Source organism: Microlunatus sp. YIM B11417, assembly GCF_059617205.1.
Map to the genome: position 1 here is coordinate 112191 of NZ_JCAMPJ010000005.1, position 230686 is coordinate 342876.

Consider the following 230686-nt stretch of genomic DNA (forward strand, 5'->3'; position numbering starts at 1 on the left):
ATCGAGCTGGTCGGCGGCGACATCGCCGATCCCGCGGGCCTGGAGGCGCTGTTCGATGAACCGGAGATCGGGATCTTCCATCTGGCCTCGGTGGTCAGCGGGCAGGGCGAGCAGGACTTCGACCTGGCCCTGCGGGTCAACCTGGACGGCGCCCGGGCCCTGCTCGAGGCCTGTCGGCGGCACGGCGGGGTCCGGCTGGTGGCGACGAGCTCGGTGGCGATCTTCGGCCCGGGCAGTGGACCGGTCGGCAGCGACGCGGCGCCCCCGCGGCCCGGCACCACGTACGGGATGACCAAGGCCGTGCTGGAGCTGATGATCAACGACTACACGCGGAAGGGTTTCGTGGACGGCCGGGTGGCCCGGATCCCCACCGTGATCATCCGGCCCGGCCGGCCGAACGCGGCGGCGTCCTCGGCGGCCAGCGCGGTGTTCCGGGAGCCGCTCGCCGGCCGGCCGTACGCGGTCCCGGTGGCGCCCGAGACGCGGATGGCGGTCGGCGGTGTCGCCGGTGTCGTGGCCGGGCTGGCCGACCTGTACCGACTGCCGGGTGAGGCTCTCGGCGAGTTCCGTACCCTCACCTTCCCGAGTGTGTCGGCGACCTTCGCCGAGATGCTCGAGGTGCTGCGCCGGACCGTACCGGCCGAGGCGCTGGCGCCGGTGACGTTCGAGCCCGATCCGCAGATCCAGTCCATCGTGGACACCTGGGTGCCGCGCACCGAGGGTGACCGGGCGCTGGAGCTCGGCGTCGGCGTCGTCGATGATCTTGATGCGATCCTGCACGACTACCTGGACCGCGAGCATCCCGAACTCGTCCCCCAACGGAAGCAGAGCCAGCCGTGAAGGTGTTGTTGCCGACCAGTGTCCCGCTCGATCCCGAGCTGCCGGAGGGGGTCCAGGGCGTCGCGTACGATCCCGAGGCCGAGCTCCCGGCCGAACACGAGGACGCCGAGGTGGTCGTGCTCTGGCTCAACCCGGCTGCCCGCATGGCCGAGCTGGCGGAGCGGCTGACCAAGGTCCGGCTGGTCCAGGGCCTGATGGCCGGCACCGACGCGGTGGTCGCCGCCGGCTTCAACCCGGACGCCGCGATCGCCTCCGGCCGCGGCCTGCACGACCTGACCGTCGCCGAGCACACCGTCGCGTTGGCACTCGCCGCCGCCCGCCGGCTGGACAAGGCCCTCGACGCGCAGCGCCGCGGCACCTGGGACACAACCCTCGGCTACCGGCAGCCGCTGGACAACGCCCAGGGTCTGACCACGTTGCGCGATGCGCGGGTGACGATCTGGGGCTTCGGCAGCATCGCCAAGACTCTGGCGCCGTACCTGTCCGTGCTCGGCGCCAAGATCACCGGCGTCGCGTCCAGCGCGGGGGAGCGGGCCGGCTACCCGGTGATCGCCGCGGCCGAGGTGCACACGGTGCTGCCGGAGACCGACATCTTGATCAACATCCTGCCCGCCGTACCGGAGACCGCCAAGATCATCGGTGCCGACGTGTTCCGCGCGCTGCCGAGGACTGCCTGGCTGATCAACGTCGGCCGCGGTGCCACCGTCGACGAGGCCGCCCTGCTGACCGCCCTCACCGACGGCGAGATCGCCGGCGCCGCCCTCGACGTCACCGCCACCGAACCCCTCCCCGACGGCGACCCCCTCTGGCAGGCCCCGAACCTGATCCTCACCCCGCACACCGCCGGCGGCCGCCCCCTCGGCGCCGACGCCCTGATCCAGGAGAACGTGGCCGCCCTCCTCGCCGGCCATCCCCTGAAGAACCTCATCTGACAAGCCCGCCGACCGGTCACCAAGGCAGCGGTTCTTGCGGCGTGTCGCTGCGGAATTGACTGGTCGGTGGGTGGGTGAGGGATGGGTCGCCCGGGTCTGCCGCGGCCTCGTCGACGATCTTCGCCGGATCGCCCTCGGTCCCGGGTGACCGTGTGGAAGTCGCGGTCCGAGGGGCTGTGGAGTCGCGCTCACCGCGGGTCGGAAGTCTGCGGTCGCGGGGTGTGCGGAATTCCCGGGGTGCGCGGAAAGTCCCGGCCCGTGGGCTGTGTGGGATATCCCGGCCGCGTGTGGCAGCGCGGACTTCCGCGCTGAGGGCAGCGTCCACGGCGACCGGTCGGCCCGGCTGACGGACGCAAGGTCGGTGGTGATCTGGGCGGGCCTGTCACGATTCCTCTTCAACTCGACTGGTTCAACGTTGAAACCGACCGGAATGCTTCACCAGCAGAGGAATCGCGACAGTGTCGGTCAGGCCGCGGCCGGGTTGAGGAGGTGCCAGTGGCCCTCGGAGTGCACCTCGACGGCGCCGTCGACGACCGAGATCGCGGTCTGGTCGTCGATCGCGTACGCCGGACCGGAGATCCTCTCCGCCCAGCGGCGAGCGCTGTCCAGTGAGTTGTCCGGCCAGCCTGGGTAGTCCAGGTGCGGGAAGATCGAGAAGTCGACCAGGCCGAGGGTCTCCTCCCCGCCGCTCGGCGACGTCCAGTTGAAGAACTCCTTGCCGATCCGCGGGGTCAGCGCCATGCTGCCGGCGCTCATGCCGACCCAGACCAGCTCGGGCAGCGAGGGGAGCAGGTCGGCCAACCCGGACTCCTTCAGCCAGTAGCCCAGGTACGTCGCGTCGCCGCCGTCGACCAGGAGCACATCGGTCTCCCGGATCCAGGGCAGCCAGCGATCGGCGCCGATGGTGGGCAGCGCGGTGAGTTCGAGGACGCCGATCGACATCCAGCCCGCCTCGCACATCAGGTTGGGAGGCTGATACTCACCGGCGATGAACCGCCTGACCGACTCGGGATCGCAGCCGGGATGCCCGTACTTGGCGGTCGGGATGGCGAGAGCCCGGCACTCCTCGATCGGCTTGCCGAGCAGGCCGACGAGAGCGGCCCGGATGGTCGGATTGCTGATGCCACCGGAGGTGAGAAGCAGCTTCATGACGCGCCACCGATCTGATTGCAAAACGGAATCAGTCTGCAATCTAGCACGGCTGGATGATCATGAACCAGGCTCCAGGGTGAAGTGCCAGACCACGATGGCCGGTCCGTCGCCGGCAGCGCCGGCCGCGGCCGGGACCAGGCTCATCAGCGACCATGGCCAGTCCGCCCACGGGCCGGGACGGAGGTCGTCCCGCAGCGGGTCGTGCGGTGCGGGTTGATCGGCCTGCGTCGACGGACCGGGCGCCTCCTCGCAGTGGCGGAGCCGGAACCCGTGCGGCAGTGCGGCGCGGAGCAAGTCGCCGGCCGAGTGCCGATAGGTGGGTACCAGCCCGGGCTCTCCGTCGGGGCCCAGCGACTTCACGACCGAGCCAAGGAAGATCAACTGAGGGTGGACATCCGAGATGATCACGTGTCCGCCCGGTCGGAGTGCCCGCGCGAACTCGCGCAGCACCGGACCGAGATCGGGTACGTGGGACAAGGCCAACGCGGACGTGACGAGGTCGACGCTGCCGTCCGGCACCGGAAGTTGATCAAGAGTGCCGAGCCGGAAGTCGCCGGCCGGAACCCGAGCTCGGGCCCGTTCCAGCATTTCGGGCGACCCGTCGATGCCGATCACCTGGTGCCGGCAGGCCAGCAGTTCGGCGAACCGGCCGGTGCCGCAGGCCGCGTCGAGCGCGACGCCGGGTGCCACCGCATCGAACAGGGGTCGCACGATCGGCTCGTCGAGGTCGAACAGGCCGTTGCGCGGCTCGTCGTAACTCGCTGCCCACTGCGCGTAGCCGGTCGGACTGTCGCCGCGACCGACCCGTACGCCGGGATGCTCGGTCAGCGCCTTCTCGTCGAGCAGCCGCCGGACCTCCGCGAGCCTGGCCTCGACGAACTCCTGGTCGAAGTCCCCGGCCCAGCCGCGGAGCAGGGCGAGCCCTTCCAGTCCGAGCAGGTAGGCGAGCGGGTGCTGATAGATCACCTCGCCGAGGCTAAGGACGCCCGCGCTCTCGGCCAACCGATTATCGTCGGCCCATGGCAGCGGGGTGGGAGGTGCGGCGGCCGGTCCGGCGGGTGGAGCGGGCTCCGGGCCTGGAGGTGACGCCGGCGGTCTGGCCCGCGACGCTGGCTCCGGTCGCTCAGCTGCTCCGGGACGGACTTGATCTTGATCCGGCGACGATCCTGGTCGGCGAGAACGGGACCGGGAAGTCGACGCTGATCGAGGCGATCGCGGTCGCGTACGGGCTCTCGCCGGAGGGCGGCTCGACCGGTGCCCGGCACAGCACCCGGGTCTCCGAGTCCGGACTGTCGGGTCAGCTCCGGCTGGTCCGCGGCGCCGGGGCGACCCGGTGGGGCTACTTCCTCCGCGCCGAGACGATGCACGGCCTGTTCACGTACCTGGAGGACAACCCGGCCCAACTGCCCGAGCAACCCTTCCACGAGTTGAGCCATGGCGAGTCGTTCCTGTCCATGATCATGACCACGCGGTTCAGCGGCGGCGGCTTCTTCGTCCTGGACGAACCCGAAGCGGGACTGTCGTTCACGGCGCAGCTGACCCTGCTCGGTGTCCTCGCCGACCTGGTCGCCCACGACGACGCCCAGCTGCTGCTGGCCACCCACTCGCCGGTGATCGCCGCACTGCCGGGTGCGACGATCATGGAACTCGACGGGTCCGGGATGCACCGGCGATCTTGGTCGGAACTGGACGTGGTTGATCACTACCGCCGGTTCGTCGACCGGCCGGAGGCCTACCTGCGCCGCGTGATCGACCCTTGATCAAACTCCGGGCCGGGCCCGCGGCTCAGCAGTCGGCCCAGATCCCGTTGCTCGGGAAGTAGCCCGGGTTGCCCTCGATCGTGTGTACGGTCCCGGCGACGCCGATCTGGTACGCCAGCAACTCGGTCGTGTAGAGGCCGCGGCAGACGACCGGCTGCCACTCGCCGTCGCTGACGATCCTGCCGTCGTCGGCGGAGGTGACCTCGGCCCAGCTCTCGACCACGGTGGACTGGTCCCGGATCAGCCGCTGACCGAAGTTGGCCGTGCACGGGTGCGGCTGCCAGGCGCCGTTGTAGCCCCTGACCTGACAGCGGATCTCGATCGAGCTCCGGTAGTGCGTCGGCCGACCCTCGGTGGACCTGACGTCCACCCCGACGGTGGCCTCGACCTTGCGCCGCTCGCTGCTCCAGAGCGAGATCGTACGGACCCCGTCGGAGATGTGGTCGGGCTGGCCGAAGTCCGGCTGAGTCGCGGCACCGCGGAACTCAGATGAACCGGCGAGCAGTCCACCGAAGGCCGCCAGAACGGCGACGACGAGCAGACCGAAGAACAACTTGCGCATGCTTCCCCCAGGCGAATCCCCCGGATCGCACAGCTGCGACCCAACACCCCCCGGTGGACACAGATTAAGGCCTGATCAGGTTTTCGGCTAGATTCGCTCAGCCTTTGAGCCGATCAGGCTGCTGATCAGGCTCGGACCGACCCGGCAGCAGCCGCCGACGACCCGGGCGCCTGCCTCGATCCAGTCCCGCGCTGCCGCCGCGGTGAAGCGGATCGGACCGGTCCAGCGGCCCTCCCAGTGTTCACCGCTGTTGGGGTAGACGATCACCGGCCGGTCGGTCACCGAGCGGGCGATCGCGATCGCGCCCGGCACGTCGGCGGGGTCGCAGCAGTTGACCCCGACGGCGGCGATGCCAGGAGCCTCGGCCAGCGCGAAGGCCTCGGCCAGCGGCTGGCCGGCGCGTGTGCGCGCCCCGTCGATCGTGTACGAGAGCCAGGCCCGGACGCCGGTCTCGCCGACCAGCCCGACCAGCGCCGCCGCCTCGTCCAGGTCCGGCACGGTCTCCAGCGCGATCACATCGGCGCCGGAGTCGGCCAGCACCTCCAGCCGCGGCCGGTGCCAGGCGGTCAGCCTGGCCGTGGAGAGCCCGTAGCGGCCGCGATACTCGGATCCGTCGGCCAGCGCCGCTCCGTACGGCCCGATCGAGGCGGCGACCCAGCGTCCGGTCGGCTCGGGCAACGCGTCCCGCGCCTCGACGGCCAACCGCACGCTGCGCCGGAGCAGGTCGACCGCCTCGGCGCGATCCCGGCCGTGGCCGACGAAGCCGTCGATCGAGGCCTGGTAGCTCGCCGTGGTGGCGATCCGCGCCCCGGCCGCGAAGTAGGCGGCGTGCACGGACCGGATCGCGTCCGGGTCGTCGGCCAGCAGTCGGGCCGACCAGAGCCCGCCGCCGAGGTCGTACCCGCGGCTCTCGAGTTCGGTGGCCAGCCCGCCGTCACTGATCACGATCCCGTCCGGAGGAAACTCCACGTACGAAACCTAGTCCGTCAACCAGGGTTGACCCTCCGGAATCGTCAACCTAGGATGACGGCATGAGCAGCACTGCTGACCTCAACACGGCCATCGAGAGCGCCGACCCCGGCGAGGGTCTGCGTGCCGTGCGCAGCCTCCGGCTGCTGGCCGACCAGCTGGAACGCCTGCACGTGGAGCGAGCCCGCGGCCTGGGCTGGTCCTGGCAGGACATCGCCACCGTGCTCGGCGTGTCCAAGCAGGCGGTCCACAAGAAGCACGGCCGGCGCTGACCAGGAAGGGATGATCATGTTCGAACGCTTCTCGCTCTCGGCTCGGGAGAGCGTGCTGCACGCGCAGACGGTGGCCCGCGAGTTGCACCATCCGATGATCGGCAGCGAGCACGTCCTGCTCGGGGTGCTGTGGCACGACACCGGTGAGGCCCGCCAAGCGCTGGTCGCGGCCGGGGTCGACTATCCCGCGGCCCGGGAACGGCTGGCCACGCTGGCCGGTGATCAACTCGACGCGCAGGCCCTGGCCTCGCTGGGCATCGATCTCGAGCAGGTACGGGAGCGGATCGAGCGCGCCTTCGGCGAGGGGGCACTGGAGGACCGGGAGCGCCGGAAGGCGGTCCGCGGCCATCTGCCGTTCGGCAAGGGCGCCAAGAAGTCGCTCGAACTGGCGCTCCGGGAGGCGATCAACCTCGGCCACAACCGGATCGGCGCCGAGCATGTCCTGCTCGGCATCCTCGGCGACGTCGGCAGCCTGTCCCACCGGCTGCTCGAGTCCTTCGTCATCGACCCGATCCAGTTCCGCAACGATCTCCGCGGCCGGCTCCGCGCCTCCGCCTGATCGGCGACGTGAACGCGACCCGCGCGGCGCTGCGGCGCGGCTGGACGCCGCGGCCGGTCAGTCGAGACCGGACTGCTGCCGCGCCTGCCAGAGTTGCCGCAGCACCTCGTCGGACGGGGTCAGATCCTCCGGGACCGCGGACGCGACCGGCGCGACGTCGGCCCGGTGGATCTCCTCGTGCAGCCGCTGCATCGTCCCGTCCAGCCGGTGGGCGGTCTCGGCGGCCTGCTGCAGGTCGCGGAGCAGCTCGGTCGGCACCTGCTTGCGGTACTTGTAATAGATCTTGTGCTCGAGGCTCGCCCAGAAGTCCATCGCGATGGTGCGCAGCTGCACCTCGACGGTCACCGGCACCACGCCGTCGGACAGGAAGACCGGCACCTCGACGATCCCGTGCAGACTGCGGTAGCCGTTCGGCTTCGGTTCGGCGATGTAGTCGCGGACGTCGAGCACCTTGACGTCCGACTGGCCGGCCAGCAGGTCGAACACCCGGTAGACGTCGGAGACGAAGCTGCAGGTGACCCGGACGCCCGCGATGTCGGTGATGGTCTCCCTGATCGAGGAGAAAGTCGGTTCGCAGCCCTTCCGGATGATCTTGTCCAGGATGCTGTCCGGAGCCTTGAGCCGGGAGGAGACGTGCTCGATCGGGTTGTAGTCGTGCAGCTGGCTGAATTCGTCCTGCAGGATCTTGATCTTGGTCGACATCTCGTCGATGCCGAACTTGTACTCCATCATGAACCGGGTGAATTCCTCCCGCAGCTGGCGGAGGTCACCGAAGCTGTGTGGCAGCAGGGGTTCGGGGCCGGAGGAGGTCTCAATCACCCGGCCAAGGGTATGCCCGTTACCTGACCCGTCCCTGTGCATTTCTCAGGCAATCCGAACCGGGCCGGACTCCGCCAGCGCGCCGGCCAGCAGCCGCAACGTCTGCTCCCGGGCGGGAGCCCGGTCGGCCGCAGTGCCCGCGAACGCCCCGGCGATCGGGTTGATCATCACCTCGTCCACCCCGTAGGTGTGGGCAAGATCACGAATCGCCTTGGCTGCGGCGGGCGGGTCGCCGATCACCCAGCGAGTGCTCATCGCTTCGGCCAGCTCGCGGTGCGCGGCCGGCAGTTCGACCTGCTCGGCCTCCTCGACGGTCGGAGCCGGTTTCAGCTCGCCACCGGTCCGCAGTGCGACCATCGCCAACTGCTGCGGTACGGTCAGCCGCCGCGCCTCCGCCTCGGTCGGCGCGACGGCGGCGTTCACGGTCAGGAACGTCCGCGGCTCGGCGAGCAGATCGGACGGCCGGAAGTTGGACCGGTAGACGCGGAGGGCCTCCTGGGTCCCCTCGCCGGAGAAGTGGTGCGCGAAGACGTACGGCAGCCCGCGCGCCGCCGCCAGCTCGGCCGAGTAGAGCGACGATCCGAGCAGCCAGACCACCGGGGTAGCCGTCGCCTGCGGCGTGGCCCGCAGCGGGTACCGCCGGCCCTGCAGGTCGAGGTCGACTCCGTCGGTGTCCATCAGCGCGATCACATCGGACACGTAGTCCGGGAACCGCTCCACCTCGTTGTCGCCGCGCCCGGAAGCCGTCCGCAGGACGTAGTTGGTCACCGGGTCGCTGCCCGGCGCGCGGCCGATCCCCAGATCGATCCGCCCGGGGAAGGCGGCCTCGAGCAGCGCGAACTGCTCGGCCACCACCAGTGGCGCGTGGTTCGGCAGCATCACGCCGCCGGAACCGACTCGGATCCGCTGGGTGGCTGCGGCGATGATGCCGATCAGGACCGGAGGGTTGGTCGCGGCCACGGCCGGCATGTTGTGGTGCTCGGCCACCCAGTAGCGCCGGAACCCGAGCTCGTCCGCGGTCTCCGCGAGCCGCAGCGACGCCCGGATCGCGTCGGTCGTGGTCTGGTCGGTGCGCACCGGCACCAGGTCGAGTACGGACAGCGCGAGGTCGGCAGCGGTGTGGTCGGTCACGACCAGGCACAACTCAGGTCAGGGCCGGCGATATTCCCCACCGGCTCGGATCAGCGGTAGGCGTGGGTCTGCAACCGGTAGAGCTCGCTGTACCGTCCGCCCCGGCCGATCAGGGTGTCGTGATCACCGGACTCGACGATCCGCCCCCGTTCCATCACGAGGATCAGGTCGGCGTCCTGGGTGGTGGAGAGCCGGTGCGAGATGATCAAGGCGATGCTGCCGTGCTCGGCGGCAGCCCGGCGGGCGCTGCGGAAGAACGCGTCGAACAGCCGGTGCTCCACCTCCGGGTCGAGGGCGGAGGTCGGTTCGTCGAGGATCAGCAGCAGCGGCTCCGGCCGGGTCAGGCCGCGGGCCAGGGCGAGCCGCTGCCACTGGCCGTGGGACAGGTCCCGGGTGCCGTACGCGAGCCCGAGCTCGGTGTCCAGGCCGCGCGGCAGCCCGTCGACGATGCTCCGGGCATGCGCCTCGTCCACCGCCCGGTCGAGGTCGGCCCGGGACGGCGGCCGGAGGGCTCCGGCGCCGACCGCCTCGCGGACCGGACCCTGCAGCTTGCCGAAGTCCTGCAGGAGCCCGCTGCACCGGCGCGCCCAGTCGGCCGGGTCCACCCGGGACAGGTCGACATCGTCCAGCCGGATGGCGCCGGCGTCGGGCAGGTATTGGCCGAGCAGCAGCTTCGCCAGGGTGGTCTTGCCCGCGCCGTTCTCGCCGAGCAGGGCCACCACCTGACCGGCCGCGAGTTCCACGCTGACCCCGTCGACCGCCGGATGATCTTGACCCGGGTATCGGAAGCTCAGCTCCTCGACCGTGATGCCGCGGTCCAGCCGGACCGGTGGCGGCACGGGGGAGGCCGCGGTCCGGCGGGTCTGCCGGAACTGCTCGCGCAGCCAGTCGTAGTGCCCGGCCGCGTGGCCGCCGTCGGCGACCTCGGAGATTCCGAACACGACGCTGATCACCTGCCAGCGCAACTGCTGGCCGAGGGAGATCACCAGCACCAGGTCACCGAGACTGGCCTGCCGCTCGGTGACCAGCCAGATCGTGAAGCCCACCGCGCCCAGGTAGCCGACGGCGAAGATCAACCATCCCGCATACCCGTGCAGGGCCGACTTCAGGTGGGCCGCCCGGATCGTCCGCCGGGTCCGGTCCCACAACGTCGCGCAGTGATCATCGATGATCGGCTGGCTCCGGTTGACCCGGACCTCCTTGGCCGGCTCCGGCTGGCTGGCGTAGCCGTGCAGCGTGGCCTCCTGGCGTTCCCAGGGCGCCGTGACGTCGCGCGCCCTCCGCAGGAACCGGCCGCTGCGGCCGTTCAGCAGGAACGGCGGTACGGCGAGCCCGGCCATGATCATCAACCACGGGTTGATCCGGGCCAGCAGCACCAGGCTGGCGGCCAGACCGAGCACGACGCAGACCGTGTTGACCAGGTTCCAGGAGATGCCGGCCAGTTTCGCGGTGCCGGTCCGGACCAGGTGCAGCCGGTCCAGGAAGTCCGGCCGGTCGTACTGGTCGGTCCGCGGTGTCTGGGTGGCCCAGCGCAGCACGTTGCCGCTCAGGTCGATGTCCAGCTTCTCGGCGATCACGCCGCGCAGGTTGCCCTGGATCCGGTTGCCCGCGGCGCCGGCGGCGTACGCGACGGCGAGTCCGAGGCCGATCGCCACCACCGCCGTCAGTGCCGTGGGCCGGCCGGTCTGATCGACGAGCTGCCGTTGGATCGCGGCGGTCAGGGCGGCCGAGGCCGATTGGGCGATGATCACCACGGTGATCACCAGCGAGGAGAGCGGTGCCACCACCCAGCTGCGGCGGAGCAGCTCCAGCAGCAGCCTGGCCTTGGTGATCATCGGTCCTCCTCGGCCCGGAACCGGGACGCCTGGAGCCGGAACAGTCGCGCATACTCCCCGTCGAGATCGATCAGCTCCTGGTGGCTGCCCTGCTCGCTGATCCTGCCGTCCGCGAGCAGCACGATCCGGTCGGCGTTGCGTACCGTCGACAACCGGTGCGAGATCAGGACCACGGTCGCTTCCGGCAGCGTCTCGACCACCGTTGCGTAGAAGGCGGTCTCGGCCCGGACATCGAGGTTCGCGGTCGGCTCGTCCAAGATCACCAATCGCCGGCCGGCGTGCACGGCATACACCGCGCGGGCGATCGCGACCCGCTGCCACTGGCCGCCGGACAGATCGGTGCCGCCGGCAAGATCACGGTGCAGCACCGTGTCCAGCCCGGCCGGCAGCCGGTCCGGAAGGTCCCCGGCGCCGGCTGCGCGCAACGCCGCGAGCACGGCCGCGTCGCCGCCGTCCGCCTCGGGTGCGGCCAGGGCGACGTTGTCCCGCAGCGACAGGGGATAGTGCAGCAGATCCTGGAAGACGGCCGTGACGCCGACGGTGCCGTCGTCGCCGACCCGGATCTCGCCGTGGGTCGGGTCGAGCAGTCCGGCGATCATCTTGACCAGCGTCGTCTTGCCGGCACCGTTGACGCCGACCACGCCGAGCACCTCGCCGGTCCGGATCGCCAGGTCGCAGCCGTCCAGCACCGGCGCCTGCTGTCCCGGGTAGCGAAAGCCGACGCCGTCCAGTTCGACCAGCGCACCGGCGCGGGCCGGCGGGCGCGGCCGCGGCGTCGCGGCGGCACCGGTCAGCAGCCGGTCCAGGGCCCGGACCGTGCTGCGCCCGTACTCGATGTCGAATGCCTCGTGACCCATCGCGGACAGCACACCGAGGACCCCGAGTACCGCGGTCAGGTAGGTGACCAGTTCGGCAGCGGTGATCGAGCCCCCGGCGGCGGCGAACGCGAGCGGCAGGATGCCGACCGAGGCGGCCAGCACGGTCAGCCCGATGATCAAGGTCTGCTGCCGCATCACCGTCATCCGGTTGCGCAGCACCGGACCCCGTTCGGCGATCAGGGCGCGGCGGTGCCGCAGGGTGATCCAGGGGCCCAGTCCGAACAGCCGGATCTCGCCGGCCAGTCGCGGCTCCTGACCGAGCCCTGCCCAGTAGTCGGTCCGGCGTCTGATCGCCGCCTGTCCGTCGTCGACGTTCGCCAGATGCATCCACTGCCGTCGCAGCACCGCGCGGTTGAGCAGCGCCAGGACCGGGACGACGATCGCCAGCAGGACGGAGAACTGGGCCAGCACGACCGCCGCCAGGACGCCGCCGATCAGCCGCGCCGTCAACAGGGCCTGCCCGACGGCGGCACCGCCCGGGGACCGGACCCGGCCGCCGCGCCGGCCGAGGTCGGCGGTCCGGTTGGCGTCCTCCTGGAACTGCGGGTCGGCCAGCTCGACCAGCGTCGGCCGTGCTGCGGCCGCGGTGCGCGCCTGCTGACGTACCCAACCGTCCACGCGGAGCCGGACGTCGGTGGCCAGTCCGTCGGTCGTGTTCAGTACCGCCTGGGTGAGCAGGAAGACGACGCCGAGGACGACCAGCCCGGGGACGGCCGGGCCCAGGTCACCGCTGCCGAGCGCCACCTCGGCACCGTGGGTGGCCAGGCCTGCCGCCAGGGCGGTGGCTGCCGGGCCGAGGTTGGCGATCAGTTGGGTGACGGCCATCGCGACCGTCGCGGGGCCGCCCTCACGGAGCAGGCTCAGCAGCCGGAACCGTTCGGCGAGAAGCTGCCGCAGGGTCGTGTCCCGGCGGCCGACGAGGGACCCCCAGGACCACGACACAAGCGGTGAGTCTAGTGCCGAAACCCGCTCCCTGAGCTCGTCGAAGGGCCAGGTCCGATCTGGCTTGGCGCTTCGACAGTCTCAGCGCGCGTGGGCCCGCAGGCTAATTGAGCGTCACCATGGACGGCTCGAGCTCCTCGATCGAGCGGGCGCCGAGCAGCTTCATGGTGCGCGCGATCTGGCTGGTCAGGATCTCGATCATCCGGTCGACGCCGGCCTCCCCGCCCGCCATCAGCCCGTACAGGTAGGCGCGGCCGACCAGGGTGAACTTCGCCCCGAGGGCCATCGCGGTGACGATGTCGGTGCCGGACATGATGCCGGTGTCGACCATGACGTCCAGGTCGTTGCCGACCTCCCGTACCACCTCGGGCAGGATCCGCAGCGGGATCGGCGCCCGGTCCAGCTGGCGGCCGCCGTGGTTGGACAGGACGATCCCGTCGACGCCCAGCGAGGCCACCTTCTTGGCGTCCTCGACGTTCTGGATTCCCTTCACCACCAGGGATCCGGGCCACTGATCCTTGATCCAGGCCAGGTCGTCGAAGTCCACCGTCGGGTCGAACATCACGTCGAGCAGCTCGGCGACGGTGCCCGACCAGCGGTCCAGCGTCGCGAACGACAGGGGCTCGGTGGTCAGGAAGTCGAACCACCACCAGGGCCGCGGGATCGCGTCGACGATCGTCTTCGGGGTCAGCGTCGGCGGGATGGTCAGCCCGTTCCGGGTGTCCCGCAGCCGGGCTCCGGCGACCGGCACGTCGACCGTCACCAGCAGCGTGTCGAAGCCGTTGTCGGCCGCCCGCTGGACCAGGTTCATCGACCGGTCGCGGTCCTTCCACATGTACAGCTGGAACCACTTCCGGGTGTCCGGCCCGGCCGCCCGGACGTCCTCGATCGAGGTGGTGCCCATCGTGGACAGGGAGTACGGGATCCCGGCGCGACCGGCCGCGCGGACGCCGGCCACCTCACCTTCCGTGTGCATCATCCGGGTGAATCCGGTCGGCGCGATGCCGAACGGCCAGGCCGACTTCTTGCCGAGCACCTGAACGGAGGTGTCGATCGACGACACGTCGCGCAGGATCCGCGGATGGAGCGTCACGTCCCGGAACGTCTGCCGGGCCCGGGACAGCGAGAACTCGTCCTCCGCCGCGCCGTCGGTGTAGTCGAACGCGGCCCGCGGTGTGCGTCGCTTGGCGATCCGGCGCAGGTCCTCGACCGTCAGCGCGTTCGCCAGCCGGCGCTTCTTGGGGTTGAGCTCCGGCCGCTTCAGCCGCATCAGCGGAGCGAGATCCTTCGGGCTGGGCAGGCGGCGTTCGACCATGACTTCCTCGACGTTCGATCCGGGTGGGGCGGCTGTCATTGTCCCGTATCCGTACCGCGCGGGCGCGACAGGGCCAGCGCAGCGCGTGATCCCGACTGGCACGGGAGTGCGGGGCGACGCCGTACTCCATGATCGAAATCGGCCAGCAGCAGGCGCCCGGAACGCGATGCGGTGCCACCTAACCGGAGTGACGGATCTCCTCCGCGGGCCGGACGGCGGCCCGAGCGGCCGCGGCCAGGTCTTCGGACGTCACCGGCCGGTTCAGGATCAAGCGCCGGTAGTAGAGGGGTGCGACGAGTCGCTCGATCAGCGCAGCCGGTGCCGTGTCGGGCGGCAGGTCGCCGCGCTCGATCGCGTCCGTGACCACGACCGCGGCGCGGTTGTTCTGATCGTCCAGGAAGTCGGTCAGGGCCGAGGCCGCGGCTTCTGAGGCGAAGGCGGCGGCGATGCAGGCGCGGGAGATCGGGCCGATCACCGGATCGTCCAGGCCGTCCAGCACGGCCCGGCCGACGCCGACCAGGTCCTTGATCAACTCGCCGGAGCGGTCCGGCGCCCAGTTGTTGCGCGGATGCTCGGCGAGCGCGGCGGCGAGCAGCAGGTCGGTCGTCGGCCAGCGCCGGTACAGGGTCGACTTGTGGACGCCGGCCCGGGTCGCGATCGCCTCCATGGTGAGGCCGCCGTGTCCGCGCTCGACCAGTTCCGCGAAGAGCGCGTCGAAGATCGCCCGGGTGTTGCGCGCGGTCCGGCCGCCGGGGCGGGAGGTCGTCATGCCGGCGGCCGGTCGTCGATCCGGAGCCGATCATGGTCGCGGGCCAGGTGCCAGCGCCGGGTGACCCCGATCCTGGCGAACAGGTCGTGATCATGGCCCACGACGACCAGGGCGCCGCGAAAGCCGGCCAGCGCCGTGACCAACTGGTCGACGCTGGTCAGATCGAGGTTGTTGGTCGGCTCGTCCATGATCAGCAATTGTGGCGGAGGCTCGCGGAGCAGCAGCAGGGCCAGGGTGCCGCGGAACCGTTCGCCGCCGGACAGCGCGCCGGCCGGGCGGTCGACGGTGTCGCCGCGGAAGCCGAACCGGGCCAGCCGGGCCCGGATCTCGTTGTCGGTCGCCCTACCGCGGTCGGCCAGATTCTCCAGCAGGGTACGGCGATCGTCGAGCAGATCGAGCCGCTGCGGCAGCCGGCCGACCCGGGCCGCGGGTGTCGCGGCGGCCAGGGCGTGCAGCAGCGTGGTCTTGCCGACGCCGTTCGCCCCGGTGACGGCGATCCGCTCCGGGCCGCGGATGATCATGGTTCGATCCGGCAGTGCGAGCTCGGTGATCACCTTGCGTTCCGGCACCTCGGTCCCGGGCAGGTCGATCCGGATCGCCGGGTCGGCCCGGACCTGGTCCTCGGCCCGGCGCAGTTCGGTCGCCGCCTCGTCCAGCTTGCCCTCGTGCAGCAACCGGTACTTGCCGGCGGACACCTGGGCCTCCCGGGCGCGCTGTCGCATGATCACCTTCGGCCGCCGCTTGTTGACGTAGTCCGTGTGGGCGTACCGCTGCCGGCGGGCCAGCGCGACGTGCGCATCGGCGAGCTGGCGGCGTTCCTTGCGCAGGGTGGACCGGGCGTCGCGGACCTCGCGCTCGGCGGCCTGCTGCTCGGCGTCCAGGGTCGCCCGATAGCTGCCGTACGGTCCGCCGAACAGGCGCAGCGTGCCGCCGTACAGCTCGGCGATCGCGTCGACCAGCTCCAACAGTTCCCGATCATGACTGACGATGATCAACAGGCCAGGCCAGCCGTCGGCGACCAGCCGGTAGAGCCGGTCCCGGGCCGTCCGGTCCAGGTTGTTCGTCGGCTCGTCCCAGACCGTGACCGGTGCTCGGCGGAGCAGGGTCGCCGCGATCCCGATCATGGTCGCCTCGCCGCCGGACAGTGACGCGAGGGAGCGGTCGAGCCAGTCCGGCCCGGCCGCGATGCCGACCCGGGCCAGGCTGGCCAGGGCACGATCCTCGACCTGCCAGTCGTCGGGCGACAGGGCGAGGTCGCCGGTTGTCGGGGTGCCGGCCAGCACCCGCGCCATGGCGGTCCGGAGGTCGGTGATCGCCAGCAGGTCGGAGACGGTACGCCGATCGCGGGTGGCGATCGTCTGCGGCAGCACCGCCACCGGGCCGGAGGCGCGGACGGTGCCCGCGGTCGGCACGAGCTCGCCGGTGATCAGGCGCAGCAGGGTGGACTTGCCGCTGCCGTTGTCACCGACCAGGCCGATCCGCTGATCCGTCCAGGTCGCATCGATCCCGGTGAACAGCAGGTCGCCGTCCGGCCAGCCGAAGCCGACCGAGGACAGGCGCAGATTCCCGGACATGACGCCCAGGCTAGCACATTAATGCGACGATCGTTGCGTTTGTTAGGAGAGGGGTAGGCAGGCCAGCCGTCCGCCGGCCATCCCGGCGTGGTCGGTCGGGTGCTCGTGTACGACCACCGAACCGATGCCGTCCCCGGCGGTCGGGAGACCGAACGGCACGACGGTCGACGCGTGAGCGCGGCCGTGCCGATCCACCGTGATGTCGAGCCACACTTCGGTCGAGGCCGAGATCCGGGCCGGCTCGCGACCGACGGCCTTGTCGTGGTTGTAGTGCGGGCCGGCGGCCTCGCCGTCGCCGGCGACGCATGCTCCGGTGTGTACGTGCACGCCGTAGCGGTGACCGGCCGCGGCCGGATCCAGCCCGGAGACCTCGAGCCTCGCGACGCTGGCGACCACGCCGCGGACGACCAGCAGCCGCGCCGACGCTCCGTCGGTCGGGTCCGCGTCCGGCCGCAGATCCGCCAGCGGGCCGGCGTCGACCGTGACCGTGCCGTCCAGCAGACCGGCGGTGGTGCCGCCGTCGTCGGCGTACGCGGGGGAGAGCAGCAGGCCCGGCAGCAACGCTCCGAGCGCCGCGGCAGCGATGATCATGGAACGTCGGACGGGGCTGGAACGCATGGTCTACTCCTGGCAGGCGTACGGTCCCCGAACGAGCCCAGTCTGGCGCATCGTCGCCGTTGACTCCGCACCGGCCCCGCGACCATGATCATCCGGTGACCGCAGACCTGTTCGACCTGTCCGGCCGGATCGCCCTGATCACGGGCTCGAGTCGTGGGATCGGTCGGGCGATCGCGGCCGGTCTGGCACGCTCCGGTGCAACGGTCGTGCTGAACGGCCTCGATCCGGACCGGCTGGAGCGGGCCAGGTCCGCGCTGGCGGCGGAGGGCCTGGCCGTGCACGCGTACGCCTTCGACGTGACGCAGCCGGAGGCGGTCGAGAGCGCGGTCGACCGGATCGAGGCCGAGGTCGGGCCGATCATGATCTTGGTCAACAACGCCGGCGTGCAGCACCGGCAGCCGATGCTCGACGTCGCGTTGGCGGACTGGCAACGGGTGCTGACGACGAACCTGACCAGCGCCTTCCTGGTCGGCCGGGCGGCGGCCCGCCGGATGATTCCGCGTGGAGCCGGGAAGATCGTCAACATCTGTTCGGTGCAGACGGAGTTGGCCCGGCCGACCATCGCGGCGTACACGGCGGCCAAGGGCGGGCTGCGCAACCTGACCAGGGCGATGGCCGCGGAGTGGGCCGGTGCCGGATTGCAGATCAATGGACTCGCGCCCGGCTACATCCACACCGAGATGACGCAGCCGTTGGTCGACGACGCCGAGTTCAACGGCTGGATCCTCGGCCGGACCCCGGCGGCGCGGTGGGGAACGGTCGGTGACCTGCTGGGCCCGGCGGTGTTCCTGGCGTCGCCGGCTTCGGACTACGTGAACGGCCAGGTGATCTTCGTCGACGGCGGGATGACCGCCGTCGTCTGACTCTCTGCGAAGATCGGGTCATGGCCGAATCTCCTTCAACAGGAACGCTTCCCGTGTCCGCCGGCGATGTCCGGGCCGCGGCCGAGCGACTGCGCGGCGTCGCCCACCGGACGCCCGTGCTGCGCTCCCGCACCCTGGACGAGATGGTCGGCGCACCGGTGCTGCTCAAATGCGAGAACCTGCAGCGGGTCGGCGCGTTCAAGTTCCGCGGCGCGTACAACGCGATCGCCCGGCTGACCCCGGACCAGCGCAGTCGCGGTGTGGTCGCCCACTCGTCCGGCAACCACGCCCAGGCGGTCGCCCTGGCCGCCCGCGAGCTCGGGGCGTCCGCGGTGATCGTGATGCCGAAGGACACGCCGCGGCTCAAGCTGGACGCGACGGCCGGCTACGGCGCGGAGATCGTCCACTACGACCGCTACACCGAGGACCGGGACGCGATCAGTGCCGCACTGGCGGAGGAACGCGGCTTGATCATGATCCCGCCGTTCGACCACCCGGACGTGATCGCCGGCCAGGGCACCGCGGCGCTGGAACTGATCGAGGAGACCGGCCCGCTGGAGACGTTGGTGGTCCCGGTCGGTGGCGGCGGCCTGGCCGCCGGCTGCTCGGTGATCGCGACCGACCTGTCACCAGGCGTACGGGTGATCGGCATCGAGCCCGAGGCCGGCGACGACACGTACCGCTCATTGGCGGCCGGCGAGCGGATCGCCGTACCGGTTCCGCGCACGCTGGCGGACGGCCAGGCGGTACCACAGCCGGGCGAGCTGACCTTCGCGATCAACCGGCGGCTGCTCGACTCGATCGTCCTGGTCAGCGACGCGGAACTGGTCGAAGCGGCGCGCTGGGCGTACGAGCGGCTCAAGCTCGTCCTCGAACCGAGCGGCGCCAGCCCGCTGTCCGCCCTGCTGACCGGCAAGATCAACTCCACCGGCCCGATCGGGGTGATCCTGTCCGGCGGCAACATCGGCGCCGAGCAGTTCGCCCGTCTGATCACGGAGAGTTGATCACCGGCCGCAGCCTGATCGGGTCGTCCCCTCAGGACCTGGCGGCCAGCCAGGCGACGGTGCGCAGACTCAGCTGGTAGCGGCCGAGTCATCCTCCCGGACGCGGGACCGCCAGTCGGCCATCCCGATCGCGACGGTGAGCATCATCGGTGCAACCGCGGCGAACTCGCGGTCCGTGATCGCGCACTCGGTCCGGAACCCTGCGAGGTAGTGCGGCAGTACGGCCGCCAGCGCCGCCGGCTCGCCGTGGTCCAGGTGCGCGGAGAGCCGACTGGTCAGGTAGTAACTCAGGTCCCGGATCCGCGGTCCCGACGGAAGATGATCAAGATCGATGAAGCCGGTCACGACTCCGTCGTGCACCAGCAGGTTGCCGACGTTGCAGTCGCCGTGCGTGACGCGTTGGGTGGGCAGCCCGACGATGGCCTCGTACGATCGCCGGCGCTGCGGCAGCGCGAGTTCACGCAGGGACTCCGGCATGGCGTCGAACCGTTCCCCCAGGATCTCCCCGGCCGGGTCGTCGGTGAACGAGGTCACCGGCCACGGACAGCCGGCCAGCGCCCGTTCCAGCCGGCCGATCGCCGCTCCGATGGCGTGCGCGAGTTCCGGTGACTCGGTCAACCGCGGGTCGCTGGGCAGCGCCGGAATCAGGACGTAGGCGTGGGTTCCGGTGGGCAGCTTGTCGTCCGGGCCGGTGCCGAGCCGGTCGGCGTTGTGCGCGATCAGCCCGTCATCGGTGATCATGGGAACCGCGACCGGCACGCGGCTGCGCTGGAGGTGCAGCAGCACCCGGTACTCGTCGACCGGCCCGGCCCCGGGCGCCCACTCCGGCAGTCTCTTGAGCACCCACTCCCGCCCGTCCTCGGCGATCACCCGCCACAGCTGGTTGCTCACGGTCACCATCGGTTCCAACCGAGCCGCCCCGACGATCCTGCTCCAGGCCTTGACGGCCTCGTGCTCATCCATCAGTTCAGGCTAAACACACGAGCCCGATCGCGCACGACTGAAACCGGCATCAATTTCGCTCGGCCTTCGAGCCCTGAGTCGATCACACCGAGTCCCGCCACTCGGTCCAGAGGGCGCGGGCGGTGGCGGGGTCGGTGCCGGCGATGACCGGCTCGCCGGGGTGTGGGATCCGCGCTTCGCCGGCCGGGTCGAGCACGGTGCCGCCGGCTTCGAGGATGATCAACACCGCGGCGGCATGGTCGATCGGGCTGTAGCGGTGGATGATCGCGGCGGAGCCCCGGCCGGCGGCGATCCCGGACAGGGTCGCGGTGCCGGAGCCGGGGATGCGCAAGGTGCAGTGCCGCGCGGCCAGCCGCTCCATCAGGGTGGTCAGGCCGGGCCAGGGCCGGGCTCCGGCCAGCTCGGTGATCACGACGGCGCCGGCCAGCGGTTCGGGTCCGGGCCGGGCGGCGGTCTGCAGCCGTCGGCCGGCCTGCCAGGCGCCGCGACCCTCGGCGGCGGCGATCGGTTCCAGCGACACCGGATCGATCACGGCGCCGACCACGGGTCGGCCGTCCTCGACCAAGGCGAGGGAGAAGCTGGTCCAGGGCACGCCGTTGGCCAGGTTGGCGGTGCCGTCGATCGGGTCCACGTACCAGCAGGGCCGGCCGTCGGCGACGCCGCCGTACTCCTCACCGACCAGACCATGATCAGGAAACTGCGCCCCGATCACCTCGCGGACCCGGCGCTCGATCATGCGGTCGATCTCGGTGACATGATCGGCGGGCCCGGTCTTCGTCTCGACCGGTCCGACTCCGTTCCGCCGGACGTGGTGGGTGATCTCGGCGGCGTGGCCGGCCAGTTCGGTGACGATCGCCATCTGGCGGCTGCGCTCGTCCGTCGCCGTAGCGGCGGCGGCCCGGACCTCCCGGACCCGGTTGGTCGTGATCGAATCGACGCCGATCGCGGTCAGATGTGCTGCCTGAGCCGGGTCGTCCACGGTCCAACAGGACGCCGCGGCACCAAGATCATGGACCGCCTCGACCCAGGTGCGTCCGACCAGAAGATGGTTGGCGTTCACGACGGCCGGCCGGAGTTCGGCCAGGTCGGTCGCGGTCGGCGGCTCGCTGGAATACCAGGGCTGCCAGATCTCGGCGTCCGGCAGCGCGGCCCGGATGGTCCGCATCGCCTCCGGATGGCCGCACCAGGCCGAGCAACCTTCCGCCGCCGTCTCCCGTACGACCTCGGCCGCCGGACCCGCCGGGCCCGGCACGTCCATGTCGATCAGCAAGATCGCCCCGGTGCTGCGGATCAGCTCCAACGCCTCGGCCAGCAAGGGAATCCGGCGATCACCACCGCCCAGCGTACGAACCTCGGCCAGGTCGACGTCACCGATCGCGCGCGGATCGCCCCAGAGCCGTTCCAACGTGTCGTCGTGCAGGAGGACGACGGCTCCGTCCCGGGTCACCCGGACGTCGATCTCGATCATCCGTACGCCCTCGTCGAGCGCCGCCCGCAGTGCCGCCAGCGTGTTCTCCCAGGGTCCAGTCCCGGAATGGACTCCGCGGTGGGCGACGATGCGCGCCGTCTCGTTCGGCCGTCTGCTCATGATCGGAAACGTACGGCACCCCGGTAACGACGTGATCATCGGGAGGACGGGCGGCCCGACGGTGGCTGGCCGCCGCCGTTCGGGGGAGCACCGCCGCCGCTCGGCTCGGTGCTGGTGTCGACGCCGATCTTCAGGGTCACCTGGTAGCCGGTCGCCGCGCTGCCGGTGGTGGTGCCGAGCTGGCTGACGCCGCCGTCGTCGCCGAACACGTTGTCCGAGTCCAGACTCACCCGAGCCAGGTTGCCGACCGACTGCTCGTAGCCCTCCGTCGCGTAGACGGCCTCGCAGGCGTCCTGGGGCAGCGCAACCTGTGAGGTCGCGATCGCCTTCGTCGCGTCGGCGATGCCGGCCTGATCGGGGTAGACCTCGAAGTGGATGTGCGGCCACCGCCCCGAGTAGCAGGCCGGAAAGATGCTGGTGAAGGTGACCGTGCCGTCGGAGTCGGCGAGCTGCACGCCGCGCAGGTAGTTCTCGTTCTCGATACCCTCGGAATACATGGAGTAGCGCCCCTCGCGATCACAGTGCCAGACGTAGACGGCGACGCCCTCGAACGGGACGTCGCCGCCGGCCAGGTCGATGATCGACAACGTCAGCTCCAGCGGTACGCCCTCGGCGGTGGCGCTCCCGGTGCCGAAACTCGTCCGGAGGTCGCTGCGGACGATGCCGGACTGCTCCAGCACGTCGGGGCCGTTGGATCCGTCGCCCGGATACGGTCCCGCGGTCTCGTCCGGGATCTCGGTCAGGTCGTTCGTCCCGGCCGCTTCGGTGGTCTCGGTGGCGGCGCCGGGGACGCTACAGGCGGTGAGGCCGGCGGCGGCCGCACCGATCCCCAGGGTGGCCAGCACGGAGCGACGGCTGAACAACGTACCAAGATCAAATCCGAGTCCCTGGTCGACCACCTCCTCATCCGGTCGGGGCAGGGGTCGTCCCTGGTAGTCGCCGTCGCTCTGCTGCATCGGATCCTCCTCGTCGGATCGCCGTTCGGGTACGGCAGCCAGCCTGGTCGAGCGGCGTTGGCTGAGGCTGTGCTGTTGCTGTACGTCGCCCATGAACGGCCGCCCATAGGAGGCTCGGTCAAGCGGCATGCCGGTGATTCGAGCCCAGAACCTTTGTGAACAAGCCGTGAGAGCGGCTCTTGACGCTTGTGAATGGCGCAACTTAGCATGTGGCATACCACCGGCATGCAAGCCGTGGGCCGCGACGTCCGGGGCGTCGCGAACTTCTGTGCACCGTCTGACCAAAGGAGTGTCCGGTGACCGAAGCACATCCGAAACGACCGATCCGCGGCTTCGGCCGCCGAGGCTTCCTGGTGGGGGCCGCCCTGACCACACCGGCGATCATGGTCGCCCAGCAGGTCCAGTCGGCGCCGGCGGCACGCGCCGAGCCCGATCTGCCGGCCGACAGCAAGCTCGACACCGGCAAGATCAGCAAGCGCAAGGCGCCGGCGCAACAGCCGGCCGTCGTCGGCAACACCGTGCCTGCGTTTCCTGGGGCCGAGGGCGCCGGGAAGTTCACCACCGGCGGCCGCGGACACCCGGTCTACGAGGTCACCACGCTGGCCGACTCCGGTCCGGGTTCGCTGCGCGATGCCGTGTCGCAGAGCAACCGCATGATCGTCTTCCGGGTCGGTGGCACCATCGAACTCGAGGGCGGCCTGGACATCACCGGCTCGAACCTGACCATCGCCGGCCAGACCGCGCCGGGCGACGGGATCGCGGTGATCAACAACGAGTTCACCGTCGACGGCGACAACATCATCATCCGCTACCTGCGGGTCCGCGGCGGCGACACGATGGGCACGCCGATCGACACGTTCAAGGGCGAGGGCCGGCGCAACCTGGTGATCGACCACTGCTCGGTCAGTTGGGGTGTCGACGAGTGCTTCTCGCTGTACGGCAACTACGACGTCACGGTGTCGCACTGCCTGATCGCCGAGGGGCTGACCATGTCGGCGCACGAGAAGGGCCGGCACGGGTACGGCGGCCTGTGGGGCGGCCAGAACGTCACGTACCACCACAATCTGCTGGTCCACCAGGGCGGCCGCAACCCCAGGTTCAGCTTCGTCGAGCACCTTGATCAACTCGTGGACCACCGCAACAACGTGATCTACGACTACGGCTTCACCTCCTGCTACGGCGGCGAGTGGTGCGAGGGCATCAACCTGGTCGCCAACTACTACAAGCCCGGACCGGCCACACTGGCTGCAACGGCTCCGGAGATCGTGGCCCCCGGTCGCGGCGGTCGCTGGCACGTGTCGGAGAACGAGATCGAGGGCCATCCGGAGATCACCGAGGACAACCTGGCCGGGATCACGGTGCCGGTCGGTGGCATCACGCACGCGACCGACCCGATCTCGTTCCCCAACGAGATCAAGACCCAGACCGCGCAGGAGGCCTACCAGGCGGTGCTCGCCGACGTCGGCGCCAACCTGCCCCGGCTCGATGCGGCGGACGCCCGGCTACTGGCCGACGTCCGCAACGGGACCGGCCGGTTGATCAACTCCCAGACCGAGGTCGGCGGATTTCCCAAGCTGGCGTCGGCCGCACCGCCGGACGACCGTGATCACGACGGCATCCCGGACGACTGGGAGAAGGCGCACGGCCTGGACCCGAAGGACCCGGCCGACGGCGCCGCGATCGGCCAGGACGGTTACAGCAACCTGGAGCTCTACCTGAACTCGCTGCAGTCGAACAGTGCGGCCAATCCCGAGGTGGCGATCACGTCACCGACACTGGATCAGGTCTTCGCCGGCACCGCGGCGGAACGGGAGTTGGTGATCACCGCGGAGGCGACGGCCGACGGCGACGCGACGATCGCCGCGGTCGAGTTCTTCGCCGGCGACAAGTCGCTCGGCACCGTCAAGACGGCGCCGTACAAGATCACCTGGCCCGGTGTCACCGACGGCACCTGGTACCTGACGGCCCTGGCGACCGACAGCCGGGGCCTGAAGACCCAGTCGACCGGGACCCCGGTGCACGTCAACCGGACCAGCGAGCTCGGCGCCTGGACTTCGACCGACGTCGGCGACGTGCCGATCGCGGGCTCCGCGCTGCTGAAGGGCGACGATGCGTTCACGATCAAGGGGTCGGGCAAGATCTGGGCGAAGCAGGACGCGTTCCAGTTCGTCCATCGGGAGATCGAGGCCGGGCCGTCGTCGGTGGTGGAGATCATCGCACGGATCGACCGGCTCAGCCGGGTGTACGAGGGCGTCTATGCCGGCCTCATGATCAGGGAGACCCTGGAACCGGACTCGCCGTACTTCACCGGCGGGATCGTCTGGTCCGCCGGCGGACTGAAGGGCCACGTGTCGCGCTTCGCCCGGTTCGGCGACGAGCCGAGCATCAGCCCGTACCCGTGGGACGACGAGGAGCTCGACGACAAGCCGTACTGGATCCGGTTGATCAAGCGCGGCAGTGAGTTCGAGGCCCACCTGAGCACCGACTCGCTGCAGTGGACCCGGATCGGTTACGAACGGATCCCGATGGCCGAGCGCGTGTACATCGGGCTGGCGGTCGACTCGAACAAGGAGTCGAACAAGATCAACAACTACGCCTCGGCCGATTTCGCCGAGGTTCGGGTCAATTCCTGATCGAGGAGGACGACGATGTCATCAACGAAGCTGCGGGCGCGATCCGGCCTGCGAAGTCTGCTGATCAGGCTCGGTGCGGTGTTGGCCGGGCTGACTCTGGTCGGCGTACCCGGCGCGGTCGCGGACGAGGGCGCTGCGGCGGAGCGCGACTGCTCCGATCCCGGCGCGACCCTGGTGCCGAACAAGTACGACGAGGAGTTCTGCGTCTTCGACGACGAGCTGTTCATCTTCGCCGCGAACTACAAGCCCTTCGAGTACTCGCCGACCGAGGACCGGCAGTCGACCCGCGTCTTCGACGAGGTGATCGGCAACAAGCTGCGCGCTGCGTTCCCGGACCTCAAGATCAAGTACGCGACGTGGGACATGCCGATCCGGTACGAGGATCTGAAGGCGGCCGGCGTGGTGCCGGACATCGTGATCGACAATCCACGGAACCGGATCGACCGTGATCTTGAACCGCTGGGCTGGGTGGAGGACATGACGCCCGGCCTGGAGGCGGCCGGGGTGGACCTCGATCCGCTCAACCAGGCGGCGGTCGAGCAGGTCCGGTCCCGGTCCGACGGCGGCCTCTACGGCGTGCCGGTCTTCCTCGATGAACACCTGCTGTTCTACAACAAGGCGATCTTCGACCGGTTCGGCCGTTCCCATCCCAAGGCGGGCTGGACCTACGACGATGCCTACAAGGCGGCCAAGCAGCTGACCCGGCAGGATGGATTGGCCGCCTACAAGGGATATCTGCAGCATCCGGACAACTACCTCGAGTTCAACCAGTACGGGGTCTATCCGTTCACCGACACCGGCAGCGAGCAACCGGCGCCCGAAGACGTCGAGGTCGACCTGACGACTGAGGAGTGGGCCGAACTCGGCGCCAACCTGGAGCGGTTCCTGCTGATCCCGCGCAACGGCTTCACCACCGTGGACGACCTGGTCAAGGGCGACATGAGCCGGCCGGGCCGGGTGGCGATGGCGGTCGACGCCCTGCGCAAGCTGCCGATCTACGCCGGCAACGAATTGATGACCGAGGACGGCGACGAGGAGGCGTACGCCGAGTGGATGAAATCGGTCGACCTCGGCGTCGCACCGGTCCCGGTGCTGGATCAGGGGTCGACGACGATCTACCAGCCGAACACCCTGGCCGCCTTCGTCACCAAGCAGTCGACGAGGAAGGAGACGGCCTATCAGGTGATCAAGTGGCTGGTGTCGGAGGAGGCACAGACCGAGCTCTCCCGGCACGCGCTCAAGGCCGTGCTCGCGACCGATCCCGTCGTGGCGTCGTTCGGTGAGGCGATCCCGGAGCTGGCGAGGATCGACACGTCCGCCGTCTATTGGGGTGAGAACGCCACCGTGACCGGCTACCGCAACACGGAGTACTGGGACATCCCGCTCTACATGGTGTTCCGCCAGCACGTCCTCAAGGACGCGATGACGGTCGGCTCCGCCCTGATCGTCGCCGACCAGGAGGACATCCCCGCCTACATCAAGTCCCGCGCCGAGGGCGGCTTCGACTACTGATCACGGTCCGCCGACCGGTCACAACAGCAGCGGTTTCTGCGGCGTGTCGCTGCACAAGTGACCGGTCGGTGGGGTTCGTCGTCCGGCGGGCGGGATCGTCACCCAGGTTGGGCTAGCGTGCCGCTGTGAAAGTGGGCTTCTATGTCGACGGATTCAACCTCTACTACGGTGCGGTAGCTCAGCTCGGGAGCGTCGCAGGGTGGAAGTGGCTCGATCTGCGTGCTCTGGCTGAGCGGTACGCCTCCTGGCGCGGTGCTGTCGTTGGCCGTGTCGTCTACTGCACCGCCCGTGTGAACGACCCGAGCGACCCTGGCCAGACTCAGCGCCAGGGCTTCTATCTGGAAGCCCTTCGGCGCAGCGTCTCCGTCGACACCCTGGAAGAGGGCTACTACTCCTCCTGGGCCAAGGAGTCGGTGATGACGGTCGAGCCGGCAGGTACCAGAGCCCCGACCGCGATGACGGATCCATCTGGTCGGCTTTCCTGGTCGCCCGTGCTCCGGGTTCGACGCAACAGCACCGGCGTTCTGCTCGCCACCGTGCGCAAGCGTGAGGAGAAAGGATCGGACGTCAACGTGGCGACGCATCTGCTCGCCGATGTGCTCCGGGGCCGGGTGGACGCGGCGGTGGTTGTCTCCAATGACTCAGATCTTGGCCTGCCGATCCGTATCGCGCGCGACCACGTACCAACCGGGGTGATCAACCCGGGTGTCAGGCCGCTCGCCGGCGCTTTGAAGGGCCTCCCGACCGATGGCGTCGGACAACATTGGTGGAGGCGGCTGAATCCACTTGACCTCCTGCAGTGCCAACTGCCGGATCCGGTCTCGGGAATCTCCAAGCCTGCGTCCTGGTAGGCGTCGGTCGTCGTGGTAGCCTGAGCTCATCAACCCGCTCCTCCACGTGAGGGCGGGTCTTTCTTTTCACAGATGCCTCGGTTCACCGATCCCGAAGAAGGGGGACGCCACCGGGGCCGTGTTGTGCCAGACGTGCTTGAGCTCGCAGTATTCGTCGAGGCCGGTCGGGCCGAGTTCCCGGCCGATTCCGGATTGTTTGTAGCCGCCCCACTCGGCGCCCGGCAGGTACGGGTGGTAGTCGTTGATCCAGACCGTGCCGAGGCGCAGGAGGCCCGCCATCCGGTGGGCACGTGCCTCGTTGCCGGTCCAGACGGCTCCGGCCAGACCGTAGATCGAGTCGTTGGCGAGACCGGCGGCGTTCCGCTCCGACTCTGTCGCAGAGTCGCCGCCGAACCTTTCGATCGTGATCACCGGTCCGAACGACTCCTCCCGGACCACGGTCATCCCGGCGCGGCACCGGTCCAGGATCGTCGGCAAGTAGAAGAACCCGGACTTCAGGCCGGGGTCGTCGGGAGCGGCTCCGCCACAGCGCAGTTCGGCGCCCTCGGCCAGGCCGGTCGCGACGTAGGCGGCGACCTTGTCCCGGTGGCCGGCGCTGATCAGCGGGCCGGCCTCGGCCAGGGGATCGAACGGTCCGCCGAGCCTGATCCGTTCGGCGCGTTCGACGAGCCGGTCGGTGAACTCGGCGGCGATCGGCTCCTCCAGGAGCAGCCGGGTGCCGGCTGAGCAGACCTGCCCGGCATGCAGGAAGGCGGCCGCGAGGGCGAACTCCAGCGCGGTGTCCAGGTCGGCGTCCGCGAAGACGGCGTTCGGGTTCTTGCCGCCGAGTTCCAGGGTCACCCGTTTCACGGTTCCGGCGGCCGCCGCCATCAGTCGCCGCCCGGTGACCAGGCCGCCGGTGAAGCTGATCAGATCGACGGCCGGATGCTCGGCCAGGACCGCCCCGACCTCGGGCCCGGCGCCGAGCACGAGGTTGGCGACGCCGGCCGGCAGTCCGGCTTCGGCCAGCGCGGCCGTCAGCAGGATCGCCGTGGACGGCGTGAGCTCGCTCGGCTTGAACACCAGCGAGTTTCCGGCGGCCAGGCACGGCGCGATCTTCCAGGCGGCCTGCAGCAGCGGGTAGTTCCACGGAGTGATCAAGCCACAGACACCGACCGGTTCCTTGATCACCTTGCTCCTCACCGTGGCCGGCCCTGAATCGACGACCCGGACCGGCTCCGCGGTGCTGATCATCGCGGCGTAGTAGCGGAACACCGCGATCACGTCGTCGATGTCCTGCCGGCTCTCCACCAACCGCTTCCCGGTGTCCAGGCTCTCTGCCGTGGCGAAACGATCATGGTCGCGCTTCAGCAGGTCGGCGACCGCGGCCAGCACGGCGCCGCGTTCCGCACTCGACCTCGACCGCCACCGCCCGTCGTCGAAGGCACGGCGGGCCGCCTCGATGGCGGCGACCGTGTCCTCGCGCCGGCCCTCGGAGACTTCGGCGACGACGCGGCCGTCGGCCGGACAGGAGATGGTACGGACTGCGCCGCCGGTCGCGTCGCGCCAACGCCCGTCGATGAACAACTCAGCCATGATCCTCCTCGTCGTGATCTTCAGGCCGGGCGCCGTGGTGTGACAGGGTGATTCCGTGTCCGAGCCACGCCTTCCGCTCGAGGCCGACTGGATCCGCCAGGACCACGTCGACCTCGAAGGCCTCTGGGACCGTGCCGTGTTCCGCCTGCATGAGGCGTACGACGTCGCGGTACGGCCCGGCTGGCGGCTCGAGCTGACCGAGCAGCCCTGGGCCGAGGTCTGGCTGGTCGAGCGTGGCCGCTGCCACCTGGCCCTCGGTGATCAAGAGGCGGTCGCCGCCCCCGGGCAACTGGCGATCCTGCGGCCGGGCCGGACCCGGCGCTCGTGGAACGGAGCGGACGGTGAGCTCGCCCTGCGCGGCTTCGGCTGCAGCGTGATCTTCGCTGGCGCCGTCGATCTGCTGGGCGAGCTCGAACTCCCCCTGGTGCTGGCCGATCCCGGTGAGGAGCTCCGGTCGTTGGTGCGCGCCACCGTCGAAGCCGCTCGCAGGCAGGGGGCCGACCGGGCGTTCGGTGCGCCGGCGTCGGCCCAGCTCGCCCTGGCCAAGATCGTCAACGCGGCCGGTGTCGACCTGACCGAGGCCAGCACGGGCGCGGTCAGCGGGACGATTCCCCGGCAGCTGACGCTGCGGCCGGAACTGCGCGCGGTGCTGGACCTGATCGCCGCGCGGTTCGCCGAGCCGCTCGACCTGCGCAGGCTGGCCGAAGCCGCTCACCTGTCGCCGAAGCACCTGGCGCGGACGTTCCGGGACACCCTGGGAGCGACACCGATGGCCTACCTCAGGCGCTACCGGCTGCTCCGGTCCAGCGAGTTGTTGATCACGACGGCCCGGCCGATCACCCGGATCGCCCACGACTGCGGCTTCGCCGACTCGGCGCACTTCTCGCGGGCCTTCCGGGCCCAGTTCGGCGTCAGCGCCAGCGGCTTCCGCGATCATGCTCGCTCCTTCCGGTCAACTGATCGGCACTCCGGGACAAGTCCGGCCGGTCCCGGAAACCTACGCTCGTGATCATGACGACAGAACAAACCGCCGTTCGGCTCGACGCCGACCAGATCGCGGCCTTCCACCGGGACGGGTTCCTCCGGCTCGACGCCCTCACCACGGCGGCCGAGGTGGCCGCCCTGCGCACTGTTTATGATCAACTGTTCGCCCGCGGCAGTGCGGCGTTCGACCAAGGTGATCATCTGGAGCTCGGCAAGCTCGACGACGACGGTCAGGAGACCCTGCCGCAGATCCTCAACCCGCAGAAGTACGCACCGGAGCTGGTCCAGATCCAGGCCCGCGCGAACGCGCTCGCGGTGGCCCGGCAGCTGCTCGGCGACGAGGCGTCCCCTGCTGGTGATCATGCGATCAGCAAGCCGCCGGGACACGGCGCGCCCACGCCCTGGCACCAGGACGAGGCCTACTGGGACCCGGCGTTCGACCACACCGCGCTGAGCATCTGGATGCCGTTGCAGGAGGCCACGGTGCAGAACGGCTGCATGCAGTTCGTGCCCGGCAGCCACCGCGCCGGAGTGGTGCCGCACGCCCTGGTCGACCCGGAGGCGCACGCGCTCCAGCTCGCCGATCCGCTGGCCGACGACGTCGAGCGGGTGGCCGTGCCGCTGCCGGCCGGCGGGTGCACGATCCATCACTGCCGGACCCTGCACTACGCCGGACCGAACACGTCGCAGGGCACCCGCCGCGCCTACATCATGGGCTTCGCGGCGCCGCCGACCCGGCTCGAGACGCCGCACGCGTACCCCTGGCAGAGAGCCGAGTGGTCCGGTCAGTGACTCGGATCGTGGACCAGATGGGCGTCGGCGGCGTCGGCGTCCTCGGCGAACGTAGGAGGGGTGAACGTGCTCTCGATGTCGAGCGTCCGCCCCTCCCTCGCGGACTCGATCGCCTTGATCATGATCTCCAGCACGTGGTACGCGTGCTCCGGCCGGATGAGCGGCTGCTGATCATGGCGGATGCAGTCGACCAGATGGCGCAGGCCGTCCGTCCACGGCCAGTGCGGATCCTGCTCCCGATGCAGCTGCCAGGCCCCGACGTCGTTGCGCCACAACTCGTAGCCCTCCGGAGCCCAGTCGTCGCCCATCATCTGGATGGTGCCGGCGCCGCCGTACAATTCGACGGCCGGGCCGCGGTACGACTGCATGGAGAAGCCGGTGGTCACCGTGCCGAAGCAGGCATTGCCGAAGTCGACGGTGATCTGGAAGTTGTCCTCGACCTCGACCTTGATCAACTCGCCGTCGACCCGGCGCTCCGGGATGGCGGTGCCGGCCATCGCGGTCACCCGCCGGGCCGGACCGATCAGCCCGGTCAGGGTGGTCAGGTTGTAGACGCCGAGGTCGAACAGCGGGCCGCCGCCGGACCGGTAGAACCACTGGCCCCACCAGGGTCCGGCCCAGCCGTAGCGGGCCCGGGCCAGATGGATCTTGCCGACGTCCCCGCGATGGACGTGCCGCCAGATCGCCTGGTACGTGGGACTGAGCACGACATGCGGAGCGCAGATCAGGTGACCCGGGCTGCGCTCGGCCACGGCCAGCAACTCCTGGGCCTCCGCGAGCGTGGTCGCCATCGGCTTCTCCACCAGGACGTGCTTGCCGGCCTCCAGCGCGGCCTTGGCGATCGCCCCGTGCTCCGGCATCGAGGTCAGCACCAGGACGGCATCGACGTCGTCGGCCGTGATGATCTCCCGGTAGTCGGTGGCGAACCGTTCGATGCCGAGCTCGTCCCGGACGAACGCCGCGCGGTCGGGCACCACGTCACAGGCGGCCACCAGCGACACCTCGCCCCGTTCCCGGAGCTGCCGGGCCAGCCTCGTGTACGGGCCGGACATCACGCTGCCACAGCCGACGAAGGCGATTCCAACCGGACGGTCCATGATGCTCTCTCTTTCTCGGTCGTTGATCAGGAAGGGGAGGGTCAGCCCTGGATCCCGCTGAGCGAGATCCCACGCAGGAAGTAGCGCTGGGTGAAGGCGAACAGGACGATCAGCGGCAACGTGACCAGGACCGAGGCGGCCATCAGCAGGCCCCACTCGGTGCTCCGCTGCGACTGGAAGGCGAACAGGCCCATGCTCAAGGGATACAGGTCGGGGTCGGACAGATACACCAGCGGGCCGAAGAAGTCGTTCCAGGTGCCGAGCCAGGTGAACACGGCCACGACGGCCAGCGCCGGCTTGACCAGCGGCAACATGATCTGCCAGAAGATCCGGAACTCGCCGGCGCCGTCCACCCGGGCCGCATCGGACAGTTCGCCGGGCACGGTCAGGAAGAACTGCCGCATCAGGAAGATGAAGAACGCGCTGCCGAGGAACTGCGGTGCGATCAGTGGCGCCCAGGTGCCGATCATGCCGAGCGTCTTGAACAGGACGTAGGTCGGGATGAAGATGATCAAGCTCGGGATCATCATCGTCGCCATCGTCACGGCGAACAGCAGGTTCCTGCCCGGGAAGCGCATCCTGGCGAATCCGTACCCGACGAGGGCCGAGGACAGTACGGTCCCGATCGTCACGGCGCCCGAGTAGAAGACGCTGTTGCCGAGCATCTGCAAGAACGGGAAACCGGGATGGCTGAGCACCGCGGGCAGGTTGTCCCAGGTGATCGGATCCGGGAACCACTGCAGGTCCGGGCTGAGGATCTGCGTGTTCGACTTCAGCGCCGAGATCACCATCCAGTAGAACGGCAGGAACAGCAGCAGCGACATCGCGATCAGCACCAGGTGCCGGCCGAGCCCGACCGCCGCGCGCCGGCCGTGCCGCTTGCCGCGGACGGTCGGTCGAGATGCCGGGACCTGGAGTTCGGCATCCGCCTCGCGTGTCCGTACGCCGGAGCTCATCGGTCCACCCCCGCATAGAAGATCCAGCGGCGCGAGGCGACGAAGATCAACGCGGTCAGCGCGGCCAGGGCGAGGAAGAGCACCACCGACAGCGCCGAGGCGTAGCCCATGTCGAAGTACCGGAAGGCGCTGCGGTAGATGAGCACCACGAACATCAGCGTCGAGTCGAGCGGTCCGCCTTCGGTGCCGCCCGCGATGAACGCTGACGTGAAGACCTGGAACGAACCGATCACCCCCATCACCAGGTTGAACAAGATCACCGGGCTGAGCAGCGGCAGGGTGACGTGGCGGAACCGGGCCAGCACGCCGGCTCCGTCCAGGTGGGCCGCCTCGATCAGCGACTGCGGGATGTCCTTCAGCCCGGCCAGGAAGATCAACGCCGACGCGCCGAGACCCCAGAGCCCCATGATGATCAACGTCGGCTTCGACCAGGCCGGATCGCTGAGCCAGCCCGGCGTCGGCAGGCCGAGCCCGCGGAGCACCTCGTTGACCAGCCCGTTGGCCGGGCTGAACATCAGCATGAAGACGATCACGCCGACCACGGGCGGCGCCAGCGTGGGCAGGTAGAAGATCGTCCGGTAGACGCCGATGCCCTTGGCGCCGAGGTTGAGCAGCAGCGCCAGCCCGAGCGAGGCGGCCAGCCCGACCGGGACCGAGATGAGGGAATAGTAGGCGCTGTTCCGCACCGCGACCCAGACCGCCGGATCGTTGATCATGGTCTCGTAGTTCTGCAGGCCGATCCACTCCGGCGGCTGGATCACGTTGTATTCGGTGAAGGAGAAATACATCGAGGCGAGCACGGGATAGGCGGTGAAGATCAACAAACTCAGGATCCAGGGGCCGGTGAAGAGCAGACCGGCCCGGGCCTCCCGGCGTCGCATCGCTCCCCGGCGTTCCGTCGAGCGGGCCGTGGCGCCCACGATCACCCCACCTTGTCCAGCTCGGCCTGGCAGTTGCGCTGGGCGTCGGCCAACTCCTGGGCCGGGGTGCCGGTCTTGGTCGAGATCCGCTCGATCGCCCGGGTCAGTTGATCCGACGCGTACGTGTGCACGGGCGACTCCCACATCGGCACCGCCGCTTCGAGCTGCTGCCGGAAGAAGGCCACCGCGTCCTTGGCGAACTTCTCGCCGCGTCGCTCGACCAACGCCTTCGGCACCACGGCCGGATCGATCTTGGCGTTCGTCGGCAGGTCGGGGAAGATCTCGAACTGGGCCTGCGCCCCGGTCACCGCCAGGAAGTCCAGGTAGCCGAACGCGGCCTCGGTGTCGTTGGACGCCTGCGGAATGGCGAGCCAGTTGGGCCAGTAGCCGGAGACCGACGTCGTCCCGCTGGGTCCGGTCGGGAACGGTGCGACCTCCCAGCGTTCGAACTCGGCCTCGACGCTGTAGAACGAGCCCATCATCCAGGTTCCGTCGTCGATCATGGCCAGCCGCTGTTGCTGGAAGATCGGCGGTGCGTCGCCGAGCGAGGTCCACGACTCGTTCACCTTGTTGATGTCGCCGTGGTACTCCTCGTCCAACCAGGACAGGAAGAACTCGAACAGTTCGACGTTCTGCTCGGAGTCGATCTCGTACCGCCGATTGGCCGCGTCGTAGATCCGGCCGCCGTTGAGGCCGCTCCAGATCGGCAGCCGTACGGCGTCGAAGGGGATCAGGAACCCGGCGTGTTCGAGGACGTCGCCCTTCCAGCGGGTGAACTCGGCCGACAGCTCACGCAGCTCGACCAGCGTCTTCGGGAAGCTGGCCCGGTCGGACGGGATGCCCTTCTCCTCGAACCATTCCTGGTTGTAGAACATCGCGTACGAGCCGGCGGTGAACGGCAGCCCGTACGTCTTGTCCTCGAAGCGGCAGCTCGCCAGCACCGACTCGGGCCAATGGTCGGCCGCCGAGTTCTGCGACGACGCCATCAGGTCGTCCAGCGCGACCAGTGCGCCGCGGGCGCCGAAGGATACCGGCGGATCCCAGATGATCGTCGCGCTCGGCGGGTTGCCGCCGGCGATCCGGGCCAGCAGGACCTCGTTGAAGTTCTGGTTCCCGGTCAGCCGGGTGACCTCGACGGTGGTGCCGGGATGGGCGCCGCCGTAGTCCTGGGCGAGCTTCTCGTGCAGCTCGAGGTAGCCGTCCTCGCCACCGGGTAGCCAGAACGTCAGCTCGGCCGGCCCGCCGCCACCGCCGCCCCCGCCGTCGTTGGAGCAGCCGGCCAGCCAGGGCGCGCCGAGGCCGGCGGCGCCCAGTGCTCCGGCCAGGCCGAGGGCCCGGCGGCGGCTGATCGGCGTCCGGCCGGGCGTGCGACCGGACCCGGCCAGGGGAATACGACTCATCTCGACTCCTTCGGCGAAGGCGATCCACCCGTTCATCCAGGAGGTTACCAGTTCCAGACCAGACTGGACCAGGTCTGGATCAGTATTCTGGGACGGTGTGCCGGACTGCCGAGGTCGGTCCGGACCAGTAACATCCCAGCCATGGACGTCGACACGCCGACCTCGCGGGCGGTCTACCGTGCTCGCGAACAGGTTCGCCAACTCGTGCAACGCGGCGTCTACGCCCCCGGCACGAGGCTGCCGGGCGAGCGAGAACTGGCCGCCGCCACCGCCGTCAGCCGTTCGACACTGCGGCTGGCACTCGAGCAACTCGAGGAGGAGGGCATCCTGGACCGGCAGCCGCAGCGCGGCTGGTTCGTCACCCGGCACGGCCTGATCGGTGATCGCTCGAGTTCGCTGCAGAGCTTCTCCGACATCGTGCGGCGCAAGGGTTTCACGCCGACGGCGACCGTGTTGCGGCACGAGGTCCGCGGAGCAACGGTCGAGGAGGCCAGCAGGCTTGGGATTCCGCCGGCCGCGTCGATCATCGAACTGCGCCGGCTCCGTGGCATGAACGGCAATCCGATCTGCATCGACCGGTCGTTGTTGATCGAGCAGCGGACGCCACAGCTCGTCGATGTCGATCTTGCCGACAGTTCCCTGTACGCGACGCTGGAACGCGACTGCGGGATCGTCATCGTGCACGCGTCCTGTGAACTCCAGGCCGAGGCTGCGGAACCGGCGGATGCCGAACTGCTCCGGATCGCCGTCGGGGCGCCGGTGCTGCACTACCGCGACGTCAGCCGGGACCAGAACGAGGAGATCGTGATGACCTCGGAACTGCTCTATCGCGGTGATGCGTACCGGTTCGAATCGGATCTCTACCGCCAGATGCCGCCGCCGCTGTGATCACCACAGGCAAGGCCTAGCTGGTCTAGAACTGGTCTGTTACGCTGAGCGCATGCAGAACGCCAAGGGCGCGCTGTTCGAGAAGCGCCGAGCCACCCCCCGCCCCGAGTTCGACGCGCCGAAGATCATCCGCCGCGAGGACGCCGCGCATCACGTCTGGGGCGATGTGGAGGCCGGGTTCGTCACCGACCGGGTGTACGTCTCGACCGGACAGCTGCACGTCCTGGAGTACGAACTCCCGCCGCGCGGCGAGTTCCGGCACAGCGAGCTGAACCAGACGATCTTCGGGGGCGACGTTCTCTACTTCGTCCTGGACGGCACGCTGCTCCTGGTCGACCCGTCGACCGGCGAGCTGAAGCGAGCCACGGCCGGCAGCGGCCTGCTGATCCCGCGCGGCACCTGGCACAACGGGTTCAACCCGGAGGCGGAGCGGCTGCGGGTGATCGAATTCTTCTCGCCCCCACCGGCCCGAGGCGCCGGCTCGGAGTTCGCCCGCCGCCAGCCGCCGCTGGCCACGACCTCGTACCAAGATCATCGCTGGGACGGCCGCTGGCCGGCGGCCCACGCCGAGGCGGCTGCCGGGGCGCGGCTGACCCTGACCGATGACTCCACCGCGCTGTGGGGCTTTCGTGATCACCTCGCCTCGCACACCGTCGGCACCCTGGTCGACACGGAGTTCCTCACCGTCCGGCACGGTCTGGTGATGCCCGGGCACGCCGAGGACTTCGACGCGGTGGTGGACGAGACCGTGATCGTCTGCACCGAGGGCGAACTGTGGGTCGACGTCTTCACGCCGGGCGGAGGCTACGCACCGGCCTGCCTTCAGCCCGGCGACGCGGTCTTCCTGCCGGCGGGCAGCCAGGAGCGCATCCTGGTCCGATCGTCGAACCGGGCCAGGTATCTCCGTGGATCGGGCCGGGTACCCGACGGCTGGACCGCGTGACCGGCCGCTCCCGAGAGGTCGTCGCCGCCCTCGACATCGGCGGGACCAAGATCGTCGGTGCCCTGATCGATCCGGCCGGCTGGCGGGTCCTGCACCGGGTGATCACCGCAACGCCGGGTACGCCCGGTGCCGCGGATCCCGGGCTGGTCGCGACCGCCGCCGTCGCGCGTGATCTGGCCGGGCGGGCAGCGGCCGTTGATCATCAGGTGCGTTCGGTCGGCGCCGGGTTCCCCGAGTACGTCGCGGACGGACGGCTGACCAGCCGCGAGGTGATCGGCCCGTCCGCCGCGCCCGATCAGGTGCTGGCCGGCGAGTTCGGCGCCGAGGCCGTGATCATGATCGACTCCGACGTACGGCTCGGCGCAACGGCCGAGGCCCGGCTCGGCGCCGGCCGCGGCGTCGGCAGCTTCCTCTACGTCTCCTGGGGTACGGGCCTGTCGTCGACCCTGGTGATCGACGGCCAGGCCTGGGCCGGCGCCCACGGCGAGGCGATCGCGCTGGGCGAGTTCCCGGTGCCGGCCGGCATCGCCGACGGGCCCCCGGTCGGTCTGGAGACGTTCGCGTCCGGCGCCGGCATCGCTCACCGTGACGCTCGTTCCGGGGCCGGCGTGACCGACGGGGCGCGTGGCGTCCTGGCTCGGGCCGCAGCAGGCGACCCGGCCGCGGCCGCCGTGCTGGACTCCGCGTCCCGGGCGCTGGGCGCGGCCCTGGCAGCCGCGGTGCGACTGCTCGATCCGGCGGCGGTGATCTTCGGCGGCGGTCTCGGCTCGGTGGCCGACCTGACCGGCCGGGTGATCACCGAGGCACGGACCCGATTGCCGTCCCGGTCCGGCTGTCGCTGGCTGCCGGCCCAGCTCGGTGCGGACTCGGGTCTGTTCGGCGCCGCGATCCTCGCGGCCGACGCGATCAGCGGGTCGGCAGCCAGACCCGCATCGGCAGTCGGTCCCGGTTGGCCCACTGGAAGTAGGGGATCGCGGTCGCGGTGACCGGACGCTCCGCGAGTTCCGGCCGCCGCGCGAAGTACGGCAGCCCGCCCGGCGCGTCGTCGAGCTCCGTCGCGGTGATGTCGAGCAGGACGGTGCGGCCGATCCCGGGATGATCATCGACCGGCCGGACCGTGATCACCGGATCGGCCGCGAGCCGGAGCCGTTCAAGATCAACACCGGCCGGCTGATCCGCCTGCTCGAAGCAGTAGACCAGCGGGCCGCGCTCGAAGGCGACCGAGCCGCGGACGGAGTCGATCTTGGGATGCGGCATGATCATCCGCGGCGTCAGGTCCAGATCGAGCCGGACCGTGTCGCCGGCCCGCCACCCTCGGCGCAGCACCAGGTAGCCACGGTTGTCCGGCTGCACCTGGACCGGCTCGTCGTGCACCGAGAGCGTGGTCCGTTCGCTCCAGGGCGGCAGCCGCAGCGCAAGGCCGCACTCCGCCTCGGGTGCCCGGTCGACCGTGATCATGACCTCGCCCTGCCAGGGCAGGTCGGTGCGGACGGTCAGCCCCAGCGTGCCGGCGGCCAGGTCGGCCGACAGCTCGGAATCCGTGTACTGCTGGAGATACAGGGTCTCGTCGTCGACGGTCGCGACGTAGTGCCCGAGCGAGGCCATCAGCCGGGTCACGTTCGGCGGGCAGCAGGCCGACCAGAACCAGCCGCCGCGATACCGGGGATCGCCGATCACCTGTTCATGATCATGCCGCCGCTGCAGCGGGTTGCCCTTGAAGAACTCCAGCCCGTCCAGCGAGACGGAGGCGGCGAACACGTTGTAGACCGTTCGCTCGATCAGGTCCGCGAACCGGGCCGCACCGGTGGCCAGCAGCAGTCGCCAGCTCCAGTGGATGCTCGCCACGGCCGCGCAGGTCTCGTTGTAGGCCTGGTCCGACGGGAGTTCGTACCCCTCGCCGAAGGCCTCCTTGAGTTGCCGGGCGCCGTGCCCGCCGGTGATCGCGGTCTTGGTCGCGACCGCATCCTCCCACCGCCGGAGCGAGCTCTCGAGCAGCGTCCGGTCGCCGGTCTCGAGGGCGACGTCGACGATGCCGGCCTCGAGATACATGGCTCGCACGGCGTGCCCGGTGAGGATCGGCATCTCCCGTACCGGAAGGGCGTCCTGGAAGTACGCCGAGCCGACCGGACTGTGGCCGACCAGGCCGCGGCCGCGGTCCTCGACCAGTCGCGCGGCCAGGTCGAGATAGGCGGTCGTCCCGGTCAGCCGGTAGAGCTCGACCAGAGCGGTCTCGGCCTCGGGATGCCCGTCCAGCCGGGGCTTCCGCTCGGTCAGGAACACCTGCACCAGGTGATCGGCCAGCCGTTGCGCCACCGGCAGCAATTGATCATCGCCGGCCCGGGCCAGCGCCACGGCTGCCTGGATCAGGTGGCCGGCTGTGTAGAGCTCGTGGCTGTTCTCCAGCCTGGCGTAGCGCTGATCGGGTGCCACCACCTGGTAGTACGAGTTCAGGTAGCCGTCCTCCCGCTGCGCCCGGGCGATCAAGGCGACGGCCTCGGTCACGAAGGTCCGCAGCGCTGGATCATCGCCGTTCCCGAGCTCGAACCCGGCCGACTCGAGCATCTTGTAGACGTCGGAGTCCATGTAGACCGGTCCGTGGTACTCCGCGTCCAATCGATCACCGGCGGCCAGCCGGAGATCGTCGAAGTTGCCGGCTTCGTCGAGCTTGCCGATGCCGAGCGGGATGCTGGCCTCCCGGTTCACCCGCTGCCACTGCTGCCAGAGCCCACCGGTGACCGTCGCGGGCGGGGTCGGCCGCTGGGCCGCGATGGCGGCGGCGGTCGGCGCGATCGGCCCGGACACGATGCCTGTCGTGATCATGGAATCGGTCACCTTGATCACCGCCGCCCGGGGCCGCCGGGGTTCATCCGCGGCTGGGTCAGGAAGACGATGGTCTGGTCGCGGACCCGGAGGATGTGGGACTCCAGCCGCTCCCGGGCCAGGTCGGTGTCGCCGGCGACCAGGGCCGCGACGATCTCGCGGTGCTCGTCGACGGCGGTGTCCAGCCGCTTGTGGGTCAGCGGTGCCTCCATCCCGGCCCGGGTGACGTGGATGCTCAGGTGCAGGTCGTCGTAGAGCGACACCAGCCGGGGCAGTTCGGCGAGCGCGACGATCGAGCGGTGGAACCGGCTGTCGTTCTCCCGGAACGCGATGTAGGCGGCCTGGTCGTCGATCGCGTGCTCGGCCAGCTTGGCGGCTTCGGCGACCGACTCCTCCAGCTCGGGCAGCGGACCCTCGGGCTGGCGTTCGCAGAACCGGCGGATGCTGTGCGATTCGATCATGACCCGGAGCTCGAACAGCTCGTACAGCGAGCTGAGCGACGGCACCGCGACGGTGAACCCGGCGATCGGGTCGTACGAGAGCAGCCCGCGCTCGTACAACCGGCCGACCGCACTGCGGACCGGCGTCCGGCTCATCCCGAGGTTGCGGGCGAACTCGCGGATCGGCACCGGTTGCCCGGGTGCCGGGTGCTCCTCGGTGAGCCAGGTGACCAGCGCCTGGTGGGCCCGGCTCTCCAGGCTTTCGGAGTCGACCGGTGCTGCAGTTCGAGCCATCGATGATCCTTCCCGTGCCCTGCACACTACTCAGCTCGCTCATGGTATGCCGGATCGGCGCTCTCCGTTGCCAGTCGGCGACGTGCGCCGCCCGTTGTTCGGAAAGCGCTTCAACTTCTCGGCGTGAATCCCTTGACACCATGATCGAACGACTCACATCATACTGGTATGCCACCGGCATTCATTGATGAATCGATACCCACCGGCGACCGACCGCGGGGTGTCTTCCCGCCGATCGTGCTGCCGCTGACCGACGAGGGGACGCTGGACTCCGCGTCCCTGGAGCGCCTGGTCGGGGAGCTGCTCGATGGAGGGGTGGCCGGCCTCTGGGTGAACGGCACCACCGGCGAGTTCTACGCGCTCGGCGTCGAGGGTCGTGCCCGGGTCGTCCGGGAGTGCGTCAAGATCGTGGCCGGCGGGGTGCCGGTGATCGCGCACGTCGGCGACACCGGCACCGAGCTCGTCCTCGATCATGCTCGAGCCGCGCTGGACGCCGGTGCGGCAAGGCTTTCGGTGCTCCCGCCGTACGGGGCGGACTTCAGTCAGGCCGAGCTGAAAGATCACTTCCGGGCCGTGGCCCGGCTGGCCGGCCGGCCGGTGTTCGCGTACAACCTGCCCCGGCTCGCCGGACCCGGCCTCGGCATCGACGCGATCGTCGAATTGGCCGCCGAGGGAGTGTTCGACGGCGCGAAGGACAGCAGCTCCGACCTGGTCTGGTTCCGCCAACTGCTCGGCAGCGCTCGTCGGGCCGGGGTCGAGTTCGACTGCTTCACCGGCGGTTCGGCGGTGCCCGACCTCGGCTACTTCGTCGGCGCACAAGGCACCATGAGCTCGCTGGCGAACCTGGTGCCGCACCACCTCGTGGCGCAGTACGAGGCCTTCGGCCGGGGCGACTGGACCGCCGTTCGTGATCTTCAGGACGGTTCGGACGAGTTGTTGCGGGCGCTCCGGCTGCCGCGCGCCTCGACGATCTCGGCGACGGCGGCGCTCTACAAGCACCTGCTGAAGCGTCGCGGCTGGATCGCCACCGACCGTTCCGCGGCCCCGCTGACCCCGCTGACCGAGGACGAGCGTCGGCACCTGGACCGGACCGCACTGCCACTGATCGAGCAACTGGAGGCCGCCGCGGTCGGCGAGCACTCCGGCGTCCGTCGCCGCTGACGGTCGCCGCCCACTCAGCAAGGAGGAGTACAACGATGTCTCAGTCCAAGATCACGGACCGGCCGGTGCTGCCGTACCGTCGGATCACCCTCTCCCGGCGCGGCTTGCTCGGCACCGGCTCCGGCATGATCGCCGGCGCCGCGCTGACCGGCTGCAGTCTGCTGGAGACGGCGCCGGTGCAACGTGAGGGCGACGGCGCCCCGAACCCGGACGGCCCGAAGGGTGCCGAGGCGCCCAGCCTGGCCGCGCAGGTGGAGGCCGGAAAGCTGCCGCCGGTCAAGGAACGGCTGCCGGAGCAGCCGCTGGTCGTCGAGCCGATCGAGAGCGTCGGGCGCTACGGTGGCACCTGGCATTCGGCCATGATCACGCAGGAGGACGCGAGCTGGCTCGGCACGATCATCGGGTACGAGCCGCTGGTGCGCTGGGCCCGGGACTGGACGGACTCGCCCGGCACCGACGAGATCCTGCCCAACATCTGCGAGTTCGCCGAGCTCGAGGGCGGCAAGGTGTTCGAGTTCACGCTGCGCAAGGGCTTGCGCTGGTCCGACGGCGAGCCGTGCACGGTCGAGGACTTCCGGTTCACCTACGAGGACATCAACGTCTACCCGGACATGCACCCGGGCGGCCTGTACGGACTCTGGCTGAGCCCCGACACCGAGCGGCCGGCCGAGTTCACGGTCGTCGACGACTCCAAGATCAGGTTCACCTTCACCGCGCCGAAGCCCGGCTTCCTCAACGAGATCGCCAGCGGCGTGAAGATGGTGCGGCCGAAGCACTACTTCGAGCAGTTCCATCCCAAGTACAACAAGAACGTCGACGACCTGGTCAAGAAGGCCCGGTTGAGCGACTGGATCCAGCTCTTCGAGAACAAGGCCGAGGACTGGATGAACGCCGACGCGCCGACGCTCAATCCCTGGAAGTTGATCACCCCGCTCGGTGAGGGCACCTCGGTCGTGGCGGAGCGGAACCCCTACTACTGGAAGACCGATCCCGAGGGCAGCCAGCTGCCGTACATCGACAAGATCCAGTGCGAGGTCCTGCTCGACGTCGAGGTCGAACTGCTGAAGATCGTCAACGGCGAGCTGGACCTGCAGATGCGCAACTTCAGCACGGTCCGGAACAAGCCGGTCGTCGCGCGCGGCCAGGAACAAGGCGACTATCGGATCTTCCCGATCGGCGCCACCGGCACCAACACCATGGTGATCGCCTTCAACCAGACGTTGAAGGACAAGGCGAAGGCGCAGCTGTACGCCAACAAGGACTTCCGGGTCGGGTTGTCGTACGCGATCAACCGGCAGCGGATCATCGACACCGTGTACGCCGGCCAGGGCAAGCCCTGGCAGGGCGCGCCGCTTGAGGGCGATCCCGTCTACGACGAGGAGTTCGGCACCCAGTTCACCGAGCACTCCAAGGACAAGGCGAACGCGTCGCTGGACGCGGCCGGGGTGACCGAGCGGGACGGTGACGGCTACCGGCTGCACGACGGCAAGCGGGTGATCATCCCCGTCGTGGTCAACTCCGCGATGCCCGATCACGTCGACGCGTTCGAGTTGATCAAGGAGGACTGGAAGGCGGTCGGCGTCGAGCTGCAGCAGCAGCGGGTGTCGGAGACGCTGTACTGGGAGCGGGTCGAGGCCAACCAGGCCGAGTGCTCCAGCTGGACCGGCGGCGATTTCGAGATCCGGGCCACCCAGGGGTCGAACCACTACTTCCTGCCGACCAACCCCCGCGGCTCGTCCCGGTACGGGCACACCTGGGCGCTCTGGTACTCCACCGACGGCAAGGAGGGCGAGGAGCCGCCGGCCCCGGTCAAGAAGCAGCTCGAGCTGTTCGACCGGATGCGGACGACCTATGACGCGGACGAGGCGACGAAGCTGGGCAAGGAGATCATCTCGCTGGCCAAGGACCTGTTCGTCTACATCGGCATCTGCACGCCGCCGGAGGCGTACGGGATCGTCAAGAACACGATGAAGAACGTGCCGGAATCGGTACCGGGCGCGGTCGGCTACATGGCTCCCGGCCCGAGCAATCCCGAGCACTTCTACTTCAGCGCCTGATCTTGGGCGAGGAAGGCTGACATGCTGCGCTACATCCTGCGTCGGGTCGGGTTGATGATCATCACCCTGGCGGCGATCTCCTTCGCCACCTTCTGGATCATCAACCTGCCGCCGGGCGACTACGTGTCGACGCTCCAGGCGGCGGCCGAGACCCGCGGCGAGGAGATCAGCCAGGAGCGGCTGGCGGCCCTTCGGGCCCGGTACTCCCTGGACGATCCCTTCCTGCTGCAGTACTTCAACTGGATCGGCAACATCATCTTCCACGGTGACTTCGGCGAGTCGTTCGCCTGGAACCGGCCGGTGTCGACGCTGATCTGGGACCGGGTCGCGCTGTCGTTCTTCCTCTCGATGAGCACGATGCTGATGGTCTGGGCGATCGCGTTCCCGATCGGCATCTACTCGGCGGTCAAGCAGTACTCGCCGGGAGACTATGCCGGAACGATCTTCGGCTTCGTCGGGATGGCGGTGCCGGAGTTCATGCTGGCCCTGGTGTTCATGTATCTGGGAGTCAGACATTTCGGTCAGAGTGTCGGGGGGCTGTTCTCGCCCGAGTACGCCGACGCCGTCTGGAACCTGGGCAAGTTACTCGACCTCGCCTCCCATCTCTGGTTACCGGTGTTGATCATCGGCATCTCCGGGACGGCGAGCCTGATCAGGGTGACCAGGGCGAATCTGCTGGACGAGCTGTACAAGCCGTATGTCGTGACCGCCCGGGCCAAGGGGATGCCGGAGTGGAAGCTGCTGCTCAAGTATCCGGTCCGGATGTCGCTGAGCCCGTTCTTCAGCACGGTGGGCTGGCTGCTGCCGGGCCTGATCAGCGGCGAGACGATCATCTCGATCGTGCTCAGCCTGCCGACCACCGGGCCGCTGCTGTTCGGCGCCGTGGAGAGCCAGGACATGTACCTGGTCGGCAGCTTCGTGTTGATCTTGAGCGCGTTGACGGTGATCGGGACCCTGCTCAGCGACATCGCCCTGGCCTGGTGGGATCCACGGATCCGGCACCGCTACGAGGGAGGCTGAGATGGCCGAGAACACGATCGAGGTCGCGGCCAGGACCGACCCGTCGCCGGGCGGGCCGCAGCCCGACCAGATCACGATCCGGGGCGGCACCGCGTCGCAGTGGCGGCTGATCTGGCGGAAGTTCCGCAAGCACCACCTGGCCAGGATCGGTGCGGTCGCGGTGATCATCATCTATCTGGTGGTGGCGCTGGCCGAGTTCCTCTCGCCGACCACGACCGACGCGCAGAACGAGCAGTACGCCTACGCGCCGCCGCAGCAACTGCACGTCTACCATCCCGATCATGGTGTCGGGCTCTACGTGTACGGCTACCAGATGCAGCAGAACGCGGAGACGTACGAGCGGACCTTCACCGTCGACGAGGGCAACCGGATCCCGGTCGGGCTGTTCGTCCGCGGCGCCGAGTACCGCTTCTGGGGCCTGATCCCGGCCGACGTCCACCTGATCGGTCCGACCGAGCCGGGGCAGCCGTTCTATCTCTGGGGTGCGGACCGGGCCGGCCGGGACATGCTCAGCCGGATCGTCTACGGCTCCCGGATCTCGTTGTCGATCGGCCTGGTCGGCGTGGCGGTCAGCTTCGTCCTCGGCCTGCTGCTCGGCGGCATCTCCGGCTACTACGGCGGCAAGCCGGACACCCTGATCCAGCGGGTGATCGAGTTCCTGATGGCGATCCCGACGCTGCCGCTGTGGTTGTCGCTGTCGGCGGCAGTGCCATCGAGTTGGGGCCCGTTGACCCGCTACTTCGCGATCAGCGTGATCTTGTCGGTGATCGGCTGGACCGGGATGGCCCGGGTCATCCGCGGAAGGTTCCTGTCGCTGCGCGAGGAGGACTTCATCACGGCCGCACGGCTGGACGGCTGCAGTCAGCCACGGATCATCTTCCGGCACATGTTGCCGTCCTTCAGCAGCCACATGATCGCGTCGCTGACCATGAGTGTCCCGGCGATGATCCTGGGCGAGACGTCGCTCAGCTTCCTCGGGCTCGGCCTGCAGTCCCCGGCGGTCAGCTGGGGTGTGCTGCTGCAGGACGCGCAGAACATCAGGGCGATCGAGACCGCGCCCTGGCTGATGCTGCCCGGGGCGGCGATCTTCGTCACCGTCCTGTCCATGAACTTCGTCGGAGATGGATTGCGCGATGCTGCCGACCCGTACAAGTGAGGCGCCGAAGGCGGCGGAGCCGGTCCTCCGGCTGCGCGGCCTGAGGACCCAGTTCCAGTTGGAGGACGGCGTCGTCGACGCCGTCGAGGAGGTCGATCTGGAGATCGGCCGCGGCGAGACACTGGCCGTGGTGGGCGAGTCCGGGTGCGGCAAGAGCGTGATGGCTCGCTCCGTGCTCGGCCTGGTGGACCGGCCCGGCAAGATCATGGCCGGCCAGGTCTGGGTGCCGGCCCCGCCGGAATCCTCAACGCGCCCTGAGCCTGTCGAAGGGCTGCGACGGCTCCGGGCGCGCCGCGATCGGGCTCGGCGGGCGAAGGTGCTGCCCGACGCGCCACCCGGCATGATCGATCTGGTCACGGCGGAACCGGAGCTGGTCCGAGGCGTCCGGGGCAAGCGGATCGCCATGGTGTTCCAGGAACCGATGACGTCGCTGTCGATGATGCACACGATCGGAAACCAGATCATCGAGGCGATCACGCTGCACGAGAACCTGACCAAGAGCCAGGCCCGGCAGCGGGCGATCGACCTGCTCGGGCGGGTCGGCATCCCGTCGCCGGAGCAGCGGATCGACGCCTACCCGTTCCAGTTGAGCGGCGGGATGCGGCAGCGGTCCATGATCGCGATGGCGCTCTCCTGCGGCCCGGAGCTGCTGATCGCCGACGAGCCGACCACCGCACTCGACGTCACCACGCAGGCGCAGATCCTGGAGCTGCTCACCTCGCTGCAGGACGAGTTCGAGATGTCGATCATGCTGATCACCCACGACCTCGGCGTCGCCGCCCAGCTGGCCGACCGGGTGGCCGTCATGTATCTGGGCCGGGTCGTCGAGCAGGGCGACCTGCGCCGGCTGTTCGCGGAGCCGCGGCATCCGTACACCCAGGCCTTGTTGCGGTCGGTGCCCAAGCTGGGCCGGGATCGCAACGTGCGGCTGGCGCCGGTACGGGGGATCGTGCCACACCCGTACCACCGGCCGTCCGGCTGCCCGTTCCATGATCGCTGCGACTCGTTCATCCCGGGGCGCTGTGACACCGCACCGCCGCCGGTGATCACCACCGACGACGGCCACCAGGTCCGCTGCGTGCTCTATCAGGAGGACTCCGATGACGGTGATCGATGAACCCGACACGCGGACCGACCAGGTCCTGCTGGAGACCCGTGACCTCACCATGCATTTCCCGATCCGCAAGGGAATGCTGGGCCGGACGGTCGGTCACGTCAAGGCGGTCGACGGCGTCGACCTGACCATCGCGGCCGGCCGCACGGTCGGCCTGGTCGGCGAGTCCGGCTGCGGGAAGAGCACACTGGGCCGGTGCATCCTGCGGGCCAACACGCCGACCGCCGGCACGATCAACTACCGGACGGCGGACGGCCGGGTGGTCGACCTCGCGGCCATGAAGGAACGGGACCTGAAGCCGTACCGGCGGGAGATCAGGATGGTCTTCCAGGATCCCTTCTCCGCCTTGAATCCGCGGTTCACGCTGAACCAGATCGTCGGCGAGGCGCTGCGGGTGAATCACGTGCTGCCGGCGAGCGAGATCGAGGACCGGGTGGCGGCCCTGCTGCAGCGGGTCGGGCTGCGCGCCGAATACCGGCACCGCTACCCGAACGCCTTCTCCGGCGGCGAGCGGCAGCGGGTCGGCATCGCCCGGGCGCTCGCCCTGGATCCGCGACTGGTGGTCGCCGACGAGGCGGTCAGTGCTCTCGACGTGTCGGTCCGGGCCCAGATCCTCAACCTGCTCAGGGATCTGCAGGACGACAGCAACCTCACCTACCTGTTCATCTCGCACGATCTCGGCACGGTGGAGTACATGGCCGACGAGGTCGTCGTGATGTACGTCGGCAAGGTCGTCGAGTCCGGTCCGACCGCGGAGCTGTACGGGAAGCCGCAGCACCCGTACACCGAGGCACTGCTGTCCGCGGTGCCGGATCCGGACCCGAACGTCGCGGACCGGGCCAAGGCCGACGGCCGCGGCCGGATCGTCTTGCGCGGCGAGGTCGCGGATCCGTCCAAGGTGCCCGCCGGCTGTCCGTTCCATCCGCGCTGCTTCTACGCTCAAGATCGTTGCCGGACCGAGGTGCCCGCCCTTCGGGAGGTACGCCCCGGCCGCCGCGCCGCCTGCCACTTCGCCGAGGAGCTGGAGCTCCGCGGCATCGAACCGAACGCACACTGAGCCGACCACGAACGCGCCCTGAGCCTGTCGAAGTGCCAAGCAGGATCGAGCCCGGCCTTTCGACAGGCTCAGGGAGCGATGACGACGAAAGGTCAGAGGATGGAACTGGATTCCCGCTTCGACGGACACCTCCGCCCCGGTGCCGATCCGGCGCTGACCGAGGCGCTGCTGCCGGTGCTGCACTCCGGCGACAGCCATGCCGTGACCCTGGCCGAGGCAGCGAACGGCGACCTCGTCTGCGCCTGGTTCAACGGTCCGGGCGAAGGTGAGCCGGGCACGAACATCGTGGTGTCGCGGCTGATCAAGGGCGCCGACGCCTGGTCGGAGCCGGACCTGGTGGCCGCCGATCCGGACCGGTCCGAGCAGAATCCGGTGTTGTTCACCGCCCCCGGCGGCACGATCTGGCTGCTGCACACCTCGAACGAGCCGCATGATCAGAAATCGGCGCACGTGCTGGCCCGGACCTCCGATGATCATGGAGCGACCTGGTCCGCACCGCGGATCCTGTTCCCGGGACCGGGCTTCTTCCTGCGCAACCCGCCGCTGATCTTCGACGACGGCACCTGGCTGCTGCCGTCCTACCTGTGCACGCCGGCCGGGGAGCACAGCCTGGTCGTGATCAGCGTCGACGGCGGCGAGACCTGGTCCGAGCACGAGGTGCCGGAGAGCCTGGGCCGGGTCCAGCCGAGCGTCGTCGAACGGGCGGACGGCAGCCTGTCGGCGCTGTTCCGGTCCCGGGCCGCGGACCGCCTCTACGCCTCGGTCTCGACCGACCGCGGTCTCAGCTGGACGGTTCCGGAACGGACCGAACTGCCCAACAACAACTCGGCCGTGCACCAGCTCCGGCTGGCCGACGGCCGACTGCTGCTGATCTTCAACGACGCGTCGCTGGAACGTGATCAGTTCCGCTGGGTCGGCGATCCGGAGAATCCGCGGAAGAAAGCGGTACGGACGCCGCTGACGCTCGCGCTGTCCGAGGACGACGGCGCCACCTGGCCGCACCGGCGCAACCTGCAACTGGCCGACCTGGAATACCGGGACGCGCCGATGGGCTACTCGTACCCGACGCTGTTGCAGACCTCGGACGGCCGCGTCCATGCCGCGTATTCGTACCTGCGCAAGGCGATCAAGCACGTCAGCTTCGATGTCGACTGGGTGCGCGGATGACGGTGGAGCGGTGGGGAATCTTCGAACTGACCCTGTCCGGACCCGCCGACGGCAACCCGTTCACCGACGTCGAGCTGGCGGCCGAGTTCCAGTACCGGAACCGGACCGTCACGGTGGACGGCTTCTACGACGGCGACGGGACGTACAAGATCAGGTTCTCGCCCGATCGGGAGGGGACCTGGTGGTACCGGACGTCCAGCAACGCCGCCGACCTGGACGGCCGGGCCGGCGAGTTCCTGGTCGGTCCGCCGGGGGAGGGCAATCACGGCCCGGTGCGAGCGGTCGGCGGCTGGCGGTTCGAGTACGCCGACGGGACGCGGCACGAGTCGTACGGCACCACCTGCTACCACTGGACCCACACCGGCGACGAAGATCATGAGCGGCGGACCCTGGAGTCGCTGGCCGCCTCGCCGTTCAACAAGCTCAGAATGTGCCTGCTGCCGACGGCGGCGATGACGCCGCACCGGCTCGCGTTTGCCGGCGACACCCCGGGTGAGCTCGATCCGACCCGGTTCGACCCGGACTTCTTCCGGCACTTCGAGGCCCGGATCGCCGACCTGCTCCGGCTCGGCATCGAGGCCGATGTGATCATCTTCCATCCGTACGACAAGGGGCATTGGGGCGTCGACAACCTGACGCCGGAGCAGGACCGGTTCCTGGTCCGTTACGTGGTGGCCCGGCTGGCAGCCTTCCGCAACGTCTGGTGGTCGATGTCCAACGAGTTCGACTTCAACAAGGCGAAGACCATGATCGACTGGGACCGGCTGTTGCAGTACCTGCAGCGGATCGACCCGTACCGGCGGCTGGCCTCGATCCACAACGGCACCGCGATGTTCGAGCACGCGTCGATCTACGATTTCGGCAAACCGTGGACGACCCATCAGAGCATCCAGCATTGGGACGCGGGGCTCACCGCCGAGTGGCGGACGCAGCATCCGAAACCGGTGGTGCTGGACGAGCTCGGCTACGAGGGTGACATCGACCGGCGCTGGGGCAACCTGACCGGCCTGGAGATCACCCGCCGGTTCTGGGAGGGAATGACCGCCGGCGGCTTCGTCGGGCACGGCGAATGCTACATCGACACCGAGCACCGTTGGATCTCCAGCGGCGGCACCTTGATCGGCGAGAGCCCACAGCGGATCGCCTTCCTGCGCAAGATCATCGACGAAGGCCCGGCCGACTGGATCGCGGCGCGCGAGCACGGCTATCGGCTGGACTACTTCGGTGATCGCCGGCCGGCGTACTACGACGTCGAGCTGAGCGAGGACGATCACCGGGTCGAGCTCATCGACACCTGGGCGATGACCGTCGAACCGCTGCCCGGCGCGCATCGGGGTCGGTGCCGGATCCCGCTCGGCCGGACCGATCTCGCGGTGAGGATCAGCCGATGAAGGTCCGTCGTTGGGAGGTCGCCGAACTCGACCTGACCGGGACCGCCGCGGACGAGGTGAACTTCGTTCATGATCAGGTCCGGGCCGTAGCCGTGGCCGAGCCGTTCCGCACCGGTGACCGGCGGCTGGTCCGCTTCGCGCCGGACGTGGTCGGGCGCTGGACGTACACGATCCTGGACGGGGCCGGCCAGGCGATCGGCGAGGGCACCCTGGACTGCGAGCCGGAGCCTGAGGGTGATCATGGTCCGGTCGGCGTCCGCGGCACCCGGTTCGCCCATGCCGACGGAACTCCGCACCTGCCGCTGCCGACCACGCTCCTGGATTGGCACCGGAAGCCGGACGCCGAGCGGACCCTCGAAGCGCTGCGGGAGTCGCCGATCACGGCGGTCCGGTTGTCGGTGCTGGACCCGGAGTGGTCGGACTGGCCGGACGACGCCGACCTGGATCGGGTCGAGTGGGCCGTGACCGCGCTGGCCGGAATCGGCCGCCAGGCGGAACTGGTGATCTTCGGCGACGGTCGTTCGCTGACCCGGAGCGACTGGTCGGAACAGCTGCGTCGGGTGGTGTCCCGGTTCGCCGGCTTTCGTACCGTCTCGTGGTGCCTGGCCGTGGATGCCGATCGTGCCGGCATCGAGCCGTCCGTCTGGCGGGAGGCGCTGGACCGACTCGCCGAGCATGATCACGGACACCGGCTGTGCACCGTTCATGCCGGGCTCGGCTTCGACTTCGGCGATCCGCGGATCAGCCACGCCAGTGTCCGGACCGATCATGCCCGCTCGAGCTCGACGCTGACCGACGACTTCGCCAAGCCGGCCGTGCTCGACGGCCTGGTGGAGGGCGACGCGCCGACGCCGGACGGGAGCCGGACCGCCGAGGACGTGGTGCTCTACGCCTGGGAGACGGCGGTGCGCGGCGGGTTCCCGACGCACGCCGAGCAATGGGTCGGCGGCGGTGAGCCGCGCGGCGATGCCCTGCCCCGGTTGAGATTCCTGCGCGAGATCTTGAACGGGATGCCCGAGGAGGTGAGCTATCTGCGGCTCCGTCCGGACGCGTCGACGCTCGGGGTGCCGGGATCGGTGTACCTGCAGTATCTCGGCGCGCATCGGTTCCGCAGCCGCTCCTTCGACCTGCCCGACGGACCGTACCGGGTGGAGGTGATCGACACCTGGTCGATGACCGTCGAGGAGGTGTTGCGGACGGACTCGGGTTCGTTCACGGTCGAGCTGCAGCCGCGGCTCTACCACGCCCTTCGGGTGACGCGATGCTGAACGGCTTGATCGACCTCGTACCGGATCGGGACGGCGTCGGGCTGCGACTTCTCGGGGACGACGGCCGAGCGGTCTGGGACGGGGCGGTCGGCGAGTTGTTGATCATGTCGACCGGACGGCCGTGGCGCAGGACCCGCCCGGGGCTGGCCGAGGCCGAGGTGCGCGGCGACGGAGATCGCGTCGTGATCACCGGCCGGCTGGCCCGGCTCGCGGTCGAGGTCGACCTGCGGCGGGCCGGCGATCGTCTGGCCGTGGAGCTGCGGTGGACGAACGACGGTGTCGAGCCGGTGGACGATCTGGTCGTCGGCATCCAGTGGCCGGCCGGGCCGCCGGGGTCCAGGATCACCATTCCGCAGGTGATCCAGCACGACAACCCGTCCGCGGACGCGGATCGGACCGTGCCGCACGTGAGTCGGGGCGGCTACGTCACCGGCGTCGACCGGCTGCCGATCCCGGCCGTCTGCGTCGAGCCGTCCGACGGGCGGTATCTGATGATCATCGATCGCCCGGACGCGGAGCGTGATCCCGACGGTCGGGTCGGCTACGGCACGCTGGGGGCGATTGCGGGTACGGAGCCGGCGGCGATCATCGCCGTGTCCGGCGCGATCATGTTCGACGGCATCCCTGATCTGGACTATGTCCACAAGGCGACGACGGCCCCGAACCCGCGCGGCTACCGTAGCCTCGCTCCGGGCGGGACGATCACCAGGAACCTGTTGCTGGAGTGGGGAGACCTGCCTCGTCCGGGCCGTGGCTTCGTGGCCCTGGCTCGGGCCGGCCGCTCGCTGGGTCCGGCTCCGGCCTCCGATCCTTCGGGCCGAGCCGCCATGATCGACTTGAAGGCGGCCGCCATCGAGGCGCGCGTCTACGAGGACGGACCGGTCGCCGGCTATCTGAAGTTCCCGGCCTGGGGCGAACCGCGCCGGGAGCGCCCCGGCGGCAAGCCTCGACCGGCCCACGACTTCAGCTACGGCTGGACCGGGCAGTGCCTCCGGCTCGCCTGGTGCGACGCCGCTCTCGGGCTCCGTGACGGCCGGCCGGACCGGATCGAGCGGGCTCGGCGGGTGATCGACTTCTACGTCGACGGCTCGGCCGCGGCGGCGCCGGGACTCCGCTACACGGGCTACGTTCACGACGACCGGGCCTGGATCGGTGCCCACCGCCGCGGCGCCGAGATGATCTTCGCGCGCGCGTACGGCGAGAGCCTGGGTGACATCGCGGACACCGTACGGCTCTTCGATGATCATGGCCTGGCGGTCCCGGCATCGTGGCGGGCGGCGGTGATCACGGGTGCCGAGTTCGCGGCCGGTCATCTGTCCGACGGCCTGGTGCCGCTGGGCTGGACGCCGGAGGGCGCGCCGGTGTCCGCAGAGCCCTGTGCGGCAGGGATCCCGGCGGCACAGACGGTCGCCGCGGGCTTCCGGCTGAGCGGCCGGGCCGAGTTCCTGGAACTCGCTCGTGATCTTGGTGAGGCCTATCAGGCGCTGCCGGGGCCCGCCTTCGAACGACCGTACTCGCACTCGACCCTGGACGCCGCCTGCGAGGACAAGGAGGCCGGTCTCTATCTGCTCCGGTTCTGGCTGGAACTGTTCGACCTGACCGGTGACCGGCACTATCTGGAACGGTCCGAGGAGGTGGCGGAGTGGCTGCTCACCTGGGTCTACCACTGGTCGCCCCGGTACGACACCGGCTCCGTCCTGGACACGCGCCGGTTCACGGCGCTGGGATGGCCCGGGGTGAGCGTGCAGAACCACCACCTGGACGTGTTCTTCCCGACCTACGAGCTGTGGCGGCTCGGCCGGCTGTCCGGCCATGATCATTTCCGGGTCTGGGCCGAGGGAGTCGACACGGCACTCCGGCAGGGCATCTGCGAACGGCCCGGTGACTGGGGCTTCGACGTGGTGGGGGAACAGGGTGAGGCTTTCTTCGTCACCGACTGGCAGCAGCGCGGGGCCAGCAACACCTGGAACCCGTCCTGGGTGATCGCGCTGCCGCTCTGGAACGCGCTGCGCCTCGAGCAGGAGCAGAGTGTCGGCGCCGGCGGCTAGAGTGCGCGAATGGAGATCTCGAGCGTAGAGGCTCGCCGGATTGCCCTTGCCGCACAGGGATTCGGCCGCACCCGACCGGTCAAGCCGACGCTGGACGGCGTGCGCAAGATCGCCAACCGCGTGCTCGCGCTGCAGCTCGATTCCGTCAATGTGCTGGTGCGGTCCCACTACCTGCCGGTCTACTCCCGCCTCGGGCCGTATCCGGCCTCGTCGCTGGACCGGCTCGCGTACCGGCGCCATGAGCTGTTCGAGTGCTGGAGTCATGCCGCCTGTCTGTTGCCGGTCGAGCTGTTCCCGCTGATGCGGCACCGGATGATCATCATGCAGACCGGCCGGACCTACGCGCTGGGTGCTCCGGTGGACGGTCAAGATCACGTGCGGGCGGTGTACGACGAGATCGCGGAACGTGGCCCGTTGGCTGCCGGCGATCTGGCCGACGGCGGAGGCCGTACCGGGAAATGGTGGGGGTGGAGCAAGGGCAAGCAGGCCCTGGAGGCCTTGCTGGAATGCGGGCAGTTGGCGGTGGCCGGCCGGCGCGGCTTCACCCGGGTGTACGACCTGGTCGAGCGGGTCATCCCCCGCGAGTTCGTCGATGCCCCCGCGCCGCCGGCCGACGAGGCCCAGAAAGAACTGCTCTACCGTTCGGCAGCGGCCGTTGGCATCGCGACGGGCCGCGGGCTGCGGGACTATCTCGGCCTGACCAGCTTCCGGATCCGGGAGCCGGACGGCAAGATCATCAAGGTGCCGCTGGCCACACTGCTCGGCGAACTCGTCGAGGAAGGGCGGCTCACCGAGGTGCGCGTGGAGGGTTGGCGGGATCCCGGCTACCTCGTCGACGGCGTACGGGTGCCGAAGACGATCAACGCACGCGCCCTGTTGTCCCCGTTCGACTCCTTCATGCGAGCCTCGGCGCAGCAGCTCTGCGGCTTCACCAACCCGATCGCCAAGCAGCTGTACGTTCCGGCCGAGCAACGGCTCTACGGCTACTACGTCCTCCCCTTCCTGTTGGGCGACACCCTGGTCGGCCGGTGCGACCTGAAGGCCGATCGGCAGAGCGGCACACTGCTGGTGCAGAGCGCGTACGTCGAGCCCGGGCACGATGCCGGCCGGGTCGCCGCCGCGTTGGTGGAAGAGCTCGACCTCCTGCGTACCTGGCTGGAACTCGACAAGATCAAGATCGCGGGGCGCGGCAATCTCGCCGCCACTCTTCGCCGAGCAGCCCGAAAGTCGGTTGTGGCCGGGAAGGCTGATGCCTAACGTGGTGATCCCACAGTTCGCCTGGTGCCGGGGCTGATCCGCTTCGGCGTGGAACGAGGTGGCCATGACCGATCAGCGAGGTTCAAGATCGTTGTTGTTGGCCGGAGGTCCCGGTGTCGGCAAATCCACGGTCTCGTATGCCCTTCGCGATCAAGGACTGAACTCCGTCGACCTGGGACTACGGTTTCGCTCGTTGGGAAGATCGCGCCGGGAGACCCGTCGGGATGCCGGAGGAACCCAACTGGGACTGGCTGATGTCCCACTCCTGGCAGTGGCGTCCCGAATTGATCGACGCGGCCCTGACCGAGGCGACCGGTCCGATCGTGCTGGCCGGCACCGCACGCAACATGTTCGACCTGCTGGACCGCTTCGATCAGCTCGTGCTGCTGATCATGGACGATGCCACCCAGGAAGCGCGCCTCGCAGATCCTTGACGGACCAACAGCTTCGGCAGGATCGGTGACTCGGCCCGTTGGTGTCGGTGGTGGCACGCAGTCGTGGAGTCCGAGCTGACAGCGCGAGGCGCCGTGATCATCGACGCAACCCAACCGCTCGATGCCGTTGTCGCCGAAGTCCGTGGCCAGCTCAGCAGGCACACATGATGCGCGGGACATGCGTCCTCGCCTCTGGATGGGCCGCAAGTAGGTAGGAGCCAGTGGTTGTCCACAGATTCCTTGTTTTGTTGGGTTTCTGTCAGTTCGCTGGACTAGAATGGCTTGTATGTTCGAATCGTTGGAGGCGAAGGCTGCCGGGTACGGCACCGCCGACATCCTCAAAGTCGCAGGCGGGTTGCGGCGTGCCCGGATCGCGGCAGCGAACGAACTGTTGGTCTGGACCGCGGCGTGGGCGGATGCGCATCCGATGGAGTCGATCATGGAGTCCGGGCCGGGGCTGGCGCAGGCGGTCAGGCCCGGTGGTGAAGGCACGCCGGCGGTCAACGATCTCGCGATGATCGAGTTCCTGGCCAAGATCGGCAAGGGGCACACCGCGGGGATGTTGTTCATCGGTGATGTGTTGGATCTGCGCCATCGCCTGCCTCTGTTGTGGGCTAGGACGATGCGCTGTGAGGTGGAGGAGTGGCAGGCCTGCAAGATCGCCCGGCTCACCCATCACCTGACTCAGGAGCAGGCAGCACAGGTGGACCGGGCCGTGGCGTGGTTCGCCGGGACGCAGCCCTACGGCAAACTCCGGGACGCGGCGGAGGCGGAGATGCTGCGGGTCGATGGTGAGCGGGCGCGGGCCGATTACGAGCAGCGCCGGAAGCAGCGCGGGGTGTGGTTGTCGCAGACCGACGGCAACGGGCACAAGGCGGTGTTCGGGCGGTTGGAGCCGTTGGCAGCGTTGCGGCTGTATGCCCAGGTCCAGGAGCTGGCCGACTGTCTGACTGAGGGCAGTGCGGATGAGCGGCGCGCTGAGGCGTTCGGCATGCTGGGTGATGTCGCCGCGATGACCAGGTTGAGGGCGCGGCGGCGACAGCCGGAGTTGTTCGACGACGAGCTCGCTGAGGCTGTCGCGGCGCTGACGCCGGAGGCTGAACCGGATCTCGCGATTGAGGAATCCGAGGTCCATCCGGCCCTGCGGGACCGTCCGGGCCAGGTGGACGTGGAGTCGGCGATCTTCGAGGCAGCGGTGGAACGGCTGGTAGCCAAGCTCGACCCGAAGGTCCTGGTGCCGACCTCGACGGTGGTGGTGCACATCGCGGCCGAAGACCTAACGGAAACGGAGGGCGTGTGCCGGGTGCCAGGGGTCGGGCCCGCCTTGAAGAGCGTCGTGGGTGAGTGGCTGGGTCATGATCGGATCGTGGTGCGGCCGGTGATCGACTTGAACGATGCTCCGCCGCCGGTCGACGCCTACGAGACCCCCGACCGCCACCGTGAACACGCGTTCCTGCGGCAACCGGCCAGTGCGTTCCCGTGGTCGACCGCGATCCGCAGGCTGGATCTTGATCACACGGATCCGTACCAGCCGAACGGGCCGCCTGGCCAGACGCGAGTGGAGAAGCTGGTCCCGCTGGCCCGGATCGAGCATCGCGCCGTGACCCACGGCGGTTGGTGGCGGCGAAGGCCGGATCCGACGACGATGGTCTTCCGGTCACCGCACGGGAATGTGTATCTGACGAATCGTTCCGGCACTCATGATCTTGGTACCGGACCGGTCGCCCATGCCCTCTGGGCGGCGCTCACCCGCTGAGTCGGCCCTTTCAAGCCGGTGGACGCCTACGAGATCCCCGACCGCCATCGTGAGCACACCTTCTCGCGTCAACCGGCGAGCGCATTCTAGTGGTCGAGCGCGACCCGCAAGCTCGATCTTGATCACACCGACCTGCACCAGCCGAACGGACCCGCCCGGCCAGACGCGAGTCCTGAAGCTGGCCCCGTTGGCGCGGGTGGAGCATCGCGCGGTGACGCATGGTGGTTGGCGGCGGCTAAGACCTGATCCTTCGACGATGGTCTTCCGGTCACCGCACGGGAATGTGTTTCTGACGAATCGTTCCGGCACTCATGATCTTGGTACCGGACCGGTCGCGCACGCCCTCTGGGCTGGGCTCACCCGCTGAGTCGCCCTTTTCAAACGGACGCGGGGCATCCGTCCGACAGCGCTGCGCCATGCCGAGTGCGGGGTGATCCGGCGGCAGCTCGGATGGCGGCTCGCTTCGCGCCGGGACATTTGGGTGGGTCCGTACCTCCTGCCTCCGGCGGGCGGACGCTCCTCAGCTCCACGCAGGCGCGTGCAACTGGAGAACGGTCCGGAATCGCAATGCTGATACCGGATCAGATCGCTTCCTTGGAACGCGCTCCCTCGTGAGTCGGACCACCGACGGATGCTGGGAGACCCCGGCTTGCTGGCCGCGCTGTGCCTTGGCGCGTGGCCGGTAGCGAAACCTCGCGATCTCGCGTCCTCAGCCTGTTGACGGTTCCTCTGGTTCGGCATGCCAGGTCCGCCAGAGTTTGCCGTACGTACCTCCGGCGCTGACGAGCTCGTCGTGCGTTCCGAGTTCGACCAGCTCACCGTTCTCCATCACGGCGATTCGGTCCGAGTCGTGGGCGGTCTGCAGCCGGTGCGCGATCGCGATCACCGTACGACCGTGCAGCACCGCCGCCAACGACTGTTCGGTTCGCCTTGCTGTCCTGGGATCCAGGAGTGCGGTGGCCTCGTCCAGGATCACGGTGTGCGGATCGGCGAGCACGACCCGGGCCAGCGACAGCTGCTGGGCGCCGGCATCGTCGAGTTCGAGGTCACGGCCCAGTTCGGTGTCCAGGCCGTTCGGCAGGTCGACCGCCCAGTCGGCTCCGACGGCCGCCAGAGCGGCTCGCAGTTCGTTGTCCGTGGCCTCTGGATTCGCGATGCGCAGGTTGTCCCGCACGGTGTCGTGGAAGACATGATGATCTTGGGTGATCAACACGACGTGTTCCCGCAGTTCCTCGGGCGGCAGATCGGCGACCGGCGTTCCGTCGATGGTCACGGACCCGACGTGCGGTCGGTCGAGACCGGCGAGCAGGCGTGCGAGGGTGGACTTGCCGGCGCCGGACGTCCCGACGATCGCCAGCCGTTCGCCCGGCTGCACGGTGAGGTCGATCCCGCGCAGCACCTCCCGGACCCCGGTGTAGCTGTAGTGGGCGTTGTTCACCCGGAGTCGATCACCGCGCGACTCGGCGCCGATGATCTTGGCCGCACCGTTCGGCCGGACCTCGACACCAGCCACGTTGGTCAGGCCCTCGACCCGCGCGTACGATGCGCCGGATCCCTGTAGCTGTTCGATCCAGAGCATCAGAGTGTCCAGCGGGCCGACGAGCTGGCGCAGGAAGACCGTGGCCGTGACGACCGTGCCGAGGCTGACCTGGCCGCTCAGCTGGAGCGCGCCGCCGACGAGCAGGACGCCGACCACGGGCAACGCCAGCGACACGTCCGACCAGGGAAACAACACCGAGCGCAGCCGCAGGGCCCACAAGCGCGCCGACCGGGCGTCCGCGATCGCCGCCTCGGCCGACTCCGCCCGGCGCTGCTGCAAACCCAGCAGTTCGACGGTACGGGAGCCCTTCGCCGTGCTCGCGACGACGTCGGCCAGCTCCGCGCCGGTGGCCGCGACGGCCAGGTAGGCCGGCCGGGCCCGGCGCAGGTACCAGCGCACGGCGGTTCCGACCCCGGTCAGGCAGACCAGCCCGCACAAACCGAGCAGCGGATTCAGGATGATCACCGCAACGATCAGGAACACGGCGTGCACCACGGCCACCAGCACCTCCGGCACCGCGAACCGCAAGGTGGAGGCGACCAGGGAAGCATCGGTACTGCCACGGGCGATCAGATCGCCGAGTGGCACCTGGTCGGCCACCCGCGCCGGCAAGGCCAGGGAGCGTCTCAGGAAGCGCTCGCGGATCCGGGCGGCGGTACGTTCGCCGAACCGGTAACCGATCTTGAGTGCGCACCAGGCCAGCAGCAGTTGCACGACGGTGAACAGCAGGGCCGCCAACGCGAGCCGGTCGACGGTGCCCAGCACGTCGCTCCCGCCCGCCTGGATCGTGTCGATGATCCGGCCGAGCAGCCACGGGCCGATCAGTCCGGCCGCGGCCGCCAGACCGTTGATCACGACGATGATCACCACCGCCCGGCGGTCGGCGCTCAGGTCACGGATCGCGGCGGTACGGACCTCGGCCGGCGACGCCACCGGCAGCTGCCTACCCATCGTCCGACCTATGATCATCATCGCCTTGGGCCCGGGACACCAGGTCCCGGTAGACGGCATCGCTCCGCAGCAGGTCCGCGTGCCGGCCGACCGACGTCACCCGGCCGTCGACCAGGACGACGACCTCGTCCGACCGATCCAGCACCAGCGGGGACGTCGTCGTGATCACCGTGGTGGCCGTACCCCTGACGTCGCGCAGCCTTTCGATCATCACGGCCTCGGTGTTCGCGTCGACGGCCGAGGTCGGGTCGACGGCGATCAGGATCTCGGGTGCGGCATAGAGCGCGCGGGCCAGCCGGAGCCGCTGCCGCTGGCCGCCGGAAAGATCAATTCCGCCTGCTGCGATCATCGTGTCCAGGCCGTCGGGCAAGGCTTCCACGATGTCCTCGGCCACGGCGGCGCGCAGGGCGGCGTGCAGCCGCCGGTCATCGGGGTCGAGGCGGCCGGCGACGAGGTCGCGCACGGTGCCCGCGAAGAGTTCGGCATCGTTGTCGGCAATGATCATCCGGGACCGGAACTCCTCCCGATCGATCGCGCCGATCGGCACGCCGGCCCAACGCACACCATCGGCTGATCCCGGGCTCAGCCGACCCAGCCGCTCGACCACTGCGGCCGCGTCGGCCGGCCTGGCCGCGACCAACGAGGTCAGCCGGCCGGGCCGGATGATCACGCCCGATGCGGCGTCGACCAGTGGACCGCCGCCGGGTGGGATCCGCGCCGGTACGTCGCCGCCCGCCGACGGGACCGGAAGGTTGAGCAGCTCGATGACGCGGCGACCGGCCACCCGGGCCCGGGCAAGATCACCGCCGCTCTCGATCAAGGACGACACCGGGATGACCAGCATCGCGACGTAGCCGTGGACGGCGACCACCTCGCCGAGGCTGATCTCTCCGCCGGCGGCCAGTCGAGCGGACAGCCAGACGACGGCGGCCAGGAAGAGTGCCGGCAGTCCCACGGACAACGCACCGACCCAGCTCGTCGGCCCGGCGACCCGATAGCCGTGCCGGATCAGATCCTGCGACTGCTGCTCGTACCGCTGCGCAACGAAGGTCTTGCCGCCCAGCCCGTTGAGGACCCGGAGCCCGCCGAGCACGTCGACCAGGCGGGTGGTGAGGTGTCCCTGGTGTCCCCGGTACTCGCCGCCGGTGTGCTCGATCCGCCGCAGCAGGGGACCGACGGCGATCGCGAGCAGCGGCACGCCGCCGAGGACCACGGCCGCCAGCAGGGGCGAGGTACTGAACAGCACCACCGCGACCAGCGCGTATGCGACGACGGCGCCGACTCCGGGCCCGGTGATCGTCAACGCCTGCGCGACGACCTGGACGTCGGCGATGCCGACGGTCACCACCTCGCCGGCGCTCACTCTGCGGGCCAGGGACGCGCCGAGTCGGGAGGTGTGCCAGACCGTGGCCCGGACGCAGCGGAACGAGGCATCCATCCTGATCTTGGTCATCGTGCGATGGCGGGCGATCGAGAGCAGGGCGATCAGAACGGTCGCGGCCACCAGAATCAGGGCCCACCTGATCAGCGCGTCGGGATCGCGGGCGACCAGCCCTTGATCAACCGCCTGGGACAGCAGCCACGGCGGCACCGCGAGGCCGGCCATCCAGGTGATCCCGAACAGTCCGGCCAGCGCGATCCGCCGGGCCTGTGACCGGGCGAGCCAGGTCAGGAAGTGGAACGGGCCGGCCAGGTCCCCGGCGGCCGGCGGGGCCCAGGTCATGGCAGGACCTTACGGGCCTTCCGGATCCTCGTACAGCCAGTCCAGCGAGTCCTGGCTCGACTCGTTGTGTTCCACCTGCCGCGGAACGAGTTCTTGATCGGCGGCGACCACGCCGGCGACGACGTAGGCACCGCGGCCCAGTGCCAGCGTGTGCCGGCCGGCCTCGTAGCGGAAGGCATGAACGTTGATCTTGGGCAGGAAGTCCACGCCGATCCCGTTGCGCAGTACGGGTTCCAGGCCGCCGCGAGCGTCGGCATGGGTGTCGGTCTCGAGGTTCGGCACCTGCAGCCAGACCGGTTCCGGGTCCATGAAGTAGCCGATCAGGAGCGTCGCCGGCTCGGGCAGCGTCAGTTCCACGGCGACCTCGCCGGCGTACCCCGCGCGCCGCGGGATCCTGATGCCGCGGACGCCGTCGAGTTCGTCGGCGAGCTGGCGGATGTTGCCGTCGCTGTCGGAGAAGACCGACGTCCCCTTGCTGAGCGTGAAGATCTCGGCCTCGGGCGTGTGCAGCTCGAACTCCGCCGTCCGGTACGGATCCGGCAGCACTTCGGCCGCGCGCAGGGCGGCCGGCAGCTCGCCCCGGTCCAGCAGGTCGACGTTGCGGCGCAGGTGATCGAGCTCGGTCTCGTACTCGGGCAGGCACTGCCGCCAGTGTCCGTAGGTCTCCCCGTTCGGGAACGGGATCTTCCGTTGCGGGGTCTGCATGCTGTTCGCGTAGTGGTACGTCCGGTCGGTGAGCTGCACCAGTTCCCGGTACGCCAGCACGCTGTCGGCCACCTTGTTCACGGCGATCTTGAGCCGACCGACGTCGCCATGATCACCGCCGTGCGTCTCCCGGTAACTCATGATGTCGATCGCCGCGGACACCCGCAGCGCATAGAACCGGGCCAGCAGCGCCAGTGCCGCGACGTCGCTGCCCAACCGGCCGTACTCGTCCGCGGCGGTGATCACGGACGACGCGCCCCGGGCGACCGCGGCTTCGGCTTCGCCGGCCAGCCGCTGCACGTCCTCGATCACGCTCGGCGGCGTCTCGCCGACATGCGGCTCACCGGCGACCTCGCGGGCGACGTAGCGATCGAGCCGCTCGCCCTGCGGGGCATGGGAATCCCAGAGATCGGCCCAGGGCCGGAACCGCGCCGCATTGGTCAGTTGGCTCATGGTCATGCCGAGGCTCAGGGTCTGCCGGTTGCCTTCGGTGATCCCGAAGCGGCGCACCAGTTGCGGGGCGATCCGGCCGATCGCCTCGTAGGCCTCCAGCGCGGCGCTCCCGGCCTCCCTGCTGCCGAACTGCCCGGCCAGCCTCCCGATCCAGTGCTCCCGTTCGGCCTCCGGGTCCCGGTCGGCCCGCCAGGCGTAGCGGTGCCACGCCTCGTACCAGACCCAGTCCCGGTCCAGCTGTCGCAGCCGCGGCTCGGTCCGGTCCGGCGAGTGCGGCCATTCCCAGTAGAACAAGGGATACAGGTGCAGCCCGCCGGCGTCGAGCCGGTGCTTCATCGCCTGCACGCAGCGCTGGATGAAGGAGACGGCGCCGTACCGGAACGGCTCCAGGTTGGCCAGGATGTGCACGTTGACGATGTGGATGCTGCCCAGCGAGGCCAGGTAGCGGTGCCGCTCCTGCCAGGCGCCGCGCGGGCTCCGGGTGGTCAGCGACTCGCCGTTGTACTTCGCCTCGGTGAACAGGCGGGGATAGAGCGGAAGTGCCTTCTCCAGTACGGGCTTCAGGTCGATCGCGTGGTTGCGCACGATCACCGGCGGCGGCTCGACCGTCGGATCGACGGCCTGCCGGGCGGCCACCGCGTCGTTGACGCCGGCCAAGATCACGTCGGTGAACCACTCGGCGCCGTAGATGTCGCCCTGCAACACCTCGCCCAGGCAGACGTACAGGCCGATGCCGGTGTACTCGGAGGCGAACGCCGCGATCGCCGCCCGGGTGTAGCCGGCCACCAGCGGCGTCGGCTTCGGCTGCCGCAACGGGATGCCGTGGTGCTCGGCGAACGGCAGCGGGATGTGGATGTTGTAGAACTTCAGCACGACCCAGATGCCGCGCCGGTCGGCCTCGGTGGTGAGCCAATGCAGCAGGTCCCGGTTCAGCGCCAGTTCCTCGTCGGTGACCTCCTGCGCCTCGGGGTAGTCCGGCAGCCGGACGAACGACGAGAACGGGTGCCCGCTCCACAGGTAGATCACGTTGGATCGCTGTGCACACAGGGTTTCCAGCACCTCGAGCCAGTGCTCGCGATCGTAGAACCACCCGAATCGGTCCGGCGTGATCGGATACTCGTACGTCTGCCGCGGCGGCTCCAGCGTCGTCTTCTGCAGGCCGATCGCCGGACCGCGCAACACCAGGTCCGGGTTCTCGCCATGATCGAGATCGCGCGGCAGCCCACCGTCCCGGCGGATCACCCGGGCCAGTTCCTGGCAGCCGTAGAGAACGCCGGTGTCGTTGCCGCCGGTGATCACCGTGAGGTCACCGGGCAGCGAGGTCAGGTAGAAGCCGTCGTCGCGCGGCTCCGGCGTGGTGTACAGCAGGACGTCGTCCCGCTCCAGCTCCGTGATCACGGAGCTGGAGCGGTTGCCGACGAAGATCATCCGCTCCTCGCCCGTCCGTTCCCTGAGCCTGTCGAAGGGCGCCGGGCCTTGCCCTTCGACAAGCTCGGGGAGCGTTCCTGCGTCGCGGAGGGCCGCCACAAGCAGGTCGAGGCCGTACCGCAATCGAGGGGACGGGTCGGGCTCATGGGCGATGCGGATGATCACGGTGCTCCTCAGGGAATCCGGTCGAGCCGGAGGGCGGGTTCGGGGCGATGCACGCCGCGCGGCCGGTAGCCGACCGCGTCGCTCATGCCGGACAGATCGGCCAGCAGCCAGATGATCGCCAGCCACATCTCGGTGCCCTGCAGACCGGGTACGGCCTTGGGCAGGCCCGCGTTCTCCGGCCGGGCGGCGAGGAAGGCGAAGCCTTGATCATCCACCCAGGCGCCGAGGGCGTCGCCCAGCAGGGTCCGGGCCACCGAAGCGATCTCGTCGGAGCGATGGCTGGTCTGCCGAGCAGCGAGCCAGAGCGGGTGGGCGACGTCGAGCACGTTGCAGGCGTTCTGCCGTTCCGGGGCGAACAGGCTGCGGTCCCGGACGTGCTGCAGCACGGTGTCGATCACCCGTTCCGGGTACGCCACCGGCAGCCCGAACTGGGCGAACGTGCCGCGGGACGCGCGGTAGAACCCGTTGACCACCAGTAGCAGGCTGGACGTGTCGGCCCGGCCCCACATCCCGGTCGCCGGGTCGGCGTTGCGCACCATCCAGCCGATCACCGTGTCCAGCAGGAGCTTCGCGCGATCATGATCGGCCTCGGGGTGCCGCAGGTCCCAGAGCAGCGCGGTGCCGATCCCGTCGATCATGTGGCCCGAGCCCCAGGGGTTGCCGGTCCAGTTCAGCCCGTCCAGCAGCGCGGTGAGCCGGTCCGGGGCGAGTTCGGACACGGCCTTGATCGGATGCGGGAAGGCCGAGCCGAGCACGTCGAGCGCGTACCCGACGCAGAGGATCTCGTAGCTCCCACCGGAGGTGATGTCAGCCGGTGCCGGCAGCGGTGTGCCGTCCGCGTCGAGATCGGGAACCAATCCGGCCCCGGCATCCTGCAGCCGCGTGAGCCGCTCGACGGCCTGCTCCGTAGTCCACGGCGGGGGAGTGCGGCCGGTCAGGTACTGCGCGATCTCGATCGCATCGCAGTCGGCCCGGACGGTGAGCCGGCCGGCCATCGGATCGACATAACGCTGCCGCTCGTCGTCCCAGTAGGACGCCAGTACGGCCGGGCCCTGCTCCTTCGCCCGCGCGACGAACGCGGTCAGGGCCGTACCGAGATCATCCTTCGGGGCCTGGGCCAGCGCCGGAACCCGCCACTTGATCACCTTGGCCGGGTTGCCGCCGACCACCGCTCCGGCCGGTACGTCGCGGGTCACCACGGCTCCGGCCGCGATCATGGCCCGGTCGCCGATCGTCACGCCGTCGACGATCACGACATGCGACCCGATCCAGACGTCGGTGCCGATCGTGATCCCCTTGGACGTGGTCGGCTGCCTGAACACCCAGGTGTCCGGATCCGCCATCGTGTGATTGAAGCCGAGGATCGAGGTGTGCGCACCGATCCGTACCGCGTCGCCCATCGTGATCTTGCCGCGGACCACGGTGAAGGCGTTCACGGTGCAGAAGTCGCCCAGGGTGACCTCGTGCGAGAGGTAGGCGTGAGCGGCCACGTAGCTCCGCTTGCCCATCCGCAGCGTCTCGCACTGGACCGCGGCGAGTGGGCTGAGGAAGACCTCCTCGCCCAGCTGCCAGTCCGGATGCTGCTCGAGCAGTTGCTGCTGGTGTTCGAACTGGAGTTTCTTCTCCTCGTCGGTCGCCCGGCCGTAGAAACTCCAGGGTGAGTAGTCGTGGGTGAGATCGGCGGTGGTCATCCTTGCTCCTCCTGCGTCGGATGGGAGTCGTTCACTTCAGGCCCGTCGTCGCGATGCCCCGTACCAGATATCTTTGCCCGGCGATGAAGAAACCGATCACCGGGGCCAGCGAAACGACCGACATCGCGAACATCTGACCCCACGAGCTCTGCCCCTCGGTGTCCATGAACTGCCGCAGGGCGAGCGGCACCGTGTACAGCTCCGCGTCGGTCAGATAGAGCAGCGGCGAGAAGAACTCGTTCCAGGTCGAGATGAAGGTGAAGATCGCCGTGGTGGCGAACGCGGGCGTGCAGAGCGGAACCGTGATCCGCAGGAAGATCCGGAACGGGCCGCAGCCGTCCATCCGGGCCGCGTCGTCCAGTTCCCGGGGCAGGGCGCGCATGAACTGCACCATGAGGAAGATGAAGAACGCGTTCGTGGCCAGGAAGTTCGGCACGATCAGCGGCAGGTACGTGTTCAGCCAGCCCAACTGGGAGAACAGGATGTACTGCGGGATCAGCAGGACGTGGCCGGGCAGCATCAGCGTGCCGAGGGTCAGCGCGAAGAACAGCTTCCGGCCGCGGAACTCCAATCGGGAGAAGGCGTAGGCCGCCATCGAGCAGGAGATCAGGTTGCCGGCGATGCTGAGCACGACGATCAGGGCCGAGTTGAACAGGTAGTTCTCGAACCCGTACTCCAGCGCGGTCCAGCCCTCGGCGTAGTGCGAGAAGTCGAACTCCGCCGGCCAGAGTGACAGGTCGGTGAAGATCAGCGTGTCCGGCTTGATCGAGCTGGAGATCAGCCAGAGCAGCGGGTAGAGCAGTACGGCGCCGATCGCGCAGAGCAGCAGGTGCCGGGCGAACCGCGACCAGGCGGCCGAGCGGGGCTTGCGGGCGCGGCCGGGGATCGGGTCGGGCCGGCCGGCCAGCACGGCCCGCGGCTTCGGGGGATTGAGCGTCACCATGATCGACGATCACTTGTCCTCGTAGAAGACCCAGTACCGCTGGGCCAGGAAGTTCACCGCGGTGAACGCCGCGACGATGATCAACAACAGCCAGGCCATCGCGGAGGCGTAGCCCATGTTGAACTGGTTGAACCCCTGGATGTAGAGGTACAGGTTGTAGAACAGGGTGGAGTTGGCCGGCCCGCCGGAGCCGTTGCTCATCACGTAACCCTGGGTGAAGGTCTGCAGTGAACCGATCAGCGACAGCACCAGGTTGAAGAAGATCACCGGACTGATCAGCGGTACGGTCACGGACCAGAACTGCCGCCACCGTGAGGCGCCGTCGACCGCCGCGGCCTCGTAGTACATCGCCGGCACCTGGCGCAGCGCGGCCAGGAAGATCACCATCGGCGCGCCGAACGTCCACACGTTCAAGGTGATCAACACGCTGAGCGCGTAGTCCGGATCGGTCACCCAGGCCGGGCCGGCGATGCCGACGAAGCCGAGCACCTGGTTGATCACGCCGTCCCGGCCGAAGATCGCCCGCCACAGCATCACGACGGCGACGCTGCTGCCGAGCAGCGACGGCAGGTAGTAGACGGCCCGGTAGATCGGCAGTCCGGCCAGGCCCTGGTTGAGCAGCAGGGCGACGGCGAGCGCGGCCGCCAGCGACAGCGGCACCGAGGTGAACGTGTAGACGAACGTGACGGTCAAGGAGTGGTGCAGTCGCTCGTCCACCGCCAGCTGCTGGAAGTTGGCCAGGCCCACCCATTGGGGCGCGTTGAGCAGGTTGTAGTCGGTGAACGCGAGATACAGCGAGGCACCGAACGGGATGATCGTGAGCAGCATCCCGCCGAACCAGGGGATCAGGAAGACATAACCGGCCCAGTCCTGCCGGCGCCGGCGCGCCGGACGTACCGGGTGCGGCGGCGGAACGGCCAGTTCGGCGGGAGCTGTCATGATCAGCGCTTCCCGAGGATCTCGGCGCCCTTGCTGGTGAACTCGGTGCCGGCGTCCTTGGGCGTCGTCTTGCCAAAGCTCACCTCGTCGGCGAGCGTGGACAGCAGATCGCCCAGCTCCGAGGTGCCGAGCGGGTCCGGCACCGGGTCGACCAGCTTCTCCTTGGCCAGCTCGACCACGTAGTCGTTCGCGAACTGATCATCCGGCTCCAGCACGCCACTGACCGCGGCGGCGACCTTGGTGCTGGCTGGATTGCCCCGGGTGACGCCCATGGTCTTGTTGGCCTCGACGTCGTTGATCAGGAAGTCCAGCAGGGCCACGGTCTGGTCCGACGCCTTCGACTGCGCGGTGACCGACCAGAACAGGCCGGGGATGATCGCCATGCCGCGCCGGGTGGCCTGGGACTCGCCGGGGAACCACACCATGTCCAGCGTCTGCTTGGCGGCCCGGTTGAAGGTGGCGAAGCTGTTCGACGGGATCGCCTGGGTCGCGACCAGCCCGCGGGCGATCGGCGACTGGTCGGCCGACGGGCCGAGCGACTCGGCCCAGCCGGGCGGCGGCATCGCGCCCTTGGCCCGAAGATCAACGGCCTGCTGGAACCAGGCTGTCACGATCTCGGCCGGGACCGCGAGCTTGCTGTCGGCCGTCCACAGATCCTCGCCGTGCTGCCGGACGAAGATCCCGAACGTGAGCAGGTCGTCCAGCGGGTAGTCCGCGCCGTAGGCCTTCTTGTCGCTGGCCTTGGCGAATTCCGCCGCCAGCTCGGCGAAGTCGTCCCAGCTCCACGACTTCCCGTCCGGCAGGTCGATCCCGTACTTGTCGAAGACCGCCTTGTTCAGCGCCCAGCCCATCGAGGTGACACCGCCCGGCACGCCGTACAGGGAGTCGCCGACCTTGCCCGCGTTCAGCACGCCGCCCGGGATGTCGGCGGTCTTGATCAAGTCCTGCTTGGTGGCGAGATCCAGCAGCGAGCCGCGGTCGGCGAAGTCACGTAGGGATTCGCGGCGGACCGCGAGCAGGTCGGGCGGGTTGCCGCCGCCGAACCGTACCGCCAGCTTGTCGTCGTAGGCACTGCCGGACTGGAACTCGGTGGTGATCTTGAGCCCTGGGTTCGCCTTGCGGTACAGCTCGAGCGCGGCCTCGGTGACCTCGGCGCGCTGCGCGTCGCCCCACCAGACCATGTTCACGGTCGAGCCGTCCGCGGTGGCGGAACCGCCGCCGAACCGGTTGCAGCCGGCGGCCGCGGTCAGGGTTCCGGCACCGAGCAACAGGGCGGCGCGCCGGGTCAGGTTTGTTGTCATCGTCGACCTCGTCTTCCTTGGGGTCTTGCTAGGGGATGGGTACGGCGACGCCGAGGGACCGGAGCCGGTCCGGGGTCCAGGCGTGCCAGGCGTCCTGCAGGCGCTTCCGGGCCGCGTCGCCCAGCGGCGCGTGCGGCGGCCGGACGTCGCCGGCCGGAAGGCCGTCGAGCCGGAGCAGTTCCTTGAGTACGGAGACGTTGCACCGGTTGTTGCCGGCCGCGCGCAGCACCTCGACCGGGCGGACCAGGTCGAGCAGCGCGTACAGCAGGGGCAGATCGTTCTTGATCACCGCGTCGCGGACGGCGATGCAGAGTTCCGGCCGGACGTTGCCGATGCCGGTGGTGAAGCCGGTGATCCCGAGCGCGGCGAACGCCGGCACCCGCGACTCGGCCAGCCCGTTGACCCAGACGCAGTCGGCGCCGGTCGGCCCGCTCAGCAGCGTGGACAGGCCGAGCAGGTCGTCCCGGGCGTACTTCACGGCCGCGATGCCGGGATGCCCGGCCAGCCGGCCGAGATCACCGATGGTGAGCCGGGGCGAGCGGAGATAGAGCACCGCCGGCAGCGGCGACCGGTCGGCGATCCGCTCGTAGTAGCCGGCCACGTCGGCGCTGTCGCCGAACGGGTCGGCCGGCTCGTGCACCATGATCGCGTGGTAGCCGAGGTCGGCCGCCTCGGCCGCGGTGGTGATCACGTCGCCGACGCTGCCGATCACCCCGGCCAGGAGCTGCGCCTGCTGCCGACCGTCGGCCACGGCGCGGAGCATGATCGATCGCTCACCCGCGTCCAGCTGCTGCATCTCCGCCGTGTTGCCGAGCGCGGCGATCACGTCGATGCCGGCCGCGTCGACCCGCCGGGCGAGTTCGGTCGCGACCTCCGGGGCCACCCTCCCGTCCTCGGCGTACGGGGTGATGATCATGGTCGTGATGCCGGCGAACGCCTGCAGGTTCACGGCTGTGCCTCCTCGGACGGTTGCCTGGCCTGGATGCCGAGCCCGCCGTCCACGGCGAGGACGTGCCCGGTGATGTAGTCGGCGTCGTCCGACGCCAGGAAGCTCACGGCGGCGGCGATGTCGGCCCCGGTGGCCGCCCGGCCGAGCGGGATCTGAGCCCGGTGCCGGTCCCGCAGCGCCGCCTCCCGGTCCCGGTTCATGTCGGTGATCACCGCGCCCGGTGCGACCGCGTTGACCCGGATGCCCTGCGGCGCGAGCTCCAGCGCGGCGGCCCGGGTGAACGCCTCGATGGCGCCCTTCGTGCTGTCGTACGCCAGCGCCCTTCGATGCGCCTTGGTCGCACCGATCGAGGACACGTTGATCACCGAGGAGCCGGGCCGCATGATCCTGGCCGCGGCCGCGGTGCAGAGGAACGTGCCGCGGGCGTTGACCGTGAAGGTCGCGTCCCAGTCGGCCAGGCTGAGTTCGGCGAACGGGACCCGGCCGACGTACTGCACGGCCGCGTTGTTGATCAACACGTCCAGTCCGCCGAGCCGGGCGACCACCGAGTCGATCATGGACTCGACGGCGTCCGGGTCGGCGACGTCGGCCGGCACGGCCAGCACGGTGCCGCCGTCGGCCAGTTGCTCGACGGCCGCCCGTACGTCGTCGGCCTCGCGGTCGTTGATCGCGACCGCGGCGCCGTCGGCGAGGAACCGCCGGGCGATGTCCAGGCCGATGTTGCGGGCGGCTCCGGTGACCAGGACGCGGCGTCCGGTGAACCTCATGATCGTCCTCCGCGATCGGCACGGCCCTTGCCGGTCCGGTCCACCACGTCGGTGACCGCCGTGTCGGTCCAGCGCAGCGGGCCGCGGGAGGCGGCCAGCCGCTCCGGGTCGAGTTCCACGCCGAGTCCGGGTCCGACCGGCGGGTGCAGCAGGCCGCCGGAGTAGTCGACGTCGCCGGCGACGACATCGCGGGTGTAGAGCAGCGGGCCGACCGGGTCGGCGGGCTCGTCGGCGATCATGGTCGCGACGCCGAAGTGGGCCGCGGCCGCGGTGCCGATCACCAGCTCCTGGGTCGTTCCGATCAGGGCGCGCAGCCCGGCCGCCTCGGCGATCGCGGCCATCGACCGGGCGGGGGTGATCCCGCCCAGTGTGAACAGGCCGAGGTTGAACACGTCGACCGCCCGGGTCGCGGCGAGCTCGATGGCCCACCGGCGATCATGGACGTGCTCGCTGACCGGGACCAGGGTGCGGCTGCGGACGAAGGCCAGTCCCTCGGTGTCGCGTTCGTACGCCGGCGCCTCGACCAGCTGGTAGCCGATCTCCCGGGTGCGCTCGATGAACCGGGCGGCGACCCGGGCATCGAGCAGGTTGGAGAAGTCCAGCGACTTCACCGCCACCCGATCACCGAACCGATCCCGGAGCCTTCGCAGGAACGACTCGTCCAGGTCCAGTCGGCGGCCGACGTAGACCCGGAACAGGGTGAAGCCCTGGTCCAGCCGGTCGGCCACAAGATCAAGATTGGCGTCCACGTCCTGTGGCGTCTGCTGCCGGAAGATCGGGTACGCCACCGGCAACGACTCGCGGACCGCGCCGCCGAGCAGGTCGCTGACGGAAAGCCCGGCCAGCTTGCCGCGGACGTCCCAGAGGGCAAGATCGACACCGCAGCGGATCACCGACGTCTTGTCGTACAGCGAACCCGCCAGCGGGAACGAATCGGCCAGCCGCCGCTCCGCCTCGTTCGCGCCCTCGACGCCGACCGGCAGCCCGGCCAGCAGCTCGGTCAGGGTGCGTTCCAGTTCGGGAACGTCGACGTGGAAGCGGGGCAGATGCTGGAAGTCCGACATCTCGCCGAGTCCGGTGACCCCGTCGGTGGTGTCCAGTTCGACGATCACGTGGCCGCAGACCAGCCCGGTCGAGCGGGGGATCGCGACCGGGGTCAGCCGGACTCCGGTGATCTTGGTCATGACGGTTCGCTCTGTTCCAGTGAACGGAGTACGCCGGCCGCGGACCGCTCGATGTGATCACGGAGCAGTCCGGCCGCCTGATCGGCGTCGCCCGCCTCGAAGGCGTCCAGGACGGCGGTGTGCTCGTCCCACTCCGAGTCCGACGGTGTCGCCTCCGCCCGCCAGCCCGCGGTGGCGATGAAGGCGTTGAGCCCCTGCAACTTGTCCAGGAAGTCGATCATGAGCTCGTTGCCGCAGGCGGCGTAGAGATCACGGTGGAACCTGCGGTTGATCAAGCCGAGCTGGGCCGGCTGATCGTCCGCCAGCAGGGCACGGGCTTCGGCCAGGGCACGCCGGGCGGCCGGATGCGGCCCGGGCTCGCGCAACTCGACGGCCATCCGGACCGCGGCCGGCTCGACCGCCGCTCGGGCACCGGAGACGTCGCGCACGGTGGCGGCGTCGAGGGTCCGCACGCTCATCCCCTGGTACGAGTTCGCGACCACCAGGCCGCTCGACCGGAGCTGCTTGAGCGCCTCCCGGATCGGAGTCTTGGACACCCCGAGGCGGGCCGACAGGTCGCGTTCGACCAGGGGCGAGCCCTGCTTGAGGGTGCCGTTCAGGATCGCCTCCTGCAGCGCGTCCCGGACCCGGTCCCCGCGCGAGATCGGCTGCTCCAGCGACAACCGTGCTCCGTCATCGGTGACTGACATGAGCGCGATCTTAGTATCGTGCGATACCAACGGGCAAGCCCTTTCCCGAATGGGAGATGGACGGCATTGGGGCGGGGCGGGGTGGGCGGCGGGGCCGCGCGGCGAAGAGGGCGGGGCGGTGAAGCGGGCGGGGCGGTGAAGCGGGCGGGGCGGTGAAGAGGGCGGGGCAGCGAAGCGGGCGGGGCAGCGAAGCGGGCGGGCGGTGAGGCGGGCGGGCGGTGAGGCGGGCGGGCGGTGAAGCCGGGCGGGGCGGTGAAGCCGGGCGGGGCGGTGAAGCCGGGCGGGGCGGTGAAGCGGGCGGGGCGGTGAAGCCGGGCGGGGCGGTGAAGCGGGCGGGGTGGTGAAGAGAGCGGGGCGGTGAAGAGGGCGGGGGCGAAGAGAGGTGACGGCGGCCGGCCGAGGTCAGCCGAGTTGGTGGAGGCGGCGAGTCCGGTCGGGATCCTCGACCAGCAGCCGCGTCCGGTCACCGCCGGCGGCGTCGATCAGCCGGCCGGGCGGGCCCGTGACCGGCTCCGCGCCCGGGCCGATCACGGTCGTGGTTGCGCCGTCGCCGACCGCGATCCGCCAGCCCTCCGCGACCCGGAACACGCGCAGAACGGCGGCGCGGGGGTCGGCGGGGAGGTCGGGCAGTTCGATCCGCTGCCAGGCCGCGCCGTCGCCGAGCCAGCCGGCCACCTTGCCGTCGACGATGCCGGCGACCAGGCAGTCGTTCGCGCAGTCGACGTCGAGGGCGGTGCTCGCCGTACCGGCGGACGGAAGATCGACCCGCCGCCAGTCCGCTCCGGCGGAGTCCTGGATCCAGGTCGCGGCGTGGCTGAGCAGGCTCTCGTCGAGTTGCAGGGCGCTGCCGGCGATGATCGCCCGTTCGCCCAGCACGGCCGCCCCGCGCTCGGACAGCAGCTCCTCCGCCGTGCTGGCCAGGGCGGTCCCCTTCGAGTCGATCCTGGTCCAGGTGTTCTTCCGGGCCGTCCAGACCGTGATGTCCAGCCCGCGCGGTGAACCCCAGTTGCCGATGATCAGCGGGCCGTCGGGCCGGGCCACCATCGCGGTCAGGGAGCCGGCGTCCTGGCCGCCGAAGGTCCAGAAGATCTGCTCGTGTTCCCGAACTCCGCCCGGAGTGCCGGACCACACGCTCCACCGGACGTTGGCGTGCGCGCCGCCGCGGTCGCCGCCGAACGCGTACACCTGCTGACCGGCGATCGCGATCGACAACAGTGCTGCCGTGTGACCGTAGCCGGACTCGGGCGTCAAGGGGACTTCGCGGACGCCATCGGCCTGTTCGACCAGCAGCATCGGCCGGGCCGGATCGGCTCCGCGACCACCGATGATCAGGCCGTCCGGGCTCGGCGTGAGGGTCTCGGCCGCGAAGCCGGCCGGCAGCGTGTCGACGGTCGTCCAGACCGGAGCCGGCTCTGTCGCCGTACAGGCGGCCGGGAGGAGGAGCAGCAGGCCGGCCAGCAGGGAGCCGAGTCGTTGCCGCTGAGCCATGCCGTCCAGTCTGGCCCATGACGCGGTGGCGTCGGGGATGCAGCAAGATGGTGGGTCGACGACGTACGGCTGAGGAGGCAGGTAGATGAGGATCGAGGAACCGGCGGCGACCGCGCTGCTGGCCGGGGCGACCGAGGCCGTGGCCCGGCCCGAGTACGACCGCTCGGAGCTGGTGGCGGGCATCGTGCACATCGGCGTCGGCGGGTTCCACCGGGCGCACCAGGCGCTGGTGATCGATCGGCTGCTGCGCCAGGGCCTGGCCAAGGAGTACGCGATCTGCGGCATCGGGCTGCTGCCCGGCGATCGCCGGATGCGCGACGTGCTGACCGAGCAGAGCGGCCTCTACACCCTGGTCGAGAAGCATCCCGACGGGCGCCGCGAGGCCCGGGTGATCGGTTCGATCATCGACTACTTGTACGCGCCGGACGATCCGGAGGCGGTGATCGAGCGGCTGGCCCACCCGGACACCAAGATCATCTCGCTGACCGTGACGGAGGGCGGCTACAACATCTCGCCGGTCACCGGCGACTTCGATCTCGCGACGCCCGCGGTCGTCGCCGATCTTGCTCCGGACACGGTGCCGCAGACGACCTTCGGCTTGATCACCGAGGCGTTGCGCCGCCGCCGGGACCGCGGTACGGGTCCGCTGACGATCATGTCCTGCGACAACATCCAGGGCAACGGCCACGTCGCCCGGGATGCGTACACGACGTTCGCCCGCGCCAAGGACCCGGAGCTGGCCGAGTGGATCGCTGCCGAGGTGCGGTTCCCGAACTCGATGGTGGACCGGATCACGCCGGTCACCACCGACGCCGACCGGGCCGAGATCACCGACCAGTTCGGCGTCCGGGACGGCTGGCCGGTCGTCGCGGAACCCTTCTTCCAGTGGGTTCTGGAAGATCATTTCGCCGCCGGCCGACCGGACTACGACCGCGGCGAGGTGCAGCTGGTCGACGACGTGGAGCCGTACGAGCTGATGAAGCTGCGGCTGCTCAATGCCAGCCACCAGGGCATCGCCTACTTCGGTCACCTGGCCGGCTACACCTACGCGCACGAGGCGGCACAGGACCCGGTGTTCGCCACGTTCCTGCTCAACTACATGAACTCCGAGGCGATCCCGACGCTGCGGCCGGTGCCCGGCATCGATCTCGACGACTACACGAGGACTTTGATCGAACGGTTCTCCAACGCCGAGGTCAAGGACACCATCGCCCGGCTCGCGGCCGAGTCCTCGGACCGGATCCCGAAGTGGCTGGTCCCGGTGATCAAGGCCAACCTGAAGTCCGGCGGGCCGGTCCGGCTGTCGGCGGCGATCGTGGCGAGCTGGGCCCGCTACGCCGAGGGGACCGACGAGCAGGGCCAGCCGATCACCGTGGTGGACCGGCTGGCCGACCAGTTGACCGCGACCGCGAAGACCCAGCGCGAGGACAGGACGGCGTTCATCGCCGACCGCGAGCTGTTCGGCGACCTGATCGACGACGCGCGGTTCGTCGCCGCCTACACCGAGGCGCTCGATTCCTTGATCGACAACGGTGCCTACGTGACGCTGGAACGGTTGATCGCGGACCAAGCCTGATCGCGGACTAGGTTGGGGCGGTGAGCGTGGCGAACGGCTGGCAGGGGGCGTTGACGAACGACGCCGTCATCGCCATGGCCGGCCACGAGACGTACGCGCGGGGGATGGTGTACGCCCGCCGCGGGAACGTGTCCGGGGTGGAGTTCGACTCGGCCACCAAGACGCTGACGGCGTCGGTCCGGGGCAGCGGCGGTCACACGTACCGGACCGTGGTCGGGCTGAACGACTCGGATCCGCGGCGCGGCACGATCCCGTTCGGCCGCTGCTCCTGCCCCGTCGCCCGGGACTGCAAGCACGCGGTCGCTGTGTTGATCACCGCCCGCGGCCTGGACGGGCTGGTCCGCAGCCTGGACCGGCCGGAGTGGGAGCAGGTGCTGACCCGGCTCAGCACGGCTCCCGATCCGACCCCCTCCGACGTCGGAACCGCGCTCGGGATCGAGTTCGAGGTGCACCATCGGACCACGTACCGCGGCCAGGGCAACATCAGCGGCACCGAGACGCCCAGCCTGCGGGCCCGGCCGGTCCGGCGCACGGCCAACGGCGGCTGGGTCCGCGGCGGCATCTCCTGGGACGACCTGGACGCGCGGCACCTCGGCTACCCGCAGCAGCAGCAGGACCTGCTGCTGCAGTTCCGGTTCGCCTGCGGCCCGATGGCACGCTACGTGTACGGACGCTCGCCCTGGATCTCGTTCGACACGGTGGCGCCGCGGGTCTGGTCGTTGCTGGAGGCGGCGCCGGAACTCGGGCTCGGCCTGATCGAGGGCCGGAACCCGATCGAGGTCGGAGTCGATCATGCCGCGGTGCGCCTGGACGCGCGGCGGCTGCTGGACGGTTCGATCCTGCTCGGCCCGGTGATCATGATCGGCGGCCGGACGCTGCAGCCCGAGCAGATCGGGCTGCTCGGCGAGCCGGCCCACGGGTTGTTCAGCCACGACGGCGGGATCAGGTTGTACCGGCTGGCCGAGCCGCTGCCGCGGGAGCTGCGCCAGTTGATCATCGAGCGACGCAGCGTCGACATCCCGGCCGCGGACGAGCCACGGTTCACGGGCGAGTTCTATCCGCAGGTGCGGCGCAAGGCCCAGATCGTCTCCAGCGACGGCTCGGTCGAACTGCCCGAGGTCGCACCGCCGACGCCCGAGCTGATCGTCCGCTACCTGCCCGGGCACCGGCTCCAGTTGCAGTGGCGTTGGGCCTACCGAGTGACCGGCGCGGAGCAGCGGTTCGACCTCGACGAGCCGGTACGCACGCCCACCGTGCGCGACCCGGCCGCGGAGGCGCGGATCGCCGGCGCGCTGCCGCTGCCGTACGAGCGGATCCCGGAACTCGCCCTGCGCAAGGGGAAGCAGGTGCCGGCGCCGGCGGTGGAGCTGACCGGGATGGCGGCCGCGATCTTCTCGGCCGAGGTGATCGAGGAACTGGAGCAGGCCGGCGTCACCGTGATCATCGAGGGCGAGCGACTGGACTACCGGCCGTCCGAGACGGATCCGCTGGTCAAGCTGGAGACCACGTCGGAGACCTCGGACTGGTTCGACCTCAGGATCGACGTCTCGATCGACGGCGAACAGGTCCCGTTCGAGGAGCTGTTCGCCGGGCTGGCCCGCGGCGACGAGTACCTGATCTTGGAGACCGGCGTCTACGTCGAGCTGAACCGGCCCGAGTTCACCCGGCTGGCCGAGTTGATCGACGAGGCGCGGGCGATCATCGATGCCGACGACGAGCCGGGCACGATCCGGGTCAGCCGGCTCGCCGTGAGTGTCTGGGAGGAGCTGGTCGGGCTCGGTGTCGTGCTCGACCAGTCCGACCGGTGGGCCACCGCCGTGCGCTCGCTGACCACCGTGGCGGAGGGGGACAGCGAGCCGCCGCCCGAACTCGAGGCCACCATGAGGCCGTACCAGCTGGAGGGCTATCGGTGGCTGACCACCCTGTGGCGCAACGGGCTCGGCGGGATCCTGGCCGACGACATGGGTCTCGGCAAGACGATGCAGGCGCTGGCCCTGATCTGCCGGGCGCGGCAACAGCAGGAAGATCGTGATCATGGTCCGTGGCTGGTGGTGGCACCGACCAGCGTGGTCGGCAACTGGGCCCGCGAGGCGGCCACCTTCGCGCCGGGGCTGCGGGTGGTCGCGGTGGAGAAGACCGAGGGCAAGAGCAGGACGCCGCTCGCCGAGACGATCGCGGGCGCCGACCTGGTGATCACCAGCTACACCCTGCTGCGGATCGACGCCGAGGCGTACGCCGACGCCGGCTGGTCCGGCATGATCCTGGACGAGGCGCAGTTCGTGAAGAACCATCGGGCCCGGACCTATGCCGCGGCGCGGCGGGTCCGCTGCGCGGTGAAGCTGGCGATCACCGGCACCCCGCTGGAGAACAGCCTGATGGACCTGTGGTCCCTGCTGTCGATCGTGGCGCCCGGCATGTTCCCGCACCCGGACCGGTTCGCCGAGTACTACCGGCGGCCGATCGAACGGGGCGAGGACCCGGAGCGGTTGAGCCGGCTGCGTCGGCGGATCCGTCCGCTGATGCTGCGCCGGACCAAGGAGTCGGTGGCGCTGGACCTGCCGCCGAAGACCGAGCAGGTGCTCGATGTCGTCCTGCAGCCGAAGCAGCTGCGGCTCTACCAGACCCATCTGCAGCGGGAACGGCAGAAGGTGCTCGGCCTGGTCGACGACCTCGACTCCAACCGGTTCACGATCTTGAGCTCGATCACCAAGCTGCGCCAGCTCAGCCTGGACCCGGGCCTGGTCGATCCCGAGTACGCCGGCGTCGGCTCGAGCAAGATCGAGTTGTTGGTCGAGCAGCTGTCCGAGGTGATCGCCGAGGGACATCGGGCGCTGGTGTTCAGCCAGTTCACCGGCTTCCTGAAGTTGATCAAGGAACGGCTGGACGCCGACAAGATCGGGTACGGCTACCTGGACGGCAGCACCCGGAAGCGTGACGCCGAGATCGAGCGGTTCACCTCGGGCGACGTGCCGGTCTTCCTGATCAGCCTGAAGGCAGGCGGCTTCGGTCTCAACCTGACTCAGGCCGACTACTGCTTCGTGCTCGACCCGTGGTGGAACCCGGCTGCCGAGGCGCAGGCGGTCGACCGGGCGCACCGGATCGGCCAGACCCGGAACGTCATGGTGTACCGGATGGTGGCCCGGGACACCATCGAGGAGAAGGTGATGGCGCTCAAGGAGCGCAAGGCCGAACTGTTCGACGCCGTGTTGGGCGGCGACACCATGTCCGCGGCCGGCCTGACGGCCGACGACATCCGGGATCTGTTCGCGGGATAGCGTTCCGGTCATGGCCGACCTGTCCGACCTGACCGCCCGCCAGCTGGCCGCCGCCGTGCGTTCCGGCGACGTGAACCCGACCGACGTGGTGACCGAGGCCCTCGAGCGGGCCGAACGGCTCGGCCCCGAGGTCGGCGCCTTCGTGACCCTGACACCGGAACGTGCGCTGGGCCAGGCGGCCGAGCTGGAGCGTCGTCTCCGGGCCGGGGCGGAACTTCCTGCGCTGGCCGGGGTTCCCTGCCCGATCAAGGATCTGACCCAGGTGGCCGGGGTGCCGATCCGGCGGGGCAGCGCGGCACTCGATCCGGTGCCGGCGCCGGTGGACGACGGGGTGGTCACGCTGCTCCGCGAGGCCGGAACGATCATGGTCGGCAAGACCAACACGCCGGAGTTCGGGCTGCCGCCCTACACCGAGCCGGACGTCGCGCCACCGGCCCGTACCCCTTGGGATCTGAGTCGTTCGGCCGGCGGTTCCAGCGGCGGCGCGGCGGCCGCGGTGGCCGCCGGGCTGGTGCCGATCGCGCACGCCAGCGACGGCGGCGGCTCGATCCGGATCCCGGCCTCCTGCTGCGGGCTGGTCGGGCTGAAGCCGTCCCGGGGGCGGATCAGCCCGGGACCGTACGGCGCGGAGTCGGCCGGGCTGAGCACCCACGGCGTGGTGACCCGGGACGTCCGCGATACCGCGCTGGCGCTCGATGTGCTCGCCCACAACTGGCCGGGCGACGCCTTCGTCGCACCGCCCGGCGGTCCGTTCCTCGCCGCGGCCGGGGCCGACCCGGGATCACTGCGGATCGGATTGGTGCTGGAACCCTTCTACGGAACGCCGGGCGGGGTCGACCCGGTCTGCCGGGCCGCGGCCGAGCAGACCGCCGAACTGCTCGCCGAGCTCGGCCACCGGGTGGACGTCGGGCCCGCACCGCTGACGGCCGAAGCTCAACAGCGGGGGCTGGACGCGTTCGAGGCGCTCTGGGCGATCAGCGCGCTCGATGCTCCGGTGCCGGCCGAGGCGGAACGGCGGGTGACGCCGCTGACCCGGCACTTGCGCGAGGTCGGTCGCGGCGTCAGCGGGCTGCGCTACGCCCAGGCGGTGCAGACGGCGCAGTTGATCACCCGCGAGGTGGCCGATCGCTGGCAGGCGTACGACCTCATCCTGACCCCGACCCTGGCCCGGCCGCCGATGCCGATCGGGGGCTTGAGGAATGATCATGATCCGGTGGCCGAGTTCGCCGCCCAGTACGCGTACACGCCGTGGACCAACCTGGCCAACGTGACCGGCCGGCCGTCGATCAGCCTGCCGCTGCACCGGGCCGAGGTCGACGGCGTCACACTGCCGATCGGGGTGATGCTGACCGGCCAGTACGGTGCCGACGCCATGATCATCTCCGTCGCCGCCCAGCTGGAACAGGCCCGGCCGTGGCCGAGTGGGCCACGGCCGGTCCGATCCTGATCAGAGGCAGTCCCGGACTGCGTCGGCCAGGCTCGACGCCCGCGGCTCGCCGATCCGGAACGACCACAGGTTGGGCAGATAGCAGAACCCGATCGCGGAGTCCGGGTCGGCGAACCCGACCGATCCGCCCGAACCCGGATGCCCGAACGCCTTCGGGCCGGTCAGCGGCATCGGCGGGCAGGAGCGCCAGAATCCGAGCGACATGTAGAAGGAGCGGTTGGCCGGGATGTCCAGATCCGCCGGCAGCCCGTGCATCCGAGTCTTGTCGGTCTGCACCTCGATCGCCCGCTCGACCGTCGCCGGGTCGAGCAGCCTGATGCCGTCGACCTCGCTCACCGTCGCGGCGTACATCCGGGCTACCGAGCGGGCGTCCGTGTGCATGTTCGCCGCTGGGAACTCCGCCGCCCGGTATGCACGGGTCTCGAACACGGACTGGTCGGCGAGCGCACCGCCGACCGCTGCGGCCTTGGCCTGCACGGAATCCTCGCTCCAGAGCGCCTGGATCCACCGAGTCACCGTCTCGGCGTCCAGTCCCATGGTCGCGATCATCCCCTCGGTCATCTCCTCCAGGGTGAACGGCTTCGAGTACTCGATCCTGGCAACCTTCGGCTCCTGCGTCTCCGGCAGGCCGATCCAGGAGTTCAGACCCAGCGGGCCCGCGACCTCGTCGGCGAAGAAGGTGCCGAGCGACTTGCCGGTGATCCGGCGCACCACCTCGCCGACCAGATAACCGAAGGTCATGCTGTGATAGACGTGCTCGGTGCCCGGCTGCCACAGCGGCCGCTGCGCCTCGAGGGCCTTGATCACCGGATCCCAGGCGCAGGCGTCCGCGAAGGTCAGCGGACCGTCGACGACCGGCAGCCCGGCCTGGTGCGAGAGCAGCCAGCGGACCGGGATCTCCTCCTTGCCTGCGGCGCCGAACTCGGGCCAGTACTTGATCACCGGCGCGTCCAGATCCAGCTCGCCGCGCTGGGCCAGCAGGTGGGCGCAGATCGCCGTTGCGCCCTTGGTTGTCGACGCAACGAGGGCGATGGTGTCCTGCTGCCAGGGCTGCTGCGTCGCGCTGTCCCTGAGCCCGCCCCACAGATCGACCACACGTCGTCCGTCGTGGTAGACGGCACAGGCCGCGCCCACCTCGCCGGGATCGCCGCTGAAGTTCGCCCGGAACGCGTCAGCGACCTTCCCCCAGCCGTCCTCGACCTGCCCGTGCACCGTGATCTCGTTCGTATTCATGATGGTGTACGTCCCTCTCGCTCGACTTCGGATCTCGTCAGTGGAACCACCATCCGGGGCAGGGCTGTCACCGCCCTGACACGCACCTGACACTAGGAGAACCGCGGACTGGCCGAGCTCCATCCGGGGCCACCTGTCCTCAGCGATTCAGCCCGGCGATGACACTAGGATCGCAACCATGGTTGACGATCCGGGCGACGAGATGGCGATCGGGATCCTGTTCGACGTGCTGGTCGCGCACGAGCGGGTGGGTGCGCTGCTCCGGCTGGTCCTGCAACCGCTCGGGCTGACGCCGAGCGAGTATGCGGTGACCAGCCTGTTGATCACCGCCGGACCCATGACCCATGGGGCGATCGGCCAGCGACTCGGGATCACGCGGTCGACGCTGTCCGGACTGCTGGCCTCCCTGGAACGCAAGGACCTGATCGAACGGCGCCCGGTCGAGGACGGCCGGAGTGCGTTGATCATGATGACGACGACCGGCCGGCGGCTGCACCGGCGGGCCGAGCGGGCGGTGCAGCGGCACTGGACGGACCGGCAGGACCCGAAATCGATCAAGGAGACCCAGCGTCGGCTGACCTGGCTGATCGGGCGGCTGGAGGAGGCAGCGGACGAGGTCCGTTGATCAGGACCGCGGATCGGGGAACGCCGTCACCGTGTACGGCGGCGTGCCCGGAGCATGATCGAGTTGGCTGTTGACGACGAGGATCCGGCCCTGGTCGAGTGCGAGCGTCGTCGGCGAGTCCAGGCCGGTGTCCAGGATCTGCGGGAGTTGCCGGCCGGCCGTCAGATCCCGGTTCAGCTCCACGAAGTAGACGCCTTGCCGGCCGCCGGGCGCCTGGTAGTTGAGCACGGCGGCGAGTCGGCGGCCGGACAGCCGCATCCCGTCCGGCCCGAAGAAGTCGTTCGCCGCGCCCTCGACGCCGACGAACGCCGCGGCGCCGGTGCCGGGGTCGATCCGGATCAGGCTGCCCAGGCCCTGGCTGGACACCAGCAGCACTTCGGGGTCGCGGCCGACGACGATCCCGTTCAGGAACCACCAGCCGGTCTGGAACTCCGGATGCCAGTCGGTCGCGACGAACCACGGCCGCAGTTCGCCGCAGCCCGCGCCACGGAGCGGAGCGCGGTGCACCACAGCGTTGGCGTCGTCGGTGACGTAGACCGCGTCGCGGGTGAAGGCCAGGTCGTTGAGCGAGGGCGTACCGTCCGGCACCTCGACCTGCTGGACCAGCCGGCCGCGGAGGTCGTACAGGTCGAGGCCGTCGGGCCGGGTCACCCAGAGCCGGCCGCGGTGCCAGGACAGGCCGAGCGCGCGGCTTCGGCCCGCTTCCGCGCCGTTCGCGAACGGCCTCATCGTCGGTTGCCGGCGGTCGCCCACGACGACGTCGCCGGTGGTCAGACTGCCCACCCAGAAGCGGCCGCCGGGCCCGCCGACGATGCCCTCGGGCTGGAAGCCGGGCGCCGTGCTGATCACGTACTCGCGCGGCAGTCGTGGTGGTCCGGCGTGGGCCGGCTCGGCGCCCAGTGCCACCGCTGTCGCGGCACCGAGGCCGCCGGTGATCAAGGTCCGTCGCGTCAGCATGATCAACTCCCCGAGATCGTACGGATCCGAACTATCTCCGGATCCTACGGGAAAGGAGGGCGCTCCGGGGTAGGTTTGCGGAATGACGACCGAGAGTGCCCGCTACTTCGACTCCTGGTACGCCAACATGGCCGAATCGCCGCTGGTGGACGAGATCCAGCGCAAGCACCTGGGCCTGCCGCCGGAGCTGCCCTCGACCAGCCTGCTCACCTGGGACGGACTGGCGGAGGTGACCGCGGAACTGCGGCTGACGCCGGGGCGGACGCTGCTCGACCTGGCCTGCGGCCGCGGCGGCTACGGACTGGAGATCGCTTCGCGTACCGGAGCGAGGCACGTCGGCGTCGATCACTCGGCGGTCGCGATCGAGCAGGCCCGCCGGCTGGCCGATGATCTTGGCCGGGAGGCCGACTTCCGGGTCGGCGAGTTCGGCGCGACCGGCCTGGAGGACGATGCGGTGGACGGCATCGTCTGCGTCGACTCGATCCAGTTCGCGGATCCGCAGGCGGCAGCCTTCGCCGAGCTGCGGCGCGTCCTCGCCCCGGGCGGTCGGGTGGTGCTCACCTGCTGGGAGCCGCGCGGCGAGGCGTCGACGGAGCGGCAGGCCCGCCTCGCTCGGGTCGACCTCGCGGCCGGGCTGGGCCAGGCCGGCTTCGGCGACGTCTCCGTGGTCGATCGCCCCGAGTGGCAGGCCGCCGAGCGGGCGATGTGGGAGGAGGCCGTCGCCCTCGATCCGGGCGAGGACCCCGCCCTGCGTTCCTTCCACGACGAGGGCGTGGAGGCCGTTCAGCGTTGGGGCAGCCTGCGCCGTGTGCTGGCGACCGCCACCGCGCCCTAGTCCGAACGGCTCAGGCCCGCTCGACCGCCTGGGAGTCCGCCACCGAGCGCCGGGCGACGGGCGGAGTGACCCGTTCCGCGATCTTGGTCAGGCCGGTGGTCAACGGGTCCAGGTCCTCCGGATCGAGGGCGTCGAAGACCAGCCGCCGGACCTGCCGGACATGCTCGGGAGCCGCTGCCTGGATGGTGGCCAGCCCGTCGTCGGTCAGGCTGGCGAGCGTTCCGCGGCCGTCCACCTCGGACGGTGATCGGCGTACCCAGCCGCGCGCCTCGAGCCGCTTCACGACATGCGACATCCGGGACGGCGAGGAGTTGCTGCGCGCGGCGAGCTCGCCCATGGTCAACGTCAGGTCCCGGCTCTCGGAGAGCATCGCGAGCACGTAGTAGTCGACCATCCGCAGCCCGGAATCCTTGCTGAGCTGGGAATCCAGCGTGCTCTCCAGTCGCATCGCGATGTTGACCAGAGCGATCCAGCAGTCGTGCTCACGCTGGTCCAGCCAGGGTACGTCGTCCATGATCACGACCCCAGTGCGCGATGGCCGGCGGACAGGTCGAGGTAGTGCTTGGCGTTCTCGATCACCTTGCTCACCTCGGCATCGGTCAGTTCGCGGCGTACCTTTCCGGGCACGCCGGCGACCAGCGACCGGGGCGGGATCACCGTGCCCTCCAGCACCACCGTGCCGGCCGCCACCAGCGAGTTGCGGCCGACCACGGCACCGTTGAGGACCGTCGCGTGCATCCCGATCAGCGTGTCGTCCTCGATCAGGCAACCGTGTACCACCGCCGCGTGGCCGACGCTGACCCCGGACCCGATGATCGACGGATGCCCGGTGTCCGTGTGCACCACCACGTTGTCCTGCAGGTTGCTCCCCGCGCCGAGCCGGATCTCGGCCATGTCGCCACGCACCACGGCACCGTAGAAGACGCTGGCCGTCGCCGCGATCGTCACCTCGCCGACGATCGTCGCGTTCGGCGCGATCCAGGCCTCCGGATCGATGACCGGTGCGGTGTCGCCGTACGGAAGAATGAGCGGATTCGCCATGCAGGTCACCCTACTTGGGCGGCAATCGATCAGTCCGCGGAACGCCGGATCCACCCGCCCGCCCCGAGCCCGCGCCCACCGACAAGATCGCCGAGTGTGACCTTACGTACCGCCGAAATCGATTTCTCAGGTCCGCAAGGTCACACTCGGCGAGGTCCGGACATGTTCAGGCGGCGCAGGGCGGCCGGCGCCGGGAGACCGAAGTCAACGACAGTCGGTGGGATGTCGCGGAATCACTTGAGGTGGAGCGCCGGAAGCCGGAATCGGCCTGCAGCGCTCCACCTCAAGAGCCATGGCGACAGTGGGTCGCTCAGACCTGGATCACCGGGGCGATGGTCTTGGTCCGGGCACCCTCGTAGGCGGCCAGGATGATGCCGAGCGCCTCGATGCCTTCCTTCTCGGTGTGCAGCGGGCGGGTCTTGTTGATCAAGGAGTCGGCGAAGTGGCCGATCTCCGCGGTGAAGGTGTCGACCTCCTCGAACTCCTCGGTCTTCGACTCGCCCGACCGCAGGGTGTACGACAGCTCCGACTTGGTCCCGTACAGGGAGCCGAGCTCGCCGACGACCGAGAACCGCTCGGTGATCGACGCCGGGGTGTAGGCCCAGCTGGTCACCAGCTGACCGACCACACCGTTGTCGAACCTGATCAACACCTGGGCCGAGTCCTCGCCCTCGGCGAAGGTCAACCGGTGCGTGGACAGCATCGCGGTCGCCTCGACCGGGACGCCGCCGGCCAGGTGCAGCATCAGGTAGGTCGGGTGGTAGCCGGTGTCGATCAGCTCGCCGCCGCCGCTGGTCTTGCTGCTGGCCCGCCAGCCCATGTTGGCCGGGTCGAAGTTGTTGTAGAAGCTGTCGGTGGTCCGGACCTCGTACACCTTGCCGAGGGCGCCGGACTCGATCAGTTCCTTCGCCTTGGCCACGGCGGGCATGAAGAGCTGGTTGTGGCCGCTCATCAGGGTGACCCCGGCCGAGCTGACCGCGTCCAGCACCTGGCGCGCCTCGTCGGCGTTCAGGCAGAGCGGCTTCTCGCACAGGATGTGCTTGCCGGCCTTGGCCGCGGTGAGGATCGCGTCGGCGTGCAGGTGGTGCGGCAGACAGATGTCCACCGCGTCGATGTCGGCCGAGTTGATCATGTCGTGGTAGTCGGCGTACGACTCCGCGGACAGCTCCTCGGCCCGCTTCGCCAACGTCTCCGGCACGGCGTCGGCGACCGCCGTGATGGTGATCTTGTCGCTGTGGGTGGCGTAACCGCGGATGTGCGCGGAGGCGATGCCGCCGGCCCCGATCAGGCCGACCTTGATCTTGCTCATGCTGGAAGGCTCCTCAGTGAGATCAGTGAGAGTAGGAAACGGACTGGCCGGTGCCGGCTGCCTCGTTGGCCGCGACGACCAGGCGGGTCAGCTCGACGGCGCGGGCCAGGTTGTCGTCGGCCCGGGTGCCGTTCTTGATGTGGTCGACCCACTGCCCGTAGGCGTCCTGGCCGTGCTCGGGCACCTCGTGGCTGGTCCAGTCCCGGTCGGCGCCGGAGACCCGGACGACGTTCTCGACGTCGTTGTAGACCAGGGCGCCTTCGGTGCCGAACAACTCGATGCTGAACGGGTTCCGGCTGGCGAAGCCGGCCTCGATCACACCGATCCGCTGGTTCGGGTAGCCGATGGTGACCACGGCGTGATCATCGACCGGCCGCTTGGTGATCGACCGGTACGTGGCACTGACCGTGTCCGGGTCGTCGCCGAGGAACAGCTGGGTCAGGTAGACCGGGTGGCAGCCGAGATCGGTCAGCGCACCGCCGATCGCGGTCTCCGGATCGTAGAACCGCTCCGGCAGCCAGTTCTTGACCGCGCCGTCGTGGGACAGCCGGACCCGGCCGTAGGTGAGCTCGCCGAGCGCACCCGAGGCCAGGATCTCGTTGATCTTGGCCGTGTAGCCGTGGTAGAGCCGAGGCAGCGAGACGATCAACTTCACGCCGTTGTCGTCGGCGGCGGCGATGATCTCCTCGGCCTCGGCGACCGTCGGTGCCAGCAGCTTCTCGGTGAAGATGTGCTTGCCGGCGCGCGCCGCGGCGACCATCACGTCACGGTGCCGGCTGGTCTCGGTGGTGACGGTGACGGCGTCGATGTCGTCCCGGGCCAGCAGGGCGTCCAGGTCGTCGGTGAACTCGACACCGAAGTCCTTCGCGCCGGCCGCGCCGCGTTCGGCGTCGTCGTCGTAGACCGCGACGAGCTCGGTGCCGGGGTGAGCCTGGGTGGAACGGGAGTAGTCGCCGGCGTGCACATGCCAGAAGCTCAGCACCGCGACTCTGAGGGGGTTGGACACGATCTGTTGACCTCGTCTCTGTCGGTCTTGTCAGGACATTGTGTCGACAAACTCCAAGTGATGGAGTAATTTCACGCTATCGGTCGTTGCTGCGGAACGCACGCCCGTGATCAGGAAGTGGACTCTCTTCGGCCACACCCGTCCCAGGAGAGGAATTCGATGTCGAATCCGACAGATGTTGCCATGCCCACGGCCGGGCCCGAGGCCGGGGGTGAAGCACCACGGGACCGCCCGGCGGCGCGGTCTCGAAGACCGTGGAGCGCGCGGGACAAGCGCAACCTGCGGCTGGGCCTGCTGTTCATCTCGCCCTGGCTGATCGGGGTGACCGTCTTCGTTGCGTACCCACTCGTCTATTCGATCATCATCAGCCTGACCCGCTACTCCGGGATGCTGGCGCCGACGTTCGTCGGGCTGGGCAACTACCTGACGATCTTGACCGATCCGTTGATCAGGACGTCCTCGTTCAACACGCTCTTCTACGCCGGGCTGGCGGTGCCGATCGGCCTGGTGGTGGCGATCCTGCTCGCCCTGGCGATGAACCGGAACGTCCGCGAGGTGGCCGTCTACCGGACCGCGCTCTACATCCCGTCGCTGGTGCCGGCGTTCGCGTTGAGCTTCATCTTCGTGGTCTTCGTGAACCCGCAGTTCGGCCTGTTCAGCCTGCTCAACAACGCACTCGGGCGGGAGAGCGTGAACCTGCTCGGGGAGCCGATCTCGGCCAAGGTCGTGATCGTGCTGATGCTGCAGCTCGGCGCCGGCAACGCGGCGTTGATCTTCCTGGCCGGGCTGAACAACATCCCGAAGACCTTGTACGAGGCGGCGCGCGTGGACGGGGCCGGGCCGCTGCGGCAGTTCTGGTCGATCACGCTGCCGCTGCTCAGCCCGGCGATCCTGTTCAACTTGATCACCGGGATCTCGGGTGCGCTGCAGGTGTTCACCGAGGCGTACGTGCTGACCAACGGCACCGGCGCTCCGGACAACGGAACCTTGTTCTACATGATGTACCTCTACCAGAACGCCTTCAAATACGCCTCGCTCGGCTACGCGTCGGCGATGGCGGTGGTGCTCTTCATCGTCGGGATGCTGCTGGCCGGCCTGGTCTACTGGCTGTCCCGGCGTTTCGTGAACTACGACACGGCCTCAGGCTGAGGAGGCGATCATGACGCTGACGACTCAGGCCGGCCCCGGCTACGACGAGGGGCGGGAGATCGACAACGGCCGCCGACAGACCGGGCTGGCCAAGGACGGCAGCCGGCAACGCTGGTACAGCTCGCTGATCGCGCGGGTGCTGATGATCGGGTTGAGCTGCCTGTTCCTGCTGCCGCTCTACTGGATGATCATCTCGGCGCTGAAGGGCGAGGCGGAGCTGGCCCAGTATCCGCCGACGTTCTTCCCGGCCGAGCTGCGCTGGCAGAACTTCGTGGACGCGGTCAACGCTATGCCGTTCGCCCGGTTCTTCGTCAACACTGCGGCGATCACGATCATGTCGGTCGTCTTCTCGGTGGTGTCCAGCTTCGTCGTCGCGTACGGCTTCGGCTGCTTGGAGTGGCGTGGCCGGGACAAGGTCTTCTACATCGTGATCGCGACGATGTTCCTGCCGTTCCCGGTGACCCTGATACCGATGTTCGACCTCTACGCCAACCTCGGCTGGGTCAACACCTGGGCGCCGCTGGTCGTACCGCATCTGTTCGCGGGCGCCTTCTACACCTTCCTGCTGCGGCAGTTCCTGTTGCAGATCCCGCGGGACATGCTCAATGCGGCCCGGGTGGACGGAGCGGGGGAGTGGAAGATCGCCTGGCGGCTGGTCTTCCCGAACGCGCTGCCGGCACTGACCGCGGTCGCGATCTTCGCCGCCGTCGGTGCCTGGAACGACTTCATGGGTCCGCTGATCTATCTGCAGGACGAGAGCGTGCAGACGCTGTCGATCGGCATGCAGAGCTTCCGGCAGACCGAGTCCGAGGACATCCAGTTCAACCAGCTGATGGCGGCCTCGGTCCTGGTGATCCTGCCGTTGGTGATCTTGTTCTTCGTGTTCCAGCGGTACTTCATCCGCGGAATCTCCCTGGGAGGCTTCAAATGATGAATCGGCGAGGATTCCTGACCGGGGCAGCAGCGGCGGGTCTTGCGGTCGGTGGTGGGAGCGTCCTGTCCGGCTGCACCCGACCGGAGCGCGGGGAGAACGAGGTCCTGGTCTGGGGCGTCGGCGGCAGCACCCGGCAGTACGAGACCCAGGTCGTCGACGCGTTCCGGCAGGAACACCCGGAGATCAAGATCACGGTGAACAACGTGCCGTCCTCCGGGACCGGCGACGCGACCCAGGTGATCACCGCGGTCCGGGCCGGCACCGCGCCCGACCTGTGGTGGATGGACCGCTTCAGTGGCGCCCAGTACGCGGCGCTCGGCCTGTTGGAGCCGATCGACGACCTGATCGAGCAGTACGAGGACGACGACCTGCGGGACCAGTACCTGCCGTTCGCGATGAACGAGCTGAAGCTGAACGGGAAGACGTACGGACTGCCGACGTCCACCGACACCCGGGTCCTCTATTACAACAAGAAGGTGCTCCGTGAGTCCGGCATCGACCTGGACGAACTGGATCCGGCCAACGGTGCGCCCACGGTGGCCCGGCTGGACGAGCTGAGCGACCAGTTGATCAAGACCGACAGCCGGGGCAACTACGCCCAGCTGGGCCTGATCCCGTGGGCCGACCAGGGCTCCGGCTATCTCTACGCGCTGGGTAACGGGGCGAGCTTCTTCGACGACGAGACCTGTGGCATCGACCTGACCGCGCAACCGATCCTGGACGCGTACGTCTACCTTGATCAATGGACCCGGGAGAAGGACTACAACCGGGTGGACGCATTCAAGGCGACCTACGAGCCGCCGAACCATCCGCCGGCGCAGACCTCCTTCCTCGGTCAGCAGCAGGGTTTCGTGATCCAGACGAACAACTACCGGACCTCGGTGAAGAAGTACTCGCCGGACCTCGAGCTCGGCTACACCAACCTGCCGGTGTTCGATCCGAACGACCCGATCTACACCTGGTCCGGCGGATTCTCACTGGTGATGCCGAAGGGATCGTCGAAATCCAAGGCGGCCTGGGACTTCATGAAGTTCTACGCCGGCCGCCAGGGCCAGTCGATCATGATCCCGCAGACCGGCGAGCTGCCGACCTATCGGGACCTGCTCGGTGATCAAGCGTTCGCCGACGCGAAGTTCTTCATCGACCAACTGTCCTATTCGACGTCGCGGCCGCCCTTCCCGGTCAGTCAGGTCTGGTGGGAGGCGATGTTCGCCGCGCAGGAGAGCATCAAGCTCGGTTCGGCATCGCCGATCGAGGCGCTCCGGGTGGCGCAGGCCAGGGTGGCGCCACAGATGCAGCTCTACTGCCCGTTCCGGATGCCCGAGGGATACGGGAAGACGGGGATCTGAGCCCGCCGGGAATAATCCGGGCGGCGTGCGCCCTGAGCCTGTCGAAGGGCCAACAGAAAGGATGATCATGCGCGCCGTCACGTACTCGGCCTACAGCAACGACAACTCGACCCTCGAGGTCCGCGAGGTGGACCCGCCGAAGGTGGCGCCGAGTTCGGTGTTGATCAAGGTGCACGCCGCGGGCGTGAACCCGGTCGACTGGAAGGTCCTCGCCGGCGGCCTGGATCCCTTGCTGGACACGGTTTTCCCGGTCATCCCGGGCTGGGATGTCGCGGGTACGGTGATCGCGGTCGGACCGGACACACCGGACTTCGCTCCGGGCGACGAGGTCCTGGCGTACGCACGGAAGGATGTCGTGCACGCCGGGACCTTCGCCGAACAGGTGGCGGTCCCGGCCGTGCACGTGGCGCGGAAGCCCGCCGCGCTGTCCTGGGAGCAGGCAGCCGGCCTGCCGCTCGCCGGCGGTACGGCGTTGCGGGCGCTGGACCGGATCGAGCTCAAGGCCGGCGAGACCGTGCTGGTCCACGGCGCGGCAGGCGGCGTCGGCAGCCTCGGGGTCCAGATCGCTGTCGCGCGCGGGGCCCGGGTGATCGGCACCGCGTCGGCCCGCAACCACGATTTCCTGACCGGCCTCGGTGCGGACGCGGTGGAATACGGCGACGGGCTGGCCGACCGGGTGCGGGCGCTGGCCCCGGACGGTGTCGACGCCGTGGCGGACTTCGTCGGCGGCCAGCTCGAGGCGACCCTGGCCGTGCTGCGTGAGGGCGGTCGGCATGTCTCGATCGCCGACGGTTCCGTGCTGGAGCACGGCGGTTCGGTGGTCTGGGTCCGGCCGGACGGTGCCGAGACCGCGCGGCTCGCAGCGTTGGCAGAGGCAGGAAAGCTGACCGTCGAGATCGCCGGGACCTTCGGGCTGGACCAGGTCGGCGAGGCCTTCGACCTCAGCCGCGCCGGGCACACCCGGGGCAAGTTGATCATCACCCCCTGATCGGACGTACGTGATAGCATCGAGTACGTACGAGGAGGAGCTATGGCGGTCAGCGCATCGGAACTTCGGCAGAACGTTTACCGGCTGCTCGATGAGGTGCTCGATACGGGCACGCCCCTCGAGATCGAGCGAGGCGGTCGGCGATTGCGGATCGTGGTCGCCGACAACGTGAGCAAGCTGTCGCGACTCACGCCGCACCCCGGTGCCATCGACGGCGACCCCGACGATCTGGTGCACGTCGACTGGTCGGCGGAGTGGCGTCCGTGACGTTGCTCGACACACACGTCGTGGTGTGGCTCTACGAGGACCCCGAACGACTGCTCCCGGTCAAGGTTCGCCGCAGGCTCGAATCCGACGCGCTCGTTCTTTCGCCGTTCGTCAGCCTGGAACTCCAATACCTCTACGAGGTCGGGAGGATCAAGGTTCCAGGCAAGACAGTGATCGACGAGCTCGTACCCAAGCTCGAGATGATCGTCAGCGATCCGCCGGCCGCGCTCATCTGTGCCGTCGCGGCGACCCTCGACTGGACCCGAGATCCGTTCGATCGGCTGATCTCAGCGCAAGCTGCCGCAACGGACATTCCCTTGATCACCAAGGACCGGACGATCAGGAAGCAACTTCCTCAGGCCTGGTGGCCCTGATCGTTCCCCGTCACGGCTGCGCGGTGCCATGATGGTGCCGCGGGGATCGGATCGACGGAGGGTGGGTCATGACGGCGGCGATCTCTGAGTCCGGCCGGGTGGCCGACGGCGGCCGGGACACCTGGTTGCGGCGGCTTGCGTGGGTGCTCGTCCTCGCGGCCGGTGTGCTGGCGTACCTGTTGCTGTTGCGGACCATGCTGGACACCGAGAATCTCAACTTCTTTCCGTCGCTGGTGCTGGTCGGTGCCGTGACCGTGCCGATCACCGTGCTGGTGTTCGCCTGGGGTGCCGGACCGCGGACCGGAGTCGCGCCCGGCCTCGTGGTCTTCACCGCTCTGACCGGCGGGATCCTCGGCACGGTGACCGCGGGCACGCTCGAGTACGACGCGATGCGGGCGCTGGGCGGGTTGCCGATGATCATGGTCGGGCTGATCGAGGAGGCCGCGAAGCTGATCGTGCCCGTGATCATCCTGCTCGTGCTGGCGGCGCGCCGGCAGTTGGTCCCCGGTGCCGGCGTGGTGATCGGGATCGCCTCCGGCATGGGCTTCGCGACCTTGGAGACGATGGGGTACGGGCTGAACGCCCTGCTGTCGGAGAAGAGCATCGCGGCGGTCGATCAGACCCTGCTGCTGCGCGGCCTGCTGGCACCGGCCGGTCACGTCGCCTGGACCGGGCTCACTGTCGCCGCGCTGTGGCACGTGCCCCTGGCCCGGCACAAGGGCCGAGCGGTGTTGCTCGCGATCGGGGCGTTCGTTCTGGCGGTGATCCTGCACGCCTGCTGGGACGGCCTCGGCACCGTCGTCGCCCACGTGATCATCGGCCTGATCAGCCTCGCCCTGCTGCTGATCCTGATCGCCCGGTCACGACCGCGCCGACAGCACTCGGCCGAAGCGCCGAGCCCCGGCTTCTGATTCAGGCCGGCGCGAACGGCGGTCGCGGGTCGAAGCGGGAGGACACCCGGCCGGCCTGCCGCCAGAGGCGGGCGACCAGGTCGTGATCTTCGTCGGTGATCAGGTTGCCCATCACCCGCAGCGCGATCGTCATCAGGAACCGGGACCGCATCCCGATCGGCCCGAGCCGGGCCAGCAGCCCTGGCACGGTGATCAAGCCGGCCAACCGGCGGGCGATCGAGAACGGCTTCCCGTAATGATCACGGAGCAGGGCCGGCCACGCCTCGGCAAGATCAGCTTCGGACGCCAGCAGGTCGGCCACCAACCGCCCGGTCTCGAGGCCGTAGTCGATGCCCTCGCCGTTCAGCGGATTGACGCAGGCAGCGGCGTCGCCGATCAGAGCCCAGTTGGTCCCGGCGACGCCGGACACGGCGCCGCCCATCGGCAGCATGGCCGACTTCGGCTCGGCCAGCCGGTCGCCCAGCTGCCACTCGTCCCGCCGCTGCCGGGCGTAGAACTCCATCAGCGGCCGGAGCTGGAGGTTGGCCGGGTGCTTCGCGGTGGCCAGAGTGCCGACGCCGAGGTTCACCCGCCCGCCGCCGAGCGGGAAGATCCAGCCGTAGCCGGAGAGCAGTTCGCCGCGTTCGCCGCGGAGCTCGAGGTGGGAGGAGATCCATTCGTCGTCGCGGCCGCTGTCCACGTAGCTGCGGCCGGCGACGCCGTAGGCGGTCTCGCGGTGCCAGGTCCGGCCGAGCACCCGGCCGAGCGGGGAGCGGACGCCGTCCGCGACGACCAGCCTGCGGCAGCGGACCGTCCAGGTGGACTGGTCGGCCCGGGTGAAGATCACGTCCGAGACGCGGCTGCCGTTCCGGGTGACGTCAACAGCGCGGGCTCCGTCGACGGGAACCGCGCCGGCGTCCACTGCGGCCTGCCGGATCCGGTCGTCCAGCTCGGTCCGGGGCACGGCCGACCCGAAACCGGGCAGCGAGCCGCCGGGCCAGGGCAGCTCCAGCACCTGCCCGAAACCGTGCGCCCGCAGGCCCCGGTTCGTGACGTGGCCGCGAGCCCAGTCGCCGAGCCCGAGCTTGTCCAGCTCGGCCATCGCGCGAGGGGTGAGACCGTCGCCGCAGGCCTTGTCCCGCGGGAAGACCGCCGCATCGGCGAGAACCACCTCGAGCCCCTGCCGGGCGGCCCACGCGGCGGCCGCCGAGCCGGCCGGACCGGCGCCGACGACGAGGACGTCGGTCTCGCTCGGTTCGGTCACGTACCGATTGTGCCAGCCGCCGGGAACCGGCCCGAATCCAGATCGGAACTTCCGGCGGTTTAGGATCACCCATCATGGCGATGCGTGCGTTCTCGACGCTTGGTTGTTCCGGGGCGACCCTGCCGGAGGTGATCACGCTGGCGACGGAGTCGGGCTGCACCGGGGTCGAACTGCGGTCCGCGATCGACGAGGTCGTCCACACCGGACTCGACGATGATCATCGCGCCGCGATGCGGAACGAGTTGACGGCGGCCGGGCTGCACGTACTGTGCGTGGCCTCGTACGTGCGGATCTGCGGGCTGGAGGACGTCGACGATGATCTTGCCGCGCACCTCCGGCTGGCTGCCGATCTCGGTGCCGACGGGGTACGGGTGTTCCCCGGCGACCCGGACCGGGAGGGAGCCGCGGAGCTGACCGCGGGCGAGCTGGCCGCGCTGGACCGGCTCGAGCCGGCCGCCGCGCTGGCCCGGGAACTCGGTGTGTCGATCTTCGTCGAGCTGCACGACTCGCACTCCGCGGGTGCCCGGCTGGCCCGGCTGATGCAGGCGGTGGACGACCGGCTCGGTGATCATCCGATCCGGGTGATCTGGGACGCCGCTCACTCCTGGCGGGCGGGCGAGACACCGGCCGAGACGATCGAGCTGCTGCGGCCCTGGATCGCTTACGTACAGGTGAAGGACACGGATTCGCGGCAGGAGTTCCGGCCCGTGTTCCCGGGCACCGGCGACTACCCGATCGCCCAGTTGATGGACGTGATCGACCCGGATTGGGCGCAGTCGCTGGAGTGGGAACGGAAGTGGCACCCGGACCTGGCTCCGCTGGCCGAGGCGCTGCCGGCCACCTGGCAATGGCTGGACGCACCGCGATGACCGTCCCGGGCGAGTTCACCAGCGCCGCGGCGGACCTGGCGGCGCCACGGACCTTCCGCTGGCTGGCCGACGGGCTCGGCTACGGCGGCGACTACAACCCCGAGCAGTGGCCCGAGGAGGTCTGGGCCGAGGACCTGCGCCTGATGACCGAGGCCGGCGTCTCGGTGGTCAGCGTCGGCATCTTCGCCTGGAGCCTGCTCGAGGTCGACCAGGACACGTTCGGGTTCGGCTGGCTGGACCGGGTGCTGGACGGGCTGGCCGGCGCCGGGATCGGCGCCGCGCTGGCGACGCCGACCGCCGGTCCGCCACCGTGGTTGCTGCGCCGCTACCCGGAGGTCCTGACCGTCGACGCGAACGGGCGCCGCAACGGCCCGGGCGCCCGGCTCGGCTGGTGCCCGAGCTCGGCGATCTTCCGGGAGCGCGCGACCAAGATCGTCGAGGCGCTGGCGAACCGTTACGGCGATCATCCGGCACTGCGGCTGTGGCACGTCAGCAACGAGATCGGCAACGAGAACGGGCGCTGCTACTGCGACGCCTGCGCGGCCGGGTTCGGGCGCTGGCTGGAGCAGCGCTACGGCGACATCGAGGCCCTCAACCAGGCGTGGGGTACGGCGTTCTGGGGCCACCACTACCTGCAGTTCTCCGACGTACCGCCGCCGCGGGCGATCAGCGGCAACCACAACCCGGCCCTGGTGCTGGACTACCACCGGTTCTCCTCGGACGTGCTCCTTGATCATTACCGGCATGAGCGCGGCCTGCTGCGCCGGCTGACGCCCGACGTCCCGATCACCACCAACTTCATGGTGAAGCCGACCCTGGCGCCGGTCGACTACGCGGCCTGGGCCGACGAGGTGGACCTGGTCGCGAACGACCACTACACGACGGCGGACGACCCGCACCGGCACTGGTCGCTGGCTCTGTCGGCGGACCAGGCCCGCGGCGTCAGCCGGGGCCGGCCATGGCTGCTGATGGAGCACTCCACCAGCGCGGTGAACTGGCAGCCGCGGAACCGGGCGAAGGCGCCGGGCGAGCTGATCCGGGACAGCCTGACCCATGTCGCCCGCGGCGCCGACGGCGCGATGTTCTTCCAGTGGCGGCAGTCGACCGCCGGGGCCGAGCAGTACCACTCGGCGATGGTGCCGCACGCCGGCACCGACACCAAGGTGTGGCGCGAGGCGGTCCGGCTCGGTGATCATCTGCGGTCCCTGGCCGAACTGCGCGGCAGCACGGTGGATCAACCCGGGGTCGCGATGATCATGGACTACGCGTCGCAGTGGGCGCTGCGGTCCTGGGGCAAGCCGACCGTCGAACTCGACCCGCTCGACCTGCCGTCGGTGCTGCACCGGTCCTGCACCCGGCGGCACCGGGTGGTCGACGTGGTCCGGCCGGACGCCCCGCTGGACGGCTACCGGTTGATCATCCTGCCGATGCTGCACCTCGCCTACGACGGCCTCGCGGAGCGTCTCGCCGCCGCCGTCGAGTCCGGCGCGGAGGTCCTGATCACGTACTTCTCCGGGATCGCGGACCAGACCGGCCGCGTGATCACCGGCGGCTATCCGGGTGGCTATCGCGACCTGCTCGGCGTCCGTGGCGAGGAGTTCTTCCCTTTGCTGGAAGGCGAAACCCGCGCCCTGGACAACGGCTGGACGGCCGAATCGTGGACCGAGCTGCTGCAGCCGACCACGGCCACCGGGATCGCGCACTACACCGACGGCCCGTTGGCCGGTACGCCCGCGTACACCCGCCGGGAGGTCGGCAGCGGTGCCGCCAGTTACCTGGCGACCCGGCCGACCGACGACGACCTTCAGGCTCTGATCGACGACCTGCTCGAGCGGGCCGACGTGCCGGTGGTCGCGACGGCCGACGACGGACTCCAGCTGGTCCGTCGCCGGCACGGCGACCAGGGCTACCTGTTCGGGATCAACCACGACGACGCCCCGCGCAACCTCACTGCAACCGGCACCGACCTGCTCACCGGTCGCGCCCACCCCGGCACCGTTCCGGCCGGCGGCGTCGTGGTGATCAGAGAAGGTGCCTGACTTCACAAGGTTTCCTGGCGCTTTGCCAAGGAAGTTTCCGTGGCAAAGCGCCAGTTTTTCACGTTAACGTGAAAAACCGACGGGCGCGCCTGGGCCGGGTCAGACGGTCTTCACCAGGCCGCCGTCGATCACCAGTTCCGCGCCGATCGTGCTGCCGGAGCGGGGCGAGGCGAGCAGGGCGATGGCGTCGGCGATCTCCTCGGCGTGGGCCAGCCGGCCGGTGGTGAGGGACATCGACTCCGGCGCGAGCTCGGTGATCACGGCGTCCCGGGTTCGCCCGGTCTGCTCGGCCAGTACGTCAGCGGCGCCGCCCGGATCGGTCCACCACGGGGTGAGCACCGGACCCGGCGTCACGGTGTTGACCCGGATGCCCTGCGGACCGAACTCCTCGGCCAGCGCCTGGGTCAGGTTGCGCAGGGCGGCCTTCGCGGCGCCGTAGTCGACGTTGATCGCCGACGGGACCAGGGCATGGGTCGAGCTCACGTTGACGATCGCACCGCCACCGTTGTCGATCATGACCGGGATCGCGGCGCGGCAGAGCCGGACCACGGACAGCAGGTTGAAGTCGATCATGGACTGCCAGTCCCCGTCGGTCCGGCCCAGGAAGCCGAACACCGGCATCCGGGTGCCCGGCGGCGGTCCGCCGGCGTTGTTGATCACCGCGTCGATCCGGCCGTGCTCGCGGACCACGGCCTGGACCAGTTCGGCCGGTCCGTCCGGTGACGCCAGGTCGACGGCGACGTGCTGCACGCGCGGACCCAGCTCGGCCAGTTCGGTGCTCGGCGTCCGGGAGACGGCGATCACGCGGGCGCCCTCGTCGGCCAACCGGCGCGTTGTGGCCAGCCCGATGCCCTTCGAGGCGCCGGTCACGATGATGATCTTGTCGTTCAGTTGGAGATCCATGCCCGGTAGACGCTCCCGTACCCCGAAATGTGAGCCGCTCTCCCAGGAACCTTGACGAAATCGATTTCAGCTGCTTCGATGGCTGAAGTTGATCAAGGACCAGCGAGTGTTCCGAAGGGGTGGTCTGCGGTGTCCTCGCCGAGCGCGAGTCGCACGACCCTGACCCGCCGTCGGGCCCTGGGTCTGCTCGGGGGCGCGGCGGCCGGTGCCGGTCTGGCCGGGTGCTCGCCCGGCGGCCCGGGCGGCGACGAGGTCAAGTTCATGTATTACGGCGACGCGCAGTCGCTGCCGCGCTACCAGAAGCTGTTCGCGGACTTCAACCGGCTGCATCCGGAGATCAAGCTCAAGGCGTCCAACGTGCCGGCCGACAACTGGGCCACGTTCGCCAACGCGATCACCACCCGGATCGCCGGCGGGCTGTCGCCGGACATCGTCGACATCGCCACCGAGGGCCAGCGGATCTTCGCCAGCAAGGGATTGCTGGAGCCGCTCGACCCGTGGATGGAGCGGGACCGGACCGAGATCGACGAGTTCTACGCCGACCTGAATCCCACGCTCAAGGACTACAACCTGCGGTACGGCTCGGCCGAGGGCACCACGACGTTCTTCCTGCCGGGCGGGTTCAACACCATGGCGCTCTACGTCAACGTCGACACCTTCCGCAAGGCGGGCATCGAGCCGCCGGAGCGGGACTGGACCTGGGCGGAGTTCCGGGCCGCCGGCATCGCCCTGCGGGACCGGCTCGGCGCGTTCCTGGTGCCGGTGTCGGAGGCGTACTTCGTCTGTGTCATGCCGTGGCTGACCACCAACGGCGCCTCGACGTTCAACGCCGACTGGACCGTCCCGACCTTCGACAGCGAGCCGGCGATCGAGGCGGCGCACTTCGCCAAGAGCCTGGTCGACGAGGGCCTGAGCCCGAAGCCCGGCGGAGAGTTCGAGGCCGAGACGCAGCTGGCCCGGGGCAAGCTTGGCTGCTTGCCGGCCGGTCGGTGGGTGCTCAGCGAACTGCAGGAGCTCGGTCTCGTCGATCGACTGCGGGTGCTGCCCTGGCCGACCAAGGTCGGTCCGGGCACGCCGGTCGGCTGGAATGCCTTCCCGATCTTGAAGGAGTCCCGGAAGAAGGAGGAGGCCTGGACCTTCCTCAAGTATCTGGTCTCGCGTGAGTGCAACAGCTTCTTCGCCACCGGCTCCAGCGTCCCGCCGCGGCGGTCCGGCGCGAACAGTCCGGAGTTCCTGCAGAACGCGCCGGAGGGCAGCAAGCTGTTCTTCGATTCCATGGAGTACGCGACGCCGATCCCGTCCCCGGACCGGGGCCCCGAGGCGCAGACGATCATCGAGGAGGCCTGGCTCAGCGTGATCACCGGCAATCGCGAGGTGGTCGACGGTCTGCGGAACGCCAACGAACGACTGCGAGCCCTGCTGTGACCGCGATCGCCGGCGCCGCCACCGAGACCACGACCCGCCGAACACCCGCCGGCCGTGGCCGGCGCCTGGAGCGCTGGCTCGGCTGGGTCTTCGTCAGCCCGGCGCTGCTCTGGTTCCTGATCTTCGTGGCCGGGCCGTTCCTGGTCGCGATCGGCTACAGCTTCCTGCACTGGGACCTGATCACGCCGGCCCGGTTCGCCGGCGTCGACAACTACGCCCGGCTGGTCGCGGATCCCATGATCGGCAAGGTTTTCGGGACCACGTTCCTGTTCGCGTTCGCCTCGGTGGTGACCCATGTGGTCGGTGGGCTGCTCCTGGCCCTGCTGGCCAATCGGCAGATGAACCGGATCGTCTCCGGTTTCTTCCGGACCGCGATCTTCTTCCCGTTCCTGATCTCCTGGGCCGCGGTGTCGCTGCTCTGGCGGTACGTGCTCGACCCGGAGTTCGGCTTCGTGTCGTACTACCTGAAGCAGGTCGGGATGCTGATCCACATCGAAGTCGAGGCGCCGCTCTGGTTCGTCGATCCGGCCTGGGCGCTGCCGGGGATCATCGGGATCGACTTCTGGCACACCATCGGCTACACCTTCGTGATCATGCTGGCCGGCCTGCAAACCGTACCGCCGCAGCTGACCGAGGCGGCCCGGGTGGACGGCGCCAGCCGCTGGCAGGTGTTCTGGAACATCACCGTACCGATGATGTCGCCGACCCTGTTCTTCGCGACCGTGATCACGTTCATCGGCGCGTTTCAGATCTTCGACCCGATGAAGATCATCACCAACGGCGGCCCGGACAACTCGACCAAGTCGATCGTGATGTACCTCTACGAGCAGGGCTTCCAGGCGTTCCAGGTCGGCTACGCCTCGGCGATCGCGCTGGTCGTCTTCGTCGTGATCATGGCCGTCACGGCGCTCCAGTTCTGGCTGTCCCGGCGATGGGTGTACGAGTCATGAGTCGCCGCACGCTCGGCCGTACGCTCGGCAGCCTGGTCCTGGTCGTGATCGGTCTGATCATGATCGCGCCGCTGATCTGGCTCGTCGTGACCAGCCTGACGGAGCCGTCGTACGCGTTCACGGTGCCGCCGAACTGGCTGCCGATCCCGTTCTCGACGGCCAACTACGCGGCGATCGACGACCTGGTGCCGCTCGGCCGGATGGCGCTGAACTCGATCCTGGTCGCGGCCGCCAGCATCTCCTTCTCGCTGCTCTTCTCGGTGCTCGCCGCGTACGGCTTCTCCCGGCTTCCGTTCCGCGGCAGCCGGGGCCTGATGATCGTGCTGCTGAGCGCCCTGATGGTGCCGGTCCAGCTGACGATCATCCCGGTCTTCGTGCTGATGCGCGGCCTGGCCCTGGTCGACGACATCGCCGCGCTCTGGTTGCCGACCTTGATCAACGTGTTCCAGATCTTCTTCCTGCGCCAGTACTTCAACTCGATCCCGCGGGAGCTGGACGAGGCGGCACGGGTGGACGGGGCGGGGCACCTGTGGATCCTGTTCCGGATGATCGTCCCGCTGTCCGCGCCGGCGATCGCGGCGCTGGCGATCCTGGCCTTCGAAGCATCCTGGAACAACTTCTTCGGTGCCTTGATCTTCCTCTCCTCGCCGGAGAACATGACGTTGCCCGTCGGGCTGGTGCTGCTCTCCGACGTCCGCGGCGGCGTCTCCGCGGCCGTGATCTTCGCCGCGATCACCCTGGTCACGCTGCCCGTGCTGATCTTCTTCGTGATCTTCCAGAACAAGTTCGTCTCGTCGATCGCGACCGTCGGGCTGCGCGGCTGAGTTCATGATCGACCGGGACACGCGGGCGCTCGTGCTGCTGCGGCGAGCCGTGTTCCAGGGCTGGCGGAACCTGCCGGCGCTCGCCGTCGGCACCGCACTGGTGGGGCTGGGGCTGGCGCTGCTGGCCGTTCTGGCGCCCGGTCTCACCCCGCTCACGCTGGCCGGGATCGTCGTCCTGGTCGCTCCGCCCGCAGCCCTGCTGACCAGGACGGCGGTGCGGACCGTCGCCGGGTCGGAGGCGACGATCGCCGGCTCGTTCCGGCGGCTGCCGCCCGCGATCCTGCGCGGGATCGCGGTGACGGCCGTCCCGGTCGGCTTCCTGGGCCTGCTGATGGCCGCCGGCGAGGTCTGGCGGCTGACCGGGCAGCCGCTCGTCGTCGTCCCGTACGGACTCTGCGGCGCGGGGGTGCTGATCAGCGCGCTGACCCTGGTCACCGCGCTGCCGCTGAGCCTCGGCCGGCCGGAGCTGCCGTTGCGCCGGGTCTGGCCGGCGGCGCTCACCGCGACCGCGCGGCAACCCCTGCCGCCGCTCGGCACGCTGGCCGTCGCGGTGGTGGGGCAGTGGCTCTCGGCCACCCTGTACGGCCCGCTGCTGTGGCTGGTCCCGCTGCCGTTGTGCCTGGTCGCGGGCGTGTCGGCGGCGCTGCTCACGGAAACCGAGGCGATCCCGGAGGGGGTTTCGCCGACGCGCCCGACGCCGTAACCTTGTGTGACACGGCTCACACCGAGGAGGCTGGCATGCGCGTAGCCGACATTCTGCGCGGCAAGGGATCCGCGGTCGCCACGATCGGTCCGTCCGCGACCGTGGCCGAACTGCTCGCTCGGCTCGCCGAGCACAACATCGGGGCCATGGTCGTGCTGTCACCCGGAGGGATCGCCGGCATCGTGTCCGAACGGGACGTGGTGCGTCGGCTGCACGACGTCGGCGGCGGGCTGCTGGAGCGCCCGGTCGCCGAGATCATGTCCACCGACGTCGCCACCTGTGCGCCGGACGATGCGGTCGACCGGCTGAACGCCGTCATGACCGACCGACGGATCCGCCACCTGCCGGTGGTCCAGGACGACCGGCTGGTGGGGATCGTCAGCATCGGCGACGTGGTGAAGGTGCGGATGCGGGAACTCCAGGACAGCACCGAGCAACTGGAGGCCTACATCAGCCACGGCTGACGCGGCGCCGCCGGCTCAGTGCAGCAGCTTGAGCCCGATCACGCACGCCACGATGCCCAGGATGAAGATCAACTTCAGCACCGAGAACGGCTCGGTGCCGGTGATCATGGCGTACGCGACGGTGAGCGAGGCGCCGATCCCGACCCAGACCGCATAGGCGGTGCCGGTCGGCAGGTCGCGCATGGCGAAGGCCAGGCCGGCCATCGACAGGAGCAGCCCGACCGCGAACGTGACGGTAGGGATCGGTTTGGAGAATCCTTCGGACTTACCGAGGGCGGTGGCCCAGACGGCTTCCAGGACTCCCGAGATGATCAAGATGACCCATGACATGACAGGCTTTCTTGCGTCGTCTTGTCGCTGGCCGGGTACGACGCACCTCGTCCGGTGCCAGTCAGGCACCTTCAGAGTCTCACATCCCTTGCAGGCGGGCAAATCAGCCGGTCTCGCCCGGTTCGCGCAGTAGCACCACGGCGGATGCGGCGGCTGCCGTACCCTCGCCTTCCGGACCGATCCCGTCGTTGGACCTGGCCTTCACCGAGACCCGGTCCGGGTCCAGGCCCAGGGCGCCGGCGATGTTGATCTTCATCCGATCCAGGTACGGCCGCAGCCGGATCGTGCCGAGCACGACGAAGCTGTCCACCGACTCCACCCGGTAGCCCGCGGCGGCCACCCGCTGCGCGAACTCGATCACGAAGTCGAGACTGCGGGCGTCGTCGGCGGCCGGGTCGTCCTCCGGGTAGTGGGTGCCGAGGTCACCGTCGGCCACCGCCCCGGCCAGCGCGTCCACCAGGGCGTGGCACAGCACGTCGCCGTCGGAATGGGTGTCGAAGCCCACCTCCGCCTCGATCGGCACGCCGCCGAGCACCAGCGGGCGACCCGGGACGAGCCGGTGGATGTCGTGGCCGAGACCGATTCTCACCGGCACGACCCTAATCCGGCGAGTCTTCTCCGCCGCCCCGGCTCGTCTACTGTGGCCGGCATGTCGCTGGTGGGCAGGGGGTCGGAGCAGGCGCGGGTGGAGCGTCTGCTCGCGGAGGCACGCGAGGAACGCAGCGGTGCGCTGGGGCTGCGGGGTACGGCCGGGATGGGGAAGTCGGCGCTGCTCGATCATGCGGTGTCGACGGCCCGGGCGACCGGCATGCAGGTGGTCCGGGCGACCGGTGTCGAGTCCGACTCCGAGCTGGCCTACGGCGGACTGCACCAGCTCCTGTTCCCGCACTTCGATCGGCTGGACGCCCTTCCGGCGCCTCAGGCGGCGGCACTGCGCTGCGCCTTCGGGCTGGCCGAGGGCGAGGACACGAACCGGTTCCTGATCGCCGCCGGAACCTTGTCGTTGCTCGCCGAGGTGGCCGACGGCGCCCCGCTGCTGTGCGTGATCGACGATCTGCAGTGGCTCGACCAGGGTTCGGCAGAGGCCCTGTTGTTCGCGGCCCGTCGCTTCGTGGCCGACCCGATCGCCCTGCTGTTCGCGATGCGCGAGACGCCGATGCCGTTCGAAACAACGGGTGTCGAGGTCGTGGAGCTGCCCGGTCTGACCGCGCCCGAGGCCGCCCGGCTGCTCGATGATCATGCGCCGGGGCTCGCCGAACCGGTCCGGAGCCGGGTGCTTGCCGAGTCCGCCGGCAATCCGTTGGCGATCATCGAGCTCGGCTCGTCGTGGCAGGCGGCCGGTGCCGTCGACGGATCCGACCCGGTCGAGCAGGTCGGTCCGCTGCCGGTACCGCGCCGGGTCCAGGACGCGTTCCGCCGTCAGATCGTCGAGCTTCCCGAACCGACCCAACGCGCCCTGCTGGTGGCGGCGACCGACACCGCCGCACCCCTCGCCACGATCCTGTACGTGATCGAGGCGCTCGGCGGAGCCGCCGACGACCTGGCTCCCGCCGAACGCAGCCGGATGATCAAGATCAACGGCAGGATCACGTTCCGCCATCCGCTGGTCCGGGCGGCCGCCTATCAGGACGCACCGCTGCACCGGCGGATCGAGGTGCACCGGGCCTACGCCGATGGGCTGCGCGCCGATGCCGACGCGGATCGCCGGGCCTGGCATCTGGCCGCCGCCACGACCTCGCCCGACGAGGCGGTGGCGGTCGAGCTCGAACGGGTGGCGGAACGGGCCCTGCACCGGGGCGGCGCGATCGCGGTGTCCGCCGCGTACGACCGGGCCGGGCGGCTCAGCGCCGACCGGGAGCTGAAGGCCAGTCGGCTCGCCCGGGCCAGCCAGGCCGCGTTCGATGCCGGCCGGGCCGACCTCGCCGCCCGGCTGGCGGCCGAGGCCCTGGCGCTCACGGCCGATCCCGGCGTCCGGGCGGCGGCCAGCTACACCCGGGGCGCGGTGGAGTACGAGCGCACCGATCCGCGGGTCGACGCGGAACTGACGCTCGAGGCCGCGGCACTCGTCCGCGACACCGATCCGGAACGGGCCGCCCTCAACCTGTACGAGGCCGTGCACGCGGCCCGGCACGCCGCGGCCCACGACCTGCTGCGGCGGGCGGCGGAGCTGATGCGCGAGTTCGCCGCGCCGCCGGGTTGGGCCCCCGTCGTCGCGGCTCTGCTCGGGTGGGTGGAGCTGTACGACGGCCGGCCGCAACAGGCCGCCGAACGGATCCGGGATCTCTACCCGGCGGCACCCGGCGGCACTCACGACCTGATGTGGCGGATCACCGCCGGCATCGGCGGGCTCATGATCGCCGACGACGAGCTGGTCGTCGGCCAGGTCGAGGACATGCTCGCCGAGGTGCGCGCGACCGGGGCCGCCGCGTGGATTCCGTACACCTTGAATCTCCTGGCCGTGGCCCGGCTGTACCGCGGCGAGTTCACCGACGCACGCGCCAGCGTCGTTGAAGGGGCGGCGGTCAGCGAGGAGCTCGGGAACGTGACCGAGCGGCTGGCCCATCGTTCGCTCGAGGTGTGGTTGCACGCCGTGGCCGGTGACGAGGAAGGGGCCCGCGGGCTCGCGGAGCAGGTGCTGCCGGCCGCCCGTACCCGGCACCGGGTCAACGCCGCGATCGCCGAGTGGGGGCTCGCCATGCTCGATCTCTCCGCCCGGCGGTTCCCGGAGGCCCTCGACGGGCTCGAGCGCGTCGCGGGCAGCCCCGGCGGCCAGGACCCGTTCCTGATCCGGGCCTTGCCGGACCTGGTGGAGGCAGCCGTACGCAGCGGTCGGCCCGATCGAGCCGAGGAGCCCCTGGCCCGGCTGCGGCACTGGGCGGAGCACGTCGACCGGCCGGTGGCCACGGCACTGCTGCTGCGCTGCCGGGCCCTGCTCGCCGACGACGACCACGCCTGGCCGCTGTACGCCGAGGCGGCACGGATCCACGAGCGCGCCGGCGGCCCGTACGAGCGGGCCCGGACCCAGCTCGTCTACGGCGAATGGCTGCGCCGCCGGCGCCGCCGTACCGAGGCCAAGGCCCAGCTCGGGGCGGCGGTGGCGGCATTCGACCGGCTCGGCGCGAAGCTGTGGGCCGAGCGGGCGCGCGGTGAGCTGGCCGCCTTCGGTCAGCGGGACGGCGAGGCCGTGAGCAACGGGCCGCTCGACCTGCTGACCGCGCAGGAACTGCAGGTCGTCCGGCTGGCCGCGGCCGGCCGCACCAACAAGGAGATCGCCGCGCAGCTGTTCCTCAGCCCGCGGACCGTGGGCCACCATCTCTACAAGGCGTACCCGAAGCTCGGCGTCACCGGTCGCGCCGAACTGACCGGTCTGATCCAAGTCGAGGGTCGGTCAGTCGCCGTCGGACACCAGTCATGATGACTGATGCGACGCCGATCCGTCCCCGCCTAACGTTTCCGTCATCGGAGGTCGCGTCGATCGGACGCGAAGCTCACAGCCGTTGGAAACAAGGAGAACGATCATGACGAAGTACTTCCTGAGCCTGCCGCACGACTCCGAGGAGGAGCCGACGATGGCCGACATCGACCCCGCGGAGCTGGAGCAGCTGTTCGCCGAGGTCGGCGCGTTCAACACCGCGCTCGAGGAGGCGGGGGCGTTCGTGACCGCCGGCGGCTTGCAGCCGCCGTCGACCGCCACCACGGTGGACTACTCCGGCGACAGCCCCGTGCTCACGCCGGGCCCGTTCGTCGAGGCCAAGGAGTACCTCGGCGGGTTCTGGATCATCGAGGCCGAGAACGACGACGTGGCGATCGAGTGGACCAAGCAGGCCTCGAAGGCGCTGCGCAGCCGGGTCGAGGTCCGTGCCCTCCAGGAAGCACCGGCTGCCTGAGCCCGAGTGGTGCGGTGTCGAAGATCACTCGCGGCCGGATCGACGCAGGCTCTACGGTTGCGCCATGGCAGAGGCCGATGCGGGTGAGGAGGCCGGTGCGTCCACCGGACTGACTGGAGCGGTTCGCCGGCTTCCGCGGTGGCTCGAGGTCGTGATCTACCTCGGGCTGACGGTCGTGCTGGTGAATCTGCTCGGGATCCCGATGATCACCGGGCTGCTGCCGGCCGACCTGCTCAACGTCGTCGTACCGCTGCTCCAGTTCACGCCGCTCCTCGTCGCGGTGATCATGTTCGGGGTCGTTCGCCCTGGCCGGTTCCGGGATGTCTTCGCCGTTCGCCGGTCCGGGGTTCTGCGTTGGGGACTGATCGGGATCGGGACCATCGCCGCTGTCGCGGCCGTCCAGTTGATCATCGCGCTCGTCACCGGGGCGTCGCAGCCGGCGCCGGCGGGTCAGAGCCTCGGCCTGCTGCCGGTGCTGGTTCTGGTGTTCGCGATGCAGTCCGTCTTCGCGATCGGTGAGGAGTTCGGCTGGCGCGGTTGGCTGGTCGACCGCGCCGCCCACTGGGGCTTCTGGCGACTCTCGCTGGCGTTCATCCCGGTCTGGATGATCTGGCACCTGCCCGTCCTCGGGACGCTCACCGACCTGACCGTCGGCGAGAAGGTGATCTACTTCCTGGGCATGGGGGCGTGGGCGCCGTTGCTGTTCGCGTTGCGGCTGCGCTCCGGCTCCGTCTGGCCGGCGGTACTGACCCACGGCGCGATCAACAGCGTTCGGGTCTATCTGCTGCAGTCGGTGCCGTCGAGTCCGGTCGATCAGCTCGCGGGCGAGATCATCGGCTGGGTGCTGCTGATCGCCGTTGCCGCGTGGCTGATGCGGCCGTCGGTCCGCGGCACGATTCCGGAGCTCGCGCCTGTGGCCCGGCGGGTGCCTTAACGGTTCGCCGGGTGTCGGTGCTGCGTACCAGAATGGGCGGATGCCTGAACTGATCGCGCCACTGATACGGGTCCATCGTTCGTTCCTCGAAGCCATGGCCGAGTTCCAGGCCGAGGGTCGCGGTGCAGCCGACGACAACTCCATGGTGGGCAGCGAGATCCGTACCTACTCGGACCGTTGGGAAACCCCCGAGGCGTTCGAGCAGTACGTCACCGAGCTCCGCGCCGACGCCGAGGAGGATTCGCCGCGGCCGGTCGGCTATGTGCCCGGCACCACCCTCTGGTACGTCGATGGTGATCACTACCTGGGCCGGCTGTCGATCCGGCACCGGCTCACCCCGAGGCTGCTCGAGTGGGGCGGCCACATCGGCTACGACGTCCGGCCGAGCGCCCGGCGGCGGGGACACGCCACGGCGATGCTGCTGGCCGCGCTGCCGCTGGCGTACGAGCTCGGCATCGATCCGGTGTTGATCACCTGCGACGAGGACAACATCGCCTCGGAGAAGGTGATCAGGAAGGGCGGCGGGGTCTACGAGGACACGAGGAAGGGCAAGAAGCGGTTCTGGGCGCCGACCCGGCCGCGACCATGATCACCACGCTGGCCGTCGAGGGCTACCGGTCGCTCCGTGACGTGGTGGTCGAGCTGGGCCGGCTGACCGTGATCACCGGGGCCAACGGGACCGGGAAATCCAATCTGTACCGGGCGATCCGGCTGCTCGCCGATGCCGGGCACGGCCAGCTGATCGGCAGCCTGGCCCGGTCCGGCGGTCTCGACTCGGTGCGCTGGGCCGGGCCGGAGAAGATCTCGAAGGAGATGAGGTCCGGCGAGGTGGCGGTCCAGGGCACCGTCCGCACCGGGCCGGTCCGGCTGCGGCTCGGCGTCGCCGGCGACAGCTTCGGGTACGGAATCGATCTTGGTCTGCCGACACCGGCCGAGGCGGGTGCGTTCCCGTACGACCCGAGGATCAAGGCCGAGGCGATCTGGTCCGGTCCGATCCTGCGGCCGGCGGCGACCTTGATCGACCGGGCCGGACCGCTGGTCCGGACGCGGGAAGGCCGTTCCTGGGCCGAACTGAGCCGGACCCTGGCCGGATCGGAATCGCTGCTCACCGAATACGCGGGCGCCTCGCCCGAGATCGCCGCGGTACGGGAGCGGCTGCGCGGCTGGCGCTGCTACGACCAGCTGCGGACCGATCCGGACGCGCCGGCCCGGGCGGCCCGGATCCCGACCCGTACGCCGGTGCTGGGCCATGACGGTGGCGACGTCGCGGCGGCGTTGGCGACGATCCAGGAGGTCGGCGACTCCCGACTGCTGGCCGCGACGATCGCCGAGGCGTTCGACGGGTCGAGTCTGGAATTCGGCGGTGCCGACCTGGCGCTCGCGCTGCGGCAGCCGGGCATGCTCCGGCCGATCGGGGTGGCCGAACTGTCCGACGGCACGCTGCGCTACCTGATGCTTGTCGCGGCGCTGCTGTCGCCGCGGCCGCCGGAACTGCTGGTGCTGAACGAGCCCGAGGTCAGCCTGCACCCGGACCTCTACGGGAGCCTGGCCCGGCTGGTCGTGGCCGCCGCCGAGCGGTCGCAGGTGATCATCGTCAGCCATGCGCCGGGACTGGTCGACAAGATCATCGCGGAGCACGCGGACGACCTGGTCCGGATCGAGTTGATCAAGGAACTCGGCGAGACCATGATCAACGGCCAGGGCCGCTTCGACCGGCCGTCGTGGCAGTGGCCGAGCCGCTAGCGTTTCCGGCCGACCGCCATCCGGAACAGGTTGGCCTTGATCACCCGGCCGTCGTAACGGCCGTCGATCAGGTCACGGATGCAGCCGAGCAGACCGTCCAATCGCTCCGCGGGCAGGGCCAGGTGGCCGGAGAAGGTCTGCAGCAGATCGAGATAGCCCTCGGTGTCGTACGGGACTTCGACCACCTCGCGCGCCGTGCCGACTCGCTCGAAGAGGCCGCCCGGCGTGACGTCGAAATCGTCCTGGACCGACTCCGCCTTCGCCAGCCGGAGATCGGGTCTGGTGTGCTCGGGATCCCAACGCTCGTAGCACTTCTGGACGTCGGCGAAGAACTGACTGCTGCCACCGTCGACGTGCGCCGTGCCGATGATCGCCAGCGCGCCGACCGGCCGCAGCGCCGCCGCCGTCTTGGTGAACTGGACTGCCGGGTCGATCCAGTGAAACGAGGTCGCGGCGGCCACCGCGGCGAACGGCTCGTCCGGCAGCGGCCACTGCTCGAAGTCGCCGGTGATCACCTCGGCCTCGGGCACGTTGCGCCGCGCCACCGTGGCCAACTCCTCGGACAGCTCGACCGCCGTCACCCGGTAACCGCGCGCCACCAGCGACCGGGTCAGTTGGCCGGTCCCGCAGCCGATCTCCAGCACCCGGTCCCGGCCACCAACCCGCCCAACTCGGCCAGCCGGTCCAAGATCAGGTCGGGATAGCGGGGCCGGGTCCGGTCGTACCGCTCGGCTGCGGTGCCGAAGGTCTGCCGAAGCCGCTCGCGCTCGTCGTCGGATCGCATATCCCGACCTAACCACGCCCGCCCCCACCACCCCCAAGACTCGCCGACCGGTCACCAAAGCAGGCGTTTCTGCGGCGTGTCGCTGCAGAAGTGACCGGTCGGTTGGGGTGCGGGGGTGGTGCGATCCTCGGCACGGGCAGCGGGCCCGACCCTGACCCGACATCCTGCCGAGCAGCGCAGCGACACATCGTGGCAGCCCGTGACTGCAGCAAGGTGGATCGTCTGGTCGACCGTTGCTGTTGGTGATCTTCGGCGAGGACTTGCGGTCGGCCCGTGGCGCGAATGACGCTGACGTGCGACCCGCTGGTGGCCGGACAACGGCGGTGACCCGCCCGATCTTGCGGACCGCCGGGCCGCGGGCGACGTCGCCGGTGCGGAGCCCGCGCGCCGGCGTGGCATCGTCGAGGCTGGCCGGGCTTCGGTGTCGCGATCCCTCTTCAACTCGGACGGTTCAACGTTGAAATCGGCCCAAGCGCTTCGTCAGCAGTGATTCCGCGACAACCGCCGGAGCGCGTGGACGACAGGTGCGGCGTGGGCAAGCCCTCGCGGACGCTGGCAGCGGGCGAGGCGGTCCGGTGATGGTCGCCGTCGCGCGCGGCGCGGTCGGATCCGCCGGCTCCACGCCCGGTCTGGTACGGACGCCTCGGCTGCGGCGATTCCCGGCGCAGGCGTCGCCGACTCCGGCGATCAGCTCACGCTCGGTGATCATGGACGCCGCGGCGTTCCGGTGCCCGGGGATCGCCGTGGCGGCGTACCTGGACAGTGACGATCGGTCCTGGTCGTACTCCCGATCGGCCGAAACCCGACCCACCACTCCGCACACCGACCGGTCACCAACGCAGCGACACGCCGCCAGAACGCCTGCTTTTGTGACCGGTCAGCGCTCTCTTTGTTGGGGAGGGTCAGCGGGCGAAGGGGAAGATGGCGGGGGTCCAGCCGAGGTAGCGCCCTAGGGTGTCGTGGGCGACGACGCCGATCCGGCCCTCGACGCCAGGGCCGATCACCTGGCCGTCGCCGAGGCTGCCGCGGACGGTGACCTTGCCGCCGATCTCGAACCAGGCGAGGGCGCCGCGCGGGGGCGTGCCGTCGGAGACGAGATCATGGTCGGTGAACCAGGCGAGGCCCTCGGCGCAGCGGCGCCAGCCGGCCTCGGAGGCGTAGCCGAAGGCCAACCGCTGGAACCGGAGGGCCCAGCCCTCCCAGGCCGAGCTGCCGATCCGGCGCAGCTGCCAGCGCAGGGCCTCTTCGGCCGAGCGTGGTGTGGCATCGGTGATCATCACCGCAACCCCCGACGTGTGCTGTGAGTCCTGACGTGGAAGGTCCGTGGACTGCTCGGCACGTGCTGCACCCGATGGTTCCCCCTGGATCTCCCGCATGGGCTCAATCTGGACCGGCCTCGTACATTTCTGGCACATCCCGCGCTACTGCACCACCTCGTACTCGCCCGATGCGATGTCCTGGCCCCGCCGCTGCGCCCGGTCGGCCTCGTTCTGGAGGCCGCAGACCTGCCATTGGCGGGCCGCCCGGCGATACAGCCGGATCGCCTCGTTGCGCCGCCCGGCGAGCAGGCTGACCTCACCGAGCGACTCGAGGATGAGCGCTTGATCGTCCAGCTCGCCGGCTCGCTCGGCCGAACCCAGGGCCCGGTTCAGCTCCCGCCGGGCCGTGGCCAGGTCGCCGGTCCTGGTCAGCACGATGCCGAACGTGACCCGCGTCTGGGTGGCGCACCGGTCGTCGCTCAGCGCGTCGAAGATCGCCAGCGCCTCGGTCATCGCGGCCCGCCCGGCCGGGTAGTCCTCCCGTGCGTGGTGCAGGGCGGCGAGCCGGCGGAGCACCGTCGCGACGCGGTGTTGATCACCGATCCGGGCGGCCAGGTCGCGCGCCCGGAGCAGCCAGGTTTCGGCGTCATCCTTGCGATTCGCGGCGATGTGGATCGCGGCGATCGCGCTCATCGCGGTGGCCTTGAGATGATTCTCCGCGGGCGTACGGAAGCAGTCGAGAGCCGCCTTGGCGTGCTGTTCGGCGATGTCGAACCGCAGCATCATCCGGTGCGTGGTGGCCAGGCCGATCTCGGTCACGCCGACCCCGGGCAGGTGCTCCAGCTGCTGGAACAGGGCCCGGCTGCGCCGGAACTTGTCGGCGGCCAGATCAAGATCAGCACGGTACAGATCGATCTGGGCCAGGTCGCGCAGCACGGTCGCCTCGCCCAGCGGATCGTCCAGGCCGTTCGACGACGGCAGCACCGCCGTCAGCGCGTGGTGCCAGAGCTGGGTGTGCCCGCGCAGGTCGAAGTACGCCGACCAGGTGCAGACCAGCCGCCAGGCCAGGTCATCGGCCCCGTACCGCCGGGCGGTGGCGATCAGGTCGAGCAGCCTGCCCTGTTCGCCGGCGAACCAGTCCTCGGCGGTCGCGTCGGGCGGCGGGTCCGGGGCCTCGTCCGGCATCGGGAACGCGACCCCGAGGAACTCGAACGGCAGCGCGGCCGCGGCCTCGCGGGCCCGGACCAGCCAGCCGAGCAGCACCCGCCGGACGCCCTCGACGGTCTCGGCCCGATGCTCCGCGCCCCACTCCCGGGCGTGCCAGCGGAGCAGGTCGTGCATCCGGAAATCGGCTGTCCCGGCCTGGCCGCGGCTGACCAGTTGGAGCAGGTTCTCCTCGAGCAGGTTGTCCGCGGTACGGGACGAGCCGCTGGCCAATTCGACCACCCAGCCCGGGAACTCGGGCGCCTCGAGCGCGCCGAGCACCCGGTAGGCCGTGGCGTCGGCCGCACCGAGGGAGCGGGCGCTGAGGTCGGCGCTGGACCGGAAGGCGGTCTCGCCGAGGGTGAGCTCGTTCAGGGCCTGGTCGGGATCGGAGAGCCGGCGGACCAGCTCCGCGACGCTCAGGTCCGGCCGCCGGCTGAGCCGGGCGGCCGCGATCCGCAGCGCCAGCGGGTGCCGGCCACAGGCGGTGGCCAGCCGGCGCCGGTCCGCCGCGTCTCGGCCGGGCGCGATCTCCTCGATCAGCGCCTCCGCCTCGGCCGGCTCCAGTTCGCCGAGCTCGAGCGTGCGGATGCCGGCGATCTCGGTGAGCCGGCGCCGGCTGGTCAGCAGGGTCACCGTGTCGCCGGTGCCGGGCAGCAGCTCCTCCACCTGGCTCGCCGTACCGACGTCGTCGATGATCAACAACACCCGGCGGCTGGCCAGTTCGGACCGGAGCAGGGCCGCGGCCCGGTCCAGCCGCTCCGGCACGGTCTGCACGCCGAGCGCGGTGAGCGCCTCCGCCACGGCATAGGTCGGGTCGACGTGCCGGTCGCCGTGCAGGCTGAGGAAGATCTGGCCGTCCACGAACGAGTCGCGGACCAGATGGCCGATCCGGATCGCCAGCGCCGACTTGCCGATCCCCGGCGGACCGGAGATGGCGACGACCAACGGCCGGTCCGCGGTCCGGGTCCGCAACGATTCGACCAGCTCGGTCAGATGCATCTCGCGGCCGGTGAAGTCGGCCACGTCCATCGGCAGCTGGGTCGGCACCTCACGCCGGAACGGCGGATCGCCCGTGTCACCGCGGTCGGAGACCGGCGGCTCCGCGGGCCGGTCCGGCTTGGCCGGCTCGTGGGGTGGCCGGCGGGGGACAGCGGTCAGGGTGCGCCGGGCCGGCATGGCGCGAGCCTCGGCCGCCAGCGCGGCGAAGTCCGGGCCTGGCGCTACGCCGAGCTCCTCGGCGAACAGCTTCTCGCCCTCGTCCGCGGCCTGCCGGGCGAAGGCGGGCTGGTCGGCGGCCAGGAAGCAGCGCAGCAGCAGGCACCAGAGGTCTTCGTTGTACGGGTCCCGGTCCAGCGCCTCCCGGACCAGCTGGGCCGCGCGGCGCGGATCGCCGTGCTCGATCTGCAGGCCGATCGCGTCGTCGAGCATCTCGGCGCGGGCCAGGTCCCACCGGGTCAGCTGCGGCTGCCAGGCCAGGCACACCGGTACGTCCTCCAGCAGCGAGCCGCGCCACAGGTCCAGCGCCGTGTCCAGCAGCACCAGGGCGCTGGCGTAGTCGCCGACGGTGGTCAGGTGCCGGACCTCGGACCGCATCGCCTCGACCCGGGAGGTGTCGACGTCGTCGGTGCCCACCATCAGCGCGTAGCCGCCGGGCCGGGTCTCGATGGCGGCGCTGACGCCGCGCTCCTGCAGCGTGGTCCGCAACTTGCGGATGTAACTGCGCAGGTTGGCGCCGGCCGAGCCCGGCGGCTCGCCGTCCCACAGGCTGTCGGCCATGTGATCGGTGGAGACGAACCGGTTGGCGTGCAGCAGCAGCAGACCGAGAAGTTGGCGCGGCTTCGTGCCCGGAATGAAGCGCGCTGCCGCCTCACCGGTGATCAGCATCGGTCCCAGGATCTGGAAGATCACGCCGTATCGGTCCTTGGTCGGGTTCCGGACTCCTGAGTCCGGCATGCACATTGTGCCCCGGAAGGGGCGGAACGGCGGCAGATTAGCCGGGCATATCGCATGCCGAGGGTCGGATGTACGACGGATGTACACCTGCCTGGAATGGTTCAACACGGCAGCCGCAACGGACCCGATGCTGGGGGGCTCCTCGGGATCCGGGCGGCGCCGAAGTGATGGAGGAACGGCCATCCGCAACGGCGGTCGGTCCTCGCAAGACTTCCGCGGTCGGGGAATGCGGGCCCCGACCGCGGTATTTTTGTCCGGCCCACTGGACCTTTCGTGCGGTCCTAAATTCTGTGGGCGCGTTGACATCCCCGTGACCCCAACCTACGGTGGGGTCTGATCAAACCGGCATGCGGGGACCGATGCCAGCTGGATCACTCGGGGAGATGGCTTTGCCACGCCCCGGGCCGACTCGACAGGACGGGGTATGAACCAGGCGCTCTCAGGCGGCAACGCCCGCCTCGCGCTGACGCGAACCCTCCGGCGAGGCTCACTCGCAGTGTTGGCCTCCACCATCCTCTGCTGCGGCGCCACCGCCGCGCTGCCGGCCGCCGCCGATCCGGGTGGTGCGGCCGTGATCAAGGGGTACGTGTACGCGGACGCCGGCAACGACGGCTATTTCGACGTCAACGACACACCGCTCGCCGGAGTCGGGATCACGCTGGAGTCTGGCGGCGTCGAGGTCGCCACGATGACCACCGACGAGTCCGGGCTGTTCTCGTTCGAAGGGCTCGCGTCGGGCACGTACCGACTGCTGGAGCACCAGCCGAAGGAGTACCGGGACGGCGTCGAGGTGGCCGGCAACGGCGCGGCGCTGGTCGACAACGACACGATCGAGGTCGTCGTCGCCAAGGACGAGGTCTCCAGTGGCAACCTGTTCGCCGAGGTTCCGGCCGAGCCCGGCGTGACGAACCCCGACTTCCCGGTCGCGGTCTCCGGCCAGACGCTGGTCTTCGACCCGTTGGCCAACGACGGCGTCGTGGACGCCGACTCGGGCTTCGATCCGGCCTCGGTGCGGCTGCTCGACCCGATGACCGGTCTGCCGGTGTCGGAGCTGATCGTGCCCGGGCAGGCGAGCTATCGGGTCATCGAGGACGGCCGGGTCGAGGTCGTACCGGCTCCCGGGTTCGTCGGTTGGGTGACCGAGATCGGGTACGAGGCGAAGACGTTCGACGGCCGGCACTCGACGTCGGTGATCGGTCTCGAGGTACGCCAGCGGCTGACCGCAGCGCCCAGCGGCCGGCAGCCCGGCCCCGCCTGAGCCTCCCGCGAACCGGTTCACCGGTTCTTGATCGAATCTTGAGACGCTGCTGAGCCAAAACGAGTCGGCCACTGAATCCTCTGGTCCAAGATGATTGATGTCGGGCCGGGTGTGGCCGGCGTCGTAGACCCGCAGCTATGACGTGCCTGTTGCCGCCCCGGCCTGACCATGTCTTTCAAGGTCGGATGCCTGATCTTCATGGTCAGCGGTTCAGCGAGGGAGAAGGTGTCCCAGACCCCATCGTCACCGCACCCAGCCGGCCGTCACGAACGGGCCGGACTTCAGGACGCGACGGGACCATGGCAAGCCGCAGACTACGGGCAACGGGCGAGTCGGCCATGAGCAGCGCTCTCGAACCGGAAGCCAACGTGCCCTACTCGGTGCCGTCCGTTCCGTCGAATCCGGCCGAGCCGCGGCGGGCCAGCAAGGGTCGCGCCGCCGAGGCCGCCGTACCGGGTCCGGCCAAGCCGCGCCGGGCCAAGGCCGACGCGGGCTCCGGACCGGCCCTGCTCGAGCTGACCGCCGAGGTCGGCGGTGACACCGCCGTCGTGTGGCAGTTCGTCAGCGACTATCTCGATCTGCTCGAGCACCGGGTCAAGGCCGTGACCACGGCCGTCTCGGCGGGCAACGCCGAGCGGGCCGAGGTGGCCCTGCTCAGCCTGGAGAGCACCAGTCTGATGGTCGGTGCCGACGCGATCGTCCGGGCGGTGCGGCCGATCCGGGCCGCCGTCAGCGGGGTCGACTTCGGTGCCGCCCGCTCGAAGCTGCCGGCGCTGCGCCGTGCCGAGTCGGCCGACCGGGGGAGGCTGGAACGGGCCCGGGCCGCGCACGACCGGGAGAGCTGAGCGTTACTGCGGCTGACGGGTCGCCAGGCGATAGCCGACGCCGCGGACGGTCTCGATGAACCGCGGCGCGTTGACCGGGTCGTTGAGCTTGCGCCGGACGTTGGCCAGATGCACCTCGACGGCGCGCCGGTCGGACTCGCTGACGTACCCGCCGGTGCTGTGGTCGCCGCGCAGTTCCAGGGACAGCGTGTCCTTCGAGACCACCCGGCGCTTGCCGTTCATGATCGCCTGGAGCAGGTCGAACTCGCTCCTGGTCAGCGTCACGGGCGAGCCGTCCAACTCGCACAACCGCATCTCCGGATGGATCCGCAGGCCGTTGTGGCTCAGCCAGCCGTCGCCGTCGCCGTCCCCGGTCGGCTCGGCCGAGTCCGGCGAGCCGGGATCCGCGGCCGTGCGTTCGCCGGCTCCGGTCCCGTCACCGGCGAAGGCGTTGCGGCGCCGCCGCATCATCGCCTCGACCCGGGCCCGCAGCTCGCGCGGCCGGAACGGCTTGGTCAGGTAGTCGTCCGCTCCCGCGTCGAGCCCCATCAACGTGTCCACCTCTTCGGTGCGGGCGGACAGGATGATGATGTAGGTGTCGCTGAAGTGTCGGATCTGGCGTGCGACCTCGAACCCGTCGATCCCGGGCAGGCTGATGTCCAGGGTCGTCAGAATCGGCTGATGTTCCCGTACCGCAGCGACGCCGTCCGCTCCTTCCGACACGGCATGCGTCGTAAATCCCGCCTGGGCGAGGATGGCCTCCAGCAGGTTCCGGATATCGGCGTCGTCCTCGATGATCACCGCCACGCGATCTGGCATGGCGGTAGCGTACCGAACCGGTTCGGCGCTGGTGCGGCGCCTGACCGTCAACCCTGGTCGAGGTTGGCCAGGTAGTAGGTCTGCTCGTCGATGACTTCGACCTCGGCGGGCGACCTGCGCTTGATGAACCTGGCCAGATTGTCGGCGTAATTCATCTCGTCCCGGTGGTACGCGCTGACGTCGTACCCGCAGATCCCGCGGGCCTCGGCGATCGTGGAGATCGCGGCGGAGATCATCGCCACGTAGGCACCGGACTGCCGCCGTCCAGGCACCGTCAGGGTGAACCCGAGATAGAAGATCGCGTTCCGTGCCGCGTGCTCCGGGAACCTGGCCGCGAAGTAGTGCGGACTGATCCAGGGCACGGTCTCGAGGTGCCGGGTCAGGGTGCTCAACCCGATCACCTCGTCGCCGTCCCACGCGACGTACTTGTCGACCCGGGGATCCGCGACCTCGGATCGGAACTCCTCGGCGGTCAGCACTTGCCGGGCCGCCGATCGGGTCAGCAGTGGTTCGAACGCGATCTGGTACAAATCCCAGAACCGGTCGACGGTCGCCTCCGAAAGCTCGGCCTCGACGGTCACTCGGACGGAATCGGCCATCTCATGCCTCCGCTACGGCTGGGTCAGGGTCTGGATGGAGTAGCTCGCGACGACAATGGCGCAGACCGGGTGGTCCACGCAACGTGCCGAGCTCAGTACCCGCCCCTGGCGTGGGAAGTCACCGACCCGGTTCCGGGTCAGGTCGGCCAGACTGGCCCTCAGGTCGCGTTCGACCAACGCCTGGGAGATTCCGCTGTGCTCGACGAAGACCCCGGAGCCGGAGAGTTCGTTCTCGGCCTCCACACCCGGCACGAGTTCGACCTCGTCCCGCTGGGCCCAGGCCACGCCGGCCCAGGCCTCCTCGCCGGGCGTGCTGGCGTAGGAGTCCGCGTACACGCAGTAGAGCACGTCCCCGATCCGGCCTTTCAGCTGCTCCGGACCCGGGACCTCGCGGATGACTCCCCTCGGCGGGATGACCGAGGAGAGCCGAACTAAGTTGAAGTCGGCGACGCCGGCGTCGCGTAACGCCGCGTCGAAAGCGGAGAGTCGAGTCAAGCCAATCCCCCGGCCGGCGCTGACCCGGATCTCGAGCGCGCCGACATTGCCCTGCGTCATGTCGTCCCTTCGCGGTTCCGCACGGCCGACTGCTTTCCCTGCGCAGGACGGCCTGTGAGCGTGCGGTGTTTTCCGGCCACATTCTCCCCTAGACAGTCGTCAAGTACCGCATCGGGAGATCATGATTGGTCACGGATTTGTGGTCGTAACATCAAGCGCCCGGCGCGGGCGCGGCGCCTCCACCTCCTCACCGTCGTCTCGGTCCAGGTCGGACGGGTCCATCGGCGCCGCCCGGGCGGGCGTACCGCTGCCGGCGTCCAACAACTCGATGACGGAATCCTCGAGTTGTTGCGCCGAAACCGGAGCCGTGGTCAGGAAGACGGCCCGGCCGCCGGGCAGGGCGGCGTGACCGTTGAGCTCGCTCGCGGTCGTGCCGTAGCCGACCACGGAGAGGCCCTGAGCGCCTCGCTGCCGCAGCACGGTCAGCAGGTCGCCGCCGGCTCCGTCCTGCAGCTTGAGGTCGATCACGACGATCGAAGGACTGGCGCGCTCGAAGTAGCCGAGTCCGTCGGAGACCGACGGCGCCTGGTGCACGGTCAGCCCGCGCCGCTCCAGCAGGTTGGTGACGTCGGACGCCAGGTCGTCGTCGTCCTCGACGACCAGCACGGTGTTCTCCGCAGGCTTGTCGGCCAAGACGGTCCGGACCGTATGGGCGAGCCGCTCCTCGTCGATCGGCTTCACCAGCCAGCCGGCGACGCGCGCGGCGAGTTCCGGGCTGCCGGCCGGGCTGAGGCCGGAGACGACGACGATCGGCAGGTTGCGGGTGGCGCTGTGCCGGCCGAGCGCGGCGATCACGTCGGCACCGGAGGTGCCGGGCATCGCCAGGTCGACGACGACCACGTCCGGAGCGTCGGTCAGGGCGCGCTCGATCGCGGCCTGCCCGTCGGTCACGCCGACCGCGCGATAGCCACGCGCCTCCAGCAGCCGGCTCATCACCTCGACGGCGTAATCGTCGTCGTCGCAGACCAGGACGGTCGGATGGTCGTCCTGGCCGGCCGCGACGGAACGCTCGGCGCGGGGGAGGGTGAAGGTGAAGACGGTGCCGCGGTCCGGGTCGCTGCGGGCCCAGATCCGGCCGCCGAGCCGCTCGACGATGCTGCGGCTGATGGCGAGCCCGAGGCCGCTGCCACCCTTCTCCCGGGAGTCGGACGAGTCGACCTGCTCGAACCGGTTGAAGATGCTGTCCAGCTTGTCCGGCGGGATCCCGCGGCCGTGATCGGTGATGCTGAACTCGACGAAACCGCCGCGCGGCACCGCGGCGATCAGGACGTCGTCGCCGGCCTTGGAGAACTTCACGGCGTTGCTGATCAGGTTGATCAGAGCCTGCAGCACTCGGTCGGCGTCGGCGACGACGGTGCCGTCGGCCCGTCCGATCCGCAGCCTGACCTCGGCCTCCGAGGCGACCAGGTCGACCTGCCGGATGGCGGAGGCGATCAGCTCCGGGGCCTGGTGCTCGCCGATCTCCATCGGGATGGTGCCGGACTCGAACCGTTCGATGTCCAGGATGTCGTTGATCAGCCGGGTCAGTCGTTCACAACTCTGCTGGGCGATGGTGATCAGCTGGCCGGCCCGATCCGGCAGGTCGCCGAGCGCGCCGCCGGCCAACAGGCCGAGGGATCCGCGGATCGAGGTCAGCGGGGTGCGCAGCTCGTGGCTCACCATGGAGACGAACTCGTTCTTGATCCGGTCCACCTCGCGCCGCTGGGTGATGTCGCGGAACACGACCACGGCGCCGCGGGTGGACGCGGCCTGCCCGTTCGGTGAGGCGCCGCCGACGGTGAGCGGGGTCGCGGTCACCTCCACCGGAATGTGCCGGCCGTCGGCCCGGACGTAGGTGTCCTCCTCCGCCATCGCGGCGAAGCCGTCCCGGACCGCCTCGGTGACGTAACACTGGCTCTCCGAGGTCCGGGTGCCGTCGGGATGAGGCGCATGGAAGGTACGGTGCGCGCTGCGGCCGATCAGTTCGGCGGGCGGGTAGCCGAGCACCCGCGCGGCCGCCGGGTTCAGGAAGGTGATCCGCCCACTGGTGTCGACGCCGTAGATGCCGTCGCCCACCGATTTCAACAGCAGTTCGCTCTGTTCGGTCAGCCGTCGCAGATCCCGTGTTCGTTCGGCGACCCGCCGTTCCAGATCTCGGCGCAGTGCGTGGTTGTCGATGATCAGCAGAATCTGCCGCGCTGCGACAGCGACCAGGACGACCAGCCAGAGCGCGTTGGTCACCGGATTGACCGGTCCGAGCTGCCCGACGAACGCGGCCGCGATGAAGATCGCGAACATGATCACCGTGCCGGCGACCGGGGAGGCTTCACGCGGCGTGGTGTGGGCCGTCGGCAGCGCCGCACCGGGGTGCCGAGCGGCGAGCGCGATCAACGCGTACCCACTGATCCAGCCGAGATCGACAATCGATCCGAATGTGAAGGTCTGTTGGGCGCTGAGCAGGGCGAAGGCGAGGTCTGACGTTGCGTACAAGGCGAAGCCGAGACCGACCAAGATCAGCGACGGACGGTCCGTCCCGCTGCTTCGCATGATCAACAAGACGGCCAGGGTGGCGACGATCACGTCACCGATCGGCATCACGAGGACGCCGACATCGGTCGGCATCGCCAGCGAGCGGGTGCTCAGCAACGGCGGGTAGACCACGACGGCGGTGAAGAACAGAATCGAGCCGCCGACCACGACACCGTCCAGCACCATGCGCGCCAGGTCGGTGCCGCGACGGCGGGAGGGTGGGAAACTGATCATGGCCAGGATGCCGAACACCACACCGATCGCCAGGCCGATGGTGCCGATCTCCGTGGTGGTCCGGGTGCTGTTGAGTGACTCGACCAACTCGTAGAGATTGGCCGCTGCACAGATCACGCCGGCCAGCGCGAGCAACAGCCAGGCGCGCGACCGGCGTTCCCGGATGGTGCGGACGCGATGCCCGGCGCTCAGCCCGACGACCAGACCGCCGGTGGTCAGAAGAAGCTGGCCGCTGAATTCGCGGGTCGATTGCGGCAACGGGCTGGTGAGCACCGCAAGTTCGGCAAGCAGGCAGACGGCGGCCAGAACGCACCAAGCGGTGAACCGCCGGTAAGCTCGGGTGCGGGACTGCCGGGAGTTCGATCCGGGGTCCCCAGCCGACTCCGTCATGCAGAGGACGCTATCACCGCAAGCCGTCCCTCACCCCTGTGTATCAGGCTCGGTAGACGCTCTCCCGGAGGCTGTGGTGACGGTGCAGACTCGGCCCCGGCCCCGCGCGCCCGGCTTGATAACGCTACGATGACGACCGACTGTGAATCTGCGGGCAGGTCATTCGGTCGTGCGTCCCGGGGCTGGGGAGGTGCGGCCGTCGGGGGATGGCGCGCGCTCGCGCATCGACTCCCGGCAGTTGGGCGACTGAACGGGGCGGTTGGAGGCGGACCTGATGACTGAGGCGGATGTTCCGAGCGGGTCTGCGTACCGGCGTCGCCTTGAAGGCTGATCTATGACGGACCGTCACATTCTGGTCGTCGACGACGACAGCTCCATTCGTGAGGTCGCCCATCTCGCGCTCGAGCTCGTCGGTGGGTGGAAGGTCACCACGGCCAGCTCCGGTGCGGAAGGCTGGCAACTCGCCGTCGCCGAGCGTCCGGACGCGATGCTGCTGGACGTCATGATGCCGGGCATGGACGGCCCGGCCGCGTTGCGCCGGCTCCGCGAGCACGAGGAGACCCGGGAGCTCCCGGTCATCTTCCTCACGGCGAAGCTCGGCGGATTCGATGCCCGGCTACCCGACGAAGGCCGCCCGGCCGGTGTGATCTCGAAGCCCTTCGACCCGATGACGCTGGCCGATGAGGTTGCGGCGCTGCTGGGATGGGCTCGATGACGGATTTCTCCGATCGCTCGTCGCCATCGCCCGAAGCGGTGTTCGACTCGATCAGCGCCCAGGCGCAGGAGACCAACCGGATCCGGGTCGAGGCGCTGGCCGAGGTGATCGCGGGGTCCGACCCGGCCGGACTCAGCGAGGACGGCCGTCGGCAAGCCAAGGACCTGGCGCACCAGATCGCCGGGTCGGCGGGCACCTTCGGGTTCGATCTCGCCTCCGAGGTGGCCCGGCAGGTGGAGCAGTTGCTGCTCCGCGAGCCCGACCCGGCCCAGCTCGCCGAGCTGGAACAGCGGGTCGCCGAACTCCGGTCCGCGTTGGCCTGAGTCAGGCCTGATCGACCCAATCCAGCCGCAGGCTGGCCAGTCCGGCGGCCATCACGTACCGGATCCGGAGTGCGGTGGTCGCACTCGGCGGCGGATCGAGCGGAATGATCTTGGGGCCGTTCAGGGACGGGAAATCGGCGTGCACGGACCCATCCGGCAGTTGCAGTTCTCCGGTGAGGCGAAGCGCGCCGATGCCGTCGGCTCCGGTGGGCAGACCGTCCGGGAATCGCAGCACGGTGTCGACCTCCGGCTCGATCACGCCGGGGCCGAAGCTGCCGCTCCAGATCGGCTGCCGTTCGGTCAGCGGCTCGATGGCTCGGGTACCCCAGCGCTGCGGCGAGTCGTCGTAGAAGGACCACTCGTGACCGACCGCGTCGATCACGAAGCCGTGGAAGTTCCGATCGGTCCGTACCAGTTCGCCGTACGTCGTGTAGGCGGACGGGAAGATCCGGGTCTGCGGGCCGAGCACCCCGCGGCGGAGCAGTTCGTTGTGCACCTCGACCACGGACTCGTCGAGCAGCGCGGTCTCGATCAACTCGATCAGGGCGACGTCGACCGGCCGATCGAAGGCCCGTACGTCACCGCCGATCACCTCGATCACATCGGAGTAGCCGTTGAGCCGGACGGTCCGTTCAAGGTTGCGGGCCAGGACCGGCTCCGCCTCGATGGCGTACACCCTGCCGGCGCCGGCGCGGGCCGCGAAGAGGGACAGGATCCCGGTCCCGGCGCCCGCGTCGAGGACGACGTCGCCCGGCTGCACCACCTTCTCGATCATGGCCCCAAGCGCCGCGGTACGGACCTCGTCCCGCAGACACATGTACGGAAAGTCCGTCCCCGACCAGAACTCTGCCGAACCGCCCTCAGTCATGCCGCCAAGTCTCTCAGGACCGGCTCCGCCGCACTCGCCCCGTCTCAGTCGGAGCCGCGGGGAACGACGAAGTCCGAGAGCTCGGCGGTGCCGGGGTGGACGTCGGCCCAGTCGTGGTCGCTGTGCAGGATGGCCAGGCCGCTGGTCGGGAACTTGGCCTCCAGCCGGGTCCAGGCCTTCTTCTTGCCGCGGCGGCCGGCGAGCAGGCGGACCAGGTCGGGGATGCCGGGGGAGTGGCCGATCAGCAGGACGGTCGCGGCGTCCTCGGGCAGCCGGCGGACGAGTTTGACCAGGGCGCCGGACCAGGCCTCGTAGATCCGGTCGTCGTAGCGGACGTCCCGGGCGACGGCGCCCCCGGCGACGGCTCGTTCCCAGGTCTGCCGGGCCCGGGTCGCGGTCGAGCTGATCACGACGTCGGGCTTGTAGCCGTTGCCGGTCAGGAACTCGCCGATCGCGAGGCCGTCACGCCGGCCGCGCCCGGACAGCGGCCGGTCGTGGTCGTCGACATCGAGGCCCCATTTGGACTTCGCGTGCCGGGCCAGCAGCAGGGTGCGCCGAGGCGGGTCGTTCGGCGAGGTCATGATTCGAGACTAGGTGCGAAAAGCGAGCCGAAGGTTACGCGGAGACATCCGGCAGGTGGCCGCTGGCTCAGCGTACGCGCAGCATCATCGCCAGCCATCCGGCAGTTCGGCGGCGGTCGGGACCCAGCCGCCCTCGGCCAGCCGGCGCCGTTCCCGGTCCCGCCGCTCGGCGATCACGGCGGCCAGGAAGTCCTTGGCCGGCAGCGGCACGGGCGGCGCCGGGGCGGTCCGGGCGGCCACCTGACGGGCGAGTTCCTGGGCCAACTGCTCCTTCGGGTACGGAAGCAGGCCGTCATGCCGCTGCACCAGTTGCCGCGACGCCGTGACCAGTTCGTCGGAGAGTCCGCTCAGCTGCAGTTGCGACGTCCAGCCCGCCAGCTCCGGCGGCACCGGCGGGATCGGCCGCGGCCGCCGTGGCGACCGGACCCGGACCATCAGGGTGCCGGCGACGAGGTCGCCGATCCGCTTCGACTGCGGATGGATCGAGGCGCAGATCAGGCCGCCGCAGAACCCGGTCCAGGGCGCGAAGTCCGCGAACCAGAACCCCATCCCGCGCAGCAGCGCCTGCCGGAACCTGATCGCGCCGCCGTCGTCGCGCACCACCCGCAGGCCGAGCGCCCAGCTGCCGAGGGTACGGCCGCGGGTCGCGGTCTCGCTGCCGATCGGATAGCCGAAGCCGAACAGGATCCCGCCGATCATGGTCATGGTCTGCTCGCGGTACTCGTACCCGCCGGCGATGACCGAGATCACGTACCCGAACAGCGAGGTGGCCAGCGAGATCACCGCCAGATCGACGACGGCGGCGAGCAGCATGCTCGGCACCCGGGCCGGGCGCAGATCGAGGACCACCGCGTCTCCGGTCACGATCTGGCTCACCCGGTCAGTCTGGCACGGCCGGGGCGCGCCGACACGGCTCGCCCATAGGCTGAGCCGCATGGACCTGGACTCCTACATCGTGCGGCACAGTCCGCAGTGGGACCGGTTGACCGAGCTGACCGAGCGTCCCAGCCGGCTGACCGGTGCGGAGGCCGACGAGCTGGTCGACCTGTACCAGCGGGTGTCCACGCACCTCTCGGTGGTCCGCAGTACGGCCTCGGACGCGGTCCTGGAAGCCAGGCTGTCGGCGCTGGTGGCTCGGGCCCGGGCCGTCGTCACCGGGACGACGACGCCGCTGTGGCACTCCATCGGGCGGTTCTTCACGACCGTCTTCCCGGCCGCGGTCTACCGGGCCCGCTGGTGGTGGGGGATCACCGCGGTGATCAATCTGATCGTCGGGACCGTCGTCGCGTGGCGCGTGATCAACGTCCCCGGTCTCGGCGAGTCACTGCTCAGCGACGAGGCGGTCAAACAACTCGTCGAGTACGACTTCGCCCAGTACTACTTCGAGAATCCGGCGTTCGACTTCTTCCTGCACGTCTGGGTCAACAACGCCCGGGTGTCGGCGAGCTGTCTGCTGCTCGGGATCTTGATCGTTCCGGTGTTGATCCTGCTCTGGCAGAACATCTTCAACGTCGGCGCGATCGCCGGCTACATGATCGACGCGGGACGCTCCGACATCTTCTGGGGGCTGCTGCTGCCGCACGGGATGCTCGAGCTGACCGTGGTGTTCGTCGCTGCCGGCGCCGGGCTCCGGCTCGGCTGGTGCTGGATCGCGCCGGGTCGCCGCAGCCGGGCCCAGGCGCTCGCCGAGGAGGGCCGGGCGGCCGGCGCGATCGCGCTCGGGCTCGCCCTGTGGCTGTTGATCTCCGGTCTGCTGGAGGGCTTCATCACGCCGTCGATGCTGCCGCCGTGGGCCCGTCTTCTGATCGGCGGCCTGGCGCTCGCGGCGTTCTTCGCGTACGTCTTCACGCTCGGCCGCTGGGCGGCGAACGCGGGCGAGACCGGCGACGTCGGCGGCGAGGAACTCATCGCCGAGGTGCCGGCCGAAGTGCCCTGACCGGCCGCCTCAGTCGTCGCCGGCGGGGCCGTCGTCGCGCAGACTCTCCCAGATCTCCTTGCATTCCGGGCAGACCGGGAACCGCTGCGGGTCGCGGCTCGGCACCCAGACCTTGCCGCAGAGGGCCACCACCGGCGTGCCCATGACCATCGCCTCGGTCAGCTTGTCCTTCGGTACGTAATGCGAGAAGCGTTCGTGATCGCCTTCGTCGGGCCGGAAGTCGGTCCGTTCATCGACGATCGTCTCCGCTCCGGGACTCAGTTGCTGGCTCACCCGGGTCAGTCTAGTGACCTGTTCACCAAGCCGGGATAACCCGATTGACCTCAACCGGGGTCGAGGTGATGGGGTGTCCGGGTGAATCCTCCGGTGTCTCGTCGTGCCCTGGCCATCGGGCTGTGCACGGTGGTGGTGGCCGTGGCCTTCGAGTCGATCGCGGTCGCGACGGCGATGCCGGTGGCGGCCCAGGACCTGAACGGGCTGGCGGTCTACGCGTGGGCGTTCTCGCTGTTCCTGATCGGGATGCTGCTGGCGACCGTGGTCGCGGGCCGGTTGTGCGACCGGATCGGCCCGGTCCGGCCGTTCCTGGCCGGCGTGGCGATCTTCGCGACCGGCCTGGTGGTCGCGGCCACTGCGGAGACCATGGCGCAGCTGGTCGCGGCCAGGCTGGTGCAGGGGCTCGGTGGTGGGGTGATGAACGTCGCGACGTTCGTCTGCATCGCCCAGGCGTTCGACGAGCGGTCCCGGCCTCGGATGTTCTCCTACATCTCGACCGCCTGGGTGGTGCCGTCGTTCGTCGGTCCGCCGGTGTCGGCGTGGCTGACCCATCAACTGAGCTGGCACTGGGTGTTCTGGAGCGTGCTGCCGCTGGTCGGCATCGGTACGGCCTTCGTGCTGCCGTCGTTGATCCGGCTGCATCGGTCGCGGGCGACCGAACCGCGCCCTGAGCCCGTCGAAGGGCGGGAGGCGACCCGGCCGGCACCGCTGTGGGCGGCCGTCGTGGTCGCGGCCTCGGCAGCGGCGATCCAACTGGCCGGGCAGCGGCTCGACCTGGTCGCGATCGGGCTCGCCGTTGCCGGTCTGGCCGGGCTGGCGATCGCGCTGCCGCCGCTGATGCCGCCCGGCTTCCTCCGGCTGCGCCGCGGGCTGCCGATGGTGATCATGAGCCGGGCCCTGCTGCCGGGCGCGTTCTTCGGTGCCGAGGTGTTCGTACCGCTGATGCTGGTGGAGCAGCGCGGCATCCCGCTGATTCTGGCCGGCGCCGTGCTGACCTGCGGTGCTGTCGGCTGGACCACCGGCGCCTGGATCCAGTCCCGGGACTGGATCGAGCTGCCCCGGTCCCGGCTGATCCTGGCCGGTACCGGCTGCGTGGCCGCCGGGCTGGTGCTGGTGGCGGCGACCGCGCTGCTGCCATGGCTCTGGGTCGGGCTGGTCGCGGTCGGCTGGATCATCGGCGGGTTCGGGATGGGGCTCGGCATCGCGTCCACCTCGATCGCCGCGATGTCGCTCGCTCCGGACGACCAGCAGGGCCGGATCGCGTCGTCGCTGCAGCTGGGCGATTCCCTCGGCGCGGCCCTGTTCGCCGGGGTCAGCGGGTCGATCTTCGCGGCGCTGCGCGGCACCGGCGATCACGCGCTGACGTTCGGCACCGTGATGGCGGCCATGGTCGTGGTCGGCCTGCTCGGCGTCGGTGCGGCCGCCCGCATCCCACTCAGCCGACACCCCGCGTCCCGTCGCTGAGCCGTCACCGGGAGTCACTACAATCTCGCCAGTGACTGCCGGACAACCCGATATCAAGACCACTGGTCTTCCACCGGCGTTCCCGGATCGGGCGGCATGGGGCACGGCGACCAAGCTGCGGGCCTGGCAGGCGGCGGCGCTGACGCAGTATTTCGACACCCATCCCCGGGACTTCCTGGCGACGGCCACACCGGGCGCCGGCAAGACGTCGTTCGCTCTCACCCTGGCCGCCAACCTGCTGGACCGCCGGATCGTCGACCGGATCATCATCGTCGCGCCCACCGAGCACCTGAAGACGCAGTGGGCCGAGGCCGCGGCCAAGATCAACATCGGCATCGACCCGAACTTCGGGATCAAGCAGGGCAAGACCAGCCGTGACTTCGTCGGCATCGCGCTCACCTACGCCGGCGTGGCGCAGAGCACGCTGGGCCTGCGGATCCGTACCGAGGGCTTCAAGACGTTGGTGATCTTGGACGAGGTGCACCATGCCGGCGACGCGCTGAGCTGGGGCGACGCGGTCCGGGAGGCGTTCGAGCCGGCCACCCGGCGGCTGATGCTGACCGGGACGCCGTTCCGCTCCGACGCCAACCCGATCCCGTTCGTCACCTACGAGCCGGAGGCGGGCGGCGGGATGCGGTCCCGGCCCGACTACTCCTACGGGTACGGGCAGGCGCTGGCCGACTCGATCGTCCGGCCGGTGCTCTTCCTGGCGTACTCGGGCGACCTGCACTGGCGGACCAGCGCGGGCGACGAGGTCGCGGCCCGGCTCGGCGAGCCGATGACCCGGGACCTGGCCGGCCAGGCGCTGCGGACCGCGCTGGACCCGCAGGGTGCCTGGATCCCGGCAGTGCTCAAGGCGGCCGACACCCGGCTCACCGAGGTCCGCGGCCACGTGCCCGACGCCGGTGGGCTGGTGATCGCGACGGACCAGAACTCGGCCCGGGCGTACGCCGAGCTGCTGCACGCGATCACCAAGCGCAAACCGACGCTGGTGCTCAGCGACGACCCGCAGGCCAGCAAGAAGATCACGAAGTTCTCCGAGAGCGACGACCGCTGGATGGTCGCGGTGCGGATGGTGTCGGAGGGCGTCGACGTGCCGCGACTCGCGGTCGGGGTGTACGCGACGTCCACCGCGACGCCGCTCTTCTTCGCCCAGGCGGTCGGCCGGTTCGTCCGGGCCCGGGCCCGCGGCGAGACCGCCTCGGTGTTCCTGCCCAGCGTGCCGAACCTGCTCGGCTTCGCCGCTGAGCTGGAACGGGAACGTGATCACGTCCTGAAAGCGCCGTCGACGCCGGACGAGGCACAACTGCTGGCGGAGGCCGAACGGACCGAGACCGAGCCGGACGGCGAGGACGAGGAGCGCGGTGGGTTCGCGGCGCTGGAGAGCAACGCCGACTTCGACCGGGTGGTCTTCGACGGCGCCGACTTCGGGCTGGCCGCGCAGGTCGGCAGCGACGAGGAACAGGACTATCTCGGGCTGCCGGGGTTGCTCGAACCCGATCAGGTACGCGAGCTGCTGCGGCGCCGGCAGGCCGAGCAGGTGGCCCGCGGACCCCGGGTGGTCGCGCCGGAACAGAGCGCGCATGCCAAGCTGCGGGAACTGCGCAAGGAGTTGAACGGCCTGGTCGCCGCCTGGCACCACCGGACCAACCGGCCGCACGGCGTGATCCACACCGAGCTGCGCAACGCCTGCGGCGGACCCCCGAGTGCGATCGCCAGCGCCGACGAACTGCAGCAGCGGATCGACCTGATCCGGGACTGGGCGATCACCGGCCGGACGTGATCACGGACTCGTTGATCAAGGAGTCGGCCAGCCGAACATCGGCGCCAGGATGATGCTGTAGATCGCGTAGCCGATCACGATCGCGGCGAGGATCGCCGCCGTACCCCAACCGCTGCGCCGGAGCCGCCGCCCGCCCTCGGCGACCCGGTTGGTGGCGGCCGCCGGTCCGCCGGTGCCGTCATGGGCGAACACCGGACCATGATCACCGTGCGGGATGCCCTGCAGCCCGACCCGGTCGTCGGAGTAGCGCTCGGTCCGCCGCACGGTCCGGGTGATCACGGTGGCAACGAGTTCCTGCAGCCAGTCGTAGGTGCGCGGGTCGAGCAGGTCGAACCGGCTGCCGTACACGAACATCGTGTCGTCGATGATCTCCACGTCGTAGGTCCCGAGCCGGTCGACGAACAGCGCCATCAGGTCCGGCGCGAAGATGTAGAAGGCGTCCCGGCCGTAGTCGCTCGGCGCGTACAGGGTGAACCTGTCGTCGAACTCGCCGCCGAGCGAGAGCCGCTGGTCGCGGGCCAGCCCGACCGGGAGGTTGGAGGTCCTGATCCCGAAGACGCTGCGGTCGTCGTTGCCCTTGGCGTCCAGCAGCAGGTGCGGCAGCCGCCGGTCCAGGGTGATCGCGACGTAGCCCCAATGGAAGACCTCGGCGCTCCGCTCGTGCCGGACCGTGTAGCGGTAGTTGCCGATCTCGATCCGTCGGCCGGTGGTCGTGGTCAGCCGGCGTTCCGCGACCCGGTCGCTGCCCGTACCGAAGATCAGGCCGGGGTGGCCGACCGGGTCGTCGTGCCCGTAGCGGAGACCGTTCGCGCGGGCGAACCGGACCAGTCGGAACGCCGCCTCCCACCACCAGCGCGGGATGATCAGGGACAAGATCATCCGGATCAGTGCGACGGCCGCCGCCAGCACACCGAGCAAGATCACGACGACGAACGCGATGATCACCAGGTTGAGCGGGAACGGCGCCTCGAGGGTGAAGCGGCCCACCGCTTCGATCAGTGACCAGCCTCCCGTCGTCAGCACGAAGCCGAGCCCGGCGAGTGGGATGACCACCGGCACCAGCTGCCCGATCAGGTCGCTCACCCGGGCCGGCGCAGGCCGGTGGTCATCCGGCGCCAGGGCTGGTCGTTCGCCTTCGACTCGGCGACGAACGCGGCCAGGGCGGCCCGGTCGATCGGCTCGGTCAGCGCGGTCCGGTCGGGCACGCTGTAGGGCAGGTCCTGCGAGCTGGGTGCGGTCACGGCCATCTCCGTCTGCGCGTCGTCGCCGCCATTGTGACCCAGGTTCGGTGGCCCTAGGGTCGAAACATGGATGATCTGCAGCTGACCAAAGCACAACTCGTTGATCATTTCGGCCGGATCCGCGAACTCGTCGAAGGCCTCACCGACGGGCTGACGGAGCAGGTCGCGACTCACCGGATCGACCCCGGTGCCAACACCATCGCCTGGCTGCTCTGGCACCAGTCCCGCGTTCACGATGATCATGTCGCGGACCTGGCCGGCGTCGAGCAGATCTGGCCGCGCTGGCGGGACCGGTTCGGGCTCCCGTTCGAGCCGGACGCGACCGGCTATGCCCAGAGCAGCGCCGACGTCGAAGCGGTACGGGTGCCGGCCGACCTCCTGGCCGGCTACGACGAGGAGGTGCACGCCGCGACCGCCGACTACCTGGACCGCCTGACCGGAGCCGAGCTCGACCGGGTCGTCGACACCCACTGGGATCCGCCGGTCACGGTCGCGGTGCGCCTGGTCAGCGTGATCGGCGACTGCCTGCAGCACCTCGGCCAGGCCGCCCTGATCCGCGGCTCGGCCGAGCGCGCCGGCCAGTCCTGACCGCCGCCGGCTCAGCGCAGCCGGAGCAGGTGGCCGTCGGCGAAGTTGATCTTGTGGTCGCTGCCGCCCCAGGCCAAGATCGCGCCCGCGCCGCCGATCACGGTCGCCCCGGCCCGATCGACGACCGGTGACTCCGGAACCCGGGTCCAGCCGAGCCCCGCCGGCTCCAGCAGGTGACCGCCGACGGTGATCATGTCGTCCAGGGCGAGCAGAACTCCGCCGAGGCCGCGGCCGGCTGGCGGAGCGGGCAGCGCGGTCCAGCGGCCGGTACCCGGGTCGAGAATGCCGCCGTACGGATAGTGACGGCCCCAGTTGTTGACCTCGCCGCCGTCCGCCATGCCGGTCATCGGCCAGACCACCCGATCGCCCACCCAGACCGCGCCGCCGCCGATCAGCTCCGTGTCCGGGCCGCGCGTCCAGCGGTCCGAGGCCGGGTCCCAGATGGCCAGCCGGACCAGCGACGGTCGTTCCGAGCCCGGGGAACGGACCAAGTCCATCGCGGCCAGCAGCAGTCGGTCACCGAGCCAGACCCCGGTCCGGTCGAAGCTCGGACCGAGCGGATCGTCTGGCAAACGGATCCACCGCTGCGACTCCGGATCGAACCGGTGATCCGCGGTTGTGCCCTGCTCGTCGGACCAGCCGATCACGATCAGCCCGCTCGACACGGTGCCGACCAGGCCGACGTCGGTCTCAGGCGGCAGCGGCAGCCGTGACCAGAGGTTCGTTCGGGCGTCGTAGCCGAGCAGAGCGTCGGGACTGTCCGGCTGCCCGTTGTTCAGCGTCAGCACGTAGAGGTGATCACCGACCAGCGCCGACCGATACGGGCCCGCGATCGGCGTCGGTGCCTCCGACAGCCGCTCCCATCTGGCTGTCTCCGGATCGAACGCGGCCCCGTCGCGCAGTGCGGGCACCTTCGGAGGCGCACAACTGGCGCCGGGCGGGCAGGGCAGCGTCGACTGCCCTCCGGTGATCACGAACCGCCCGCCCAGCCAGGCGCTGACGGCGTCGTATCGCGGCGTCAACGGAGCGTCCGCGACCGGGACCCAGGCGCCGACCCGGGGCTCGCGGCCCGGCGTGACCTCGGTCGCCCGGGTACAGCCGGCCAGCAACGCGGCACCGACCAGCGCCGAACCGAACTGACGCCGAGTCACCATGACTCATTGTGCGGCCGATCGTCGCCGCTGTCCGACGAACCTCAGCCAGTCCGGTTCATGATCACCGTGCGAGGCCTCCCGGTGTCGCCATTTCTCCATGGTTCGCGCCTCCTCGGCGATTTCCACGTGGCAACGGCCGAGCCGTGGAGGAATCGCGACACCGGCCGGCGGGCTAGGAGCGACCGATCTGGAAGCGGAAGGTCGCCGGGTACGGCCGCCGGTCGTCGCTGATCATGGCGGTGCCGGTCCGGGTGCCGGAGGGGATCCGGATCACGGCCTTGAAACCGAGGTCGGGGCCGCCCGGCGAGTGGCGACCGAGGCTCTGGGTCTTGCCGCCGGGCAGCGTCAGGGTCAGTTCGACGTCCGGCAGCGGCTCCAGCGGATCGTGGCCCCCGGTGTCGTTGCAGGTGCTGGTGTACCCGTGACCGTAGATCTCGATCGTCGTTCCGGGCCGTACGGTCGGGGGTGGCGCATCGTGGCGTCCATCGGGCGGCTGATCGCTCAGCGATGGTCCCTCACATGCGGCGTTGCCATCCCGGCCAACGGGGCCCGCCTTGTCCTCGAGCCCGACGCACGCCACGAGGAGTGGTACCAGGACGAGCAACCAGCACGCGCGCTTCCTGCATCGATTGTTGTCGAGCCGGACTCATCGAGCCGGGGAATCCCCACAACGCAAGCGGATCGTGACGGACTCAGCAGTCGATCACGCGGGTCGGGGTGACGATCCGGCGGACCGGGCGGTCCCAGTCCTGGGCCGGCAACTGGTCGAGCAGCTCATCGTCGTTGATCATGGTCCAGACCTCGGCGTCGTCCGGGAGGAGGGCCAGGGCGCGGTCGTACCAGCCGCCGCCTCGGCCGAGCCGCTGGCCGGAGGGATCCGCCGCCAGCGACGGGCAGATGATCACCTCCGCCTCGCGTACGGTCTCGGCGGGGAGCACCTCCCCGGTCGGTTCCAGGATCGCCTTGCGGCCGGTGCGGAGCGCGTCCGGACCGGTGTACCAGGCCCAGGCCGGCTCCTTCAGCAACTTCTCGTTGCCGTCGGTGAGCACCGGCAGCAGGACCTCGACGCCCTGGGCGGACAGCCAGGCGACCAGTTGGAGGGTGCCGGGTTCGGAGTCGGAGGAGAGGTAGCAGGCCAGCCGGTCCAGCGGGCCGCGGTCCAGCAGAGCCTGTTGCACCAGGCCGAATCTGGCCTCGTCGAGCGTCCGCCGCTCGTCCTCGGGCCGAGCGTCCCGGCGGAGCAGGACGGCGTTGCGCAATACGGCCTTCGCGCCGTTGAGCGCCTCGACATCACCAGCCTGGGGCATCGCGCCAGTCTATGCACGGCCACCACCACTAGTGTGTCGTCCATGCCTTTGTTCGGTCGGAAGAGGAAGGACGAACCGGAGTTCGTCGCCGAGCCGCCGGCCCCGCTCGCCGAACCGCCCCAGGTCGACGAGAACGGGTTGCGGTCGATGGCGGACCACCGCGACTACCTGCTCAGCCAGGTGGAGGAACTGCCGCCGTTCGGCCAGCAGCTGCTCGACGCGGTCGGGCTCAGCCTGTGCGAGGACATCGTCACCACGATCAGCCTGCCCGGCTTCGACAACTCGGCGATGGACGGCTATGCGGTGATGGCCGAGGACGTCGCCGCCGCGACCGACGACCGGCCGGTGACCCTGCCGGTGGTCGGCGAGGTCGCCGCCGGCGAGGCCGCCCGGCATCCGCTGTCCCCGGGCACCGCGATGAAGATCATGACCGGCGCACCGCTGCCCGAACAGGCCGATGCCGTCGTCCCGTACGAGAGCACCGATCGTGGCGCCGACGATGTCCGGGTGTACGAGCCGACCGCCCGCGGCCGGCACATCCGGCGGACCGGCGAGGACGTCGCCGCCGGCGAGCTCGTGCTGGCCGTCGGTGACCGGCTGGACGCCCGCCGGATCGGGCTGCTCGCGGCGATCGGCAAGGACAAGGTGCTGGTACGACCTCGGCCGCGGGTCGTCGTGCTGGCCACCGGGTCCGAACTGGTCGACCCCGGCCTGGATCTGCCCAGCGAACAGCACATCTACGACTCGAACTCGTTCCTGCTCGCCGCGGCCGCCAAATCGGCCGGCGCGCAGGTGTTCCGGGTCGGCCTGGTCGGCGACGACCCGGCCCAGGTCCGGCAGGTGATCTCCGACCAGCTGATCCGGGCCGACCTGCTGCTCACCTCGGGCGGGGTCAGTCAGGGTGATCACGACGTGGTCAAGCAGGTGATGCCGGAGCTCGGCTCCTGCGACTTCTCCCAGGTCGCGATGCAGCCCGGGAAGCCGCAGGGCTTCGGCCTGATCGGCGACGACCGGACCCCGATGATCATGGTCCCGGGCAACCCGGTCAGCGCCTTCGTGTCGTTCGAGACGTTCGTCCGGCCGGTGATCCGCAAGCTGATGGGCGTGACGCCGTACACCCGGCCGGTGCTGCGCTGCCGCGCCGCCAAGCCGATCCACGGCAGCTTCGGCCGGATGAACTTCGCCCGCGGCGTCGTCAGCATCGACGTCGACGGCGGCTACCAGGTCGAGTTGGCCGGCGGGCACGGCTCGCACCTGATCGGCGACCTGTCCCGGGCGAACGCGCTGGTGATCATTCCGCGGGAGGTCGAGGAGATCCCGGCCGGTCATGAGGTCGACGTCTGGTTGCTCGACGATGACCAGTGAGTCGCCGTCGGGGCTGACCCACCTGAACGCGGCCGGCGAGGCCCGGATGGTGGACGTGTCGGACAAGGCGGTCACCGCGCGGACCGCGACCGCGGCCGGGCTGGTCCGGCTCAGCCCGACCGCCGTCGCCACGCTGCGGGACGGCACCGTGCCCAAGGGCGATGCGCTCGCAGTGGCCCGGATCGCCGGAATCCAGGGCGCCAAGCGGACCCCGGACCTGATCCCGCTCTGCCATCCGCTGGCGATCAGCGGCGTCGACGTGGACTGCGTGATCGTCGACGAGGGCGTACGGATCACCGCGACGGTCCGCACCACCGACCGTACCGGCGTCGAGATGGAGGCGCTCACCGCCGTCGCGGTCGCCGGGCTCACCATGATCGACATGATCAAGGCGATCGACCGGGACGCCGTGATCACCGACGTCGCGGTGCAGGCCAAGGAAGGCGGCCGCAGCGGGAGCTACGTCCGGACCGAGCCGGACCGGCCATGACGACGGAGGCGCCGACGGCGGCGGTGATCACGGTGTCCACCCGGGCCGCGGCCGGGGTGTACGAGGACCGGTCCGGGCCCGTGATCGCGGACGCGCTCCGGGAGCTGGGCTTCGAGGTCGCCGGGCCGTACCTGGTGCCGGACGGCGATCCGGTCGGCGCCATGCTGCGCGACCTGCTGGACGGTACGGCGCTCGACGTGGTGATCACCACCGGCGGCACCGGGCTCAGCCCGACCGACCGGACCCCGGAACAGACCCGGCCGCTGCTCACCGCGGAGCTTCCGCACCTCGCCGCCGCGATCGCCCGCTACGGCGTCGATCACGGCGTACCGTCCGCCGTGCTGAGCCGCGGGCTGGCCGGCGTCGCGGACCGTACCATGATCATCAATCTGCCGGGATCCAGCGGCGGGGCGCGGGACGGAATGGCTGTCCTGAAGGAGGTGCTGCCGCATGCCGTCAGCCAATTACGGGGTTCCGACCACGGCAGGACCGGCTGAGGTGTCCGGCGACCCGGGCGCGCCCGGAGACCAGGGCGGTGGTCCCGAGACCGGCCCGCCGGGCCCGGCACTGGAATGGCCCCAGCCCGCCGGACCGTCCATCCTGCAGCGGCACCGCTGGCCGGTGTCGCTGAGCCACGGCCCCGTGCTGCTGCGGCCGATGCGGCTGCGCGACCAGGCCGCCTGGGACCGGGTCCGGCGCGCCAATCAGGCCTGGCTGAAGCCGTGGGACGCGACCCGGCCACCGGGCGCGGAGGACCGGCCGACGTCGTACGGGGCGCTGGTCCGGATGCTGCAGCGGCAGGCCCGCCAGGGCCGGATGCTGCCCTGGTTCGTCTGCTACGACTTCTCCGCCGAACGGGTGGCGGAGGGCCGCCGGCCGACCGGCGGTCCGCAACTGGCCGGACAGTTGACCGTCAGCGGCATCGTCGGCGGCTCCGCGTCGTGCGGCCAGATCGGCTACTGGATCGATCAGCGGCTGGCCGGCCGGGGCATCATCCCGACCGCGGTGGCCCTGGCCACCGACTACTGCTTCTCGGTGATGCGGCTGCACCGGATCGAGATCGCGATCCGGCCGGAGAACGAACGCAGCCTGCGGGTGGTGCAGAAACTGGGGTTCCGGCCGGAGGGTCTGCGCCCGCGTTACCTCCACATCGACGGGGATTGGCGTGATCATCTGGTGTTCGCGCTGAACGCCGAGGAGGTGCCGGAGGGCATGCTCAACCGCTGGCAGGCCAGCCGGAAATGATCTTGATCACGTACCCGCTCGGCACGATACTTCGCGACACACCGGTGCAGGTCGGACCCCGAGCAGGCTTCTGACCGTAACGTCACCTTGTGGGTACGACCGGGATCATCTTCGGCGCCATCGCGGTGGCGTGGTTGATCTACCTCGTCCCCATGTTCGTCCGCCGCGACGACGCGCCCGAGGTCGACGAGGAGGACCCGGCGAACCGGTTCTCGGATTCGATCCGGATCATCCGGCAGGGGATGGCCCCGCTGCTCGACCAGGACCTGGCCGAGATCGCGTCCGTCGAGGTCTCCACGCCGCTGACCCGTCGCGCGGCGATCGCCGACCTGCGCCGCCTGGAGCGGCTGGCCGCACGCCGCCGGCTCCGGATGCTGGTGCTGCTGATGATGATCACGTCCGCGGTCGTCTCCGTCTGCGCGTTCGGCTTGATCCCGTGGTGGTCGATCGCGATCCCGGGCGGCCTGCTGGTCGGCTTCGTCGTCGTCGCCCGGATCAGCGTCCGCGGCATGCGGCGCGACCTGGACTCCCGGTTCCAGTCGATCCGCCGCGGCAGCGACGAGAACACGATCTTCCTCAGCCCGAAGCAGCAGCGGACCCCGGACGAGAAGACCGGCTCGCTCGCGCTCGGCGAGACCGCACCGACCGGCAAGCCCGGCGGGCTGTGGGACCCGGTCCCGATCACGATGCCGACGTACGTGTCGAAGCCGCTCGCGCCGCGCACCGTACGCACGATCGACCTGTCCAGCCCCGACGTCACCAGCTCGGGGCGTCAGTCCGTACCGGTCACGGCCGATGCGCCGACGACGAAGAAGAAGGACAAGGAAGCCGACGGCGACGCCGACCGTCGCGCAGCCTCCGCCTAGCGTCCTAGGCCGGGATCAGCACGAACCGGGTGCTGTCCGGGTTGCGGAAGACGATCTCGAGGACGTCGGCCGAGAGGCTGCCCGGCTCCTTCGGAATCAGCTCGATCACCCGCGCTCCGACCACGGGCAGCACGCCGTCCTCCTGCCGCGGGGACGGGCGCCAGATCGTGTCCGCCGACGGTACGCCGCCCCGGGTGACGACCTGGCGATCATCCGGGGTGGTCAGCACGAACTCCACGCTGATCACCGGAGACGGACCGTGCTGCCGCGCCTTCGCCAGCGTGTCGAACCTCGCCGGCCCCGCATACTTGTCCGGCGTGCTCCACCACCACACCTTCGACAGCACCGACCCGATCGGCAGCAGCTCCATGCTCGCGGAGCCTAGTGCGGGACCTGCGTGGTGCTAGACCACGGTGACGGTGATCGTCGAGTTCTCGCAGCCGCCGGCCAGGTCCTCCAGAGCCGACTTCTCGGCGGAGTCGACGGCGAGGCTCCAGCGGATCTTCACCGCGACGAACTCGCGCAGATAGCGGCACCGCTGCTCGTCGGGCAGCCACTCCGCCGGATCCTGATCACCCTTCGCCTGGTTCACCGAGTCCGTCACGCCGACCAGCGTCCGATGATCACCGAGGTCGTTCGCGTACGACTCGCGCCGGCTCGCCGACCAGTCGTACGCGCCCGAGTCCCAGGCCTCCGCCAGCGGCACCATGTGGTCGATGTCGATGTCCGATGTCTCCGTGTGCGAGACGCCGTCGTAGTAGGAGTACCAGCGGCCGCCGCTCAGCGAGCAGCCCGAGCCCACCGTCGGCGGATCGTCCGCCTCCTCGATCAACACCTCGTCCCGGGCGTCGCAGCCGTCGCCGTCGGCGTCGACCCAGTGATTGAACTTGTCCCGGTCGTAGCCGTCCCGGTGCTCCGTGGCGACGTCGAGATGCTCGATCGCCTCCGTGAGCGGCGCCGAATAGCTCGCCGCGGCCGACGCCGGGCCGGCGGTCAGGAAGGTCGTCGCGGCCAGCGTGAGCAGGGCGGCGACGGCGGAGATCAGGGTACGAACGCGGGTCTGGCGCATGGCAGACACCTCTCGTGCGGGGTCACGGACACGTCCTTTCCGTCCACCCAACCCCACGGCCGTGAGTTGGCGCAACGAACGTGGAGCGACGCGGACGTGAACCGGTTCGGAGCACGGCGCGGCTGATGATAAAGTCTGCGTGCTGGTTGCGGCCCGAGGCCGTACCCGGGGCTATAGCTCAGTTGGTAGAGCGTCGCGTTCGCAATGCGAAGGTCAGGGGTTCGAATCCCCTTAGCTCCACCGGACTCCGGACGACTCTGCTCAGTGCCTGCGGCACTTTCGCGGGTCGTCCGGTTTGTTTTCTGGGGGTGCAACCCCCAGGCCCCGCCCGGAGGGTTTCGCCCCCGGAGCCCGAGCTGTGGTCCGGCCTGTTCGCGCTTCTCGATCCCGGTCAGGGGCGATCGACGGAGGTGGGCTGGGCCTCCGAATGGCGGCGGGGTCGGAAGACCGTCGCGAGGGCGAGGATGAGCAGGAACGTGCTGATCAGGTGGAGCGCGGACTCGCTGAGGTCGAGCAGGCCGTAGGCCAGGGTGAGCATCTCGTCGGGTTCGCCTCGGAGGATGTCCAGGCCAAGGAACACCCGGGAGGCGATGGCGCGCACGAACGGGAGCAGGCAGGCGATCAGGACGAGGGCCCGCACTCGCCGGTCGGCCGGTTTCGGCGAACAGGGCGACGAGGACGAAGGCCCAGCCGACGACTCCGGCGAGGTCGGCGACCTGATCGAGGCCCGGCCCGGCCGAGGTCCAGGGCCTGCCGCTGTTCGAGGGACGGACCGTCGAAGTGGCCCGGAGCGGGACCGGGCCGCGACGAGAACCAGACGACGGCTGTGCCGAGGAGCGTGTCCGCGAGGACGCACAGGAGGCCGGCGGCGGCCAACGGTGCCGCAGCAGGCCGGGCTCTCCGGAGCAGGAACACCATCACCAGTCCGGCCAGGACGACCACCCGTACAGCGTCCAGTTCGCCGCCTGGAATGCTTCGTACACCCGCGCTCTCCTCCCACCGGCCTTCGACGGCAGCGGCCGGCGTGCCAGGCCGCTGCGAGGACGAGGTCGCCGGTTGGTGATGGGCCCATTCGTCTGCGGACGTCCAGGTCCGGCCGGGAGCAGGGTCAGCCGACGCGGTTCCGATCGTTCATGAGCGGAGATCCAGGGTCGCCGGATGGGCGTGGCCGAAGTACTCGCGGAGGTGGAGGGGATCGGGGAGCTGGCGCCAGGTGTCGGGGCCGAGGGCGTACTCCGCGGCGGTGAGTTCGCAGTCGGCGAGGATGGCGTCGATCCGGGCCGGGCGCAGGTGCTCGCCGGTGAAGGCCAGCCAGCAGCCGCGGTCGCCGAGCTCGGGATCCCAGTTCAGGATGCCCTCCGTGTCCATGGTGCCGGAGGAGCGCTCCGGACGGTCGGCCAGCCAGGGGCCGCCGTTGCACAGGCTGATCTGCGGGCCGACGCTGGTCCAGGCGACCTTCCGGTCGGGGACCGAGGAGACCCAGGCCCGGCCGCGGGTCCAACTGCAGTCCTGGATGATCGCGCCGAGTGCTCGCTTCAGCCGGCCGGGGTGCAGTGGGCGGCGGGTGTGCGCCAGATGGGTACGGATCCGGCCGCGGCCGTCGTCGAGGGCGACCGCCACCGATCCGGGTGACGTACGCCAGCCGACCTCGACCGGGTCGTAACCGTCCCGCCTCGGGTCCGGTGGGGGCAGGATGGCCGGTCCGTCGCCGAGCATGGTGGCCCGGGCGTGCGGCGCGAGATGCCGGGCCAGATCGGCCCCGAGCCGGTAGTCGGCGGTCGAGCCCTGGCCGCCGACGAGGACGTAGCAGTCGCTGAACAGCAGGTCCTCGATCAGGAAACCGCCGCAGGCCTGGTCGCCGTGCCCGATCCGGATCCCGCGGTCGGACAACGGTTCCGCGGATTCCAGGTCGGACGGCAACGTGATCGGGTCGAGGGCGGTGATCAACGAGCCGAGCTCGAGCCGTTCCTGGACCAGCGGAGGCAGCGAGCCGAGGGCGTCCAGCACCACCCAGCCCGGGATCGCCGGCGGCAGCACGATCACGAGGCCCTCACTCCAGCCCGCTGCCGAGTACTCACCCAGGAAGTGGGTCAGATCGGTCAGCACCGTGCACGGGACGCAGCGTTGCCCGCAGTGCAGCGTCGTCGAGTCGAGCCCGCCCCGGCCGTCGCCGAGCGAGCGGACCAACCGGTCCTGACCGTCGGTCCGGTAGTCCAGCGTCAACAGCCCGTGCCCGGTCAGGTGCTCCCGGGCCACGGCCACCGGACCTACGTCCAGGCCGGTCAGGACGACGATCCGCACGGTCGACCCTCTCTCTCGATCAGTTAGGTTACCCTAATCTAACTGATCATGACGTCGAGTGAGTGATCAGGACTGCCCGGAAATCTTGCGGTCGGCTTCGGTCCCGACAACCAGTTCTTCGGGCTGGCCCGGCTCTGGGTAGGGTGGGGATGGTGGCTGCGGCAGTGAAGACTTCGGGGTGGGCCACCGCTCGGCGTGGGGTTCGGGTGGTGGCCTCGCTGATCATGTTCGTGTTGGTGAGCGTCCTGGCCGGAGCCCTCGTCGCCGGGCTGTTCATCCCGGTCGCCGGGTTGGCCGGCGTGACCGGTCAGGCGGCCGCCGAAGAGGTGGCGGACCTACCGGCCGAGTTGGACACGCCGCCGCAGGCGGAGCGGTCGAAGGTCCTGCTCGGCAACGGCGAGGTGCTGACGTACTTCTATGCGCAGAACCGGGTCTACGTGCCGCTGGACAAGATCGCTCCGGTGATGATCCAGGCCCAGCTGGCGATCGAAGATCACCGTTTCTACGAACACGGTGCGATGGACCTGACCGGCACCCTGCGCGCCTTCCTGCGGACCTCCAGCGGTGACACCCAGGGCGGCTCCTCGATCAGCCAGCAGTACGTGAAGATGGTGCTGGTCGACTCCTGTGATCTTGATCAGGCCTGCATCGCCCAGGTGACCCAGGCCAGCGGCACCGCCGGCTTCCAGCGCAAGATCCGCGAGCTCCGGTACGCGATCGCGCTGGAGGAGAAGTTCACCAAGGACCAGATCCTCGAGCGCTACCTCAACATCGCCTACTACGGCCAGGGGGCGTACGGCGTCCAGGCGGCGGCCCGGCACTACTTCGGTACGACGGCGGACAAGCTGACCCTGCCGCAGGCGGCGATGCTGGCCGGCCTGGTGCAGAACCCGAACCAGGTCAACCCGGTCACCGCACCCGACGCGGCGAACGAGCGGCGCGACTTCGTGATCAACCGGATGGCCGAGCTGCGGATGATCAACGACAAGCAGGTCCGGCAGGCCAAGGCCACCAAGTTCGACGAGGGCAAGGTGCAGAAGACGCGCAACGGCTGCGTCGGCTCCCGGTACCCGTTCATCTGCGACTACGTACGGCGGACGCTGCTGCAGTCGCCGAGCCTCGGCAAGACCGAGAAGGAGCGCGAGCACACGCTGCTGCGCGGCGGCCTGACGATCGAGACCGCGATCGACCCGGACGTGCAGGACATGGCGCAGCGGCGGCTCAGCAAGGTCGTCTCGCCCAAGGATCCGATCATCTCGACGATGAACATGATCCAGCCGGGCACCGGATTGATCTTGGCGATGGCGCAGAGTCGGCCGGTGATGGGGGACAACCCCAAGGAGGGCGAGACCTACTACAACTACTCGGTGTCGCCGTCGCTCGGCGGCGCGGAGGGGTACCAGGCGGGCTCGACGTTCAAGGCCTTCACGGCCGCGGCGGCGTTGGAGAAGGGCATTCCGATGTCGAAGACGTACGACGCCAAGAAGACGATCAACCTCAAGGGCCGCAGCTTCCGGACCTGCGAGGGGCGCTCCAAGCTGGGCAAGTGGAAGGTGTCGAACTCCACCAAGGCCAACGGCAAGATGGACATGAACAAGGCCATCCAGATGTCGGTGAACACCTACTTCGCCCAGCTGGTGCTGCAGGTCGGCCTCTGCCGGACCACCGAGATGGCGGAGAAGCTCGGCATCGAGAGCACCGGCAAGGACGAGCGCGAGGGCCACGAGGGCGAGATCCGCGACCTGGTCGACTACTACCAGTACAACCCGTCCTTCACGCTCGGCTCGGTCGAGATCTCGCCGATCTCGATGGCCGAGGCGTACGCGACGTTCGCCGCCCGTGGCATCCACTGCGACCCGACGATCATCAAGAAGGTCACCAACCCGGCCGGCAAGGAGCTGGAGGTGCCGGACGGGAACTGCAAGCGGGTGATGGACAAGGACGTCGCCGACGGGATGAACCGTCTGTTGTCCAGCGTGATCAGCAAGGGCACCGGGCAGCGGGCCGCGATCAAGGACGGCCGTCCGCAGGCCGGCAAGACCGGCACCATCGACAGCAACGAGGCGGTCTGGTTCGCCGGCTACACCCCGGAGGCCGCCGGCGTCGCGATGATCGCGATCGACAAGCGGCAGAAGCCGTTCATCCGGGGCAAGAAGGGATTCCGGTCCCGCGGTGTGAAGGGCTTCAAGCTGGACAGCGGTGAGCGGCTGGAGGGCTCCGGCAGCGGCGACGCGGGCCAGGAGATCTGGAAGCCGACCATGGAGCGCTACCTCAAGGACGAGCCGAGGACCAAGTTCAAGCAGCCGCCGAAGAAGCTGATCGGGGAGTCGAAGAAGCCGAAGTCGGACCAGAAGGAGAAGAAGCCGGACCGGGATTGAGGTTTGGGCACGATTCGGGACACAGGCTGGGCAACCGTACGTTCCCTGTGAGAGGTTTGTCCTCTGAGAAAGTGTCGTGGCAAAACAAACTCGCACCCTGCAAGTCCTCGGACAGGCTCGTGAGTCCCAGACAGGCACGTGAACCTCAGGCAGACCGGTACTCCGATGGAAGGGCCAAGGATGGATGCCTCCCAGATCTCCCGACGTGCGTTTCTCTATGGTTCGGCGGCCGTGGCCGGCGGCGCCGTGCTCAGCGCCTGCAGTGGCGGTGGCAGCGGCGGCGATCCCGGCGGTAACGAGAGTTCGGGCGCAGGCTCGACCGCGAAGGGGTCGGTGACCGAGCCGCTGCCCAAGCCGGCGAAGTTCCAGCAGGCGCCGGGCCTGGAGGGCCTGCCGCCGGTCGAGGAGCGGTTGCCGGAGAACCCGTACGTCGTTCCGCACCGCTGGATCGAGGCGGGCAACTACGGCGGCCGGCTCAACATGAACGTGTTCGGCACCACAGGCGCCGGCAAGGCCGGCTCCGACCGGGAGTTCTTCTACGGCCACTCGATCCTGCGCTACCTCAACGACGGCCAGGACGTCGGCCCCGGCCTCGCCGAGAAGTGGGAGACCAACGACGACGCGTCCGAGTGGACGTTCTACTTCCGCAAGGGCCTCAAGTGGTCCGACGGCGAGCCGTGGACCACCGAGAACATCATCTGGTGGTGGGAGAAGTTCATCCTGGAGCAGAAGATGGCCCAGGTCCCGCCCGACGACGCCCGGTCCGGCAACGGCAATCTGGCCAAGTTCGAGGCGGTCGACGACCTCACCCTGAAGCTCACCTTCGACACCCCGGCGCCGCTGACGGCGGACAAGATCGCGGCCTGGGTGAACGGCAACATCGGCGGCAACGGCCCGATCTGGATGATGCCGAGCCACTACCTGAAGCAGTTCCACCCCGAGACCGGCAAGAACGTCCCGGACAACTGGGACACGGTCGGCGGGCTGATGGAGCAGAAGGCCGACTGGCACCGCAACCCGGACTGCCCGACCATGATCGGCTACAAGTGCAAGTCGTTCGACAACGCCAAGGGCGTGGTGCTGGAGCGCAATCCGTACTACTGGTGCGTGATGCCGAACGGTGATCAACTTCCCTACATCGACGAGATCCAGTTCTCCATCGTCTCCGACGCCGAGGCCGGCAAGCTGCAGATCCAGCAGGGTTCGGTGGACTACTGCCACGGCTGGTTCAACCAGGTCACGCTGCAGGACGTGCAGGGGATCCGGGATTCCAGCGAGGCCGCGGGCACCGAGATCATCTTGTGGGACAGCGGTTCCGGCACCGGGTCGATCATGTTCCTCAACTACGACTACATCGAGCCCGAGCTCCGGGAATTGATCCGGAAGCCGAAGTTCCGGCAGGCGATCTCGCACGCGTTCAACCGTGAGGCGGTCCGCAAGTCGGTCTACTTCAACACCGGCGAGGCGACCACCGGCACGCTCAGCCCGAAGGCGGTCGAGTTCAACGTCGACGAGGCCAGTAAGAAGCTCTACACCGACTGGCGGGACGCCTACGTCACGTACGACCCGGAGAAGGCGAAGGCGCTGCTGGACGAACTGGGCGTCAAGGACACCGACGGCGACGGGGTCCGGGAACTGCCGAGCGGCAAGCCGCTCAAGCTCCGGCTGGACTACCACGCCGACGAGTCCGCCGAGCACCGCGGCAAGGACGCGCAGCTGGTCGCCGACCTCAAGGCGGTCGGGCTGACCATGATCCAGAACCCGATCCCGCCGCAGTCGTACGACGACCAGTGGAAGACCGGCAAGCTCATGTCGCGGACCAACTGGGAGGTCGGCGACGGCCACCCGTTGATCTACGCCGGCTGGGTGGTGCCGGTGCAGGCCTCGCACTGGGCGCCGCTGCAGGGCCAGTGGTTCCAGCTGCTCGGCACCGGCACCAACGAGAAGGAACTCGACGTCGATCCGTACAAGCGGCACCCGCCGCGGATGGAGCCCGAGGACGGCAGCCCGGTCAAGAAGCTCTGGGACCTCTACAACGCGGCCAAGGTCGAGCCGGACGAGATGAAGCGGCACGGCCTGGTCTGGGACATCTTCAAGCTGCACATCTCCGACGGCCCGTTCTTCATGGGCTGTGTGGCGAACTACCCGCAGGTGATGGTGATCAAGAAGGGCCTGCGCAACGTGCCGCGCAACGAGAACCTGGCCCTCGGCGGCTGGGTGAATCCGTGGATCCACCCGACGCCGGCCGTGTACGACCCCGAGTGCTACTTCTGGGACAAGCCGGACGAGCACAAGAGCTGATGCCCTGGGCGATCCGGAGCCCGGTCGGCTGATTCAGCCGGCCGGGTCCCGGTCCGGCAACAGCCGCAGGATCTCGGCCACCACGAGCTCGGGCTCGGTGAACATCACGTGATGGCCCGACCCCGCTGCTGGGACGAAGCGGCCGCGGTCCAGGCGTTCGGCGGTGATCCGGTGCGCCCGGTTGATCGCAGGGCGCTGCTTCCGTTCGGCCCGGGTGATCTTGGTCCCGCTGATCACCGAGACCTCGATCCCGTCCAGTGTCGGCTGGTTCCGGCCGAGGTCGCGCAGGTCGTCCAGGAAGCCGTCCAGCTCGGCGATCATGGTCCGGGCGGCCGGCACGGTGAAGTCGTACCGGAGATGATCATGGACCACATCGGCGGGCTGGTCGCGGCCCAGCCGGCCGCCGAGCCGCCGGTACAGGCCGGTCCGGGCCAGCGGCACCATCAGCCGTCGGGACAGCGCGAACTGCCGCCGGGCCGCCGGCGAGAAGAACTCGGGCGCGTTCTCGTCGCTCTGGTCGACCAGGACCAGGCCGGTGATCGGGAACTCCCCGGTCGCGGCCAGGCTCCGGATGATCGGCCCGCCCCAGCTGGCACCGACCAGCAGGTACGGGCCGGCGTCCAGATCGCGCACCAGGTGGGCCAGATCCTCGACCAGCCGGTCCAGCGTGCGTGGGCCCGGCGCGGGATCGCTGCGGCCGAAGCCGGCGCGGTCGTACACGACGGTCGTCGTCCGCGCCGCGACCGCCGGCTGGACGAGACCCCAGATCGACCCCGACATCCCCATCCCCGACTCGAACACGACCGTCGGGCGGCCGGTGCCGCGGCGGCGGTAGTGCAGCCGACGACCGTCGGGCAGCGTGCTGAAGCCCGACGGACCGTAGGTGTGGTCCGGTGCCTCGATCATGGCCTGCTCAACCTTCCGCCGTTCTGAGTCCTAGGTACCCTAATCGGCGCCGGTCGGACCATCGCTCGGCCCTTCCCGCGTAAAGTACTCAGCATGCTGAGTAACGTCCGCCCGGTTCCGCTGCAGGTCGGCTCGGTCGCGGTGTGCGGGGCGCTGACCGGGCTGATCTGGGTGCTCGGCGGCCGGCTGGACGGGGTCGCGCTGCTGCCCGATCAGGGCGCGTCCTGGTACTACTGGAAGCTGCCCGAGCCGACCGTGCTGAGCCGGGCGACCGCGTGGGGCGGCTATGTCCTGCACCAGCTCACCCTCTGGTTGCTGATCTTCTACGCCCAGACCAGGGTCCGCCGCTACAGCTCCGGCCTGCACCCGGTCAACGTCGTCGCCCTCGCGGCGAATCTCGGCTTCGTCGGCCTGCACCTGCTGCAGACCCACCTGTTCTACGACGGGCTGGCGCAGGACGTGTCGATCTTCAGCTCGCAGGGATCCGTGGTGCTGCTGCTCGTCGTCGTCCTGTTGATGGAGAACCGTCGCCGTGGGCTGTTCCTCGGCCGCAAGGTCCCGTTCCGCGCCGCGGTGATCGACTTCGTCCGGCGCTACCACGGCTATCTGTTCAGTTGGGCCGCGGTGTACACGTTCTGGTACCACCCGGCGGTCAACACCAGCGGCCACCTGATCGGCTTCTTCTACCTGTTTCTGCTGCTGGTGCAGGGAAGCCTCTTCCTCACCCGCGCGCACACCAACCGGATCTGGACCCTGTCGCTGGAGATCATGGTCGCGGTGCACGGCACGCTGGTCGCGGTGATGAACTCGGGCCCGGACGGGATGTGGCCGATGTTCCTGTTCGGCTTCCTCGGTGTCTTCGTGATCACCCAGCTGCACGGTCTCGGACTGAGCCGCACGATCAGGGCCGTGGTGATCATCGGGTACCTGGCCGCGGCGCTCGCCGTCTACGCGGCCCGCGGCCGACTGCTCGACATCCACGAGATCGTCCGGATCCCCTTGATCGAATACGGTCTCGTGTTCGTGGTGGCGGGGCTGGTCTGGCTCGGTCTCCGGGTACGGGACCGGCGCCGGCCCCGTACGGCGGAGCCGGCGGTCAGTTCGGACGGTCGAACTCGGCGATCAGCCGGACCAGTTCGGCCCGGAACGCCGCCGGATCGGTGAGCGGACCGGCGACCAGCCGATCAGCCACGTCGGACTCGGCGAGGTCGGCTGTCGCGGCCTCGCCCGCGGTGGTCCGGGTGACCAGGCGGCGGCGCCGATCGGACGGGTCGGGGGCGCGGGTGACGTGGCCGGTCCGCTCCAGCCGCTCCAGCACCCGGGCCATCGTCTGCTCCTCGACCCGACTGGCCCGCGCCAGCTCGCGCTGGGTGGCCGGCCCGGCCGAGAGCGCCTGCAGCACCACCAGCCCGGCGTGGGTCAGGTCGCGCTCGGCCAGCGTCCGGTTCCAGGCGTGCTCGACCCGGCGCGCCGCCGTGGAGAGCAGCCGCCCGAGCGACCAGTCCGCGAGGTCGTCGGCCATGGTCAGGGCAGGATCGAGTCGACGTAGCCGCCGTCCACCCGGAGCGCCCCGCCGGTGGTGGCCGACGCCAGGGGCGACGCGAGATAGACGACCAGGTTGGCGATCTCCTCGGGCTCGATCAGTCGCTGCAACAGGGATTGCGGACGGTGTTCCCGCATGAACGCGCGTTGCGCCTCGGGCCAGGGCAGGTCCCGGTCGACGAGCTCGTACACGAAATCCTCGACGCCGCCGGTGTGCGTCGGCCCGGCGATCACCGAGTTCACGGTGACCCCGGTGCCGGCGGCCGCCTTGGCGAAGCCGCGGGTGACCGCGAGCAGCGAGGTCTTGGTCATGCCGTAGTGGATCATCTCGGCCGGGATCACCACCGCGGAGTCGCTGGCGATCGTGATCACCCGGCCCCAGCCGTTGTCGATCATGGTCGGCAGGCTGGCCCGGGTCAGCCGGACCGCGGTCATCACGTTCACCTCGAAGTAGCGCCGCCACTCCTCGTCGTCGATCTCCAGCGGCGGCCGGGCACCGAAGATGCCGAGGTTGTTGATCACGATGTCCGGCGCCGCTACCGCGTCCAGGACCGTCCGCAGCCCGTCGTCCGTCGCCAGGTCGCCCGGCGCCGCGACGAACCGGCCGTCCGGGACCTCGGCGCCGAGTTCCTCGATCGCCCGCCCGACCGAGTCCGCACTCCGGCCGTTCACCGCGACCGTCGCGCCGGCCCGGGCCAACCCGGCCGCGATGGCGCGGCCGATGCCCTGGGTCGATCCGGTGACGAGCGCCTTCTTCCCGCTGAGCTCGATGCTGATCACGAACCGACCCTAGCCCCGGCCCGGCGCGCGGTCGAGTCTGCCTGGTCTCGCGAGCCGAGACGGGCGTGACGTTGCGGCCGCGGGTCCCGAGCCGGCGTGGTAACGCTGGATTCATGATCAACACGCTCAGCGAGGAGCAGCGGTTGCTGTTGCCGACGGACTCCGATCTCGCCTCCTATCGCGAACTGGGGTTCTGGATCTCCCCGGTGATCATCCCGGCGGAGACCCTGGACGCCGCCGAGGAGGGGATGCGGCGGCTCTATGCGGGGGAGTGGGACCGTTCGCTGCCGTACGACGTCGGCGGCTGGAGCCCGGCCGACGGGAACGTGCTGCGGAAGAACGACTACGCCTCGCTGCGGGTGGACCAACTGCGCGATCTGGTCGCCTCCCCGCTGATCGGCGCCACCGCGGCGCGATTGTCCGGTGCCGGGGAGATCCGGCTCTGGCATGATCAACTTCTGCACAAGCCGGCCGACGGCCCCGGTGTGCCGGGCAACGTCGGCTGGCACACCGACCGGCAGTACTGGCAGACCTGTTCCTCGGCCGAGATGCTGACGGCCTGGGTCGGCTTCCACGACGTCGACGAGGTCGGTGGCTCGGTCGCGTTCGTGGCCGGCTCGCACCGCTGGGACATCGACGGCCTCGACTTCTTCTCGCAGGACCTGGCCGGCCTGCAACGCCGAGCCGAGCAGGCCGGCTTCGAGTTCGACATCCGGCCGACCCGGATGCGCCGCGGCCAGGTCAGCTTCCACCACTGCCGGACCGTGCACGGCAGCGGCCCGAACCGCACCGCGGCACCCCGCCGCTCGATCGCCATCCACCTGCAGCCCGGCGACAACCACTTCGTCGAGACCGTCCTGCCGGACGGCTCGCTCGCGCGGCACGGCAACGACCGGCTGGCCGCCGGCGCCGACGGCCGGCCCGACTACGCGCACCCGGAGTTCTGCCCGACGTTGTTCGCGTCCTGACCCAACCGGGGCCCGGGGGACTGGACTGACGGGATCGCGTCGGGCGGACCGGGCCCTCTGTCGGTCCCGATCGGCGGGGACCGGTCCGATCGGGCTTCCTCCCCGACCGGGACCGGTACGGAGCCGCCTTCATGTCCACGCCGAAGGTCGCTCGGCCGGCGGTTCAGGCGGTGAGTTTCTCGGCCAGCAGCGGAGAGACGGTGTCGATGGCGTACTTGATCGACAGGGGCGAGTTGAGGCTGAAGGCGGAGCGGACGTCGGCGGAGTCCAAGATCAGGTAGCGGCCGTCGCGGACGGCCGGGATGCTCTTGAAGGTGCTGATCTTCTCCACGTCGGCGGCCGTCTTGCCGATCGGCTGCACGATCAGCAGGTCGCCGTCGAGCAGGTCGAGGCGCTCGTCGGAGACCCGGACGGAGAAGCGTTCCGGTTTCTCCTTCTCGATCGCGGGGTTGGGCACGAATCCCAACCGGTACAGGAACTTCGGCCGGTCCGCGGCCGAGATGTAGGCGCCCCAGCCCTCGCTGGTGTACGCGGCGACGGTGATCGTCTTCCCGGCGAACTCGGGGTGCGCGGCGGCCGCGTCGGCGAAGGCCCGGTCGATGTCGGCGAGCAGGGCGGTGCCCTGGTCCGGCACGCCGAGCGCGGCGGCGATCATGGTGATCTGCCGGTCCACGTTGGTCAGGTAGTTGTCCCCGCCCTCGGGTACGCCGACGGTCGGCGCGATCTTGCTCAACCGGTCGTAGCGGCCCTGGTCGCCGGAGCTCTTGACGTCCAGGATCAGGTCAGGGGCCAGCTGGGCGATCTCCTCGTACGACGGCTCCAGGGTGCCGATGATCTTGGGCGGTGCGTCGTAGCGGCCCTTCGCCCAGGGCCCGACGCCCTCGCCGCCGAAGGCGAGCCAGTCGCTGGCGCCGACCGGCTGCACGCCGAGGGCGAGCGCGGTCTCCGCGTCGCCCCAGCCGAGCGCGACGACCCGCTGCGGCTTCGCCGGGATCACGGTGTCGCCGAACTTGGTCGGCACCGTCACCGGGAAGCCGGCCCCGGACGCCTCGCCCCCTGGCTCCGGCGCTGCGGTGCCCTGGCAGGCTGCGGTGAGCAGCAGCGCCAGCCCGGCCATGATCACGAACAGTCGGCGCACGCCGCCCCCTCCGAAAGACAATTCGACTTAGGTGATCCTAACCTAGGCCTTGGCGGCGGTACCGGGCCGGGGTGGTCCCGGTCGCCGCCCGGAACGCGGCGTGGAACCGGCTCAGCGAACCGAAACCCGCGTCGAGGGCGATCCTGGCGATCGCCTGGTCACCGGTCAGCAGCAGTCGTTGCGCCTCGGCGATCCGGCACTGCAGCAGGTAGCCGCCGATGGTCAGCCCGATGGTGGCGTGGAACAGTTCCATGGCGTGCTGCGGGCTCAGGTGGGCGGCCGCGGCGACGTCGGCGACCCGGATCGGTTCCCGGTACGTCCGCGAGATGAACCCCGCCATGATCGCCACCGGGCTGCCGGCGAACGATGCCGGGCCGGAATGATCACGGTCGGCGGCCGGGTCCAGGCCGAGCGCGATCCGCTGGCAGACGGCCCGGGCTTCCAGCGCGACCAGCTCGGTGTGCGCCGCCGACCGCCCGAACTCGGCGGCCCAGCGCAGCATGATCGCGCGGTCCAGGTCCGGCTCGCCCGCCGCATGGACGATCTCACCGCGGAACAGCGCCGCCAGCAACGTGTCCGGCAGTCGCCAGGACAGGAAGCGGTCCAGCGGCACGGTCATCCAGATCAGGCGAGTCTGCGGGCTGACCTCGATCAGCTGGTGCGGCGTGCTGGCCCAGAACAGGCCGGGACGGCCGGTCGGCAACCGCTGCGTGCGGCCGCCGATCAGGTAGTGCAGCGGACCGGCGTCGGACAGGTTGAGCTCGATCTCGTCGTGCGCGTGGGCGGTCTCCATCGCGCGGGCCCGGCCGGTCCAGCAGGCGAAGCCGTACCGCTCTCGGGCCGTCTGCAGGGAGCGCTGCATCATCCGAGGATCCAGGATTTTTCCGCGGTTGACCAGGACGACCTGGCGTCGGCTCGGATCCTAGCCTGAGGTCATGACTGCGACAGCGATGTCTTCCCACCTGCTCGACGACGACCAGATCGAGTTCTTCGACCACAACGGCTACCTGATCCTGCGCAACAGGATCCCGGCCGGCCTGGTGGCGGATCTGCGCCGGGCCACCGACCAGTGGATGGAACAGGGCCGGCTCGGCCAGGGTCCGGCCGGTCAGGAGGCCGACTTCAAGTTCGCCGACCGGGACGGCCACGAGGTGATGTTCCGGGTCGACTACGTGCACGGCAAGGGCTCGGCGGTCTCGCTGCAGCTGCTCGGCTCGCCGCACGTGCTCGGCATCGCGGAGAGCCTGGCCGGCCCCAATTTCGTTCCCACCTACGAGTCGCTGGTGTTCAAGGCCGAAGGCGACGGCGCCCCGATCGAGTGGCACCAGGACGCCGTCCACCCGCGGAACCACCGGATCTTCAACATCGATGTCTACCTCGACGACTCGTTGTCCGGCCGCGGCGCGCTGCGGGTGGTCCCCGGTTCCCAGCGGTCCAAGGCCGACATCTGCGCCCTGGCCGACGCGTCCGGCTGGGACGTGCCGGGCGCGATCGAGGTCGAGTTGCACCCGGGCGATGTGCTGGTGCACGACACGATGATCGTGCACGGCTCGCCGGCGACTCGCGGCGAGGCGCTGCGCCGCACGATCTACTACGAGTTCCGGCCGGCCGAGCAGATCCTCAGCGAGGGGCCGTGGGACCCGGACTGGGTCGATGCCCGGCTCCGCCTGGTGCCGCTCGGCCTCAGCGCGTACGCCCAGCGCCCAGACGCCGCGGAATCCTATGAGTGGCGGATCGACGAGGCGCTCAGACCGGTGCCGGCCGGCGATCCGGAGGCAGAGTTGCGGATCGTGCACGAGAAGCACACACCGGGCGCGTTCTGCAGTGCCGGCAGCGTCTGAGCCGCGTGGTGTGGGCGCGCACTGAGCCCGTCGAAGGGCCGACCGGGCCGGGGCCGTCCCTTCGACAGGCTCAGGGAACGTTCTCGCGTTGGCTAGCAGCCGGTGCCGGCGGACAGTCGGTCGAACGCCCGCCGGGTGTGGTCGTCGGCGGGCAGGCAGACCACCAGGTACTGCTGCTCGACGATCGACAGATCCAGCAACTCGTACGCCAGCCGCAGGGTCCCCGCGGTCGAGTGCTGGAACGGGATCTCTCCGAACGGCTGGCCGTCGGCGTCGAACGCGGCCAGCCGTTCGCCGAACTCGGGCGACTCCGCCGACAGCGACGCGACGAACGCCTCGGTGTGCGGGCAGGTGGAGCGGCGCAGCTGGCGCAGGGCGATCTCGGCGGCCAGCTCCCAGTCCGGGAAGGTCTCGTGGGCGCGCGGATCGGCGAAGATGTAACGGTTGGTGTTGGGCGGCGACCCGTCGAGCAGGCCGGACGGGCCGAACAGCAACCGGCCCCCGTTGTTCCAGGCGATCACGTCGCCGATCTGGTTGATCACCAATGCGGGTGTCGGCTCCAGTCGGGTCAGCACCGCCCGCACCGTCGGGCGCAGCGTGTCGCGATTGTCCGCCACGCGGCTGATTCTAGGGGTCTACTCCCTGGTTCGGCAGACTTGTGGCCCGGACAAAACTCTGATATCAGAGGATAACAATTTGATCATGGAGGCGGCTCGCCGACTTCTTCCAACGAATTGATCATCAGGATCGCGGCAGCCGGCTGAGCAGCTCGGTCAGCTGACCGTCGGTGATCTCGCTGCCCGGGAACGAGGCCAGCCGCCGGACCGGCATCGAACCGATCATGGCCGAGGTCGCCGGATCGTCGAGCATGGCGGCCAGCGGATGGTGGGCCAGCAGCTTCAGCAGCGCGGCGCGCGCCGCCGGCACGGCCATCACCTCGGCCAGCGAGGACGACGGCGTCAGCCGGGTGATCTCGGCGTCGCCGGACACCTCGACCATGATCATTCCGCGGATGTCGCGGCTGGAGCTGCCGACCTCGATCCGGTACCGGCCGCCCTCGACCAGCCAGCGGCTCTGGACCGGGTGATAGTAGGCCAACTCCGAGCGCGGGATGATCAACTCGACCTGGCGGGACTCGCCGGCGGCCAGCTCGACGATGGTGAAGCCGATCAGCTGGCGCGGCGGCCGGCTGACCTTGGACCCGGGCAGCCCGGCGTAGACCTGGACCACCTCGCGGCCGCTGCGCTGCCCGGTGTTGGTGATCCGGACCCGCAGCCGCAGCCCGTCGCCGTTCTGCTGGGCGCTGGCGCCGGAATACTCGAACGTCGTGTACGAGAGCCCGTGCCCGAACGGGAAGGACACCGGGAGATCCCGGGCGTCGAAGTACCGGTAGCCGACGAAGATCCCCTCGCTGTAGTTGATCTTGCCGAACTGGCCCGGGAAGTCGAGGTAGGCCGGGGTGTCGGACAGCTTGAACGGGATCGTCTCGGCCAGCCGGCCCGACGGGTTCACCGCGCCGAACAGGACGTCGGCCAGGGCCGCGCCGCTGGCCTGGCCGAGCAGCCAGCCCTCGATCAGACCCGGCACCAGGTGCTGCCAGCCGGACACCCGGACCACGCCGCCGTTGGACAGCACGACGATCACCCGCGAGTTCACCGCCAGCACCGCGTCCAGCAGGGTGGTCTGGTCCGCGGGCAGTTCGAGGTGCTGCCGGTCGAAGCCCTCCGACTCCTCCTCGGCCGGCAGCCCGAGGAAGATGATCACGACGTCGGACCGTTCGGCCAGCGCGGTCGCCTCGTCCCGCAGCGATTCCAGGTCTCCGTCGGGACCCGGCCCGATCCGGTAGCCCTGGGCGAAGGTCACCCGGTCCTGGCCGGCGTACCCGACGATCTCGCCCAGCGCCCGGTCCAGCCGGGTCGGATTGATCATGGAACTGCCGGCGCCCTGATAGCGCGGCTCGCGGGCCAGTTCGCCGATCACCGCGATCGACTCGCTGCCGGCCGGGTCGAGCGGCAGGATGTCGTCGACGTTGCGCAGCAGCACGATGCTCTTGCCGGCCGCCTCCCGGGCCAGCGCGTGATGGCTGTCCCGGTCGAACCGGGCAGCCGGGCCGGCCGCACCCGCGGTGACCCGCTCGGCCAGCTCGGCGACCCGGCCGGCCGCCCGGTCCACCGCGGCCTCGGCCAGGGCACCCCGCTCGACCGCGTCGATGATCACCTTGTCGGACCGGCCGCCGGTCGAGGGCATGATCAGGTCCAGGCCGGCGCCGATCGCCGACACCGGGTCGTCGACGGCACCCCAGTCCGAGACGACCAGGCCGGTGAAGCCCCATTCGCCGCGCAGCAGGGCGGTGAGCAGCCACGGGTGCTCCGTCGCGTACACACCGTTGATCTTGTTGTAGGCGGCCATCACGGTCCACGGCTGCTGCTCGGTGATGATCCGGTGGAACGCACGCAGGTACAGCTCGCGCAGGGTACGCGGGTCGACCTCGGAGCTGCTCCGGAAACGATCATGCTCGGCGTTGTTGGCGGCGAAGTGCTTCACCGACGCGCCCACGCCCTGGCTCTGGATGCCGGCCACCATCGCCGAGCCCAGCACACCGGTGATCAACGGATCCTCGGAGAGGTACTCGAAGTTGCGGCCGCAGAGCGGTGATCGCTTCAGGTTGATCCCGGGACCCAGCACCACTCCGACGCCGGCGGCACGGGCCTCGGCGCCGAGCGCGCCGCCGACCCGGCGCACCAGATCGGCGTCCCAGCTGGACCCCAACGCGACCGCGGGTGGGAAGCAGGTCGCCGGCAGGCTGCCGCTGAGCCCGAACTCGTCGGCGCCCTCGGCCGGTCGGCGCAACCCGTGCGGACCGTCGGAGACCACCACGGAGGGTATGCCGCGCACACTCTTCGTCGTCCAGGCGGTCGCGCCACTGGTCAGCGACGCCTTCTCCCGCAACGACAGTTCACGGACCAGTTCGGGTCCCGCCATGGCCCCACCCTTCGCTCGTGCCAGGTCGGGGGTCATTCAACTTGCTGCGGCCAGGATGATCAAGAGAGGCACGACGCGTTCGACCGGGACCTCGTGAACTCCGCGGGCACCGCTGCGCAGCCAGCCGGCCGCGATCAGCTGACGCAGGTGGTGGTAGACCTGTCCGGTGGTGCCCAGACCTTCGGTGCGGGCCAGCTCGGCGGCCGTCGTCGCGGTCCGGCGCAGCACCAGCTGCAGGATCCGCAGCCGGACCGGGTGCCCGAGGGCCGCGATCCGCGGCGCCAGGTCGACCCAGTCCCGTTCCAGCACCTCGGCCGGATCGTGGCCCATCTGCCAGGCGACCGGCCCGTACGGCAGCTGCAGCAGCCCCGCGTAGGTCAGCGCGGACCCGCCGCTGCGCTCGCGCAGCTCCTCGAGCAACCAGAACCGATCCGCAGCTCCCGGTTCCGGCTCCACCGGTGTGGAATCGGGCTCCAGGCGCCGTTCCAACCGCTCGATCCGGGCGGTCAGCTCGGCGTACTCCTCGCTGGGCATCGGTCCTCCCGTCCCACTCCTGTTCACCCGGCCGATCTGCCGGCAGCACGACAGTATTACGTCCGCAACGACTGCGGAGCCGGTACCGCAAACCCGTCCCGCCGATCGCGGCGCTGTCCTGCCGCGGCGCCGTGCCGTGGACCATGATCACTTCCACCGCCGGCGAAGGCCGAAGGGCCGGTGGCGATCGACGCCACCGGCCCTCCGTCTCGGTCCAGCTGTCCCCGGCTCAGCGCGAGCCGAGGACCATGATCACTTCTGCCAGCCGATGTCCTGCGGCTTCTGGACCCCGAAGATGTCGGCGCCGTAGTTGGCGAGACCCTTCTTGGTCGCGATGATCGTCGGCCCGTTCAGCAGCGGCATGATGCCCCACGTCTGGGCGAAGATCTCGGCCTCGAGCTTGTTGCCCGCCTCGATCTGCGCCGCCGGGTCGCCGATCTTGGCCACCTCTTCGATCTTCTTGTTGAGCTCCTCGGAGCCGGTGCCGGAGGCGTTCAGCGAACTGGGCAGGCAGTACACCTGGCAGAAGTACGCGAAGCCGTACGGATCGGAGGACGCGAAGCCCATCGCGAACATCCCGAACTGCTTGCCGGTGAAGACCTTGGAGAAGTCGCTCGACGGGTGCTGCTCGAGCTTCAGGTCGACGCCGATCTCCTTCAGCATGGCGTTCAGGGCGTTGGCCCGGGCCTTGATGTTCTCGTCGTCACCCAGCAGGGGGTAGACGATGGAGAGCTTCTTGCCGTCCTTCTCCCGGATGCCGTCGGCGCCCTTGACCCAACCGGCCTGTTCGAGCAGCTGCTCGGCGGCGGCCTTGTCGTACTTGTAGCCGGCCGCGGTCAGGTTGTCCTGGTAGCCCTTCTGGAAGCCGTACAGGTTGAACGAGCCGCCCGGCTCCTCGGTGTAGTCGAGGCCCTGGAAGGCGATGTCGGCGATGATCTTGCGATCGATGCCCTGGAAGATCGCCTTGCGGACGTTCAGGTCACCCAGCAGCGGATCCTTGCTGTTCAGCACGACCAGCGACTGCGACGGGGTGGCGCTGCGACGGATGTCGATGTCGGGCATGTCCTTGACCTGCGCCAGCTTGTCCTTGGTGCCGACCGCGGTCGCGTCGACCTGGCCGTTCTTGAACGCGTTGATGGCGGCGGAGTCCTCCAGCGCCTTGAACACGCGGCTGTCCAGCTTGCCCGGATCGCCCCACCACTTGTCGTTGCGCTTGAAGCTGATGGTCCCGTTCTGCTGGTCGAACTTGTCGACCGTGTACGGGCCGGCGCCGAGCTCGGCGTGCGGGTTGTTCACGTACCCCTTGTTGTAGAGGTCGTAGTCAACCGCCTTCGGGTGGATCAGCTGGTTGAACAGGCCGTCGACCCAGGCGTAGATGCCGTCGAAGGTCACCACGGCCTGCTTGTCGTCGGTGCCCTTGGTGACGGACTTGATCCGCGAGTAGCCGTCGGTCGAGCTGACCAGGTACTTCTCGTCCTTGCCGCTGCTGGTCTTCCAGGCCGCCTCGAAGGACTTCCAGTCGATCGGCGTGCCGTCGTTGTAGGTCGCCTTCGGGTTGATCGTGTAGGTGACGACCGTGTTGCCGTCCTTCTCCTCCTTCTTCACGTCCGTCAGGTAGTCCGGGTTGGCGGACCAGGTGCCGTCGGGCGTGAAGAGGGCGAGTACGGGGTTGTACCAGCGCCACAGATCAAGGGTGTAGCGGGTGCCATCGGCCTGCCACGTGTTGAACTGAGGCGAGATCTCCGTCGTGGGGGTGGTCAGCGTGCCCCCGTCCTTGACGTTGTCCCGCGGCTGTTCGTTGAACTGTGCCTCGGTGGCGAGCTGGCTCGCGCCTACGGTCGGCTGGTTCGAGGGTGTGCCCCCGCCACCGCAAGCCGCTAGTGAAAGCGCGAGCGCCGCGATAGCGGCGACCGCTGCCTTTCTTCCGATTGCCATGGTGATGGTCCTTCCTGACCGCGCGGGCGCGCGGACATTCTTCGCATGATCGGTAGCTGATCCGGCAGATCCAACCCCCTGGACATGCCGTCGAACAGAATAGGACCGGGGTTGCCGGTGGTATGGGCGACGCGTCGAATCGTCACCCATCCGAGACTCCCGAACCCATCTGTCACTCCTTCCCCTACCGGTAGTGGCAGGCATTGGTGTGCTTCCCCGCCACTCCGGTCAACTCTGGTGTCTCCGACACGCAGCGCAGCTGCTGCTGCTCCGGCAACGTCGCCCGCAGCTGGCACCGCGTGGCGAAGCGGCAGCCGGGGGAGTTGTCGATCGGGCTCGGCAGGTCGCCGCCGAGCAGGATCCGTTCCCGGGTCCGTTCCTTCACCGGATCCGGGACCGGGATCGCCGACAACAGCGCCTGCGTGTACGGATGCTGCGGATTGTCGAACACCGCATCGATGTCGCCGTACTCGACGAACTTGCCGAGATACATCACACCCACCCGGTCGGCAATGTGCCGGACCACGGACAGGTCGTGCGCGACGAACAGGTAGGACAGGCCGAGCTTGACCTTCAACTCGTCCAGCAGATTGATCACGCCGGCCTGGATCGACACGTCGAGAGCCGAGACCGGCTCGTCCAGCACGACGACCTTGGGATTGGTCGCCAGCGCCCGGGCGATCCCGATCCGCTGTCGCTGACCGCCCGAGAACGCCGCCGGGAAGCGGTCGCTGTGGCTCGGGTCCAGCCCGACCAGCTCCATCAGCTCCCCGACCCGCTCGGTGATCGCCTTGCCGGAGAAGTTCAGCGCCTTCATCGGCTCGCCGATGATGTCGAAGACGGTGAACCGCGGATCGAGCGCACCCATCGGGTCCTGGAACACGATCTGCAGATCCCGGCGCAGCTTGCGGCTGTCCGTCGCGGACAGCCCGGCCACGCTGGTGCCGCCGACCCGGAGCTCGCCGTCGGGCTGCTCGGAGAGATTCATGATCTCCAGCAGGGTGGTCGTCTTGCCACAGCCGGACTCGCCGACGATGGCCATCGTCTCGCCCTCGCGGATGTCGAAGCTGATCCCGTTGACCGCGTACACGCTGCCGATCCGGCGCTTCAGCAGCGCCCCCTTGAGCAGCGGGAACGTCTTGGTCAGGTTGGTCACCTCGAGCATCGGCTTCCGCTCCGCGCGCGGCGTCTCGGTGAGTTCGCTCTCCGGCAGCTCGGGCACCGGGTAGATCGGCTTGCCGTCGATCATGCCCTCGCGGATCTCGCCGGAGCGGATGCAGGCGGCCCGGTGCCGGCCCCAGCCGCTCGCCGGAGCCTCCGAGTCGACCAGGCCGAGCGGTGCCACCTCGCCGAGTTCCGGTTCGGCCTCGCGGCACCGGTCGATCGCGATCGGGCAGCGCGGCGCGAACGGGCAGCCGGGCGGCAGGTTGATCAACAACGGCGGGTTGCCCTTGACCGGGATCAGCGGCGTCTTCTCCGCCACGTCGACCCGGGGGATCGCGGCCAGCAGCCCGATCGAGTACGGCATCCGCGTCTCGTAGAACAGTTCGTTCACCGGGGCCTGCTCGACCGGCTTGCCCGCGTACATGACGATCACGTCGTCGGCATTGCCGGCGATCACCCCGAGGTCATGGGTGATCATGATCACCGCGGCGCCGGTCTCCTCCTGGGCCACCTCGAGCACGTCGAGGATCTGCGCCTGGATGGTGACGTCGAGGGCCGTGGTCGGCTCGTCGGCGATGATCAGGTTCGGGTCGTTGGCCATCGCGATCGCGATCACCACCCGCTGCCGCATACCGCCGGAGAACTCGTGCGGGAACGACCGGACCCGCGCCTTCGGATTCGGGATGCCGACCAGTTGCAGCAGGTCGACCGCGCGATTCCAGGCATCCTTCTTGGACACCTGGTTGTGGGTCGTGATCGCCTCCACCAACTGCTGACCGACCGAGTAGACCGGGGTCAGCGAGGACAGCGGATCCTGGAAGATCATCGACATCTCTTTGCCGCGGAGCTTCGACATCTGGTTGTCGTTGAGGGTCAGCAACTCGCGGCCGTTGAGCTTGACCGAGCCGCCGGTCCGGGCCGAGTCCGCGAGCAGGCCCATGATCGCCAGCGAGGTGACCGACTTGCCGGAGCCGGACTCGCCGACGATGCCGAGGGTCTGGCCGCGGCGCAGGTCGAACGAGACCCCACGGACGGCGTCGACCCGCCCCGCCTCGGACGGGAAGCTGACCTTGAGGTCGCGGACCGAGAGCAACGGGGCGTCCGGATCGGGGCGCCCGCCCGTCGCGTCGGTGATGATGCCGGTCGACGGAGTCGTCATGCGTGGCCTCCCGCGGCGGAAGTCGGGTCGAAGGCGTCCCGGAGACCGTCGGCGACCAACGCCATCGACACGGTGAGCAGGGTCAGCGCGGCGGCCGGGAAGTAGAACAGCCAGGGTGCGCTGGAGATCGTGTTCGCCCCGGAGCCGATCAGCGCGCCGAGCGAGACGTCCGGCGCCTTGATGCCGAAGCCGATGAACGACAGGCTCGTCTCGGTCAGCACGGCCCCGACCACGCCGAGGGTGAACTGGACGACCAACAGCGAACCGATGTTGGGGATGATGTGCCGGATCACGATGAAGAAGCCTCGGACCCCCATGAAGCGGGCCGCCGTGACGTACTCCCGCTCCCGCAGGGACAGGGCCAGCGTCCAGATCACCCGGGCCTGGAAGAACCAGCCGGTGAGCACCAGGATGCCTGAGACCACGAGCCAGTTGCCGCCGGAGCTGTTGGAGATCATCGCGATCAACAGGAAGGTCGGCACGACCATCAGGAAGTGGATCACCGTCAGCGCGCCGCGCTCGTAGAGCCCGCCGAAGTAGGCCGCCGAGGCGCCGACGACGGCCGAGATCACGGTGGTCCCGACCGCGACGATCAGGGCGATCAACAGGGACCGCTGCAGGCCGTGCACGGTCTGGGCGTAGAGGTCGTTGCCGCCGGCGTTGGTGCCGAACCAGTGCTCGGCGTCCGGTTCCGCCGTCAGCGCGGTGAAGTCGGGAGCCAGGTAGTCGTGCTGGGCGAAGAATCCGCCGAAGAGCGAGAACAGGATGATCACGATCAAGATCACCACCCCGCCGACCGCCGGCTTGTTGCGCAGGAAGCGGCGGAAGTAGAGCATCCGCCGGGACAGCCGGCGGCGCGGTTGTGCGCCCTGCAGCATCTCCGCCGTCGGATCATGATCGGGATCGCCCGACTGGCCCGGCAGGTTCATCACTTCGGTCGACATGATCAGCTCACCCGCACTCTCGGATCCAGGACCACGATGGTCAGGTCGGACAGGACGGCTCCGATCGCCGTCATGAAGGCACCGAAGGCGGCCGTGGCGACCACCCCGTGCACGTCATTGGTGGCGATGGTCTTGATGAAGTAGCGGCCCATGCCTTCCCAGGCGAAGATCTGCTCGGTCAGGATCGCTCCGGTGAAGAGGCCCGGGATCGAGAACGCGACCTGGGTGGCGACCGGGATCAGCGAGGTCCGCAACGCGTGGCGGCGGACCGCCTGCGCCTTGGTCAGTCCCTTGGCCCGCGCCGTCCGTACGTAATCGGCGTTGATGTTGTCCAACAGCAGGGAGCGCTGCAGGAAGTGGGTGCCGGCATAGGTGGTGATCACCAGCACGATGGTCGGCAGGATCAGGTGCTGAGCCTTGTCGACGATGATCGGGCCGATCCCCGTGACACCGTCGTTCTGGGCACCGACCACGTAGAAGATCGTTCGCCCGACCGCCTGGTTGAACTGGATCGCCAGCAGCACGATGCCGAGCGCGGCGACCACCACCGGGATGTTCAGGGTGATGATCGAGACGCCCTGGCCGATCCGGTCGGCCAGCTTGTACTGCCGCGAGGCCGTGTAGACGCCGAGCGCGATGCCCAGCGCGGTCGCGATGATCACACCGGCGAAGACCAGCTGCGCGCTGACCCAGATCCGGAACTCGATCTGCTGATTGACCGATTCGCCGACCGGGCTCATGCCCCAGTCCCAGCGGGTGACGATGCCGGTGATCCAGCCCCACCACCGCTCGACGACGTTGACCTTGTCGTTCAGGTTGTACTGGTTGAGCAACCCGTCGACCGTGTGCTCCGGCACCGGTGGCTGCCGACCCACGTAATTGGATCGAGGATGCAGATAGAAATTGGCCAGGAAGTAGGTGAGGTTCGTGGCGACGAGGATCATCAGCAGCCAGCCCGCAATGCGCCGCACCAGATATCTGATCACCGAATTGGTCCTCCATGATCCGCGCTCGCAGGCCCGCTGAGTACGGCAACGGACTCTAGCGTCCTGCGGCACGCATGCCGAGCCAACACCGGTCGGGCGATGCCCGGAGCCCGGATTTTCCGGGCGCGGCTCACTGACCGATCCTGTCCAACAATGCGTGTCCTCCCCAGGGCACAACAGGCGCCGACGCCTGACTCTGGCGAGACTCTAGTCCTTGAGGCGCCTTTTTGCCGCATCCTGACGGTCTTGTCACACAGTCGCAACAGGACTTCCGGTCTCGGCGTTACGGGGTCGTTATCAGATCCAGCCGCGGATCCACATCCTCGCCCGCCACTGCTGATAGGTCAGCACGCCGTCGGTGAGGATCGGATAGATGAAGGCGAAGTTCGCGCCGACGAGCGCGATGAAGGCGCCGATGCCGATAGCGGCCAGGGCGCGCCGGTCCAGCGGCAGCGAGCCCGCGCTGAACAGCCCGGCCAGGCTCCGTGCCGGGGCGCCGCGGGCGTGTTCCGGCCGCGCCCGGGCGGGGACCGGTGGCGATTCGGGCTGGTCCGCAGTGCCGGCTCGGCTGCGCGCGTCTGCCGCCGTACCGAGCAAGCGGCCCAGGACCAGGGCCACAGCGGTGACCGAGAACGGCAGGATCGTGATGGCGTAGAAGAGGAACTGCGGCCGGTCGGTGTACTGGAACCAGGGCAGCCAGTTGCTCAGTACGCCGACCACCGGGATGCCGAACCGCCAGTCCCGGCCGCCGACCCAGAGGACCAGGGCGGCGACCAGCGCGATCACCGCGGCCCACCACAGGGCCGGGGTGCCGATCCCGGAGATCACCCGGTAGCACTTCTCGGCAGTGGCCGGGCAGCCGTCGGTGCCGGCCGGGATGTCCAGCACGGCGTCGATCCCGATCACCCGGGCCAGCACCAGCCAGCCGGACGGGTTCGCGTCGTACGGGTGGGTCGCCTGGGCGATGCCCTCGCCGGTGTGGAAGTTCCAGATCGCCTGGTTGTACGCCAGCAGCGAGGCCAAGGGGTCGCCGAGCAGCCGTACCGAGAGGGCGTCGGGGTGGTTCTGCCCCCAGTCCCGCATGTAGCCCTCGCTGCCGGCCAGCCAACTGGCCCAGCTCGCCACGTAGATGATCACGCTCAGCACGACCAGGGAGACGAAGGCCGGGATGCCGTCCCGGATGATCGCCAGACTGGACCGGACCCCGGCGCCGGCGACCCGGCGGGCACCGACGTCCCAGGCCAGCGACAGCAGCGCGAAGGCGGCCAGCGGATAGAGCGCGTTCCACTTGGTGCCGAGGGCCAGGCCGAAGCACACGCCGGCCGCGATCCGCCACGGCCTGATGATCAACGCCGGGCCGAACCTGCCGCCGAGATCGGCCAGCCCGTTGCCGGTCAGATGATCAGCGAGCTTGTTCCGGAACCAGTCCCGGTCGGCGATCAGGCAGGCCACCGCCGCGACCACGAAGACCGCCAGAAAGATGTCCAGCAAGGCGATCCGGGACATCACGAAGGCCAGCCCGTCGAACGCCAGCAGCAGCCCGGCCAGCCCGCCGATCAAGGTCGACCGGGAGATCCGGCGGACCATCCTGATCACCACGAAGATCAACAACGCGCCGAAGACGAGCGAGGAGAACCGCCAGCCGAACGAGTTCATCCCGAACAGGTATTCCCCGAACGCGATCAGCCATTTGCCGATCTGCGGATGCACGATGAAGGCAGCGCTGTCCTTCATCACGTCGAGATTGCCGGCCACGATCGCGTCGTTGGCGTTGTCCGGCCATTCCCGTTCGTAACCGAACCGGAGCAGCGAATACGCGTCCTTGGCGTAGTAGGTCTCGTCGAAGACGAGCTTGTTGGGATAGGCCAGATTGACCGACCTGATCACGAACCCGATCAAGGTGATCAACGCCGTGATCGCCCAACTGAAAGCGCGGTCGGTCGGCTGCTCGACCCGCAACCGTTCCACCACGGTCAGTCCGTCCGCTCGCGCCACCCGGACATACTAGTGTCGCGAACTGGCAGGCGGGACGGAGGCGATGTGGGTCGAGTGGTGCTGGTCGGTACGCCGATCGGCGACCTGGGCGACGCCTCGCCGAGGGTTTCCGAGACGCTGGCCGCCGCCGACGTGATCGCGGCCGAGGACACCCGGCGGCTGCGCCGGCTGCTGGACCGGCTCGGGGTGACGACGACGGCCCGGGTGGTCTCCTACTTCGACGGCAACGAGGCGGCTCGGGCGGCCGAACTGATCGAGGCCCTGCAGGGCGGAGCGACGGTGGCCGTGGTCAGCGACGCCGGCATGCCCTCGGTCTCCGATCCGGGGTTCCGGCTGGTCGCGGCGGCGGTCGAGGCCGGGATCGAGGTGACCGCGGTGCCCGGGCCGTCGGCGGTGCTCACCGCGCTGGCGCTGTCCGGACTGCCGACCGACCGGTTCTGCTTCGAGGGCTTCCTGCCGCGCAAGGCGGGGGAGCGGTCGCGCCGGCTGGCCGGGCTGGCCGGCGAGCCCCGTACCGCCGTGTTCTTCGAGGCTCCGCACCGGACCGAGGAGACGCTGCGGGCGATGGCCGAGGCCCTGGGTGCCGACCGTCGGGCCGCCGTCTGCCGCGAGCTGACGAAGACGTACGAGGAGGTCCGGCGGGGCAGCCTCGCCGAGCTGGCCGACTGGGCCGCCGAGGGCGTCCGCGGCGAGGTCACCATCGTGGTCGCCGGCGCGGAGGCCGAGCGGGGCGACACCGAGGACGCGGTGGCGATCGTGCAGCGACTGGTGGCGGACGGGTCCAAGCTGAAACCGGCCGTGGCCGAGGTCGCGGCGGCGCGCGGGCTGGCGAAGAACGAGTTGTATGCGGCCGTCCTGGCCGCGCGGGAGGGGAGCTAGATGGAACTGCGTGAGCAGCGGGCCGCCACGACCGAACAGGGCCAGCGACGCAACCTGGACCGGCCCGAGGTGCCGGAGCCGCTGCCGTACCCGGTGGTGGACAGTCACTGCCACCTCGACGTGGCCGACGGCAAGACGGCGCTCTCGCCGGAGGAGGCGATCGAACTGGCCGCCTCGGTCGGGGTCCGGCGGCTCGTCCAGGTCGGCTGCGACGTCGCCGGCTCGCGCTGGGCGGTCGAGGCGGCCGGCCGGTTCCCGAGCGTCGTCGCCGCGGTCGCGATCCACCCCAACGACGCGGCCCGGCTGACCACCACCGAGCTGGCGGCGGGCATCGGTGAGATCGCCCGGCTGGCCGCCGATCCGTTGGTACGGGCGGTGGGCGAGACCGGGATGGACACGTTCCGGACCCGGGACGAGGACGGGCTGGCGATCCAGCGGGAGGCGTTCGCGGCCCACATCGCCCTGGCCAAGCAGCACCGCAAGGCGCTGATGATCCACGACCGGGAGGCGCACCAGCCGATCCTCGACGTGCTGGATGCCGAGGGCGCGCCGGAGCGGATCATCATGCACTGCTTCTCCGGCGACGCCGAGTTCGCCCGGGCCTGCCTGGACCGCGGCGGCTACCTCTCCTTCGCCGGTACGGTGACGTTCAAGAACGCCGGGCCGCTGCGGGAGGCACTGGCGATCACGCCGCTGGACCGGATCCTGGTCGAGACCGACGCGCCGTACCTGACGCCCGAGCCGTACCGCGGCCGGCCCAACGCCTCGTACCTGATCCCGCACACCGCGCGGACCATCGCCGACGTGCTCGACCGCGACCTCGAGGAGGTCTGCCGGGCCTTGTCCGGGAACGCCGACACGGCCTTCGGCGGAACCTGGGCGGAGGCCTGAATGGACCTGTCCGACGTGCTGCGCCGGCGCCGGATGATCCGCGCCTACCGGCCGGACCCGGTGCCCGCCGACGTGATCACCCGGCTGACCGACGCCGGCCGCCGCTCGCCGACCGCCGGCTTCACCCAGGGCGTCTCCTTCCTGGTCCTGGACCAGCCGGCCGACGTCGCCGACTTCTGGACCGCCACCGGTTCGGCCGACGACGAGAACTCCTGGCTGGCCGGGATGCGCTCCGCGCCGGTGTTGATCTTGGTCTGGACCTCGGAGGCGGCCTACCTGGACCGCTACGCCGAGCCCGACAAGGGCTGGACCGACCGGGACCCGTCCCGCTGGGCCGCCCCGTACTGGTGGGTCGACGCCGGCATGGCCGCCCAGACCATCCTGCTCGCCGCCGTCGACGCCGGCCTCGGCGGCTGCTTCTTCGGCGTCCCGCCCGAGCACCAGGACGCCGTCCGGGCCCGCTTCGGCGTTCCCCAGGACCAACTCTCGGCCGGCGTGATCAGCCTCGGCCATCCGGCCGCGGCAGGCGCCCCCGGCTCACCCAGCCGCCGTCCCCGCCGTCCCGTCCAAGATCAGGTTCGCCACGGCCGCTGGTCCTGAGTGGCACGGTTTCGCTGCGAAACCCGTTCGCGGGCGCGTTATCCGGAGATGAAGTCGCGTTCCGCGTCGAAACTGTGCCACTCGCGGGTGGAGGTGGTCGTTGCTGGGCGGATGGCACGAATTCGACGCGAAACATCTTCCCGAGCGCGTTATACGGAGATGAAGTCGGGTTCCGCGTCGAATCTGTGCCACTTGCGGTTAGAAGGGCCGGCGGCGGGCGTTGGTGAGTGCCTTGCGGACCGAGGCGAGGACCCAGTCGGGATCGTCGACCAGATGCGGCCAGGTGAAGTGCAGGACGGTCCAGCCGGCGGTGGCGAGGTCAGTCCACTTGCGGCGGTCCCGGTGGAATTGATCTTGGCGTTCGGCTCGGTGGAACTCGTAGCCGTCCACCTCGATCGCGACGCGCGCGTCCGGAAACACGATGTCGACGACGTAACGGACTCGGCCGACGCGGATCGCGTGATTGCCGATCCAGCCGCCGATCCGCGCGTCGTCGAGCAGTTCGTGCAGCCGGCGTTCGGATGCCGACCATGGACGGCGCCGCGACCTGGTCAACCACTGGCGGCGGAGCTCGTTGTCACGGCGGTACGGCGTCTCGGCGAGAGCAGCTTCGAGATCAGCGATGGTGACCAGGCCGGTGCGCAGGACTCGCTCGATCGCAGCTCCCTGGTCGGACTGCGCCAGATCGAGGGCGGTCAGTGCCGGCGCCGTGACCTGCAGCCCGTTGACGGTCCGGATCAGCGGTCGCGGGATGGTCTCCCGGACCAGGGCGAAACCGGCGGGAACGGCACGCGGCCGCGGCCGTGCGGCGGTGATCACCGGTACGTCCAGGTCCGGCCAGAAGGTCAGCCGGGCCGCCGCCGACCGGGTCAGCACCAGATCGCCGGCCCAGGATCCGAACGCACGGATCCGGACGTCGAGTCGGTCCGCTGCCTCGGGTGGCGCCAGGATGCCGGGCAGGACGAAGGTCAGCAGCCCGCGCTCGACGAGTCGGTAAAGGCTGCGCCGGTGCTCCGGATGGCGGCGCACCACGATCACGCCGCCGCCCTCGGCGAGCAGCGCAGCGAGCGGGATCCGCATCGGCATCCGATGATCATGCGTCGGCCGCGCCGATCCGGCCAGCGTCCGGCTCCACGCCTGTGGACAAGCCTCGAATCGGGTCGGTTGTGGACAAGTCCGGTGTCACATGCCGAGGGCGTACCTCGTCAGTGTTGGCATGAACCTCAACGAGAAATGTGAACTCCTGCGTTCGCTGCACGTACCGGGAGAACCGCTGGTCCTGCCGAACGCCTGGGACGTCGCCTCGGCCAAGGTCGTCGTCGAGGCGGGCTTCCCGGTCGTGGCGACGACGAGTGCCGGCGTCGCCGCCAGTCTCGGGTACGAAGATCACGAGGGGGCTCCTGGCGACGAGATGCTGGCGGCGGCCGGGCGGATCAGCGCCCGGGTGGAGGTGCCGGTGACGGTGGACGCCGAAGCGGGGTACGGGCTCGACGCGGCGGCCCTGGTCGCCGAGCTGAAGCGGATCGGGGTGGCCGGCTGCAACCTGGAGGACACCGATCACGCGACCGGGCGGCAGCGGGACGCGGCCGAGCAGGCGGCCTGGATCTCCGCCGTGCACACGGCCGCGGAGGCCGCGGACTACCCACTGGTGATCAACGCGCGGATCGACAACTACATCGGTGAGTTCGTGGCACGGCTCACCTCGGGCGACACCACGCCGAGTCCGCAGGACCGCCACCTTCCCGACGCCGTCGACCGGGCTCACCGCTACCTCGAGGCGGGCGCGGTCTGCGTCTACCCGATCGCGCTGCACCAGCCGGACCAGATCGCCGCACTGGCCGGGGAGACCGGCGGCATGATCAACATTGCCCGGATGCCGCAGGCCGGCGGGGTGGCCGAGCTGGCGGACCTCGGGGTCGCGCGGATCAGCTACGGCGGCGGGCTGTTCATGGAGACGATGCGTGCCTTCGCCGAGAAGGTCGCGGCCGTGGCCTAACCGAGCCGGGCGGCGGACTCCTCGGTGAATCGGTCGGCGTAGCGGCGGCTCTGGTCATCGGCCATCACGATGAACTCGCCCTGCGCGGCGAGACTGGACAGGTCCGCCGGCGGGATCAGGCCGACGTGGTCGAAGACGGCCTTCAGCGCGTCGGTCGGATCGTCCTTGAAGTCCTCGTACACCAGACGCAGCGGGGCCAGCCCCTGTTGGGCGATGAACCGCTCGATCTGGCCCTGCTTGCGCTGGATCAGGTCGACCTGCTTCTCGATCCCGGCGTAGTCGTACGGCGGCATCGGCGGCTTGCCGGCCAGCTTGCCGACCGTGTGCCAGACGCCGGTGGCCTTGGCCCGGAACAGCGAGACGGCCTGCGCCACGATGTCGCGGCGGTGCACGGTGATCCAGGACCACTGCGCGGCGTTGTCGGGGAGCTCGCCGACCTGGGCCAGCGGCAGCAGCGCCTCGGCCGTGCCCTTGAACCCGAACACGCCCTCCTTCGACGCATAGGTCCGTACGGTCTCGGTCAGGAAGTCGGCCATCGACGCCGACTTCCACTTCTTCGCCCCGGTCTTCTGCCGGTACGGATTCAGGTGCTCACGGATGTCGCCGAACGCTCCGGAGCGGTTCAGCACGTCCACGAAGAAGGTGGTGCCGGACCGGGAGGTGAAGAGCATCCCGACCTTGTGCCGGACCGGAGCGAAGATCGCGGCCGGGTCGCCGCCGGTGCCGCGCAGCCGGGACGGCGACGACTCGAGCAGCCGCCTGGCCTCGGCAGGAGTCAGGCCCAATTGCAGGACGCGGTCGGTGAACGAGGTCCCGGACACGACGATTCCTTCCACTCGATGCCACGGACTTCCGCGGAACCCTACCGGTTCCGCGTTATCCTCACCCGTGGCCTCCGACCATGATCAACGCCTGCTCGACCCGACCGCCGTCCGCGGCCTGGTCGCCGAGCTGGGCCTGCGGCCGACGAAACAGCGCGGGCAGAACTTCGTCACCGACGCCAACACGGTGCGCCGGATCGTCTCGCTGGCCGAGGTGGGGCCGGAGGACGTGGTGGTCGAGGTCGGGCCCGGGCTGGGGTCGCTGACCCTCGGGCTGCTGCACCGGGCCCGCCGGGTGATCGCGATCGAGATCGACGAGCTGCTCGCCGGGGCGCTGCCGGCCACGATCGAGCGGCTGGCCCCGGACCGCGCCGACGCGCTGACCGTGCTGACGGCCGACGCGCTGAAGGTGGACGAGCTGCCGGAGCAGCCGACGAAGGTGGTCGCCAACCTTCCGTACAACGTGTCGGTGCCGGTGCTGCTGCACCTGCTGGCCACCTTCGACAGCTGGCGGTACGGGCTGGTGATGGTGCAGTCCGAGGTGGCCGACCGCCTGGTCGCCGGTCCCGGCAGCAAGACGTACGGCATCCCGTCGCTCAAGCTGGCCTGGTACGCCGCCGCGCGCCGGGTCGGCAGCGTCGCCCCGAGCGTGTTCTGGCCGGTGCCCAACGTCGACTCCGGCCTGGTCGCGCTGGACCGGCGGGACCCGGTGCCGACGACGGCGACCCGGGAGCAGGTGTTCGCCGTGATCGACGCCGCGTTCGCCCAGCGGCGCAAGATGCTGCGGTCCGCGCTCGCCGGGACGGCCGGGTCGTCGGCCGCCGCGAGCGCCGTACTCGAAACGGCGGGGGTCGACCCGCAGACCCGCGGCGAGCAGCTCGGGATCGCCGACTTCGCGCGGATCGCCGAGGCGCTGGCCCAGCGGTAGCAGCGGGTCGAGCGTCGGACCGGTCCGGACGGGCATTAGCCTCGCAGTGTGGTTGCCGCCCTGCCCCCGACCGGTGTTCGTGTTCGCGTCCCGGCCAAGATCAACCTCGCGCTCAAGGTAGGGCCGCCCCGGGAGGACGGGTTTCATCCGCTGGCGACGGTCTTCCACGCCGTTTCGCTGTACGACGAGCTGGTCGCCGAGCCCGCCCCGGCCGGCGAGTTCAGCGTCGAGGTCACCGGCGACGACGCCGAACTGGTGCCGACCGACGACACCAACCTGGCGGTCCGGGCGGCCCGGCTGCTGGCCGAGACGTACGCGCCGGCCGAGGGGGCCCGGCTGTCGATCAAGAAGTCGATCCCGGTCGCCGGCGGCCTGGCCGGCGGCTCGGCGAACGGCGCGGCGGCCCTGGTCGCCTGCGCCGAACTGTGGGCGCTCGACCTGGAGCACGAGGAACTGACCGCGCTGGCCGCGGAACTCGGCAGCGACGTCCCGTTCGCCCTGGTCGGCGGCACCGCGATCGGCAGCGGCCGCGGCGAGCGGTTGGTGCCGGCCCTGGCCCGCGGCTGCTACCACTGGGTGCTCGCCTTCAGCGACGAGGGCCTGTCCACGCCGAAGGTGTACGGGCTCTACGACGACCTCGGCGGCCTGACCGCGCCGCAGCCGACCGTCTCCGACGAACTGATGAACGCGCTCCGGGCCGGCGACGCCGCCGCGCTCGGCTCGGCCCTGGACAACGACCTGCAGCCGGCCGCGCTGACCTTGCGCCCCAGGCTGCAACGGGTGATCGACGCGGGCCTCGACCTGGGCGCCCTCGGCGCCGTGGTGTCCGGGTCCGGACCGACGGTCGCCTTCCTGGCCGGCTCCGAGTCGGCCGCGATCGAACTGTCCGTCCGGCTCAGTTCGGAGGGCATCTGCCGCACCGTCCGGCGCGCCGTCGGCCCCGTGCACGGCGCCCGCATCGTCGGCTGAGCACCACCCGGGGCCGAGGTCAGAAGGACGGCGGACTGAAGTAGTTGCTCGACGGCCCGTGCCAGGTGTTCGTCGGCGGCCGGTTGCGGATCTCCTCGAGTTCCTCCGGGGTCAACGGGTGCGGGTCGATCTTGACCCCGCTCACCCGCAGCCACTGCGCCTCCAGCAGCTGCTCCTCGGTCCACTCGACGAGCTTCTCCCGGGTCGCGGGGTCGAGATGGACGACGAGGTACGGATCGTCGGCGCGCAACCGCTCGATCGCCTCGTTGACCCGGGCCGCCGTCAGCCCACTGACCGGATCGCCCAGCGTCGGGTTCGGCTGCTGCTCCAGCAGTTGCAGGGTGATCACCAGCCGTTGCCGGCGCGGGTCGGTCGAGCCGTGGTTCGGGCCGACCTGGTACGACCACACGGGCGCTTCGCTGATCTCGGCGAGCGCGCGTCCCCGGGCGGCCTGCCGCTGCTGCCGCTCCCGGGCGTACTCCTCGCGGCGTCTCGCCTGGTCGGCGTCGATCCGGTCGGTCAGGTCGGCGGCCCGATCGCGGAAGGCCAGGTACGCCGCCAGCACCTCGGACCGGAGCCGCTCCACCGTGGCCTCCACTTCCTGCCGCACACGATCTGTACGCCCGCCGCGGGCCCGCCAGGCCAGCCACCTGCCCGCCGAGGAGGGTGGCCGCAGCCGCGCCTCCGCCCGGTTCTGTTCGGTCCACGCCTGCTCGGTGGCCCCAACCAGGTCGGCCGTGGCCCGGAACCACCGGTCCGCGTCGGCCTCGGGCGCTTCCAGGGTCAGGTTCGCGAAGCTGCCGAAGCCGTCCCGCACCGCGCCGTACAGCTCGCGGATCTGCTCGACCTCGGTCCCGTCGAGCCGGAAGTGGTCCCACCTGATCACGCTGCTCAGCCGGGCGCACCGCACGCTGACGCGGGGTCGGTCGGCTTCCGTCATGGCGTCCTCCCGCTGCTGTGCCGTGGACCGGTTTCAGGCTATCCAGCCGCGCGGAGGTGCGGGGCGTTACTGTCGTCGCCGCCCGATCTACGGAACGATGACCTGCTGTGGAGAACGTACGAGGAGCCATGCCGATCATCCGTGCGCTGCGGCCGCGGGACCCGGCCGACCCGCACCGCGCCGCTACGCCGCTGGAGTTGCTGACCGATCTCTGCTTCGTGGTGGCGATCGCCCAGGCCGCCGCCGAGCTGCACCATCACATCTCCGACCACCACGAGCTGCAAGGCCTGGTCGGCTTCATGATGGCGTTCTTCGCGATCTTCCTGACCTGGCTCAACTTCACCTGGTTCGCGTCCGCGTACGACAACGACGACGTGATCTACCGGCTGCTGACGATCCTGCAGATCCTGGGCTCACTCGTGCTCGCCGCCGGCATCCCCGCTCTGTTCGAGGGGAACCTGGTGCTCGGCGTCGCCGGCTACGTGATCATGCGCATCGCTCTGGTGGCGCAATGGCTGCGCGCCGCGTACCACGATCCGGAACGAAGGCAGACCTGCATCCGCTACGCGGTCGGCATCGTGATCGTGCAGATCTGCTGGATCGCCTGGCTGCCGATCACCGCAGCCGCGCCGTTCCTGGTCACGCCCCTGTTCGTGCTGCTCGGAATCCTGGAACTCGCCGTGCCGCTGTTCGCCGAGCGGACCGGCGGGACCACCTGGCATCCGCACCACATCGCCGAGCGGTACGGCCTGTTCTTCATCATCGTGCTCGGCGAGACCGTGCTGTCGACGACCCTGGCGATCCAGGGTGCCCTCTCGGATGATCAACTCTGGACCTCCTCGGTGCTGATCGTGGTGGGCTCCGGGATCTTGATCGTCTTCAGCGCCTGGTGGCTCTACTTCTCCCGGTCGGTCGGCGATGTCTTGTCCACGGTGGACCGGGCGCACCAGGCCCGGGCGTTCCTGTGGGGCTGGGGCCACTACTTCATCCTGGGTGCCGCGGCCGCCGTCGGTGCAGGGCTCGCGGCCCGGGTGGACTTCTGGTCCGGGTCGGAGCACCACGGCAGTGCGCTGGTCACCGGCCTGGCCGTGACCGTGCCGGTGGCGGTGTTGTTGATCATGCTCTGGGCACTCCACCTGCGCCATCACGACGGGTCGCCGCGGACCTGGGCGCCGTTCCTCGGGGCGGTGGTGTTGATCTTGGCCTCGACCGCGACGCCGGTGCCGGAGTTGATCACCGGTCTGGTGCTGGCCGTCCTGGTCGCGGTCGAGATCAGGGTGGCGCGACTCGTCTGAGCCTCTCGGGTCTATCCCCGGCCGGAATTATCGCTTACGCTTAACCGCAATTTGAGCCATCCGGAACTAGGGGTGACCGTATGCGTGCTCTCGGCCGTACCGCAACAGCTCTGCTCGTCCTCGCCCTCGGCCTGGCGATCGCCGGTCCGACCGCGGCCCAGGGCGAACCCGCGGCGAAACTCCAGACGCCGCCGCCACCGGCCGGCGAACTGCGCGACCTGGGCCCGACGATCAGCTCGCTGACCGTCGTCGAGGGCGCGTACGGGACGCTGCCGGACGGCACCTTCGCCGCGTACGCACCGGTGATGGGGGAGAACGCCGAGCTCAACGTGACCACGTCGGTGAACGGCACCAACACCCTGCTCGGCAAGTACCCGATGCCGGGCGCCTCCGGCGGGCCGACGATCGCGGTCGGGCCGGACGGGGTGGTCTACGTCGGGACCTATTACCAGGGCCACCTCTACGCCTGGGATCCGGCGACGAAGGAGATGTCCGACCTGGGCCAGCCGGTGGCCGGCGAGACGTACCTGTTCGGGCTGTCGATCGCTCCGGACGGAACCGTCTTCGGCGGCTCGTACCCGAATGCCCACGTGTGGTCCTACCACCCGGACAAGGGCTTCACCGACTACGGCAAGCCGGTCGACAACGACGAGATCAAGTATCTCAAGTCGACCGTGTACGACCCGGACCAGAACGCGCTGTTCGTCGGCACCCAGCCGATCCCGAAGCTGTTCAAGCTCGACCTGACCAGCAAGACCTTCTCCGAGACCAGCCTGGCCGCGCCGTTCCCGGGCGCCTCGGTGATCGATCTCGACTACGCCGAGGGTCGGGTGATCGCCAACGTCAACAACACCCTGCGGGTCTTCGATTCCGTGGCGAACAAGGAGGTTCCGGTCACCGACGCGTCCACCGGGCAGCCGGTGACCGGGCTGCCGATGGTGGCCCGTGGCGTCTCCGAGCCGCGTGATCACAAGGTCTACTTCAGCCGGCTCGTCAACGCCGTCTCGCACCTCGCGTCCTACGACCTGACCACCGACACGGTGACCACGACCGACAAGCCGTCCACCCGCGGGGCCTTGATCGGCTACGGCTGGACGACCGAAGGTGATCATGAAGTGCTGTACGCCCTGGCCGGCAACTACTCCGGCGGCGGGTTCCGTTACGACCCGACGACCGGGGCGGCGGGCAGCCTGTCGTACCCGTTCGCGCCGGCGCCGGCCGGCCTCCAGCACGTGCTGCCGACCCGGGACGGTTCGGAGATCTTCTTCGACGCATTCCTCAACGGGAGCACCTCGAAGCTGGACGTCGCGTCCGGCGTGATCACGCCGGTGACCCGGCTCGGCCAGGTCGAGGACTGGACGCTCGGTCCGGAGGAGGAGACGACGATCTATGCCGGTACGTATCCGAACGGCAGCCTGATCGCGTACCGCCCCGACCAACCGGCCGGCGCCGACAATCCGAAGATCTTCGCCAACCTCAAGGAGAACGGCGCGCAGATCCGGCCGCTCGACGTCCAGGTCCACGACGGCACGCTCTACGCCGCGACGGAGCCGGACTACGGCCTGCGCGGCGGCGCGATCGCGACCGTCGACCTGGCCTCCGGCGAGGTGAAGGTGACCCGGAACGTCGTCCAGGATCACACGATGGCCTCGCTCGCCTTCCTCGGCGGCAAGGTCTACGCCGGCAGCAGCACCCAGGGCGGCACCGGCACCGACCCGATCGCGGGCACCGCCGAGCTGGTCGAGTGGGACCCGGCGACCCGCGAGGTGGTCCGGTCGATCGAGCCGGTCGCCGGCGCGCAGAGCATCAACGCGCTGACCGTCCACAACGGCCGCCTGTACGGGCTCGCCGACTCGACCGTCTTCGAGTTCGATCCCGTGGCCTGGAAGGTGATCCGGGCCGTTCCGCTGGACGGCGTCGGCGCGATCAAGGCCGCCTCCAGGGGCGAGTTGATCTTCCACCCGAACGGCTACCTGTACGCCAGCGTCGGCGAGTCGATCCTCGCGCTCGACCCGTTCACCCTGACCGGCGAGCGGCAGGCCGAGAAGGCGTACCGCCTTGAGCCTTCGGCCGACCGTGACCTGCTCACCCTGGTCTGGCCGGAGGGCTTCGAGAACCCGATCCACTACGGCCGCTTCACCCCGGCCGAGACCCAGTGCGCCACCCCGGACACCCGCGACTTCGTCACCGTACGCGGCGTCGTGACCCCGGTCCGGAACCGCTTCGTGATCACCGGCTGCACGCTGCAGGACATCGTGGACAAACTGATCAAGTCCCGCAGCAGCAGCGCCACCGCGGCCCGCGAACTGGACCGCTACGTCGCCAACCGCACCATCACCGAACGGGAACGCGGCGAACTGATCCGCGCCCTCGGGTGAACCTGGGGCCCGGCAGTTTTTCACGTTAACGTGAAAAACTGGCGCAATACCACAGAAGCTTCCTGTGTAAAGCGCCAGGAAGGTGTGTACGGACGGGTCAGCCGGCGCGGTAGGGGATCAGCAGGGAGCGCAGCGAGCGAGCGAGTTGATCATGCTCGTCGGCCGGCAGGCCGGCCAGGATCTCCCGCTCCGCGCTCAGCAGGTCGGCCAGGGCCGCGTCGACGGCGGTCCGGCCGGCGTCGGTCAGGGTGACCAGGACGCCGCGCCGGTCGCCCGGGTGACTCTCCCGTCCGACCAGCCCGCGGCCGACCAGCCGGTCCACCCGGTTCGTCATGGTGCCCGAGGTGACCATGGTCTCCCGGAGCAACTGCCCCGGCGACAGCCGGTACGGGGCGCCGGCCCGCCGCAGCGCCGCCAGCACGTCGAACTCCCAGGACTCCAGCCCGTGAGCGGCGAACGCCGAGCGGCGCAGCCGGTCCAGGTGCCGGGCCAGCCGGGTCACCCGGGACAGCACCTCCATCGGCCCGGTGTCCAGGTCGGGTCGCTCACGCTGCCAGGCCTGGACGACCAGGTCGACCTCGTCCCGCGGTTCACCCGCGTCAGCCGGAAGCGGTTGCGCCATGGCTGAAGTGTAGATGTCAAGACTCTTGACGCGGATTGATGCCGTCGTCGGTCTTCGGCAGGACCACCGCGAGCGCGATGATCACCAGGCAGAGCACGCCCGGCAGGATCATCGCGTGCTGGACGCCGAGCTGGCGGACCAGGAAGCCGGTGACGGCCGGGCCCATCAGGAAGGTCGCGTAGCCGAAGGTCACCACAAGGGCCAGCACCCGGCCGCCGCCCAGGTGCCCGGCGACCGCGTACACCTGCGGGGCGATCATGCCCACGCCGAACCCGACCAGCGCCCAGCCGAGCACCAGCAGCGGCAGCGGGGTGGTGGTGATGACGATCAGATAGCCGGCCGCGGCACAGATGCCACCGAACCGGACCACGGCGCGGCGGCCGAACCGGACCACCAGCCGGTCGCCGAGCAGCCGGATCAGGGTCATGAACGCGCTCACCGAGATCAGGCCGATCGCGCCGACCGCCGGGTCGACGTGGGCCACGTCGGTGACATGGATCGAGGCCCAGTCGACCGCGGTGCCCTCCGCGAGCCCGTACCCGATCGCCATCAGGCCGAGCAGCCAGGCGATCACGGGGATCCTCGACCGCACCCCGTCGACCGTGTGGTGCACCGGGGTCGCCCGCGGCGTGTGCCGGACCAGCGGCAGCAGCGAGGCGAGCGCGATCACCGCCATCGTGATCATGAGCGGCAGGACGACGGCACCGCCGCCGAGCCCGAAGACGCCCGAGATCAGCAGGATCAGGCCGGCCCCGACGAAGTTGCCGATCGAGAAGAAGGCGTGGAACCGGCTCATGATCGGCTGCCGCCGGGCTCGTTCGACCTGAACGCCGGCCGCGTTCATCGCGACGTCCATCGCGCCGTTGCCGAGCCCGATCATGATCGCGCCGGCGACCGCGATGCCGTACAGCGGTGCGAATCCGACCATCAGACAGCCCGCGATGATCACCGGCAGGCCGAGCAGCGCCACCGGTCGCGCGCCGAGCCGGTCGGCCAGCCGGCCGCCGACCTGCATGGTGAGAATGGCGGCCAGGCCGGCCAGGAAGAGCAGCAGGGCGATCGCGGTCGAGTCCAAGCCGAGCTTGGCGCGCAGGGCCGGCAGCGAGCCGCCGTACCCGCCGAGCAGCATGCCGTTGACCGCGAACAATCCGGCGACCGCGAACGCGGCGGCCCGCGAGTCCAGCCGCGCACCGGGCGCGTCGTCGACGACGCGGGTCATCGACGGCTCGCCAGCGTGGGCCGGGGCTCCAGCCCGCGCAGGCCGTTCCAGGCGAGATTCACCAGATGGGCCGCAACTTCGGGCTTGCGGCCCCAGCGACTGTTGTCCAACCACCACTGACCGGTCATGGCCACCATCCCCACGAGTGCTTGTGCGTACGGTTGCGCGGTCCTCGGGTCGAGGTCGCGTCGTTGGAACTCGGTCCGGAGCACCCGCTCCACCCGGCTGGCCACATCTCCGAGCAGCGTCGCGTACTCGCCGGCGGCCGAGCCGCGGGCCAGGATGCGGAACCCCTCGGTGTGCCCCTCGACGTAGTCGAGGAACGCCAGCGTCGCCTGCTCGAGCACCTCGCGGGACCGGCCTTCGGTGCTCAGCGCGGCGCCGATCCCGTCCAGCAGCGTGGTCACCTCGCGGTCCACGACGACCGCGTAGAGGGCGTCCTTGCCACCGAAGTGCTCGTACACGACCGGCTTGCTGACCTCCGCTGCCGCCGCGATCTCCTCGACCGACGTACCGTCGATGCCCTTGTCCGCGAACAGCCCGCGCGCCACCGTGATCAACTGTTCACGGCGCTCGGCGCCGGTCATCCGGACCCGGCGTGCCCGGCGCGGCGCAGATCGGGACGGCATTGTCCTAGTCTCCCCAACCGCAAGCCGATGGAGAAATCCATTCCACGCCTCGTCCGTGCCGATCCGGGCGGACCTCCGGGAACCGAGATGCGCGGCGGGCGGGACGATGCGTACTCTTGTCCCTGGCCGACCGCTCGGCCGTTCCCCGGTTGGTCTGCCGGCAGGGCCCGCCTGACTTTGAATCAGGATTAGCGACGAAGGTTCGACTCCTTCCCGGGGAGCAAGGAAGTCCGGTTGACTAGGCAGAATGGCGCATTTCTGTCGTGTAAGTCCGGCAGGATTGCCGGCCGTGCACACAACCCGCGCTCACAAACCGCGAATCCGAGCCCCTTCGTTAGCCAGTTCGCGCCGATAGCGCTTCGATCGGCGGCAGTCCCAGGGGCGGGTCGCCGAGACCCTTCCAGGCCCAGCGGAGCGTGGCTGTAGCGCCCTCAGCGAACAACCGATCCGCGGCGTCGGCCTGCAATCGGATGGCCCACCGCTCGGCCGCCTGGAATTCCCGGTCCAGCAGCTTCGTGAGCCCGCCGGGTGGTGTGGGTGATCGGAGCCGGTGCCGGAGCCCGCTGCCCGTTGAAGACGGTAGTTCCGCAGGCCATCCAGCGGCAGGCCCACGCTACGCCGACCGCGTATTTGTCAGACCGTGCGAGCCGCTCAGCTTCGCGCCACAAGGCGACGAAAGCTGCGCGCGGCACTCGGAGGTTTCCCGCGGGATCCCCTCGATGTCCTCGGTGCGCACGTCCACGTCTTCCACCATCGCACGGATGTCTGACACTTCCTGGAGTCCGGCAAATGCATTCGCCGCAGGCCGCCTGCGAGGGCCCGTCGCGACCGAGCTGTCACGAAGCCCAGATTGACTGCTTAGTCCCGAAGCACCTCGGGTGCACAAGGTCATCGGGCTGCTGGTCGGGCTGAGATGGGTCGGCGACGGCCGGTGCCGTACGGGGTCTGTGCGCTACCGATGTCGGACAGTCTGTCGGACACGGCCCACACCAGCCGCGTCTGCCTACGAGGGGGACGAGACGGAACCAACCCAGTTCGGTTCACGGGAAACCCGGCGGACGCGATCGACCCGTGAGAGAATTGGATGCCATGGGGGGAATAGCGTGGCTTGACGCGCTCGACGTTAGCCGGGGCGCACAGAATTTACATTCCGAATTTATCGGTGACTGGTACGTCGATCCATGGGATTGGCCGGAACTCGAATTTCTCCAGAAGACCGGCACGGACGTGCTGCTTGCCCACCTACAGGCAACTAGTGCATCCCGAGTGGCTGCAATAGATGTACCCAAAGAGAACTGGGGAACCAGGCCAGCCGTCGTACTTGACATTGTTGATCGACTGATCTATCAAATGCTGATCGATAGATTGAGCGTGGACTTAATCGGTGACCTGCCCGCGAACGTCTACGGCTGGCGTCTACCATTCGTCGACGCATCTCGTGGCTTGTACTCACGGCAAGATATCCAATGGAACTCATATCGGGGCCACCTCACGGAGGGTGCCATGAGGTTCCCGGTAGGGATTACCACGGATATCGTTTCCTGCTTCGCCAATATTCCGCTAGAACACGTCTATGCTGCAATTGAGGACAAATGCGCCAAGGGTGATGTCGCAAATCGGCTAATAACACTTCTTCAAAAGGTTTCGGAAGTATCGCCACGAAGCGGGCTTCCGCAGCGTTCGCTGGCGTCTGCCGTTCTTGCGAATCGCATGCTTAACGCCCTGGACGTAGTACTCGAAAGCTATTCGCAGCCTATGGCCGGTCTTATCCTGCAAGGAAGGAAGGTCAGGAAGGTCCAGCGACACTCCTACGCCCGCTGGATGGATGATATGTGGCTGTTCGGCTCAGATGAAGGTCAGCTACGGCGAGCCCAGGTCGACCTCCAAACTGCCGCAAGGTCGGCGGGAATGGACCTAAACACTGCCAAAACCGACCTATACACAGATGATGAGCTGTACCAGAAGGCGGGCGAGATTGAACATAGCGCCGTGGATGGTGCGCTACAGGAAGATCCACCAGAACACACTCCACTCGAGGAGCTAATTGACCGACTGCTAGATGAAGTGGAGAAGGCAGGGAGAACGAGTGTTAAGTTCGCAGCGCTGAGGATGCTTGAGCATCGTGTTCAATACCGACTGGAGGACCTGGTCGAAGCTTCAACGAAAATGCCGCACTGCGCCGACTCTCTTTCACGACTGTTCTCCACGTCCTTTACTGCTCCAAGACTGGCCGAATGGTTTGTCGCTGGGACACGCGATCCGTGGTGGAAGTTTGATTGGAGCACATCCTTCTACCTGCGAATGTTTGACTCCGGTCAGAAGGCACCCAAGGAGCTCACAGCGTATGCGAGCGAGGTAGTCGCGGACGGTAGTTCAAACATTCAACTACTTGCGGCGTGCGCACAGCGGTTGAGTCAGTGGGACAAGAACTCGGCCCGCGAGGCCGTTAGATCAGGCATGGAGCGCACGAACAATCCGCACAATCGACGGATACTAGCCCTGTCTGCGCTCGGTGCGGGCGAGCCGAGCACGCAGGTCAAGAAATGGCTCAGGCAGGAGCAGGAGAATTCTGTGACCCTCGCCATGCTTCAGAGTCGCAGTTTCCGCGCGCCGAAGGTTGGCACCCTGTACGCTGCGGCGGTCCATTAGGCGGAGGCGGCCCGCAGCGAGGCGAGGACATGCGCCGCCGCGCTGCGCTTGCGCGGCGCCCTGATCGGAGTTGGAGGCGAACCCAGCAGACTCGTCTGGCGCTAGTCACCCTTCTGCACGGGTGCGGCTTCGTCTGGTCGGTCCGATCGCGGCGTCATTAGTGACCGGTCGCACGGTGCGCGCAGGCTGCCAGTCAACGAGTACACTTCCGGCCTGGATGTTGACGATAGCCATCTGCAGGCTGATGGTGTCGCTGACCACGCGGCGGCGGCACTTCTCGGTCACGATGTAGATACCTATCGGCGCTTCTACCTGGTGACCGACGACGACGCGGCGGCTACCGCGGCTATCGCAGCCGGCCGGTTGTTCGGAGATGCCGCTCTGACTCCGTGAACGGCGGTAGACAAGAGGTAACGAAGCCATGCCGGTCCACAGTCGGGTCCATCCTTGCGCAGCGAGCGCAACCAGCCAAGCAGACCCGGCTCGACTGTTCGGCCGAGTTGGGTCGTTGGCGGTTGGTGATAGTCCGGAGATGGGACGCGGGCGCGGCACCTTCCGGCTAATCTCCTCTGGAGGAATCTAGTCACGGCACGATCTTGGGGGCAGGTGCGCATGGTCCATGGGGACGCGTTGATCGGAGAGCGTGAGGTCTTCGTCCTGTCACGCGCGGTGATTACTACGGTCGCACAGTTGGAATCCGGTCCATTGCAGGCGGAGTCGCGAGAGCAGGGAAACTACCTCAACGGGTGGTGGACGGCGATTCGGAGGCAGGCTCAGGCTGTCCTGATGCTGGCTGAAGCTGAGTTGGACTATGAGGCGTCCGGTCTGTTGCGCGGGATGATCGAGCATGCTGTCTTGATCAAGGTCTTGCTAGCGGATCCGGGTGCTTGGAGAGTAACCGAGCGGGCTCGGGCGTATGAGTACAGGAAGTTCGAGACCTGGTTGATCGATTCGGGTTATCAAACGTGGGAATCGCTGTCTTCGGCTCGGTCAGATGTCGAACGACCGAACGCGATTGATGAGCCGAGGAAAGACTACCTCGCTGCCTTCGCGGCTCAGTGCAAGTCGCTTGGTTACGTCGGTGACGTGTACTACGCGCGGTTCCTTTATCTTTCCCATCAGACCCACGCATCCCCGGAAACGGCGATGCGGTTCATTACGCGAGATGGGTGCGCCTGCGAAGGCTGTAGCGGACGGCCACCAATGAAGTCTCCGACCCCGCAGGCACTCGGGGCCCTGGTGTTACTCGAAGCTGCGACGTCGATCAACACGATCGCTCCGGGGAACCCTTGGAGTCGGGACCTCGCAGACATGGAGCAGGTGTGCGCGCCGATCCGAGACAGCTTCGCTGGTCCGCCGTTTCACGTCGACAGAAGTGCCAGGGCGTAAGGGCGGCGCGGACCGCAGTGAAGCGAGACGCGCGACGCCTTGAGCAAGGAGAGGTCTACACAGCAGATCGTCCCGCAGTGGCCTGCGGGTGGCTGCTCACAATCTCGCTCACAAACGGCGGTCGACAGGAGTAAACGAAGCCATACGGCAGTGCATGAGTGCCGCTTTGTGCGGCCTCGCGCGGCTGATTGGTCGCGACTTTGAATCAGGATTAGCGACGAAGGTTCGACTCCTTCCCGGGAGCAAGAATCGCTGATTGACTAGGCTAGACGCTCGATTTTCGGGGTGTCAGATCCGGGTGTCGGAGACAACTGGTCACAAATACTGGTCACCAACGGCGAAACGGGCGGACCTCCAGCCCGCTCGCGGAGACCCTTCCATGCCCAGCGGAGCGTTGCTGTCGCGCCCTCTGTGAACAACCGATCCGGCTCGACGGCTCGTCCTCATGCCTTTGCAGTTCCGAGCAGGCGGGGCAGGGCGACGCCTAGCAGCAGCATCGGTATTGCCATCGAGGCCACAGCGGTGGAGATCGGAAGGCCCACTGACAGGCCGGCGATCAAGCCGTAGGTGATCAGGGCGGCGCACTCCCTTCCGAGCCCGGCCACCGATGTCACCGTGGCACGGGCTTGGCCGGTGATCGCGTGCTGCAGCCGGATCTGCGTACACACCGTGACAAAGGTGGTCGCGGTCAGCGCCGCCGCCAGGCCGACGAATCCGACCGGATGCATGATCAGCGCGCCCCCCGCAAGAGCCACCGCGCCGATGATCAACGCGACTGCCGGGACAAGTGATCGAGTTGTCGACCAGCGCCCAGCCGCCCAGCTCGCCGCCGCGGTCATCACCGCCTGAGCGGCCAACAAGACCGGGATAATCACGGTCGGGACGCCGTCATTGCGCAGCAGCAGCGGCACGTATTCGTCGATGGCACCGAGGTTCAGGCACACCAGCACAATCAACACGAAAAACACGGCCCGATTCCGCCGCGTTTCCACCAGCCCGTCCCGCAGCGTGCCCAGGTAGCCACGGACGCCACCGTCGATGTGCCGAACCTGCGGCCGCTCCGGAAGTGTCCAGGACACCACGGCGGCGGCCATGCTGACTGCAGCGCTGATCCAGCCGACCAGCGGATACCCGCCCAGGGCCAGCAAGGGAGCGGCAGCGAGGGTCGCACCGACACCGGCCAGCGGCCCGATCGTCCCCGCGGTCCCAATCAACCTGCCATAGAACCGCTCGCTGCCGGTCGCGGCCAACTCGTCGTACACCAGTGCCTGGAAGGTGCCCGATCGCAGCGCGCCCGCGACACCCCACAACACGAACCCGATCGCGAAGATCGGATACGACGGCACCGTGACCAACAATGCACAGCCGGCCGCTCGGAGCAGGCTCTCGATGATCAACAGCCGACGCCGCGAAACCCGGTCGGCCAAGGCACCGGAAGGCACCTCCAGCGCAAAGGCAACAGCAGCCCAGACGAAAAACAAGGATGAGATCTGCGCGGCCGACAATCCGCTATCAGCGAAGATCAGCGCGTACACCGCAAACAGCGGGAGGGCCTCGCCAAGCGCCGACAGCGCGTAGACCTTGATCCGCAAGCCTCCCTGAAGCCAAGCACTCGTCACGCCCGCCAGCGTCGTCAACACCGACTGACCGTGTCCACCGAATTGAGCGATCGCGCGACACCACGCCGCGGCCACCTGATGACCGCTTCCGACCGAGACCCTTGAGTGACTACCCACCCTCCTGAACGGTCCTGCTCGGGTTCGTTGGGCCGCTGCTGTGTCGTCAGTGACCGGGCGAACGGCGCGGACCGTCTGCCAGTGGACGAGAACACTTCCGGGCAGGAGCGCGGCACGTGGGCGGGTAATCTCGGTTCGCTGGCGGCCGGTCGTGTCCTCTGGCCTTGGGCATCGAAGTTCAGTTTCGCCGGAAGGCATTGCATCCGTGAAGGATGAGCCGGAACCGTGCTCGCTGACCTTCGATGAGGGCACACAGTGGCCCCGAAATGGTCCCGAGTGCCCGGCAGCAGCCCGGGCAAAAGTCAGCCCAAGGGATTAGCGCAGGCCACGGTGTGCACGCCTGGCAAGGTTCAGGCGAGGCCGGCGATTTTCGACACGAGGTCGGCGGGCTTCGGCAGCGTCGCGATCTCGTCGGCCACCTCGGAGGCGGCCAGGGCCAGCCCCGGGTCGGTGAGCAGGCGGTCGATCAGCTCCGCGTCCACCTGATCCGGCTCCGAACGCAGACCGAGCCCGCGCCGCGCCACGGCGTCCGCGTTCACGTACTGGTCGGCGCCGTGCGGCAGCACGAGCTGCGTGACGCCGGCGTCGATCGCGGTCAGCGTCGAGCCGGCCCCGCCGTGGTGCACCAGCGCCGCGCAGGTCGGCAGCAGCGCGGACAGCGGCACCCACCCGGCCGCCCGCACGTTGTCCGGCAGGTCTCCCAGTGGCGACGGGTCCGCGTCGCCGAGGGCGAGTACGAACTCGGCGTCCAGATCCCGTGCCACGTCGACGAGTTTGGTCAACGACGTGAGGGCGCCGACCTGGGTCAGCACCGAGCCGAGTGTCACCGCGACACGCGGGCGCGCGGGCCGTTCGAGTACCCACTCGGGCAGCACGCCGCCTCCGTTGTACGGCACGTACCGCATCGGCCAGCCGCGCACCGGCCGGTCGACCATGCTCGGCGGTGCCACGTCGATCGACTCGTGCACCTCGGGAAACCCTTGCACGCCATGCCGTTCGCGTTCCTCGACCATCTTCTTGAAGATCGCCTCGGTCATCGGCGCCTCGTCGGCGAACCCGAAGCCGTGCGACACGGCCGGCACGCCGAGCTTCGCGGCGACCAGCGGCCCGGTGCCCTCCATCGACGAGTACACGACCACGTCCGGCCGCCACGATTCGGCCGCCGACACGGCGAGGTCCACCGACACGCCGGACAACTTGGCGAAGATCGCGCCGACGTACTCCAACCCCTTTTCGGTGTCGACGTCCGTGCTGTAGTCGAACGCCTCGGGTTGCTCGCTGGCCGCCTGATGGAACACCGCGCCGATGTCGACACCCGGCGCGGTGTCAACGACATGCAGGCCGGCGTTCGCGGCCTCCTCGCCGCCCGCGGTCGCCATCAGCACCTCGTGGCCGGCGGCACGCAGCGCGTGTGCCAGGGAGATCGTCGGGAACACATGGCCAAGACCGGGGGAGGTCGCGAAAAGTGCGCGCACGATTGCCATATAACACGCGAATCGGCGATCTTGTCGAACGTGATGGAATGGTCGCCGAGCGTCAGGTTCAGCAGCGCATTCCGATCAACTCCGGCATCGCCGGGTGAATCCAGTACTGGCCGCACGCCCTTGCTTCGTGCGTCCAGACCGAAGCTCATCGCCTGAATCGTGAACGGGCAGGACCAGACCTCTCACACAGCCGCGAGAGCTTCCCGCCGCAGCGGCCATGTGCCACCACACTGCCGGTGAACTCAGCTAGCGGCTGGGGCTCGCGCTGCTGGGTGAGTTTCGGTCCTTGGTGGCGGGTTTGCGTTCGACGAAGTGGCCGTTGCGCCAGATCGCGCTGATGTCGTACGAGCCGGCGACCTTGTCGATCGAGGTGACGTTCATCAGCACCAGGTCTGCACGTTGGCCGGGAGCGATCCGGCCGCGGTCGGCGAGGGCGAGCAGGTCCGCGCCGCGGGAGGTGGCGGCGGCGAGCATGTCGAGGTCGGACAGCCCCGCGTGCTTCAGCAGCTCGATCTCGTGCAGCAGGCTGACGCCGGCGACGGTCCCGGGATTGACCATGTCGGTTCCGGCCAGGATCGGCACTCCTGCCTGGTACAGGGCGGTCACGCCGGCCGTTGCGTCGTCGTACCAGGTCGGCCGGAGCAGGTCCCCGCTGGTTCGCTGAGCGGCCGATCTCTGATCCTGATCAAGGTACGGCCCGACGTGGGGATGGTCGAGGAAGGTGCGGCTGTCGTGTTGGCCGCTGGCTGCCGCGTAGAGGGCCAGGGTGGGTACCACGGGGATCGATCGATCAGCCAGCTGCGAGACCACGCGGTCGTCGATCGGGGCGTTGCGTGGTGCGTGCACGAGTGCATCGATGCCGGCGTCGACGGCCACCGCTGCGTCAGCCCAGGTGCCGACGTGCGCCACGGCCAAGCGGTCCTTGTCGTGTGCTGCGTCCACCACGGCCTCGACCTGTCGCGGCGTCAGCGTCTTGAGCATCCCCTCGCCCTCATCGATGACCAGCTTGATGAAGTCGGATCCCTCGCCGAGGCGCTCGTCGATGAAGGCGGCGACGTCGGCGCCTGCCTTGAGCACCGGAAGATCACCACCCCACTGAGTGCCGTGTCCGCCAGGCACCGTGACCATGGCTCCGGCCGTCCACACATCGGCGGCGTCAGCCCGCGCAACATCCTTCCGTGCTGCCACCTCGTCCGGGGATGGCCCGCCGGCCATCTCCAGCAGCGTCGTTACACCGAACCGCAGCGACGCGTTCGCGAACCAGATCGCCCCGTGGGCGTGCGCGTCGATGAGACCGGGCAGCAGCAGCCGGCCCTGACCATCCCGCGTCGGAAGATCTTCGGGCACGCTCAGCGACGCGCCGACCTCGGTGATCAGACCGTCACGCACCACCACGGTGTCGGCGTCGGTGACCTTCTCCCCGTCGAAGACGACCACATCGGTCAGCGCGAACGAGGCCCCGCCGGTGCGGTAGTCCACCATCGGATCGTCAGGCGAGCATCCGGCCACGGCGGAACCCGAGACCACACCAACGGCAGTACCGAGCAAACGACGACGGCTGAGGGAAGGCCCACCCATGGATGGAGGCTACCAATGGGGTGACGACCTGGCCTGAGGATGAATGGGCCTGGTCTGGTCAGGTGTCCCGCGAGCCAGCACAGTCCCGTTGGCCGCGGAGGAAGTCCGCTGTCGGTGCCGAGGGCCAGAATCTCGGCATGGTGAGTTTTGAGGATCAGGATCTGACCGAGGCCGAGTTCCGTGAGTGCGATCTGACCAGGAGCCGGTTCATCGGGGTGGTGATGCAGGACGTCGTGATCGACGGTCTGGTCAGCAACCTGGTGGTGAACGGGGTCGAGGTCACGGCCTACGTCGAGGCCGAGCTCGATCGGCGGCATCCGGTCCGGCTGCTGATGCGCTCGGCCGACCCAGTCGAGTTGCGGGAGGCCCACCGGCTGTTGAGGGACGACTGGGGGAGAACGGTCGAGCGGCTCCGGGCCATGCCCGCGGGCTCGGAGCATGAGAGTGTCGGCGGCGAGTGGTCGGCCGTGCAGACGCTCCGGCACCTGGTGTTCGTGTACGACTCGTGGTTCCGTCGCTGCTGCCTGGGATCGACCGAACTCTTCACCGGGATCGGGCTCGGGCCGGTCTTCGTCCCCGATCAGGAGGAACAGGGCCTCGATCCGGCCGCGTCCCCGAGCCTGGACGAGGTCCTGGCTGTGCGAGCCGAGCAGTCGGCCGAGTTGGATCGTTGGCTGGCCGGCGTCACGGCCGACGAACTGACCGCGCCTGCTCCGGTTCCGGCCGGCCCGGGTTGGCCGCCGTACGCCAGGGGCAAGTCGGTGCTGGAGTGCCTCCGGGTGGTGCTCAACGAGGAGTGGGCCCACCACGGGTTCTGCGTACGGGATCTCGACGCCCTCGACGGTCGCGAGGGCGAGGGCGACTCGGGGCCTTGATCAACAGGCGGTCCCTTCATCTCCGGACGAACGCTGGGCGGGAGCCCGGCGCGGGCGCCAGGATGGGTCACGTGATCCGGTTCCGGCTGAGCCCCGACGTCCTGGGTACGGTACGGCTTGCTCTGTCGCCGCTGGTCGAGGTGGGAGCGAGCCTGCGGCTGCTGACCAGCCCGCGGCCGGCCGCCGTGCATCGGGGCTGGCTGCGCCGGGTTTCGGCCGAGCTGGACCGGATCGACCTGGACCTGCTGCTGGCGACGGTGCCGGCCGGCGGCGCGCCACTGGCGGTGCTGTTCCCGTCGGCGCTGGGGCGGGCGACGACCATCCAGCAGCAGTTGATCACGCTCGCGGCGACGCCGGCCGAGTCGATCCTGGACGACCTGGTCCGGATCTGGTCCGGCCGGGCTCGGCCACGCTCGGTGCAGCGGCTCATCGAGGCCGGGCCGGCGGCGCCTCGGCTGCTGGCGGACGCGATCGCCGGGTACTGGGCGATCGCGATCGCGCCCTACTGGGATCGGATGCGAGCGGTGCTGGAGGACGATCTCGCCTACCGCAGCGACCGGTCCGCGAGCGGCGGGCTGTTCTCCTTGCTGCAGGATCTGCATCCGGAGGTGTCGCTGGACGGGGCGATGCTCAAGATCGACAAGCCGCACTATCCCGACGCGACGTACGACGGGAACCACATGACCCTGGTCCCGTCGATCTTCCTCTGGCCGGCGTTGGTCCTCGATCATGAGGCGGACGCGTTCGAGCTCACCTATCCGGCACGCGGCGTCGGCCGGGTCTGGGAGGAACTGGCGGACCAGCCGGCGGCGGAGGATCCGCTCGGTGCGCTGATCGGGGCGAGCCGGTCGGCCATCCTGCACCAGTTGATGATTCCGCTGTCCACCACCCAACTCGCGCGGAGGCTCGAGCAGAGTCCGGCGACCGTCAGCCGACACCTGGCCATCCTGCGGGACAGCGGCATGGTGGTCAGCTGGCGGTCCGGGCGGAGCATGCTCTACCGGCGCACCGCTCTGGCCGGTTCGCTGATCGGCGGGCCGCGGCGGCCGGTGGCCGAACCGGTCGGGCCCGCGACGTCGCTGCACGTCGTCGCCGACGAGAACCGTACGGCTGAAACGTAAGGAGCCGCCGGAAATTCTTCACTGATCATGGAGTCCAAGGCCCCTCCACGGGAGATCTTGTGCTGTTCCGTGAATCCGCTGCCGAGGCACTCCGGGCGGCGGATGCTATTCCGGAACAGCCTCAACCCCCTGGAGGTAGCCAGTCATGGTGTCCCGCATGCCTCGGGCGAGGGCGCGCGCGGCGGTCGCCGTCACCGCCTCACTCGCCGTCACCCTCACCGGCCTGATCGGCCTTTCCACCACCACCGCTTCGGCCGACCCCGGTTCGGGGCAGGCCGCTCGCCTGTCCTCCGACACCCGGGAGGCGCCGGCCGAGGTCCGGCAGAAGACCAAGATCGATCTGAGCCGGTCCGAGCAGAAGTCGTTCCGCGACGACGCCCCGGCGGTACGCCGGCTCCGGTCTGCACCCGCGACGGAGGACACGGCGACCGGCACCCCGGTCGGCGGCAGCAAGAACTGGCTCGTCTACGGCGTCGACGGCTACGGCGCGGCTCCGTACACGCTGCGTGGCGTCGGCGACAAGATCGAGATCTGGGTGCAGGGCGACCTGAACTATCCGGCCGGCGACTGCCGCAACGACGGCATCCGCAACGTGATCACCGACGCGCAGGTGCAGTCCATGATCACCGAGTTCGACGGTAACATCCTGCCCAAGGAGTCGGGGATCTTCTCGGTCGCGCCCGAGCGGGACGGTACGCAGTCGATCGACGTCGGCTTCGGCGCGCCGCTGTGGCAGATCATCGGCGGCGGTGATCAGAACTACTACAAGGGCGACGGCGACAAGACGGTCGTCCTGGTCAGCAATGTCCGCGACGAGAACTTCTACGATCCGACCAGCCCGGCCGGTTCCACGTTCATCGCCGGCTTCTTCTCTCCCTTGTACAACGAGGGATTCGACCGCAACGTCATGACGATCGACTCCTACGACTGGCTGCACCGCACCGGCGCCAACCCGCCGGACGAGACCCCGGGCGGACTGTGCAGCCCGAAGCAGGCGGCCCGGCCGCACGACTACGAGGGCACCTTCGCCCATGAATATCAGCATCTGCTGGAGTATTACGCCGGACCGGGCGAGACGACCTGGCTCAACGAGGGCCTGTCCGACTACGCGATGACTGTGGTCGGCTACGTCGACACCACGGTTCCGTACGGCGAACCGGACGCGGACAGCCACCTGACCTGCTTCCAGGGCTTCCTCGGTTCGGACGCGTTCCCGTACTGCGGAGCGGAGAATTCACTGACCCGCTGGGAGGATCAGCCGAACGAGACGCTGGCCGACTACGGCGCGGCGTACAGCTTCGTCAGCTATCTGGCGAGCCAGTTCGGCCGCGGCGTGATCACGTACCTGCACAACGACGACGCACCCGGCCTGCAGTCCGTACAGCGCTATCTCGATGATCATGCACCAGGACTGAAGTCGACCGACGTGGTGCACGACTGGGCGGCGCAGATGGCCCTGGACCGGCTGGTCGACCAGAAGGCCCGTGGGCTCGACCGGGACGAGCGGCGCCGGTTCACGGCGTCCGAACTGAACTCGGCGATCGACTGGGCTTGGACCGGTTCGTACGATTCGCCCGGCGCGCCGGCCAACGGTTCGGACTATGTGCTGGGGATCGCCGACCGCCCGGTGAACGGCGACACGATCAAGTCACTCAGCTTCGCCGGTGCCGGGACCTATCGCCCCGATCCGCTGCAGTGGGTGATCAACGACTCCGCGCTCTGGGCCGGCGAGGGAGATGATCTTGACCGCGCGATCGTCTACCCGGTCTCGGTGCCGGCCGGTGGCCAGTTGACCTTCTCCAGCCGGTTCGACATCGAGGCGAACTGGGACTTCGGCGTGGTCCAGGTGTCCACCGACGGCGGCAAGACGTACACCACGGTCGGCAACGAGAACACCACCAGCGAGCACGCCGACGGTGCCGAGCCGTCGATCGTCGCGCAACTGCCCGGACTGACCGGGCTGAGCGACGGCTACCAGCCGCAGAGCTACGACCTGTCCGACTACGCGGGCCAGGACGTCCTGGTCGCGTTCCGGTACCTGACCGACGGCGCCGCCAACGGCAACGGCAGCGGCGAGCCGTCCGGCTGGTGGATCCGCGACGTCAAGGTCGGTGACACCGTGATCACCGACGGCACCACCCTCGCCGGCGGCCAGTCGCCGACCCAGGTGTCGCCGATGAAGGTCGCCGACTGGCGGGTCCAGCTGATCGGTTGGACGCTGGACGGTAAGACGGTCCGGTACGCCGACGTGGCGCTGACGAAGGCCCACAAGGCGTCGCTGAACCGGAACCAGCTGCGCCGGATCCTCGGCCGGGTGGACCGGATCGGCGTGATCGTGACGGTCGACGACCCGCAGGAACTGGCCAACAAGAACGCCAACTACACGCTCAAGATCAACGGCGTGCTGCAACCCGGCGGGCAGGGCAACACGGTCCCGCTGGCCGGAAGCGCGTTGGACCGGAGGGCGCCGGTCTCGAAACGGCTCAACGTCACCTACTGATTCGGCTAGCCTGACCGCATCCTGGGTCCCCCTCGGCGTTGCCCGGGGGGGTCGGAGCGGAGGAGGTGAACGTCGTGGGGTGGTATCGCCGGTACGCAGCCCTCGCCGTCCTGACCTTGATCATGACGGCGACGGGCTGCGGCCTGCTGCCGGGAATCCCGCAACGATCCCCGACACCCACTCCGGCCGGGCTCTCCGAGCCGCTGGCGTTCCACCAGGTCACCGAACTCCGGCCGGCGCCGTGCGCGTCGGCCGGAACGGATCGGACCTATCCTGAGCCGGACAACCCGCAGTCCTGCCTGCGGCTGGGCCCGAGCCGGCTCACCGTCGAACGGCTCGAGCAGGTGAAGGCGGAGGCCGACCAGAGCGGCCACTGGATGATCTTGATCACCCTGCCCGCCGACGCCGCCGACACGCTGGCCGAGGTGACCGCCGAACTGGCCGCGGAGCAGGATCCGAAGAACCGGATGGCCATGATCATCGGCGCGGAGTTGATCTCCGCGCCGATGGTGCAGCAGGAGATCCCGGGCGGTCAGCTGCAGTTGGCCGGCAACTTCACCCGGGACCAGGCCGACGCCCTGGTTCGACGCCTCGGCGGCTGATCGGATCCGCAACGTACGTCACCAGTCGCAGAGGCTGCCGTCGGGGAGGCGGGTGGAGAGTTGGACCTCGGTCTCGGTGCCGGGGTGGGCGGCGGCGACGGCCTCGTCGACCGCGGTGCCGAGACCGGGCCCGGGCGGCGGGACGGCGTAGCCGGCGGCGAACTCCAACGGGGTGGTGAGGATGTCGTCCCAGATCGGGGCGGCGGCGCGCATCTGCTCCTGGATCAGCCAGTTCGAGGTGGCCATCGCGAAGTGCAGGTTGTGCGCGGTGGCGATCGGGCCGAGCGGGTTGTGCGGGGCGAGGGTGACGCCGAAGGCCTCGGCCAGGCCGGCGATCCGGCGCAACTCGGACAGTCCGCCGCAGTGGCAGACGTCCGGCTGGAGGACGGCGACGGCGCCCGTCCGCAGCACCCGGAGGAACTCGCCGCGGCCGGACAGCCGCTCACCGAGGGCGATCGGGATCCCTGCCCCGGCAGCGATCCCGGGCAGTTCCTCGACCAGCTCCGGCTGGCACGGCTCCTCCAGGAACCACGGCCGGTACGGGCGCAGCACGCCGGCGAACGCGACCGCCGCGGCCGGCGTACACCGGCCGTGCAGGTCGATCATGATCTCCACCTCGTCGCCGACGGCGTCCCGCACCGCGGCCATCACCCGGTCTGTTGTCCGCAGCGCCGCACCGGACGGCAGGCCGGCGCCCATCGGCACCGCGAGCACCTTGACCGCGTCGAAGCCCGCCTCGACGCTGCGCCGCGCACTGTCGGCGAACCGTTCGGCGGACAACGTGCCGTAGACCGCGTCGGGATCGCCGCCGCCGAGATGGTCGTACAGCCTGATCCGGTCCCGGACCCGGCCGCCGAGCAGCTCGTACAGCGGGACGCCGAGCGCCTGCGCCTTCAGGTCGTGCAGCGCCTGATCGATGCCGGACAGCGCGCTCATGGTGATCACGCCGCCCTTCCAGAACTGTTGCCGGAACAGCTTCTGCCACAGGTGTTCGATCCGGTACGGATCCTCGCCGATCAACAACGGCACGAAGTCACGCACGGCCCCGACGATCGAATGGGTCCGCCACTCCGTGCTCGCCTCACCCCAGCCGACCAACCCCTGATCGGTCCGGATCCGGACGAACACCCAGTTCCGCATGCCGGCGTCGCAGACGACCGTGTCGACATCGGTGATCTTCATCGTGTGCACGGTCGTTGACAGTACGCTATCGTACTAGTGAAAGACACTGTCACTGAATGGAACATGATCAACTATGGCGACCCCCGACGGACTGCAGAGCGTCGAGCGGCTGACCGGCCTGCTCGAGGCCGTGGCGGAGCAGCCCGGCCCGCTCGCCACGATCGCCGGCCGGGCCGGCCTCAGTGAGCCGACCGCGCTGCGCTACCTGAACAGCGTGATCCGCAACGGCTGGGTGGAACGCGACCCGCGGACCCGGCACTACCGGATCGGGATGCGGCTGTTCGCGCTGGGCCGCAGCGCACTCGGTCGGCAGGGCCTGATGGGGCTGGCCGGCACGGCGATGGCGACCGTGGTCGACGAGTGCGAGGAGACCGCGACGCTCGGCGTCCGCACCGGTGATCAACTCGTGATCGCGCACGCCGTGGAGAGCCGACACCCGATCCGCAAGGGCGCGGCGATCGGCGAGACCGATGCCTGGCACTCGACCGGCCTCGGCAAGGCGATCCTGTCCACCCTGACCGAGGACGAGGTCCGGGAATCCCTGCGACGGTACGAATTCCAGGCCAGCACCCCGCGGACGTTGACCTCGCTGCGGGCCCTGCTGGCCGATCTTGCCGAGGTGCGCCGGCGCGGCTATGCCGTGGACGACGAGGAGTCGGTCACGGGGCTGCGCTGCGTCGCCGTACCGGTGCGTGATCACAGTGGCACCGCCCGCTACGCCCTCAGCGTCAGTGGGCCGAGTGCTCGCGTCCCGGCGACCCGGTTCGACGCCCTGGCCGCCCTGCTGCAGAAGCAAGTTGATCATCTCGAGCTCTTCCTGGGCTACGACCCGGACCCATCGATCGAAGGAGACAGACAGTGAATGCAGTTGGTGCCGGTGTGCCGCTCGCCGAGCGGGCCCGGGCGGCCATTCCGGGCGGGGTGAACAGCGGGCAGCGGAGTGTCCCGGGGATCACCGATCTGGTCGTGGCCCGCGCGGAGGGTTCCCGGTTCTTCGACACCGAGGGCCGGGCCTACACCGACTACCACGCAGCGTTCGGCCCGCAGCTGCTCGGGCACAACGATCCCGATGTCGGCGCCGCGGTGGCGGCGGTGACCCGCGAGGTCGACCTGTGCGGTGTCGGGGTGACGCCGGGCGAGATCGAACTCGCCGAGCGGTTGATCGAACTGGTGCCGAGCTTCGAGCAGGTGCTGCTGACCAGCACCGGCAGCGAGGCAACGTTCCATGCGCTGCGACTGTCCCGGGCCGTCACGGGTCGGCGGTTGGTGGTCAAGTTCCAGGGCTGCTACCACGGCTGGCACGACGCGGTCAGCCTCAACGTGATCTCCGCCGAGGAGGCGTTGAACCGGCCCGATCCGATCTCGGCCGGGATCCTGCCCGAGGTGCTCGAATCGACCGTGGTGCTGCCGTTCAACGACGCCGAGGCGGTCCGCCGGCTGTTCGCCGATCATGGTGATCAGATCGCCGGCGTGATCGTCGAGCCGGTGCCGCACAACATCGGCTGCGTGCTGCCGACCGACGAGTTCTTGATCACCTTGCGCGAGCAGACCAGCAAGCATGGCGCGATCTTGATCTTCGACGAGGTGATCACCGGCTTCCGCCACGCGCTCGGCGGTTGGCAGGAGATCAGCGGGATCACCCCGGACCTGACCACGCTGGGCAAGGCGTTCGCGAACGGCTTCCCGCTCGGCGCGATCGGCGGCCGGGCCGATCTGATGCAGGAGTTCAGCTCACGGCCGGGCGGGTCGGCCTTCTTCGCGGGTACGTACAACGGAGCGCCGGTCGTCGTCGCCGCGGCGTTGGCGACCCTGGCCAAACTGACCGAGCAGCCGGTGCACGAGCACACCTTCCGGCTCGGCGAGCTGGCTCGGACCGGTCTGCGCGAGGTGTTCGCCGAGCTGGACGTGCCCGCCGTCGTCACGGGCTACGGTTCGATCTTCGTCAGCTACTTCATGCCCGGCCCGGCGCCGCGTACGTACAGTGATCTGCTGGCCAACCGGGCCGACCTGTTCGTCGGCTACCGGCGCCGGCTGATCGAGCGCGGGATCTTCGAGCTGCCGCTGAACCTCAAGCGCAGCCACGTCTCGTACGCCCACACGGAGGCCGACATCGATCAGCTGATCACGGGCACCAAGGAGGCGGTCCAGGAGGCCCTGCGCGAGACCGGCAGCGAAGACCTGGCGGTCGGTTCCTCGACGATGGGCGGGCTGGCCGCCGAGTCGCGATGAACCTGCCCGACGAGTCCCGGATGATCAAGGTCTGGACGCCGCCGGCCGCGGCCGGCCGGGTCGGCGTCGCCGTCCGCGACATCACCCCGCCGGCCGGCATCCTGGCCCGCAACTGGGGTGCCGCCGACACCGATCGTGCGGCCGGCGTGCACCGGCCGCTGCGAGCCACGGCGCTCGCGATCAGTGACGGCGAGGGCCCGGTGCGCTATCTGGTGTCGACCGATCTCGGCTGGTGGCGCAACACGGCCGAGGAGTGGGGCGTACGGTCCCGGGTGCTCGACGCGCTCGGTGCCGACCCGGCCGACCTGCTGATCCACCTCGTCCACACCCACTCCGGCCCGACCCTGACCGCGACCTCGCCCGAGCTGCAGGGTGCCGACCTGGTGCCGGCCTACTTCGACCTGCTCGCGGAACGGATCACCGAGGCCTGCCAGGAGGCGGCCGCGGCTGCCGTCGAGGCCACCGCGACCTTCGCCACCGCCCGCTGCGACGTGGCGGTCGATCGGGCCCTGGTCGCCGACGGGCGGGACCTGGTCGCCTTCAACCCGGGCGTACCAGCCGACGACACGCTGCTGGTCGGCCGGATCACCGCACGGGGCGGCCGCTCACTGGCGACCATGATCAACTACGCCTGCCATCCGACCACACTCGGCTGGCAGCCGCCGCTGATCTCGCCGGACTGGATCGGCGCCGCGCGGGAAGAGGTGGAGCAGGCGACCGGGGCGCCCTGCCTGGTGCTGCAGGGGGCCTCCGGCGAACTGAGCCCGCGCGAGCAGTACGGCGACGGCGAACTCACCGACCGGGTCGGCCGGGCGATCGGCTACGCCGCGCTGTCCGGGCTCACCGCGATGCCGCCGCCCGGCAGCCGGCTCGGCCTGGCGGAGGTCGTCGAGTCCGGCACCGCCCTCGGGATCTGGCGGCCCCAGCCCGCCGAAGCGTCCCGTACGCTGCGGACCCGGCGGTCGGTGGCGGCGCTCCGAGCTCGGCCGCAACCGACCCCGGAGGAACTGGCCCGCCGCCACGCCGGGATCAACCCGACCGCAGCCGCCGAGCGGCTGCGCCGGGCCGGCCAGTTGCGAGCCGGCTATGTCGACGGCGACACCGCCGCGCATCCGCTCTGGGTCTGGCGCTGGGGCGACGCGATCATGGTCGCCCAGGCCGGCGAACCGTACTCCTGGCTTCAGGTCGAACTCCGCCGCCGCCACCCGGACCTGGCGATCTTCGTCCTCAACTGCACCAACGGGCCCGGCTTCGTCTACCTGCCGCCGGTTTCCGTGTACGAACGGGATGTCTACCAGGTCTGGCAATCCGAGGTCGTGGCCGGCAGCCTGGAGCAGCTCGCTGATCTTGCGTCGGCGTCGATCCTTGATCTGCTGAGGTAGCGCATCGGGACTGCCGGGGAGATCTGTGCGCGCGTCCGGCCGCCCCCGCGCTCCGTGCCCCATCGGTGTCGCAAAGGTGCCTGGAGTGGAGCGAAAAGTGCAGCTGGAGCGTCGATCGGGTCGCAGCGAGGGACTCTTGCGACAACCTACGCAGCCCGCCGATCCGATCTCGCCCAGTGTGGAGTCTCGCACCGGCGAGAACGATTTCATCCGGTCACGTCGTCACCCTTGCCGAAGGCGTGCCCGGTGGGTGCCGCGAACGCTCGCTCCGTCGTCCGCGCCCGAGGTTGGCGAGGATCGGGCCGGCGACGGTGGCGAGCATTAGGTTGGGCGGATGGAGCGGTCGGTGTTGGAGTGTCTCTGCGTTGATGCGCGGGACCCGGTGCGGTTGGGGCGGTTCTGGGCAGGGCTGCTCGGGGCCGAGGTGGCCGAGGAATCGGCCGACGGGACCCGGGTCGAGTATCCGGGGCTGGACGGGTTCTATCTCGACTTCCTGCCGGTGCCGGACCGGGAGGAGCGGCCGCATCGGCTGCATCTCGATCTGTACGGGGGCGACCGGCGGGACGCGATGGTCGAGCGGGCGCTCGGGCTCGGCGCCGTCCACCTGGACGTCGGGCAGGGAGAGGTGCCATGGGTGGTGCTGGGGGATCCCGAGGACTACGCGTTCTGTGTGATGCCGGATCGCCGGCTGCACGACAGCGACGAGCCGATGTATCCCGACACCGGGCCGATCGGCGGCATCCCGATCGACGCCGACGACATCGAGGCGGCGGCGACGTTCTGGCGGGAGGCCTCGGACTGGCAGCCGTGGCCGAAGCTGCCGGCGACGTTCCGCCATCCGTCCGGCGCCGGGCCGCTGATCGCGTTCACCGAGCCGGTCGAACCGAAGCGCGGCAAGAACCCGCTCCACCTCGATCTCCGGGTCCCGCCGGGCGGCGACTACGACGTCGAGCTGACCCGGCTGCTGGACCTCGGCGCCACCCGGCTCGACCACGACTGGGGCGACCTGCCCTGGACCGTCCTGCTCGATCCGGGCAACAACGAGTTCTGCCTGCTCCGGCCCCGGAAGCTGCCGGAGTCCGATGAGACATCGCCGGGCCCTGCAGACTAAGGTGACCCGGCGGAGAACACCGCCCGAACGAGAGCTCTAGGAGCCCGTGTGAATTCAGCCACCGATGCCCCCGCCGAGGCCACGCTGGCGGCCGTGATCATCCTCGCCGCAGGCGGCGGTACGCGGATGAAGTCGGCCCGGCCCAAGTTCCTGCACGAGGTCGGCGGACGGTCGATCCTGCACCGGGTGCTGGACGCGGCGACGGCGTTGGAGCCGGAGCACGTCGCGGTCGTGGTCGGCCACGGGCGGGATCAGGTGGAGGCCCATCTCGACGAGGTCGCTCCGCACGCGGTACGGGTGCCGCAGGGCGACGAGGCGTACGGCACCGGCTACGCGGCCCAGTGCGCGATCGCGGGCCTGCCGGAGTTGCACGGCGACGTCGTGATCACGGTCGGCGACGCACCGCTGCAGACCGGCGAGGCCCTGGCCGCCCTGGTGGCCGAGCACCGTGCGGCCGGTGCGGTGGCGACCGTGCTGACGGCGACCGCCCCGGACCCGACCGGATACGGCCGGATCGTTCGCGGGGCCGACGGCGCGGTGGTGGCGATCGTCGAGCACAAGGACGCCACCGAGGAGCAGCGGGCGATCGACGAGATCAACTCCGGGATCTTCGTCTTCGACGCGGACACGCTGCGGGACGGGCTGGCCAAGATCAGCACCGACAACGCGCAGGGTGAGCTGATGCTGACCGACGTGGTCAAGATCGCCACCGACAACCACCAGCAGGTCGCGGCGCACCGGGTCGAGGACTTCTGGCTGACCGAGGGCGTCAACGACCGGGTCCAGTTGGGCCGGCTCAACGCCGAGCTGAACCGCCGCATCTGCGAGCGGTGGATGCGGGCCGGCGTCACCATCGTCGACCCGGCGACCACCTGGATCCACGACACGGTTGATCTTCAGCCGGACGCCACCCTGCTGCCGGGTACGTCGCTCGAGGGCGCCACCTCGATCGGCGCCGGCGCCACCATCGGCCCGGACACCACGCTGGTCGACGTCGAGGTCGGCCCGGGCGCGACCGTGATCAGGACGCACGGTTCGCTCGCCGTGATCGGCGCCGAGGCGAGCGTCGGTCCGTTCGCGTACCTGCGACCGGGCACCGAGCTCGGCGCGAAGGGCAAGATCGGCACCTTCGTCGAGACCAAGAACGCGATCATCGGCGCCGGCGCCAAGGTGCCGCACCTGACCTACGCCGGCGACACCACGATCGGCGAGGGTGCCAACATCGGTGCCGGGACGATCTTCGCCAACTACGACGGCGTCAACAAGACCAGCAGCTCGGTCGGCCGGAACTCGTTCGTCGGCAGCGGCACGGTGCTGGTCCACCCGGTGACGATCGCCGACGGGGTCTACACCGCGGCCGGGTCGACGCTCATCAGCGACGTCGCGCCGGGCGAGCTGGCGGTCGCACGGGGCCGGCAGCGCAACATCCCGGGCTGGGTCGCGCGGAAGCGAGCCGGGACCAAGACCGCCGAGGCCGCCGAGCAGGCCGGAAGCACGGAGCAGGGGGAGGGCGAACGATGACGGGGGTCAAGAAGCCCAACGAGAAGCACCTGATGCTGTTCTCGGGGCGGGCCTATCCGGCGCTGGCCGACGAGGTCGCGCAGCTGATGAACGTCGACATCGTGCCGACCCGGTCGCTGAACTACGCCAACTCCGAGATCTACGTCCGGTTCGAGGAATCGGTCCGCGGCTGCGACGCGTACGTGATCCAGAGCCACGCGGCGCCGGTCAACGAGTGGGTGATGGAGCAGTTGATCATGGTCGACGCCCTGAAGCGGGCCTCGGCCAAGCGGATCACGGTGGTCGCGCCGTTCTATCCGTACGCGCGGCAGGACAAGAAGCACGCCGGCCGGGAGCCGATCTCGGCCCGGCTGATCGCCGACCTCTACAAGACGGCGGGCGCCGACCGGTTGATGTCGGTGGACCTGCACGCCGCGCAGATCCAGGGGTTCTTCGACGGTCCCGTTGATCATCTCTGGGCGCTGCCGGTGCTGTCGGACTACGTCGAGTCGAAGTACGACACGTCGGAGATGACCGTCGTCTCGCCGGACGCCGGCCGGGTCCGGCTGGCCGACATGTGGACCGACAAGCTCAACTGCGCGCTGGCGATCATCCACAAGCGGCGCGATCCCAACGTGGCCAACACGGTCGCGGTGCACGAGGTCGTCGGCGAGGTCGAGGGCCGGGTCTGCCTGCTCGTCGACGACATGATCGACACCGCCGGCACGATCTGCCAGGCCGCCGAGGCGCTGATGGAACGCGGTGCGAAGTCGGTGATCGCGGCGGCCACCCACCCGGTGCTGTCCGGCCCGGCCGTGGACCGGCTGACCGCCTCGGCCTTCGAAGAGGTCATCGTCACCAACACGCTGCCGATCCCCGAGGAACGGCACTTCGACCGGCTCACGGTGCTCTCCATCGCCCCGCTGATCGCCCGCGCGATCACCGAGGTGTTCGAGGACGGCTCGGTCACCTCGCTGTTCAACGGCCAGTCCTGACTCCTCGGCTACCGGGCGAGCCGGGCCGCCAGACCGTCCAGAACCACCGTGAGGCCGTACGTCAGCCCGGCGGCCGGTTCGTTCGCGCCGGCCTCCAGCCGCAGCCGCAACCGCGGATAGCCGCTCGCGATCTCGATGATCCTGGCCAGCTCACGGGCGTCGGCGTCCGGGTCGGCTGACCGGCGCACCCGGCGCTGCCGGGCCTGTTCGGCCGACTCGGTCAGGGCCCGTCCGATGACGTACACCATCACGGTGGCGTAGGCGTCGTCCGCCTCCGTACCCGGGAACCCGGCGCTCTCGAAGATCGCCAGAGCGTGATCATCACGCCGTGCCTTCTTCGGGCCGTAGACCAGATGGGTGCTCATCGTCGTGGCCAGCCACGGATGCCGGGTCAGCATGGCGTGCAGCCCCGTCGCCATCGCCTCAGCCGCCGGCCGCCAGCCGAGCTCGGCCGGATCGGGCAGCGGGACCTCGTCCCACACGTCGTCCGCGGCGAGCACGATCAGATCGTCCTTGCGCTTGACGTGCCAGTAGACGGCCGTCGGCACGACCCCGAGCCGGGCTCCGAGCGCGCGCATGTTCAGCCCCTCGACGCCCTCCTCGTCGAGCAGGGCGACGGCGGCGCCGACGATCTGGTCCAGGCTCAGCGGCATGGCATGAGCCTACTTGAACTTAGTTCAGGAGTGGGTCTACCCTTGGATTGAACTAAGTGCAATTCGAGAGGAACCGTCATGCGTGGTCCCACGGTCGTGCTGGTGGCCGCCCTGCTCCAACTCCTGCTGGCGGCCACGTTCCTGATCTCCGTCGGGTCGGCGCTCCTCTTCGGGGCGGCGGCCCAGCGGGCGGCCGAGGCGGAGTTGGCTCGGCAGGGCTTCCCGGCCTCGTTGTTGACCGCGGAGAACCTGCGGTTCGACGAGGGGCCGGCCGGTGTGCTGCCGGCGATGATCATCGCGGCGGTGCTGATCATGCTGGCGATCCTGAACCTGCGCGGCCATCGGGCCGGTCGGTTGATCAGCTGGATCTTCCAACCGCTGCTCGTCGTCGCCGGTCTGATCCTCGTCAGTGGGCAGGTCTTCCTGGAGGCGGGACTGGAACAGGCGCTGGCGCGATCAGGGGTCACCGGCGTCGACGTCCCCGCGCTGGTGGCCGCGGCCCGGGCGGCGTTCCCGTGGTGGTACCCGGCCGAGGCGTGGCTCAAGTTGATCTTCGTGACGGTCGGGCAACTGGTCACGGTGGTGCTGCTCGCTCTGCCGTCGGCCCGTGCCTACGTGCGGGCGGTGCACAGTTCCCCGGTCGCGCGGGGTTGACTTCTCGCCCGGCTTGTAAAACGATTCAATTCCGGGCTGGAGTCGACTCGCTGTGGAGGAACGATGGCGGACGCTGGAGAGCGCGATCCCGCGGAACTGCTGATCCCGCATCGGCGGCGCCGGACCAGGATCGGCCTGGTCTCCGGCGGGCTCGGGGCCTACTGGCCACAGTTCCCGGGGCTGCTGGAACAGCTCCAGGACTCGGCCCGGTACGTCACCGAGCGGTTCGAAGGCATGGACGCCGATGTGATCGACGCCGGGTTCGTCTCCGACGCCACGGATGCCGGGAAGGCCGGCGAGAAGCTGCGGGTCGCCGACTGCGATCTGGTGGTGATCTTCGTCGCTACGTACCTCACCTCCTCGATGGTGCTGCCGATCGCGCAGAAGGCGAACGCGCCGGTGTTGATCATCGACCTGCAGCCGTCCGAGAAGATGGACCACGCGTCGTTCGACACCGGGCAGTGGCTGGCCTACTGCGGCCAGTGCCCGATCCCGGAGATCGCCAACGTGTTCCGCCGCGCCGGGATCGGGTTCCGGTCCGTGTCCGGCCACCTGCGGCAGGAGAGCGCCTGGACCAGGATCGGTCACTGGATCGCCGCGGCCGGCGTCCGGGCCCGGCTGCGGGAGGCCCGGCACGGGCTGATGGGGCACCTCTATCCGGGCATGCTGGACGTGTCGACGGACCTGACCACGGTGTCCACGACGTTCGGCTCGCACATCGAGGTGCTGGAGTTCGATGATCTTCGGGTACGGGTCGCCGAGGTCACCGACGCCGAGACCTCGGAGCGGGTGGCGCTGGCCCGCAAGCTGTTCCAGCTCGACCGGACGGTAGAGTCCGATGATCTTGAATGGGCGGCCCAGGTGTCGGTCGGGCTGGACCGGCTGGTGGCCGACTTCGATCTCGACTCGGTCGCCTACTACCACCGCGGCCTGGCCGGCGAGCTGCACGAACGCCTGGGTGCGGCGATGATCCTGGGCTCGTCGCTGCTGACGGCGCGCGGGATCCCGATGGCCGGCGAGTACGAGTTGCGGACGTCGATCGCGATGCTGATCGCCCAGGCCCTCGGTGCGGGCGGCTCGTTCACCGAGATCCAGGCGCTCAACTTCTCCGACGGCGTCGTCGAGATGGGTCACGACGGGCCGGCGCACCTGGCGATCAGCGCCCGGGATCCGTTGCTGCGCGGGCTCGGCGTCTATCACGGCAAGCGCGGCTGGGGCGTCTCGGTGGAGTTCGATGTCCGGCACGGGCCGGTCACCACGATCGGTCTCGGCCAGGACCCGGACGGCAGCTACGTGCTGGTCACGTCCGAGGGGACCGTGGTCGACGGTCCGCTGCTGCAGATCGGCAACACCACCTCGCGGGTGGACTTCGGCGTCGACCCGGGCGAATGGGTGGACGCCTGGAGCCTGACCGGCATCGGGCACCACTGGGCCCTCGCGGTGGGCCACCGGTCCGCCGAGATCCGGGCCGCCGCCGAGCTGCTCGGCCTCGATCACCGCACGGTCTCCCACTGAGCCTCCGGAGGACTTGATCATGATCCCAGCGGAACTGGTCCGCCTGTTCGAGGAACCGCCGCGCGACTTCGGCCCGACCCCGCTGTGGTGGTGGAGCGGTGGCAAGGTGACCCGGGAACGGCTGGACTGGCAGTTGCGCCGGTTCGCCGACGGCGGCATCCACAACCTGGTCGTGATCAATCTCGCGCCGGCCGGCCCGACCTTCGGCGCCATGACCGACGACCCGGCCTGGTTCAGCGAGGAGTGGTGGGACCGGTTCACCGACGCCTGCACGATCGCCCGCGAGATCGGTACCAAGATCTGGTTCTACGACCAGATCGGCTTCTCCGGGGCCAACATCCAGGGCCGGATCACTCTTGATCATCCGGAGCTGACCGGCCAGTCCCTGCGGCGCACCGAGGTCACCGCGGCGGGCGGCCGGATTCCCTTGCGAGGTACGGAAACCCTGCTGGTCTGCTACGACGGGGCCGGGCGGCGGGTCGAGACCACCGCGGGCGGCCTGGTCGGTGCGCCGGACGGCACCGAGCTGACCGCGATCACCGTCGTACCGACCGCGTTCGACTACCTCGACCCGGCCGCGGTCGAGCTCCTGATCGACTCCGTCCACGGCGAGTTCGAGCGGCGACTGCCCGACTTCCTGGGCAGTGTCATCCCGGGCAGCTTCCAGGACGAGCTGCCCGGTACCAATCCGTGGAGCCAGCGGTTCGCCGAGGAGTTCGAGCGCCGGGCCGGGTACGACCTCCGTGATCATCTCGGGGCGCTGTTCCTGGCCACCGCCGACGGGCTGGATCCGCGGGACGCGAGCAAGATCAGGACCGACTACTACGCGGTCCGGGCCGCGCTCACGGAGGAGGCGCTGTTCCGGCCGCTGGGGGAGTGGCACAGCAAGCGCGGGCTGCTGCTCGGCGTCGACCAGAGCCACCCGGCCCGGGCCGGCTTCCCGACCCAGGCGACCCAGCTCTACACCGACTACTTCCGCACCCATCGCTGGTACAACGCGCCCGGCAGTGATCATGACGGCGACTCCAAGGTGCACAGTTCGATGGCGCACCTCTACGGCCATGATCGGGTCTGGCTGGAGGCCTTCCACTCCAGCGGCTGGGGCGGCACTCTGGAGGACACCTACGACTGGCTGCTTCCCTTCCTGCGCAGCGGTGCGACGCTCTACGATCCGCACGCCAGCTACTTCGACACGGCGGCCGGCTGGTTCGAGTGGGCGCCGCCGTCGACCGACTGGCGGCAGCCGTACTGGAAGCAGTACGGGGCGTTCTCCGCCGCGGTGGCCCGGCTCTGTTCGATCTTGACCTGGGGTGATTACGACGCCGGGGTCGCCGTGCTGCACCCGACGACCACCGCGCAGGCGGGCCTGCCGATCGACCTGCCCGTGCAGCACTTCGGGGACGGCCTGCTCGGCGACGGCCATGCGGAGGTCGACCGCGCCCAGCAGACCTATCTGGCGCTGAGCGGCGTGAACAACTGGCGGCGCTGGCAGGGCGGCCTGCTGGACGCGGCCGGGATCGCGTTCGACGTGATCGACGACGCGTCGATCCAGCGGGCCGGCATCGACCGGGCCCGGCTCACCGTCCGGTCGCTGAGCTATCACACGGTGATCATGCCCGCGACGACCGTGCTCGAGCCCGCGACCGCGACCGCGCTCGCCGAACTGCTCGATGCCGGTGGGCGGGTGATCGCGGTCGGCGAACCGCCGTCGGTCGCGGCCGGACTGGGCAACGACGACGCGGCGGTACGGCGGCTGGCCGAGCATCCGGGTCTGGTGGTGGTCGCGGACCCGGCGGCCGCGGTCGCGGAGCTCGATCCGTCGGATCAGCACGTCGTCGCCGACCTGCCGCTGCTGGTCCGGCGCTCGGGGCCGTACGGGGTCGCGTTGATCACCGGAGCCCACCCGAACGCGAGCCAGGATCCCGACGGCGAGCCGGTGAGGTGGACCGACGGGTTCGACCGGACCCGCTACGCCGACGCCCGGACCGTGCGGATCCGGGCCAGGGTTGCCGAAGCGGAACTCTGGGATCCCGCCTCCGGGGAGCGCCGTCCCGCGGTGATCAACTCCGGCGCCGACGGGACGACCATGATCGAGATCGACCAGGCCGGAGCGCCCGCGTTGCTGCTGGTCTGGCGGGAGGGTACGGACCCGGCGCCGGTCCCGGCCCCGCGAAGGGCTCCGGCGGCAACCGGCCGATCCCTCGCCGACGGCTGGACCGGCTCCCTCGTGCACACGCTGGACAACACCTGGGGCGACCTGGCCCGACCGGCTGGCCGGAAGCTCGACCGGCTCGAGCTGTGGCACGTCGAGACCTCCGACGGCGACGCCGACTGGCAGCCGTCCCGGGCCGGCTACGGGCAGCGGGTCATGATCACCGGCGAAGCCGATCAAGCTCTGCTGACGGTCGAGGAGTGCGACCGGATCGCAGCCGGGGAACGGGACCTGGCCGGTGCCGGCTGGCAGCCGTACACCTTCTCGGCCAGCCGCGCGATCGACCGGGACGCGATCAGCCCGCTCGGCAGCAAGGGCCTGGTGCCTGCCGAGTACGTCCTCGCGCCGAACCCCGAACCGGGCCGGCAGACCCGGGTGCGGGCCGTGCTCCGTACCGATCATCGTGGACCCGCCGACCTGGTTGTGTCGGCCAGCTCGGTCAAGCAGGTCAACTGGAACGGTGTGGCCCTGGCGGCTCCTGATCACTACGCGGCCGTGCACCGGATCGACGTCGAGCGGGAGATCAACATCCTCGAGTACGTCCTGGGGCCGTCGCGGACCGCGGGAGACCCGAAGGTGGTCGGCTCCGGGTTCACGATCACCGCGCCGGGCGGTTACGGGGAACGCCCGGAGCACATGGCGTTCGGCGACCCGGCGGTCACCAGCGACGGCATGATCACGTTCTCCACGACGGTCACCCTGGCCGAGCCGGCGACCTCGGCGGCCCTGGTCGTCGGCGCGGCCGGTGCCGCGACCGTGCTGATCGACGGGACCATCGTCGGCCGTCAGGAGAAGGTCGAGTACTACGACTGGGGCAGCCGCCCGATGTATTTCCGGCACGATGTCACAGAGCTGCTCGGTGCCGGTGATCATGTGCTGGCGGTGCGGCTGGAGACCGCCGACATCACCGATGTGATCTTCGTCGACCTGGTCGCGCACACCCCGGCCGGCCCGGTCGTCGCGGTCAGCGGGCCCGGCTGGACCTGCACCACCGACAACCATTCGGCGCCGTCGGTGGTCCGGCCGGAGCAGTGGAACGCGATCGAGACCATGCACGCCGCGCACCGGCCGCACCCGCTCCGGCGGGCCTCCTGGCTGCGCGGCGAGGCCGAGCTCGGCGTACCGCCGGCGGAGTTCGACATCGCCGACTCCGCCGTACCGCGGCGACGCCGGATCCGGACCACCCTGCCGGCCGGCGCGGCACGGCTCCGGGCCCCGCTGCGGGTGCCGGCAACGATCATGATCAACGGTGCCGAACAACGCTCCGGCGCCGATGGCTGGGTCGCCCTGGCCCAGCCGCTGACCGAGCCCGGAACGCTGGAGTTGATCATCGAGGCGTCGGCCTTCCTGCCCGGCGCCTCCGCGCTGGACGGGCCGATCGAGGTCGAGCACGTACCGGCTCCGATCGCGCTGGGCGACTGGCGCGGCCTCGGGCTCGGCGACTTCAGCGGCGCTGTCAGCTATCGGCGCACCATCGAACCGGCCGGCCCCGGATCCCAGGTCCTCGATCTCGGCGACCTCCGCGGCAGCGTCGACGTGCTGCTGGACGGCCGCCGGATCGGCTCCGCCTTCTGCGCCCCGTTCCGGTTCGCCCTGCCGCCGCTCGACGGCCCGGCCGAGTTGGAGATCGTCGTCTACAACACCCTGGGCCCGTACCTCCATGCCGCCACCCCGACCAACTTCGTCTTCCCCGCCCAACGATCTTCGGGCCTCTACGGCCCGGTCACTCTGACCTGACCTGACCGCCAACAACCGCTGACCGGTCACAAGAGCAGCGGTTTTGACGGCGTGTCGCTGCGTTGGTGACCGGTCGGTGGTGGGGTGAGGCGGATCGTGCCCCACTGCGACCTGCCACCGCCCGGCCGCCCGGTTCGCCCCTGCGACCGCGGACCGATCCGATGCCTGGCACCGGACTTGCCGTCGTCCCCGTCGGGCTGGTCCGGTGCCGGGGTGTCGGGCTTGCCGTCGTCACGGTCGGGGTGCGGGCCGGTCCGGTGCGGGGGAGTGTCGGGTTGGTGGCGTGGCGGTTTGGGGTGCGGGCCGGTCCGGTACCGGGCGCTGGGCTTGCTCTCGTCGTTCGGGCCGATCCGATGACCGGGCGCCGGACTCCCGTTCGGCTCGGCTCCGAAGCGATTCGGTGTCGGGGCGCCGGACTTCGGCTCGGGCTGCGGAGCGACAGGTTGCCGGGGCGTCGGGCTTGGGGGCGTTGTGGTCGGGGTGCGGAGCGATTCGGTCCGGGGCGTCGGACTCGCCTTCGTTCGGCTCGGGCTGCGGAGCGATTCGGTGCCGGGGCGTCGGGCTTGCTCCTGTTCGGCTCCGGCCGCGGAGCGATCCGCTGCCCGGGGCCCGGACCTGCCTACCCACCCACCGAACGATCGACCGGTCACAAGTGCAGCGACACGCCGTCAGAACCGCTGCTTTTGTGACCGGTCGGCGGAAATTGGTGGTGGGGGGAGGGTTCGGCTAGGGTGATGCGGTTGCCTCGGCGAGGGTGGCCCCGATGACGGTCGGTGGCGACCGTGATCGACAAGGGCCACGGGTTCCGGCGTTCGTCGGACCGCGGATCTCGGCGGTCGCTCGCTGCGGAAACAGACCACATTCCCGCCAGTCAGTTCGAGGAGATTCGTTCGTGCCCGAGGTCAAGCTCACCGCCGAAACGCGTACCGAATTCGGCAAGGGCGCTGCCCGCCGGATCCGCCGTGCCGACAAGGTTCCCGCCGTCCTGTACGGGCACGGGGCCGAGCCGGTCCACATCACCCTGCCCGGTCACGAGACCCTGCTCGCGCTGCGCGTGGCCAACGCGCTGCTGTCGATCGACATCGAGGGCAAGTCCCAGCTGGCGCTGCCGAAGCAGGTCCAGCGCGACCCGATCAAGGGTCTGATCGAGCACGTCGACCTGCTGCTCGTCCGTCGCGGCGAGAAGGTCACCGTCGACATCCCGCTGCACGTCGAGGGCGAAGCCGGCCCCGACACCCTGGTCGTCGTCGAGAACTCCACCATCAGCATCGAGGCCGAGGCGACCCACCTGCCGCAGCAGATCGTGGTCTCCATCGAGGGCCTCGAGGCCGGCTCGCAGATCCTGGCCAGCGACCTCGAGCTGCCGTCCGGCTCCGCGTTGGCGGTCGAGCCCGACCAGCTGATCGTCAACATCACCAACGCGCCGACCCAGGCCGAGCCGGAGACCGCCGACGAGGAGGCCGCCGAGGAGGCGTCCGCCGACGCCGAGGCCGAGGGTTCGTCCGAGGAGAGCTGAGCCGCTCCGAACGAGGCGAGCCGAGTCATGCAGCCGTGGCTGGTGGTCGGCCTGGGCAACCCCGGGCCGACCTATGCGAAGCATCGCCACAATGTCGGCCACCTCGTGGTCGATCGCCTGGTCGAGCGTTCCTCGGCCAGGCTCAAGGCTCCGTTCGGGATGCGGGCCGAGCTCGCCGAGCTGCGGGTCGGCCCGCCCGGCGGCGAGGCACCGCGGATGGTGGTCGCCAAGTCCCGGACGTACATGAACGAGACCGGCGGGCCGGTCTCGAAGTTGATCAAGTACTACAAGACGTCGGCGGCGCAGTTGATCGTCGTGCACGACGAGCTGGACATCGACCCGGGCCAGCTGCGGATCAAGTTCGGCGGCGGCGACAACGGGCACAACGGGCTCAAGTCGATCCGGGCCTCGATCGGCACCGGTGACTTCTACCGGGTACGGATCGGAGTCGGCCGCCCGCCCGGTCGCCAGGAGCCGGCCGACTACCTGCTCAGCAACATCCCCGCGTCGCAGCGTGCCGACGTCGAGGTCGAGGTGGAACGTGCCGCCGACGCCATCGAGTCGTTGATCCTGGTCGGCCTGGACCGCACTCAGAGCGCGTACAACTCCTAGGGGCGTTCAGCCGCGGGCCTTCAGCCCGTCGACCAGCAGGTCCAGCCCGAAGGCGAACTGATCGGGTGACCCGGCCGGCGGCAGCTGCGCGGTGGGCAGCAGGTCGTCACCGACCGAGCGCAGCGCCTGCGCGGCCTCGGCCCAGCGGTCGTCGCGCTGTTCCCGCGTCGCGACCGCCATGGCGATCGAGCTGGAGAGATAGGCGACCAGCACCTGGCTGCCGGCCACGATGTCGTGATCGCTGAGCCCGGCCTCCCGCAGCGCCTCGACGAGAGCGCGGCCGATCCGGCGACCGTGCGGTCCGAGGGGCGGCCGGGCCGCGATGTGCGGTGCGATGCCCGGATGGGCCAGTGCGACTCGGCGGGCCTCGATCAGCGTCTCCCGCAACCGGACCGGCCAGGGCTTGCGGGCCTCCGGCAGCGCGATGTCGGCCAGGGCGAGTTCCGCGACGGCGTCGAGCAGAGCGACCCGGTTGGCGAAGTGGCGGTAGAGCGCCATCGGATCGCAGCCGAGGTGCGCCGCGATGCGGCGCACCGTCATGGCCGCAGGGCCCTCCCTGTCGCCGAAGGCCAAGGCACTCGCCGCGATCGACTCAGGTGACAACGTGCCGCGGACCGTTCCGGGGCGCTGGGGCCGAACCATGGCGGGAGTCTACGCCGTAGACAATGGTGACGAGCCATGTCTACGATGTAGACATGGCTCGCCTGAACCTCGTCATCGCCCGGAGCGTGGCCGGCTTGCTGGCCCTGTTCATGGCCGCGTACTTCGTGACCGACAACTTCGGCGGCAGCTCCGTGCGGAGTCTGGGCAACCCGTTCCTGGTGCCCGACCTGCTGATCGTGGTGCTGCTGGGGATCGCGGCGGTGCTGCCGCGGCGCCTCGCCGTCCCGGCCCTGATCTTCGCCCTCGCCTGGGCGGCCGCGGTGTGGGCGGTGTCGCTGTCGCACTGGCTGGTGGACGGCGAGTTGGCGCGCGGACTCGGCCACCTGACCTTGATCATTCCGGCGGTCGTCGCGGCGGTGCTCGTGGTCGCCGGCACGGGGAAGGCGTCGGAGTCCCGAGCGCCTGGAGCGCGCTCCTAGGTTCGGCCGCGGATCGCCGAGGCTCGGGCCGACACGGAGAATGCTCCGGTGGGGGCCCCGAGCTCGACGTACAGGGCAGCCCGCAGGGCCGCCTGCCGCTCCGGGTCCAGGGAGCGGCAGTAGCCGCCCGCCGGACCGATGCCGTACGTCAGCGGCTGCCACAACGCGTCGAAGTCGGCGTACGTCGTCGTGACGACCAGCGGCTCGGTCTCGATCCGGTCCAGGCCGGCCCGGCGCCACAGGTCGATCAGGCTGTCGGCGGTCCGCAACGGCATCGCGGCCTCGTCCGGCGCGTCCGGATCCAACGACAGCGCGGCGCGCCAGAAGGCGTCCAGCATCCCCATCCCGTGGCCGTACTCCCAGGTGCACGCGGCGATCAGCCCGCCGGCCCGGACCACCCGGTTCAGCTCGGTCATCCCCGCGACCGGATCCGGTACGAAGTTGAGCACCAGCTGGGAGAGCGCCGCGTCGAACGTGTCGTCCGGCCAGGGCAGCCGGTCGATCCCCGCCTGGCGGACGACGGCGCCGGGCACTCGGGCCCGGCAGGCCTCGACGAACGAGGCGGACGGGTCGACGGCGGCGACGTGCGCCGCGCCGACCCGCTCGGCCAGTCGGACGGTGAGGGCACCCGGCCCGCACCCGACGTCCAGCACCCGATCCCCGAATCCGACCTCGGCGAAGTCGATCATGAGCGGCGCCAACTCAACGGAGTAGCGGCCCATGAACTCGTCGTAGGCGTCGCCGGCCACTGCAAAGCTCACCCGTCCATTGACGCCCCGCGCCGGCGACCTGTCAACGAGATCGGCCGATCCCGCGGTCCGGGCCGGGATCGCCCCGACCTCAGCCGGCGGCCGAGACCAGTTCCGGCTGCACCGGAGCGTCCCAGTCGATCCGGTACCGCTGCTCGACCCCGAGGGTCTTCTCCGGATCCATCTTCTTGATCATCATCGGCATCAGGACCGACATCATCCGCCGCGCCAGCGGGCCCGGAGTCTTGCTGTGGTTGAGCTTCCGGGCTCGCGCCGCGACGCTCTCCACCCGGGTCCGGCGCAGCTCCTCGTACGCGGCGAAGGCCGACCCGTGGTCGGGCAGGTCGCGCAGGCACCGGGCCAGCTGAATGGCGCTCTCGACCGCGAGCGAGGCGCCCTGGCCCGAGCTGTTCGACGGTGCGTGGACCGCGTCGCCGACCAGCACCAACCGACCCCGATGCCAGCGCGGCACCGACGGCATGATGTGCAGGGCGCCGGTGATCTCCAGGTTCTCCGGCGTGGTCCGCCGGGCGAACTCGCCGCCGGGGGAGTCCGCGCCGTACGTCTCGCGCAGCAGCTTCAGCCAGTGCTCGGCCGGCAGGGCCCGCGCCTCGGTCAGCGACAGGTATTCCTTGTGCGGCAGGTTCGCGCCCCACATGATCGTCTTCTCGTCCAGCGTGCCGTACAGGTAGTAGGCCTGCTGGCCGAAGGCGAAGACCATCGAGCCCGGCGCCAGGCCCAGGTCGTTGTCGATCAAGGCACCGAAGCCGAGCATGCCGGTGTATTCGGGACCGGGGTTGGCCGGGTCGATCAGGCCGCGGACGGTGGACCGGACGCCGTCGGCGCCGATCAGGACATCGGCGGTCGCGCTGCTGCCGTCCGCGAAGTACGCGGTGACGCCCGACTCGCCCTCGGCGACGCGGACCAGCCGCTTGTCGTACTCGAACGGCACGCCGGCGGCGAGCGCGTGATCATGAAGGACGCGGTGCAGCTCGTTGCGGTCGACCATCTGCAGCGGCGGCAGCCCGGCGGGGGCCGGGGTCTGCAGGGTCCTGCCGCCGACCGACAGCTCCATCCGCGAGATGGGCTTGGCGATCGCCCGGACCGGGTCGCCGGCTCCGACGAGGTCGAGCGCGGCGACGCCGTTCGGGGCGAGGGCGAGACCGCTGCCGATGCCGAACGTCGGGCCCGAGTAGGCCTCGTAGACGCGGGCCGAGATGCCGGCCTTGAGCAGGGCGGTCGCGGTGACCGGGCCGGCGATGCCGCCGCCGATCACGAGGGCGGATTCCGTGGTGGACATGGGTGTGCTCCAGTTCTGTGCGATGAAGGTTCTCGCTCGAACCGGCCGCAACCCACCCCGATATCCTGTGGTTGCCAGCCTTGGCCGGGTGCGCGGAAGCGGACGCGGTTCGAGACTGTTCCATCGGGCCCGACGGTGGTGTTGCCGCACCGCTGTCGGGCCCGAGTCCTACTCGGGGGCCCTCCTCTCGAAGAGGGCGACGGCCTCCGCGGGATCGAACCGGGAGGTGTGGGCGCGCCGCCAGAGTTCGACGTCCGGGAAGTCGCCGCCGGCGATCTCGGCCTGCAGCGCCCGAGTCCAGGCCGCCTCCGCCTCCAGCATCGCGAGGTCGTACTCGGACTCGACGACGAACAGCCGGGGCAGTCCCGTCGCCGCGATCTCCGCGAGCTCGCGGCGCGCCGTCTCGACGGCCCGATCCAGGGCGTCGGCGCGGCGGCCGAGCAGGTCGGCGGCCTCGTCCGGCGGCAGCGCGGTCATCACCGAGAGTCCGGCCGTGAACCGCCGGTGCTCGGGCTCCGGCTCGGCGATCAGTTCCCGGGTCCAGTCGACCATCTCGGCGCGGCCGGTCTCGGTGATCGCGTAGATCGTGCGTTCCGGCCGGGCGCCGTCCCGCTCGTTGCCGACGACCTCGAGGAAACCGGCCTTGGCCAGGTTGTTGACCACCGTGTAGAGCGACCCCCACTTGACGTCCATGTCACGGTCCTTGCCGCGCTCCCGCATCGTCGTGACCATCTCGTACCGGTGCATGGGGCGCTCGACCAGCACGGCGAGCACGGCCAGGGCCAGCAGGTTGTTCACCTTGCGCTTGGTGGCCATCTCGCTCCCTTCTCGATTACTCGTCTACGAATATACGCGTACGAGTATCGGGACGCAAGTGGACTGTCGGACCGTCCCTCTTACGTCGGCGCCGTGACGAGGAAGGACAACTACGATGGCTTCCATGACAGCCGAAGCGGAGGCGTGGCGATTGCCGTTGAGCCGGCCGCTGACCCGTGCTGATCTTGCGGCGGCGCCCGATGACGGGCATCGCTACGAACTCATCGACGGGACGCTGATCGTGTCTCCGGCGCCGAGCCAGCGGCATCAACGGGCTGCGTTCCTGTTGGGCATCGAGCTCGAGCAGGCATGCCCACCTGAGCTTCGCGTGCTCCCTGCGCCGTTCGATGTGGTGCTGGCGGCCGACACCGTCATGCAGCCGGACCTCCTGGTGGCTCGGGTCGCGGAGCTCACCGATGCTGACCTTCCGGCGGCTCCGGTGCTGGCGGTCGAGGTCCTTTCGCCCTCCACTCGCCGGTTCGATCTCATGCTGAAGCGATCCCGCTTCGAGGCCGCCGGCGTCCTGCACTACTGGGTCGTGGACGCGTACGAACCGTCGATCGCGGCCTGGGCCCTCGTCGACGGCGCGTACGGGGATCCGCTGCGCGTGACCGGCGACGAGGAGCTCGTCATCGAGCGGCCGTTCCCGCTCCGGATCGCCCCGAGCGAACTCGTCGACTGATTGTCGGCAGGTGGTTGTAGGTTGTCTCGGTGACCCTTTCGGGACTCGTCAACCTTTTCACTCAAGAACCCACCGTTGCCGAATCCATCGGCGACGCACGCGCGCGTACCGTCAGCGCGCTCGACCTGACCGCGCCGGCGCCGATGCGACCGTTGATCGCCGCCGCACTGGCCGCCGCTCCCGAGGACGGCGGTGCCGGACGTCCGGTGCTGCTGGTCAGCTCCACGTACCGCGAGGCCGAGGAGCTCACCGCCGCGCTGCAGTCGCTGCTGGCCGAGGACGAGGTCGTCTACTACCCGGCCTGGGAGACGCTGCCGCACGAACGGCTCAGCCCGCGCTCCGACACGGTCGGCCGGCGGCTGGCGGTGCTGCGCCGGCTGGCCGGTGCCGACGGCGAGACGGCGCCCAAGATCATCGTCGCCCCGGTCCGCAGCGTGCTGCAGCCACAGGTGAAGGGCCTGGCCGACCTGCGTCCGGTCCGGATCCAGGCCGGCCACGACTACGACCTCGACTCGTTGGCGCACGACCTGGTCGGCGCAGCCTACGTCCGGGTGGACCTGGTCGAGCGGCGCGGCGAGTTCGCCGTCCGTGGCGGCATCGTCGACGTCTTCCCGCCGACCGAGGAGCACCCGGTCCGGGTCGACTTCTTCGGCGACACGGTCGAGGAGATCCGGCACTTCTCGGTGGCCGATCAGCGGTCCGACGAGGAGACCCTCGAATCCATCGTCGCCTCGCCCTGCCGGGAGCTGCTGCTCACCGACGAGGTCAAGGCCCGGGCGAAGGCCCTGGCCGAGGAGCATCCCGAGTTGATCGAGATGCTCGACAAGATCGCCGCCGGGCACGCAGTGGACGGGATGGAGTCGCTGTCGCCGGCCCTGGTCGACGGCATGGAGCTGCTGGTCGAGCTGCTGCCGACCGACACCCACGTGCTGCTCTGCGACCCCGAGCTGGTCCGCGGCCGGGCCCAGGACCTGGTCGCCACCAGCCAGGAGTTCCTGCAGGCCTCCTGGGCGGCGGCGGCCGGCGGCGGCAAGGCGCCGATCGACCTCGGGGCGTCCGCCTACCGCGGCCTGGCCGACGTGCGCCAGGCCGCCCTCGACCGCGGCCTGGCCTGGTGGACGCTGTCCCCGTTCAGCGCCGGGCCGGCGACCGGCGAGGAGCCGGTGCGGACCGAGGACGGCGAGCTGATCGATTTCAGCACTCAGGTCAGCACGGTCGGCGTGGAGTCCCGGACGATCAGCGGCCAGGTCGGTGAGACGTACCGCGGGGACACCGAGGCGGCCGTTCGTGATCTTGCCGCCCGGGTGCACGACAACTGGCGGCTCGCGGTGATCGCGGAGGGTCAGGGCCTGGCCCAGCGGATGGTCGAGGTGCTGTCCGAACATGATCTTCCGGTCCGGCTCGGCGACGGCACCGAGCCGCCGGGCGCCGGCGCGATCACGGTCAGCACGGGGGAGCTGCGGCACGGCTTCGTCGCCGACGCGCTGCGGCTCGCCGTCCTCACGGCCGGTGATCTCTCCGGCCGCGGAGCCGTTGCGGACAAGGCTTCCCGGTCGATGCCGAGCCGGCGCCGGAACCAGATCAACCCGCTGGAACTGGTCCCGGGCGACGCGGTCGTGCACGAGCACCACGGCGTCGGCCGCTACCTCGAGATGGTGCAGCGGACGGCCGCCGGGACCACCCGGGAATACCTGGTGGTGGAGTACGCGGCCTCCAAGCGCGGCCAGCCGGGCGACCGGCTCTACGTACCGATGGATCAGCTCGATCTGCTCACCCGCTATGTCGGCGGCGAGCACCCGAGCCTGGACCGGATGGGCGGCGCCGACTGGAACAAGCGGAAGGGCCGGGCCCGGCGCGCGGTGCGCGAGATCGCCGCCGAGTTGATCAAGCTCTACGCGGCCCGCCAGGCCAGCCGTGGCCACGCCTTCGAGCCGGACACCACCTGGCAGCGCGAGCTCGAGGACGCGTTCGGGTACGTCGAGACGCCGGACCAGCTGGCCGCGATCGACGAGGTCAAGCGGGACATGGAGCAGATCGTTCCGATGGACCGGCTGATCTGTGGCGACGTCGGCTACGGCAAGACCGAGATCGCCGTCCGGGCGGCGTTCAAGGCGGTCCAGGACGGCAAGCAGGTGGCCGTCCTGGTGCCGACGACGCTGCTGGTGCAGCAGCACCACGCCACCTTCGCCGACCGCTACGCCGGGTTCCCGGTCCGGGTCGCACCGCTGAGCCGGTTCCAGTCCGACGCCGAGGCCACCGCCACGAAGGAAGGCGTCCAGGACGGCAGCGTCGACGTGGTGATCGGCACCCACCGGCTGCTCAGCGGCGAGGTGAAGTTCAAGGACCTCGGCCTGGTGATCATCGACGAGGAGCAGCGGTTCGGCGTCGAGCACAAGGAACAGCTGAAGAAGCTGCGGATGGACGTCGACGTGCTCGCCATGTCGGCGACCCCGATCCCGCGCACCCTGGAGATGGCGATCACCGGCATCCGCGAGATGAGCACGATCGCCACGCCGCCGGAGGAACGGCACCCGGTGCTCACCTTCGCCGGCCCGTACGAGGAGGCCCAGGTCACCGCGGCGATCCGACGTGAGCTGCTCCGCGAGGGCCAGGTCTTCTTCATCCACAACCGGGTGCAGAGCATCGAGAAGGTGGCCAAGCGGATCCAGGAACTGGTGCCCGAGGCCCGGGTGGTCACGGCGCACGGCCAGATGAGCGAACAGCGCCTGGAACAGGTCATGGTCGACTTCTGGGAGCGCCGGGCCGACGTGCTCGTCTGCACGACGATCGTCGAGGCCGGTCTGGACATCTCCACCGCCAACACCCTGCTGATCGAGCGGGCCGACCTGCTCGGCCTGTCCCAGCTGCACCAGTTGCGGGGCCGGGTCGGCCGGGGCCGGGAGCGCGGCTACGCGTACTTCCTCTACCCGCCGGAGAAGCCGCTCACCGAGACCGCCCATGATCGACTGGCGACGATCGCCGCGCACACCGATCTCGGGGCCGGCATGGCCGTGGCGATGAAGGACCTGGAGATCCGCGGCGCCGGCAACCTGCTCGGCGGCGAGCAGTCCGGCCACATCGCCGACGTCGGCTTCGACCTCTACATCCGGCTGGTCGGCGAGGCGGTCGCGGAGTATCGCGGCCAGGAGTCCGAGGCTCCGGCCGAGGTCCGGATCGAGCTGCCGGTCGACGCCCGGCTGCCGACCGACTACGTGGAGTCGGAGCGGCTCCGGCTGGAGATGTACAAGCGGCTCGCCGAGGTGCGCGGCCTGGACGACCTCGGCGAGGTCAGGGCCGAACTGCAGGACCGGTACGGCGACCTGCCGGCCGAGGTGGACAACCTGCTGGCGATCGCCGAGTTCCGGATCCTGGCCCGGCACGCCGAGCTGACCGAGGTGGTCGGCCAGGGCAACTACATCCGCTTCGGCCCGGCCTCACTGCCCGAGTCGAAGGTGATGCGGCTGAAGCGGCTCTATCCGGGCAGCGTGGTGAAGGAGGCCGCCGGCTTCATCCTGGTCACCCGGCCTCGCTCGCGGACCATCGGCGGGCCGCCGATCGTCGACAAGGAACTGCTCGCCTGGGCGACCGAGGTGATCAACAACATCTTCCTCGCCTGAGCCGGGTGTCTCTTTGTCTCACAAGCTCAACGGACGCGTCGGCGCGGCACTCTTCGACGCACTGCTCGGTCTCCGCGTCACCCGGCCCGCCTACGTCAAGCTCACCGGCCTCGCTGAACGCACGGCAACTCGTGATCTTGTCAACGGAGCGGATGCCGGCCTGCTCGAGGCTCGCGGGGAGCGGCGCGGTCGGCACCATGTCGCAGGGCGAACCACTCCGGTCGATGCGCGCTCCGTGGTGGCACGCTGTCCGGGCCGCGTTCGATGGGTCCGCTCAGGTCCGGCAGGCCACCCGTCTCGAGCCGGTCGAAGAAGGCCAGTCGCTTGCGGTCGAGGCCGAGGCCATCCCTGTTCGCACGGTGGGCCGCGATTCGATTGATCGCCCTGCGGTCGTCGCTTGTAACATGACGCCGGTGAAGATCCTGCACCGTATCGCCGGCCTGATCGCGGCCGCCGCTGTTGTCGTCACGACGGGCTGCGCGGGCAGCGCCCCGGACGTCGCGGCCTATGTCGGCCCGACCCGGATCAGCGACCGGGACCTGCACGAGATCACCGTCGCCGCCGACGAGGTGCTGCGCACGCAGGGGCAGCGGGCGAGTTCGGGCGGCGTCCTCAACGGGCTGGTGCTCGGCGAGATCGCGGAGCAGACGGCGACCGAGCGGGGGATCAGGATCTCCGACTCCGAACGCGACGCGCTGATCTCGCCGTCCAACCTGGGCTCGCTGCTCGGGAACGGCCGGACCCGCGAGCTGGCGTACGCCCTCGCCGATGCGGAACTGGTCCGGATGCGGGTCGGCGACGAGCTGTTCCTCAAGGCCCTCGGCGAGGCCCAGGTGCGGCTCAACCCGCGGTACGGCACCTGGCAACCGGAGGCCTACGCGCAGGGCGGGTCGATGGTCGGGGCGGGTTCCGAGTCGCTGTCCCTGCCGGCCCAGCCCCGGTCATGACCGCCGCGGCCGCCGGCGAGGTCTTCCCCGAACTCAGCCGGCTGGCCGAGGTGATGGCGACGCTGCGCCGCCACTGCCCGTGGGACGCCGAGCAGACCCACCGTTCGCTGGTCCAGTACCTGATCGAGGAGACCGGGGAGCTGGTCGAGGCGATCGAGACCGGCGACCAAGATCATCTTGCCGAGGAGCTCGGGGACCTGCTGCTGCAGGTGTACTTCCACGCCCAGATCGCCTCCGAGTCGCCGGCCGGGTTCGACCTCGACGACGTCGCGGCGGGCGTGGCCGACAAGCTCGTCCGGCGCCACCCGCACGTCTTCGCGGCCGAGACCGCACCCTCGGACCCGAACGCGACCTGGGAACAGCGCAAGGCCGCCGAGAAGGGCCGGACCTCTGTCCTGGAAGGGATTCCGGAGCAACTGTCCGCGCTGGCCCGGGCGAACAAGATCATCAGCCGGGCCCGCTCCCGCAAGGTCGACGTCGCGCTGCCGGAGCAGCCGATCGAGGCGGCCGAGGTCGGTGCGCAGATCCTGGCGTTGGTGGCCCGGGCCCAGTCGGCCGGCATCGATCCGGACCAGGCCGTCCGGGACGCCGTTCGCGATCTTGAAGCCGCGGTACGCGACGCGGAGCGCGACCGGCCATGATCAGCAGCCGGTATGCCGACCGGGCCGACGCCGGCCGGCAACTGGCCGCCCTGCTCGACCTGCCGGAGGAACCGGCCGCCGCGCCGATCGTGCTGGCGCTGCCGCGTGGCGGTGTCCCGGTCGCCGCTCCGATCGCCGAACGGCTCGGGGCCGGCCTCGACATCGTCGCGGTCCGCAAGCTCGGCGTACCGGACCAGCCGGAGCTGGCGATGGGCGCCCTGGCCCGGATCGGGGATCGCGTCGAGCACCTGCGCAACGACCGGGTGGTCGCCATGGCCGGCGTCGCCGAGTCCGACTACCGACGCGCCCTGGAGAGCGAGCGGTCCAGGCTGGACGAGCGGCACCGGGCCCTGCGCGGCGACCGGTCCGCGCTCGACCTGACCGGCCGGCCGGTGATCGTCGTCGACGACGGGCTCGCCACCGGGACGACGATGCTGGTCGCGATCGACGCGGTCCGCCGGGCCGGTGCCGGGTCGGTGATCGCGGTCGTTCCCGTTGCCTCCGAGCAGGCGGCCGGACTGATCGGCGCCCGGGCCGACCGGCTGATCTGCCCGCGGGTCCCGATGATCTTCCGGGCGGTCGGCCAGGCCTACCGCGACTTCGCGCCCGTTCCGGAGGCCGAGGCCCGGCGCATCCTGGACACGCATCAGTAGGATCCCGACGGTGATCAACGAGGACGGCTCCAGGGTGCGCCGGATCATGGTCTACGGGGTCACCGGCTCGGGCAAGACGACGCTGGCCCGCCGCCTCGGCGAACGGACCGGGCTGCCGTGGCACGCGGTGGACGACCTGACCTGGGAACGGCCCTGGATTCCGGTGCCGAAGGACGAGCAGCGCCGCCGGATCGCCGCGATCTGCGCCGGCGACACCTGGATCCTCGACCACGGGTACGGGGCCTGGCTGGACGTGGTGCTGGAGCGGGTCGAGCTGATCATCGCGCTGGACTACCCGCGGCTGCTCTCGCTGGCCCGGCTGGTCCGGCGCTGCCTGGTCAACGTGATCATGAAGGTGCCGACCTGCAACGGCAACATCGAGACCTGGCGCACCACGTTCCGCCGCGACTCGATCATCTGGTGGCACTTCACGTCGTGCGGCCCGAAGAGCGCCCGGATCCGCGGCTGGGCGGCCGATCCGGACGGACCGCGGGTGATCGTCTTCCGCCGCCCGGCCGAGGCCGAACGCTGGCTGTCCGGCCTCGAGCGCGACAGCGTCCGCTAGGCCGGTCCGCGCCGGATGCCGGGATCGTCGCCGGTTCGGCCACCGGCGTTGACCAGTGTCGGTACTGTCTTGAGGGTGACACTTCCCAATCCGGAGACGTACCCGCATCCGGAGCAGCGGCCCAACCCTGCGATGCAGCCCATGCCGCACCCGGGGATGCCCGGCCCGCCGCCGCTGCCGCGGCCGAGCCAGGAGTTGCAGCGCGACGCCGCCGCGGCGATGGCCGCGCGCCGCGAACTCGGACCCGACTTCGACGAGCAAATCGCCGCCGGGCTCGCGGAGCGGATGGAGCAGCTGGCGTACCACCGCGGGGTGGAACTGCAGGAGCAGCACCGGGCGTCCCGGGTCGAGGAGGCGGCGGAGCGTTCGACCCGGACCCAGCGGTTCGCGCTCGGCATCGTCTCGCTCGGCGCCGGTATCCCGATCACCGCGATCAGCGGCGGGCTGGTCGATCCACCGCTGGTCGGCGTCCTGATCTCCTGGGGCGGCATCGTGGCCGTCAACGTGGTGCACGCGTTGAGCGGACGCCGCCGCCGTTGACCAGCCAGGACTGCGAGGTCGCGCCGGTGCCGTCGGTGCGGCTGGTGACCCCCGAGGAACTGCGTACGGCAGCGGCCCGGATCGCCGGCGAGATCGTCGCCACGCCCACCGTGGCCAGCCCCGCCCTGACCGCCCTGCTCGGCGTGCCGGTCACCCTGAAACTCGAACAGCTGCAGCGCTCCGGGTCGTTCAAGTCCCGCGGCGCGCTGGCCAAGCTGCTCACCCTCGACCCGGCCGAGCGGGCCGCCGGGGTGGTCACCGTCAGCGGCGGCAACCACGGCACGGCGCTGGCCGACGCGGCCGGCTCGCTCGGCATCGCGGCCACGGTGGTGATGGCGAAGGCTGCGCCGCAGCGGTCGATCGACGCCTGTCGCGCGTCGGGTGCCGAGGTGCGGCTGACCCCGGACATGGCGGACGCGTTCGCGCTGCTCGACGACCTGGTCGCCGAGGGCCGTACCCTCGTCCATCCGTTCGACGACCCGGTCGTGGTGGCGGGGCAGGGGACCGTCGGCCTGGAGTTCGCTGCGGCGGCCCCGGACCTGACCGACGTGCTGGTCAGCATCGGCGGCGGCGGCCTGATCGCGGGCGTCGCGGTGGCCTTCCGCGAACTCGACCCGCGGGTACGGATCTGGGGGGTCGAGACGACCGGGGCGGACGCGATGAGCCGGGCCCTGGCGGCCGGTGGCCCGGTGGACTTCCGGCCGACCTCGATCGTCACCACCCTCAGCGCTCCGCACGTGTCCCAGCTGACGTACGAGCACGTACGGGCTCTGGTCGAGGACGTCCTCGTGGTCTCCGACGACGAGGCCGTGGCCGGCGCGATCACGTTGGCCGAACGGGCCGGCGTGTGGGCCGAACCGGCGGCCGGCTGCCTGATCCCGGCCGCCCGGACCGTGCTCGACCGGGTCGGCCCGGACGCCAGGCTCGGGCTGGTGATCTGCGGCGGCAACACGACCGTCGACGCGCTGGCCCGGGCCGCCCGCTGAGCCGGGACGAGCACGTGCTCGCGACGGCCACCGCTTGACACCACCCTCCCGGTTGGTCTGCATTTCGTGGGACGCACACGCGCTGTTCGCCGGGCGCGTCCGGGAACGGCCGGAATGTGTCGTTACGCTGGGGACGCAATGCCCCATTCCAGGAAAGGCAGCTAAGTTCGTGGCCAGTATCGAGTTTGTCGGCGCCCGGGAGATCCTCGATTCCCGCGGCAACCCCACGGTCGAGGTCGAGGTCATCCTCGACGACGGCGCGGAGGGCCGCGCTGCGGTCCCGTCCGGTGCGTCGACCGGGGCGTTCGAAGCGGTGGAATTGCGGGACGGCGGTGACCGCTATGGCGGCAAGGGCGTCAGCAAGGCCGTCCTCGGCGTGATCGACCAGATCGGCCCGGAGCTCCTCGGGTACGACGCCAGCGAGCAGCGGCTGATCGACCAGGCGATGCTCGACCTGGACGACAGCGACAACAAGGCGAAGCTCGGCGCCAACGCGATCCTCGGCGTCTCGCTCGCCGTCGCGCACGCCGCCGCCGATTCGGCGGACCTGCCGCTCTACCGCTACGTGGGTGGCGCGAACGCCCGGACGCTGCCGGTGCCGATGATGAACATCCTCAACGGAGGAGCGCACGCCGACTCCGATGTCGACGTGCAGGAGTTCATGATTGCACCGATCGGCGCGGGCACGTTCGCGGACGCGCTGGAGCAGGGCGTGTCGGTCTACCACGCGCTCAAGTCCGTCCTGAAGCAGAAGGGGCTGTCGACCGGCCTCGGCGACGAGGGCGGCTTCGCGCCCAACCTGCCGCAGAACGCGGCGGCGCTGGAGCTGATCGCCACCGCGGTGGAGAAGACCGGCCTGACCCTCGGCACCGACATCGCGATCGCGATCGACGCCGCGGCCACGGAGTTCTTCGACAACGGGACGTACACCTTCGACGGCCAAAAGCTGAGCGCCGACGAGCTGACCGCGATCTACACCACGTGGGCGGCCGACTTCCCGATCGTCTCGATCGAGGACCCGCTGGCCGAGGACGACTGGGCCGGCTGGGCCAACCTGGTCGGGCAGCTCGGCGACAAGCTGCAGATCGTCGGCGACGACCTGTTCGTCACCAACGTCGAGCGGCTGCAGCGCGGCATCGACGAGAAGGCGGCCAACGCGCTGCTGGTCAAGGTGAACCAGATCGGTTCGCTGACCGAGACCCTGGACGCCGTCGAGCTGGCTCACCGGAACGGCTTCAGCTGCATGATGAGCCACCGGTCCGGTGAGACCGAGGACGTCACGATCGCCGATCTGGCCGTCGCGACGAACTGTGGCCAGATCAAGAGCGGCGCCCCGGCCCGGTCCGAGCGCGTGGCCAAGTACAACCAGCTGTTGCGGATCGAGGAGGACCTGGACGACGCGGCGCGCTACGCCGGTGCGGCCGCGTTCCCGCGTTTCACGGCCCGCTAAGGAGACAATGGATCGATGTCAGCCCGGCGCAACCTTCCCCGCCCTGCCGCGGCTCCCGGACGCAAGACGGCCCGACCGAAGGGTTCCCGGCGCACCGCCGGGGACCGGTCGGGCCCGGCCGCGGCCGGACCGATCGACGACACCTCCGACTCCACGGCTGAGGCACGCCCCGTCCCGCGGCGTCGGTCTCTGTTGCGTGGGGGCATCACCACGCGGGCCATCGCGCTCGCGGTGGTGTTGCTGATTCTGACGATCTCGTACGCGAGCAGCCTGCGGATCTACCTCGAGCAGCGGCAGGAGATCGCCGCGACCAAGGCCAAGATCACCGAGCGGGAGGCCGCGATCGGCGGTCTGCAACGGGACCTGGACCGCTGGCAGGACGACGCGTACGTCGAGGCGCAGGCCCGCGACCGGCTCGGCTGGGTGCTGCCCGGCGAGGTCGGCTACCGGGTCGTCGAAGGCGCCCCGACCGACGACCCGACCGACGCACCGCAACAGCAGGAGGACCAGACGCCGTGGTGGGAACGCCTGCTCGGCTCGCTGGCCCGGGCCGACCAGCCGCCGGCCCCCGCACCGGAGCCGACGGAGGAGCCGACGATCACCGCCAGCTCGGCCCCGAAGAACGGCCGATGACCGCCGCCGGGACACCGGAATCTCCGAAGCTGGAACCGATGTCGGCGGCCGACGCCGCGGTGATCGAGGAGCAGCTGGGCCGCCCGCCGCGCGGCGTGGCGGGCATCGCCTATCGCTGCCCGGCCGGCCATCCGGGCGTGGTTGCGACCGAGCCGCGGCTGCCGGACGGCACCCCGTTCCCGACCACGTACTACCTGACCTGCCCGCACGCGGTCGCGGCCTGCTCCCGGCTGGAGTCGACCGGCGTGATGGTCGAACTCGGGCAGCAGTTGGCCGAGGACCCCGAGCTCGCCGCGGCGTACCGGCGGGCGCACGAGGCGTACCTGGCCGACCGGGCGGCGCTCGGCGACGTCCCGGAACTGGCCGGGGTCAGCGCCGGCGGGATGCCGGACCGGGTGAAGTGCCTGCACGCCCTGGTCGGTCACAGCCTGGCTGCCGGGCCGGGCGTGAACCCGATCGGCGACGAGGCCCTCGCCCGGCTCGAGCCTTACTGGCCCCTCGCTCCCTGCCTACCCCAACCCCGCTGACCGACCCGGGAGGATCAGGATCATGACCAGGGTCGCCGCAGTCGACTGCGGTACGAACTCGATCCGGCTGCTGATCGCCGAACGTGGCCCGGACGGCCGGCTGGTCGAGCTGGAACGCCGGACCGACATCGTCCGGCTCGGCCAGGGCGTCGACGCGACCGGCGAGTTCCATCCCGACGCGCTGGCCCGCACCTTCGCCGCCACCGACGGCTACGCCGGGTTGATCAAGGACGCCGGCGTTCCGGTGGACAAGATCGACTTCGTCGCGACGTCGGCGGCCCGGGACGCCGGCAACCGGGAGGCCTTCTTCACGGGCATCGAGGAGCGGCTCGGCGTCCGGCCGGAGGTGATCAGCGGCGACCGGGAGGCCGAGCTGTCCTTCACCGGCGCGTTGAGCGGGATGCCGCCCGGCGTCGGCCCGGGCCCCGTGCTGGTGATGGACATCGGCGGCGGTTCGACCGAGTTGATCCTGGGTGACCGGGACGGCACGATCCTGGCCGCGCGGTCGCTGGACGTCGGTTCGGTCCGGCTCACCGAGCGGTTCCTCGGCGCCGGGCCGCCGCCGCCCGCCGATCTCGACCGCGCGGCCGAGTACGTCGACGGACTGATCGACTCCGCCGGAGTCGATCTCGGTGCGGCCCGGGTCTGGGTCGGCGTCGCCGGTACGGCCACCACGCTGGCCGCGGTCAATCTCGGGCTGGTGGAGTACGACCGCAGCAAGGTGCACGGGTCGGTGATCACCGTCGAGGAACTGACCGACCTGCTGGCCGACCTGTCGGCGAGGACCGTCGAGGAGATCCGGGCCATCTCGTCGATGCACCCGGGCCGCGCCGACGTCATCTGCGGCGGCACCCTGGTCGCGACCCGGGTGTCCCGCCGGGTGAGCACCGACCGGATGATCGTCAGCGAGGCCGACATCCTGGACGGGATCGCCCTTTCCCTCCTGACCTGATTCCGCAAAATACCCAATGCGGTGGTATTGGCCGGTCGGATATGGTCGTATTTGTGTCTGATCAGCTCTATTCGGTACGAGACGTTGCCGCGCGGCTCGGCGTACACGAGCGCACCATCCGCAACTACCTGCGCAGCGGTGCGTTGCGAGGGACCCGGATCGGCAAGCAGTACCGGATCGCGAGGGACGACGTGGAGGCGTTCGCCGGCGGGCCGGTGATGCCGCCCGAGCCGGCGACGGATCCGGTCCGGGCCGAGGTGACCAGCGTCATCGAGCTCGAGCCGATCACCGCCGACCAGCGCGCCCGACTGGAGACCTTGATCATCTCCCTGCCGGGCGAAGCACGGCCGGTGCCGCTGCGCGTGCAGACCATGATCGACGAGGACCGATCCCGGATGAAGGTCATCGCGACCGGCGACCTCGGAACGATCACCCGATTCCTCGACGCGCTGGAAGGAGCGCTGCCATGACCACGATCTATCGCACGGAGGCCGGAGCCCGACGGCTGGAACGGCACTACCGCGACCTGCTCGCTGCCTGGCCGGTCGAGTCCGAGCACCGGTTCGTACCCACCCGGGAGGGCGAGACCTTCGTCTGCGTGTCCGGTCCGGCCGATGCGCCTGCGGTGGTCCTGCTGCACGGGTCCGGTTCGAACAGCGCGATGTGGCTGGGCGACGTTGCGGCGTGGTCGCGCGACTTCCGTACCTATGCGGTCGATCTGGTCGGCGAACCCGGCCTCAGCGCCCGGTCACGGCCTGCGCTCGATTCGTCGGCGCCCGCGGAGTGGCTGGACGACGTGCTGGACGGACTCGGAATTGATCATGCCGCGGTCGTCGGCATCTCGCTGGGCGGTTGGCATGGCTTGGACTACGCGATCCGGCGGCCCGACCGGGTCGACCGGCTGGTCGCGTTGTGCCCCGGCGGGCTCGGCCGGCAGACCATGGGCTGGCTGCCGGCGGTGATCTTGCTCCGCCTGCTGGGGCCATGGGGTGTCCGCCGGTCGGTGGCCATGGTCGCCGGGATCGACCCGAAGACCTCCGGCCCGGAGCTCGAGTACACCGCGGCCAACTTCGGCGAGTTCCTGCCCCGGAAGGAGCGGCTCCCCCTCTTCGCCGACGAGGCGCTCCGCGGACTCGAGATGCCGGTCATGATCATCGTCGGCGAACGGGATGCGATGCTCGACAGCGCGGAGACGGTACGCCGCGCGGCCGCCCTGCCGCACGCCACGGTCCGGTCCCTGCCCGGGGTCGGGCATGCGGTGCTCGGTCAGACCGCACCGATCCTGGACTTCCTGCGCGGCTTTGGCACAATGCCCGGGTGACTCATCTCGCCATCACCGTGCTGGGGCATGACCGGCCCGGCATCATCGCCCGGACGGCCGACCAGCTCGCCGGTCTGCAGATGAACCTCGAGGACTCGTCGATGACGCTGCTCCGCGGTCATTTCGCGATGACCCTGATCTGCACCGGCAGCACGACGGCGGCCGAGGTCGAGGCCAAGCTCGCCGCGATCATCGACGACTCCCTCTCGGTCAGCGTGCGCGAGATCGACCCGGAGGCGGACCAGGCGCCGGTGGGGGAGTCGTACCTGATCACCGTGCACGGTGCCGACCAGCTCGGCATCGTCGCCCGGCTGACCGGGGTGCTGGCCGAGGCCGGCGGCAACATCACCGACCTGTCCACCCGGCTGTCCGGCGAGCTGTACCTGCTGCTCGCCGAAGTGGATCTTCCACCGGATGCCGTCGAGGCGGTACGGCAGCGGCTGACGGACGTGGCCGCCGAGTTGGGCGTCGGGGCCAACCTGCGACCGGTGGAGCGCGACGAACTGTGAGCTTCGAGCTTCCGGCGCTGCCCACCGGGCACGTCCGCGACGTGGTGCGCGCGCCGGCCCCGGTGCTGTCCACCGCCTCCCCCGAGATCGACCCGACCAGCGCCGAGGCGGCCCAGTTGTGTGCCGACCTGGTGGCCACGATGCGAGTGTCGCCCGGCTGCGTCGGCCTGGCCGCGCCGCAGATCGGCGTCGCGGCGCGGGCGTTCTGCGTCGACGTGACCGAACACCCGAAGACGAAGACCTGCCACGGCCTGATCGTGTTGATCAACGCCGAGGTGATCGCCTCGAGCCGGAACGAGAAGTCCCGCGAGGGCTGCATGTCGGTGCCGGACTTCACCGGCGACGTGAAGCGGGCCAACCGGGTGACCGTGGCCGGCGTGCTGCCGGTGACCGGCGAGCGGATCGAGATCGTCACCGACGCCTTCGAGGCTCGCGCGCTGCAGCACGAGATCGATCACTGCGCCGGGTTGTTGTTCCTGGACCGGGTCGCCGGTGCCCACGCGGTCTTTCCCCGCAAGGTCTACCAGGACCCGCGCGCCTGACTCAGCGCGCGTCGGGGACTAGCCGACCGGAGCTCCGAGCTGGGCGGTCAGGGCCGGAGCGAGTCGTTCGGCGAGGTCGGCGGACTCGGCGAGGGTGGCCGACGGGATCGCCGTGAGCACCACCTGGTCGGCACCGGCGGCGAGATGATCTTGGACCCGGGCTGCGATCGCCGCCGGGGTGCCGAGGGCGAACCGGGCGTCCACCAACGCGTCGCTGTTCTGGTCGGCCAGGTCGGCGTCGGTGTAGCCGAGACCGCGGAGCGCGTTCGCGTAGCCGGACGTGGTGTCGTCCAGCAGCCCGGTCCCGCGCACCGCTGCGCGTGCCTTCGTGAGGTCGGGCTCGTCGACGGCGAGCAGGATGGTGATCAACAACGGCTCCGGGCCGAGCAGCTGCCGGGTCCGCCGGGTGTGCTCGACCGGCATCGCCGCGGGCAGCGCGCCGTCGGAATGATCACGGGCGAGCTCGGTCATCTTCGGGCCGAGGGCGGCGACGACGCGGGGGAACGGGACCGTCGGCCGCGGCGCCCAGCCGGCCGAGGCGTCCATCTGTTCCAGGTAGGTCCGGGTCCGCTCGAGCGGCCGGGTCCAGGTCTGGCCGCTGGCCTCCACGTACTGTGGACCGCTGACGCCGATGCCGAGCACGAACCGGCCCGGGTACGCGTCCGCGAGCACGGCCGCTCCGCCCTGCATCGCGGCCGGATGCCTGGCCCACAGGTTCGCCACCGACGAGCCGACGGCGATCCGGTCGGTCGCCGCCAGCAGGACGCCGAGCTGGGCGAACACGTCCCGTCCGCCGATGCCCTCGTTGATCCAGATCGTGCCGTAGCCGGCCCGGTCGATCCGCTGCGCCGCGTCCCGCCACTGCTCGGCCGGCGCGACCGGCGCCATCAACCCGAAGCCGACCCGGCCGATCCTCGACCGGGTCTCGGCGCCGCTGGGTGCTGTCATGGTGTCTCCTCTAGAATCGGAACGGTGAGCCCGGTTAACCACCGTACCGGAACGCTCAGCCCGTTTCCACGACCGGAGAGGTGAGATGGCCGAAGCGCTGCGCGCCGATGCCCGGCGCAACCGCGACCGAGTGCTGGCCGCCGCCCAGGAGGCGTTCGCCGAGTCCGGGTCGCTGGTGCCGCTGGACGACATCGCCCGCCGGGCCGGTGTCGGCGCGGGCACCGTCTACCGGCACTTCCCGACCAAGGAGGCGCTGTTCGCCGAGGTGGTGGTGGGCCGGCTCGAGGCGATCGTCGCCGAGGGGAGAGCGCTCGCGGACGTGGCCGATCCCGGCGCGGCGTTCTACGACTACTTCGCCCTGGTGGTCGAGCGGGCGACCTTCAATCGCGCCGTCTGCGAGGCCATCGAGCACGGTGGTTCCCAGTGCTCGATCCAGATCGACGCCGACTTCGGCGCCGTCTTCGGTGTGCTGTTGCGGCGAGCCCAGGAGGTCGGCTCGGTCCGGGCCGACGTCGACC

207 protein-coding genes, 2 tRNA genes and 1 riboswitch (2 of these 210 only partly in view) are annotated in these 230686 nt (G+C 69.8%); of the genes, 115 read left to right on the plus strand and 94 right to left on the minus strand.

The window, feature by feature from the left end:
- Together AC6CCG_RS23005 and AC6CCG_RS23010 are read left to right on the plus strand one after the other, a co-directional pair.
- Window positions 1-840, plus strand: the 3' portion of a protein-coding gene (locus AC6CCG_RS23005; protein WP_496657050.1) for an NAD-dependent epimerase/dehydratase family protein. Its footprint begins 159 nt before the window's first position; 840 of the gene's 999 nt are visible here — the last part of the coding sequence; the start codon falls outside the window, past its left edge; its stop codon occupies window positions 838-840.
- Entirely contained in the window at window positions 837-1772 is a 936-nt protein-coding gene (locus AC6CCG_RS23010; protein WP_496657051.1) for an NAD(P)-dependent oxidoreductase, read from the plus strand. Before AC6CCG_RS23005 ends, AC6CCG_RS23010 begins: the two co-directional genes overlap by 4 nt.
- Before the next feature lie 465 nt (window positions 1773-2237).
- Here the strand turns inward: AC6CCG_RS23010 and AC6CCG_RS23015 are convergent, their stop codons facing one another.
- On the minus strand, window positions 2238-2921 hold the full coding sequence (locus tag AC6CCG_RS23015) for a Type 1 glutamine amidotransferase-like domain-containing protein (RefSeq protein WP_496657052.1): 684 nt from the start codon (window positions 2919-2921) through the stop codon (window positions 2238-2240).
- 60 nt (window positions 2922-2981) lie between these two features.
- Window positions 2982-3926 (minus strand): class I SAM-dependent methyltransferase, encoded by a 945-nt coding sequence (locus tag AC6CCG_RS23020; protein WP_496657053.1) that lies wholly within the window; start codon window positions 3924-3926, stop codon window positions 2982-2984.
- A gap of 17 nt (window positions 3927-3943) precedes the next feature.
- Between AC6CCG_RS23020 and AC6CCG_RS23025 the strand changes: the two genes are divergently transcribed.
- On the plus strand, window positions 3944-4684 hold the full coding sequence (locus tag AC6CCG_RS23025; protein WP_496657054.1) for an AAA family ATPase: 741 nt from the start codon (window positions 3944-3946) through the stop codon (window positions 4682-4684).
- Between the two features lie 25 nt (window positions 4685-4709).
- Here the strand turns inward: AC6CCG_RS23025 and AC6CCG_RS23030 are convergent, their stop codons facing one another.
- Window positions 4710-5246, minus strand: coding sequence for a hypothetical protein (locus tag AC6CCG_RS23030; RefSeq protein ID WP_496657055.1), 537 nt, complete (start codon window positions 5244-5246; stop codon window positions 4710-4712).
- An 87-nt stretch (window positions 5247-5333) separates the two neighbouring features.
- Window positions 5334-6215 carry a homocysteine S-methyltransferase gene (gene mmuM / locus AC6CCG_RS23035; protein ID WP_496657056.1) on the minus strand — a complete coding sequence of 294 codons (882 nt, stop codon included), beginning with the start codon at window positions 6213-6215 and terminating at the stop codon, window positions 5334-5336.
- 62 nt (window positions 6216-6277) lie between these two features.
- Here mmuM and AC6CCG_RS23040 point away from each other — a divergent pair, with 62 nt between their 5' ends.
- Window positions 6278-6487 carry an RNA polymerase subunit sigma-70 gene (locus AC6CCG_RS23040; protein WP_179750392.1) on the plus strand — a complete coding sequence of 70 codons (210 nt, stop codon included), beginning with the start codon at window positions 6278-6280 and terminating at the stop codon, window positions 6485-6487.
- Between the two features lie 10 nt (window positions 6488-6497).
- Window positions 6498-7046 carry a Clp protease N-terminal domain-containing protein gene (locus AC6CCG_RS23045; RefSeq protein WP_496657057.1) on the plus strand — a complete coding sequence of 183 codons (549 nt, stop codon included), beginning with the start codon at window positions 6498-6500 and terminating at the stop codon, window positions 7044-7046.
- A 57-nt stretch (window positions 7047-7103) separates the two neighbouring features.
- Here AC6CCG_RS23045 and AC6CCG_RS23050 read toward each other — a convergent pair whose 3' ends face one another.
- The 8 genes from AC6CCG_RS23050 to AC6CCG_RS23085 all read right to left on the minus strand — a co-directional run bounded on the left by AC6CCG_RS23050 (window position 7104) and on the right by AC6CCG_RS23085 (window position 16927).
- Window positions 7104-7865, minus strand: a complete 762-nt coding sequence (locus tag AC6CCG_RS23050; RefSeq protein WP_496657058.1) for a GTP pyrophosphokinase — start codon at window positions 7863-7865, stop codon at window positions 7104-7106.
- 45 nt (window positions 7866-7910) lie between these two features.
- Window positions 7911-8996, minus strand: a complete 1086-nt coding sequence (locus AC6CCG_RS23055) for an LLM class flavin-dependent oxidoreductase (RefSeq protein ID WP_496657059.1) — start codon at window positions 8994-8996, stop codon at window positions 7911-7913.
- A gap of 50 nt (window positions 8997-9046) precedes the next feature.
- Complete coding sequence (locus AC6CCG_RS23060; protein ID WP_496657060.1) at window positions 9047-10831, minus strand: ABC transporter ATP-binding protein; 1785 nt, start codon at window positions 10829-10831, stop codon at window positions 9047-9049.
- Window positions 10828-12651: an ATP-binding cassette domain-containing protein gene (locus AC6CCG_RS23065; protein WP_496657062.1), complete on the minus strand. Its 1824-nt coding sequence runs from the start codon at window positions 12649-12651 to the stop codon at window positions 10828-10830. Before AC6CCG_RS23065 ends, AC6CCG_RS23060 begins: the two co-directional genes overlap by 4 nt.
- Window positions 12652-12754: 103 nt before the next feature.
- The gene (locus AC6CCG_RS23070) at window positions 12755-13966 is read right to left on the minus strand and encodes an alpha-hydroxy acid oxidase (RefSeq protein ID WP_496657063.1); all 1212 of its coding nucleotides are present in this window, start codon (window positions 13964-13966) and stop codon (window positions 12755-12757) included.
- A 178-nt stretch (window positions 13967-14144) separates the two neighbouring features.
- Complete coding sequence (locus AC6CCG_RS23075; RefSeq protein ID WP_496657064.1) at window positions 14145-14735, minus strand: TetR/AcrR family transcriptional regulator; 591 nt, start codon at window positions 14733-14735, stop codon at window positions 14145-14147.
- Entirely contained in the window at window positions 14732-16309 is a 1578-nt protein-coding gene (locus AC6CCG_RS23080; RefSeq protein ID WP_496657065.1) for an ATP-binding cassette domain-containing protein, read from the minus strand. The genes AC6CCG_RS23075 and AC6CCG_RS23080 overlap by 4 nt, the downstream gene beginning before the upstream one ends.
- A gap of 42 nt (window positions 16310-16351) precedes the next feature.
- Window positions 16352-16927 carry a superoxide dismutase family protein gene (locus AC6CCG_RS23085; RefSeq protein WP_496657066.1) on the minus strand — a complete coding sequence of 192 codons (576 nt, stop codon included), beginning with the start codon at window positions 16925-16927 and terminating at the stop codon, window positions 16352-16354.
- A 95-nt stretch (window positions 16928-17022) separates the two neighbouring features.
- Here AC6CCG_RS23085 and AC6CCG_RS23090 point away from each other — a divergent pair, with 95 nt between their 5' ends.
- Together AC6CCG_RS23090 and AC6CCG_RS23095 are read left to right on the plus strand one after the other, a co-directional pair.
- Window positions 17023-17790, plus strand: coding sequence for an SDR family oxidoreductase (locus tag AC6CCG_RS23090; protein WP_496657067.1), 768 nt, complete (start codon window positions 17023-17025; stop codon window positions 17788-17790).
- A 53-nt stretch (window positions 17791-17843) separates the two neighbouring features.
- Window positions 17844-18794, plus strand: a complete 951-nt coding sequence (locus AC6CCG_RS23095; protein WP_496657068.1) for a pyridoxal-phosphate dependent enzyme — start codon at window positions 17844-17846, stop codon at window positions 18792-18794.
- Between the two features lie 69 nt (window positions 18795-18863).
- Here AC6CCG_RS23095 and AC6CCG_RS23100 read toward each other — a convergent pair whose 3' ends face one another.
- From AC6CCG_RS23100 to AC6CCG_RS23110, 3 genes are all read right to left on the minus strand, one after another.
- A complete protein-coding gene (locus AC6CCG_RS23100) occupies window positions 18864-19757 on the minus strand; it encodes a phosphotransferase enzyme family protein (protein WP_496657069.1) in 894 nt (297 codons plus the stop codon).
- Window positions 19758-19839: 82 nt separating this feature from the next.
- On the minus strand, window positions 19840-21345 hold the full coding sequence (locus AC6CCG_RS23105) for an inositol monophosphatase family protein (protein WP_496657070.1): 1506 nt from the start codon (window positions 21343-21345) through the stop codon (window positions 19840-19842).
- Between the two features lie 35 nt (window positions 21346-21380).
- On the minus strand, window positions 21381-22430 hold the full coding sequence (locus tag AC6CCG_RS23110; protein ID WP_496657071.1) for an intradiol ring-cleavage dioxygenase: 1050 nt from the start codon (window positions 22428-22430) through the stop codon (window positions 21381-21383).
- A 167-nt stretch (window positions 22431-22597) separates the two neighbouring features.
- On the opposite strand from AC6CCG_RS23110, the gene AC6CCG_RS23115 reads away from it, so the two are divergent.
- From AC6CCG_RS23115 to AC6CCG_RS23125, 3 genes are all read left to right on the plus strand, one after another.
- The gene (locus AC6CCG_RS23115; RefSeq protein ID WP_496657072.1) at window positions 22598-24934 is read left to right on the plus strand and encodes an Ig-like domain-containing protein; all 2337 of its coding nucleotides are present in this window, start codon (window positions 22598-22600) and stop codon (window positions 24932-24934) included.
- 15 nt (window positions 24935-24949) lie between these two features.
- Window positions 24950-26446: an ABC transporter substrate-binding protein gene (locus AC6CCG_RS23120; protein ID WP_496657073.1), complete on the plus strand. Its 1497-nt coding sequence runs from the start codon at window positions 24950-24952 to the stop codon at window positions 26444-26446.
- Between the two features lie 125 nt (window positions 26447-26571).
- Complete coding sequence (locus AC6CCG_RS23125) at window positions 26572-27297, plus strand: NYN domain-containing protein (protein WP_496657074.1); 726 nt, start codon at window positions 26572-26574, stop codon at window positions 27295-27297.
- Between the two features lie 66 nt (window positions 27298-27363).
- Here AC6CCG_RS23125 and AC6CCG_RS23130 read toward each other — a convergent pair whose 3' ends face one another.
- A complete protein-coding gene (locus tag AC6CCG_RS23130; protein ID WP_496657075.1) occupies window positions 27364-28872 on the minus strand; it encodes an aldehyde dehydrogenase family protein in 1509 nt (502 codons plus the stop codon).
- 55 nt (window positions 28873-28927) lie between these two features.
- Between AC6CCG_RS23130 and AC6CCG_RS23135 the strand changes: the two genes are divergently transcribed.
- A complete protein-coding gene (locus AC6CCG_RS23135) occupies window positions 28928-29881 on the plus strand; it encodes a helix-turn-helix domain-containing protein (protein WP_496657076.1) in 954 nt (317 codons plus the stop codon).
- Window positions 29882-29883: 2 nt separating this feature from the next.
- Window positions 29884-30648 carry a phytanoyl-CoA dioxygenase family protein gene (locus tag AC6CCG_RS23140; RefSeq protein WP_496657077.1) on the plus strand — a complete coding sequence of 255 codons (765 nt, stop codon included), beginning with the start codon at window positions 29884-29886 and terminating at the stop codon, window positions 30646-30648.
- On the opposite strand, the gene AC6CCG_RS23145 is transcribed toward AC6CCG_RS23140, so the two are convergent.
- The 4 genes from AC6CCG_RS23145 to AC6CCG_RS23160 are packed head-to-tail and all read right to left on the minus strand — an operon-like array spanning window position 30642 to window position 35021.
- Window positions 30642-31745, minus strand: a complete 1104-nt coding sequence (locus AC6CCG_RS23145) for a Gfo/Idh/MocA family protein (protein WP_496657078.1) — start codon at window positions 31743-31745, stop codon at window positions 30642-30644. The genes AC6CCG_RS23140 and AC6CCG_RS23145 overlap by 7 nt on opposite strands.
- A 41-nt stretch (window positions 31746-31786) precedes the next feature.
- Window positions 31787-32701, minus strand: a complete 915-nt coding sequence (locus AC6CCG_RS23150) for a carbohydrate ABC transporter permease (RefSeq protein WP_496657079.1) — start codon at window positions 32699-32701, stop codon at window positions 31787-31789.
- Window positions 32698-33621 (minus strand): carbohydrate ABC transporter permease, encoded by a 924-nt coding sequence (locus AC6CCG_RS23155; protein WP_496657080.1) that lies wholly within the window; start codon window positions 33619-33621, stop codon window positions 32698-32700. The genes AC6CCG_RS23150 and AC6CCG_RS23155 overlap by 4 nt, the downstream gene beginning before the upstream one ends.
- Before the next feature lie 2 nt (window positions 33622-33623).
- Entirely contained in the window at window positions 33624-35021 is a 1398-nt protein-coding gene (locus tag AC6CCG_RS23160) for an ABC transporter substrate-binding protein (protein ID WP_496657081.1), read from the minus strand.
- Between the two features lie 141 nt (window positions 35022-35162).
- On the opposite strand from AC6CCG_RS23160, the gene AC6CCG_RS23165 reads away from it, so the two are divergent.
- The 3 genes from AC6CCG_RS23165 to AC6CCG_RS23175 are packed head-to-tail and all read left to right on the plus strand — an operon-like array spanning window position 35163 to window position 37838.
- Window positions 35163-35909, plus strand: coding sequence for a GntR family transcriptional regulator (locus tag AC6CCG_RS23165; RefSeq protein ID WP_496657082.1), 747 nt, complete (start codon window positions 35163-35165; stop codon window positions 35907-35909).
- 52 nt (window positions 35910-35961) lie between these two features.
- Window positions 35962-36852: a cupin domain-containing protein gene (locus AC6CCG_RS23170; RefSeq protein ID WP_496657083.1), complete on the plus strand. Its 891-nt coding sequence runs from the start codon at window positions 35962-35964 to the stop codon at window positions 36850-36852.
- On the plus strand, window positions 36849-37838 hold the full coding sequence (locus AC6CCG_RS23175) for an ROK family protein (protein ID WP_496657084.1): 990 nt from the start codon (window positions 36849-36851) through the stop codon (window positions 37836-37838). Before AC6CCG_RS23170 ends, AC6CCG_RS23175 begins: the two co-directional genes overlap by 4 nt.
- Here the strand turns inward: AC6CCG_RS23175 and AC6CCG_RS23180 are convergent.
- Window positions 37759-39672: a glycoside hydrolase family 127 protein gene (locus AC6CCG_RS23180; protein ID WP_496657085.1), complete on the minus strand. Its 1914-nt coding sequence runs from the start codon at window positions 39670-39672 to the stop codon at window positions 37759-37761. The two genes, AC6CCG_RS23175 and AC6CCG_RS23180, sit on opposite strands and share 80 nt — an antisense overlap.
- A 17-nt stretch (window positions 39673-39689) precedes the next feature.
- Window positions 39690-40406, minus strand: coding sequence for a GntR family transcriptional regulator (locus AC6CCG_RS23185; protein WP_496657086.1), 717 nt, complete (start codon window positions 40404-40406; stop codon window positions 39690-39692).
- Window positions 40407-40574: 168 nt separating this feature from the next.
- Here AC6CCG_RS23185 and AC6CCG_RS23190 point away from each other — a divergent pair, with 168 nt between their 5' ends.
- From AC6CCG_RS23190 to AC6CCG_RS23250, 13 genes are all read left to right on the plus strand, one after another.
- Window positions 40575-41567 carry a dihydrodipicolinate synthase family protein gene (locus AC6CCG_RS23190; protein WP_496657087.1) on the plus strand — a complete coding sequence of 331 codons (993 nt, stop codon included), beginning with the start codon at window positions 40575-40577 and terminating at the stop codon, window positions 41565-41567.
- 35 nt (window positions 41568-41602) lie between these two features.
- Window positions 41603-43624 (plus strand): ABC transporter substrate-binding protein, encoded by a 2022-nt coding sequence (locus AC6CCG_RS23195; RefSeq protein ID WP_496657088.1) that lies wholly within the window; start codon window positions 41603-41605, stop codon window positions 43622-43624.
- Between the two features lie 21 nt (window positions 43625-43645).
- Window positions 43646-44644, plus strand: coding sequence for an ABC transporter permease (locus AC6CCG_RS23200; protein ID WP_496657089.1), 999 nt, complete (start codon window positions 43646-43648; stop codon window positions 44642-44644).
- A 1-nt stretch (window position 44645) separates the two neighbouring features.
- A complete protein-coding gene (locus AC6CCG_RS23205; protein ID WP_496657090.1) occupies window positions 44646-45800 on the plus strand; it encodes an ABC transporter permease in 1155 nt (384 codons plus the stop codon).
- Complete coding sequence (locus tag AC6CCG_RS23210; protein WP_496657091.1) at window positions 45778-46917, plus strand: ABC transporter ATP-binding protein; 1140 nt, start codon at window positions 45778-45780, stop codon at window positions 46915-46917. Before AC6CCG_RS23205 ends, AC6CCG_RS23210 begins: the two co-directional genes overlap by 23 nt.
- Window positions 46901-47971 (plus strand): ABC transporter ATP-binding protein, encoded by a 1071-nt coding sequence (locus AC6CCG_RS23215; RefSeq protein ID WP_496657092.1) that lies wholly within the window; start codon window positions 46901-46903, stop codon window positions 47969-47971. Before AC6CCG_RS23210 ends, AC6CCG_RS23215 begins: the two co-directional genes overlap by 17 nt.
- Before the next feature lie 99 nt (window positions 47972-48070).
- On the plus strand, window positions 48071-49138 hold the full coding sequence (locus AC6CCG_RS23220) for a sialidase family protein (RefSeq protein WP_496657093.1): 1068 nt from the start codon (window positions 48071-48073) through the stop codon (window positions 49136-49138).
- The gene (locus tag AC6CCG_RS23225) at window positions 49135-50529 is read left to right on the plus strand and encodes a DUF5060 domain-containing protein (protein WP_496657094.1); all 1395 of its coding nucleotides are present in this window, start codon (window positions 49135-49137) and stop codon (window positions 50527-50529) included. Before AC6CCG_RS23220 ends, AC6CCG_RS23225 begins: the two co-directional genes overlap by 4 nt.
- Window positions 50526-51797 (plus strand): DUF5605 domain-containing protein, encoded by a 1272-nt coding sequence (locus tag AC6CCG_RS23230; protein WP_496657095.1) that lies wholly within the window; start codon window positions 50526-50528, stop codon window positions 51795-51797. Before AC6CCG_RS23225 ends, AC6CCG_RS23230 begins: the two co-directional genes overlap by 4 nt.
- The gene (locus tag AC6CCG_RS23235) at window positions 51791-53845 is read left to right on the plus strand and encodes a hypothetical protein (RefSeq protein ID WP_496657096.1); all 2055 of its coding nucleotides are present in this window, start codon (window positions 51791-51793) and stop codon (window positions 53843-53845) included. The genes AC6CCG_RS23230 and AC6CCG_RS23235 overlap by 7 nt, the downstream gene beginning before the upstream one ends.
- A 9-nt stretch (window positions 53846-53854) precedes the next feature.
- Entirely contained in the window at window positions 53855-55102 is a 1248-nt protein-coding gene (locus AC6CCG_RS23240) for a winged helix-turn-helix domain-containing protein (RefSeq protein WP_496657097.1), read from the plus strand.
- A gap of 224 nt (window positions 55103-55326) precedes the next feature.
- Window positions 55327-55536: a hypothetical protein gene (locus AC6CCG_RS23245; protein WP_496657098.1), complete on the plus strand. Its 210-nt coding sequence runs from the start codon at window positions 55327-55329 to the stop codon at window positions 55534-55536.
- 286 nt (window positions 55537-55822) lie between these two features.
- A complete protein-coding gene (locus AC6CCG_RS23250) occupies window positions 55823-57292 on the plus strand; it encodes a hypothetical protein (RefSeq protein ID WP_496657099.1) in 1470 nt (489 codons plus the stop codon).
- A gap of 709 nt (window positions 57293-58001) precedes the next feature.
- Here AC6CCG_RS23250 and AC6CCG_RS23255 read toward each other — a convergent pair.
- From AC6CCG_RS23255 to AC6CCG_RS23310, 12 genes are all read right to left on the minus strand, one after another.
- Window positions 58002-59783: an ABC transporter ATP-binding protein gene (locus tag AC6CCG_RS23255; RefSeq protein ID WP_496657100.1), complete on the minus strand. Its 1782-nt coding sequence runs from the start codon at window positions 59781-59783 to the stop codon at window positions 58002-58004.
- Complete coding sequence (locus AC6CCG_RS23260) at window positions 59776-61506, minus strand: ABC transporter ATP-binding protein (protein WP_496657101.1); 1731 nt, start codon at window positions 61504-61506, stop codon at window positions 59776-59778. The genes AC6CCG_RS23255 and AC6CCG_RS23260 overlap by 8 nt, the downstream gene beginning before the upstream one ends.
- Before the next feature lie 9 nt (window positions 61507-61515).
- Window positions 61516-64092, minus strand: a complete 2577-nt coding sequence (locus AC6CCG_RS23265) for a beta-N-acetylhexosaminidase family protein (protein WP_496657102.1) — start codon at window positions 64090-64092, stop codon at window positions 61516-61518.
- Window positions 64093-64265: 173 nt separating this feature from the next.
- A complete protein-coding gene (locus AC6CCG_RS23270; protein WP_496657103.1) occupies window positions 64266-65948 on the minus strand; it encodes an acyltransferase in 1683 nt (560 codons plus the stop codon).
- Between the two features lie 31 nt (window positions 65949-65979).
- The gene (locus AC6CCG_RS23275; protein ID WP_496657104.1) at window positions 65980-66891 is read right to left on the minus strand and encodes a carbohydrate ABC transporter permease; all 912 of its coding nucleotides are present in this window, start codon (window positions 66889-66891) and stop codon (window positions 65980-65982) included.
- A 9-nt stretch (window positions 66892-66900) separates the two neighbouring features.
- Window positions 66901-67830, minus strand: coding sequence for a carbohydrate ABC transporter permease (locus AC6CCG_RS23280; protein ID WP_496657105.1), 930 nt, complete (start codon window positions 67828-67830; stop codon window positions 66901-66903).
- Between the two features lie 2 nt (window positions 67831-67832).
- Window positions 67833-69131, minus strand: a complete 1299-nt coding sequence (locus AC6CCG_RS23285) for an ABC transporter substrate-binding protein (RefSeq protein WP_496657106.1) — start codon at window positions 69129-69131, stop codon at window positions 67833-67835.
- A 28-nt stretch (window positions 69132-69159) separates the two neighbouring features.
- Window positions 69160-70080, minus strand: a complete 921-nt coding sequence (locus AC6CCG_RS23290; RefSeq protein ID WP_496657107.1) for a dihydrodipicolinate synthase family protein — start codon at window positions 70078-70080, stop codon at window positions 69160-69162.
- Entirely contained in the window at window positions 70077-70847 is a 771-nt protein-coding gene (locus AC6CCG_RS23295) for an SDR family NAD(P)-dependent oxidoreductase (protein ID WP_496657108.1), read from the minus strand. Before AC6CCG_RS23295 ends, AC6CCG_RS23290 begins: the two co-directional genes overlap by 4 nt.
- A complete protein-coding gene (locus tag AC6CCG_RS23300; protein WP_496657109.1) occupies window positions 70844-72031 on the minus strand; it encodes a mandelate racemase/muconate lactonizing enzyme family protein in 1188 nt (395 codons plus the stop codon). The genes AC6CCG_RS23295 and AC6CCG_RS23300 overlap by 4 nt, the downstream gene beginning before the upstream one ends.
- Entirely contained in the window at window positions 72028-72720 is a 693-nt protein-coding gene (locus AC6CCG_RS23305; protein ID WP_496657110.1) for a GntR family transcriptional regulator, read from the minus strand. Before AC6CCG_RS23305 ends, AC6CCG_RS23300 begins: the two co-directional genes overlap by 4 nt.
- A gap of 402 nt (window positions 72721-73122) precedes the next feature.
- Window positions 73123-74208, minus strand: coding sequence for a hypothetical protein (locus AC6CCG_RS23310; RefSeq protein WP_496657111.1), 1086 nt, complete (start codon window positions 74206-74208; stop codon window positions 73123-73125).
- Window positions 74209-74293: 85 nt separating this feature from the next.
- Between AC6CCG_RS23310 and AC6CCG_RS23315 the strand changes: the two genes are divergently transcribed.
- Genes AC6CCG_RS23315 through AC6CCG_RS23325 form a run of 3 tightly spaced genes read left to right on the plus strand, consistent with a single transcriptional unit; the run spans window position 74294 to window position 80506 of the window.
- Window positions 74294-75784 (plus strand): mannitol dehydrogenase family protein, encoded by a 1491-nt coding sequence (locus tag AC6CCG_RS23315; RefSeq protein WP_496657112.1) that lies wholly within the window; start codon window positions 74294-74296, stop codon window positions 75782-75784.
- A 20-nt stretch (window positions 75785-75804) separates the two neighbouring features.
- Window positions 75805-79059, plus strand: coding sequence for a DEAD/DEAH box helicase (locus tag AC6CCG_RS23320; protein WP_496657114.1), 3255 nt, complete (start codon window positions 75805-75807; stop codon window positions 79057-79059).
- 10 nt (window positions 79060-79069) lie between these two features.
- Entirely contained in the window at window positions 79070-80506 is a 1437-nt protein-coding gene (locus AC6CCG_RS23325) for an amidase (protein WP_496657115.1), read from the plus strand.
- Here AC6CCG_RS23325 and AC6CCG_RS23330 read toward each other — a convergent pair whose 3' ends face one another.
- Complete coding sequence (locus AC6CCG_RS23330) at window positions 80507-81739, minus strand: serine hydrolase domain-containing protein (protein ID WP_496657116.1); 1233 nt, start codon at window positions 81737-81739, stop codon at window positions 80507-80509.
- 178 nt (window positions 81740-81917) lie between these two features.
- Here AC6CCG_RS23330 and AC6CCG_RS23335 point away from each other — a divergent pair, with 178 nt between their 5' ends.
- A complete protein-coding gene (locus AC6CCG_RS23335) occupies window positions 81918-82364 on the plus strand; it encodes a MarR family winged helix-turn-helix transcriptional regulator (RefSeq protein ID WP_496657117.1) in 447 nt (148 codons plus the stop codon).
- Here the strand turns inward: AC6CCG_RS23335 and AC6CCG_RS23340 are convergent, their stop codons facing one another.
- Window positions 82365-83321: an NHL repeat-containing protein gene (locus AC6CCG_RS23340; RefSeq protein ID WP_496657118.1), complete on the minus strand. Its 957-nt coding sequence runs from the start codon at window positions 83319-83321 to the stop codon at window positions 82365-82367.
- A gap of 82 nt (window positions 83322-83403) precedes the next feature.
- Between AC6CCG_RS23340 and AC6CCG_RS23345 the strand changes: the two genes are divergently transcribed.
- Window positions 83404-84156 carry a class I SAM-dependent methyltransferase gene (locus AC6CCG_RS23345; protein ID WP_496657119.1) on the plus strand — a complete coding sequence of 251 codons (753 nt, stop codon included), beginning with the start codon at window positions 83404-83406 and terminating at the stop codon, window positions 84154-84156.
- A gap of 10 nt (window positions 84157-84166) precedes the next feature.
- Here AC6CCG_RS23345 and AC6CCG_RS23350 read toward each other — a convergent pair whose 3' ends face one another.
- The 4 genes from AC6CCG_RS23350 to AC6CCG_RS23365 all read right to left on the minus strand — a co-directional run bounded on the left by AC6CCG_RS23350 (window position 84167) and on the right by AC6CCG_RS23365 (window position 87512).
- Entirely contained in the window at window positions 84167-84670 is a 504-nt protein-coding gene (locus AC6CCG_RS23350) for a MarR family winged helix-turn-helix transcriptional regulator (RefSeq protein WP_496657120.1), read from the minus strand.
- 2 nt (window positions 84671-84672) lie between these two features.
- Window positions 84673-85197 carry a gamma carbonic anhydrase family protein gene (locus AC6CCG_RS23355; RefSeq protein WP_496657121.1) on the minus strand — a complete coding sequence of 175 codons (525 nt, stop codon included), beginning with the start codon at window positions 85195-85197 and terminating at the stop codon, window positions 84673-84675.
- A gap of 310 nt (window positions 85198-85507) precedes the next feature.
- Complete coding sequence (locus AC6CCG_RS23360; RefSeq protein ID WP_496657122.1) at window positions 85508-86506, minus strand: Gfo/Idh/MocA family protein; 999 nt, start codon at window positions 86504-86506, stop codon at window positions 85508-85510.
- Window positions 86507-86528: 22 nt separating this feature from the next.
- Window positions 86529-87512 carry a Gfo/Idh/MocA family protein gene (locus AC6CCG_RS23365; protein WP_496657123.1) on the minus strand — a complete coding sequence of 328 codons (984 nt, stop codon included), beginning with the start codon at window positions 87510-87512 and terminating at the stop codon, window positions 86529-86531.
- Window positions 87513-87695: 183 nt separating this feature from the next.
- Here AC6CCG_RS23365 and AC6CCG_RS23370 point away from each other — a divergent pair, with 183 nt between their 5' ends.
- The 7 genes from AC6CCG_RS23370 (at window position 87696) to AC6CCG_RS23400 (ending at window position 93484) form a co-directional block, all read left to right on the plus strand.
- Window positions 87696-88661, plus strand: coding sequence for a carbohydrate ABC transporter permease (locus AC6CCG_RS23370; protein ID WP_496657124.1), 966 nt, complete (start codon window positions 87696-87698; stop codon window positions 88659-88661).
- 10 nt (window positions 88662-88671) lie between these two features.
- Window positions 88672-89592 carry a carbohydrate ABC transporter permease gene (locus AC6CCG_RS23375; protein WP_496657125.1) on the plus strand — a complete coding sequence of 307 codons (921 nt, stop codon included), beginning with the start codon at window positions 88672-88674 and terminating at the stop codon, window positions 89590-89592.
- Window positions 89589-90944 (plus strand): ABC transporter substrate-binding protein, encoded by a 1356-nt coding sequence (locus AC6CCG_RS23380; protein WP_496657126.1) that lies wholly within the window; start codon window positions 89589-89591, stop codon window positions 90942-90944. Before AC6CCG_RS23375 ends, AC6CCG_RS23380 begins: the two co-directional genes overlap by 4 nt.
- A 67-nt stretch (window positions 90945-91011) precedes the next feature.
- Window positions 91012-91932 (plus strand): NADP-dependent oxidoreductase, encoded by a 921-nt coding sequence (locus AC6CCG_RS23385; protein ID WP_496657127.1) that lies wholly within the window; start codon window positions 91012-91014, stop codon window positions 91930-91932.
- A 42-nt stretch (window positions 91933-91974) separates the two neighbouring features.
- Window positions 91975-92199 carry a type II toxin-antitoxin system Phd/YefM family antitoxin gene (locus AC6CCG_RS23390; RefSeq protein ID WP_496657128.1) on the plus strand — a complete coding sequence of 75 codons (225 nt, stop codon included), beginning with the start codon at window positions 91975-91977 and terminating at the stop codon, window positions 92197-92199.
- Window positions 92196-92573, plus strand: a complete 378-nt coding sequence (locus AC6CCG_RS23395; RefSeq protein WP_496657129.1) for a type II toxin-antitoxin system VapC family toxin — start codon at window positions 92196-92198, stop codon at window positions 92571-92573. Before AC6CCG_RS23390 ends, AC6CCG_RS23395 begins: the two co-directional genes overlap by 4 nt.
- 68 nt (window positions 92574-92641) lie before the next feature.
- Entirely contained in the window at window positions 92642-93484 is an 843-nt protein-coding gene (locus tag AC6CCG_RS23400; protein ID WP_496657130.1) for a PrsW family intramembrane metalloprotease, read from the plus strand.
- 1 nt (window position 93485) lies between these two features.
- Here the strand turns inward: AC6CCG_RS23400 and AC6CCG_RS23405 are convergent, their stop codons facing one another.
- Window positions 93486-94727 carry a geranylgeranyl reductase family protein gene (locus AC6CCG_RS23405; protein ID WP_496657131.1) on the minus strand — a complete coding sequence of 414 codons (1242 nt, stop codon included), beginning with the start codon at window positions 94725-94727 and terminating at the stop codon, window positions 93486-93488.
- A 74-nt stretch (window positions 94728-94801) separates the two neighbouring features.
- Between AC6CCG_RS23405 and AC6CCG_RS23410 the strand changes: the two genes are divergently transcribed.
- A complete protein-coding gene (locus tag AC6CCG_RS23410; protein ID WP_496657132.1) occupies window positions 94802-95596 on the plus strand; it encodes a sugar phosphate isomerase/epimerase family protein in 795 nt (264 codons plus the stop codon).
- Window positions 95575-97635: a beta-galactosidase gene (locus AC6CCG_RS23415; RefSeq protein ID WP_496657133.1), complete on the plus strand. Its 2061-nt coding sequence runs from the start codon at window positions 95575-95577 to the stop codon at window positions 97633-97635. The genes AC6CCG_RS23410 and AC6CCG_RS23415 overlap by 22 nt, the downstream gene beginning before the upstream one ends.
- A 99-nt stretch (window positions 97636-97734) precedes the next feature.
- Here AC6CCG_RS23415 and AC6CCG_RS23420 read toward each other — a convergent pair whose 3' ends face one another.
- Window positions 97735-98538, minus strand: a complete 804-nt coding sequence (locus tag AC6CCG_RS23420; RefSeq protein WP_496657134.1) for an SDR family NAD(P)-dependent oxidoreductase — start codon at window positions 98536-98538, stop codon at window positions 97735-97737.
- Window positions 98539-98667: 129 nt separating this feature from the next.
- Between AC6CCG_RS23420 and AC6CCG_RS23425 the strand changes: the two genes are divergently transcribed.
- From AC6CCG_RS23425 to AC6CCG_RS23445, 5 genes are read left to right on the plus strand one after another with little or no spacing between them, the layout of a single operon-like run.
- Window positions 98668-99963: an ABC transporter substrate-binding protein gene (locus AC6CCG_RS23425; protein WP_496657135.1), complete on the plus strand. Its 1296-nt coding sequence runs from the start codon at window positions 98668-98670 to the stop codon at window positions 99961-99963.
- On the plus strand, window positions 99960-100913 hold the full coding sequence (locus AC6CCG_RS23430) for a carbohydrate ABC transporter permease (protein WP_496657136.1): 954 nt from the start codon (window positions 99960-99962) through the stop codon (window positions 100911-100913). Before AC6CCG_RS23425 ends, AC6CCG_RS23430 begins: the two co-directional genes overlap by 4 nt.
- A complete protein-coding gene (locus AC6CCG_RS23435) occupies window positions 100910-101737 on the plus strand; it encodes a carbohydrate ABC transporter permease (RefSeq protein WP_496657137.1) in 828 nt (275 codons plus the stop codon). The genes AC6CCG_RS23430 and AC6CCG_RS23435 overlap by 4 nt, the downstream gene beginning before the upstream one ends.
- A gap of 4 nt (window positions 101738-101741) precedes the next feature.
- On the plus strand, window positions 101742-102440 hold the full coding sequence (locus AC6CCG_RS23440; RefSeq protein WP_496657138.1) for a hypothetical protein: 699 nt from the start codon (window positions 101742-101744) through the stop codon (window positions 102438-102440).
- A gap of 35 nt (window positions 102441-102475) precedes the next feature.
- A complete protein-coding gene (locus AC6CCG_RS23445) occupies window positions 102476-102904 on the plus strand; it encodes a CBS domain-containing protein (protein ID WP_496657139.1) in 429 nt (142 codons plus the stop codon).
- A 15-nt stretch (window positions 102905-102919) separates the two neighbouring features.
- Here the strand turns inward: AC6CCG_RS23445 and AC6CCG_RS23450 are convergent, their stop codons facing one another.
- Both AC6CCG_RS23450 and ispF read right to left on the minus strand, forming a co-directional pair.
- A complete protein-coding gene (locus AC6CCG_RS23450) occupies window positions 102920-103234 on the minus strand; it encodes a DMT family transporter (RefSeq protein WP_496657141.1) in 315 nt (104 codons plus the stop codon).
- Window positions 103235-103244: 10 nt separating this feature from the next.
- Window positions 103245-103306: riboswitch (guanidine-III (ykkC-III) riboswitch) on the minus strand.
- Window positions 103307-103337: 31 nt separating this feature from the next.
- Window positions 103338-103823 carry a 2-C-methyl-D-erythritol 2,4-cyclodiphosphate synthase gene (gene ispF / locus AC6CCG_RS23455; protein WP_496657142.1) on the minus strand — a complete coding sequence of 162 codons (486 nt, stop codon included), beginning with the start codon at window positions 103821-103823 and terminating at the stop codon, window positions 103338-103340.
- Window positions 103824-103883: 60 nt separating this feature from the next.
- Here ispF and AC6CCG_RS23460 point away from each other — a divergent pair, with 60 nt between their 5' ends.
- The 5 genes from AC6CCG_RS23460 (at window position 103884) to AC6CCG_RS23480 (ending at window position 109798) form a co-directional block, all read left to right on the plus strand.
- The gene (locus AC6CCG_RS23460; RefSeq protein ID WP_496657143.1) at window positions 103884-106649 is read left to right on the plus strand and encodes a helix-turn-helix transcriptional regulator; all 2766 of its coding nucleotides are present in this window, start codon (window positions 103884-103886) and stop codon (window positions 106647-106649) included.
- 103 nt (window positions 106650-106752) lie between these two features.
- Entirely contained in the window at window positions 106753-107121 is a 369-nt protein-coding gene (locus tag AC6CCG_RS23465) for a YciI family protein (RefSeq protein WP_496657144.1), read from the plus strand.
- Between the two features lie 64 nt (window positions 107122-107185).
- The gene (locus AC6CCG_RS23470) at window positions 107186-108055 is read left to right on the plus strand and encodes a CPBP family intramembrane glutamic endopeptidase (protein WP_496657146.1); all 870 of its coding nucleotides are present in this window, start codon (window positions 107186-107188) and stop codon (window positions 108053-108055) included.
- Between the two features lie 40 nt (window positions 108056-108095).
- A complete protein-coding gene (locus AC6CCG_RS23475; protein WP_496657147.1) occupies window positions 108096-108644 on the plus strand; it encodes a GNAT family N-acetyltransferase in 549 nt (182 codons plus the stop codon).
- The gene (locus tag AC6CCG_RS23480) at window positions 108641-109798 is read left to right on the plus strand and encodes an AAA family ATPase (RefSeq protein ID WP_496657148.1); all 1158 of its coding nucleotides are present in this window, start codon (window positions 108641-108643) and stop codon (window positions 109796-109798) included. Before AC6CCG_RS23475 ends, AC6CCG_RS23480 begins: the two co-directional genes overlap by 4 nt.
- On the opposite strand, the gene AC6CCG_RS23485 is transcribed toward AC6CCG_RS23480, so the two are convergent.
- The 3 genes from AC6CCG_RS23485 to AC6CCG_RS23495 form a co-directional block, all read right to left on the minus strand.
- Entirely contained in the window at window positions 109795-110745 is a 951-nt protein-coding gene (locus AC6CCG_RS23485) for a class I SAM-dependent methyltransferase (RefSeq protein WP_496657149.1), read from the minus strand. The genes AC6CCG_RS23480 and AC6CCG_RS23485 overlap by 4 nt on opposite strands.
- Before the next feature lie 739 nt (window positions 110746-111484).
- Complete coding sequence (locus tag AC6CCG_RS23490; protein ID WP_496657150.1) at window positions 111485-111859, minus strand: hypothetical protein; 375 nt, start codon at window positions 111857-111859, stop codon at window positions 111485-111487.
- Between the two features lie 144 nt (window positions 111860-112003).
- A complete protein-coding gene (locus tag AC6CCG_RS23495) occupies window positions 112004-115000 on the minus strand; it encodes an AfsR/SARP family transcriptional regulator (protein WP_496657151.1) in 2997 nt (998 codons plus the stop codon).
- Between the two features lie 499 nt (window positions 115001-115499).
- On the opposite strand from AC6CCG_RS23495, the gene AC6CCG_RS23500 reads away from it, so the two are divergent.
- Both AC6CCG_RS23500 and AC6CCG_RS23505 read left to right on the plus strand, forming a co-directional pair.
- Window positions 115500-116258, plus strand: coding sequence for an SdrD B-like domain-containing protein (locus tag AC6CCG_RS23500; RefSeq protein WP_496657152.1), 759 nt, complete (start codon window positions 115500-115502; stop codon window positions 116256-116258).
- A 338-nt stretch (window positions 116259-116596) separates the two neighbouring features.
- The gene (locus AC6CCG_RS23505) at window positions 116597-117103 is read left to right on the plus strand and encodes a hypothetical protein (RefSeq protein WP_496657153.1); all 507 of its coding nucleotides are present in this window, start codon (window positions 116597-116599) and stop codon (window positions 117101-117103) included.
- Window positions 117104-117106: 3 nt separating this feature from the next.
- Here the strand turns inward: AC6CCG_RS23505 and AC6CCG_RS23510 are convergent, their stop codons facing one another.
- The 4 genes from AC6CCG_RS23510 to AC6CCG_RS23525 all read right to left on the minus strand — a co-directional run bounded on the left by AC6CCG_RS23510 (window position 117107) and on the right by AC6CCG_RS23525 (window position 122187).
- The gene (locus AC6CCG_RS23510; protein ID WP_496657154.1) at window positions 117107-117901 is read right to left on the minus strand and encodes a response regulator transcription factor; all 795 of its coding nucleotides are present in this window, start codon (window positions 117899-117901) and stop codon (window positions 117107-117109) included.
- 47 nt (window positions 117902-117948) lie between these two features.
- Complete coding sequence (locus tag AC6CCG_RS23515; protein WP_496657155.1) at window positions 117949-118500, minus strand: hypothetical protein; 552 nt, start codon at window positions 118498-118500, stop codon at window positions 117949-117951.
- A 12-nt stretch (window positions 118501-118512) separates the two neighbouring features.
- Window positions 118513-119055: a pyruvoyl-dependent arginine decarboxylase gene (locus tag AC6CCG_RS23520; protein ID WP_496657156.1), complete on the minus strand. Its 543-nt coding sequence runs from the start codon at window positions 119053-119055 to the stop codon at window positions 118513-118515.
- Between the two features lie 129 nt (window positions 119056-119184).
- Window positions 119185-122187: an ATP-binding protein gene (locus AC6CCG_RS23525; protein WP_496657157.1), complete on the minus strand. Its 3003-nt coding sequence runs from the start codon at window positions 122185-122187 to the stop codon at window positions 119185-119187.
- Window positions 122188-122521: 334 nt separating this feature from the next.
- Between AC6CCG_RS23525 and AC6CCG_RS23530 the strand changes: the two genes are divergently transcribed.
- On the plus strand, window positions 122522-122902 hold the full coding sequence (locus AC6CCG_RS23530) for a response regulator (protein WP_496657158.1): 381 nt from the start codon (window positions 122522-122524) through the stop codon (window positions 122900-122902).
- Window positions 122899-123225 (plus strand): Hpt domain-containing protein, encoded by a 327-nt coding sequence (locus AC6CCG_RS23535; protein WP_496657159.1) that lies wholly within the window; start codon window positions 122899-122901, stop codon window positions 123223-123225. The genes AC6CCG_RS23530 and AC6CCG_RS23535 overlap by 4 nt, the downstream gene beginning before the upstream one ends.
- A gap of 1 nt (window position 123226) precedes the next feature.
- Here the strand turns inward: AC6CCG_RS23535 and AC6CCG_RS23540 are convergent, their stop codons facing one another.
- The 3 genes from AC6CCG_RS23540 to AC6CCG_RS23550 form a co-directional block, all read right to left on the minus strand.
- Window positions 123227-124093: a 50S ribosomal protein L11 methyltransferase gene (locus AC6CCG_RS23540; RefSeq protein ID WP_496657160.1), complete on the minus strand. Its 867-nt coding sequence runs from the start codon at window positions 124091-124093 to the stop codon at window positions 123227-123229.
- A gap of 44 nt (window positions 124094-124137) precedes the next feature.
- Entirely contained in the window at window positions 124138-124674 is a 537-nt protein-coding gene (locus AC6CCG_RS23545) for a SixA phosphatase family protein (RefSeq protein WP_496657161.1), read from the minus strand.
- Between the two features lie 84 nt (window positions 124675-124758).
- Complete coding sequence (locus tag AC6CCG_RS23550) at window positions 124759-125550, minus strand: RDD family protein (protein WP_496657163.1); 792 nt, start codon at window positions 125548-125550, stop codon at window positions 124759-124761.
- Between the two features lie 58 nt (window positions 125551-125608).
- On the opposite strand from AC6CCG_RS23550, the gene AC6CCG_RS23555 reads away from it, so the two are divergent.
- Window positions 125609-126610, plus strand: a complete 1002-nt coding sequence (locus tag AC6CCG_RS23555) for a stage II sporulation protein M (RefSeq protein WP_496657164.1) — start codon at window positions 125609-125611, stop codon at window positions 126608-126610.
- Between the two features lie 9 nt (window positions 126611-126619).
- Here AC6CCG_RS23555 and AC6CCG_RS23560 read toward each other — a convergent pair whose 3' ends face one another.
- Window positions 126620-126883, minus strand: a complete 264-nt coding sequence (locus AC6CCG_RS23560) for a DUF3039 domain-containing protein (protein ID WP_496657166.1) — start codon at window positions 126881-126883, stop codon at window positions 126620-126622.
- Window positions 126884-126976: 93 nt separating this feature from the next.
- Here AC6CCG_RS23560 and AC6CCG_RS23565 point away from each other — a divergent pair, with 93 nt between their 5' ends.
- The gene (locus AC6CCG_RS23565; protein ID WP_496657168.1) at window positions 126977-128347 is read left to right on the plus strand and encodes an MFS transporter; all 1371 of its coding nucleotides are present in this window, start codon (window positions 126977-126979) and stop codon (window positions 128345-128347) included.
- 31 nt (window positions 128348-128378) lie between these two features.
- The gene (locus tag AC6CCG_RS23570; protein ID WP_496657169.1) at window positions 128379-130130 is read left to right on the plus strand and encodes a DEAD/DEAH box helicase; all 1752 of its coding nucleotides are present in this window, start codon (window positions 128379-128381) and stop codon (window positions 130128-130130) included.
- A gap of 15 nt (window positions 130131-130145) precedes the next feature.
- On the opposite strand, the gene AC6CCG_RS23575 is transcribed toward AC6CCG_RS23570, so the two are convergent.
- Together AC6CCG_RS23575 and AC6CCG_RS23580 are read right to left on the minus strand one after the other, a co-directional pair.
- A complete protein-coding gene (locus AC6CCG_RS23575) occupies window positions 130146-131213 on the minus strand; it encodes a hypothetical protein (protein ID WP_496657170.1) in 1068 nt (355 codons plus the stop codon).
- A complete protein-coding gene (locus AC6CCG_RS23580; protein ID WP_496657171.1) occupies window positions 131210-131371 on the minus strand; it encodes a hypothetical protein in 162 nt (53 codons plus the stop codon). The genes AC6CCG_RS23575 and AC6CCG_RS23580 overlap by 4 nt, the downstream gene beginning before the upstream one ends.
- 66 nt (window positions 131372-131437) lie before the next feature.
- Here AC6CCG_RS23580 and AC6CCG_RS23585 point away from each other — a divergent pair, with 66 nt between their 5' ends.
- A complete protein-coding gene (locus AC6CCG_RS23585; protein ID WP_496657172.1) occupies window positions 131438-131959 on the plus strand; it encodes a mycothiol transferase in 522 nt (173 codons plus the stop codon).
- Between the two features lie 11 nt (window positions 131960-131970).
- On the opposite strand, the gene AC6CCG_RS23590 is transcribed toward AC6CCG_RS23585, so the two are convergent.
- The 3 genes from AC6CCG_RS23590 to AC6CCG_RS23600 all read right to left on the minus strand — a co-directional run bounded on the left by AC6CCG_RS23590 (window position 131971) and on the right by AC6CCG_RS23600 (window position 134420).
- Window positions 131971-133113 carry a Kelch repeat-containing protein gene (locus tag AC6CCG_RS23590; RefSeq protein ID WP_496657173.1) on the minus strand — a complete coding sequence of 381 codons (1143 nt, stop codon included), beginning with the start codon at window positions 133111-133113 and terminating at the stop codon, window positions 131971-131973.
- Window positions 133114-133285: 172 nt separating this feature from the next.
- A complete protein-coding gene (locus tag AC6CCG_RS23595; protein ID WP_496657174.1) occupies window positions 133286-133693 on the minus strand; it encodes a hypothetical protein in 408 nt (135 codons plus the stop codon).
- A gap of 112 nt (window positions 133694-133805) precedes the next feature.
- Window positions 133806-134420, minus strand: a complete 615-nt coding sequence (locus tag AC6CCG_RS23600) for a 5-formyltetrahydrofolate cyclo-ligase (RefSeq protein ID WP_496657175.1) — start codon at window positions 134418-134420, stop codon at window positions 133806-133808.
- Window positions 134421-134462: 42 nt separating this feature from the next.
- Between AC6CCG_RS23600 and glp the strand changes: the two genes are divergently transcribed.
- From glp to sepX, 5 genes are all read left to right on the plus strand, one after another.
- The gene (glp, locus tag AC6CCG_RS23605; RefSeq protein ID WP_496657176.1) at window positions 134463-135785 is read left to right on the plus strand and encodes a molybdotransferase-like divisome protein Glp; all 1323 of its coding nucleotides are present in this window, start codon (window positions 134463-134465) and stop codon (window positions 135783-135785) included.
- Window positions 135775-136275, plus strand: coding sequence for a cyclic pyranopterin monophosphate synthase MoaC (gene moaC / locus AC6CCG_RS23610; RefSeq protein WP_496657177.1), 501 nt, complete (start codon window positions 135775-135777; stop codon window positions 136273-136275). Before glp ends, moaC begins: the two co-directional genes overlap by 11 nt.
- Window positions 136272-136772, plus strand: a complete 501-nt coding sequence (locus tag AC6CCG_RS23615) for a MogA/MoaB family molybdenum cofactor biosynthesis protein (RefSeq protein ID WP_496657178.1) — start codon at window positions 136272-136274, stop codon at window positions 136770-136772. Before moaC ends, AC6CCG_RS23615 begins: the two co-directional genes overlap by 4 nt.
- Before the next feature lie 100 nt (window positions 136773-136872).
- Window positions 136873-137520, plus strand: coding sequence for a GNAT family N-acetyltransferase (locus AC6CCG_RS23620; protein ID WP_496657436.1), 648 nt, complete (start codon window positions 136873-136875; stop codon window positions 137518-137520).
- Between the two features lie 89 nt (window positions 137521-137609).
- Window positions 137610-138386, plus strand: coding sequence for a divisome protein SepX/GlpR (sepX, locus tag AC6CCG_RS23625; protein ID WP_496657179.1), 777 nt, complete (start codon window positions 137610-137612; stop codon window positions 138384-138386).
- Window positions 138387-138390: 4 nt separating this feature from the next.
- Here the strand turns inward: sepX and AC6CCG_RS23630 are convergent, their stop codons facing one another.
- Window positions 138391-138756 (minus strand): hypothetical protein, encoded by a 366-nt coding sequence (locus AC6CCG_RS23630; RefSeq protein WP_496657180.1) that lies wholly within the window; start codon window positions 138754-138756, stop codon window positions 138391-138393.
- Between the two features lie 33 nt (window positions 138757-138789).
- Complete coding sequence (locus AC6CCG_RS23635) at window positions 138790-139455, minus strand: HNH endonuclease family protein (protein WP_496657181.1); 666 nt, start codon at window positions 139453-139455, stop codon at window positions 138790-138792.
- Between the two features lie 167 nt (window positions 139456-139622).
- On the opposite strand from AC6CCG_RS23635, the gene AC6CCG_RS23640 reads away from it, so the two are divergent.
- Window positions 139623-139695, plus strand: a tRNA-Ala gene (locus tag AC6CCG_RS23640).
- Window positions 139696-139846: 151 nt separating this feature from the next.
- On the opposite strand, the gene AC6CCG_RS23645 is transcribed toward AC6CCG_RS23640, so the two are convergent.
- Window positions 139847-140056 (minus strand): hypothetical protein, encoded by a 210-nt coding sequence (locus AC6CCG_RS23645; protein ID WP_496657183.1) that lies wholly within the window; start codon window positions 140054-140056, stop codon window positions 139847-139849.
- 530 nt (window positions 140057-140586) lie between these two features.
- On the minus strand, window positions 140587-141756 hold the full coding sequence (locus tag AC6CCG_RS23650) for a GTP-binding protein (protein ID WP_496657184.1): 1170 nt from the start codon (window positions 141754-141756) through the stop codon (window positions 140587-140589).
- 209 nt (window positions 141757-141965) lie between these two features.
- On the opposite strand from AC6CCG_RS23650, the gene AC6CCG_RS23655 reads away from it, so the two are divergent.
- Both AC6CCG_RS23655 and AC6CCG_RS23660 read left to right on the plus strand, forming a co-directional pair.
- A complete protein-coding gene (locus AC6CCG_RS23655; protein WP_496657185.1) occupies window positions 141966-144134 on the plus strand; it encodes a transglycosylase domain-containing protein in 2169 nt (722 codons plus the stop codon).
- A gap of 180 nt (window positions 144135-144314) precedes the next feature.
- The gene (locus AC6CCG_RS23660) at window positions 144315-146435 is read left to right on the plus strand and encodes an ABC transporter substrate-binding protein (RefSeq protein WP_496657186.1); all 2121 of its coding nucleotides are present in this window, start codon (window positions 144315-144317) and stop codon (window positions 146433-146435) included.
- 33 nt (window positions 146436-146468) lie between these two features.
- On the opposite strand, the gene AC6CCG_RS23665 is transcribed toward AC6CCG_RS23660, so the two are convergent.
- Complete coding sequence (locus tag AC6CCG_RS23665; protein ID WP_496657187.1) at window positions 146469-147341, minus strand: alpha/beta fold hydrolase; 873 nt, start codon at window positions 147339-147341, stop codon at window positions 146469-146471.
- A gap of 93 nt (window positions 147342-147434) precedes the next feature.
- Here AC6CCG_RS23665 and AC6CCG_RS23670 point away from each other — a divergent pair, with 93 nt between their 5' ends.
- Window positions 147435-148505 carry a hypothetical protein gene (locus AC6CCG_RS23670; RefSeq protein WP_496657188.1) on the plus strand — a complete coding sequence of 357 codons (1071 nt, stop codon included), beginning with the start codon at window positions 147435-147437 and terminating at the stop codon, window positions 148503-148505.
- Here AC6CCG_RS23670 and AC6CCG_RS23675 read toward each other — a convergent pair.
- Together AC6CCG_RS23675 and AC6CCG_RS23680 are read right to left on the minus strand one after the other, a co-directional pair.
- On the minus strand, window positions 148438-148863 hold the full coding sequence (locus AC6CCG_RS23675) for a MarR family winged helix-turn-helix transcriptional regulator (protein WP_496657189.1): 426 nt from the start codon (window positions 148861-148863) through the stop codon (window positions 148438-148440). The two genes, AC6CCG_RS23670 and AC6CCG_RS23675, sit on opposite strands and share 68 nt — an antisense overlap.
- 2 nt (window positions 148864-148865) lie before the next feature.
- A complete protein-coding gene (locus tag AC6CCG_RS23680; RefSeq protein ID WP_496657190.1) occupies window positions 148866-149663 on the minus strand; it encodes an SDR family NAD(P)-dependent oxidoreductase in 798 nt (265 codons plus the stop codon).
- A 113-nt stretch (window positions 149664-149776) separates the two neighbouring features.
- Here AC6CCG_RS23680 and AC6CCG_RS23685 point away from each other — a divergent pair, with 113 nt between their 5' ends.
- Window positions 149777-150631, plus strand: coding sequence for a phytanoyl-CoA dioxygenase family protein (locus AC6CCG_RS23685; RefSeq protein WP_496657191.1), 855 nt, complete (start codon window positions 149777-149779; stop codon window positions 150629-150631).
- A 163-nt stretch (window positions 150632-150794) separates the two neighbouring features.
- Here AC6CCG_RS23685 and AC6CCG_RS23690 read toward each other — a convergent pair whose 3' ends face one another.
- Both AC6CCG_RS23690 and AC6CCG_RS23695 read right to left on the minus strand, forming a co-directional pair.
- On the minus strand, window positions 150795-151769 hold the full coding sequence (locus AC6CCG_RS23690) for an ABC transporter substrate-binding protein (protein ID WP_496657192.1): 975 nt from the start codon (window positions 151767-151769) through the stop codon (window positions 150795-150797).
- A 37-nt stretch (window positions 151770-151806) separates the two neighbouring features.
- Window positions 151807-152634: a helix-turn-helix domain-containing protein gene (locus AC6CCG_RS23695; RefSeq protein WP_496657193.1), complete on the minus strand. Its 828-nt coding sequence runs from the start codon at window positions 152632-152634 to the stop codon at window positions 151807-151809.
- A gap of 70 nt (window positions 152635-152704) precedes the next feature.
- Here AC6CCG_RS23695 and AC6CCG_RS23700 point away from each other — a divergent pair, with 70 nt between their 5' ends.
- On the plus strand, window positions 152705-153610 hold the full coding sequence (locus AC6CCG_RS23700; protein WP_496657194.1) for a phytanoyl-CoA dioxygenase family protein: 906 nt from the start codon (window positions 152705-152707) through the stop codon (window positions 153608-153610).
- Between the two features lie 92 nt (window positions 153611-153702).
- Here AC6CCG_RS23700 and AC6CCG_RS23705 read toward each other — a convergent pair whose 3' ends face one another.
- From AC6CCG_RS23705 to AC6CCG_RS23740, 8 genes are all read right to left on the minus strand, one after another.
- Complete coding sequence (locus AC6CCG_RS23705) at window positions 153703-154227, minus strand: MmyB family transcriptional regulator (protein ID WP_496657195.1); 525 nt, start codon at window positions 154225-154227, stop codon at window positions 153703-153705.
- 124 nt (window positions 154228-154351) lie between these two features.
- Window positions 154352-156592, minus strand: a complete 2241-nt coding sequence (locus tag AC6CCG_RS23710; protein WP_496657196.1) for a glycoside hydrolase family 3 C-terminal domain-containing protein — start codon at window positions 156590-156592, stop codon at window positions 154352-154354.
- A 36-nt stretch (window positions 156593-156628) separates the two neighbouring features.
- Entirely contained in the window at window positions 156629-157126 is a 498-nt protein-coding gene (locus AC6CCG_RS23715) for a helix-turn-helix domain-containing protein (protein WP_496657197.1), read from the minus strand.
- A 252-nt stretch (window positions 157127-157378) separates the two neighbouring features.
- Entirely contained in the window at window positions 157379-159061 is a 1683-nt protein-coding gene (locus AC6CCG_RS23720; protein WP_496657198.1) for an ABC transporter family substrate-binding protein, read from the minus strand.
- A gap of 184 nt (window positions 159062-159245) precedes the next feature.
- Window positions 159246-161384 carry a dipeptide ABC transporter ATP-binding protein gene (locus AC6CCG_RS23725; RefSeq protein ID WP_496657199.1) on the minus strand — a complete coding sequence of 713 codons (2139 nt, stop codon included), beginning with the start codon at window positions 161382-161384 and terminating at the stop codon, window positions 159246-159248.
- Window positions 161381-162328: an ABC transporter permease gene (locus AC6CCG_RS23730; RefSeq protein ID WP_496657200.1), complete on the minus strand. Its 948-nt coding sequence runs from the start codon at window positions 162326-162328 to the stop codon at window positions 161381-161383. Before AC6CCG_RS23730 ends, AC6CCG_RS23725 begins: the two co-directional genes overlap by 4 nt.
- A 2-nt stretch (window positions 162329-162330) precedes the next feature.
- Entirely contained in the window at window positions 162331-163314 is a 984-nt protein-coding gene (locus AC6CCG_RS23735; RefSeq protein ID WP_496657201.1) for an ABC transporter permease, read from the minus strand.
- A gap of 297 nt (window positions 163315-163611) precedes the next feature.
- Window positions 163612-165291 carry a dolichyl-phosphate-mannose--protein mannosyltransferase gene (locus tag AC6CCG_RS23740; RefSeq protein ID WP_496657437.1) on the minus strand — a complete coding sequence of 560 codons (1680 nt, stop codon included), beginning with the start codon at window positions 165289-165291 and terminating at the stop codon, window positions 163612-163614.
- 63 nt (window positions 165292-165354) lie between these two features.
- On the opposite strand from AC6CCG_RS23740, the gene rsmI reads away from it, so the two are divergent.
- The 3 genes from rsmI to AC6CCG_RS23755 are packed head-to-tail and all read left to right on the plus strand — an operon-like array spanning window position 165355 to window position 167679.
- Window positions 165355-166188: a 16S rRNA (cytidine(1402)-2'-O)-methyltransferase gene (gene rsmI / locus AC6CCG_RS23745; protein WP_496657202.1), complete on the plus strand. Its 834-nt coding sequence runs from the start codon at window positions 165355-165357 to the stop codon at window positions 166186-166188.
- Window positions 166189-167079, plus strand: a complete 891-nt coding sequence (locus AC6CCG_RS23750) for a TatD family hydrolase (RefSeq protein ID WP_496657204.1) — start codon at window positions 166189-166191, stop codon at window positions 167077-167079. It abuts the gene before it with no gap.
- Window positions 167080-167679 (plus strand): nitroreductase family protein, encoded by a 600-nt coding sequence (locus AC6CCG_RS23755; protein WP_496657205.1) that lies wholly within the window; start codon window positions 167080-167082, stop codon window positions 167677-167679.
- A 198-nt stretch (window positions 167680-167877) separates the two neighbouring features.
- Here the strand turns inward: AC6CCG_RS23755 and AC6CCG_RS23760 are convergent, their stop codons facing one another.
- On the minus strand, window positions 167878-168765 hold the full coding sequence (locus AC6CCG_RS23760; protein ID WP_496657206.1) for an endonuclease domain-containing protein: 888 nt from the start codon (window positions 168763-168765) through the stop codon (window positions 167878-167880).
- Window positions 168766-168895: 130 nt separating this feature from the next.
- Here AC6CCG_RS23760 and AC6CCG_RS23765 point away from each other — a divergent pair, with 130 nt between their 5' ends.
- On the plus strand, window positions 168896-169675 hold the full coding sequence (locus tag AC6CCG_RS23765; RefSeq protein ID WP_496657207.1) for an isocitrate lyase/PEP mutase family protein: 780 nt from the start codon (window positions 168896-168898) through the stop codon (window positions 169673-169675).
- Here AC6CCG_RS23765 and AC6CCG_RS23770 read toward each other — a convergent pair.
- A complete protein-coding gene (locus tag AC6CCG_RS23770; RefSeq protein ID WP_496657208.1) occupies window positions 169672-170496 on the minus strand; it encodes a Stf0 family sulfotransferase in 825 nt (274 codons plus the stop codon). The genes AC6CCG_RS23765 and AC6CCG_RS23770 overlap by 4 nt on opposite strands.
- A 67-nt stretch (window positions 170497-170563) precedes the next feature.
- Between AC6CCG_RS23770 and rsmA the strand changes: the two genes are divergently transcribed.
- Both rsmA and AC6CCG_RS23780 read left to right on the plus strand, forming a co-directional pair.
- The gene (gene rsmA / locus AC6CCG_RS23775; RefSeq protein ID WP_496657209.1) at window positions 170564-171424 is read left to right on the plus strand and encodes a 16S rRNA (adenine(1518)-N(6)/adenine(1519)-N(6))-dimethyltransferase RsmA; all 861 of its coding nucleotides are present in this window, start codon (window positions 170564-170566) and stop codon (window positions 171422-171424) included.
- A 48-nt stretch (window positions 171425-171472) separates the two neighbouring features.
- On the plus strand, window positions 171473-172393 hold the full coding sequence (locus tag AC6CCG_RS23780) for a 4-(cytidine 5'-diphospho)-2-C-methyl-D-erythritol kinase (protein ID WP_496657210.1): 921 nt from the start codon (window positions 171473-171475) through the stop codon (window positions 172391-172393).
- A 19-nt stretch (window positions 172394-172412) separates the two neighbouring features.
- On the opposite strand, the gene AC6CCG_RS23785 is transcribed toward AC6CCG_RS23780, so the two are convergent.
- A complete protein-coding gene (locus AC6CCG_RS23785; RefSeq protein WP_496657211.1) occupies window positions 172413-173333 on the minus strand; it encodes a hypothetical protein in 921 nt (306 codons plus the stop codon).
- A 128-nt stretch (window positions 173334-173461) separates the two neighbouring features.
- Between AC6CCG_RS23785 and AC6CCG_RS23790 the strand changes: the two genes are divergently transcribed.
- A complete protein-coding gene (locus AC6CCG_RS23790) occupies window positions 173462-174628 on the plus strand; it encodes a low temperature requirement protein A (protein ID WP_496657212.1) in 1167 nt (388 codons plus the stop codon).
- An 80-nt stretch (window positions 174629-174708) separates the two neighbouring features.
- Complete coding sequence (locus AC6CCG_RS23795; RefSeq protein WP_496657213.1) at window positions 174709-177006, plus strand: NHL repeat-containing protein; 2298 nt, start codon at window positions 174709-174711, stop codon at window positions 177004-177006.
- 97 nt (window positions 177007-177103) lie between these two features.
- Here the strand turns inward: AC6CCG_RS23795 and AC6CCG_RS23800 are convergent, their stop codons facing one another.
- Genes AC6CCG_RS23800 through AC6CCG_RS23810 form a run of 3 tightly spaced genes read right to left on the minus strand, consistent with a single transcriptional unit; the run spans window position 177104 to window position 179476 of the window.
- Window positions 177104-177628, minus strand: coding sequence for a MarR family winged helix-turn-helix transcriptional regulator (locus tag AC6CCG_RS23800; RefSeq protein ID WP_496657214.1), 525 nt, complete (start codon window positions 177626-177628; stop codon window positions 177104-177106).
- A gap of 16 nt (window positions 177629-177644) precedes the next feature.
- The gene (locus tag AC6CCG_RS23805; RefSeq protein WP_496657215.1) at window positions 177645-178847 is read right to left on the minus strand and encodes an MFS transporter; all 1203 of its coding nucleotides are present in this window, start codon (window positions 178845-178847) and stop codon (window positions 177645-177647) included.
- Complete coding sequence (locus tag AC6CCG_RS23810; protein ID WP_496657216.1) at window positions 178844-179476, minus strand: TetR/AcrR family transcriptional regulator; 633 nt, start codon at window positions 179474-179476, stop codon at window positions 178844-178846. Before AC6CCG_RS23810 ends, AC6CCG_RS23805 begins: the two co-directional genes overlap by 4 nt.
- A 142-nt stretch (window positions 179477-179618) precedes the next feature.
- On the opposite strand from AC6CCG_RS23810, the gene AC6CCG_RS23815 reads away from it, so the two are divergent.
- Window positions 179619-179697: transfer RNA gene (locus AC6CCG_RS23815), tRNA-Gln, on the plus strand.
- Window positions 179698-180547: 850 nt separating this feature from the next.
- The gene (locus AC6CCG_RS23820) at window positions 180548-182125 is read left to right on the plus strand and encodes an RNA-directed DNA polymerase (RefSeq protein ID WP_496657217.1); all 1578 of its coding nucleotides are present in this window, start codon (window positions 180548-180550) and stop codon (window positions 182123-182125) included.
- Window positions 182126-182230: 105 nt separating this feature from the next.
- On the opposite strand, the gene AC6CCG_RS23825 is transcribed toward AC6CCG_RS23820, so the two are convergent.
- Complete coding sequence (locus AC6CCG_RS23825; protein WP_496657218.1) at window positions 182231-182548, minus strand: hypothetical protein; 318 nt, start codon at window positions 182546-182548, stop codon at window positions 182231-182233.
- 189 nt (window positions 182549-182737) lie between these two features.
- On the opposite strand from AC6CCG_RS23825, the gene AC6CCG_RS23830 reads away from it, so the two are divergent.
- Entirely contained in the window at window positions 182738-183514 is a 777-nt protein-coding gene (locus tag AC6CCG_RS23830) for a DUF5677 domain-containing protein (protein ID WP_496657438.1), read from the plus strand.
- 443 nt (window positions 183515-183957) lie between these two features.
- Here AC6CCG_RS23830 and AC6CCG_RS23835 read toward each other — a convergent pair whose 3' ends face one another.
- From AC6CCG_RS23835 to AC6CCG_RS23845, 3 genes are all read right to left on the minus strand, one after another.
- Window positions 183958-185154 (minus strand): MFS transporter, encoded by a 1197-nt coding sequence (locus AC6CCG_RS23835; RefSeq protein ID WP_496657219.1) that lies wholly within the window; start codon window positions 185152-185154, stop codon window positions 183958-183960.
- A gap of 446 nt (window positions 185155-185600) precedes the next feature.
- Window positions 185601-186725 (minus strand): nucleotide disphospho-sugar-binding domain-containing protein, encoded by a 1125-nt coding sequence (locus AC6CCG_RS23840; RefSeq protein ID WP_496657220.1) that lies wholly within the window; start codon window positions 186723-186725, stop codon window positions 185601-185603.
- 255 nt (window positions 186726-186980) lie between these two features.
- On the minus strand, window positions 186981-188216 hold the full coding sequence (locus AC6CCG_RS23845; RefSeq protein WP_496657221.1) for an amidohydrolase family protein: 1236 nt from the start codon (window positions 188214-188216) through the stop codon (window positions 186981-186983).
- Between the two features lie 233 nt (window positions 188217-188449).
- Here AC6CCG_RS23845 and AC6CCG_RS23850 point away from each other — a divergent pair, with 233 nt between their 5' ends.
- From AC6CCG_RS23850 to AC6CCG_RS23865, 4 genes are all read left to right on the plus strand, one after another.
- On the plus strand, window positions 188450-189187 hold the full coding sequence (locus AC6CCG_RS23850) for a DinB family protein (RefSeq protein ID WP_496657222.1): 738 nt from the start codon (window positions 188450-188452) through the stop codon (window positions 189185-189187).
- Between the two features lie 71 nt (window positions 189188-189258).
- Complete coding sequence (locus tag AC6CCG_RS23855; protein ID WP_496657223.1) at window positions 189259-190308, plus strand: ArsR/SmtB family transcription factor; 1050 nt, start codon at window positions 189259-189261, stop codon at window positions 190306-190308.
- Window positions 190309-190465: 157 nt separating this feature from the next.
- A complete protein-coding gene (locus AC6CCG_RS23860) occupies window positions 190466-192808 on the plus strand; it encodes a peptidase M6 (RefSeq protein WP_496657224.1) in 2343 nt (780 codons plus the stop codon).
- A 74-nt stretch (window positions 192809-192882) separates the two neighbouring features.
- On the plus strand, window positions 192883-193410 hold the full coding sequence (locus AC6CCG_RS23865) for a SecDF P1 head subdomain-containing protein (protein ID WP_496657225.1): 528 nt from the start codon (window positions 192883-192885) through the stop codon (window positions 193408-193410).
- Window positions 193411-193428: 18 nt separating this feature from the next.
- Here AC6CCG_RS23865 and dgoD read toward each other — a convergent pair whose 3' ends face one another.
- Window positions 193429-194592, minus strand: a complete 1164-nt coding sequence (gene dgoD, locus AC6CCG_RS23870; protein ID WP_496657226.1) for a galactonate dehydratase — start codon at window positions 194590-194592, stop codon at window positions 193429-193431.
- A 73-nt stretch (window positions 194593-194665) separates the two neighbouring features.
- Between dgoD and AC6CCG_RS23875 the strand changes: the two genes are divergently transcribed.
- From AC6CCG_RS23875 to AC6CCG_RS23900, 6 genes are all read left to right on the plus strand, one after another.
- Window positions 194666-195454, plus strand: coding sequence for an IclR family transcriptional regulator (locus AC6CCG_RS23875; RefSeq protein WP_496657227.1), 789 nt, complete (start codon window positions 194666-194668; stop codon window positions 195452-195454).
- The gene (locus AC6CCG_RS23880) at window positions 195451-196821 is read left to right on the plus strand and encodes an aspartate aminotransferase family protein (protein ID WP_496657228.1); all 1371 of its coding nucleotides are present in this window, start codon (window positions 195451-195453) and stop codon (window positions 196819-196821) included. Before AC6CCG_RS23875 ends, AC6CCG_RS23880 begins: the two co-directional genes overlap by 4 nt.
- Window positions 196818-198203: a hypothetical protein gene (locus AC6CCG_RS23885; protein WP_496657229.1), complete on the plus strand. Its 1386-nt coding sequence runs from the start codon at window positions 196818-196820 to the stop codon at window positions 198201-198203. Before AC6CCG_RS23880 ends, AC6CCG_RS23885 begins: the two co-directional genes overlap by 4 nt.
- Window positions 198204-198537: 334 nt before the next feature.
- Entirely contained in the window at window positions 198538-199314 is a 777-nt protein-coding gene (locus tag AC6CCG_RS23890) for a VOC family protein (RefSeq protein ID WP_496657230.1), read from the plus strand.
- Window positions 199315-199362: 48 nt separating this feature from the next.
- Window positions 199363-200835 carry a bifunctional UDP-N-acetylglucosamine diphosphorylase/glucosamine-1-phosphate N-acetyltransferase GlmU gene (gene glmU, locus AC6CCG_RS23895; RefSeq protein ID WP_496657231.1) on the plus strand — a complete coding sequence of 491 codons (1473 nt, stop codon included), beginning with the start codon at window positions 199363-199365 and terminating at the stop codon, window positions 200833-200835.
- The gene (locus tag AC6CCG_RS23900) at window positions 200832-201809 is read left to right on the plus strand and encodes a ribose-phosphate diphosphokinase (RefSeq protein ID WP_496657232.1); all 978 of its coding nucleotides are present in this window, start codon (window positions 200832-200834) and stop codon (window positions 201807-201809) included. The genes glmU and AC6CCG_RS23900 overlap by 4 nt, the downstream gene beginning before the upstream one ends.
- A gap of 8 nt (window positions 201810-201817) precedes the next feature.
- On the opposite strand, the gene AC6CCG_RS23905 is transcribed toward AC6CCG_RS23900, so the two are convergent.
- The gene (locus tag AC6CCG_RS23905; RefSeq protein ID WP_496657233.1) at window positions 201818-202462 is read right to left on the minus strand and encodes a TetR/AcrR family transcriptional regulator; all 645 of its coding nucleotides are present in this window, start codon (window positions 202460-202462) and stop codon (window positions 201818-201820) included.
- A 78-nt stretch (window positions 202463-202540) separates the two neighbouring features.
- On the opposite strand from AC6CCG_RS23905, the gene AC6CCG_RS23910 reads away from it, so the two are divergent.
- From AC6CCG_RS23910 to pth, 5 genes are all read left to right on the plus strand, one after another.
- Window positions 202541-203116: a hypothetical protein gene (locus tag AC6CCG_RS23910; protein ID WP_496657234.1), complete on the plus strand. Its 576-nt coding sequence runs from the start codon at window positions 202541-202543 to the stop codon at window positions 203114-203116.
- A gap of 63 nt (window positions 203117-203179) precedes the next feature.
- Complete coding sequence (locus AC6CCG_RS23915; protein WP_496657235.1) at window positions 203180-204631, plus strand: arabinose isomerase; 1452 nt, start codon at window positions 203180-203182, stop codon at window positions 204629-204631.
- A gap of 19 nt (window positions 204632-204650) precedes the next feature.
- Complete coding sequence (locus AC6CCG_RS23920; protein ID WP_496657236.1) at window positions 204651-208580, plus strand: glycosyl hydrolase family 2 protein; 3930 nt, start codon at window positions 204651-204653, stop codon at window positions 208578-208580.
- 892 nt (window positions 208581-209472) lie between these two features.
- Complete coding sequence (locus AC6CCG_RS23925) at window positions 209473-210096, plus strand: 50S ribosomal protein L25/general stress protein Ctc (protein WP_496657237.1); 624 nt, start codon at window positions 209473-209475, stop codon at window positions 210094-210096.
- Window positions 210097-210123: 27 nt separating this feature from the next.
- Complete coding sequence (gene pth, locus AC6CCG_RS23930; protein ID WP_496657238.1) at window positions 210124-210708, plus strand: aminoacyl-tRNA hydrolase; 585 nt, start codon at window positions 210124-210126, stop codon at window positions 210706-210708.
- Window positions 210709-210714: 6 nt separating this feature from the next.
- On the opposite strand, the gene AC6CCG_RS23935 is transcribed toward pth, so the two are convergent.
- Window positions 210715-211350, minus strand: coding sequence for a TetR/AcrR family transcriptional regulator C-terminal domain-containing protein (locus tag AC6CCG_RS23935; protein ID WP_496657239.1), 636 nt, complete (start codon window positions 211348-211350; stop codon window positions 210715-210717).
- A 53-nt stretch (window positions 211351-211403) separates the two neighbouring features.
- On the opposite strand from AC6CCG_RS23935, the gene AC6CCG_RS23940 reads away from it, so the two are divergent.
- Window positions 211404-211790 (plus strand): hypothetical protein, encoded by a 387-nt coding sequence (locus tag AC6CCG_RS23940; RefSeq protein WP_496657240.1) that lies wholly within the window; start codon window positions 211404-211406, stop codon window positions 211788-211790.
- Here the strand turns inward: AC6CCG_RS23940 and AC6CCG_RS23945 are convergent.
- From AC6CCG_RS23945 to AC6CCG_RS23955, 3 genes are all read right to left on the minus strand, one after another.
- Window positions 211787-212551: a class I SAM-dependent methyltransferase gene (locus tag AC6CCG_RS23945; RefSeq protein ID WP_496657241.1), complete on the minus strand. Its 765-nt coding sequence runs from the start codon at window positions 212549-212551 to the stop codon at window positions 211787-211789. The two genes, AC6CCG_RS23940 and AC6CCG_RS23945, sit on opposite strands and share 4 nt — an antisense overlap.
- A 79-nt stretch (window positions 212552-212630) precedes the next feature.
- The gene (locus AC6CCG_RS23950) at window positions 212631-213839 is read right to left on the minus strand and encodes an FAD-dependent oxidoreductase (protein ID WP_496657242.1); all 1209 of its coding nucleotides are present in this window, start codon (window positions 213837-213839) and stop codon (window positions 212631-212633) included.
- Window positions 213840-214007: 168 nt separating this feature from the next.
- The gene (locus AC6CCG_RS23955; RefSeq protein ID WP_496657243.1) at window positions 214008-214655 is read right to left on the minus strand and encodes a PadR family transcriptional regulator; all 648 of its coding nucleotides are present in this window, start codon (window positions 214653-214655) and stop codon (window positions 214008-214010) included.
- A gap of 124 nt (window positions 214656-214779) precedes the next feature.
- Here AC6CCG_RS23955 and AC6CCG_RS23960 point away from each other — a divergent pair, with 124 nt between their 5' ends.
- The 16 genes from AC6CCG_RS23960 (at window position 214780) to def (ending at window position 229220) form a co-directional block, all read left to right on the plus strand.
- Complete coding sequence (locus AC6CCG_RS23960; protein ID WP_496657244.1) at window positions 214780-215337, plus strand: Uma2 family endonuclease; 558 nt, start codon at window positions 214780-214782, stop codon at window positions 215335-215337.
- Window positions 215338-215366: 29 nt separating this feature from the next.
- On the plus strand, window positions 215367-218954 hold the full coding sequence (gene mfd / locus AC6CCG_RS23965) for a transcription-repair coupling factor (protein ID WP_496657245.1): 3588 nt from the start codon (window positions 215367-215369) through the stop codon (window positions 218952-218954).
- Between the two features lie 413 nt (window positions 218955-219367).
- Complete coding sequence (locus tag AC6CCG_RS23970) at window positions 219368-219901, plus strand: hypothetical protein (protein WP_496657246.1); 534 nt, start codon at window positions 219368-219370, stop codon at window positions 219899-219901.
- The gene (locus AC6CCG_RS23975; RefSeq protein WP_496657247.1) at window positions 219898-220542 is read left to right on the plus strand and encodes a nucleoside triphosphate pyrophosphohydrolase; all 645 of its coding nucleotides are present in this window, start codon (window positions 219898-219900) and stop codon (window positions 220540-220542) included. The genes AC6CCG_RS23970 and AC6CCG_RS23975 overlap by 4 nt, the downstream gene beginning before the upstream one ends.
- The gene (locus AC6CCG_RS23980) at window positions 220539-221195 is read left to right on the plus strand and encodes a phosphoribosyltransferase (RefSeq protein ID WP_496657248.1); all 657 of its coding nucleotides are present in this window, start codon (window positions 220539-220541) and stop codon (window positions 221193-221195) included. Before AC6CCG_RS23975 ends, AC6CCG_RS23980 begins: the two co-directional genes overlap by 4 nt.
- A gap of 10 nt (window positions 221196-221205) precedes the next feature.
- Window positions 221206-221760, plus strand: a complete 555-nt coding sequence (locus AC6CCG_RS23985) for a P-loop NTPase family protein (RefSeq protein WP_496657249.1) — start codon at window positions 221206-221208, stop codon at window positions 221758-221760.
- 75 nt (window positions 221761-221835) lie between these two features.
- Window positions 221836-222300, plus strand: a complete 465-nt coding sequence (locus AC6CCG_RS23990) for a hypothetical protein (RefSeq protein WP_496657250.1) — start codon at window positions 221836-221838, stop codon at window positions 222298-222300.
- Window positions 222297-223286 (plus strand): threonine ammonia-lyase, encoded by a 990-nt coding sequence (locus AC6CCG_RS23995; protein WP_496657251.1) that lies wholly within the window; start codon window positions 222297-222299, stop codon window positions 223284-223286. The genes AC6CCG_RS23990 and AC6CCG_RS23995 overlap by 4 nt, the downstream gene beginning before the upstream one ends.
- Before the next feature lie 169 nt (window positions 223287-223455).
- Window positions 223456-224736, plus strand: a complete 1281-nt coding sequence (gene eno, locus AC6CCG_RS24000) for a phosphopyruvate hydratase (protein ID WP_496657252.1) — start codon at window positions 223456-223458, stop codon at window positions 224734-224736.
- Between the two features lie 234 nt (window positions 224737-224970).
- Window positions 224971-225369, plus strand: coding sequence for an FtsB family cell division protein (locus AC6CCG_RS24005; RefSeq protein ID WP_496657253.1), 399 nt, complete (start codon window positions 224971-224973; stop codon window positions 225367-225369).
- On the plus strand, window positions 225366-225896 hold the full coding sequence (locus AC6CCG_RS24010; RefSeq protein WP_496657254.1) for a DUF501 domain-containing protein: 531 nt from the start codon (window positions 225366-225368) through the stop codon (window positions 225894-225896). The genes AC6CCG_RS24005 and AC6CCG_RS24010 overlap by 4 nt, the downstream gene beginning before the upstream one ends.
- A gap of 22 nt (window positions 225897-225918) precedes the next feature.
- Window positions 225919-226848: a Ppx/GppA phosphatase family protein gene (locus AC6CCG_RS24015; RefSeq protein ID WP_496657255.1), complete on the plus strand. Its 930-nt coding sequence runs from the start codon at window positions 225919-225921 to the stop codon at window positions 226846-226848.
- Between the two features lie 53 nt (window positions 226849-226901).
- Window positions 226902-227318 (plus strand): helix-turn-helix domain-containing protein, encoded by a 417-nt coding sequence (locus tag AC6CCG_RS24020; RefSeq protein ID WP_496657256.1) that lies wholly within the window; start codon window positions 226902-226904, stop codon window positions 227316-227318.
- Window positions 227315-228169, plus strand: a complete 855-nt coding sequence (locus tag AC6CCG_RS24025) for an alpha/beta fold hydrolase (protein ID WP_496657257.1) — start codon at window positions 227315-227317, stop codon at window positions 228167-228169. The genes AC6CCG_RS24020 and AC6CCG_RS24025 overlap by 4 nt, the downstream gene beginning before the upstream one ends.
- Window positions 228166-228678 carry a glycine cleavage system transcriptional repressor gene (locus AC6CCG_RS24030; protein WP_496657258.1) on the plus strand — a complete coding sequence of 171 codons (513 nt, stop codon included), beginning with the start codon at window positions 228166-228168 and terminating at the stop codon, window positions 228676-228678. The genes AC6CCG_RS24025 and AC6CCG_RS24030 overlap by 4 nt, the downstream gene beginning before the upstream one ends.
- Window positions 228675-229220 (plus strand): peptide deformylase, encoded by a 546-nt coding sequence (gene def / locus AC6CCG_RS24035; protein ID WP_496657259.1) that lies wholly within the window; start codon window positions 228675-228677, stop codon window positions 229218-229220. Before AC6CCG_RS24030 ends, def begins: the two co-directional genes overlap by 4 nt.
- An 18-nt stretch (window positions 229221-229238) precedes the next feature.
- On the opposite strand, the gene AC6CCG_RS24040 is transcribed toward def, so the two are convergent.
- Window positions 229239-230168 carry a TIGR03620 family F420-dependent LLM class oxidoreductase gene (locus tag AC6CCG_RS24040; RefSeq protein ID WP_496657260.1) on the minus strand — a complete coding sequence of 310 codons (930 nt, stop codon included), beginning with the start codon at window positions 230166-230168 and terminating at the stop codon, window positions 229239-229241.
- Between the two features lie 85 nt (window positions 230169-230253).
- Here AC6CCG_RS24040 and AC6CCG_RS24045 point away from each other — a divergent pair, with 85 nt between their 5' ends.
- Window positions 230254-230686, plus strand: the 5' portion of a protein-coding gene (locus AC6CCG_RS24045; protein WP_496657261.1) for a TetR/AcrR family transcriptional regulator. The gene runs 275 nt beyond the window's last position; 433 of the gene's 708 nt are visible here — the first part of the coding sequence; its start codon is at window positions 230254-230256; its stop codon lies beyond the right edge, outside the window.

Coding starts and splice junctions, on each gene's coding strand:
- AC6CCG_RS23915 (WP_496657235.1), top strand. CDS start 203,180: ATGGCGGACGCTGGAGAGCGCGATCCCGCGGAACTGCTGATCCCGCAT.
- AC6CCG_RS23760 (WP_496657206.1), bottom strand. CDS start 168,765: ATGCCGATGCGGATCCCGCTCGCTGCGCTGCTCGCCGAGGGCGGCGGC.
- AC6CCG_RS23415 (WP_496657133.1), top strand. CDS start 95,575: ATGGCTGGACGCACCGCGATGACCGTCCCGGGCGAGTTCACCAGCGCC.
- AC6CCG_RS23830 (WP_496657438.1), top strand. CDS start 182,738: ATGGTCCATGGGGACGCGTTGATCGGAGAGCGTGAGGTCTTCGTCCTG.
- AC6CCG_RS23720 (WP_496657198.1), bottom strand. CDS start 159,061: ATGGCAATCGGAAGAAAGGCAGCGGTCGCCGCTATCGCGGCGCTCGCG.
- AC6CCG_RS23600 (WP_496657175.1), bottom strand. CDS start 134,420: ATGCCCCAGGCTGGTGATGTCGAGGCGCTCAACGGCGCGAAGGCCGTA.
- AC6CCG_RS23755 (WP_496657205.1), top strand. CDS start 167,080: ATGGACCTGTCCGACGTGCTGCGCCGGCGCCGGATGATCCGCGCCTAC.
- AC6CCG_RS23460 (WP_496657143.1), top strand. CDS start 103,884: ATGTCGCTGGTGGGCAGGGGGTCGGAGCAGGCGCGGGTGGAGCGTCTG.
- AC6CCG_RS23360 (WP_496657122.1), bottom strand. CDS start 86,506: ATGAGCAAGATCAAGGTCGGCCTGATCGGGGCCGGCGGCATCGCCTCC.
- AC6CCG_RS23120 (WP_496657073.1), top strand. CDS start 24,950: ATGTCATCAACGAAGCTGCGGGCGCGATCCGGCCTGCGAAGTCTGCTG.
- AC6CCG_RS23710 (WP_496657196.1), bottom strand. CDS start 156,592: ATGGCGGGACCCGAACTGGTCCGTGAACTGTCGTTGCGGGAGAAGGCG.
- AC6CCG_RS23845 (WP_496657221.1), bottom strand. CDS start 188,216: ATGGTGGACTACCGCACCGGCGGGGCCTCGTTCGCGCTGACCGATGTG.
- AC6CCG_RS23270 (WP_496657103.1), bottom strand. CDS start 65,948: ATGACCACCGCCGATCTCACCCACGACTACTCACCCTGGAGTTTCTAC.
- AC6CCG_RS23435 (WP_496657137.1), top strand. CDS start 100,910: ATGAGTCGCCGCACGCTCGGCCGTACGCTCGGCAGCCTGGTCCTGGTC.
- AC6CCG_RS23485 (WP_496657149.1), bottom strand. CDS start 110,745: ATGTCGGGTCAGGGTCGGGCCCGCTGCCCGTGCCGAGGATCGCACCAC.
- AC6CCG_RS23210 (WP_496657091.1), top strand. CDS start 45,778: ATGCTGCCGACCCGTACAAGTGAGGCGCCGAAGGCGGCGGAGCCGGTC.
- AC6CCG_RS23900 (WP_496657232.1), top strand. CDS start 200,832: ATGACGGGGGTCAAGAAGCCCAACGAGAAGCACCTGATGCTGTTCTCG.
- AC6CCG_RS23670 (WP_496657188.1), top strand. CDS start 147,435: ATGCTGAGTAACGTCCGCCCGGTTCCGCTGCAGGTCGGCTCGGTCGCG.
- AC6CCG_RS23400 (WP_496657130.1), top strand. CDS start 92,642: ATGACGGCGGCGATCTCTGAGTCCGGCCGGGTGGCCGACGGCGGCCGG.
- AC6CCG_RS23695 (WP_496657193.1), bottom strand. CDS start 152,634: ATGATGCAGCGCTCCCTGCAGACGGCCCGAGAGCGGTACGGCTTCGCC.
- AC6CCG_RS23940 (WP_496657240.1), top strand. CDS start 211,404: ATGGCTCGCCTGAACCTCGTCATCGCCCGGAGCGTGGCCGGCTTGCTG.
- AC6CCG_RS23615 (WP_496657178.1), top strand. CDS start 136,272: ATGACGACGGAGGCGCCGACGGCGGCGGTGATCACGGTGTCCACCCGG.
- AC6CCG_RS23535 (WP_496657159.1), top strand. CDS start 122,899: ATGACGGATTTCTCCGATCGCTCGTCGCCATCGCCCGAAGCGGTGTTC.
- AC6CCG_RS23075 (WP_496657064.1), bottom strand. CDS start 14,735: ATGACGACCTCCCGCCCCGGCGGCCGGACCGCGCGCAACACCCGGGCG.
- AC6CCG_RS23165 (WP_496657082.1), top strand. CDS start 35,163: ATGGACGTCGACACGCCGACCTCGCGGGCGGTCTACCGTGCTCGCGAA.
- AC6CCG_RS23790 (WP_496657212.1), top strand. CDS start 173,462: ATGCCGATCATCCGTGCGCTGCGGCCGCGGGACCCGGCCGACCCGCAC.
- AC6CCG_RS23205 (WP_496657090.1), top strand. CDS start 44,646: ATGGCCGAGAACACGATCGAGGTCGCGGCCAGGACCGACCCGTCGCCG.
- AC6CCG_RS23080 (WP_496657065.1), bottom strand. CDS start 16,309: ATGTCCGGGAATCTGCGCCTGTCCTCGGTCGGCTTCGGCTGGCCGGAC.
- AC6CCG_RS23060 (WP_496657060.1), bottom strand. CDS start 10,831: ATGATCACCAAGGCCAGGCTGCTGCTGGAGCTGCTCCGCCGCAGCTGG.
- AC6CCG_RS23860 (WP_496657224.1), top strand. CDS start 190,466: ATGCCTCGGGCGAGGGCGCGCGCGGCGGTCGCCGTCACCGCCTCACTC.
- AC6CCG_RS23555 (WP_496657164.1), top strand. CDS start 125,609: ATGGACCTGGACTCCTACATCGTGCGGCACAGTCCGCAGTGGGACCGG.
- AC6CCG_RS23390 (WP_496657128.1), top strand. CDS start 91,975: ATGGCGGTCAGCGCATCGGAACTTCGGCAGAACGTTTACCGGCTGCTC.
- AC6CCG_RS23325 (WP_496657115.1), top strand. CDS start 79,070: ATGGCCGACCTGTCCGACCTGACCGCCCGCCAGCTGGCCGCCGCCGTG.
- AC6CCG_RS23110 (WP_496657071.1), bottom strand. CDS start 22,430: ATGCCGCTTGACCGAGCCTCCTATGGGCGGCCGTTCATGGGCGACGTA.
- AC6CCG_RS23170 (WP_496657083.1), top strand. CDS start 35,962: ATGCAGAACGCCAAGGGCGCGCTGTTCGAGAAGCGCCGAGCCACCCCC.
- AC6CCG_RS23975 (WP_496657247.1), top strand. CDS start 219,898: ATGACCGCCGCGGCCGCCGGCGAGGTCTTCCCCGAACTCAGCCGGCTG.
- AC6CCG_RS23515 (WP_496657155.1), bottom strand. CDS start 118,500: ATGGCCGATTCCGTCCGAGTGACCGTCGAGGCCGAGCTTTCGGAGGCG.
- AC6CCG_RS23375 (WP_496657125.1), top strand. CDS start 88,672: ATGACGCTGACGACTCAGGCCGGCCCCGGCTACGACGAGGGGCGGGAG.
- AC6CCG_RS23700 (WP_496657194.1), top strand. CDS start 152,705: ATGACTGCGACAGCGATGTCTTCCCACCTGCTCGACGACGACCAGATC.
- AC6CCG_RS23025 (WP_496657054.1), top strand. CDS start 3,944: ATGGCAGCGGGGTGGGAGGTGCGGCGGCCGGTCCGGCGGGTGGAGCGG.
- AC6CCG_RS23250 (WP_496657099.1), top strand. CDS start 55,823: ATGTTCGAATCGTTGGAGGCGAAGGCTGCCGGGTACGGCACCGCCGAC.
- AC6CCG_RS23505 (WP_496657153.1), top strand. CDS start 116,597: ATGAGCAGCGCTCTCGAACCGGAAGCCAACGTGCCCTACTCGGTGCCG.
- AC6CCG_RS23445 (WP_496657139.1), top strand. CDS start 102,476: ATGCGCGTAGCCGACATTCTGCGCGGCAAGGGATCCGCGGTCGCCACG.
- AC6CCG_RS23350 (WP_496657120.1), bottom strand. CDS start 84,670: ATGGACGACGTACCCTGGCTGGACCAGCGTGAGCACGACTGCTGGATC.
- AC6CCG_RS23910 (WP_496657234.1), top strand. CDS start 202,541: ATGCGTGGTCCCACGGTCGTGCTGGTGGCCGCCCTGCTCCAACTCCTG.
- AC6CCG_RS24025 (WP_496657257.1), top strand. CDS start 227,315: ATGACCACGATCTATCGCACGGAGGCCGGAGCCCGACGGCTGGAACGG.
- AC6CCG_RS24040 (WP_496657260.1), bottom strand. CDS start 230,168: ATGACAGCACCCAGCGGCGCCGAGACCCGGTCGAGGATCGGCCGGGTC.
- AC6CCG_RS23345 (WP_496657119.1), top strand. CDS start 83,404: ATGACGACCGAGAGTGCCCGCTACTTCGACTCCTGGTACGCCAACATG.
- AC6CCG_RS23030 (WP_496657055.1), bottom strand. CDS start 5,246: ATGCGCAAGTTGTTCTTCGGTCTGCTCGTCGTCGCCGTTCTGGCGGCC.
- AC6CCG_RS23510 (WP_496657154.1), bottom strand. CDS start 117,901: ATGCCAGATCGCGTGGCGGTGATCATCGAGGACGACGCCGATATCCGG.
- AC6CCG_RS23885 (WP_496657229.1), top strand. CDS start 196,818: ATGAACCTGCCCGACGAGTCCCGGATGATCAAGGTCTGGACGCCGCCG.
- AC6CCG_RS23335 (WP_496657117.1), top strand. CDS start 81,918: ATGGTTGACGATCCGGGCGACGAGATGGCGATCGGGATCCTGTTCGAC.
- AC6CCG_RS23315 (WP_496657112.1), top strand. CDS start 74,294: ATGAGGATCGAGGAACCGGCGGCGACCGCGCTGCTGGCCGGGGCGACC.
- AC6CCG_RS23920 (WP_496657236.1), top strand. CDS start 204,651: ATGATCCCAGCGGAACTGGTCCGCCTGTTCGAGGAACCGCCGCGCGAC.
- AC6CCG_RS23255 (WP_496657100.1), bottom strand. CDS start 59,783: ATGGGTAGGCAGCTGCCGGTGGCGTCGCCGGCCGAGGTCCGTACCGCC.
- AC6CCG_RS23215 (WP_496657092.1), top strand. CDS start 46,901: ATGACGGTGATCGATGAACCCGACACGCGGACCGACCAGGTCCTGCTG.
- AC6CCG_RS23905 (WP_496657233.1), bottom strand. CDS start 202,462: ATGCCGCTGAGCCTGGACCAGATCGTCGGCGCCGCCGTCGCCCTGCTC.
- AC6CCG_RS23200 (WP_496657089.1), top strand. CDS start 43,646: ATGCTGCGCTACATCCTGCGTCGGGTCGGGTTGATGATCATCACCCTG.
- AC6CCG_RS23785 (WP_496657211.1), bottom strand. CDS start 173,333: ATGACGGAAGCCGACCGACCCCGCGTCAGCGTGCGGTGCGCCCGGCTG.
- AC6CCG_RS23825 (WP_496657218.1), bottom strand. CDS start 182,548: ATGGCTTCGTTACCTCTTGTCTACCGCCGTTCACGGAGTCAGAGCGGC.
- AC6CCG_RS23300 (WP_496657109.1), bottom strand. CDS start 72,031: ATGACCAAGATCACCGGAGTCCGGCTGACCCCGGTCGCGATCCCCCGC.
- AC6CCG_RS23980 (WP_496657248.1), top strand. CDS start 220,539: ATGATCAGCAGCCGGTATGCCGACCGGGCCGACGCCGGCCGGCAACTG.
- AC6CCG_RS23950 (WP_496657242.1), bottom strand. CDS start 213,839: ATGTCCACCACGGAATCCGCCCTCGTGATCGGCGGCGGCATCGCCGGC.
- AC6CCG_RS23275 (WP_496657104.1), bottom strand. CDS start 66,891: ATGGTGACGCTCAATCCCCCGAAGCCGCGGGCCGTGCTGGCCGGCCGG.
- AC6CCG_RS23145 (WP_496657078.1), bottom strand. CDS start 31,745: ATGGACCGTCCGGTTGGAATCGCCTTCGTCGGCTGTGGCAGCGTGATG.
- AC6CCG_RS23495 (WP_496657151.1), bottom strand. CDS start 115,000: ATGCCGGACTCAGGAGTCCGGAACCCGACCAAGGACCGATACGGCGTG.
- AC6CCG_RS23630 (WP_496657180.1), bottom strand. CDS start 138,756: ATGGAGCTGCTGCCGATCGGGTCGGTGCTGTCGAAGGTGTGGTGGTGG.
- AC6CCG_RS23305 (WP_496657110.1), bottom strand. CDS start 72,720: ATGTCAGTCACCGATGACGGAGCACGGTTGTCGCTGGAGCAGCCGATC.
- AC6CCG_RS23195 (WP_496657088.1), top strand. CDS start 41,603: ATGTCTCAGTCCAAGATCACGGACCGGCCGGTGCTGCCGTACCGTCGG.
- AC6CCG_RS23800 (WP_496657214.1), bottom strand. CDS start 177,628: ATGGCGCAACCGCTTCCGGCTGACGCGGGTGAACCGCGGGACGAGGTC.
- AC6CCG_RS23100 (WP_496657069.1), bottom strand. CDS start 19,757: ATGGATGAGCACGAGGCCGTCAAGGCCTGGAGCAGGATCGTCGGGGCG.
- AC6CCG_RS23545 (WP_496657161.1), bottom strand. CDS start 124,674: ATGACCTCGCCGAACGACCCGCCTCGGCGCACCCTGCTGCTGGCCCGG.
- AC6CCG_RS23635 (WP_496657181.1), bottom strand. CDS start 139,455: ATGCGCCAGACCCGCGTTCGTACCCTGATCTCCGCCGTCGCCGCCCTG.
- AC6CCG_RS23410 (WP_496657132.1), top strand. CDS start 94,802: ATGGCGATGCGTGCGTTCTCGACGCTTGGTTGTTCCGGGGCGACCCTG.
- AC6CCG_RS23520 (WP_496657156.1), bottom strand. CDS start 119,055: ATGACGCAGGGCAATGTCGGCGCGCTCGAGATCCGGGTCAGCGCCGGC.
- AC6CCG_RS23265 (WP_496657102.1), bottom strand. CDS start 64,092: ATGATCTTCGTCGGCAACCGCTCCAGCTCCGTGATCACGGAGCTGGAG.
- AC6CCG_RS23150 (WP_496657079.1), bottom strand. CDS start 32,701: ATGAGCTCCGGCGTACGGACACGCGAGGCGGATGCCGAACTCCAGGTC.
- AC6CCG_RS23715 (WP_496657197.1), bottom strand. CDS start 157,126: ATGCCCAGCGAGGAGTACGCCGAGCTGACCGCCCGGATCGAGCGGTTG.
- AC6CCG_RS23280 (WP_496657105.1), bottom strand. CDS start 67,830: ATGACAGCTCCCGCCGAACTGGCCGTTCCGCCGCCGCACCCGGTACGT.
- AC6CCG_RS23185 (WP_496657086.1), bottom strand. CDS start 40,406: ATGGCTCGAACTGCAGCACCGGTCGACTCCGAAAGCCTGGAGAGCCGG.
- AC6CCG_RS23530 (WP_496657158.1), top strand. CDS start 122,522: ATGACGGACCGTCACATTCTGGTCGTCGACGACGACAGCTCCATTCGT.
- AC6CCG_RS23260 (WP_496657101.1), bottom strand. CDS start 61,506: ATGACCTGGGCCCCGCCGGCCGCCGGGGACCTGGCCGGCCCGTTCCAC.
- AC6CCG_RS23420 (WP_496657134.1), bottom strand. CDS start 98,538: ATGGATCTCCAACTGAACGACAAGATCATCATCGTGACCGGCGCCTCG.
- AC6CCG_RS23450 (WP_496657141.1), bottom strand. CDS start 103,234: ATGTCATGGGTCATCTTGATCATCTCGGGAGTCCTGGAAGCCGTCTGG.
- AC6CCG_RS24010 (WP_496657254.1), top strand. CDS start 225,366: ATGACCGCCGCCGGGACACCGGAATCTCCGAAGCTGGAACCGATGTCG.
- AC6CCG_RS23490 (WP_496657150.1), bottom strand. CDS start 111,859: ATGATCACCGATGCCACACCACGCTCGGCCGAAGAGGCCCTGCGCTGG.
- AC6CCG_RS23295 (WP_496657108.1), bottom strand. CDS start 70,847: ATGAGGTTCACCGGACGCCGCGTCCTGGTCACCGGAGCCGCCCGCAAC.
- AC6CCG_RS23190 (WP_496657087.1), top strand. CDS start 40,575: ATGCCACCGGCATTCATTGATGAATCGATACCCACCGGCGACCGACCG.
- AC6CCG_RS23355 (WP_496657121.1), bottom strand. CDS start 85,197: ATGGCGAATCCGCTCATTCTTCCGTACGGCGACACCGCACCGGTCATC.
- AC6CCG_RS23385 (WP_496657127.1), top strand. CDS start 91,012: ATGCGCGCCGTCACGTACTCGGCCTACAGCAACGACAACTCGACCCTC.
- AC6CCG_RS23805 (WP_496657215.1), bottom strand. CDS start 178,847: ATGACCCGCGTCGTCGACGACGCGCCCGGTGCGCGGCTGGACTCGCGG.
- pth (WP_496657238.1), top strand. CDS start 210,124: ATGCAGCCGTGGCTGGTGGTCGGCCTGGGCAACCCCGGGCCGACCTAT.
- AC6CCG_RS23750 (WP_496657204.1), top strand. CDS start 166,189: ATGGAACTGCGTGAGCAGCGGGCCGCCACGACCGAACAGGGCCAGCGA.
- AC6CCG_RS23795 (WP_496657213.1), top strand. CDS start 174,709: ATGCGTGCTCTCGGCCGTACCGCAACAGCTCTGCTCGTCCTCGCCCTC.
- AC6CCG_RS23180 (WP_496657085.1), bottom strand. CDS start 39,672: ATGATCACGACAGGCATCGTGTCCGGGCCGATCGCGCCGACCGCCGCC.
- AC6CCG_RS23675 (WP_496657189.1), bottom strand. CDS start 148,863: ATGGCCGACGACCTCGCGGACTGGTCGCTCGGGCGGCTGCTCTCCACG.
- AC6CCG_RS23240 (WP_496657097.1), top strand. CDS start 53,855: ATGGAGATCTCGAGCGTAGAGGCTCGCCGGATTGCCCTTGCCGCACAG.
- AC6CCG_RS23140 (WP_496657077.1), top strand. CDS start 29,884: ATGACGACAGAACAAACCGCCGTTCGGCTCGACGCCGACCAGATCGCG.
- AC6CCG_RS23380 (WP_496657126.1), top strand. CDS start 89,589: ATGATGAATCGGCGAGGATTCCTGACCGGGGCAGCAGCGGCGGGTCTT.
- AC6CCG_RS23850 (WP_496657222.1), top strand. CDS start 188,450: ATGGTGAGTTTTGAGGATCAGGATCTGACCGAGGCCGAGTTCCGTGAG.
- AC6CCG_RS23235 (WP_496657096.1), top strand. CDS start 51,791: ATGCTGAACGGCTTGATCGACCTCGTACCGGATCGGGACGGCGTCGGG.
- AC6CCG_RS23475 (WP_496657147.1), top strand. CDS start 108,096: ATGCCTGAACTGATCGCGCCACTGATACGGGTCCATCGTTCGTTCCTC.
- AC6CCG_RS23525 (WP_496657157.1), bottom strand. CDS start 122,187: ATGACGGAGTCGGCTGGGGACCCCGGATCGAACTCCCGGCAGTCCCGC.
- AC6CCG_RS23070 (WP_496657063.1), bottom strand. CDS start 13,966: ATGGTCGAACGCCGCCTGCCCAGCCCGAAGGATCTCGCTCCGCTGATG.
- AC6CCG_RS23470 (WP_496657146.1), top strand. CDS start 107,186: ATGGCAGAGGCCGATGCGGGTGAGGAGGCCGGTGCGTCCACCGGACTG.
- moaC (WP_496657177.1), top strand. CDS start 135,775: ATGACCAGTGAGTCGCCGTCGGGGCTGACCCACCTGAACGCGGCCGGC.
- AC6CCG_RS23160 (WP_496657081.1), bottom strand. CDS start 35,021: ATGAGTCGTATTCCCCTGGCCGGGTCCGGTCGCACGCCCGGCCGGACG.
- AC6CCG_RS23440 (WP_496657138.1), top strand. CDS start 101,742: ATGATCGACCGGGACACGCGGGCGCTCGTGCTGCTGCGGCGAGCCGTG.
- AC6CCG_RS23590 (WP_496657173.1), bottom strand. CDS start 133,113: ATGGTGACTCGGCGTCAGTTCGGTTCGGCGCTGGTCGGTGCCGCGTTG.
- AC6CCG_RS23660 (WP_496657186.1), top strand. CDS start 144,315: ATGGATGCCTCCCAGATCTCCCGACGTGCGTTTCTCTATGGTTCGGCG.
- glp (WP_496657176.1), top strand. CDS start 134,463: ATGCCTTTGTTCGGTCGGAAGAGGAAGGACGAACCGGAGTTCGTCGCC.
- AC6CCG_RS23480 (WP_496657148.1), top strand. CDS start 108,641: ATGATCACCACGCTGGCCGTCGAGGGCTACCGGTCGCTCCGTGACGTG.
- AC6CCG_RS23875 (WP_496657227.1), top strand. CDS start 194,666: ATGGCGACCCCCGACGGACTGCAGAGCGTCGAGCGGCTGACCGGCCTG.
- AC6CCG_RS23230 (WP_496657095.1), top strand. CDS start 50,526: ATGAAGGTCCGTCGTTGGGAGGTCGCCGAACTCGACCTGACCGGGACC.
- AC6CCG_RS23585 (WP_496657172.1), top strand. CDS start 131,438: ATGGATGATCTGCAGCTGACCAAAGCACAACTCGTTGATCATTTCGGC.
- AC6CCG_RS23665 (WP_496657187.1), bottom strand. CDS start 147,341: ATGATCGAGGCACCGGACCACACCTACGGTCCGTCGGGCTTCAGCACG.
- AC6CCG_RS23540 (WP_496657160.1), bottom strand. CDS start 124,093: ATGACTGAGGGCGGTTCGGCAGAGTTCTGGTCGGGGACGGACTTTCCG.
- AC6CCG_RS23040 (WP_179750392.1), top strand. CDS start 6,278: ATGAGCAGCACTGCTGACCTCAACACGGCCATCGAGAGCGCCGACCCC.
- AC6CCG_RS23935 (WP_496657239.1), bottom strand. CDS start 211,350: ATGGTTCGGCCCCAGCGCCCCGGAACGGTCCGCGGCACGTTGTCACCT.
- AC6CCG_RS23105 (WP_496657070.1), bottom strand. CDS start 21,345: ATGAGCAGACGGCCGAACGAGACGGCGCGCATCGTCGCCCACCGCGGA.
- AC6CCG_RS23960 (WP_496657244.1), top strand. CDS start 214,780: ATGACAGCCGAAGCGGAGGCGTGGCGATTGCCGTTGAGCCGGCCGCTG.
- AC6CCG_RS23765 (WP_496657207.1), top strand. CDS start 168,896: ATGAACCTCAACGAGAAATGTGAACTCCTGCGTTCGCTGCACGTACCG.
- AC6CCG_RS23130 (WP_496657075.1), bottom strand. CDS start 28,872: ATGGCTGAGTTGTTCATCGACGGGCGTTGGCGCGACGCGACCGGCGGC.
- AC6CCG_RS23310 (WP_496657111.1), bottom strand. CDS start 74,208: ATGGCTCAGCGGCAACGACTCGGCTCCCTGCTGGCCGGCCTGCTGCTC.
- AC6CCG_RS23015 (WP_496657052.1), bottom strand. CDS start 2,921: ATGAAGCTGCTTCTCACCTCCGGTGGCATCAGCAATCCGACCATCCGG.
- dgoD (WP_496657226.1), bottom strand. CDS start 194,592: ATGAAGATCACCGATGTCGACACGGTCGTCTGCGACGCCGGCATGCGG.
- AC6CCG_RS23725 (WP_496657199.1), bottom strand. CDS start 161,384: ATGACGACTCCGTCGACCGGCATCATCACCGACGCGACGGGCGGGCGC.
- AC6CCG_RS23955 (WP_496657243.1), bottom strand. CDS start 214,655: ATGGCCACCAAGCGCAAGGTGAACAACCTGCTGGCCCTGGCCGTGCTC.
- AC6CCG_RS24015 (WP_496657255.1), top strand. CDS start 225,919: ATGACCAGGGTCGCCGCAGTCGACTGCGGTACGAACTCGATCCGGCTG.
- AC6CCG_RS23330 (WP_496657116.1), bottom strand. CDS start 81,739: ATGAATACGAACGAGATCACGGTGCACGGGCAGGTCGAGGACGGCTGG.
- AC6CCG_RS23285 (WP_496657106.1), bottom strand. CDS start 69,131: ATGACAACAAACCTGACCCGGCGCGCCGCCCTGTTGCTCGGTGCCGGA.
- AC6CCG_RS23220 (WP_496657093.1), top strand. CDS start 48,071: ATGGAACTGGATTCCCGCTTCGACGGACACCTCCGCCCCGGTGCCGAT.
- AC6CCG_RS23225 (WP_496657094.1), top strand. CDS start 49,135: ATGACGGTGGAGCGGTGGGGAATCTTCGAACTGACCCTGTCCGGACCC.
- AC6CCG_RS23085 (WP_496657066.1), bottom strand. CDS start 16,927: ATGCGTTCCAGCCCCGTCCGACGTTCCATGATCATCGCTGCCGCGGCG.
- AC6CCG_RS23045 (WP_496657057.1), top strand. CDS start 6,498: ATGATCATGTTCGAACGCTTCTCGCTCTCGGCTCGGGAGAGCGTGCTG.
- AC6CCG_RS23810 (WP_496657216.1), bottom strand. CDS start 179,476: ATGCCGTCCCGATCTGCGCCGCGCCGGGCACGCCGGGTCCGGATGACC.
- AC6CCG_RS23465 (WP_496657144.1), top strand. CDS start 106,753: ATGACGAAGTACTTCCTGAGCCTGCCGCACGACTCCGAGGAGGAGCCG.
- AC6CCG_RS23685 (WP_496657191.1), top strand. CDS start 149,777: ATGATCAACACGCTCAGCGAGGAGCAGCGGTTGCTGTTGCCGACGGAC.
- AC6CCG_RS23370 (WP_496657124.1), top strand. CDS start 87,696: ATGCCCACGGCCGGGCCCGAGGCCGGGGGTGAAGCACCACGGGACCGC.
- AC6CCG_RS23245 (WP_496657098.1), top strand. CDS start 55,327: ATGCCGGAGGAACCCAACTGGGACTGGCTGATGTCCCACTCCTGGCAG.
- AC6CCG_RS23730 (WP_496657200.1), bottom strand. CDS start 162,328: ATGTCGACCGAAGTGATGAACCTGCCGGGCCAGTCGGGCGATCCCGAT.
- AC6CCG_RS23890 (WP_496657230.1), top strand. CDS start 198,538: ATGGAGCGGTCGGTGTTGGAGTGTCTCTGCGTTGATGCGCGGGACCCG.
- AC6CCG_RS23340 (WP_496657118.1), bottom strand. CDS start 83,321: ATGCTGACGCGACGGACCTTGATCACCGGCGGCCTCGGTGCCGCGACA.